General features: G+C 69.1%; 212 protein-coding genes, 6 tRNA genes, 2 pseudogenes and 1 riboswitch (2 of these 221 cut by a window edge). Of the genes and pseudogenes, 91 read left to right on the top strand and 129 right to left on the bottom strand.

The genetic code is table 11. From position 1 onward, the window contains the following. The 9 genes and pseudogenes from QTI45_RS24095 to QTI45_RS24055 all read right to left on the bottom strand — a co-directional run. Positions 1–276: the 5' end (the start) of a hypothetical protein gene (locus QTI45_RS24095; protein WP_286656099.1), read on the bottom strand. 858 nt of this gene lie to the left of the window's left edge; only the first 276 of its 1,134 coding nucleotides appear in the window; the start codon lies at positions 274–276; its stop codon lies off the left edge, out of view. A 355-nt stretch (positions 277–631) separates the two neighbouring features. Further along, positions 632–4,372: an AsmA family protein gene (locus QTI45_RS24090; RefSeq protein WP_286656098.1), complete on the bottom strand. Its 3,741-nt coding sequence runs from the start codon at positions 4,370–4,372 to the stop codon at positions 632–634. Between the two features lie 99 nt (positions 4,373–4,471). Next, on the bottom strand, positions 4,472–5,794 hold the full coding sequence (locus QTI45_RS24085; protein ID WP_286656097.1) for a type II toxin-antitoxin system HipA family toxin: 1,323 nt from the start codon (positions 5,792–5,794) through the stop codon (positions 4,472–4,474). Further along, positions 5,791–6,072, bottom strand: coding sequence for a helix-turn-helix domain-containing protein (locus QTI45_RS24080; protein WP_286656096.1), 282 nt, complete (start codon positions 6,070–6,072; stop codon positions 5,791–5,793). The genes QTI45_RS24085 and QTI45_RS24080 overlap by 4 nt, the downstream gene beginning before the upstream one ends. 133 nt (positions 6,073–6,205) lie before the next feature. Beyond that, on the bottom strand, positions 6,206–7,444 hold the full coding sequence (locus tag QTI45_RS24075; protein WP_286656095.1) for a dienelactone hydrolase family protein: 1,239 nt from the start codon (positions 7,442–7,444) through the stop codon (positions 6,206–6,208). Positions 7,445–7,490: 46 nt separating this feature from the next. Beyond that, entirely contained in the window at positions 7,491–8,015 is a 525-nt protein-coding gene (locus QTI45_RS24070; protein WP_286370181.1) for a flavin reductase family protein, read from the bottom strand. Beyond that, positions 7,989–9,224: pseudogene (locus QTI45_RS35370) on the bottom strand (styrene monooxygenase/indole monooxygenase family protein); the annotation flags it as partial. The gene QTI45_RS24070 and the pseudogene QTI45_RS35370, both read right to left, overlap by 27 nt. Before the next feature lie 14 nt (positions 9,225–9,238). Next, on the bottom strand, positions 9,239–10,477 hold the full coding sequence (locus QTI45_RS24060) for a styrene monooxygenase/indole monooxygenase family protein (RefSeq protein ID WP_286656094.1): 1,239 nt from the start codon (positions 10,475–10,477) through the stop codon (positions 9,239–9,241). Between the two features lie 20 nt (positions 10,478–10,497). After that, positions 10,498–11,289: an SDR family oxidoreductase gene (locus QTI45_RS24055; protein ID WP_286656093.1), complete on the bottom strand. Its 792-nt coding sequence runs from the start codon at positions 11,287–11,289 to the stop codon at positions 10,498–10,500. Positions 11,290–11,467: 178 nt separating this feature from the next. On the opposite strand from QTI45_RS24055, the gene QTI45_RS24050 reads away from it, so the two are divergent. Both QTI45_RS24050 and QTI45_RS24045 read left to right on the top strand, forming a co-directional pair. Further along, a complete protein-coding gene (locus tag QTI45_RS24050; protein WP_286656092.1) occupies positions 11,468–12,520 on the top strand; it encodes an AraC family transcriptional regulator in 1,053 nt (350 codons plus the stop codon). Between the two features lie 220 nt (positions 12,521–12,740). Then, a complete protein-coding gene (locus tag QTI45_RS24045; protein ID WP_286656091.1) occupies positions 12,741–13,130 on the top strand; it encodes a hypothetical protein in 390 nt (129 codons plus the stop codon). A gap of 56 nt (positions 13,131–13,186) precedes the next feature. Here QTI45_RS24045 and QTI45_RS24040 read toward each other — a convergent pair. From QTI45_RS24040 to QTI45_RS24010, 7 genes are all read right to left on the bottom strand, one after another. Further along, positions 13,187–13,274: transfer RNA gene (locus QTI45_RS24040), tRNA-Ser, on the bottom strand. A gap of 39 nt (positions 13,275–13,313) precedes the next feature. Next, the gene (locus tag QTI45_RS24035; protein ID WP_286656090.1) at positions 13,314–14,030 is read right to left on the bottom strand and encodes a TetR/AcrR family transcriptional regulator; all 717 of its coding nucleotides are present in this window, start codon (positions 14,028–14,030) and stop codon (positions 13,314–13,316) included. Positions 14,031–14,044: 14 nt separating this feature from the next. Continuing rightward, the gene (hemW, locus tag QTI45_RS24030; RefSeq protein WP_286656158.1) at positions 14,045–15,304 is read right to left on the bottom strand and encodes a radical SAM family heme chaperone HemW; all 1,260 of its coding nucleotides are present in this window, start codon (positions 15,302–15,304) and stop codon (positions 14,045–14,047) included. A 5-nt stretch (positions 15,305–15,309) separates the two neighbouring features. Next, on the bottom strand, positions 15,310–15,915 hold the full coding sequence (gene rdgB, locus QTI45_RS24025; protein ID WP_286369916.1) for an RdgB/HAM1 family non-canonical purine NTP pyrophosphatase: 606 nt from the start codon (positions 15,913–15,915) through the stop codon (positions 15,310–15,312). A gap of 20 nt (positions 15,916–15,935) precedes the next feature. Beyond that, on the bottom strand, positions 15,936–16,664 hold the full coding sequence (gene rph / locus QTI45_RS24020; protein ID WP_286369917.1) for a ribonuclease PH: 729 nt from the start codon (positions 16,662–16,664) through the stop codon (positions 15,936–15,938). Positions 16,665–16,694: 30 nt separating this feature from the next. After that, positions 16,695–17,600, bottom strand: coding sequence for a PP2C family protein-serine/threonine phosphatase (locus QTI45_RS24015; RefSeq protein WP_286369918.1), 906 nt, complete (start codon positions 17,598–17,600; stop codon positions 16,695–16,697). Beyond that, on the bottom strand, positions 17,597–18,604 hold the full coding sequence (locus QTI45_RS24010) for a serine/threonine protein kinase (protein WP_286369919.1): 1,008 nt from the start codon (positions 18,602–18,604) through the stop codon (positions 17,597–17,599). Before QTI45_RS24010 ends, QTI45_RS24015 begins: the two co-directional genes overlap by 4 nt. Before the next feature lie 90 nt (positions 18,605–18,694). Between QTI45_RS24010 and QTI45_RS24005 the strand changes: the two genes are divergently transcribed. The 4 genes from QTI45_RS24005 to QTI45_RS23990 all read left to right on the top strand — a co-directional run bounded on the left by QTI45_RS24005 (position 18,695) and on the right by QTI45_RS23990 (position 21,909). Beyond that, positions 18,695–19,612: a YicC/YloC family endoribonuclease gene (locus QTI45_RS24005; protein ID WP_286369920.1), complete on the top strand. Its 918-nt coding sequence runs from the start codon at positions 18,695–18,697 to the stop codon at positions 19,610–19,612. A gap of 44 nt (positions 19,613–19,656) precedes the next feature. Then, entirely contained in the window at positions 19,657–20,538 is an 882-nt protein-coding gene (locus QTI45_RS24000; RefSeq protein ID WP_286656089.1) for an RNA polymerase sigma-70 factor, read from the top strand. A gap of 127 nt (positions 20,539–20,665) precedes the next feature. Continuing rightward, positions 20,666–21,145 (top strand): carboxymuconolactone decarboxylase family protein, encoded by a 480-nt coding sequence (locus tag QTI45_RS23995; protein WP_286656088.1) that lies wholly within the window; start codon positions 20,666–20,668, stop codon positions 21,143–21,145. 5 nt (positions 21,146–21,150) lie between these two features. Further along, on the top strand, positions 21,151–21,909 hold the full coding sequence (locus QTI45_RS23990) for an SDR family oxidoreductase (protein ID WP_286656087.1): 759 nt from the start codon (positions 21,151–21,153) through the stop codon (positions 21,907–21,909). Between the two features lie 6 nt (positions 21,910–21,915). Here QTI45_RS23990 and recD read toward each other — a convergent pair whose 3' ends face one another. The 5 genes from recD to QTI45_RS23965 are packed head-to-tail and all read right to left on the bottom strand — an operon-like array spanning position 21,916 to position 35,106. Then, entirely contained in the window at positions 21,916–24,036 is a 2,121-nt protein-coding gene (gene recD / locus QTI45_RS23985) for an exodeoxyribonuclease V subunit alpha (RefSeq protein WP_286656086.1), read from the bottom strand. Next, on the bottom strand, positions 24,033–27,764 hold the full coding sequence (recB, locus tag QTI45_RS23980; RefSeq protein WP_286656085.1) for an exodeoxyribonuclease V subunit beta: 3,732 nt from the start codon (positions 27,762–27,764) through the stop codon (positions 24,033–24,035). The genes recD and recB overlap by 4 nt, the downstream gene beginning before the upstream one ends. Beyond that, complete coding sequence (gene recC, locus QTI45_RS23975) at positions 27,761–31,282, bottom strand: exodeoxyribonuclease V subunit gamma (RefSeq protein WP_286656084.1); 3,522 nt, start codon at positions 31,280–31,282, stop codon at positions 27,761–27,763. Before recC ends, recB begins: the two co-directional genes overlap by 4 nt. A gap of 15 nt (positions 31,283–31,297) precedes the next feature. After that, a complete protein-coding gene (locus tag QTI45_RS23970; RefSeq protein WP_286656083.1) occupies positions 31,298–33,958 on the bottom strand; it encodes an AAA family ATPase in 2,661 nt (886 codons plus the stop codon). After that, positions 33,955–35,106, bottom strand: coding sequence for a metallophosphoesterase family protein (locus tag QTI45_RS23965; protein WP_286656082.1), 1,152 nt, complete (start codon positions 35,104–35,106; stop codon positions 33,955–33,957). Before QTI45_RS23965 ends, QTI45_RS23970 begins: the two co-directional genes overlap by 4 nt. A gap of 95 nt (positions 35,107–35,201) precedes the next feature. Between QTI45_RS23965 and QTI45_RS23960 the strand changes: the two genes are divergently transcribed. The 4 genes from QTI45_RS23960 (at position 35,202) to QTI45_RS23945 (ending at position 39,410) form a co-directional block, all read left to right on the top strand. Beyond that, positions 35,202–36,140 (top strand): WYL domain-containing protein, encoded by a 939-nt coding sequence (locus QTI45_RS23960; protein ID WP_286656081.1) that lies wholly within the window; start codon positions 35,202–35,204, stop codon positions 36,138–36,140. A gap of 65 nt (positions 36,141–36,205) precedes the next feature. Continuing rightward, a complete protein-coding gene (gene gmk / locus QTI45_RS23955) occupies positions 36,206–36,826 on the top strand; it encodes a guanylate kinase (RefSeq protein WP_286369933.1) in 621 nt (206 codons plus the stop codon). Positions 36,827–36,858: 32 nt separating this feature from the next. Then, complete coding sequence (gene rpoZ / locus QTI45_RS23950) at positions 36,859–37,062, top strand: DNA-directed RNA polymerase subunit omega (protein ID WP_019656435.1); 204 nt, start codon at positions 36,859–36,861, stop codon at positions 37,060–37,062. A gap of 95 nt (positions 37,063–37,157) precedes the next feature. Next, complete coding sequence (locus tag QTI45_RS23945) at positions 37,158–39,410, top strand: RelA/SpoT family protein (protein WP_286369934.1); 2,253 nt, start codon at positions 37,158–37,160, stop codon at positions 39,408–39,410. A gap of 6 nt (positions 39,411–39,416) precedes the next feature. Here the strand turns inward: QTI45_RS23945 and greB are convergent, their stop codons facing one another. Both greB and QTI45_RS23935 read right to left on the bottom strand, forming a co-directional pair. Then, positions 39,417–39,980: a transcription elongation factor GreB gene (greB, locus tag QTI45_RS23940; protein WP_286369935.1), complete on the bottom strand. Its 564-nt coding sequence runs from the start codon at positions 39,978–39,980 to the stop codon at positions 39,417–39,419. A gap of 94 nt (positions 39,981–40,074) precedes the next feature. Then, complete coding sequence (locus tag QTI45_RS23935) at positions 40,075–40,293, bottom strand: hypothetical protein (RefSeq protein WP_286369936.1); 219 nt, start codon at positions 40,291–40,293, stop codon at positions 40,075–40,077. Between the two features lie 194 nt (positions 40,294–40,487). Here QTI45_RS23935 and QTI45_RS23930 point away from each other — a divergent pair, with 194 nt between their 5' ends. After that, positions 40,488–40,952, top strand: a complete 465-nt coding sequence (locus QTI45_RS23930) for a DUF6790 family protein (RefSeq protein WP_286656080.1) — start codon at positions 40,488–40,490, stop codon at positions 40,950–40,952. A 3-nt stretch (positions 40,953–40,955) separates the two neighbouring features. Here the strand turns inward: QTI45_RS23930 and QTI45_RS23925 are convergent, their stop codons facing one another. The 9 genes and pseudogenes from QTI45_RS23925 to hrcA form a co-directional block, all read right to left on the bottom strand. After that, positions 40,956–41,396, bottom strand: a complete 441-nt coding sequence (locus QTI45_RS23925) for a GNAT family acetyltransferase (RefSeq protein ID WP_444813305.1) — start codon at positions 41,394–41,396, stop codon at positions 40,956–40,958. 21 nt (positions 41,397–41,417) lie between these two features. Beyond that, positions 41,418–41,804 (bottom strand): annotated as a pseudogene (locus tag QTI45_RS23920) (VOC family protein); the annotation flags it as partial. Between the two features lie 58 nt (positions 41,805–41,862). After that, complete coding sequence (locus QTI45_RS23915) at positions 41,863–42,219, bottom strand: hypothetical protein (protein ID WP_286369938.1); 357 nt, start codon at positions 42,217–42,219, stop codon at positions 41,863–41,865. Positions 42,220–42,328: 109 nt separating this feature from the next. Continuing rightward, on the bottom strand, positions 42,329–42,529 hold the full coding sequence (locus QTI45_RS23910; RefSeq protein WP_286369939.1) for a hypothetical protein: 201 nt from the start codon (positions 42,527–42,529) through the stop codon (positions 42,329–42,331). 98 nt (positions 42,530–42,627) lie between these two features. Continuing rightward, entirely contained in the window at positions 42,628–42,948 is a 321-nt protein-coding gene (locus QTI45_RS23905) for a hypothetical protein (protein ID WP_286656079.1), read from the bottom strand. A 165-nt stretch (positions 42,949–43,113) separates the two neighbouring features. Next, entirely contained in the window at positions 43,114–43,827 is a 714-nt protein-coding gene (locus QTI45_RS23900) for a hypothetical protein (RefSeq protein ID WP_286656078.1), read from the bottom strand. Positions 43,828–44,148: 321 nt separating this feature from the next. After that, positions 44,149–44,225: transfer RNA gene (locus QTI45_RS23895), tRNA-Arg, on the bottom strand. 171 nt (positions 44,226–44,396) lie between these two features. After that, positions 44,397–44,473, bottom strand: a tRNA-Ile gene (locus QTI45_RS23890). A 35-nt stretch (positions 44,474–44,508) separates the two neighbouring features. Further along, positions 44,509–45,516, bottom strand: coding sequence for a heat-inducible transcriptional repressor HrcA (hrcA, locus tag QTI45_RS23885; protein WP_286369942.1), 1,008 nt, complete (start codon positions 45,514–45,516; stop codon positions 44,509–44,511). Positions 45,517–45,544: 28 nt separating this feature from the next. On the opposite strand from hrcA, the gene QTI45_RS23880 reads away from it, so the two are divergent. Genes QTI45_RS23880 through rapZ form a run of 3 tightly spaced genes read left to right on the top strand, consistent with a single transcriptional unit; the run spans position 45,545 to position 48,997 of the window. After that, entirely contained in the window at positions 45,545–46,441 is an 897-nt protein-coding gene (locus tag QTI45_RS23880; protein ID WP_286369943.1) for an NAD kinase, read from the top strand. A gap of 1 nt (position 46,442) precedes the next feature. Next, complete coding sequence (gene recN / locus QTI45_RS23875) at positions 46,443–48,125, top strand: DNA repair protein RecN (protein ID WP_286656077.1); 1,683 nt, start codon at positions 46,443–46,445, stop codon at positions 48,123–48,125. Continuing rightward, positions 48,122–48,997, top strand: coding sequence for an RNase adapter RapZ (rapZ, locus tag QTI45_RS23870; RefSeq protein WP_286656076.1), 876 nt, complete (start codon positions 48,122–48,124; stop codon positions 48,995–48,997). Before recN ends, rapZ begins: the two co-directional genes overlap by 4 nt. On the opposite strand, the gene mutY is transcribed toward rapZ, so the two are convergent. The 3 genes from mutY to mutM form a co-directional block, all read right to left on the bottom strand. Further along, positions 48,994–50,055: an A/G-specific adenine glycosylase gene (gene mutY / locus QTI45_RS23865; protein WP_286656075.1), complete on the bottom strand. Its 1,062-nt coding sequence runs from the start codon at positions 50,053–50,055 to the stop codon at positions 48,994–48,996. The genes rapZ and mutY overlap by 4 nt on opposite strands. Then, positions 50,045–52,003 carry a dynamin family protein gene (locus QTI45_RS23860; RefSeq protein WP_286369947.1) on the bottom strand — a complete coding sequence of 653 codons (1,959 nt, stop codon included), beginning with the start codon at positions 52,001–52,003 and terminating at the stop codon, positions 50,045–50,047. Before QTI45_RS23860 ends, mutY begins: the two co-directional genes overlap by 11 nt. 73 nt (positions 52,004–52,076) lie before the next feature. Then, positions 52,077–52,892 carry a bifunctional DNA-formamidopyrimidine glycosylase/DNA-(apurinic or apyrimidinic site) lyase gene (mutM, locus tag QTI45_RS23855; protein ID WP_286656074.1) on the bottom strand — a complete coding sequence of 272 codons (816 nt, stop codon included), beginning with the start codon at positions 52,890–52,892 and terminating at the stop codon, positions 52,077–52,079. A gap of 81 nt (positions 52,893–52,973) precedes the next feature. Between mutM and QTI45_RS23850 the strand changes: the two genes are divergently transcribed. The 8 genes from QTI45_RS23850 to QTI45_RS23815 all read left to right on the top strand — a co-directional run bounded on the left by QTI45_RS23850 (position 52,974) and on the right by QTI45_RS23815 (position 59,265). Beyond that, positions 52,974–54,797, top strand: coding sequence for a tetratricopeptide repeat protein (locus QTI45_RS23850; protein WP_286656073.1), 1,824 nt, complete (start codon positions 52,974–52,976; stop codon positions 54,795–54,797). Next, positions 54,794–55,285 (top strand): lipoprotein insertase outer membrane protein LolB, encoded by a 492-nt coding sequence (locus QTI45_RS23845; protein ID WP_286656072.1) that lies wholly within the window; start codon positions 54,794–54,796, stop codon positions 55,283–55,285. The genes QTI45_RS23850 and QTI45_RS23845 overlap by 4 nt, the downstream gene beginning before the upstream one ends. Then, positions 55,282–56,148 (top strand): 4-(cytidine 5'-diphospho)-2-C-methyl-D-erythritol kinase, encoded by an 867-nt coding sequence (gene ispE, locus QTI45_RS23840; RefSeq protein ID WP_286369951.1) that lies wholly within the window; start codon positions 55,282–55,284, stop codon positions 56,146–56,148. Before QTI45_RS23845 ends, ispE begins: the two co-directional genes overlap by 4 nt. A 73-nt stretch (positions 56,149–56,221) precedes the next feature. Then, positions 56,222–56,298: transfer RNA gene (locus QTI45_RS23835), tRNA-Gln, on the top strand. Between the two features lie 62 nt (positions 56,299–56,360). Next, on the top strand, positions 56,361–57,335 hold the full coding sequence (locus tag QTI45_RS23830; RefSeq protein WP_286369952.1) for a ribose-phosphate pyrophosphokinase: 975 nt from the start codon (positions 56,361–56,363) through the stop codon (positions 57,333–57,335). An 85-nt stretch (positions 57,336–57,420) separates the two neighbouring features. Continuing rightward, positions 57,421–58,077, top strand: a complete 657-nt coding sequence (locus tag QTI45_RS23825) for a 50S ribosomal protein L25/general stress protein Ctc (protein WP_286369953.1) — start codon at positions 57,421–57,423, stop codon at positions 58,075–58,077. 80 nt (positions 58,078–58,157) lie between these two features. After that, positions 58,158–58,790 carry an aminoacyl-tRNA hydrolase gene (gene pth, locus QTI45_RS23820; RefSeq protein WP_286656071.1) on the top strand — a complete coding sequence of 211 codons (633 nt, stop codon included), beginning with the start codon at positions 58,158–58,160 and terminating at the stop codon, positions 58,788–58,790. 37 nt (positions 58,791–58,827) lie between these two features. Continuing rightward, a complete protein-coding gene (locus QTI45_RS23815) occupies positions 58,828–59,265 on the top strand; it encodes a hypothetical protein (protein WP_286656070.1) in 438 nt (145 codons plus the stop codon). Here the strand turns inward: QTI45_RS23815 and QTI45_RS23810 are convergent. After that, positions 59,262–59,555, bottom strand: coding sequence for a YfhL family 4Fe-4S dicluster ferredoxin (locus tag QTI45_RS23810; RefSeq protein ID WP_286369958.1), 294 nt, complete (start codon positions 59,553–59,555; stop codon positions 59,262–59,264). The genes QTI45_RS23815 and QTI45_RS23810 overlap by 4 nt on opposite strands. Before the next feature lie 63 nt (positions 59,556–59,618). Here QTI45_RS23810 and QTI45_RS23805 point away from each other — a divergent pair, with 63 nt between their 5' ends. The 7 genes from QTI45_RS23805 (at position 59,619) to QTI45_RS23775 (ending at position 67,691) form a co-directional block, all read left to right on the top strand. Then, positions 59,619–60,569, top strand: a complete 951-nt coding sequence (locus tag QTI45_RS23805) for an ABC transporter permease (RefSeq protein WP_286369959.1) — start codon at positions 59,619–59,621, stop codon at positions 60,567–60,569. A gap of 82 nt (positions 60,570–60,651) precedes the next feature. Then, positions 60,652–61,533: an ABC transporter permease gene (locus tag QTI45_RS23800; RefSeq protein WP_286369960.1), complete on the top strand. Its 882-nt coding sequence runs from the start codon at positions 60,652–60,654 to the stop codon at positions 61,531–61,533. Positions 61,534–61,540: 7 nt separating this feature from the next. After that, positions 61,541–62,527, top strand: coding sequence for an ABC transporter ATP-binding protein (locus QTI45_RS23795; RefSeq protein WP_286656069.1), 987 nt, complete (start codon positions 61,541–61,543; stop codon positions 62,525–62,527). Further along, the gene (locus QTI45_RS23790; protein ID WP_286369962.1) at positions 62,524–63,357 is read left to right on the top strand and encodes an ATP-binding cassette domain-containing protein; all 834 of its coding nucleotides are present in this window, start codon (positions 62,524–62,526) and stop codon (positions 63,355–63,357) included. Before QTI45_RS23795 ends, QTI45_RS23790 begins: the two co-directional genes overlap by 4 nt. 82 nt (positions 63,358–63,439) lie before the next feature. Next, positions 63,440–64,930 carry an ABC transporter substrate-binding protein gene (locus tag QTI45_RS23785; RefSeq protein WP_286369963.1) on the top strand — a complete coding sequence of 497 codons (1,491 nt, stop codon included), beginning with the start codon at positions 63,440–63,442 and terminating at the stop codon, positions 64,928–64,930. After that, positions 64,927–66,333 carry an amidase gene (locus QTI45_RS23780; protein WP_286369964.1) on the top strand — a complete coding sequence of 469 codons (1,407 nt, stop codon included), beginning with the start codon at positions 64,927–64,929 and terminating at the stop codon, positions 66,331–66,333. The genes QTI45_RS23785 and QTI45_RS23780 overlap by 4 nt, the downstream gene beginning before the upstream one ends. 23 nt (positions 66,334–66,356) lie before the next feature. Beyond that, the gene (locus QTI45_RS23775; RefSeq protein ID WP_286656068.1) at positions 66,357–67,691 is read left to right on the top strand and encodes a tetratricopeptide repeat protein; all 1,335 of its coding nucleotides are present in this window, start codon (positions 66,357–66,359) and stop codon (positions 67,689–67,691) included. Here the strand turns inward: QTI45_RS23775 and QTI45_RS23770 are convergent, their stop codons facing one another. The 8 genes from QTI45_RS23770 to QTI45_RS23735 form a co-directional block, all read right to left on the bottom strand. After that, on the bottom strand, positions 67,692–68,570 hold the full coding sequence (locus QTI45_RS23770) for a 2-hydroxy-3-oxopropionate reductase (protein WP_286656067.1): 879 nt from the start codon (positions 68,568–68,570) through the stop codon (positions 67,692–67,694). Positions 68,571–68,583: 13 nt separating this feature from the next. Next, the gene (locus QTI45_RS23765) at positions 68,584–69,372 is read right to left on the bottom strand and encodes an HpcH/HpaI aldolase family protein (RefSeq protein WP_286656066.1); all 789 of its coding nucleotides are present in this window, start codon (positions 69,370–69,372) and stop codon (positions 68,584–68,586) included. Positions 69,373–69,446: 74 nt separating this feature from the next. Further along, complete coding sequence (gene gudD, locus QTI45_RS23760) at positions 69,447–70,781, bottom strand: glucarate dehydratase (RefSeq protein ID WP_286656065.1); 1,335 nt, start codon at positions 70,779–70,781, stop codon at positions 69,447–69,449. A 10-nt stretch (positions 70,782–70,791) separates the two neighbouring features. Next, the gene (locus tag QTI45_RS23755) at positions 70,792–71,751 is read right to left on the bottom strand and encodes a Bug family tripartite tricarboxylate transporter substrate binding protein (RefSeq protein WP_286656064.1); all 960 of its coding nucleotides are present in this window, start codon (positions 71,749–71,751) and stop codon (positions 70,792–70,794) included. Positions 71,752–71,852: 101 nt separating this feature from the next. Then, a complete protein-coding gene (locus QTI45_RS23750; RefSeq protein WP_286656063.1) occupies positions 71,853–72,884 on the bottom strand; it encodes a LacI family DNA-binding transcriptional regulator in 1,032 nt (343 codons plus the stop codon). A gap of 39 nt (positions 72,885–72,923) precedes the next feature. Next, positions 72,924–73,730: a phytanoyl-CoA dioxygenase family protein gene (locus QTI45_RS23745; protein WP_286656062.1), complete on the bottom strand. Its 807-nt coding sequence runs from the start codon at positions 73,728–73,730 to the stop codon at positions 72,924–72,926. Positions 73,731–73,765: 35 nt separating this feature from the next. Further along, positions 73,766–75,148, bottom strand: a complete 1,383-nt coding sequence (locus tag QTI45_RS23740) for an amidase family protein (protein WP_286656061.1) — start codon at positions 75,146–75,148, stop codon at positions 73,766–73,768. Positions 75,149–75,382: 234 nt separating this feature from the next. Further along, positions 75,383–76,057: a histidine phosphatase family protein gene (locus QTI45_RS23735; RefSeq protein ID WP_286369973.1), complete on the bottom strand. Its 675-nt coding sequence runs from the start codon at positions 76,055–76,057 to the stop codon at positions 75,383–75,385. 70 nt (positions 76,058–76,127) lie between these two features. On the opposite strand from QTI45_RS23735, the gene QTI45_RS23730 reads away from it, so the two are divergent. After that, positions 76,128–76,838 (top strand): alpha/beta fold hydrolase, encoded by a 711-nt coding sequence (locus tag QTI45_RS23730; protein ID WP_286656060.1) that lies wholly within the window; start codon positions 76,128–76,130, stop codon positions 76,836–76,838. A gap of 7 nt (positions 76,839–76,845) precedes the next feature. Here the strand turns inward: QTI45_RS23730 and pcp are convergent, their stop codons facing one another. From pcp to QTI45_RS23690, 8 genes are all read right to left on the bottom strand, one after another. Continuing rightward, positions 76,846–77,493: a pyroglutamyl-peptidase I gene (pcp, locus tag QTI45_RS23725; RefSeq protein ID WP_286656059.1), complete on the bottom strand. Its 648-nt coding sequence runs from the start codon at positions 77,491–77,493 to the stop codon at positions 76,846–76,848. Next, entirely contained in the window at positions 77,490–78,227 is a 738-nt protein-coding gene (gene pxpA / locus QTI45_RS23720; RefSeq protein WP_286656058.1) for a 5-oxoprolinase subunit PxpA, read from the bottom strand. Before pxpA ends, pcp begins: the two co-directional genes overlap by 4 nt. Beyond that, the gene (locus QTI45_RS23715) at positions 78,217–79,257 is read right to left on the bottom strand and encodes a 5-oxoprolinase subunit C family protein (protein WP_286656057.1); all 1,041 of its coding nucleotides are present in this window, start codon (positions 79,255–79,257) and stop codon (positions 78,217–78,219) included. Before QTI45_RS23715 ends, pxpA begins: the two co-directional genes overlap by 11 nt. Continuing rightward, complete coding sequence (gene pxpB, locus QTI45_RS23710; protein ID WP_444813141.1) at positions 79,257–79,916, bottom strand: 5-oxoprolinase subunit PxpB; 660 nt, start codon at positions 79,914–79,916, stop codon at positions 79,257–79,259. The genes QTI45_RS23715 and pxpB overlap by 1 nt, the downstream gene beginning before the upstream one ends. Then, positions 79,913–80,416, bottom strand: a complete 504-nt coding sequence (gene coaD / locus QTI45_RS23705; RefSeq protein WP_286369978.1) for a pantetheine-phosphate adenylyltransferase — start codon at positions 80,414–80,416, stop codon at positions 79,913–79,915. Before coaD ends, pxpB begins: the two co-directional genes overlap by 4 nt. A 45-nt stretch (positions 80,417–80,461) precedes the next feature. Then, positions 80,462–81,082, bottom strand: a complete 621-nt coding sequence (locus tag QTI45_RS23700) for an RsmD family RNA methyltransferase (protein ID WP_286370185.1) — start codon at positions 81,080–81,082, stop codon at positions 80,462–80,464. A gap of 97 nt (positions 81,083–81,179) precedes the next feature. Further along, a complete protein-coding gene (locus tag QTI45_RS23695) occupies positions 81,180–82,523 on the bottom strand; it encodes a M16 family metallopeptidase (RefSeq protein WP_286656056.1) in 1,344 nt (447 codons plus the stop codon). Between the two features lie 17 nt (positions 82,524–82,540). Continuing rightward, positions 82,541–84,004, bottom strand: a complete 1,464-nt coding sequence (locus tag QTI45_RS23690; RefSeq protein WP_286656055.1) for a M16 family metallopeptidase — start codon at positions 84,002–84,004, stop codon at positions 82,541–82,543. Between the two features lie 29 nt (positions 84,005–84,033). On the opposite strand from QTI45_RS23690, the gene ftsY reads away from it, so the two are divergent. Further along, positions 84,034–85,305: a signal recognition particle-docking protein FtsY gene (gene ftsY / locus QTI45_RS23685; RefSeq protein WP_286656054.1), complete on the top strand. Its 1,272-nt coding sequence runs from the start codon at positions 84,034–84,036 to the stop codon at positions 85,303–85,305. 185 nt (positions 85,306–85,490) lie between these two features. After that, positions 85,491–86,432: an RNA polymerase sigma factor RpoH gene (rpoH, locus tag QTI45_RS23680; protein WP_286656053.1), complete on the top strand. Its 942-nt coding sequence runs from the start codon at positions 85,491–85,493 to the stop codon at positions 86,430–86,432. 50 nt (positions 86,433–86,482) lie between these two features. On the opposite strand, the gene QTI45_RS23675 is transcribed toward rpoH, so the two are convergent. From QTI45_RS23675 to QTI45_RS23650, 6 genes are read right to left on the bottom strand one after another with little or no spacing between them, the layout of a single operon-like run. Beyond that, positions 86,483–87,316 (bottom strand): DNA alkylation repair protein, encoded by an 834-nt coding sequence (locus QTI45_RS23675; RefSeq protein WP_286656052.1) that lies wholly within the window; start codon positions 87,314–87,316, stop codon positions 86,483–86,485. Positions 87,317–87,321: 5 nt separating this feature from the next. Next, positions 87,322–87,927, bottom strand: a complete 606-nt coding sequence (locus tag QTI45_RS23670) for an SCO family protein (RefSeq protein ID WP_286656051.1) — start codon at positions 87,925–87,927, stop codon at positions 87,322–87,324. Between the two features lie 8 nt (positions 87,928–87,935). Further along, positions 87,936–88,841 carry a heme o synthase gene (gene cyoE / locus QTI45_RS23665; protein ID WP_286369985.1) on the bottom strand — a complete coding sequence of 302 codons (906 nt, stop codon included), beginning with the start codon at positions 88,839–88,841 and terminating at the stop codon, positions 87,936–87,938. Next, a complete protein-coding gene (locus QTI45_RS23660) occupies positions 88,838–90,019 on the bottom strand; it encodes a COX15/CtaA family protein (RefSeq protein WP_286656050.1) in 1,182 nt (393 codons plus the stop codon). Before QTI45_RS23660 ends, cyoE begins: the two co-directional genes overlap by 4 nt. 7 nt (positions 90,020–90,026) lie before the next feature. Then, complete coding sequence (locus tag QTI45_RS23655; RefSeq protein ID WP_286656049.1) at positions 90,027–90,752, bottom strand: SCO family protein; 726 nt, start codon at positions 90,750–90,752, stop codon at positions 90,027–90,029. Beyond that, entirely contained in the window at positions 90,694–91,572 is an 879-nt protein-coding gene (locus QTI45_RS23650; protein ID WP_286656048.1) for an SURF1 family protein, read from the bottom strand. The genes QTI45_RS23655 and QTI45_RS23650 overlap by 59 nt, the downstream gene beginning before the upstream one ends. Positions 91,573–91,608: 36 nt before the next feature. Here QTI45_RS23650 and QTI45_RS23645 point away from each other — a divergent pair, with 36 nt between their 5' ends. Next, complete coding sequence (locus tag QTI45_RS23645; protein WP_286369989.1) at positions 91,609–91,830, top strand: twin transmembrane helix small protein; 222 nt, start codon at positions 91,609–91,611, stop codon at positions 91,828–91,830. A gap of 71 nt (positions 91,831–91,901) precedes the next feature. Here the strand turns inward: QTI45_RS23645 and QTI45_RS23640 are convergent, their stop codons facing one another. The 8 genes from QTI45_RS23640 to QTI45_RS23605 all read right to left on the bottom strand — a co-directional run bounded on the left by QTI45_RS23640 (position 91,902) and on the right by QTI45_RS23605 (position 98,256). Next, on the bottom strand, positions 91,902–92,783 hold the full coding sequence (locus QTI45_RS23640) for a cytochrome c oxidase subunit 3 (protein WP_286369990.1): 882 nt from the start codon (positions 92,781–92,783) through the stop codon (positions 91,902–91,904). A 51-nt stretch (positions 92,784–92,834) separates the two neighbouring features. Then, complete coding sequence (locus QTI45_RS23635) at positions 92,835–93,044, bottom strand: DUF2970 domain-containing protein (protein ID WP_286369991.1); 210 nt, start codon at positions 93,042–93,044, stop codon at positions 92,835–92,837. Continuing rightward, positions 93,041–93,673 carry a cytochrome c oxidase assembly protein gene (locus QTI45_RS23630; protein ID WP_286656047.1) on the bottom strand — a complete coding sequence of 211 codons (633 nt, stop codon included), beginning with the start codon at positions 93,671–93,673 and terminating at the stop codon, positions 93,041–93,043. Before QTI45_RS23630 ends, QTI45_RS23635 begins: the two co-directional genes overlap by 4 nt. 18 nt (positions 93,674–93,691) lie before the next feature. Next, positions 93,692–93,802, bottom strand: coding sequence for a cytochrome oxidase small assembly protein (locus QTI45_RS23625; RefSeq protein WP_214682983.1), 111 nt, complete (start codon positions 93,800–93,802; stop codon positions 93,692–93,694). A gap of 14 nt (positions 93,803–93,816) precedes the next feature. After that, the gene (gene ctaD, locus QTI45_RS23620) at positions 93,817–95,454 is read right to left on the bottom strand and encodes a cytochrome c oxidase subunit I (RefSeq protein WP_286369993.1); all 1,638 of its coding nucleotides are present in this window, start codon (positions 95,452–95,454) and stop codon (positions 93,817–93,819) included. A gap of 39 nt (positions 95,455–95,493) precedes the next feature. After that, positions 95,494–96,675, bottom strand: coding sequence for a cytochrome c oxidase subunit II (gene coxB / locus QTI45_RS23615; protein WP_286656046.1), 1,182 nt, complete (start codon positions 96,673–96,675; stop codon positions 95,494–95,496). Between the two features lie 66 nt (positions 96,676–96,741). Further along, the gene (locus tag QTI45_RS23610; protein WP_286370186.1) at positions 96,742–97,218 is read right to left on the bottom strand and encodes a DUF2244 domain-containing protein; all 477 of its coding nucleotides are present in this window, start codon (positions 97,216–97,218) and stop codon (positions 96,742–96,744) included. Positions 97,219–97,341: 123 nt separating this feature from the next. Continuing rightward, the gene (locus QTI45_RS23605; RefSeq protein ID WP_286656045.1) at positions 97,342–98,256 is read right to left on the bottom strand and encodes a methyltransferase domain-containing protein; all 915 of its coding nucleotides are present in this window, start codon (positions 98,254–98,256) and stop codon (positions 97,342–97,344) included. A 22-nt stretch (positions 98,257–98,278) separates the two neighbouring features. Between QTI45_RS23605 and QTI45_RS23600 the strand changes: the two genes are divergently transcribed. Both QTI45_RS23600 and QTI45_RS23595 read left to right on the top strand, forming a co-directional pair. Next, positions 98,279–98,995, top strand: a complete 717-nt coding sequence (locus tag QTI45_RS23600) for a ComF family protein (protein ID WP_286656044.1) — start codon at positions 98,279–98,281, stop codon at positions 98,993–98,995. Between the two features lie 46 nt (positions 98,996–99,041). Then, on the top strand, positions 99,042–99,503 hold the full coding sequence (locus tag QTI45_RS23595; RefSeq protein ID WP_286656043.1) for a tRNA (cytidine(34)-2'-O)-methyltransferase: 462 nt from the start codon (positions 99,042–99,044) through the stop codon (positions 99,501–99,503). A gap of 123 nt (positions 99,504–99,626) precedes the next feature. Here QTI45_RS23595 and QTI45_RS23590 read toward each other — a convergent pair whose 3' ends face one another. Both QTI45_RS23590 and QTI45_RS23585 read right to left on the bottom strand, forming a co-directional pair. Further along, positions 99,627–100,085 (bottom strand): MaoC family dehydratase, encoded by a 459-nt coding sequence (locus QTI45_RS23590; RefSeq protein WP_286369998.1) that lies wholly within the window; start codon positions 100,083–100,085, stop codon positions 99,627–99,629. A 73-nt stretch (positions 100,086–100,158) separates the two neighbouring features. Next, complete coding sequence (locus tag QTI45_RS23585) at positions 100,159–100,779, bottom strand: ParA family protein (RefSeq protein ID WP_286370187.1); 621 nt, start codon at positions 100,777–100,779, stop codon at positions 100,159–100,161. Between the two features lie 68 nt (positions 100,780–100,847). On the opposite strand from QTI45_RS23585, the gene kefF reads away from it, so the two are divergent. Next, complete coding sequence (gene kefF / locus QTI45_RS23580) at positions 100,848–101,489, top strand: glutathione-regulated potassium-efflux system oxidoreductase KefF (RefSeq protein WP_286656042.1); 642 nt, start codon at positions 100,848–100,850, stop codon at positions 101,487–101,489. 2 nt (positions 101,490–101,491) lie between these two features. Next, complete coding sequence (gene kefC / locus QTI45_RS23575) at positions 101,492–103,342, top strand: glutathione-regulated potassium-efflux system protein KefC (protein ID WP_286370000.1); 1,851 nt, start codon at positions 101,492–101,494, stop codon at positions 103,340–103,342. A gap of 16 nt (positions 103,343–103,358) precedes the next feature. On the opposite strand, the gene QTI45_RS23570 is transcribed toward kefC, so the two are convergent. Beyond that, on the bottom strand, positions 103,359–104,225 hold the full coding sequence (locus QTI45_RS23570) for an amidohydrolase family protein (RefSeq protein ID WP_286656041.1): 867 nt from the start codon (positions 104,223–104,225) through the stop codon (positions 103,359–103,361). Positions 104,226–104,341: 116 nt separating this feature from the next. Between QTI45_RS23570 and QTI45_RS23565 the strand changes: the two genes are divergently transcribed. The 7 genes from QTI45_RS23565 (at position 104,342) to QTI45_RS23535 (ending at position 112,898) form a co-directional block, all read left to right on the top strand. Further along, positions 104,342–105,115 carry a crotonase/enoyl-CoA hydratase family protein gene (locus tag QTI45_RS23565; RefSeq protein WP_286656040.1) on the top strand — a complete coding sequence of 258 codons (774 nt, stop codon included), beginning with the start codon at positions 104,342–104,344 and terminating at the stop codon, positions 105,113–105,115. A gap of 20 nt (positions 105,116–105,135) precedes the next feature. Beyond that, a complete protein-coding gene (locus QTI45_RS23560) occupies positions 105,136–107,046 on the top strand; it encodes a feruloyl-CoA synthase (protein WP_286656039.1) in 1,911 nt (636 codons plus the stop codon). A gap of 78 nt (positions 107,047–107,124) precedes the next feature. Further along, positions 107,125–107,889: an SDR family NAD(P)-dependent oxidoreductase gene (locus QTI45_RS23555; protein WP_286656038.1), complete on the top strand. Its 765-nt coding sequence runs from the start codon at positions 107,125–107,127 to the stop codon at positions 107,887–107,889. Between the two features lie 29 nt (positions 107,890–107,918). Then, positions 107,919–108,911, top strand: a complete 993-nt coding sequence (locus QTI45_RS23550; protein WP_286370005.1) for a Bug family tripartite tricarboxylate transporter substrate binding protein — start codon at positions 107,919–107,921, stop codon at positions 108,909–108,911. A 9-nt stretch (positions 108,912–108,920) separates the two neighbouring features. Then, positions 108,921–110,648: a tannase/feruloyl esterase family alpha/beta hydrolase gene (locus QTI45_RS23545; protein WP_286656037.1), complete on the top strand. Its 1,728-nt coding sequence runs from the start codon at positions 108,921–108,923 to the stop codon at positions 110,646–110,648. 11 nt (positions 110,649–110,659) lie between these two features. Then, positions 110,660–112,387: an acyl-CoA dehydrogenase family protein gene (locus tag QTI45_RS23540; protein WP_286656036.1), complete on the top strand. Its 1,728-nt coding sequence runs from the start codon at positions 110,660–110,662 to the stop codon at positions 112,385–112,387. A gap of 28 nt (positions 112,388–112,415) precedes the next feature. Next, on the top strand, positions 112,416–112,898 hold the full coding sequence (locus tag QTI45_RS23535) for a MarR family winged helix-turn-helix transcriptional regulator (protein ID WP_286370008.1): 483 nt from the start codon (positions 112,416–112,418) through the stop codon (positions 112,896–112,898). 39 nt (positions 112,899–112,937) lie between these two features. On the opposite strand, the gene QTI45_RS23530 is transcribed toward QTI45_RS23535, so the two are convergent. Together QTI45_RS23530 and QTI45_RS23525 are read right to left on the bottom strand one after the other, a co-directional pair. Beyond that, positions 112,938–113,156: a hypothetical protein gene (locus QTI45_RS23530; RefSeq protein WP_286656035.1), complete on the bottom strand. Its 219-nt coding sequence runs from the start codon at positions 113,154–113,156 to the stop codon at positions 112,938–112,940. 228 nt (positions 113,157–113,384) lie between these two features. Then, positions 113,385–114,143 carry a sulfite exporter TauE/SafE family protein gene (locus tag QTI45_RS23525; protein WP_286370010.1) on the bottom strand — a complete coding sequence of 253 codons (759 nt, stop codon included), beginning with the start codon at positions 114,141–114,143 and terminating at the stop codon, positions 113,385–113,387. Between the two features lie 62 nt (positions 114,144–114,205). On the opposite strand from QTI45_RS23525, the gene lhpI reads away from it, so the two are divergent. After that, complete coding sequence (gene lhpI, locus QTI45_RS23520) at positions 114,206–115,138, top strand: bifunctional Delta(1)-pyrroline-2-carboxylate/Delta(1)-piperideine-2-carboxylate reductase (protein WP_286656034.1); 933 nt, start codon at positions 114,206–114,208, stop codon at positions 115,136–115,138. On the opposite strand, the gene QTI45_RS23515 is transcribed toward lhpI, so the two are convergent. From QTI45_RS23515 to QTI45_RS23495, 5 genes are read right to left on the bottom strand one after another with little or no spacing between them, the layout of a single operon-like run. Then, a complete protein-coding gene (locus tag QTI45_RS23515; protein WP_286656033.1) occupies positions 115,135–116,133 on the bottom strand; it encodes a Bug family tripartite tricarboxylate transporter substrate binding protein in 999 nt (332 codons plus the stop codon). The genes lhpI and QTI45_RS23515 overlap by 4 nt on opposite strands. A 44-nt stretch (positions 116,134–116,177) precedes the next feature. Then, on the bottom strand, positions 116,178–116,906 hold the full coding sequence (locus QTI45_RS23510) for an SDR family NAD(P)-dependent oxidoreductase (protein WP_286656032.1): 729 nt from the start codon (positions 116,904–116,906) through the stop codon (positions 116,178–116,180). Between the two features lie 56 nt (positions 116,907–116,962). Further along, positions 116,963–118,168, bottom strand: a complete 1,206-nt coding sequence (gene pcaF, locus QTI45_RS23505; protein WP_286656031.1) for a 3-oxoadipyl-CoA thiolase — start codon at positions 118,166–118,168, stop codon at positions 116,963–116,965. Between the two features lie 21 nt (positions 118,169–118,189). Further along, a complete protein-coding gene (locus QTI45_RS23500) occupies positions 118,190–118,831 on the bottom strand; it encodes a 3-oxoacid CoA-transferase subunit B (protein ID WP_286656030.1) in 642 nt (213 codons plus the stop codon). Further along, entirely contained in the window at positions 118,828–119,532 is a 705-nt protein-coding gene (locus QTI45_RS23495; RefSeq protein ID WP_286656029.1) for a 3-oxoacid CoA-transferase subunit A, read from the bottom strand. Before QTI45_RS23495 ends, QTI45_RS23500 begins: the two co-directional genes overlap by 4 nt. A gap of 122 nt (positions 119,533–119,654) precedes the next feature. Between QTI45_RS23495 and QTI45_RS23490 the strand changes: the two genes are divergently transcribed. Beyond that, positions 119,655–120,437 carry an IclR family transcriptional regulator gene (locus QTI45_RS23490; RefSeq protein ID WP_286656028.1) on the top strand — a complete coding sequence of 261 codons (783 nt, stop codon included), beginning with the start codon at positions 119,655–119,657 and terminating at the stop codon, positions 120,435–120,437. Positions 120,438–120,477: 40 nt separating this feature from the next. On the opposite strand, the gene QTI45_RS23485 is transcribed toward QTI45_RS23490, so the two are convergent. Further along, entirely contained in the window at positions 120,478–121,362 is an 885-nt protein-coding gene (locus QTI45_RS23485; RefSeq protein ID WP_286656027.1) for a CsgG/HfaB family protein, read from the bottom strand. Between the two features lie 128 nt (positions 121,363–121,490). Further along, positions 121,491–122,840: a TAXI family TRAP transporter solute-binding subunit gene (locus QTI45_RS23480; RefSeq protein ID WP_286656026.1), complete on the bottom strand. Its 1,350-nt coding sequence runs from the start codon at positions 122,838–122,840 to the stop codon at positions 121,491–121,493. 169 nt (positions 122,841–123,009) lie between these two features. On the opposite strand from QTI45_RS23480, the gene QTI45_RS23475 reads away from it, so the two are divergent. Next, positions 123,010–124,248, top strand: a complete 1,239-nt coding sequence (locus QTI45_RS23475) for an ABC transporter substrate-binding protein (RefSeq protein ID WP_286656025.1) — start codon at positions 123,010–123,012, stop codon at positions 124,246–124,248. Between the two features lie 12 nt (positions 124,249–124,260). On the opposite strand, the gene QTI45_RS23470 is transcribed toward QTI45_RS23475, so the two are convergent. Further along, on the bottom strand, positions 124,261–125,028 hold the full coding sequence (locus QTI45_RS23470) for a class I SAM-dependent methyltransferase (RefSeq protein WP_286370021.1): 768 nt from the start codon (positions 125,026–125,028) through the stop codon (positions 124,261–124,263). A gap of 139 nt (positions 125,029–125,167) precedes the next feature. Here QTI45_RS23470 and QTI45_RS23465 point away from each other — a divergent pair, with 139 nt between their 5' ends. Continuing rightward, a complete protein-coding gene (locus QTI45_RS23465) occupies positions 125,168–125,602 on the top strand; it encodes a DUF1841 family protein (protein WP_286370022.1) in 435 nt (144 codons plus the stop codon). 75 nt (positions 125,603–125,677) lie between these two features. Here QTI45_RS23465 and QTI45_RS23460 read toward each other — a convergent pair whose 3' ends face one another. After that, on the bottom strand, positions 125,678–126,355 hold the full coding sequence (locus QTI45_RS23460; protein ID WP_286370023.1) for a c-type cytochrome: 678 nt from the start codon (positions 126,353–126,355) through the stop codon (positions 125,678–125,680). A 130-nt stretch (positions 126,356–126,485) separates the two neighbouring features. On the opposite strand from QTI45_RS23460, the gene QTI45_RS23455 reads away from it, so the two are divergent. The 8 genes from QTI45_RS23455 to QTI45_RS23420 all read left to right on the top strand — a co-directional run bounded on the left by QTI45_RS23455 (position 126,486) and on the right by QTI45_RS23420 (position 136,565). Continuing rightward, positions 126,486–127,328: an AAA family ATPase gene (locus tag QTI45_RS23455; protein ID WP_286370024.1), complete on the top strand. Its 843-nt coding sequence runs from the start codon at positions 126,486–126,488 to the stop codon at positions 127,326–127,328. Next, entirely contained in the window at positions 127,325–127,585 is a 261-nt protein-coding gene (locus tag QTI45_RS23450; RefSeq protein ID WP_286370025.1) for a hypothetical protein, read from the top strand. Before QTI45_RS23455 ends, QTI45_RS23450 begins: the two co-directional genes overlap by 4 nt. Positions 127,586–127,587: 2 nt before the next feature. After that, a complete protein-coding gene (locus QTI45_RS23445) occupies positions 127,588–128,199 on the top strand; it encodes a GNAT family N-acetyltransferase (RefSeq protein WP_286656024.1) in 612 nt (203 codons plus the stop codon). Between the two features lie 6 nt (positions 128,200–128,205). Then, positions 128,206–129,393: a vWA domain-containing protein gene (locus tag QTI45_RS23440; protein ID WP_286370027.1), complete on the top strand. Its 1,188-nt coding sequence runs from the start codon at positions 128,206–128,208 to the stop codon at positions 129,391–129,393. A 109-nt stretch (positions 129,394–129,502) separates the two neighbouring features. Then, the gene (locus tag QTI45_RS23435) at positions 129,503–130,420 is read left to right on the top strand and encodes a 2OG-Fe(II) oxygenase (RefSeq protein WP_286656023.1); all 918 of its coding nucleotides are present in this window, start codon (positions 129,503–129,505) and stop codon (positions 130,418–130,420) included. A gap of 57 nt (positions 130,421–130,477) precedes the next feature. After that, complete coding sequence (locus tag QTI45_RS23430) at positions 130,478–132,364, top strand: autotransporter assembly complex protein TamA (RefSeq protein WP_286370029.1); 1,887 nt, start codon at positions 130,478–130,480, stop codon at positions 132,362–132,364. Then, on the top strand, positions 132,365–136,435 hold the full coding sequence (locus QTI45_RS23425; RefSeq protein ID WP_286656022.1) for a translocation/assembly module TamB domain-containing protein: 4,071 nt from the start codon (positions 132,365–132,367) through the stop codon (positions 136,433–136,435). A gap of 55 nt (positions 136,436–136,490) precedes the next feature. After that, positions 136,491–136,565, top strand: a tRNA-Arg gene (locus tag QTI45_RS23420). Positions 136,566–136,594: 29 nt separating this feature from the next. Here QTI45_RS23420 and QTI45_RS23415 read toward each other — a convergent pair. Next, positions 136,595–136,948 (bottom strand): cell envelope biogenesis protein TolA, encoded by a 354-nt coding sequence (locus QTI45_RS23415; RefSeq protein WP_286656021.1) that lies wholly within the window; start codon positions 136,946–136,948, stop codon positions 136,595–136,597. Between the two features lie 72 nt (positions 136,949–137,020). On the opposite strand from QTI45_RS23415, the gene QTI45_RS23410 reads away from it, so the two are divergent. Then, the gene (locus QTI45_RS23410) at positions 137,021–138,088 is read left to right on the top strand and encodes an NUDIX domain-containing protein (protein ID WP_286656020.1); all 1,068 of its coding nucleotides are present in this window, start codon (positions 137,021–137,023) and stop codon (positions 138,086–138,088) included. Positions 138,089–138,338: 250 nt separating this feature from the next. Here QTI45_RS23410 and QTI45_RS23405 read toward each other — a convergent pair whose 3' ends face one another. From QTI45_RS23405 to QTI45_RS23380, 6 genes are read right to left on the bottom strand one after another with little or no spacing between them, the layout of a single operon-like run. Next, on the bottom strand, positions 138,339–139,085 hold the full coding sequence (locus QTI45_RS23405; RefSeq protein WP_286370188.1) for a lysophospholipid acyltransferase family protein: 747 nt from the start codon (positions 139,083–139,085) through the stop codon (positions 138,339–138,341). Continuing rightward, positions 139,082–140,356 carry a dihydroorotase gene (locus QTI45_RS23400; protein ID WP_286370033.1) on the bottom strand — a complete coding sequence of 425 codons (1,275 nt, stop codon included), beginning with the start codon at positions 140,354–140,356 and terminating at the stop codon, positions 139,082–139,084. The genes QTI45_RS23405 and QTI45_RS23400 overlap by 4 nt, the downstream gene beginning before the upstream one ends. After that, positions 140,353–141,315, bottom strand: a complete 963-nt coding sequence (locus QTI45_RS23395) for an aspartate carbamoyltransferase catalytic subunit (RefSeq protein ID WP_286370034.1) — start codon at positions 141,313–141,315, stop codon at positions 140,353–140,355. Before QTI45_RS23395 ends, QTI45_RS23400 begins: the two co-directional genes overlap by 4 nt. Next, the gene (gene pyrR, locus QTI45_RS23390; protein ID WP_286656019.1) at positions 141,315–141,812 is read right to left on the bottom strand and encodes a bifunctional pyr operon transcriptional regulator/uracil phosphoribosyltransferase PyrR; all 498 of its coding nucleotides are present in this window, start codon (positions 141,810–141,812) and stop codon (positions 141,315–141,317) included. The genes QTI45_RS23395 and pyrR overlap by 1 nt, the downstream gene beginning before the upstream one ends. Beyond that, on the bottom strand, positions 141,809–142,246 hold the full coding sequence (ruvX, locus tag QTI45_RS23385) for a Holliday junction resolvase RuvX (protein WP_286656018.1): 438 nt from the start codon (positions 142,244–142,246) through the stop codon (positions 141,809–141,811). Before ruvX ends, pyrR begins: the two co-directional genes overlap by 4 nt. Next, positions 142,243–142,842 (bottom strand): YqgE/AlgH family protein, encoded by a 600-nt coding sequence (locus QTI45_RS23380; RefSeq protein WP_286370037.1) that lies wholly within the window; start codon positions 142,840–142,842, stop codon positions 142,243–142,245. The genes ruvX and QTI45_RS23380 overlap by 4 nt, the downstream gene beginning before the upstream one ends. Between QTI45_RS23380 and QTI45_RS23375 the strand changes: the two genes are divergently transcribed. From QTI45_RS23375 to QTI45_RS23365, 3 genes are all read left to right on the top strand, one after another. Next, a complete protein-coding gene (locus tag QTI45_RS23375; protein ID WP_286656017.1) occupies positions 142,841–144,361 on the top strand; it encodes a cryptochrome/photolyase family protein in 1,521 nt (506 codons plus the stop codon). The two genes, QTI45_RS23380 and QTI45_RS23375, sit on opposite strands and share 2 nt — an antisense overlap. Before the next feature lie 86 nt (positions 144,362–144,447). Further along, a complete protein-coding gene (locus tag QTI45_RS23370) occupies positions 144,448–144,726 on the top strand; it encodes an AbrB/MazE/SpoVT family DNA-binding domain-containing protein (protein ID WP_286656016.1) in 279 nt (92 codons plus the stop codon). Then, positions 144,723–145,118, top strand: a complete 396-nt coding sequence (locus tag QTI45_RS23365; RefSeq protein ID WP_286656015.1) for a type II toxin-antitoxin system VapC family toxin — start codon at positions 144,723–144,725, stop codon at positions 145,116–145,118. Before QTI45_RS23370 ends, QTI45_RS23365 begins: the two co-directional genes overlap by 4 nt. Before the next feature lie 97 nt (positions 145,119–145,215). Here the strand turns inward: QTI45_RS23365 and QTI45_RS23360 are convergent, their stop codons facing one another. The 6 genes from QTI45_RS23360 to QTI45_RS23335 form a co-directional block, all read right to left on the bottom strand. Continuing rightward, on the bottom strand, positions 145,216–151,308 hold the full coding sequence (locus QTI45_RS23360) for a hybrid sensor histidine kinase/response regulator (RefSeq protein WP_286656014.1): 6,093 nt from the start codon (positions 151,306–151,308) through the stop codon (positions 145,216–145,218). Between the two features lie 16 nt (positions 151,309–151,324). Then, on the bottom strand, positions 151,325–153,646 hold the full coding sequence (locus QTI45_RS23355) for a methyl-accepting chemotaxis protein (protein WP_286370042.1): 2,322 nt from the start codon (positions 153,644–153,646) through the stop codon (positions 151,325–151,327). Positions 153,647–153,685: 39 nt separating this feature from the next. Then, positions 153,686–154,219 (bottom strand): chemotaxis protein CheW, encoded by a 534-nt coding sequence (locus tag QTI45_RS23350; RefSeq protein ID WP_286656013.1) that lies wholly within the window; start codon positions 154,217–154,219, stop codon positions 153,686–153,688. Positions 154,220–154,238: 19 nt separating this feature from the next. Then, positions 154,239–154,604 (bottom strand): response regulator transcription factor, encoded by a 366-nt coding sequence (locus tag QTI45_RS23345; protein ID WP_028249487.1) that lies wholly within the window; start codon positions 154,602–154,604, stop codon positions 154,239–154,241. Further along, positions 154,604–154,999 carry a response regulator gene (locus tag QTI45_RS23340; RefSeq protein WP_286370044.1) on the bottom strand — a complete coding sequence of 132 codons (396 nt, stop codon included), beginning with the start codon at positions 154,997–154,999 and terminating at the stop codon, positions 154,604–154,606. The genes QTI45_RS23345 and QTI45_RS23340 overlap by 1 nt, the downstream gene beginning before the upstream one ends. A gap of 78 nt (positions 155,000–155,077) precedes the next feature. Next, a complete protein-coding gene (locus tag QTI45_RS23335) occupies positions 155,078–155,248 on the bottom strand; it encodes a rubredoxin (protein WP_007838397.1) in 171 nt (56 codons plus the stop codon). A gap of 111 nt (positions 155,249–155,359) precedes the next feature. Between QTI45_RS23335 and thiD the strand changes: the two genes are divergently transcribed. From thiD to QTI45_RS23320, 3 genes are read left to right on the top strand one after another with little or no spacing between them, the layout of a single operon-like run. Beyond that, entirely contained in the window at positions 155,360–156,325 is a 966-nt protein-coding gene (gene thiD, locus QTI45_RS23330; protein WP_286370045.1) for a bifunctional hydroxymethylpyrimidine kinase/phosphomethylpyrimidine kinase, read from the top strand. Then, the gene (gene hemL / locus QTI45_RS23325) at positions 156,325–157,614 is read left to right on the top strand and encodes a glutamate-1-semialdehyde 2,1-aminomutase (RefSeq protein ID WP_286370046.1); all 1,290 of its coding nucleotides are present in this window, start codon (positions 156,325–156,327) and stop codon (positions 157,612–157,614) included. Before thiD ends, hemL begins: the two co-directional genes overlap by 1 nt. A 5-nt stretch (positions 157,615–157,619) precedes the next feature. Continuing rightward, positions 157,620–158,099, top strand: coding sequence for a hypothetical protein (locus tag QTI45_RS23320; RefSeq protein WP_286370047.1), 480 nt, complete (start codon positions 157,620–157,622; stop codon positions 158,097–158,099). Here the strand turns inward: QTI45_RS23320 and purH are convergent. Genes purH through dusB form a run of 3 tightly spaced genes read right to left on the bottom strand, consistent with a single transcriptional unit; the run spans position 158,093 to position 161,021 of the window. Continuing rightward, entirely contained in the window at positions 158,093–159,664 is a 1,572-nt protein-coding gene (gene purH, locus QTI45_RS23315) for a bifunctional phosphoribosylaminoimidazolecarboxamide formyltransferase/IMP cyclohydrolase (protein ID WP_286370048.1), read from the bottom strand. The genes QTI45_RS23320 and purH overlap by 7 nt on opposite strands. Before the next feature lie 9 nt (positions 159,665–159,673). Further along, complete coding sequence (locus QTI45_RS23310) at positions 159,674–159,910, bottom strand: Fis family transcriptional regulator (RefSeq protein ID WP_028249493.1); 237 nt, start codon at positions 159,908–159,910, stop codon at positions 159,674–159,676. Positions 159,911–159,962: 52 nt separating this feature from the next. Then, complete coding sequence (dusB, locus tag QTI45_RS23305) at positions 159,963–161,021, bottom strand: tRNA dihydrouridine synthase DusB (protein WP_286370049.1); 1,059 nt, start codon at positions 161,019–161,021, stop codon at positions 159,963–159,965. A 168-nt stretch (positions 161,022–161,189) separates the two neighbouring features. Here dusB and QTI45_RS23300 point away from each other — a divergent pair, with 168 nt between their 5' ends. Beyond that, the gene (locus tag QTI45_RS23300) at positions 161,190–161,663 is read left to right on the top strand and encodes a YqaA family protein (RefSeq protein WP_286370050.1); all 474 of its coding nucleotides are present in this window, start codon (positions 161,190–161,192) and stop codon (positions 161,661–161,663) included. A 7-nt stretch (positions 161,664–161,670) separates the two neighbouring features. Here QTI45_RS23300 and QTI45_RS23295 read toward each other — a convergent pair whose 3' ends face one another. The 3 genes from QTI45_RS23295 to QTI45_RS23285 all read right to left on the bottom strand — a co-directional run bounded on the left by QTI45_RS23295 (position 161,671) and on the right by QTI45_RS23285 (position 164,481). Beyond that, complete coding sequence (locus QTI45_RS23295; RefSeq protein ID WP_286370051.1) at positions 161,671–162,345, bottom strand: glutathione S-transferase; 675 nt, start codon at positions 162,343–162,345, stop codon at positions 161,671–161,673. An 8-nt stretch (positions 162,346–162,353) separates the two neighbouring features. Then, the gene (ychF, locus tag QTI45_RS23290) at positions 162,354–163,445 is read right to left on the bottom strand and encodes a redox-regulated ATPase YchF (protein WP_286370052.1); all 1,092 of its coding nucleotides are present in this window, start codon (positions 163,443–163,445) and stop codon (positions 162,354–162,356) included. Positions 163,446–163,599: 154 nt separating this feature from the next. Then, complete coding sequence (locus tag QTI45_RS23285; RefSeq protein ID WP_286370053.1) at positions 163,600–164,481, bottom strand: MOSC domain-containing protein; 882 nt, start codon at positions 164,479–164,481, stop codon at positions 163,600–163,602. 316 nt (positions 164,482–164,797) lie between these two features. On the opposite strand from QTI45_RS23285, the gene QTI45_RS23280 reads away from it, so the two are divergent. The 4 genes from QTI45_RS23280 to QTI45_RS23265 are packed head-to-tail and all read left to right on the top strand — an operon-like array spanning position 164,798 to position 169,264. Beyond that, positions 164,798–165,913 carry an FAD-dependent monooxygenase gene (locus tag QTI45_RS23280; protein ID WP_286370054.1) on the top strand — a complete coding sequence of 372 codons (1,116 nt, stop codon included), beginning with the start codon at positions 164,798–164,800 and terminating at the stop codon, positions 165,911–165,913. 17 nt (positions 165,914–165,930) lie between these two features. After that, positions 165,931–166,653: a DsbC family protein gene (locus QTI45_RS23275; protein WP_286370055.1), complete on the top strand. Its 723-nt coding sequence runs from the start codon at positions 165,931–165,933 to the stop codon at positions 166,651–166,653. Further along, on the top strand, positions 166,653–168,446 hold the full coding sequence (locus QTI45_RS23270; protein WP_286370056.1) for a M61 family metallopeptidase: 1,794 nt from the start codon (positions 166,653–166,655) through the stop codon (positions 168,444–168,446). The genes QTI45_RS23275 and QTI45_RS23270 overlap by 1 nt, the downstream gene beginning before the upstream one ends. Positions 168,447–168,484: 38 nt before the next feature. Next, complete coding sequence (locus tag QTI45_RS23265) at positions 168,485–169,264, top strand: enoyl-CoA hydratase (protein ID WP_286370057.1); 780 nt, start codon at positions 168,485–168,487, stop codon at positions 169,262–169,264. A gap of 3 nt (positions 169,265–169,267) precedes the next feature. Here the strand turns inward: QTI45_RS23265 and QTI45_RS23260 are convergent, their stop codons facing one another. Both QTI45_RS23260 and QTI45_RS23255 read right to left on the bottom strand, forming a co-directional pair. Further along, a complete protein-coding gene (locus QTI45_RS23260; protein WP_286656012.1) occupies positions 169,268–170,194 on the bottom strand; it encodes a hypothetical protein in 927 nt (308 codons plus the stop codon). Beyond that, positions 170,194–170,862 carry a sigma-70 family RNA polymerase sigma factor gene (locus QTI45_RS23255; RefSeq protein WP_286370059.1) on the bottom strand — a complete coding sequence of 223 codons (669 nt, stop codon included), beginning with the start codon at positions 170,860–170,862 and terminating at the stop codon, positions 170,194–170,196. The genes QTI45_RS23260 and QTI45_RS23255 overlap by 1 nt, the downstream gene beginning before the upstream one ends. Positions 170,863–170,921: 59 nt before the next feature. Here QTI45_RS23255 and QTI45_RS23250 point away from each other — a divergent pair. From QTI45_RS23250 to QTI45_RS23230, 5 genes are all read left to right on the top strand, one after another. Next, positions 170,922–170,998: transfer RNA gene (locus tag QTI45_RS23250), tRNA-Met, on the top strand. A 317-nt stretch (positions 170,999–171,315) separates the two neighbouring features. After that, complete coding sequence (locus tag QTI45_RS23245) at positions 171,316–173,127, top strand: adenylate/guanylate cyclase domain-containing protein (protein ID WP_286656011.1); 1,812 nt, start codon at positions 171,316–171,318, stop codon at positions 173,125–173,127. Positions 173,128–173,299: 172 nt separating this feature from the next. Continuing rightward, the gene (locus QTI45_RS23240) at positions 173,300–174,028 is read left to right on the top strand and encodes a phosphatase PAP2 family protein (RefSeq protein WP_286656010.1); all 729 of its coding nucleotides are present in this window, start codon (positions 173,300–173,302) and stop codon (positions 174,026–174,028) included. A 53-nt stretch (positions 174,029–174,081) separates the two neighbouring features. Then, positions 174,082–175,449 (top strand): S8 family peptidase, encoded by a 1,368-nt coding sequence (locus QTI45_RS23235; RefSeq protein WP_286656009.1) that lies wholly within the window; start codon positions 174,082–174,084, stop codon positions 175,447–175,449. A 25-nt stretch (positions 175,450–175,474) separates the two neighbouring features. After that, on the top strand, positions 175,475–176,452 hold the full coding sequence (locus QTI45_RS23230; protein ID WP_286370079.1) for a Bug family tripartite tricarboxylate transporter substrate binding protein: 978 nt from the start codon (positions 175,475–175,477) through the stop codon (positions 176,450–176,452). Between the two features lie 19 nt (positions 176,453–176,471). On the opposite strand, the gene QTI45_RS23225 is transcribed toward QTI45_RS23230, so the two are convergent. Then, positions 176,472–177,638, bottom strand: coding sequence for a glycosyltransferase (locus QTI45_RS23225; RefSeq protein ID WP_286370080.1), 1,167 nt, complete (start codon positions 177,636–177,638; stop codon positions 176,472–176,474). Continuing rightward, on the bottom strand, positions 177,635–178,501 hold the full coding sequence (locus QTI45_RS23220; protein ID WP_286370081.1) for a UDP-2,3-diacylglucosamine diphosphatase: 867 nt from the start codon (positions 178,499–178,501) through the stop codon (positions 177,635–177,637). The genes QTI45_RS23225 and QTI45_RS23220 overlap by 4 nt, the downstream gene beginning before the upstream one ends. Before the next feature lie 112 nt (positions 178,502–178,613). On the opposite strand from QTI45_RS23220, the gene QTI45_RS23215 reads away from it, so the two are divergent. Beyond that, positions 178,614–180,350, top strand: coding sequence for a lysoplasmalogenase family protein (locus QTI45_RS23215; RefSeq protein WP_286370082.1), 1,737 nt, complete (start codon positions 178,614–178,616; stop codon positions 180,348–180,350). Continuing rightward, entirely contained in the window at positions 180,350–180,943 is a 594-nt protein-coding gene (locus QTI45_RS23210) for a DNA-3-methyladenine glycosylase (RefSeq protein WP_286370083.1), read from the top strand. The genes QTI45_RS23215 and QTI45_RS23210 overlap by 1 nt, the downstream gene beginning before the upstream one ends. Before the next feature lie 27 nt (positions 180,944–180,970). Here the strand turns inward: QTI45_RS23210 and ruvB are convergent, their stop codons facing one another. Next, positions 180,971–182,026 carry a Holliday junction branch migration DNA helicase RuvB gene (ruvB, locus tag QTI45_RS23205; protein ID WP_286370084.1) on the bottom strand — a complete coding sequence of 352 codons (1,056 nt, stop codon included), beginning with the start codon at positions 182,024–182,026 and terminating at the stop codon, positions 180,971–180,973. Between the two features lie 115 nt (positions 182,027–182,141). On the opposite strand from ruvB, the gene QTI45_RS23200 reads away from it, so the two are divergent. The 6 genes from QTI45_RS23200 to QTI45_RS23175 are packed head-to-tail and all read left to right on the top strand — an operon-like array spanning position 182,142 to position 187,940. Then, complete coding sequence (locus QTI45_RS23200) at positions 182,142–182,759, top strand: CDP-alcohol phosphatidyltransferase family protein (protein ID WP_286370085.1); 618 nt, start codon at positions 182,142–182,144, stop codon at positions 182,757–182,759. Positions 182,760–182,772: 13 nt separating this feature from the next. Next, on the top strand, positions 182,773–184,533 hold the full coding sequence (locus tag QTI45_RS23195) for a bifunctional alpha/beta hydrolase/class I SAM-dependent methyltransferase (protein ID WP_286370086.1): 1,761 nt from the start codon (positions 182,773–182,775) through the stop codon (positions 184,531–184,533). Beyond that, on the top strand, positions 184,530–185,864 hold the full coding sequence (locus QTI45_RS23190; RefSeq protein WP_286656008.1) for a phosphatase PAP2/dual specificity phosphatase family protein: 1,335 nt from the start codon (positions 184,530–184,532) through the stop codon (positions 185,862–185,864). Before QTI45_RS23195 ends, QTI45_RS23190 begins: the two co-directional genes overlap by 4 nt. Further along, positions 185,857–186,285, top strand: a complete 429-nt coding sequence (locus QTI45_RS23185; protein ID WP_286370088.1) for a hypothetical protein — start codon at positions 185,857–185,859, stop codon at positions 186,283–186,285. The genes QTI45_RS23190 and QTI45_RS23185 overlap by 8 nt, the downstream gene beginning before the upstream one ends. An 18-nt stretch (positions 186,286–186,303) precedes the next feature. Then, positions 186,304–186,990, top strand: a complete 687-nt coding sequence (locus QTI45_RS23180) for a lysophospholipid acyltransferase family protein (protein ID WP_286370089.1) — start codon at positions 186,304–186,306, stop codon at positions 186,988–186,990. Continuing rightward, positions 186,987–187,940, top strand: a complete 954-nt coding sequence (locus QTI45_RS23175) for a phosphatidate cytidylyltransferase (protein ID WP_286370090.1) — start codon at positions 186,987–186,989, stop codon at positions 187,938–187,940. Before QTI45_RS23180 ends, QTI45_RS23175 begins: the two co-directional genes overlap by 4 nt. Positions 187,941–187,970: 30 nt before the next feature. Here the strand turns inward: QTI45_RS23175 and ruvA are convergent, their stop codons facing one another. After that, positions 187,971–188,543: a Holliday junction branch migration protein RuvA gene (gene ruvA, locus QTI45_RS23170; protein WP_286370091.1), complete on the bottom strand. Its 573-nt coding sequence runs from the start codon at positions 188,541–188,543 to the stop codon at positions 187,971–187,973. A 34-nt stretch (positions 188,544–188,577) separates the two neighbouring features. Between ruvA and QTI45_RS23165 the strand changes: the two genes are divergently transcribed. Both QTI45_RS23165 and ybeY read left to right on the top strand, forming a co-directional pair. Then, on the top strand, positions 188,578–189,519 hold the full coding sequence (locus QTI45_RS23165; protein WP_286370092.1) for a PhoH family protein: 942 nt from the start codon (positions 188,578–188,580) through the stop codon (positions 189,517–189,519). Position 189,520: 1 nt separating this feature from the next. Continuing rightward, positions 189,521–189,973: an rRNA maturation RNase YbeY gene (ybeY, locus tag QTI45_RS23160; RefSeq protein WP_286370093.1), complete on the top strand. Its 453-nt coding sequence runs from the start codon at positions 189,521–189,523 to the stop codon at positions 189,971–189,973. A gap of 79 nt (positions 189,974–190,052) precedes the next feature. Here ybeY and dtd read toward each other — a convergent pair whose 3' ends face one another. Both dtd and QTI45_RS23150 read right to left on the bottom strand, forming a co-directional pair. Beyond that, complete coding sequence (gene dtd / locus QTI45_RS23155) at positions 190,053–190,493, bottom strand: D-aminoacyl-tRNA deacylase (protein WP_286370094.1); 441 nt, start codon at positions 190,491–190,493, stop codon at positions 190,053–190,055. Beyond that, the gene (locus tag QTI45_RS23150) at positions 190,490–191,395 is read right to left on the bottom strand and encodes a cation diffusion facilitator family transporter (protein WP_286370095.1); all 906 of its coding nucleotides are present in this window, start codon (positions 191,393–191,395) and stop codon (positions 190,490–190,492) included. Before QTI45_RS23150 ends, dtd begins: the two co-directional genes overlap by 4 nt. Before the next feature lie 151 nt (positions 191,396–191,546). Here QTI45_RS23150 and QTI45_RS23145 point away from each other — a divergent pair, with 151 nt between their 5' ends. Both QTI45_RS23145 and QTI45_RS23140 read left to right on the top strand, forming a co-directional pair. Continuing rightward, the gene (locus tag QTI45_RS23145; RefSeq protein WP_286370096.1) at positions 191,547–192,050 is read left to right on the top strand and encodes a FecR family protein; all 504 of its coding nucleotides are present in this window, start codon (positions 191,547–191,549) and stop codon (positions 192,048–192,050) included. After that, on the top strand, positions 192,047–192,655 hold the full coding sequence (locus tag QTI45_RS23140; RefSeq protein WP_286370097.1) for an OmpA family protein: 609 nt from the start codon (positions 192,047–192,049) through the stop codon (positions 192,653–192,655). Before QTI45_RS23145 ends, QTI45_RS23140 begins: the two co-directional genes overlap by 4 nt. 12 nt (positions 192,656–192,667) lie before the next feature. On the opposite strand, the gene tyrS is transcribed toward QTI45_RS23140, so the two are convergent. Then, positions 192,668–193,900, bottom strand: coding sequence for a tyrosine--tRNA ligase (tyrS, locus tag QTI45_RS23135; RefSeq protein WP_286370098.1), 1,233 nt, complete (start codon positions 193,898–193,900; stop codon positions 192,668–192,670). Between the two features lie 157 nt (positions 193,901–194,057). Here tyrS and QTI45_RS23130 point away from each other — a divergent pair, with 157 nt between their 5' ends. Continuing rightward, complete coding sequence (locus QTI45_RS23130; RefSeq protein ID WP_286370099.1) at positions 194,058–195,410, top strand: M23 family metallopeptidase; 1,353 nt, start codon at positions 194,058–194,060, stop codon at positions 195,408–195,410. A 39-nt stretch (positions 195,411–195,449) separates the two neighbouring features. Next, a complete protein-coding gene (locus tag QTI45_RS23125) occupies positions 195,450–196,559 on the top strand; it encodes an anhydro-N-acetylmuramic acid kinase (protein ID WP_286370100.1) in 1,110 nt (369 codons plus the stop codon). On the opposite strand, the gene mdtD is transcribed toward QTI45_RS23125, so the two are convergent. The 6 genes from mdtD to QTI45_RS23095 all read right to left on the bottom strand — a co-directional run bounded on the left by mdtD (position 196,560) and on the right by QTI45_RS23095 (position 201,424). Next, positions 196,560–197,978, bottom strand: a complete 1,419-nt coding sequence (gene mdtD / locus QTI45_RS23120) for a multidrug transporter subunit MdtD (RefSeq protein WP_286370101.1) — start codon at positions 197,976–197,978, stop codon at positions 196,560–196,562. It abuts the gene before it with no gap. A gap of 88 nt (positions 197,979–198,066) precedes the next feature. After that, complete coding sequence (erpA, locus tag QTI45_RS23115; protein WP_286370102.1) at positions 198,067–198,438, bottom strand: iron-sulfur cluster insertion protein ErpA; 372 nt, start codon at positions 198,436–198,438, stop codon at positions 198,067–198,069. A 116-nt stretch (positions 198,439–198,554) separates the two neighbouring features. After that, positions 198,555–198,947 (bottom strand): 30S ribosomal protein S9, encoded by a 393-nt coding sequence (rpsI, locus tag QTI45_RS23110; RefSeq protein WP_183027376.1) that lies wholly within the window; start codon positions 198,945–198,947, stop codon positions 198,555–198,557. A 12-nt stretch (positions 198,948–198,959) separates the two neighbouring features. Next, entirely contained in the window at positions 198,960–199,391 is a 432-nt protein-coding gene (gene rplM, locus QTI45_RS23105) for a 50S ribosomal protein L13 (RefSeq protein ID WP_286370103.1), read from the bottom strand. A gap of 180 nt (positions 199,392–199,571) precedes the next feature. Continuing rightward, positions 199,572–200,828 carry a S1 family peptidase gene (locus QTI45_RS23100; RefSeq protein ID WP_286370104.1) on the bottom strand — a complete coding sequence of 419 codons (1,257 nt, stop codon included), beginning with the start codon at positions 200,826–200,828 and terminating at the stop codon, positions 199,572–199,574. A gap of 8 nt (positions 200,829–200,836) precedes the next feature. After that, on the bottom strand, positions 200,837–201,424 hold the full coding sequence (locus QTI45_RS23095) for a hypothetical protein (RefSeq protein WP_286370105.1): 588 nt from the start codon (positions 201,422–201,424) through the stop codon (positions 200,837–200,839). A 178-nt stretch (positions 201,425–201,602) separates the two neighbouring features. Between QTI45_RS23095 and QTI45_RS23090 the strand changes: the two genes are divergently transcribed. Then, entirely contained in the window at positions 201,603–202,553 is a 951-nt protein-coding gene (locus QTI45_RS23090; protein ID WP_286370106.1) for a 23S rRNA (adenine(2030)-N(6))-methyltransferase RlmJ, read from the top strand. 4 nt (positions 202,554–202,557) lie between these two features. Here the strand turns inward: QTI45_RS23090 and QTI45_RS23085 are convergent, their stop codons facing one another. From QTI45_RS23085 to ahcY, 4 genes are all read right to left on the bottom strand, one after another. Next, positions 202,558–203,223 carry a septal ring lytic transglycosylase RlpA family protein gene (locus QTI45_RS23085; protein WP_286370107.1) on the bottom strand — a complete coding sequence of 222 codons (666 nt, stop codon included), beginning with the start codon at positions 203,221–203,223 and terminating at the stop codon, positions 202,558–202,560. Continuing rightward, positions 203,220–204,053, bottom strand: a complete 834-nt coding sequence (gene metF / locus QTI45_RS23080; protein WP_286370108.1) for a methylenetetrahydrofolate reductase [NAD(P)H] — start codon at positions 204,051–204,053, stop codon at positions 203,220–203,222. The genes QTI45_RS23085 and metF overlap by 4 nt, the downstream gene beginning before the upstream one ends. Then, positions 204,031–204,843 (bottom strand): TlyA family RNA methyltransferase, encoded by an 813-nt coding sequence (locus tag QTI45_RS23075; RefSeq protein ID WP_286370109.1) that lies wholly within the window; start codon positions 204,841–204,843, stop codon positions 204,031–204,033. Before QTI45_RS23075 ends, metF begins: the two co-directional genes overlap by 23 nt. 96 nt (positions 204,844–204,939) lie before the next feature. Next, positions 204,940–206,379 (bottom strand): adenosylhomocysteinase, encoded by a 1,440-nt coding sequence (gene ahcY, locus QTI45_RS23070; protein WP_286370110.1) that lies wholly within the window; start codon positions 206,377–206,379, stop codon positions 204,940–204,942. Between the two features lie 62 nt (positions 206,380–206,441). Further along, a riboswitch (S-adenosyl-L-homocysteine riboswitch) is annotated at positions 206,442–206,511 on the bottom strand. Positions 206,512–206,601: 90 nt separating this feature from the next. Here ahcY and QTI45_RS23065 point away from each other — a divergent pair. The 3 genes from QTI45_RS23065 (at position 206,602) to QTI45_RS23055 (ending at position 209,732) form a co-directional block, all read left to right on the top strand. Further along, the gene (locus QTI45_RS23065; RefSeq protein ID WP_286370111.1) at positions 206,602–207,222 is read left to right on the top strand and encodes a hypothetical protein; all 621 of its coding nucleotides are present in this window, start codon (positions 206,602–206,604) and stop codon (positions 207,220–207,222) included. 96 nt (positions 207,223–207,318) lie between these two features. Then, on the top strand, positions 207,319–208,947 hold the full coding sequence (locus QTI45_RS23060; RefSeq protein WP_286370112.1) for a peptide chain release factor 3: 1,629 nt from the start codon (positions 207,319–207,321) through the stop codon (positions 208,945–208,947). Next, positions 208,944–209,732, top strand: a complete 789-nt coding sequence (locus QTI45_RS23055; RefSeq protein WP_286370113.1) for an HAD-IIB family hydrolase — start codon at positions 208,944–208,946, stop codon at positions 209,730–209,732. The genes QTI45_RS23060 and QTI45_RS23055 overlap by 4 nt, the downstream gene beginning before the upstream one ends. Here QTI45_RS23055 and QTI45_RS23050 read toward each other — a convergent pair. From QTI45_RS23050 to QTI45_RS23000, 11 genes are all read right to left on the bottom strand, one after another. Next, positions 209,719–210,543, bottom strand: coding sequence for a DUF4399 domain-containing protein (locus tag QTI45_RS23050; protein ID WP_286370114.1), 825 nt, complete (start codon positions 210,541–210,543; stop codon positions 209,719–209,721). The genes QTI45_RS23055 and QTI45_RS23050 overlap by 14 nt on opposite strands. A 162-nt stretch (positions 210,544–210,705) precedes the next feature. Continuing rightward, complete coding sequence (locus QTI45_RS23045) at positions 210,706–210,924, bottom strand: SlyX family protein (RefSeq protein WP_286370115.1); 219 nt, start codon at positions 210,922–210,924, stop codon at positions 210,706–210,708. 45 nt (positions 210,925–210,969) lie between these two features. After that, a complete protein-coding gene (locus tag QTI45_RS23040; protein WP_286656007.1) occupies positions 210,970–211,233 on the bottom strand; it encodes a DUF2325 domain-containing protein in 264 nt (87 codons plus the stop codon). Between the two features lie 148 nt (positions 211,234–211,381). Continuing rightward, on the bottom strand, positions 211,382–212,278 hold the full coding sequence (locus QTI45_RS23035; RefSeq protein WP_286656006.1) for a ZIP family metal transporter: 897 nt from the start codon (positions 212,276–212,278) through the stop codon (positions 211,382–211,384). Between the two features lie 21 nt (positions 212,279–212,299). Further along, on the bottom strand, positions 212,300–212,935 hold the full coding sequence (locus tag QTI45_RS23030) for a superoxide dismutase (RefSeq protein WP_286656005.1): 636 nt from the start codon (positions 212,933–212,935) through the stop codon (positions 212,300–212,302). A 28-nt stretch (positions 212,936–212,963) separates the two neighbouring features. Next, positions 212,964–213,449 carry a DUF2753 family protein gene (locus tag QTI45_RS23025; protein ID WP_286370119.1) on the bottom strand — a complete coding sequence of 162 codons (486 nt, stop codon included), beginning with the start codon at positions 213,447–213,449 and terminating at the stop codon, positions 212,964–212,966. Between the two features lie 127 nt (positions 213,450–213,576). Then, positions 213,577–214,536 carry a Bug family tripartite tricarboxylate transporter substrate binding protein gene (locus QTI45_RS23020; protein ID WP_286370120.1) on the bottom strand — a complete coding sequence of 320 codons (960 nt, stop codon included), beginning with the start codon at positions 214,534–214,536 and terminating at the stop codon, positions 213,577–213,579. Between the two features lie 107 nt (positions 214,537–214,643). Beyond that, a complete protein-coding gene (locus tag QTI45_RS23015; protein ID WP_286370121.1) occupies positions 214,644–215,690 on the bottom strand; it encodes a histone deacetylase family protein in 1,047 nt (348 codons plus the stop codon). Positions 215,691–215,878: 188 nt separating this feature from the next. Then, positions 215,879–221,683, bottom strand: a complete 5,805-nt coding sequence (gene uvrA / locus QTI45_RS23010; RefSeq protein ID WP_286370122.1) for an excinuclease ABC subunit UvrA — start codon at positions 221,681–221,683, stop codon at positions 215,879–215,881. 138 nt (positions 221,684–221,821) lie between these two features. Further along, positions 221,822–221,980: a hypothetical protein gene (locus QTI45_RS23005; RefSeq protein WP_286370123.1), complete on the bottom strand. Its 159-nt coding sequence runs from the start codon at positions 221,978–221,980 to the stop codon at positions 221,822–221,824. Between the two features lie 102 nt (positions 221,981–222,082). Further along, positions 222,083–223,079 carry the 3' portion of an MFS transporter gene (locus QTI45_RS23000; RefSeq protein ID WP_286370124.1) on the bottom strand. 695 nt of this gene lie beyond the right edge of the window, so only the last 997 of its 1,692 coding nucleotides appear in the window; its start codon lies beyond the right edge, outside the window; it ends in the stop codon at positions 222,083–222,085.

The following is a 223,079-nucleotide window of genomic DNA, read 5'->3' as shown; positions in this document are numbered from 1 at the left end:
ATCCGCCGAAAAGGAAACCGCCAGCAGTTGATCTGCCGTGCCCAAGGTCGGGCCCAGCGCCGTGAGCTCGCTGTAGATCTGGTCGCTCGGAAACTGTGCAGACGCGCCGCCTACCGCCACCTGCAACTCCAGTGCGCCGTCGAGCTGGTCGTCGCCGCCGTCCCCGATCGAGAAGTCCGGGTCAAGATCCCAGACGTTGGCCTGGGCCGGCGCCACGCCGCGGCCATTGGCGACAGCGAGAGTCTGCTGAAAAATGGTACCGGCAGGCAGTGCCACCGGCGTTGCCAGTTCAGGGCCGCTCGAAGGTGGCGGTGCCGCAGGGGGTGGCGGGGCCGCGGGCGCTGGTGGGGCCTCGGGGGCTGGCGGAGCCACAGTGGCTGGCGGGGCGGCCGGCGCGGCCGCGGGGGACGGCGCGATGGGGGCAAAGGCAGCTCCGCTGCTCCCGCCACCGCCGCATCCGGCCAGCACGGCCGTACCCACCACCGTGAAAGAAAACTTTCTGCGATCCATCATTCTGTCGTTACGCGATCCGCGCCCTTGCTGCACCGAAATGGCGGACGAGCATAGCGGTGGCGTAACAAATTGACACTCACCGAAAACCGTGAGTGAGGTCGGCGCGCTCTCGCGCTCCCTACCTTGCGGCGGATCGTGCGGGCAGCAGTGAAGGCAAGCTGACCGATGGCACCGACCGCATCAGCACGTCGAGCGGATCGTTCGACAACTGGGCGCCCTCGGCGATGCGGGTGCAGGGGTTGGCGGTCGACTGGAGCTTGCGCCACAGGTCGCCCGCCAGCAGCGACATCCCCCCGGTGGCCCAGGCCGCGGTCCCTACGAGCAGCGCGCCGCTGGGGTCCAGCTCGACGGTCGGGTTGCTGATCGTCCCGGTGATTTTCGCGACGCCGCTGGTCAGGCCCATCAAGCTGAGCTGGAAGAGCTCGCGTCGCACCGCCCGGTACCCGAACAGGATCTCGCCCGTTCGCAGGTTCACCGCGCCACTGCCCAGGATGTCCAGGTGCTTCAGGCGCAGCGCGACGCCGTCGCTCGAGGTGGCCACGCCGTCGGCGATGGCAAAGCGCGCGGCCGCACATACGAGTTCGTTGTGCTGCGTCGCCCTGCGGCCGGGCAACAGCGCCAGGAGCAGGTTGCCGGCGACCCGCTCGAAGCCATAGCTCGATTCCATGGGCAATGTCCCCGCGCCCGCGGTCAGCAGGAACTCGCCGCGCCCCGCGGTGAGCATGTTGCGCACCGTGGTGCCGGCACCGGCGAGCTGCGTGTTGATCGACAGCAGCGGTGGCGTGCCGGCCCCGCTCGGCGACTCCACCCGTGACGTGTACAAGGCCTCGGGATTGACGTTCTTGAGCGACAGGCGCAACGCCGCAGCCGGCACTTGCTGGCGCAGATCGAGCCGCAGTTCACCGTGCATCTCGCCTTCGGCCGCGGTGGTCGTCACCTGGACCAGTCCGTTCGTAAGCTTGCCATCGACTTGCAGGCTGGCCAGGTCGTATCGATGCAAGAGGAGGCGCTCGGCGCGCAGCTGCAGTTGCGCGTCGCGCGACAGCAGGAACGGCAAGCGGATGGGCCGGTCCAGCACCGGCGTCTGGTTGGGCGTGGGCTCTGCCCACTGCGTGGTATCGATCAGCCTGGACCTGAGATCCGCCGACAGGTTCGGCCGGTCGCGCCAACGGATTCGCAGCCGCCCCGCCGCATCCGACTTGCCGGCCTGCGCGCTGAGATCGTCGACGGCCAGCTCCCCGTCTCCCAGCGTGACCCGACCCGAGGCGCTGACCGGGAGCGCAGGCAGGCCCGAAGCGCCGAAGCTGGTCGCGGTCTGCGCCAGGTTGTCGATCTCGATCCGGGCGGCGAGCTGCGTGCCCGTGGGCGCCGCCAGGTTGCCCACCTTGCCATCCAGGGTGGCACGCGCGCCGGGCAGTGTCGCCTGCAAGGCCAGCGGCACGTCACGCAGGCCGACCAGCCGTTGCAGTGGCCCGCTGGTCGCGAGCACGTCGAGTGTGTTGCCGTCCAGGGCGGTGCGCAGGGTCGCTTCGATCTTCGGCCACGCGGTCTCGGGGCGCAGCAGTTCCGCCAGCGGCCCGGCGACCATCTTCAGATCCATCGGCGCGCCGAGCGCCTGGCCCACCGCGCTCGCGCGCACCGGGCCGCCGGGCTCGACCTCGATGCTGGCCTGCTGCACCTGGACCGGCGAGCGGTCGCGCCCCACCGCCAGCGAGAAGGGAGCGGTGCGCGCGGAGAGCTTCGCCTGCCTCATGAGTTCGCGCACGCTCGTGCCTTGCGAGCCGAACACGACTTGCAGTCCCTGGATCGCGCCGCGCACCGTGTCGGGCCGATTCGGCGCGCGCAGCAGCGCTGCCAGGTCGATGCGGTCGGCCTTCGCGTTGGCATCGACTCGCCATACCCGCCCACTCGCATCGACCGTGACCTGGCCCTGCACCGGCGCGTTGGCGACCGTGACGGATGTCAGGTCGATGGCGAGCTTGCCGCTGCGCAGTTGCGCGAGCGCAGCCAGCTTGGCGATCGGCACCGGTGCGCCTGCAATGCGGGCCACCTCGACATCCAGCCTGGCATCGAAGGCACGCAGCGGCGCCAGCGGCAGGGCTTCGTCGAGTGCATTGCGCTGCCCTGGTCTGGCGACGCTGCCGCCGAGCCTGGCGAAGTCGAGCACCGCAATGCTCGCCTTGCCATCGATCTGCGGCCGCTCATCGCGCCAGCGAAGCGTGCCCTCTCCGGTGACGTCCGTGCCGGACAGCGTGGCGGCAAGCCCTTGCAGATGAAGCACTTCGTCGCGCCAGCGCAGCCGGCCGCTCAGGTTCCTGGCCGGGACCGGCAGGCCGGTGATGCCTGCAATCCGCAGAGAGAGATCCGCTTCGACCTGACGATGCCACGCCGGCGCACCTGCAGCGGCGGCTTCTCGCGGTCGGGACTCGCGGGCGCTCGATTCGAGCGCCTTGAGATCGGGCTGGTTCAAGTCCAGCTGGCCGAGGTTCAGTGCCCCGCTGAGCAGCGCGCGCGGCGCGGCCGCGTAGGCGAGATCTCCCGACACCGCCGTGCCGAGCACCCGGCCACGGATGTTCTTGGCCGCATAGCCTTCCCTGGAATGCGTCACGCGTGCCGCAAGGTCCACCGGCAAGGGGTGGCTGGTCTGCAGGCCCGCCAGCAGCCGCATCGGCGCCAGCGCGTCGCCGCGGGCGGTCAGCGCCAAGTCGAAATCCGAGGCTTCGGCTGCGGGCGTGATGCTTCCATCGGCGCTCAGCGTGAAGCCCTCAAGTTCGGCGCGCAGCGTGAGAGGCGCGCTGCCATCGGTCTTTTGCAGTTCGGGCCATGGCGCGCTGCTGGCTTCGAGCGAGAACGCGGCTTCACCGAGCTTGCCCGCCAGTGTCAGCCGCGTGTCCTCGCTCGCGCCGAACACGGCTTTGCCCGACCCGATCTCCAGGCGCGACGGCTGCATCGGCAGGCCATCGAGCGACAGGCCCAGGTCTTCGACCTGCAGGCTGCCTCGTGCGTAGCGGGCGTGCGCCGACAGGCGATAGGGGCCCCATGCCGGCAACGTCCGACCCAGGACGCCGGACCACGCGGCCAGCTGCTCGCCCGTGGCTTCGATGCCGAGTTCAACGCCCTCGAGCGACGCGATCGATGCCAGTCGAACGTCCAGCGCGAGCGACGCGCCCTTCGGTCGCAGGCCGATGGACAGGCGCCAGGGTGCGCCGTCGATTGCGGCCTGCAGCGAGGCGTCGGCCTCCACCGTGAGCTGCATCGGCGTTTGCCGATAGTCGGCAAGCGCTTGGACCCGGAACGGCGCGGCGTCGCTGATCGTGGCCTCGGCGGAATCGAGATGGACTTGCTCGCCCGCGCCGCTGCCCGGCCGCCAGCCGATGCGGACGTCGGACAGCGACACGGTGCCGAAGTCGGGCAACACCGCGCGCCGGCTGCCCTGGCGGGGCGTGCCGAACGGCCAATTGCCCTCGCCCTCCGCGTTGCGCTCGAGCAGCAGGTCGACGCCGTCCAGGCGCATGGCGCGCATTTCGACCCGGCCGTTCCACAGGGCGACGAGATCGACGCGCGCCTCGCCGCTCGCGGCAGTCACGAAGTCCGGTCGCGAGGCCCAGGCAGGGTTGGCGATGCGCAGGTCGCGCACGGACAAGGTCGGCCGCAGGGCGACGTTGAACGACACGCTGCCTATCGACACCTGCCGATCGAAAACGGATGAAAGCTCCCGCTCCAGGGCCCGCTGGTAGACCCCGGCATCGAGTGTCTTCAGGAAGACCACCAGCCCCAGGGCCGCGACAAGCAGCAGCCCGAGCGCCCACAGCAGCAACTTGGTGCTGCGTCGACGCCATGGCGACGCCGGCGTGGTCATGGTGGGGCTGTGGGCGGCGGGCAAGCGGGTCGCGGCTTGGATGAAGTGCCGCCATCGTAGCGAAGGGCGCGCGGATATCGCGTCGCGACCCGTCCGTCGTCAGCGCCTTCCCAGCAAGGGCGACCTGCCGATCTTCTCCCGCGATGTCGGCACCGCCGGCCGCACATCCGTCCAACCCGCCTGCTCGATGGCAGCGTCGAGCGACGGCAGGCTCCAGCTCTTTTGCAGCCGCAGGCTGTTCATCCCGGCATTCCACGCCTGCAGCATCCGCGCGCCGGTCTCGCGAAACCCGGGGTAGCGGCCGGCCGCTTCGACCACCTGCGGCGTCACCTGGACGATCGCCTCGCAGATGCGCTCCACGCGCTCCCGGGTCTGCGCGGGCATCACGCCGCAGCGCGTCTGCAGAAAGCGCTCCAACGCCTTTCCCGGCATCCAGCTGCTGCGCCCATCGACGGGCATGCCGGGCGGGTTCTTCGCATAGTCTTCGTAGACCGAGATGGTCAGCATGTCGTAGACGGGGGCCAGGGCGATGTGCTCGCGCGAGCTGTAGAGCAGCGCGATGTTCTTGGTGTGGCAGTCGGCGTTGCGCAGCGCGTAGGTCAGCAGCAGCAGGTCGGCCAGCTGCGACAGCGCCGCGTTCTGCTGCGCGGCAACCGGCACCACGTCCTTGATGCGGCCGACCACGCGCTCCCAGGTCGACTGGTATTTTTCTTCGGGCCGCAGCGACAGCAGGCTGCAGATGTCTTCCATGCCCTTGCGCGTGACGCCGTCGTCCTCGACGTCGAAGCGATGCACCACCAGGGCCTGGCCGTCATCGGAGACCTCGGTCTTCGCGGTGGGTATGCCGGCCTGGCGCGACACCTCCATGCAGAGGTGCTCGTTGAGCGCGACGCCGGGGAGCCGCGAGGTCGTGCCCTTGACGATGTGCCGGTCGGTCGCCAGCGTTGCCTTGCCGCGTTCCGCGAGGGTGTTGGGCGAGAGGAACTTGGGGACGACGCCAGACACGCCCGACACGGCGTAGCGGCGGACCAGGTCGACGAAAGCCGCCTCGGAGTTGTCGCCCCGCAGGATGCCCGCCAGCTCGAAGGGCACGGGCGGCTGCGTCGGGTCTGCGCCGGGCATCGCGACCTTGACACGCCCGATGGCGTTGCGCCCCACCACCGACAGCAGGTTGAGCGGCGATGCACCGACCTGCGGCCCCAGCTGCTCCTGAAGGATCGACAGCAGGAAACCTTCCGGCAGGTTCATGCGGAAGACGGGGTGCAGGTCGGGGTAGGCGTAGGACTCGGTGCGCACGGGCATCAGCAGCGAGACGAACTGCTCGGGCTCGACGTCCGGGTGATAGGCCATCACGTGGCGGAAGCCATCAGCGGACTCCAGGGTCGCGACCGGCTTGTCGTGGACGAAGACGTGCAGCTTCATCGGTGCGCGTCGATGTCGCCGGCGAACTCGCGCTGCCGCTCGGCCAGCGCGTCGTCGAGCGTGAAGCTGCGATTCACCGGCACGTAGCTCATTTCGTGGCCCAGAACCTCCAACAGGCGCAGCAGCTTGCGCGAGCCGAACTCGGCAACGCCGCCCGTCTCGAAGCGCGCGAGCGTGGACTGGCCCATGCCGCAGGCGGCAGCCAGTTCCTTCTGGGTCAGGCCGCGCTCCTTGCGCAAGCGCGCGAGCGCCCGGCCAAGGTCAGGCAAGCTGTTCATATGCTTTATTTGCTATAAAATTGCCCACTTCTTTGGGCGACTCGCTACGCTGATATCAGGGTGAATCAACGATGTTGCGAGCTGATCTTATGGCAAATACGGCATAATCTCAAATAATCAAGGCGGGTGGCGTTCAGGAACCCATCAAGGTATTCGACGGCAACGTCTCGTCGAGCAGCTTCCGCGCTGTCTCCACCCCCGCCACCGGCAAGCCCGCCGCACCCAGCAACCCCACCTGCACCAGCACGCTCGCCTGGTCCCAGTAGATGTGCTCGTGATAGAGCTTGTCGCCGCGGAACTTGACCACCGCCAGCAGCGGGATCTCGACCCGCCGGCCCGTCGGCGCCACGCCCGGCAGCATCCACGGGATCTCGGTCGTGTGCGTGAAGCTGAACAGCATCTCGTCGACCACCTGCGACGCGCCCACGGTACGCGAGATCGGCACCAGCGAGGTATCGGGCGGGTTGCTGTTGACGAAGTGATTCGTGTAGAAATGGTGCAGCGCCTTATAGCCCACGCCGCCGGTCATGGTCGGGATGTGGTTGACGTAGGGCTCGGCCACCATGGTGCTCATCGTGTCGTCGACATTGCGGGTCGCGAACTCGTACTCGCAGTGCTTGTCCCACAGCGCCGCCAGGTCGTAGCGCGGGCCGATGGCGCTCTTCAGCGCCGCGATGCTGCGTTCGTGCGCCATCAGCGCCGAGGCCCGGTGGTAGTGCTCGCCGCCCACCCGCGCAAACGCATGGTCGACCCCGGGGTACACATGCACCTCGACGTTCGGCCGGCCGCGCAGCGCACCCACGATGCGCTCGCGGGCCTCGGGCGGGCAGAAGCCGTCGAGCTCGGCCACGTGCAGGGCGAGCCGGCAGCGGATGCGGTCGGCCTCGTCGAGCGCCGCGTCGATGCCCACGCCGTAGTAGCCCACCGCCACGTCCGCATCGGTGCGGCAGGCCGCCAGGTAGGCCAGCTTGCCGCCCAGGCAGAAGCCGAGCACGCCGACCTTTGCGCCCTGCACTTCGGGCCGCCCGCGCAGCGCGGTGATCGCGGCCTGCATGTCTTCCATGCCGCGGGCCTCGTCGAAGCCCTTGTAGAGGGCAAAGGCACGCTGCCAGTCGTCCGGCGAATAGCCGAGCTCGACATCGGGCTGCTGGCGCCAGAACAAGTCGGGCACCAGCACCACATAGCCTTCTTCGGCGTAGTAGTCGGCCACCTCGCGCATCGTCTGGTTCACGCCGAAGATCTCCTGCGCCAGCACCAGGCCGGGTCCGCTGCCCGAACTCGGCACGGCCAGGTAGCCGTTGAAGCTTCCGCTGCCGTCGCTGGCCTGGATGCGGATGTGGCGCGGGGAGTGGGTGGCTGCTGTGTCCTGCATGTGATGTGCTCCGTTCAAGGGTGGGGTGGGTGTGCGGGCCGCGCGCTCATTGCACGCATTCCGGATGTCGTGTCGTCACCTGGTAGTAGCCCGAGTGAAAGACCAGCGGCTCGCCGTCGAAGCGGTCGTAGCGCTCGACCTCGCCGATGAAGATGAGGTGGTCGCCGCCGTCATATTGCCTCACGTTGCGGCAGATGAAGCGGGCGATGACGCCATTCAGCAGCGGCACGCCGGCCGTGCCGTCGCAGCAGTCGACGCCGCCGAACTTGTCCGGCTGGGGCGTCGAGAACTGGCGCGACAGGTGATGCTGGTGCGCCGCCAGCACGTTGATCGCGAAATGACTGGCGCCGGTGAAGTCGGCCACGCTCGGCGCCTGCCGCGCCAGGCTCCAGAGCACCAGCGGCGGGTCGAGCGAGACCGACGAGAACGAGTTGGCGGTCATGCCGACGCGGCGGCCGTCGATGCCGCGGGTCGTGATGACGGTCACGCCGGTGGTGAACTGGCCGAGCGCCTTGCGGAAGTCGCGCCGGTCGAAACGGTCGGCCGCCGCCTCGCGCGCCCTCGCCTCCAGGAAGCGGTCGGCCTCGACGGCATCGAACCACCAGGGCGCGAAGACGCGCGGGTCGTCGAAACCGTTCACGAGGGTGCTCGCGACAGCGGGCATGTGGGTGGCGCTCTGCAGCAGCTTCTGCACATGCGGCTTCGGCGGCGCGAGCAGGCTGTTGGTCCAGTCGGTGGCCCAGCGGGCATAGCCTTCCCAGTAGCGGTCGAAGGTCTGCTGCATCCACGCGGCGTCGAAGGCCGCATCGCCGTGTTCGAGGATCCGCTTCAGGTAGATGTCGGCGGCCTTGGCCGCGTTGTTGGAGCCCTGGCCGGTGATCGGGTCGTTGAGCACCACCGCGTCGGCCAGGCCCAGCACCTTGCGCCCCGACGGCAGCGTCGCCACGGGCTTGCGCACCGTCGGTGCGAAGCGGCCCACGAGGATGCCGTTGTCGTCCGTCAACGTGATGTCGCCGCAGCGCTCGGCTTCCCAGGGCAGGAAGGTGTCGAGGATCCACTTGCTGCGCGCCAGGTGCTCCTGCGGGGTCTTCACGTCGGCCCAGCAATCCATCGGGCCGCCGGGCACGCCTTCGAACACCATGATCTCGCACGGCCCCGTGGTGGTCAACGCCGGGAAGACGAAGTACTCGCCCACGCCGGGGATCAGGTTGAAGCACACCCGCGAATACGGCTGGGCGGGCTTCATGCCCTTCACGTAGGTGTGCGCCAGTGCGCGCTGCGGCTGGTCGAAGGGCGAGCGCTCGGCGTCGCGCTCGAACAGTTGCGAGATCTCGCCCTTGCCGCTCGCGACGACCACGAGCTCGTGCGTGGCGGCGCAGGCTTCGAGCTCGGCCAGCCCCACGTCCTGCAACAGCAGCCGGCCGCCGCGCTGCTCGAACTCGGCCATCCAGGCGGGGATCTTGAGCCGCTGGTCGACCGACTGCGCAGGGCCGTCGAGCCGCGCGCTCCATTCGATGGCCTTGCTGCCCTCGGGGCTGCGCACCACCATGCCGATGCCCTCCACGATGGGGCATTCATCGGCCCACCCGTCGAGCGCCAGTTCGCGCTCGGTCTGCAGCGCGGTCTCGAACATGCACTGGCTCGACATCACCGGGCCATCGAAGATCTCCTGCCCCGTGCGGTTCGAGTAGACCGTCACCTCGTGCCCCGCGCGCTGCAGGCCGAGCGCGAGCTGCATGCCGGACTGTCCGGCGCCGACGATGGCCACGCGTCGCTTCATGCCCGGGCTCCGGCTCAAGCGACGGCGGCGCAGGTTGCGATGTAGCGCTCCGCCTCGGCCGGGTCCGCGAACCACGGGAAGAAGGTGCGCGGGTCGTCGAAGCCGTTGACGAAGGCGCTGGCCAGCGGCGGTATCGCACCGGCGCTGCCGAGCAGGTTGAGCACGTGGGGCGGCGGCGGTGCGAGCAGCATGTTGGTCCACTGCGAGACCCACTGTGCGTAGCCGAACCAGTAGCGGTCGAAGGTCTGCTGCATCCACGCCGCATCGGCCGCGCCCTCGCCGCGCGCGAGGATGCTCTTGAGGTAGGTGTCGGCGCACTTGGCCGCGTTGTTGGAGCCCTGGCCCGTGATCGGGTCGTTGAGCACCACCACGTCGGCCAGGCCCAGCACCTTGCGGCCCGATGGCAAGGTCGCCACCGGCTTGCGCACGGTCGGCGCGAAGCGGCCGGCGAGGATGCCGTTGTCGTCGGTCAGCTCGATGTCGCGGCAGCGCTCGGCCTCCCAGGGCGTGAAGGTGTCGAGGATCCACTTGCTGCGCGCCAAGTGCTCCTGCGGCGTCTTCACGTCGGCCCAGCAATCCATCGGGCCGCCCGGCACGCCTTCGAACACCATGATCTCGCAGGGGCCCGTGGTGGTCAGCGCCGGGAACACGAAGTACTCGCCCACGCCGGGGATCAGGTTGAAGCACACGGCCGAGAAGGGCTGGCGCGGCTTCATGCCCTTCACGTAGGTCAGCGCCAGTGCGCGCTGCGGCTTGTCGTAGGTGGACTTGTGGGCGTCGCGCTCGAAGAGCTTCGAGATCTCGCCCTTGCCGCTGGCGACCAGCGTGAGGTCGTGGCTGCGGGTGCAGGCTTCCAGGTCGTCGATGCCGGCGTCCTTCAGGATGAGTTCGCCGCCCTTCTTCTGGAACTCGCTCATCCAGGCCGGGATCTTGACGCGCTGGTCGACCGACTGCGCGCTCGCGTTCAGCCGCGCGGCCCAGTCGATGGCCTTGGCGCCCTTCTGCTCGGGATGGGGCACCGCGAGGCTGATGCCGTCGACCGTGGGGCAATCGCTCGCCCAGTGGTCCAGGCCCAGGTCGCGCTCGATCTGCAGCGAGGCGCCGAACATGCACTGGCTCGACATGACCTTGCCATGCTGGATGTCCTCACCTGTCCGGTTGCTGTACATCGTGACCTCGTAGCCTGCAGCGAGCAGGCCCAGTCCCAGTTGCAGGCCCGACTGGCCTGCGCCGACGATGGCGATTCGTTTCATTGCGTGTCTCCTTGATCGGGTCAATCCATCAGCTTGGGAATGGCGGGCACGGCCTGCTCGGGGCCCATGGCGGAGTAGCCGCCGTCCACCGCGTAGTCGGAGCCGGTCACGAAGCTGGCGTGGTCCGAGCACAGGAACAGCACCACCTGCGCGACTTCGTTCGGGTCGCCGACGCGCCCGAGCAGATGGAAGGGCGCGGCCACGCGATCGGTCTTGGCGCGGTCGCCGCCGCTGAGCTTGTCCATCACGGCCGACCAGGTCCAGCCCGGCGACACGCTGTTGACGCGGATGCGGTCAGGCGCCAGGTCCATCGCCATGTTGCGGGTGAGCTGCGCCATCGCCGCCTTGCTCACCGGGTAGAGCCAGCGCCCGGTCTGCGCCACGCGCGACGAGATGCTGGTGAAATTGACCACCGCCCCGCCGCCCGCCGCGACCATGTGCGGATGCACCGCCTGCAGCATCGCGACCGCGCTCGCCACGTTGACGTTGAACGAGGTCAGCCAGTCGGCGCGCGGCGACTTGAAGCCGTCGTCCACATAGGAACAGGCCAGGTTGACCAGGAAGTGCACGCCGCCGTGCCGTGCCGCCGCCTCCGCCACGCAGGCCTGCACCTGGGCGTCGTCGGTGATGTCGGTGCGCACGAAGCGTGCGCCGGCGCCGAGCGAATCGGCCAGCGGCTGGCCGTTGTCGGCATCGATGTCGGCGATGACGACCTTGACGCCGGCCGCGTGCAGTGCACGCACCACGCCGGCGCCTATCAGTGTGGAGCCACCGGTGACGATGGCGCTCTTGCCCGCGAGTCCCTTGAACATGACGCTTGCTCTCCTGGGTTGATCGGCAGGCCGGGATGGCCTGTGGAGCGAACGTTATTTGCAGGGAGGCCGGTGGCGAGTCCCGCAAACGCAGGCGCTGTCCGTGGCGCGCAGCTTTCATCCAAGGGGTGGTCCGAATTGTGGGCGGGGACGGTTTTTGCTACGGTGCCCTGGCCCCATGGAAACCGCCACCCCTTCACGGCTGCCGCTGCAGCGCTACCGACTCTTCGAGAGCCACGACATGGACGAGGCGCGCGAGAGCGTGGCCCGCGTGTTCTGCCCGCACAAGCTGGTCATGCTGCGGCCGCGCACCGAACTCGACGCCTGCCATCACAGTGCGCGGCTGCATCGGGACGTGAGCCTCAATTACGTGCAGTACGGGCCGGGGGTGCAGATCGACCCGGGCTACCTGCAGGATTTCTTCCTGCTGCAGATTCCGTTGCGCGGCGGGGCCGAGATCCGCTGCGGCGCGCAGCAGGTGGACGCGACCCCCAGCCTGGCGTCGCTGCCTTCGCCGACCGAGCCGCTGTCGATGCGCTGGTCGGACGACAGCCCGCACCTGATCGTGCGGCTGGCCCGGTCCGCCCTGCTCTCGCGGCTCGAATCCTTGCTGCAGGCGCCGGTGAAGCAGCAGCTGGTGTTCGACCTGGGCGTGCCGCTGGACAACCCCGCGCTGGCGCCGCTGGTGCACTTCATCGACTACCTGCGGCTCACGCTCGATGCGGGCAACGCGCTGCAGTCGGGCGGGCGCCTGGGCGAGCATGCCGAGGAATACCTGATGTCGAGCCTGCTGATGTCGGCGGGCCACAACCATTCGCGCGCGCTGGCCGGCGAGGCGCAGCGCAGCCTGCTGCCGCGCGTGGTGCGCAAGGCGCAGGAATACATGGCGGCGCATGCGGAGCAGCCGCTGTCGCTGGCGGACATCTGCCGCGAAGTCGGCTGCAGCGCGCGGGCCTTGCAAGTGGCCTTCCGGCAGCATGCGGGGCAGGGGCCGATGGAGTTCCTGCGCGAACTCAGGCTCGACCGGGTGCGGGCGGAACTGCAGGCAGCGGCTGGCGCCTCCGATGGCGGTGTGCGCGAGGTTGCGCAGAAGTACGGGTTTCTGCACCTGGGGCACTTTGCGGCGCAGTACCGGGCGCGGTTTGGGGAGAGGCCGTCGGAGACGCGCTCCACAGTGGGCATGGGTGCGTCCCGGCCTGGTTCAGGCGGCGGGCCAAGGCGGCAGCTGTAGTCAGCGCTGTCCCAGCAGGGTCCGGCGGAGAGTGTGACCACCAGTCAGATGCCAGCAGAAAGCCTCACACGGACTCATCGGCGGTCGCGCCGGCAACGTACACGACGAGGAACTCGGGGACCTTGGGCTACAGCTCTTCAAATGCCGCGTCGCTTGGCGTGACTGGACGGTGTCAACTCGACAGTGTAGGGTTCATCCTATCGAAATCGAGGAGCCCGTCGTGCCAACCACTCAGCAAGTGAGCATCACTCCGCCGAACGACGTGGCGGACGTTGCGAGGGGCAAGATGCAACGCTTTCTTTGTTCAATCTTCGGCATGATTGCCATCTGGACACTGGCCGCCTGCCAGCATCCGACGCCAGGTCCGTCGATCGGTGTCGGCAATCCCTATCCAGTCAGCAGCTACGTTTGCGATGGGACGCGCCTGGCTGTGCGCTTGATGGGAGACAGCGCCTCGGTCTCCGTTGACGGAGCGGCCGCCATCGATCTTCCTGCGATCGGAAAGTCGGGGACCACGTTCTCCAACGGACGCCAAACGATGCTCATCGAGCAGGGTCGCACGTCGTGGGCCGTGGGGCGCGCCACGCCGGTTGCGTGCACTGGCGGCTAGCGGCGGATGGGGCGAAATATCGAACTGCCCGAGCGTCGATGAGAGACATCGATCGCTGGCGGAGAGTGTGAGATTCGAACTCACGGACGGTTGCCCGTCGGCAGTTTTCAAGACTGCTGGTTTAAACCACTCACCCAACTCTCCTGGACTGCCTTCGTCGCGCGGGAAGGCAGGGTCGGGATTTTAGTCTGAGCCCTGGGGCACTTTCGCGGCAGCAGCCGAGTCCGGCGCCCAGCCCCGCAGCACCAGGTCCACGATGCCTTCGGCCCACACGCGCCGCTCCTCCGGGCCCGCCAGGGGCTTCGAGATGAAGAAGCGCACCCCGCCGAAGGCCAGGATCGACAGCTGCACCGCCGACAGTTCGGGCTGCGGCACGTGCAGCTTGCCGGCGCGGTGCGCCTCGGCCAGGTAGTCGACCACGGGCGCCAGCACGTAGCTGTTCTCGGCATAGAGCGACTTGGCCAGCTCCGGAAAGCGCACCGCCTCGGCGATCACCAGGCGCATGAGGGCCAGGGTCTTGGGCTCGGTGCCGCTCAGGTACATGCGCTCGACCAGTTCGATCAGGGTCTGGCGCTCGTCGCTGCCGCGGTGCACCAGCGTGTTCTGCATGGTCTCGCGGGCGTTGCTGACGGCCCGGTGCGCCACCTCGCGGAACAGCGCCTCCTTGTTGTCGAACTGGCGGTAGATGGTGATCTTGGCCACGCCGGCCTCGCGGGCGATGGCCTCGATGCTGGTGGCCGAGTAGCCCTTGTCCAGGAAGGACTCCAGGGCCGCTGCAAGAAAGGATTCGCGCAGCGCAGCCGCCTGCTCGGGGCTGGGCCGGCCGCGGGCCCGGCGCTTGATGGCTGCGGCGGCGCTCGATTCCAGCGCTTCGGTGTCGATGTCGTTGTTCTGTTCCATAGCTTTGTCCCCTTTCAGTCCGGCAGGAAGATGGACTGCAGGTCGCTCAAAAAGTCGAATCCACGCGTCGTCGGCCAGACGCGTGCGAGGTCTCTTTGTATCAAACCCTTGCGCTCCGCCTCTTCAAGACCGCGCTGGATGGAAGTAATGGCCAGCCCGGTGCGTTCACCGAACTCCGCCAGCGTAAACCCATCCTTCAGCCGCAGGGCATTGAGCATGTATTCGAAGGGCAAGGCCCCGATGCCGACCTCGTCGCTCTGGGCGACTGCATGGCCGGCGATCGCGTTGTCCATGTACAGGCGCGGCTCCCGGTACCGCACCTGGCGCACCACCCGGTGCGCGAATGTCAGTTTGCTGTGGGCACCGGCGCCGATCCCGAGGTAATCGCCGAACTGCCAATAGTTCAGATTGTGAGCACAGGCATGGCCCGCGCGCGCGTAGGCCGATATCTCGTATCGACGGAGTCCGCTGGCGGCCGTTCGCTCGGTGATGCGGTCGAGCATGTCGTAAGCCAGGTCGTCCTCGGGGATCACGGGCGGGAACTTGGCGAAGTAGGTGTTCGGCTCGATGGTCAGGTGATACACCGACAGGTGCGGCGGCTGCAGCGCCAGCGCCTGGTCGAGGTCGGCATCGAGGCCCTCCAGCGTCTGGCCCGGCAGCGCATACATCAGGTCGAGGTTGAAGGTATCGAAGGCCGCCGCGGCCTCTTCCACCGCGGCGATGGCTTGGGCGCGGTCGTGCACGCGGCCGAGCGCCTTCAGATGCTCGTCGTCGAAGCTCTGCACCCCCACCGACAGCCGCGTGACGCCGGCCGCCCGAAAGGCGCGGAAGCGGTCGCGCTCGAAGGTGCCGGGGTTGGCCTCCAGGCTGATCTCGCAATCTGGCGCCAGCTTGAGGCGGGCGCGCAGGTCGCCGATCAGGCGGTCGATGGCGGCCGGCGAGAACAGGCTCGGCGTTCCGCCGCCGATGAAGATGGTGTGCACCGTGCGGCCCCACACCAGCGGCAGCGCGGCGTCGAGGTCGGCCACCAGGGCGTCGATGTAGCGTTGCTCGGGCAGGGCCTCATCGGCAGCGTTGCCGCCTTTTGCACGCCATTCGTGCGAATTGAAGTCGCAATACGGGCACTTGCGCAGGCACCACGGCAGATGCACGTAGAGCGACAGCGGCGGCAGTGCCGCCAGCTGCAGCGGGCCGGGGCGCATCAGGTGCAGCACGTCGTTGGCGCCGGCCGCGCCCTCGGCCGCCTCTTCGGCGCCGGTGGCGATCGGGATCATCACGCTCACGACAAGGGCCAGCGGTCGCGCATCAGGGACAGCATCGCGCGGGCGGCCTGGCCGCGATGGCTGTTGGCGTTCTTGACGTCGGTCGGCAGCTGGGCAAAGGTCTTGCCGAACTGCGGCAGGAACATCACGGGGTCGAAGCCGAAGCCGTTGTCGCCGATGGGCGCGCGCGTGATCTCCCCCGGCGCGCGGCCGACCGCGATCAGCGGCTCGGGGTCGTCGGCGCTGCGCAGCGCCACCAGGGTGCTGACCAGCGCGGCGCGGCGGTTGTGCACGCCGTCCATCTGCTCGAGCAGCGCGCGCACGTTGTTGGCGTCGCCCTTCTCGTAGCCGAACTGGGTGGCGTAGTAGGCGGTGTCGACGCCCGGCAGGCCGCCGAAGGCCTCGACGCAGAGGCCCGCATCGTCGGCGATGGCCGGCAGGCCGGTGGCGGCCGCCGCGTGGCGGGCCTTGGCGAGCGCGTTCTCGACGAAGGTGCGGAAGGGCTCGTCGGCCTCGCCGACGCCGAGCTCGGACTGCCGCACCAGCTCGACGCCGAGCGGCGCGAAGAGCGCCTGCAGTTCGGCCAGCTTGCCGGCGTTGTTGGATGCGAGAACCAGTTTCATCGCCAGGGGGCGCGGCTGGCTCAAGCGGCCAGGGCCTGCGTCTGCAGCGCGGTCAGTTCGACGATGCCCTTCTCGGCCAGGGCCAGCAGCTGGTTCATCTCGTCGCGCGAGAAGGCTGCGCCTTCGGCCGTGCCCTGCACTTCGACGAAGTGGCCGGCGCCGGTCATGACGACGTTCATGTCGGTGTCGCAGGCCGAGTCCTCGGTGTATTCGAGGTCGAGCAGCGGCGTGCCCTGCACGATGCCGACCGAGATGGCCGCCACGTGGCCGAGGATCGGCGTCGCCTGGATCTTGCCGGCCGCCAGCAGCTTGTTGACCGCGTCCTGCGCCGCCACGAAGGCGCCGGTGATGGCCGCGGTGCGGGTGCCGCCGTCGGCCTGCAGCACGTCGCAGTCGAGGTGGATGGTGCGTTCGCCGAGCGCCGCCAGGTTGAACACGGCGCGCATCGAGCGGCCGATGAGGCGCTGGATCTCCTGCGTGCGGCCGCTCTGCTTGCCGCGGGCGGCTTCGCGGTCGCTGCGGGTGTGGGTGGCCCGGGGCAGCATGCCGTATTCGGCCGTGACCCAGCCCTCGCCGCTGCCGCGCTTGTGCGGCGGCACCTTCTCTTCGACCGAGGCGGTGCACAGCACGCGGGTCTGGCCGAACTCGATCAGCACCGAGCCCTCGGCGTGGATGGTGTAGCCGCGGGTGATGCGCACGGGGCGCAGCTGGTCGGCCGCACGGCCGCCGCTTCGAACGAAAACTGTCATGGTGAACGGAAAGGGAAAGATTGAAACGGTTCAGCCCTTGCGGGCTGCGGAGCGCTTGATCGCCTCGTTGATCTCGGCGATCGAGCGCTCGATGGCGTCGTCGTCGAGGTCGTCGAGCTCGCTGTCGGACGGCATGCCGGCCTGGATGGTGGAGGCGAACACGCCGTCGCTGATGCTGTCGGTGGAGACGCCGCGCTTTTCGCCCGGCGCGTCGGGGGTCTCCCATTCGAGGGCGATGAGCGTGACGTTGTCGCTGTGGCTGCCGCCGTTGCGCAGCGCCATCTCGGCCAGGTCGGGCGCCGAGTCGGACACCGGCTTGCCGGACGACAGGATGTGCACGATGACGCCGTCGTCGAGCACGCCCCAGACGCCGTCGGAGCACAGCATGATGCGGTCGCCGCGCTGCAGCTGCAGCGGCGCCGAGACGTCGAACAGCGGCGTGGTCGGCGAGCCCAGGCAGGTCAGCAGCAGGTTGCGGTTGACCGGCTCGGGGCCGGCATTGGCGCGCGGGCGCTCGGCATGCGAATGGTCGCGGGTGCGGGTCAGCAGCTCGCCGTCGCGGATCACGTACAGGCGCGAATCGCCGCAGTGGATCCAGGTGGCGGTGTTGCCCTGGATGACCGCCGCCACCACCGTGGTGCGGGGCGTGTCGAGCATGCCCTTGTTGCCGGCGTAACGCATGATCTGCTGGTGCGCGGCCATCACCGCCGAGGTCAGGAAGGCCTTGACGTCCTTGACGATCGGCCGGGCCTCGTGCTGGTAGAGCGCGGCGATGGATTGCAGCGCCAGCTGGGCCGCGACCTCGCCTTCGGGGTGCCCGCCCATGCCGTCGGCCAGCACGAAGAGGCCGGACTCCCGCGTGTAGCAGTAGCCCATGCGGTCTTCGTTCTTGAGGCGGCCACCTTTGCGGCTGACCTGGAATACCGAGAATTTCATGCGGGGCGTGTGGTGGGCGCTGCTGCTTTGGGCAGGCCCTTCTTTTCGAATGAACGCATGTTGTCGATGGAAAGTCTTACTTTCTCGCCGACAGTGAGCTTGGTGTAACGACGCTCGCCTTCGCGGCTGAGCTCTTTCTGCAGGGCGAACACCGACTGCGGGCGCGACAGCGGATCGAGCGACATGCACCACTCGACCACCTCGATCAGGTTGTCGGAGTAGATGCCGCGCAGCCGCGACAGCGACAGGCCCAGGCGGTCTTTCTCGATGCGCTGGGGCGCGTCGTTGGGCGGGTAGCCCTGCATGCAGGCGTAGATGCAGGCGCCGATGGCATAGATGTCGGTCCAGGGGCCCATCGACGAATCGCGCCGGTACATCTCGGGGGCCGCGAAGCCGGGGGTGTACATCGGGCGGATGAAGTTGCCCTCCTTGGACAGCACTTCGCGGGCGGCACCGAAGTCGATCATCACGGCGCGGTCGTCGTCGGTGACGAAGATGTTGGCGGGCTTGATGTCCAGGTGCAGCATCTTGTGCTGGTGGACGATGCGCAGGCCGCGCAGGATTTCGTCGAAGAGCGACCGGATGGTCGACTCCCTGAATACTTTCTGCTTCTTGAGGTCGCGGGCCGTGACGATGAAATCCTGCAGGGTGGCACCCTCCAGGTAGTTCATGACCATGTAGACGGTCTCGTTCTCGCGGAAGAAGTTGAGCACGCTGACCACCGAGGCGTGCGAGATCTGGGCCAGCGAGCGGCCTTCCTCGAAGAAGCTCTTGAGGCCGAGCCGGTAGAGCGAGAGCTTCTCGGGCGGCACCTGGGGATTGAGCTCGCCGGTGCCGCGGGTGGCCAGCGACGAGGGCAGGTATTCCTTGATGGCGACCTGCTGGCCGCTGTTGTCGACAGCCAGGTAGACGACGCCGAAGCCGCCGGCGGAAAGCCGTCGCACGACGCGGTAGCCCCCGATCATCGTGTCGGGAAGCAGGGGCGAAGGTTTGACCTTTGACATAATCCGGGAGTTTCGCCCGAAGGCGATGGTGCGGCAAGCGAACGCGGTGCCGGGCCTCGGTGAAACGCAAACAAACCACAGCGAGGCGCGATGCCAGTTTACAGCATGACCGGCTATGCCAGCGGCCAGAACGGCCCCACAGGCAGCCACTCCGACGCCGAAGCCAGGCCCCAGCCCGCGGGCCGCCTCGGGGTCGAGATCCGCTCGGTCAACAGCCGATTCCTCGACCTCACCTTCAAGCTGCCCGAAGAACTGCGCCAGCACGAGCCGGCGCTGCGCGAGCTGCTCACCGGGCAGTTGAAACGCGGCAAGGTCGAGCTGCGGGTGGCGATCGAGAACACCGCCACCGCCGGCGTCGCCGACCCGTCGCCCAAGCTCCTGCAGCGGCTCAACGGGGTGCAGGACACCATCAAGTCCTGGCTGCCGAGTGCCCGCGACCTCAGCGTGGCCGACGTGTTGCGGCTGGCGGCCGGCGATTCGGCGCCCCGGGGCGACTGGGGCCCGGACCTGACCGAGCTGACCGAAAAGACCGTGAAAGCCCTGATGGCGGCCCGCGAGCGCGAAGGCGCGCGACTGGCGAAGATGCTGCTGGACCACCTGGGCCAGCTGCGCAAGCTGGCGGCGCAGGCCCTGCCGCTGGTGCCCAAGCTGGTCGAGCAGCAGCGCACCCGGTTCCTGGAGCGCTGGCAGGAGGCCATGGGCCTGGGCGGCGGCGCCACGGCGCCCGAGGCGGCCCAGGACCGGGCGCTGTCGGAAGCGACCGCTTTCGCGATTCGCATCGATGTCGCCGAAGAGCTGACCCGGCTCGACTCGCACCTGGACGAGATCGAGCGGCTGGTGAAGAAGGGCGGCGAGATCGGCAAGCGTCTCGATTTCCTAATCCAGGAGCTTCACCGAGAGGCGAACACGCTGGGCTCCAAGTCGGCCACGCTCGAGATGACCCGGATCGGGGTCGACATGAAGGTGCTGGTGGAGCAGATGCGCGAACAGGTGCAGAACATCGAGTGAGGGCGGGCGTCACAAACGCCCGGCGTCCAACGTCTGAGGTGCACATGACCGACCCCACCACCACCTTCAACCGCCTCCGCCCCCGCCTGCAGGGCATCGCCTACCGCATGCTCGGCTCCGTGGCCGAGGCCGAGGACGTGGTGCAGGACGCCTGGCTGCGCTGGCACGAAGCGGCCCAGGAGACCATCGACAACGCCGAGGCCTGGCTGGTGACCATCACCACGCGGATCGCGATCGACCGGCTGCGTGCCGCCAAGGTGCAGCGCGAGCACTACGTCGGCTACTGGCTGCCCGAGCCGGTGCTGACCGATGGGCCTTCGACGCCCGAGCAGACCAAGGAGCTGTCGGACGACGTCTCGGTCGCCTTCCTGTTCATGCTCGAACGGCTGGCGCCCGAGGCGCGCGCCGCCTTCCTGCTGCGCGAGGTGTTCGATGCCGACTACGACGAAGTGGCCAAGGCCATCGGCAAGAGCGAGGCCGCCTGCCGCCAGATCGTGCACCGCGCCAAGACGCAGCTGCGCGAGGAGCGGCCGCGCTTCACGGTCTCGCGCGACGCCCACCACCAGCTGATGCGCGGCTTCGCCGAGGCGCTGTCGCGCGGCGACTTCGCGGCCATGAACGGCATGCTGGCCGAGAACGCCGAGCTGATCGGCGACGGCGGCGGCATCGTGCCGAGCTTCGGCAAGCCGCTGCTGGGCGGCCAGCGCATCGCGCAGCTCTTCTATGCCACCCACCTGCGCTTCGGCAGCGGCGTGCGGGTGGAGCTCGCGATGATCAACGGCGAGTGGGCGCTGCTGCGCTTCATCGACGGGGTGCTCGAATCCGCAGGCTCCTACGAGACCGATGGCGAGCGCATCACGCGCATCCACGTGCAGCGCAACCCCGAGAAGCTGGCGCGGCTGGCGGCGGCTTTTCAGGGCCATTGAGGCAGGGTCTGTCACAAACCGGAGAGCCGGCGCGTCTTGTGGGTATGGATGCAAAGAATCACCCGTCCATGCAGCGAGATTTCGCAAACGGTTCCTCAGCCGATCTGGGGCTCTCTAGGAAGTGACCATGACCCAACGCATCAACGCCATGCAGCAATCGCCCGCGCTGTACAAGAAGTTCGTCGAATTCAGCATGCTGCAGAAGGACTGCGCCATCGAGCAGACGATCCAGGACCTGGTGCACATCCGCGCCTCCCAGATCAACGGCTGCGGCTTCTGCCTCGACATGCACGTGAAGGAAGCCAAGCTGCACGGCGAGCGCGAACTGCGCCTCCATCACCTGCCGATCTGGCGCGAATCGTCGCTGTTCAGCCCGCGCGAGCGCGCCGCGCTGGCCTGGACCGAGGTCCTGACCCGCCTGCCCGAGCACGGCGTGCCCGACGAGATCTATGACCGCGTGCGCACCCAGCTGTCGGAGAAGGAACTGTCGGACCTGAGCTTCGTCGTGATGACGATCAACGCCTGGAACCGCCTCAGCGTCGGCTTCAGGAATGTGCCCGGCTCGGCCGACAAGGCCTACGGCCTCGACAAGGCGGGACTGGAGTGAACACCATGAAGATCGTCGTCATCGGTGGCTCCGGCCTGATCGGAAGCAAGCTCGTCGCCAATCTTCGCCAGCGCGGCCATGAAGTGCTCGCGGCCTCGCCGGCCTCGGGTGTCAACACAATCACGGGCGAAGGCCTGGCCGAAGCGCTCGCCGGCGCGCAGGTGGTGGTCGACGTCGCGAACTCGCCTTCGTTCGAAGACAAGGCGGTGCTGGAATTCTTCCAGACCGCAGGCCGCAACCTGCTGGCCGCGGAGGCCGCGGCGGGCGTGAAGCACCATGTCGCGCTGTCGGTGGTGGGCACCGATCGGCTGGCAGAAAGCGGCTACTTCCGCGGCAAGATCGCGCAGGAGAAGCTGATCCGCGAGGGCTCGATCCCCTACACGATCGTCCACTCGACGCAGTTCTTCGAATTCCTCGGCGGCATCGCGCAGTCGGGCGCCGACGGCCAGACCGTGAAGCTGTCGCCGGCCTTCGTGCAGCCGATCGCCTCCGACGACGTGGCGGCGGCAATGGCCGAGTACACGCTGGGCGCACCGCTCAACGGCGTGGTCGAGATCGCCGGGCCGGAGCGCGTGCGGATGCCCGAACTGCTGCAGCGCTACCTGGCCGCGACCAAAGACCCGCGCCAGGTCGTGGCCGATCCGCAGGCGCGCTACTTCGGCGCCCGGCTCGAAGACGACACGCTGGTGCCGAGCGGCAAGAACCCGTGGCTGGGATCGATCGGCTTCGAAGCCTGGTTCGCCAAGTCCGCCGCTTCGAAGTAGCCCGGCTCAGGGGGCGCGCAGGCCCAGCCCCCCGACCCGCTCGACCCGCTTGCGCACCGCGCCCTGCATCACCTCGGGTGCCGCCACCAGCGTGAACCAGTGGCGGGCCCGCGTGATGCCGGTGTAGACCAACTCGCGCGTCAGCACCGGGCTGGCCCGCTCGGGCAGCAGCAGCGCGGCATGCGCGAACTCGGAGCCCTGCGACTTGTGGACCGTCATCGCGAACACGGTCTCGACCGCGCGCAGCCGGCTCGGCAGCACCCAGCGGATGCCGCCCTGGCCGTCGCCGGCCGCGAAGGCCACGCGCAGGGTCCAGCGCGGGCGCTGCTCGCCGGGCACCCAGGCCGGCATCGCCAAGGTGACGCCGACGTCGCCGTTCATCAGGCCCAGGCCATAGTCGTTGCGGGTGACCAGCACCGGGCGGCCCGGGTACCAGCCGCCATGCTCGGCTTCGAGCAGGCCCTCGGCGCGCAGCAGGCCGGCGATGCGCTGGTTCAGCCCCGCGACGCCCTGCGGGCCGCTGCGCAAGGCACACAGCAGCTGGAACTGGCCATAGGCCGCGAGCACCCCGAGCGCCCAGGCGTCGAAGTCGGCCTGCGGGGCATCGATGCCGGGCTTGCCCTGGCTCATCCGCGTCAGGTAGTGGCGGTAGCCGGCCGGCGGCGGCACGGCCTTGCCGCCCTCGACGCGCCCCGCCCCCTGGCCCGCGAAGCCCTCGGGCGCGCCATCGACCACCAGCCGGCGCAGCGCCGCGTCGTCGAGGCTGCGCTGCTGCGACAGGTCGGCATAGCCGCGATCGAAGACGCGCCGCACCGCACCGGCGTCGCCCGCATTGACCGCCTCGGCCAGCTTCCCGATGCCGCTGGCGGCGCTGAAGCGATGGCTGATGCGCAGCTTGACCACCGCCTGGTCGAGCGGGCTGCCCGCGGCATCGCACAGCTCGGGCTCGAGGATCTCGCCGGTGACGGCCTCCAGCCAGGTCGCGGTCCCGGCGCTGTAGTGGCCCGCGTCGGCGCGCTGGCAGAGATCGCCCAGCACGGCGCCGGCCTCCACCGAAGCGAGCTGGTCCTTGTCGCCGAGCAGGATCAGCGGCGCATGCGGCGGCAGCGCAGCGAAGACGGCGGCCATCATCTCGAGATCGAGCATCGAGGCTTCGTCGATCACCAGCAGATCGAGCGCCAGCGGGTTGCGCGCATCGTGGCGGAAGTGCCGCGTGTCGGGGCGGCTGCCGAGCAGCCGGTGCACGGTCGTGACCTCGGTCGGAATCGCCGCCCGCACCGCCGCCGGATCGGCCAGCCCTTCGAGCGGCAGGCGCGCGACCGCGCCGGCGATCGACTCGTTGAGCCGCGCCGCCGCCTTGCCGGTGGGCGCGGCCAGCCGGATGCGCAGGCGTCGACCCTCCCCGCCGGCCAGCGCCAGCTGCTGCAGCACCGCCAGCAGGCGCACCACGGTGGTCGTCTTGCCGGTGCCGGGGCCGCCGGTGACGATGCCGAAGTGCTGCCGTGCGGCCAGCGCGCAGGCGATCTTCTGCCAGTCGGTGGCGGCGCCGTCGCGGTGCGGGAACAGCGCGTCGAGCGCGGCCGCCAGCGTGGCCTGCGACTCGGGCGCCGCCGCCGCGGTCGGCAGCGCCACGCGCTCGGCGATGGCGGCCCGCACCGATTGCTCGTACTGCCAGTAGCGGCGCAGGTACAGGCGATGGCCGATGCGCACCAGCGGGGTTGCGCCGGGACCGCTGCCGACCAGCGCGGCATGCGTCAGCGCCTTGGTCCAGCGCGCCAGCGTCACGCCGGCCAGCAAGGCCGAAGGCGCGGTGATCGGCGCGGCATCCTCGGCGGCGCGCGCTGCGCCTTCGGGCGGCATCGACAGCGCCAGGCCCGCATCGGCCAGCGCCGCCTGCAGGTCGAGGCAGGCATGGCCGCGGCCCAGCTGGTGGCTGGCGAGCGCGGCGCCGAGGATCAGCAGCGGATCGGCATCGGGCGACTTCTGCGCCAGGAAGGCCGCGAAGCTGCGATCGAGCGCCCGCAGCCAGCCTTCGGCGACCCAGCGGTCGAGGTCGGCGAGCAGCGGCGCATGGCGCGCGGGCAGCGGGCCGAGGAAGACACCGGCGGACATCGGGGACGTCTTCATGCGGTCTGCTCCATCGCAGGCAGCGCCGCGCCGCCGAACAGCGCGTCGAGCGCATCGATCAGGACCTTGGGCGGCCGCTCGCAGTGCAGCCCCTGGCCCGGCGCCGCATGGCCGCGCAGGAACAGGTAGACCGCGCCGCCGACATGGCGCTCGTAGTCGTAGTCGGGGAGCCGCGAACGCAGCAGCCGGTGCAGCGCGAACACATAGAGCACGTACTGCAATTCGTAGCGGTGCTGCAGCACGGCATCGCGCAGCGCGGCGGGCGTGTAGTCGGCGTCGCGCGGACCGAGCCAGTTGGACTTGTAGTCGGCCACGAAGTAGTGGCCCTCATGCTCGAACACGAGGTCGATGTAGCCCTTGAGCATGCCGTTGAGCTGCTGCGGCAGCAGCGGCGCACGCGGCGCGCCGCCGAGCGTGTGGCGGCAGACCAGGGCGTCGAGCGCGCGCAGGTCGACCTGCTGCACGCCGAACCAGAACTCCATCTCGATCTGGACCCGGCCCAGCGATGCCGGGGCGACGGCGCCGGACTGCAGCGCGCCGAGGTCCAGCGGCGCTGCCAGCCAGCCCAGCAGCCACTCGCGCAGCGGCTCGGTCCAGGTGCTCCAGCCGCTCAGGTTGCAGCGCCGGGCGATCAGGTCGGCCAGGTCGGCCTGTGCGGCCGCGTCGGCGCGCAGGCGCGCGAAACCCTGGCGGCCGACCCATTCGAGCAGGCCGTGCAGGAAGCTGCCGGGGCCGGCGCCGCGCGGGAAGTCGTGCAGGCTGCCGGCGCTGGCTGCGGGCGCATCGGCGTCGCCTTCGGGCCCTGCGGCGTCGGAGCGGCTGTCGGCGTAGATGTCCTCGGCGGCGCTGGCCGGCGTCGGCGGCAGGGCGAGGCGCGTTGCCGGCTCGCCGAGCGCCAGCGCGGCCTCGTCGTCGAGCGTGTCGGCGGCCCGGCTCAGCGCCGAATAGCTGGCGATCCACCAGCGCTCGCGCGGGCCCGGGGGCAGCGCGGGCTCGGGCGCCAGCTGCGGGGCGGCGGCGACCGGCCGATAGCAGGCATCGCCGGCCTCGGGCGCGGTCTCGACCGCGATCGCCGCACTGGTCTTGGCGAGTTCGAGCAAGGCCTCGGTCAGCGCCGGGGCCGACAGCGGCGCGCCCCCGCCCAGCAGATAGCCGAGCGCGCTGCGCTCCACGCCGGCGAGCGGCGCGACGCCGATCCAGGTCGCATGGCGGGCCCGTGTCAGCGCCACGTAGAGCTTGCGCAGGTCCTCGCCGAGGCGCTCGCGGTCGACGCGGGCCAGCGCCTCGTCGTCGGCCTGCAGCGCGACCACCAGGCGCCCCTCCTGGTCGTGCCACTTGAGCGGCAGGTCGGTGGCCTTGGCGGCGCGGAAGGCGGTGGCGAAGGGCAGGAAGACCAGCGGGTATTCGAGCCCCTTCGACTTGTGCACGGTGACCACCTTGACCAGGTCGGCATCGCTTTCGAGGCGCAGCTTGCGCGCCTCGTTCTCGCTGCCGCTGTCGTCGCGCTGCTCGGCCAGCCAGCGGATCAGCGCGTGCTCGCCGTCGAGCTGCGCGCTGGCCTGCTGCAGCAGCTCGGCCAGGTGCAGCAGGTCGGTCAGCGTGCGCTCGTCGCCCGCGGCCAGCAGGCGTTGCGGCACGCCGAAATCGCTGAGCAGGTGGCGCAGCATCGGCAGCACGCCCTGGCGCCGCCAGGTCTGCTGGTAGCGGCGGAACTGCAGCACGCGCGCTTCCCATTGCAGCTCGTCGTGGTTGAGGCGGTCGAGCTCGCTCCAGGCGAGCGCCAGCGCGGCGCTGCCGAGCGCGGCGCGCAGCGGACGGTCGTCGTCGGGCTCGGCGCAGGCCGCCAGCCAGCGCTGCAGCTCGGCCGCCACCGGGCTCTGGAAGACCGAATCCTTGTCCGACAGGTAGACGCTGCGCACGCCGCGCCGGGCCAGTGCCTGGCGCACCGCAGTCGCCTCGCGCCCGCTGTTGACCAGCACCGCGACATCGCCGGGCTGCACGCCGCGCAAGGCCGCGCCTTGCTTGGCGAAGCCGGTGAGGCCGGCCAGGCCATCGGCGAGCAGGCGCACGATCTCGGCGGCGCAGGCGGTGGCCAGCAGGCGCTGGGCCTCGCCGTTGCCGGGGGGCGGGTCGCCGGCCAGCGTCCAGCACGTGAGCGCGGGCGCCGGTTCGCCGGCCACGGTCCAGCGCTCGCTGCGGCCCCGGGCCTGCACCGCGAGGAAGGGCAGCGGGTTCTCGCCGCGCTCGCGGAACAGGAAGGCACCCTGCCCTTCTTCACGCGCCTCGGCCTGCAGGAAGACGCGGTTGACCGCCTCGACCATCGCCGGCGTCGAGCGGAAGTTGGTGCCCAGAGTGGCGAGCCGGCCCTCGGTGTCGCGGCGCGCCGCCAGGTAGGTGTGGATGTCGGCGCCGCGGAAGGCGTAGATCGCCTGCTTGGGGTCGCCGATCAGCACCACCGCGGTGTCCTGCGCATTGGCGGCGATGCCGTAGACGGCGTCGAAGATGCGGTACTGCAGCGGATCCGTGTCCTGGAATTCGTCGATCAGCGCGACCGGGAACTGGCGCCGGATCAGGGCCGCGAGGCGCTCGCCGTTGGGGCCCTGCAGCGCGGCGTCGAGCCGGGTCAGCAGTTCGTCGAAGCCCATCTGGGCACGGCGCGCCTGTTCGTCGGCGAAGCGCGCGGCGGTCCAGGCGGCGGCGTGGCGCAGCAGGTCCTGGCGGCCGTCGGGCAGGGCCCTGACCGCCTCCTGCAGGTCGGCCAGCGCGAGCAGGCCAGGATGGCGCAGCAGCGCAGTGTCGCCGCTCCAGTCGCTCCCCAATCCGGCCGGCGTGAGGCGCTCCCAGGCGGTCTTGGTCAACTCGGGCAGCAGCGCATCGCCCTCGGCCCAGTCGCGCAGCTTCTGCATCCATTCCTTGCGCTTGGGCAGCTTGCACTGCTTGGCCGCGACCGCCGCCTCGAGCCCGGCCTGGAGCCCGGCGGCCCAGCCCTGCTCGCCGGCCCACGGCGCCTTGAGCACGGACAACGCGCGACCGGTGTGGTCGCGCGCGTGCTGCAGTGCCGCGGCGGGCGGCCGGCCTTCGCCGAGCACCTCGCTCAGGCCGACCAGATTCTCGACCGCCTTCAGCAAGGCATCGGGCGTGGCCCACCAGCCATGCACCTGCGTCGCATCGGCGGCAGACAGCGGCGTGAAGAAGCTGCGCCAGTAGTCGCGCACGACCTCGGCCTGCAGTTCGCGCTGGTCGGTTTCGAGCGTCTGCGTGAACAGGGCGCCGCTGTCGAAGGCATGCTCGCGCAGCATGCGGTTGCACCAGCCGTGGATGGTGGACACCGCGGCCTCGTCCATCCATTCGGCCGCGAGGCGCAAGGTGCGCGCGCAGGCCAGCCATTGCGCCGGCGGATAGCCGGCGCGCAGGTCGTGCAGCAGGTCCTCGCCCGGGGGCCTGGGCGGCACGGTCGCCGGGTCCGCAAGGAAGGCCTCGGCCGCCTCGGCCAGCCGGGCGCGGATGCGGTCGCGCAGCTCCTTGGTGGCGGCGTCGGTGAAGGTGACGACCAGGATCTCGGGCGGCGCCAGCGGGCGCGTGAAGGCGGCCTCGCCGCCGTGCCCGAGCACCAGGCGCAGGTACAGGGCGGCGATCGTGAAGGTCTTGCCGGTGCCGGCACTGGCTTCGATCAGCCGGCTGCCGCGCAACGGAAAGCTCAACGGCTCCAGCAGCGAGGGCAATGTCATGCGGTCTCCTTGGCCGACGCCCGGGCGACCGCGTCGCTCATCGGCTTCAGCAGCGCGACCGCCCAGCGGGCGAACTCGCCATCGGCCCAGAGCGCGTCGAAATCGGGGTAGGCGCGAGCCAGGTAGGCGTTGCCGTCGCATTCGCCGAACTTGCCGTACTGCGGGTCGCTGTCCTCGTAGGTGGCGCGCGCGGCTTCGCGCGGCGTGCCCGCGCTCGGATCGGCCGCGGAACCGCCCTTGCCCAGCCAGGCGAGCGCACTGCGCAACGCCATCGGCAGCGGACGGTCCAGGCCTTGCTGCCACGCCTCGAGCAGCTGCGACCAGCAGGCCCGGGCCTGCTGCGGGTCCAGCGGCTCGAGCGTGACGACGCCGGCCTTGCTGACGATGCGGCTGGTGATCGATCCGCCCTCCAGATGCGCCGCCACGTGCGCGACCCAGAACGGCACCAGCTTGTCGAGGCGGTAGCGCTTGTCCTTGACCAGGCTGCCGCTGTCGAGCAGCAGGCGGCAGCGCTCGCCCTGCGCGTTGGCCCGCAGGCCGCCGAGCCAATCCGACAGGCGCAGCGGCTCCGCAAGGCCTTCGGGCAGATGGTCGAGCGCCGCGTCGGGCAGCGCCTCGGGCCATTCGGCCAGGGCCTTCGCGTACTCGGCGAACATCTTCTCCATCGGCTCGGCCAGGCGCTGCTGCGCGAGGTCGGCGAAGTGGCCGGCCGGCAACTCGCCGCGCCGCGCCATGCGTGCGAGTTGCGCGGCCATCGCCTCCTCGCGCGAGTCGCCGGACTCCAGGGCGGCGCGCTGGGCCTGGATCAGCTCGTTCTGCAACTGCCAGTTTTCCAGCGCGTCGAGGGCGAAGGGCTCCTCGTCTTCGCCGACCGGATCGTCGGCCTCGAAGTGGATGCCCAGGCGCTGCCGGAAGAAGCTGCGCACCGGGTCCTTGAGGAAGTCGGCCAGCAGGCGCAGCGTGAGCGGACCGTCGAAGGCCCAGGGCGCCAGCGGCGGTGCATCCCGCGCATCGGCCGACGGCTGCGCCAGCAGCCCGGCCCGCCATTCGCGCGCATGGCTGAACAGGCGCGCATCGCCGCCGAGCGTGAAGTAGGCCGGGTGGAAGGGCTGCAGCCGGTGCTCGACAGTCAGCGCGTGCAGCAGGTGCTCGCCCGTTTCCTTCGGCGTCGGCGATGCGTCGCCCGCCAGGCGCCAGCCCGCCGCGAGATGGTCGCGCAGCTGCGCCACCAGCACCGAGGGGGGCCGCTCCGAATGGTCGAGGATGCTGCGGCCGACCCAGCTGATGTGCAGCCGCTCGCGCGCCGACAGCAGCGCCTCGAGGAACAGGTAGCGGTCGTCCTCGCGCCGGGAGCGGTCGCCGGGCCGCCAGTCGTGGCCCATCAGGTCGAAGTCCATCGGCACGCGGCTGCGCGGGTAGTCGCCGTCGTTCATGCCCAGCAGCGCCACCACGCGGAACGGGATCGCGCGCATCGGCATCAAGGTCGCGAAAGTCACGGCGCCGGCGAAGAAGGGCTGGTTGAGCGTCGGCTGGTCGATCTGCGCCAGCCAGTGCTCGCGCACCACCGACAGCGGGATCTCCTCGGCCATCGCGGCGTTGGCGCAGGCGTCGAGCCACTGCTGCAGCGAGATCTCGAGCCGCCTCAGCGTGAAGCCGTCGCTGTCCTCGTCGGCGACGAAGAAGTCGGCCAGCAGCGCGCGCAGCCGCTCGCCCCAGGTCGCGGGCCTGGCCGGCGTGGCCAGCGTGCGCCAGTGCGATTCGAGCGTGGCCAGCAGCTGCACCAGCGGCCCGAGCAGCGCGGCGTCGAGCCCGCCCACCTCGTCGAGCGGCTCGACCTCCCCCCAGGCCTCGCCGCTGCCCACGGCATAGCCCAGCAGCATGCGTTGAAGGCCGAAGTCCCAGCTGTTCTGCGCCAGCGCCTCGGGCAGGTCGAGCATGCGGCGCTGCTCGGCGTGCAGGCCCCAGCGGATATTGGCCGCCGAGATCCAGCGATGCAGCAGCGGCAGCTGGTTCTCGTCGATGCCGAAGCGCTCGCGCAGCGCCGGCACCTCGAGCCAGTCGAGCAGGTCGCTGACCGCGATGCGCGACTGCGGCAGGACCAGCAGCTTCTCGAGCGCGCCGAGCAGCGGATCGTGGTGGCGCTGGCCCTGGTCGGCCAGCGTGTAGGGCACATGGCGCGGATCGTCGGCGGCGAGCAGGCCGAACACGGCCTGGATGTGCGGCGCGTAGGTGGCGACGTCGGGCACCATCACGATCACGTCGCGCGGACGCAGCGTGGCATCGGCCGCGAAGGCCGACAGCAGCTGGTCGTGCAGCACCTCGACCTCGCGCTGCGGGCCGTGCGTGATGTGAAAGCGGATCGAGTGGTCGGCCCGTGCATCGAGCGCCGGCCAGGTCTTGCGGGTCTCGGCCAGCGGGCGCAGGTCGCGGATGTCGTCCTGCAGCTGGCGCAGCAGCGTGTCCTGCGGGTTGGCGTCGAAGCAGTCGATGCGCTGGCCGATGGCATCGAAATGCTGCGCGTAGGCCTCCTGCGCGTCATGGACATCGAGCAGGCGGATGAAGTCGCGGCCCTGCTTGCCCCAGGCGGCCAGCAGCGGCTGCGCGTGCAGGTGCAGGCTCTCCTCGGCGATCGCGCCTTCGCCGCCCGGACGCCGGCGCTGCCGCAGGCGCTCGGCGCGCAGCAGGTCCTTGTCGGCCACGATGTGCGACCAGTCGTGCTCGCAGGGGTTGTGCACGCACATCAGGACCTGCATCCAGCGCCCTAGCGCGCCCAGCACTTCGAGCGACTGCTGCGGCAGCGAGGAGATGCCGAACACCACCAGCCGCCGCGGCAGGCCGGCCGGCCGCTCGCCCTGCCAGCCCGCGGCCGCGGCCATAAAGCGCTGGTGCACGGCGGCCCGGCTCTGGGCGGCACCCGCGGCGCCGACATCGCCCTGCAGCGCGCGCCACAGGCGCGGCTGCCAGCGCAGCTCGTCGGGCACCGGCTGGGCGCCGGTCCGGCTGGCGACGATCAGGTCCTGGCCCTCGGCCCAGCCGGCCAGCCAGTCGGCGCGATAGACCTGGTACTGGTCGAACAGGTCGGCCAGGCGCTCGGCCAGTTGGTGGCGCTTGCGCAGGTCGGCGTCGTCGGCCAGGAAGCGGCGCAGCGGCGCGAACACCTCCTCGCCGAGCAGGGCGGGCAGCAGGCGCATCAGCCGCCACACCAGCAGCGGCTTGTCGAAGGGCGATGCCGCGGGCACGGCCTCGGCGCCCAGCACTGCGCGGTAGGCCTGCCAGATGAAGGCGGCCGGCAGTTCGGTCTGCAGCGCGGCGGCGATGCCGATGCCGCCCTGCGCCGCATCGCGCGCCAGCGACAGCTTGAGCCACTGCGCCACGCCGTTGCTCTGCACCAGCACCCATTCGTCCTCCAGCGGCGCCAGGGGATGGCGCGCCATCCAGGCCAGCATCAGGTCGCGCAGCGCTTCCGGATGGTTGCCGTGGACGGCCATGAAGCCGGGCAGGAGAACGGGGTCGGTCATCGACAGCGCTCCGCTTCAGGCCAGCGGCCGCACGGCCACGCCCATGTCCTGCCAATTCTGCGGATGGCAGGTGAACAGCAGCACCTGATGCCGCAGGGCGGCATCGAAAAGCACCCGCTTCATCTGCGCCAGGCGCGGCGCATCGCTGTGCACCAGCGCATCGTCGAGGATCAGCAGCGTCGGCCGGCCCGCCTGCTGCAGCAGGTCGGCGTAGGCGAAGCGGCTGATCAGGCCGAGCTGCTCGCGGGCGCCGAAGCTCAGCTCCTGCACCTGGCCCGATTCGGTGGCGCCGCCCTCCTGCGTGCGCGTCAGGGTGCCCGGCGAGAGGCCGGCGTCGATCTGCACCGTGGCGCCGGGCAGCAACAGCGGCAGGTAGTGCTGCAGGCGCTCCTGCAGCGGCGCCTGCAGCCGGGCCAGCGTGGCCTGGCGCTTGGCGTCGAGCTTGCCGCACAGGAGGTCGAGCGCCTCGGCACGGCGCTGCAGTTCGCCATGGCGGCGCCGGGCCTGGGCCAGCCGGCCGGCGACGCCGTCGCGCTGTTCCTCCAGCCCTTGGGCGCCGGCCTGCTGCAGCGTGTTCTCGAGCAGCAGGATGTCCTCGCGGCGCTGCTGGTGGCTGCGCGTCATCTGCTCGATGCTGCGCTGCAGGCGATCGATGTCCTGGGCCACGATGTCGGGCCGGGCCTCGCGCACCTGCGCACTGGCCTCGTCGATCCGCGCTGCCAGCGCGGCGTGCTCGGCGCCGGTGCTCAGCAATTGCTGCTGTGCCTCGGCCTGGCGCTGCATGCGCGCCGGGTCGGCCAGCGCAGCCTGGGCCGCACGCTGTTCCTGCTGCGCCGTGCCATGAAGGCTCTGCGCGGCGGCTTGCCGGCGCTGTGCCTGGACCAGGGACGCGGCCGTGCGCTCTTCGGTGGCCGCCGCCGCATCCTGTTCGGCCTCGGCCTGGTCCTGGGGCAGCACGGGTTCGGCCGGCGCGACCGGCAGTCGAGCCAGCGCCTCTTGTGCGGTGCGGATGCGCGACTGCGCCTCGGCCTGGGCGCCGCGCAGCGGCTCCAGCCCCTTCGGCGCGACGATCGCGAGTGCCTGCTCGGCCAGCCGCATCTGCGCCTGGCGGTCGTCGACCGCGGCGAGCCGGGCCTGGGCCTCTGCAAGGCCGGCCAGGCCGAGCGCCTGCAGCGCGGCCTGAAGCGCCTGTTGCGCCTGCCCATGGCTGCGGGCGAGCTGCGCCAGGTCTTCGCCGCCCGGCGTGATGATCAGTTCGCCGCCGCCCGGCAGCTGGAGCGTGGTCGGCGCGTCGAGCAGCCGCTCGCCGGAGGCCTGCAGGCCGAGGCTCTCGCCGTGGCTGCGAAGGCCCAGGGTCTGGCCTTCGGGCAGGTTGAACTGCAGCCGCGTGGCGACGGCCTGGCGTCGCAGCGCGGCATCGCGTTCGGCGCGCTCGAGTTCGAGCAGCTTCTGGACCTGCGCCTTGCCGATGGTGGGCGCCGCGGCGGCCCCGTCGCGCAGCGCGGCCAGCCGCTGCAGAGCCTCTTGCGCGCGCTGCAGTGCATCCGCGCTGCGAGCCGCTTCGGCCTCGGCCTGCAGCAGCTGCTGCCGCAGGCTGTCGCGCTGGCCTTCCTGGCGGGCGATGCGCGAAGCCTCGCGGGCGCCGTGGGCACGCGCGCGGGCCGCCTCGGCATGCTGGCGCGCCGTGCCCACGGCGGCATCGGCAGCCTGCAGTTGCTCCTCTGCCTGGGCCAGGGCCTGCCCGCGGGCGGCGGCGTCGGCCTGCTGCCGCGCCAGGCCTTCGAGCTCCTTGGCGAGCAGGCCGCGCGTGCCTTCGAGCTGAAGCAGCCGGGCCCGGTCGCCCTGCAGCTGCGCCTGGCTCGCCTGCAGCGCCTGCTGACGCTGGCGCGCGGCAGCCAGGTCCTGGCGCAACGCTTCCCAGGGCTGGACCGTGTCGTCGATCCGGTGCTGCTGGCGCAGCGCAGCCAGCTGGTCGACCTGCTGGCGGTAGGTGGCGATCTGGCCGTCGAGCGCATCGGCCTGCGATTGCAGGGTGGCGATCGCCTCGGCCGCCTCGAGGTAGGCGGCGCGCGGCTTGCCGGTGCTGGTCAGCAGCTCGTTGCGCTGGTCGCGGAAGCGGTCGAGCAGCTCGTCGCCGCCGGTGGCCGCCAGCGCACCCGCCGCGGCACCGACCTGGCCCTGCAGCGCATCGTGCAGGTGGTCGCGCGCGGGGTCCACGTCCAGCTCCTGGCCGCGTCCCTGCTCGACCCACAGCAGGCCCGGAATGCCCCAGTGCTCGGGCTTGCTGGCCCCCTTGCTCGCGAAGGCGAAGCCGAAGCTCTGGGCCAGGTGGTCTTCGGCGTCGGTGCCGTCCAGCGTGCGCACGCCGATGCGCAGCGTGCAGCGCTTCTTGCCGAGGAAGCTCTTGACCAGCTGGTGCGGCTGGCCGTCGAGCACGAAGTCCAGCTCGATCTGCGGCGTTGCGCTGCTGCCCTCGCCCCAGGGCCGCAGATCGTCGACCACGGTGGACCGATGGCGCTCGAAGAAGGCGGCGCGGATGGCGCGCACCAGCGTGCTCTTGCCGGCCTCGTTGGGGCCGGCGAGGATGTTGAGCCCGGGCTCGAAGCCGCGCAGTTCCAGCGGCTTGCGAAAGCGCCGAAGCTGGTCGACGCGCAGGCGGGTGATGTGCAGCGTCATGCGGGCGCTGCCTCCAGCGGAACGATCGCCACGGCCGGCGCGCGCTGGACCAGCGCGGTGGCCAGCAGGGCGAGCGCGTCCTGCGCCACCCTGGACTGCGGATCGCTGCCGGCCTGGGCCTCGCGCAGCTCGGCGATCACCTCGCCCAGGTAGCCGTCGGCCTGCAGGCCGGCGATGTCCTCGTCGGTCGGCACCATCTGCAGCGCCGACAGGTCGGCCTGCAGATGGCGCGACCGCGCCTCGGCGCTGCCGACCGCGGCCTGCAGCCGCTGCCGGCCTGCCAGGTCGATGCGGCCCTGGACGCGCAGGTCGACCACGTCCTGGGCGCCGAGCCCGGCAAGCTCCTCCAGCAGTGCGTCGAGGTCGCTCGCGACATGCAGGTGGGTCGCCAGCAGATGCCAATGGAACTGGCCGACCGCCAGCGGCGTGACCTGCGGCTCGCCCCCCGGCGCGGCGATCTCCACCAGCAGCGCCTGGCCGGCATCGTTGGCCTTGAAGCGGTCGGGTTCGGGCGTGCCGGCGTACCAGGTGCGGGCGTCGATGCGCTTGCAGCCATGCCAGTCGCCCAGCGCCAGGTAGTCCAGGCGAGCGCTGGCGGCGCGCTCGGGCGCCAGCGGATTGGCCGAGTCGATGCCCTCGGCCAGGATGCCCTGCACGCTGCCGTGCCCGAGCCCGATGCGCAGCAGGCCGGGCGGCGTCTCGGCCGTGTCGAACCACGCCGTCAGGTCGTTGTAGGTGTGGCGCTGCGTCAGCGGGGCCGGCAGCACCGCGAAGCCCTGCGCCTCGAACAGCCGAAGCTCGGGCGTCAGCAGCAGGTGGGCATTCGCCGGCACGGCGGCAAGCCGCTCGGCCCGGGTCCAGACGCTTTCGGCCAGGGCCGCGTCGTGGTTGCCGGGAATCATCAACCAGGGGCCGGCATAGCCCGCCAGCGCATTGAACAGGCGGCGCACGGTGCGGTCCGACACGGTCTGGGCGTCGAACACGTCGCCCGCGACCAGCACCGCGTCGACCCGGTGCTCGGTCGCCAGCGCGGCCAGGCGCTCGACCGCGGCGATGCGCGCCTCGGCCAGGATCGGCGCGTGCTCGGGGTCGAAGGTGGCGAACTGGCGCCCGATCTGCCAGTCGGCGGTGTGCAGGAAGCGTGTCATGGTGCGTTGTACCTTTCCGCCATTACATCATCATTTTGATGATAATAAATTCTCTTTTTGATCTTTTATAGTGACGATCAGGTTACCATCGCCCCATGCCGCCGATTCCCCGCGCCCAGCTCGAACGCCTGTCGTACATCGACTTCCGGCTGTACTTCCTGGGTCAGCTGCGGCGTTCCGACCTGGTCGCCAGGTTCGGCACCGGTCCGGCCGGCGCCACGCGGGACATCGCGCAGTACCGCGAAGCGGCGCCCGGCAACCTCGAGTTCGACGGCACCCGCAAGCTCTATCTGCCCAGCGCCTCGTTCAAGCCGCTGTTCGAGCATGCGCCGCAGCGCGTGCTGAGCGCCCTGTCGCAGGGTTTCGGACAGGGTGCGGCCGAAGCGCTGTCGCCGCTGTTGCGCTGCGAGATCCCGAGCGCGCTCAGCGTGCCGCGCATGAGCGTGCTGGCCCCCGTCACCCGCGCCATCCATTGCGGCAAGGCGCTGCGGCTGGTCTACCACTCGCTGTCCGGGCAACCGGGCGAACGCGAGCTGGTGCCTTTCGCGCTGGTCGACTCGGGCGTTCGATGGCATGTCCGGGCCTTCGACCGCAAGTCGGCCGAGTTCCGCGATTTCGTGCTGACCCGGATCGAGTCCCCGGTGGTGATCGAGCACGGCGAGGTCGGCCGCCACGAGACGGCCGAGCACGATGTCCAGTGGAGCCGCATCGTCGAGCTCGAACTGGTGCCCCACCCCTCGCACCCTCGCCCCGACGTGATCCGCCTCGACTACGACATGCCCGATGGCGTGCTGCGCATCAAGGTGAGGGCCGCCAACGCCGGCTACATGCTGCGCCGCTGGAACGTCGACTGCTCGCCCGGGCTGCGCCTGCGCGGCCCCGAGTACGCGCTCGGCCTGGCCGACCCGCTGGTGCTCTACGGCGCAGCCAATGCGCTGCTGGCGCCGGGCTACCGTCCCCCGGTCGCCGCAGCCTCGGCTGATAAACTACAGGGTTCCCGCCAACGCGACGACACCCCAGAATCCAGCCGCTGAACAGAGCCGCCGAGGCCGCCGAGGCGTCCTCAGGCCTGGGCCGCCGGGCATCGAACAAAGCATCCATGGACTATCCCGGCAACATCTTCGTGGTCGCTGCGCCCAGCGGCGCCGGCAAATCGAGCCTCGTCAAGGCCCTGATGGAGCTCGACTCCGCGGTCCAGCCCTCGGTCTCGCACACCACCCGCCCGCCGCGCGGCCAGGAGAAGCACGGCCGCGAGTACTTCTTCGCCTCCCACCCCGAGTTCGACGCCATGGTCGAGGCCGACGCCTTCGTCGAATGGGCGCACGTGCACGGCCAGCGCTACGGCACCTCCAAGAAGGCCATCGAAGAACGCATCGCCCAGGGCGCCGACGTGATCCTCGAGATCGACTTCCAGGGCGCGCTGCAGATCCGCAAGACCTTCGCCAACGCGGTGATGATCTTCATCCTGCCGCCGAGCTGGGAAGAGCTGCGCTCGCGGCTCGAACGCCGTGGCGAGGACAGCGCCTCGATCATCGAATTGCGCCTCCAGAATGCCGCCGAAGAGATGGCGCGTGCATCGGAATTCGACTTCGTTATAATCAACGAGGTATTTGAGCGCGCACTTTTCGACCTGAAAGCGATCGTCCACGCTCAGCGGCTGCGCTACTCCGCACAGCGCCGCGCTCGCGCCGACACCTTCGCCGCGCTGAACATCCCCTGAAACGACCCCAAAGTCCGCACCGAAAGATCCTCATGGCCCGCATCACCGTCGAAGATTGCCTCGTTCACATCCCGAACCGCTTCCAGCTCGTGCTGGCCGCCACCTACCGCGCGCGCATGCTGAGCCAGGGCCACGCCCCGAAGATCGAAAGCAAGAACAAGCCGGCCGTGACCGCGCTGCGCGAGATCGCCGAAGGCAAGATCGGCCTCGAGATGCTCAAGAAGGTCCCCGGCTGATAAGTTGATGCTCACATGCAACAAGGAAGCACCGTACGCGGTGCTTTTTTTGTGGCTGAATGCGACGACTCGGCGGCCACGCTAAAGTGGTACCCATGAGCGCGGTCGTCAAGCCCCTGACCGGGGCATCCCCTGCCCTGCGGCCGAGTCCCGCAGCGCTGAATGCTGCCGCCGCCAGTTTCGCCGCCCTGACCGACCGCCTCGACTACCTGGGCGCCGAGGACATCGACCTGGTCCGCCGCGCCTACCGCTTCGCCGACGAGGCCCACCTGGGGCAGCTGCGCAACAGCGGCGAGCCCTACATCACGCATCCGATCGCGGTGGCGGCCCAGTGCGCCGAATGGAAGCTCGACGCCCAGGCGCTGATGGCGGCCCTGCTGCACGACGCGATCGAGGACTGCGGCGTCACCAAGTCCGAGCTGATCGAGCGCTTCGGCGCCCCGGTGGCCGAGCTGGTCGACGGTCTCACCAAGCTGGACAAGCTGCGCTTCAACACCCGCGAGGAGAACCAGGCCGAGTCCTTCCGCAAGATGCTGCTCGCCATGGCGCGCGACGTCCGGGTGATCCTGGTCAAGCTGGCCGACCGCACCCACAACATGCGCACGCTGGACGACGCGCCGCGCGAGAAATGGGCCCGCATCTCGCGCGAGACGCTCGAGATCTACGCCCCGATCGCCCACCGGCTGGGCCTGAACCAGACCTACCGCGAACTGCAGGACCTGTCGTTCCGCCACCTGCGGCCGTGGCGCTACGCGGTGCTGTCCAAGGCGGTGGCCAAGGCCCGCGGGCGCCGCCGCGACCTGATCCAGAAGGTGCAGCAGGAGGTCGAGACCTCGTTCGCCGCCGCCGGCATGAACGTGCGCATCGCCGGGCGCGAGAAGACCCTCTATTCCATCTACCGAAAGATGGACGAGAAGCACCTGAGCTTCGCCCAGGTGACCGACATCTACGGCTTCCGGCTGATCGTGCCGACCGTGATCGCCTGCTACACCGGCCTGGGCATCCTGCACCAGATGTACAAGCCGCTGCCGGGCAAGTTCAAGGACCACATCGCGATCGCCAAGCTCAACGGCTACCAGTCGCTGCACACCACGCTGGTCGGCCCCTCGGGCGTCAACGTCGAGTTCCAGCTGCGCACCGAGGCGATGCACGTGGTGGCCGAATCGGGCGTGGCGGCGCATTGGCTCTACAAGGCGCAGGAGCCGGCCGCGGCGACCAGCGAACGGCTCGGCGCCAAGTGGCTGCAGTCGCTGCTCGACATCCAGGACGAGACCCGCGACGCTGCCGAGTTCTGGGACCACGTCAAGGTCGACCTGTTCCCCGACGCGGTCTACGTCTTCACGCCCAAGAGCCAGATCATGGCGCTGCCGCGCGGCGCCACCGTGGTCGACTTCGCCTACGCGATCCACAGCAACATCGGCGACCACACCTCGGCCGCCCGCATCAACGGCGACCAGGTGCCGCTGCGCACCGAGCTCAAGAACGGCGACGTGGTCGAGATCATCACGGCGCCGGTATCGACGCCCAATCCGGCCTGGCTCGGCTTCGTGCGCACCGGCCGCGCCCGCTCCAAGATCCGCCACTACCTCAAGACGCTCGCGCATGCCGAATCCGAAGGCCTGGGCGAGAAGCTGCTGGCGCAGGCGCTGCGCGCCGAGGGCCTGGGCAAGCTGCCCGACGACGACGCCGACCACCAGCAATTGTGGGAGAAGCTGCTGCGCTTCACCGGCAACCGCACCCGCGCCGAACTGCTGACCGACATCGGCCTGGGCAAGCGCATCGCCAGCATCGTCGCCAAGCGCCTGATGGCGCTGCTGTCCGAGCGCGGCGAGAAGCCCGACGCGCTGATGCTGAGCCGCGAACGCTTCACGGCGCACGAGGGGGTGTCGCAAGGCGCGGTCACGCTCGACGGCAGCGAGAACTCCTCGGTGCGCTTCGCCCTCTGTTGCCGGCCGATCCCGGGCGACGGCATCGTCGGCTACCTCGGCCACGGCGAAGGGCTGGTGGTCCACACCGAGGAATGCGGCGTCGGCCAGCGGCTGCGCTACAAGGACAGCGAGCGCTTCTTCGCGGTCGAATGGGCCGACGAGCCTGTGCGCACCTTCGAGACCGGCGTGGTCATCACGGTGCGCAACGACAAGGGCGTGCTGGCGCGGGTGGCGGCGACGCTGGCCGATGCCGAGGCCGACATCACGCACGTCGAGATGGCCGACGAGACGCCACAGGATTCGACCGACCTGCGCTTCGTGATCGCGGTCCGCGACCGCGCGCATCTCGATGCCGTGCTGCGGGCGGCGCGGCGCACCTCGTCGGTGCTGGCAGCGGCGCGGACGGTTCCGGCGCCCTGAGCCGCTTCAGGCCGGTGCCGGGTAGCGCACCTGCAGCACCTCGACTTCGTGCATGCCCCCGGGCGTCGCCAGCTTCACCACATCGCCCTCGCGCGACTTCAGCAGCGCGCGCGCGATCGGCGAGATCCAGCTGACCTGCGCCTGGGCGCTGTTCGCCTCGTCGATGCCGAGGATCGTGACTTCGCGCTCTTCGCCCTCCTCGTCGGCGTAGCGCACGGTGGCGCCGAAGAAGACCTGGTCGCTGCCGTGATGCACCGACGGGTCGGTGACCTCGGCCACCTCGAGCCGCTTGGTCAGGAAACGGATCCGGCGATCGATCTCACGCAGCCGCTTCTTGCCGTAGAGGTAGTCGCCGTTCTCGGAGCGATCGCCGTTCTTGGCCGCCCAATGCACCGCCTCGACCACCTTCGGTCGTTCGTTGTCCATCAGGTCGAGCAGTTCGGCGCGCAGCCGGGCGTAGCCGGACGGCGTCATGTAGTTCTTGCCGCCCGCGGGCAGCGGCGGCAGGCCGGCGCCTTCGCCGCCGTCATCGTCGTCGCTGTCGCTTTCCTTCGTGAATGCCTTGCTCATGCTCCGAAGGTTGTATCACGGGCGCCAGCCCTCAAGGCCAGGGTGCGAAGCCCTGGCCCCGGATGCCAATGGATACAAAAGATACTGCTGCCGTTCAGCCGGCCTGCATCTGCGGAGCGGGACTCGCGTGATCGGAGGCATCGAAACTCTGCTGCTGCACTTGCGCCTCCGCGATGGCGGCGCGCTTGCCGGCGGCGCCGCGCACGATGCCACGCACGAGATGCCTGGGAATGTGGTGCGTTTTCTGCAGCAGGGCCAACGCCTCGCTGCGCGCGGGCTCGGATGCCGGCAGGAACATTTGCAATGAGCTCATCGTGGTCGCCCCAATGAACGCCAGGATTCGAAGAGGCCCCTGGCTTGGCCGAGGGCGGATTATGGGCGGCCGGCGGGCGCCCGTCACAGGTCGCCCCCGCCGCCGGTAGTGTTGATGGCCCACCCCGGTTACACCTGCGGCGGGATGCCGCCGCGGCACAATCCTGCGATCGCAGCAAGCCAACGGACCGATCCATGTACTTCGTCATCGTCGCCGGTCTGATGCTGGTCTTTCCGCTGCTGTCGATCGCGATCGAACTGGGCGCTGGGCATGCCTCGCTCGGCATGCCGCTGATCGGCAAGTGGTACGTGTTCTGGGCCGTCGGGCTGCGCCTGCTGCTGGCCGGCGTCCGCCAGATCCTGCAGCCGCGCTACACGGCCGAGACCATCCTCGGCATCCGGGGCGACGACGTCTTGCTGCTGGTGCGCGAACTGGGCTTCGGCAACCTCGCCATCGGCGTCGTCGGCACGCTGAGCCTGCTGTTGCCGGGCTGGCTGACGCCGGCGGCGCTGGTCGGCGGCATCTTCTACGGGCTGGCCGGAATCAACCACGCCCTGCAGCCGCATCGCAACGCGAAGGAGAACGTGGCGATGGTTTCCGACCTGTTTGCCGCCGCGGTGCTGCTGGCCTTCTGCGGCTGGGCGGCGCTGCACCCCTGAGGCTCAGGCGCCGCCGCCGGGGATGTTGGCGGCGATCCGCTTTCCCATGCTGACGCGCGGCTCGACCCCATAGCCCAGCGCTTCGTAGAACGCCGCCACCGATTCGTTGCCAGGGGCGATCTGCAGGTTGATCTTCATGCAGCCCCGATCGGTCAGGGCGCGCTCCGCGTGCCTCACCAAGGCCGTGCCGACACCCCGGGACCGGTGCCCCGGGTCGACGGCCACCGAGTACAGCCAGCCCCGATGCCCGTCGTAGCCCGCGAGCACCGTGCCGATCACCGAAGCCTGCGCCAGCGCGACGAAGAAGAGGCCGTCGGCGACCGCCAGCTTCTTGTCGATGCCGAGGGCCGGGTCGTTGTGCGCCGTGCCGTAGCTGAACGTGCGGCCCCAGAGACGGACCACCTGCTCGCGGTGCACCGGGTCCGCGTACGTGGCGATCCGGATCCCGGCGCCCGCCTCGGCCTCCGGCGCATGGCAGGCGACGCCGAACTTGTTGCCGTCGGGGTCTCGAAAGTAGGCCCCGTAGTAGTCCGGGTGATAGTGCGTCCGCAGGCCGGGTGCGCCTTCGCAAGTCCCGCCATGGGCGAGCGCGATGTCGTGCACCGCGCGCACCATCGCGCGGTCGGCCGCGGCGAAGGCCATCATCTGGCCGTTGCCGGGTGCGTGCGGCAGGCCGTCGTGCGGCTTGCAGATCACGAAGAAGGGCCGCGACCGGCCTGCGCTGTGCCAGCCGGCCCAGGGTCTCTCGGGTTCGCAAAAGCGGCGCTCGAGCCCCAGGCCCTGCATCAGCGGTTGATAGAAACGCAGTGCGCGCTCGAAGTCGCTCACGCTCACGAAGACATGCGAAAACATCTGGGCTCCCCAGGGGCCTGTCCCCCTGATGAGCCGAAGATAGCCTAACGCCCGAAGCTCAGTTCTTCGCCGGCACCGGCACCTCGGTGGTGCGGATCTTGCCGCCACCCTGCACACTGCCGCGGATGGTGGTGTTGCCGGTGCCCAGCACGCGCTGCTCGCAGGCGGCGCGGGCACTTTCGGGCTGCCGCTGGCAGCGTGCGAGCGCGTTCTTGTCGTAGCCGCCGGGGCTGTTCAAGAGACCCTGGCGTTTTGCTTCCTGCGCCGCAGCCGCTTCGCGGTAGCAGGCGGTGCGGTCGACGCGCGGGTCTTCGCAGTTGGGCATGTTGCTGCCCTGGGCCTGCGCCACCGCTGCGCCGAGCATTGCAACGCCGGCGAGCAGCACGCTCGATGTCGAACGGAGGATTGATTTCATGACGCTTCTCCTTGATCAAAAGTCGACCCGGAAAAGTCTGCCGCGATCCGCGCGGCTTGCCAAGCCGATCGAACAGCGCCCGAAGCGCGCCCCACCGCCCCCGGTTCGGCTACCAGAAACGCCACCAGGGCCGCGCAGGCTTGGCTTCCGGCTCCAGCGGACCATGGCCGGATGGCGTCGAGCCCAGCCGGCGGCTCAACTCGGCCTCCATGCGTCGCGCCTGCTCCAATGCGTCGGGGTCGCCCAGCTCGGCCCGCTTTCTCAGCACGTAGGCCGCAGCGGCGAGTTCTTCGTCGCCCATCGTCTCCATGCGGAAGATTCTGGCGGCAGGCGCCGTGGCGGCCAATAAGCCATCCGGCCGGTCGCGGGGCCGGCCGGTGCACCCTTCGGCCAGGGCCTGCGCGCGTCCTAGTTCCTATCGCCCGATCTGGAGGACGCGGTCACGCTGTAGGCCAGGAAGATCCAGGCCAGAAGGCTGACCACCGTGCCGCCCCAGCCGAACCCGGTCTTGCAGTCGACAGCGAAGAACTGCGCCACCAGGGGAAAGCTGTCGACGATGATCATCCCGGTGTAGGCGGGAAGATGGAAGATGTACACGGCCCAGGCGACGAAATCACCGGCGTTGACGACGCCATCGGCGTTCGCATCGAGCGTGTTCTTGACCGCATCGCCAGCCCTGGTTCCGATCCACCAGCGGCGGCAGTGCTCGCTGTCATTGACGATGCGCATGCAGGTGTTCTCCTCGGTATCGCTGTCGCCGCGGGCGCAGGCGTGCGAGGGAGTGTCGTCGGAGGTCGGCTGGAAGGCAAAACGAAAAAAGTCCTTCCTGGCGTGCCGATGATCAGCGGTGCTGCGGAACTGGCCGATCTGTTCTGCAGGATCGTGCCACCGCTCCTACTTCTGCCCGACCTGGATCTTGTCCGCGGTGGCGCCCAACACAGGCCCCGTGTCGCGGCAGTTGCCGAACTCGCAGCGCACGACCATCGTCTTGCCGAGGTCCGCGCAGGGAATGCGGTAGATCTCGAAGCCCGGGCCCTTCGACACCAGATCGGCCATCGGCGCGACTTGGCAGCTGCGGGTCTTTGCCAGGCGCTCGGCGTTGTAGGTGTCCACGCCCGTCGAGCGGCGCGTGTGCACCGTCGGATTGAACTTGACCCAGGTCACCTTCACGCTGGGGTCCTGGTTCTCATAGCCCGCCTGCGCCATGCAGTCTGCCATCATGGATTCCTGGCGCTTGTACCAGCGCTGGCGCTCGGGCGCGTCGACCCAGTAGGCGAACGCACCGACGCCGACGGCCACCGGCACAGCAGCCCAGAACGTCCAGATGCCGGTAAAAGGTGCGGCGACGCCAAATGCGTAGCCGGTGCCGGCGGAGACAAGGAAGGTCGCCTCGTCGTGCTCGCCATAGCGGATGTACGGCAGGTCGCCCGCGCGCTTCTGGCACTTGGCGACCGTTGCGTCATAGTCAGGGGCCGCCGTCGGCGTCGGCTTGACGTCCGGGACGTAGGTGGAGCCATAGCCGGAACCTGGGCCGGTCGAGGGACGGCCCGAACCAGCACATCCACCCAAGAGCACGGCCACGCAGGCCAGACTGATCGCAAGCTTCACACCTTCTCCTCTTTTTGGTCCTCGCCGATTTCAACACAAGTTGTAACCTGGAAAAACAACAAAATTGAGGATGCCGTGGAATAAGCACGCCCCTCCTGTGGCACAGCTGAGGGACGATCACGGCGCGCTACAGCGTCGCCCAGATCGTGGAGTTGCACGGGGCGCTGGAGAAGATCAAGGCCGACGACGGCCGGTGGAACAAGAGCCTGGCAACCTTACGGCTCGAGCAGGCGGAGGGACGGCGGAAGAACACGAGTCCCCCGAAAGTCCCCCAAAAGAAAATGGCCTGGAAGAAATGAATCTTCCAGGCCATTCAGAGAGTGGTGCGGCTGGCAGGAATTGAACCCACGACCCCTTGGTTCGTAGCCAAGTACTCTATCCAACTGAGCTACAGCCGCACAGCTTGCGATTATAGCATGCATTTCAGCTGCCTTTCCAGCCGGTGGCCGGAATGAAGCTCAAGGACATGCGGACGATTCGTCCCGGGCTGTCACCGGGGAAGAATCCGAGTCTGCGGAGACTCTTCTCGATCGCACACGGAGTCTAACCCATGGTCGACGAGTGGTCGGTGGTAGGCCGTCCTGGGCTTGAACCAGGGACCAACGGATTATGAGTCCGCTGCTCTGACCAACTGAGCTAACGGCCCACGCGCCAGGGATTCTAGTGGTCCCGGCGCCCGTCCTACTTGCGGTGGCTCAGCGCGTTGGTGACCAGCTTCGAGGTGATGTCGACGATCTGGATCATTCGCTCGTAGGGCATCCGGGTCGGACCGATGACGCCGAGCGTGCCGACCACCTGGCCGTCGACTTCGTAGTTCGCGCTGACGATCGACAGGTCGTCGAAGGGCACCACCTGGCTTTCGCCGCCGATGAAGATGCGCACGCCCTCGGCCTGGCTCGAGACATCGAGCAGGCGCATCAGCTGCGTCTTGTGCTCGAACAGCTCGAAGGCGCGCCGCAGATGCCCCATGTCGCTGGAAAAGTCGGTCACCGCGAGCAGGTTGCGCTCGCCCGCGATGACGACCTCCTCCTGGGCCTCGATCATGACCTCGGAGCTGACCTGCACGGCCGCCTGCATCAGGGCCGCGATCTCGCCGCGCAACTGCTCGACCTCGGACTGCAGCCGGTCGCGCACCTGCTCGATCGAGAGGCCCGCGAAATGGGCGTTGATGTAGTTCGAGGCCTCGACCAGCTGCGACTGCGTGTAGTCGACCTCGGGGAAGATCACGCGGTTCTGCACGTCGCCGTCGGGCGCGACGATGATCACCAGCAGCCGGCGGTCGGACAGGCGCAAGAACTCGATCTGCCGGAACACCGAGGCGCGCCGCGGCGCCATCACCACGCCGACGAACTGCGAGAGGTTCGACAGCAGGTTGGCGGCGTTCGCGATCACCTTCTGCGGCTGGTCGGCCGCCAGGCTCGGTGCCGAGGCGAACTGCTCGCGCTCGGCGGTCAGCATGGTGTCGACGAAGAGGCGATAGCCCCTGGCGGTAGGGATGCGACCCGCAGAAGTGTGGGGGCTTGCGATGAGGCCGAGCACCTCGAGGTCGGACATCACGTTGCGGATGGTCGCCGGCGACAGATCCAGGCCCGGCGCGCGCGAAAGGGTGCGCGACCCCACGGGCTGCCCGTCGGCGATGTAGCGCTCGACAAGAGTCTTCAGCAGCAACTTGGCACGGTCGTCCAGCATCGAATGATTTTAATGTTGTAATTTGTGAATGAGCTCCCGCTTTCGGCATGTCGCACTGATCGGTAAATACCAGGCCTCCGGCGCCCGGGCGCAATGCGGCGCGCAGGACGACGTGATGGAGGGCATCGGCGCCTTCCTCGAATCGCAGGGCTGCAAGGTGTTCGTCGAGAAGTCGCAGGCCCACCCGGTCGAGACCGGCCCCTATCCCGCGCTGACGGTCGAGGAAATCGGCCAGCAGTGCGACCTGGGCCTGGTGGTCGGCGGCGACGGCACCATGCTGGGCATCGGCCGCCAGCTGGCGCCGCACGACGTGCCGCTGATCGGCATCAACCGCGGCCGCCTCGGCTTCATCACCGACATCTCGCTCGACAACTACCAGGCGACGCTGATCCCGATGCTGGCCGGCGAGTACGAGGAAGACCTGCGCACCCTGATGCAGGCCAAGGTGATCCGCGACGGCCAGTCGGTGTTCGACACCCTGGCCATGAACGACGTGGTGGTCAACCGCGGCGCCACCTCGGGCATGGTCGAGCTGCGGGTCACGGTCGGCCGCCATTTCGTCGCCAACCAGCGCGCCGACGGCATGATCATCTCGACGCCCACGGGCTCGACTGCCTATGCGCTCTCGGCCGGCGGGCCGCTGCTGCATCCGGCAGTGCGCGGCTGGGTGCTGGTGCCGATCGCGCCGCACACGCTGTCGAACCGCCCGCTGCTGTTGCCCGATGCCGACGAAGTCACGATGGAACTGGTCGGCGGGCGCGACGCCAGCGCGAATTTCGACATGCAATCGCTGGCCTCGCTGGTCATCGGCGACCAGGTGATGGTGCGCCGCTCGGATTACCGGGTGCGCTTCCTGCATCCGCGGGGCTGGAGCTATTTCGACACCTTGCGCAAGAAACTGCATTGGAACGAAGGGGGATCTTGAGATGGCGTTGAGGCGCATTGCGCTGCGGGATTTCGTGATCGTGCGGGCCCTCGAGCTCGACTTCTCTTCCGGGTTCACGGTTTTGACCGGCGAGACCGGCGCCGGCAAATCGATACTGATCGACGCGCTGCAGCTCGCGCTCGGCAACCGTGCCGATGCGGGCGCGGTGCGCGAAGGCGCCGAGCGGCTGGACGTCAGCGCCGAATTCGACGCCGACCCCGCGCTGGCCGGCTGGCTGGACGATGGCGGGTTCGAAGGCGGCGATGCCTTGCTGCTGCGCCGCACGGTCGATCTCCAGGGACGCAGCCGCGGCTGGATCAACGGCAGCCCGGCCACCGCCACCCAGTTGCGCGAACTCGGCGACCGCCTGCTGGACATCCACGGGCAGCACGCCTGGCAGAGCCTGACCCGGCCCGAAGCCGTGCGCGGCCTGCTCGACGCCTACGCGGGCGTCGACACCGGCGCGCTCGAGGGCGCCTGGCAGGTCTGGCGGCAGGCGACAGGCGCACTCGATACCGCCCGCTCGGCCCAGGATTCGCTGCAGCGCGAACGCGAGCGGCTCCAGTGGCAGGTGGCAGAAGTCGCCAAGCTGGCGCCGGGCGAGGACGAATGGGAGGAGCTTTCGGCCGCCCACAGCCGCATCTCCAACGCCCAGGCGCTGATCGATGCCGCCGAGGGCGCCAGCAACGCGCTCGAGGACGACGACGGCGGCGCCCTGGTCGCACTGGGCCGCGCCCTCACGCTGCTGCAGAACTGCGAGCACATCGAGCCCGAATTCAAGGCGCTGGGCGAGGTGCTCGCATCGAGCGTGGCCCAGGCCTCCGATGCCGCGCATTCGCTGCACAGCTACCTGCGCCAGGCCGACACCGACCCGGAGCGCCTCGCCGAGCTCGACGAGCGCATGGGCAGCTGGATGTCGCTGGCGCGCCGCTACCGGCGTCCGCCGGCCGAGCTGCCGGCCTTGCTCGCCGGCTGGCAGGCCGAGTTGAAGGCGCTGGACGCCCAGAGCGACCTCGACGCCCTCGAGCGCGCCGAGCAGTCGGCGCAGCAGGCCTACCTGAAAGAAGCCAAGGCCCTGGCCAAGGCCCGCAAGCAGGCCGCGCCCAAGCTCTCGCAGGCGGTGACGCAGGCCATGCAGGAACTCGGCATGAAGGGCGGCCGCTTCGAGGTCGCGCTGCAACCGCTCGCCCAGCCCGGCCGCGCCGGCCTCGAGGAGATCTCCTTCCTGGTCAGCGGCCATGCCGGCAGCACGCCGCGCTCGATCGGCAAGGTGGCCTCGGGCGGCGAGCTCTCGCGCATCGCGCTGGCGATCGCGGTCACGACCAGCGAGCTCGGCGCCGCCCAGACGCTGATCTTCGACGAGGTCGATGCCGGCGTCGGCGGCGCTGTCGCCGAGACCGTCGGCCGGCTCATGAAGCAGCTCGGCCGCGACCGCCAGGTGCTGGCCGTGACCCACCTGCCGCAGGTGGCGGCTTGCGCGGATCACCATCTGGTCGTGGCCAAGCGGCAGACCGCGGCCAAGGGCCAGGCTGCCGCCCGCACCGAAAGCAGCGTCGCGGCGCTCGACGACGAAGGCCGCGCCCAGGAGGTCGCCCGGATGCTGGGCGGCGAGCGCGTCTCCCGGACCTCGCTGGCGCATGCCCGCGAGATGCTGGGGCAGAAGACCCAGGCGGCAGCGACATGAGCCTCGAACTCGTACTCATCACCGGCATGTCCGGCTCCGGAAAATCCGTCGCCCTGCACGCGCTCGAGGACGCCGGCTACTACTGCGTCGACAACCTGCCGCCCGAGCTGCTCGCGCCCTTCATCGTGCTGCAGCAGCAGCAGAAGGTCGACAAGGTGGGGATCGCGATGGACGTGCGCAGCGGCGTCTCGCTGCCGCTGGTGCCGCAGCAGCTCGAAGGCCTGCGCCAGCAGGGCGTCTCGCTGCGCTCGCTCTTCCTCGACGCCACCACCGATGCGCTGGTGCGCCGCTATTCGGAAACCCGGCGCCGCCATCCGCTGTCGCGCCAGGAAGGCCGCACCGACGCGCCGGAGCAGCAGCGCGTGCTGGTGCAGGCGATCGAGCTGGAGCGCGAGCTGCTGGCCGACCTGCGCGACGGTGCCGACGTCATCGACACCAGCATCATCCGCCCGGCGCAGCTCCAGAGTTACGTCAAGGCGCTGATCTCGGCCCCCGAGAGCGCGCTTACGCTGGTGTTCGAGTCCTTCGCCTTCAAGCGCGGCGTGCCGCTCGATGCCGACTTCGTCTTCGATGTCCGCATGCTGCCCAATCCGCACTACGTGCCGAACCTGCGCGCCCTGACCGGGCGCGATGCGCCGGTGGTCGAATGGCTGCGCGAACACGAGGACGTGGCCCGCATGTACGGCGACATCGAGCAGTTCCTGCAGCGCTGGCTCGACGCCTTGGTGCGCGACCATCGCAGCTATGTCACGGTGGCCATCGGCTGCACCGGCGGCCAGCACCGATCGGTGTTCCTGGTCGAGCAGCTGGCGCGCGGATTCGGCGCCCGATGGGCCGCCCTCAAGCGGCACCGCGAGCTCGACGGCGCCTAATCCCCGCGGCTCAGCAGCAGCTTGCGCACCGGCGCAGGAAGGCCGAGCGCGGTCCAGTCGGACACCGCGAACCAGCCGCCCGCCTCGGCCAGCGGCTCGATGCCGCGCTCGATCGCCACCGGATGCAGATGCAGATCCTTGTGCGTGAGCACGTGCAGAAAGCCGGCTTCATCGCGCGCATCGGCGCGGTCCCCGGCGGGGAGCGTCTGCATCAAGGCTTCCCGGCTCTCGAAGACCGGCAGGCAGTAGAGCCCGGCCCAGATGCCGCGCGACGGCCGCTTCTCCAGCCACACGCGCCCTTGCGGATCGCGCGCCAGCAGCATCCACAGCGACTGCGAAGTGCGCCGCAGCTTGCGGGTCTTGACCGGGTAGTTTTCCGGCGCGCCCTGCCTGCGGCCCGCGCACAGGTCGCTCACCGGGCAGATCATGCAACTGGGCTTGCGCGGCAGGCAAACGGTGGCGCCCAGGTCCATCAGGCCCTGCGTGTAGCCGGCGATGGCGAGCCGGTCCTCCGCCGGCGGCAGCAGTCCGGTCGCCTCGTTCCACAGCAGCCGCTCCTGCGCGGCGGACGACAGATCGCCATCGAATGCCAGCAGCCGGGTCAGCACCCGCTTGACATTGCCGTCCAGGATCGCGACCCGCTCGCCGAAGCAGAAGGCCGCGATCGCGGCCGCGGTCGAGCGGCCGATGCCCGGCAATGTCTGCAGGTCGGCCGCCGTTCGCGGAAATTCACCGCCGAAGCGCGCCACCACCTCCTGCGCGCAACGATGCATGTTGCGCGCGCGGCTGTAGTAGCCGAGGCCGCTCCAGAGTCCGAGCACCTCGTCCTCGGTGCCCGCAGCCAGGTCGGCCACCGACGGGAACCGCGCCAGGAAGCGCGCGAAGTAGTCGAGCACGGTGCTGACCTGGGTCTGCTGCAGCATCACTTCGGACAGCCAGACGCGATAGGGATCACGCGTGTTCTGCCACGGCAGCTCGCTGCGGCCATGCGTGCGCTGCCAGGCCACGATGCGCTCGGCGAAGCCCGCTGCGCGCCCCTGCGAACTCTCAGGCGACAAGTTCGGTCCGTGCCTGCGGCGCGTTCGGCGCTTCGTTGCTGGCCAGCAAGGCGGTGAGTTCGGCCAGCCGCCGGTGCAGTTCGCCCAGGTTGGCCTCCTGGGCCGACAGCTCGGCCAGGCGCTCGTCGAGGCTGCCGGCGGCGCCCTGGATGCGCTCCACGGCCTCGATGCGCTTGGTGAAGTTGCGGCGCCGCTCCTTGAGCTGCGCATCGAGCTGGGCGCCTGCGCCCTTGCTCCAGCGCTCGACCTCGGTCATGGCGGCCTCGTTGACCACCCGCAGCCGGCTGGCCAGCGCGCGCACCAGCTTGTCGCAGAAATCGGGCTGGGCCAGCTTGAGCATGTTGCCCACGCCCAGGTAGTGGACATGGCTGCGTTCGATCTGGTCGAGCTGCTGCTCGAAGTCCGACAGGTCGGGCTCCGGCGGGGCCTGCAGCGTGAAGCCGTGCTCGGCGTTGAGCTGCCTGAAGGTGGCGTGCAGCATCGACTGGATCTCGGCGCTGGTCGCCTGCACCTCGCGCAGGTTGTTGCGCAGCGACTCGAAGGTCTCGGCGTAGAGCTTGCGCACGCTGAACTTGATGCCGCGCCGCTTGAGCGCCGCCGCCAGGCGGCCCATGTCGGCCTTGAGCGCGGTGCTGCCGAGCACCGCGTAGACCTCGCGCAGCAACTTGCCCTGCACCGAGCGCAGCGCCAGGATGCGGGCATTGCTGCCTTCGAACTCGGTCTGTTCCTGCTCGATGCGCGTGCGCATGTGGCGGATCACCGAACCGTTCTTGCCGCGCAGGCCCTGCAGTTCGAGCGCCTGCTCGGACAGGTCGCGCTGGCGCACGTTGAGGATGCGCGCGGCCTCGGTCCGCAGGGCGACGATGCCGGCCTCGACCGCCAGCCGGAGCATGGTCTCGCGCTTGCCGAGCAGGCCCTCGCCGAGCACCGCCTCGAGCGCCGGCAGCCGGCTGGCCTGGAGCAACGGCACGTCGCGGCGGATCTTGGCCTGCAGCCCCTTCTGCGCCGAGACCGGCAGCACCTGCGCCAGCGGGACGCCGAGCAGGTCGGCCGCGCCCTTGCGCTGGCGCTGGATCTGGGCGTCGATCTGAGCCGGCGTGCTCAGGATGTCCCACATGGTGTCGATCTTGTTGAGCACCACGATCCGGGTTTCGCTGAGATCGCCCTCGGTCACGAGATGCTCGCGCCAGATCGAAAGATCGGAGCGGGTCACGCCGGTGTCGGCGCCGAGGATGAAAACCACCGCATGGGCCTGCGGAATCAGGCTCACCGTGAGTTCGGGCTCGGCACCGATCGCGTTGAGTCCGGGCGTGTCGAGGATGACCAGCCCCTGCTCCAGCAGCGGATGCGGCATGTTCAGCACCGCGTGGCGCCAGCGCGGAATCTCGACCCGGCCGTCGGAATCGGGCACCGGGTTGTCGTCCGGGACATCGTCGCTCCAGAAGCCGAGGGCACGGGCTTCCTCGAGCGGTACCCAGCGCACCTCGGCCACCTTGCTCATCGACTGCGACAACTGCTCGGCGTTCTCGACGTCGATCGCGATCTCGGTCCAGCGCCCAGGCTCGTCGCGCCAATGGGCCAGCGAATGGGCTTCGAGCCGGGTCTCGATCGGGAGCAGCCGCAGACTGGGCGCGAGCGCCGGGTCGTAGCCCAGTTCCGTTGGGCACATCGTGGTGCGGCCCGCGCTCGCTGGCATGATCCGGCGACCGTAGGCGGCGAAGAAGATGGCGTTGATCAGCTCGGACTTGCCGCGCGAGAACTCGGCCACGAAAGCCACCATGACCTTGCTGGTGCGCAGTTGCGACTCGAGATCGCGCAGCCGCTCGGCCACGCTTTGATTCAGTAATTCGTTCTCATTCAGCCAGCGGGACAACCACTTGAGGCGGTGCGCAAAATTGCGCCGCCAAGCGCCGTGCTTGTCGAATTGCTGATTGAAGGAATCGGTCAAAGCAGGATTTGTAAGGGCGACTTACAAAATATAGCATCGGGGCGTCTATCAGAGCATCAATCACTCTCGGGATTCAATGCTTTTGGCACACTGGACAGAAATACGTGGCCCGCTGCCCCTGGCGGATCACCCGTACCGGTGTCGCGCAGACCCTACACGGCTCGCCCTTGCGGCCGTAAACCGTGGCTTCGAGCTGGAAATAGCCGCTCTGGCCATCCACGTTCGAGAAGTCCCGCAAGGTGCTGCCGCCGCGTTCGACCGCCCGTGCCAGGATGTCCCGCACTGCCGCATGCAGGCGCAGCGCACGCGGCCGGCTGATGCGCGCGGCCGACAGCGTCGGGCGGATGCCGGCGAGGAAGAGTGCCTCGGAGGCATAGATGTTGCCCACGCCCACCACCACGTCGCCTGCCAGCAGCACCTGCTTGATCGGTGCGCGGCGACGGCGCAGGCCGGCATGGAAGGCCTCGAAGTCGAAGGCGTCGCCCAGCGGCTCCATGCCCAGCCCGCCGAGCAGCTTGCGCGCCAGCGGCGAAGCCTCGTCCTCGACGTGGACCACGGCGCCGAAGCGGCGCGGATCGTTGAGCCGCAGCGTGCCGTGGCTGGTCACCAGGTCGAAATGATCGTGCGCGCCCGGGGTCGGCAGCAGGGCGTCGAAGCGCAGGCTGCCCGACATGCCCAGGTGCATCAGCAGCAGGCCGGCATCGAGGTCGACCAGCAGGTACTTGCCGCGCCGGCGAACACCGAGCACGGTGCGCCCCACCAGTTCGCCGGGCTCCACGGCCAGTGCCCAGCGCAGCGGCTTGCCGACCCGCACCGCCTCGATCCGGGCGCCCGCGATGCGGTCCGCGAATCCGCGACGGGTGACTTCGACTTCGGGCAGTTCAGGCATGGGAGCAGGCAGACATGAAAAAACGTCGGCGTTGAAACCCCACGCGACATGACGCAAAAACCTTGGATTATTATGGCTTCGATGAACCTTGCGCTTCGCCGATCCCGCCTCGCGGCGGCCGCTTTCCTGGCCCTGATCGCGCTTGCAGCGCAAGGCCAGACCGAAGCTCCCGCACCTGCCTCGCCCACCAGCCCCGCACCGATCATCAATCCGTCACCGCCCCCCGGCGCACCGGCGGTTTCTGAGACCTCCAAGGCGAGCGCGCAGGCCCAGCCGTCGGCCATGACCGCCGAGCTCTTCTACGAGGTGCTGCTGGGCGAACTCAACGCCCGCTCCGATCCGGGCGCCGCCTATGGGCTGGTGCTCGACGCCGCCCGCCGTGCGCGCGACGGCAAGCTGTTCCAGCGGGCGGTCGAGATCGCACTGCAGTCGCGCTCCGGCGATTCCGCCCTGGCGGCCGCCCGGGCCTGGAAGGACACCCTGCCTGATTCGCGCGAGGCGCGCCGCTTCGAGCTCCAGATCCTGATCGCGCTCAACCGCATCGCCGAGACGGTGGAGCCGCTGCGCGCCGAATTGGCCGCCACGCCCCAGGTCGAGCGGCCCTTCCTGATGGCCGTGATCGCGCGCAACTACGCGAGGGCGACCGACAAGAAGCTCGCCGCCTCGGTGGTCGAGCAGGCGCTGGCCGACGAACTGGCGAGCCCCGCCACCGGCGGCGCCGCCTGGGCCACGGTGGGCCGCCTGCGGCTGGCCGCCGGCGACACCTCGGGCGCGCTCGAAGCCGCCATCAAGGGCCAGCAGCTCGATCCTTCCTCCGAAGGCCCGGCGCTGCTCGCGCTCGACATCATGGACCCCGCCCAGCCCCTGGCCGAGCCGATCGTCAAGCGCTACCTCGCGGGGCCCAAGGCCCAGCCCGAAATGCGCGTCGGCTACGCCCGGGCCCTGGTCGAGGGACGGCGCTACGCCGAGGCCTCGGCCGAGCTCACGACGCTCACCGCGGCCCGCCCCGAACTGCCCGAGCCCTGGCTGCTGCTGGGCAGCCTGCAGACCCAGGCGCGGCAGGACAAGGCGGCCGAGGCCTCGATCAATCGCTTCATCTCGCTCGCCCCCACGCTGCGCGACCCTGAAGGCCGCGAGCGCGGCCTGACCCAGGCCTACCTGCTGATGGCGCAGCTGGCCGAACGGCGCAAGGACTTCGCCGGCGCCGAGACCTGGCTGGGCCGCATCGACAGCACCGACGACCTGGTCGGCGCCCAGGCGCGCCGCGCCGCGCTGCTGGCCCGCCAGGGCAAACTGGCGCAAGCACGCGAGCTGGTGCGCAGCCTGCCCGAGCGCACCGCGGACGAGAAGAAGCAGAAATTCCTCACCGAGGTGCAGCTGCTGCGCGATGCCAAGCAGTACCAGTCCGCCTTCGACATGCTGGCCCAGGCCAGCGCCGCGGCGCCGACCGACACCGACCTGATCTACGACCAGGCCATGGTGGCCGAGAAGCTCAACCGCCTCGACGAAATGGAGCGGCTGCTGCGCCGCGTGATCGAGCTCAAGCCGGACAACCAGAACGCCTACAACGCGCTCGGCTATTCGCTGGCCGATCGCAAGGTGCGGCTCGAGGAAGCCCGCTCGCTGATCCAGAAGGCGGTGCAGCTGGCGCCCGAGGATCCGTTCATCGCCGACAGCCTGGGCTGGGTCGAATACCGGCTGGGCAACACGGCCGAAGCCCTGCGCATCCTCGAGGACGCCTACAAGCGCCGCCCCGACCCCGAGATCGGCGCCCACCTGGGCGAAGTGCTCTGGGCCGCCGGCCAGCGCGATCGCGCAGTGACCATCTGGAAGGAAGCGTCGCTCGCGGATGCGGACAACGAGACGCTGCAGGAAACGCTCAAGCGCCTGCACGTGAAGCTTTGAACCGCCGTGGGGCGCTGCTGGCCGGTGCGGCCGGCTTGGCGCTGCTGGCCGGCTGCGCAAGTCCGGTGGGCCCTGCCGGCGCGGCCCGCGCCGAGGCCTGGAGCGGACGCCTCTCGCTGCGCATCGACGGCGAGCCGAACCAGAGCTTCTCGGCGCTGTTCGAGCTGCGCGGCGCGCCGCAGGCCGGCGAGCTGGTGCTCACGAGCCCGATCGGCAGCACCCTGGCCCAGCTTCACTGGGCGCCTGGGGAAGCCCTGCTGCGAAACGGCAGCGAGACCCGCCGCTACGACTCGGTCGACGCCCTGATCGAGGCTGCGACCGGCGCAGCGATCCCCGTGGGCGCCCTGTTCGCCTGGCTCGCCGGACGCGAAGAGCCCGTGCCCGGCTGGCGGCCCGACCTGTCGCAGGTGGCGGCCGGCCGACTGCAGGCCACGCGCGAGTCGCCGACGCCCCGGGCCGACCTGCGCATCGTGTTCGAACGCGCATGAAGGCCCTCTACGACCTTCCGGCGCCGGCCAAGCTCAACCTGTTCCTGCACATCACGGGCCGGCGGGCCGACGGCTACCACCTGCTGCAGTCGGTGTTCATGCTGATCGACTGGTGCGACACGCTGCACATCGAGAAACGCAGCGACGGCCTGATCACGCGCGAGGACCTCACGACACCGCTGCCGGCCGACGACCTGGTGGTGCGCGCCGCCAAGGCGCTGCAGGCCGCCGCAGGCACGCAGTGGGGGGCCCACATCGGCGTCGCCAAGCAGGTGCCGGCACAAGCCGGAATGGGCGGCGGATCTTCCGACGCGGCCAGCTGCCTGCTGGCGCTGAACCGGCTGTGGGGCCTGAAGCTGCCGCTCGCGGCCCTCGAGAAGATCGGCCTCGGGCTCGGTGCCGACGTGCCCTTCTTCCTGCGCGGGCACAATGCCTGGGTCGAGGGAATCGGCGAGATCATCACGCCGATCGAGCTGCCGCAAGGCTGCTTCGCGGTGGTGAAACCACCCGAGGGACTCGATACCCGACAAATTTTTGCGGCAGAGGATCTGCAACGCTCAACTCCTGCTGCTATAATCTCGGGCTTTGCTGCACATAGCGAATCGCATCAAGGACGGATCGGAAAAGGATTCGACTTTGGTCGCAACGATCTGCAGCCGGTTGCCCAGCGGCTTTGTCCCGCGGTCACCGAAGCCATCGAATGGCTCGGTCGCCAAGGACTCCAAGCCCGGATGACCGGTTCGGGAAGTTCGGTATTTGCAGCGATGCCGCGCGAAGCGCAACTCGCCGAGGCCCCCACGGGCTGGCAGGTTCGCAAGTGCAGCAATCTGGCCGTTCACCCCCTCGTGGGATGGGCGGACTGAGAAGATAATCAGGTCGCTCACGCGATCTGATGCGACATATATCGGTTGGCGACTTTTGGTCGTCGACCCGTGTAGGGGAGTCGCCAAGCTGGTTAAGGCACTGGATTTTGATTCCAGCATGCAAAGGTTCGAATCCTTTCTCCCCTGCCAAATTCATCAAGAGAATTTTGGCGGCTCCTCAAAGAGCCATTTCGCATTGCCGGGACGCACTCATGCAGGCTCAACACCCTGACTTCATGGTTTTCACCGGCAACGCCAATCCGGGCCTTGCCGCCGAGATCTCGCACCATCTGGGCACTTCGCTCGGCGCCGCGCGAGTCGGTCGCTTCTCCGACGGTGAAGTCACGGTCGAGATCAATCAGAACGTCCGTGCCCGCGATGTGTTCGTGGTGCAGTCGACCTGCGCGCCGACCAACGAAAACCTGATGGAACTGCTCATCATGGTCGACGCGCTCAAGCGCGCATCGGCCGAGCGCATCAGTGCCGTGATCCCCTACTTCGGCTATGCGCGCCAGGACCGCCGTCCGCGCTCGAGCCGGGTGCCGATCTCGGCCAAGGTGGTGGCCAACCTGCTCGAGACCGTGGGCGTGGCCCGCGTGCTCACCATGGACCTGCATGCCGACCAGATCCAGGGCTTCTTCGACATCCCGGTCGACAACATCTATGCGTCGCCTGTGCTGCTGGGCGACCTGCGCCAGAAGAACTACGAAGACCTGATCGTGGTCTCGCCCGACGTCGGCGGCGTGGTGCGCGCCCGGGCGCTGGCCAAGCAGCTCAATTGCGACCTCGCGATCATCGACAAGCGCCGTCCGCGCGCCAACGTCAGCGAAGTCATGCACGTGATCGGCGAGATCGACGGCCGCAACTGCGTGATCATGGACGACATGATCGACACCGCCGGCACGCTGGTGAAGGCCGCCGAGGTGCTGAAGGAGCGCGGCGCCAAGAAGGTCTATGCGTATTGCACGCACCCGATCTTCTCGGGTCCCGCGATCGAACGCATCGCACAGGGCAGTGCGCTCGACGAAGTGGTCGTGACCAACACGATCCCGTTGAGCGATGTCGCCACCGGCTGCACCAAGATCCGCCAACTGTCCGTGGCACCGCTGATCGCCGAAACGATCCAGCGCATCGCCAAGGGCGAGTCGGTGATGAGTTTGTTCTCGGACCAGGAAAACCTGTTCTGAGCATTGAGCCGGGCTTCCCGCAGCGGAAGCCCATTTTGAAAACCGGAGCCGCACTGGTCGCGGTCGGCTTCCACAGGAGTTATCCATGAAATTCGTCGCTTTTGAGCGCGCCAAGCAGGGCACGGGTGCGAGCCGCCGTCTCCGCATCACGGGCAAGACGCCCGGTATCGTCTACGGTGGCGAAGGCCAGCCGCAACTGATCGAGATCGATCACAACGCGCTGTGGCACGCCCTCAAGAAGGAAGCCTTCCACTCGTCGATCCTCGAGATGGAACTCGCCGGCGCCAGCACCAAGGTGCTGCTGCGCGACGTGCAATACCACCCGTTCCGCCAGCTCGTGCAGCATGTCGACTTCCAGCGCGTCGATGCCCGCACCCGCATGACGGTCAAGGTGCCGCTGCACTTCAAGGGTGAGGAAGAGTCGACCGCCGTCAAGCTCGACCACAACCTCGTGAACCACGTGATGAACGAACTCGAAGTCAGCTGCCTGCCGGCCGACCTGCCCGAGTTCATCGAGGTCGACCTGTCGGGCCTGACCAAGAACGCCACCGTGCACGTCAACGACATCAAGCTGCCCAAGGGCGTCAAGTTCGTGAGCCACGGCAAGGTCAACCCGGTCGTGGTCTCGGCCGTGCCGCCGCTGGTCGCCGAAGAGCCTGCAGCCGGCGCCGAAGGCGCAGCGGCCGAAGGTGCTGCCGCACCGGCCAAGGCCGACGCCAAGGCACCCGCGAAGAAGAAGTAATCCGCTCTTCGCGCCAGCCGACAAGAAGCCCCGCTCTGCGGGGCTTTTTCATTGCCGGGCGCAAGTCACAATCCCCTCCCATGATCAAGCTGTTTGTAGGCCTCGGCAATCCGGGCCCGGAATACGAGGCCACGCGGCACAACGCCGGCTTCTGGTGGATCGACGCGCTGGCCCGCGACCTGAAGCTGACGCTCACGCCCGAGCGCAGCTACCACGGGCTGGTGGCGCGCACGCAGATCGGCGGCAAGCCGCTCTGGCTGCTCGAACCCCAGACCTTCATGAACCTCTCGGGCAAGTCGACCGCCGCACTGGCTCGCTTCTTCAAGATCGAGCCGGGCGAGATCCTGGTGGCACACGACGAGCTCGACGTCGTGCCGGGCCAGGCCAAGCTCAAGTTCGGCGGCAGCCACGCCGGCCACAACGGCTTGCGCGACATCCATGCGCAGCTGGGCACCGGCGACTACTGGCGGCTGCGGCTCGGCATCGGCCACCCGGGCGTGAAGTCCGAGGTCGTGAGCTGGGTGCTCAAGAAGCCGCTGAAGGAACAACGCGAGGCGATCGAAGACGCGATCGTGCGCACGCTGCACGCTTTCCCGGCCCTGGTGGCCGGCGAAATGGACAAGGCGACCCTGCTCATCCACACGAGCAAGCCGCCGCGCCCCAAACCACCGCGGCGCGAGCCCGGCGACGGGGGTGCACCCGCCGCGGGCTAGCGGAAGCGAGAGTAGAAGGAAAAGGGAGACAAGAAAAATGAGACTGTCACAGGCACGAATAGCGACCCACGGCAGCCTGCTGCTGGCGGGCGCCTGCCTTCATTGGGCCGCGGCGGCACAGGCCTCGGGCGGCATCTGGCGCTGCGGCAACAGCTACACCGACCAGCCCTGCGACGCCGGCCAGGCGCTCGATCTCGACGATGCCCGCAGCGCGGTCCAAAAGCGCGCTGCCGACCAGGCGACCCGGGAGGCGCGCGCCGAGGCGCAGCGCATGGAGCGCGACCGGCTGCGCCTCGAAGCCACGCAGGGGCCCGGGCAGGCCGCCCTGATCGACAACGCGCCCCGGGCACGGGAGGCCGCGACCGCCCCGGAGCGCTCGATGAAGAAGGGCCAGGCGAGGAAGGATCCGCAATACCTGAGTCCGCAGGACCCGTCGGCACCGCGCAAGAAGAAGCGCCGCCAGCTGGCGAACTAGGGTGCCGGCGCAGGGCCGGGCGGCGCCTCGGCCCTGGCGGCCTTGACCGCCGCGAGACGCTCGAACTTCTGCCACAGCGTCTCGCGCGTCTCGACGTGCGCGGGGTTCGTCGGGATGCACGCGACCGGGCACACCTGCACGCACTGCGGTTCGTCGAAGTGGCCCACGCATTCGGTGCACTTGTGCGGGTCGATCTCGTAGATCTCCACGCCCATGTAGATCGCGTCGTTGGGGCACTCCGGCTCGCAGACGTCGCAGTTGATGCATTCGTCGGTGATCATCAAGGCCATGGACCGGATTATCGATGCTCTCGGGCACGGAGGTTGCGTGTCGGGTTATGCTGCGCCCGCCCTATGAGTCTGTTCCTGTTCAAGCGTTTCCTGACCCTGATCGCGACCTTGATCGGCGCATCCGTCATCGTTTTCCTGGTGCTCGAGATCCTGCCCGGCAATGCCGCGCAGATGCTCATGGGCCCGGACGCCGCGCCCGAGGCAGTGGCCGCGCTGGCCACCAAGCTCGGGCTCGACCAGCCGGCCTGGACCCGCTACTGGCACTGGATCGGCGGCCTCCTGACCGGCGAGCTCGGCGACAGCTATGCCTACAGCTCGCCGGTGCTCGAGCTGATCCTCGAACGGCTCGCGCTGACCGTGCCGCTGGCGCTGCTGGCGATGGCCTTCACGACCGTACTGGCGCTCGCCGTCGGCGTGACCGCCGCGGCGCGCCACAACAAGCTCGGCGACGTCGGCCTCATGGGCCTCACGCAGGTCGGCATCGCGATCCCCAACTTCTGGTTCGCGATCCTGCTGATCCTGGTCTTCTCGGTGCAGCTGCAGTGGTTCTCCGCCGGCGGCTTCGAGGGCTGGGGCGAAGGCATCCTGCCGGGGCTCAAGGCGCTGCTGCTGCCGGCGCTGTCGCTGGCCGTGGTCCAGGCCGCGATCCTCGCGCGCATCACGCGCTCGGCGGTGCTGGAGGTGATGCGCGAGGACTTCGTGCGCACCGCACGCGCCAAGGGCGTGTCGCAGCGCGCGGTGCTGTGGAGCCACGTGCTGCGCAACGCGATGATTCCGGTGGTCACGGTGATGGGCATGCAGTTCTCGGAACTGCTGGCCGGCACCATCGTGGTCGAGAACGTCTTCTACCTGCCGGGCCTCGGCCGGCTGATCTTCCAGGCCATCAGCAACCGCGACCTGATCGTGGTGCGCAACTGCGTGATGCTGCTGGCCGCGATGGTGGTCATCGTGAACTTCGTGGTCGACGTGCTGTATGCCGTGATCGACCCGCGCATCAAGGCTTCCGACATATGAGCGCAGTGCCGGGCCGCCCCAAGCAAGCTCGCGCCCCCTCGGGGGGCAGCGAGGACACGAAGTGCCGAGCGTGGGGGCACGCATGAGCGCAGTACCCGCTGCGGTGCCGAGCGCCGCCGCCTTCAAGGTGCCCGGTTTCTGGCGCCGCGCGCTGCAGCACCGCAGCTTCACGATCGGCGCCGTGCTGAGCCTGCTGCTGATCCTCGCGGCCGCGGTGTCGCTGGTCTGGACGCCCTGGTCGCCCTACGAGATGGACCTGGCGAGCAAGCTGCAGAAGCCGAGCTGGAGCCATTGGCTCGGCACCGACACCTTCGGCCGCGACGTTGCCTCGCTGTTGCTGGTGGGCGCGCGCGCCTCGATCCTGGTCGGCGTGATCGCGGTCGGCATCGGCCTCACGGTCGGCACCGCGCTCGGGCTGCTGGCCGCGGCGAAGCGCGGCTGGGTCGAGGAAGCGATCATGCGGCTGACCGACTTCACGATGGCCTTCCCGGCGATCCTGTCGGCGATCATGATGACCGCGGTCTTCGGCGCCGGCATAGTCAACGCGATCATCGCGATCGGCATCTACAACATCCCGACCTTCGCGCGCATCACGCGGGCCTCGGCCAACGCGATCTGGTCGCGCGAGTACGTGGCGGCGGCGCGCGCCTGCGGCAAGGGCGCCTTCGCGATCACGATGCAGCACGTGCTGCCGAACATCTCGGCGGTGCTGATCGTGCAGATCACGATCCGCTTCGCCGTCGCGATCCTGGCGGAGGCGGCTCTTTCCTACCTCGGTCTGGGCACGCAGCCGCCGCAGCCCTCGTGGGGCCGCATGCTCAGCGAAGCCCAGACCATGATGTTCCAGGCGCCCCTGCTGGCGGTGTTCCCCGGCATGGCGATCGCGCTGGCGGTGCTGGGCCTGAACCTGCTCGGCGACGGCCTGCGCGACCTGCTCGATCCGCGCCTTGCACGCGCCCGCTGAATCCCCCATGTCCCTTCTCGAAGTCAACGATCTCCATGTCCAGCTGCAGACGCAGCGCGGCCCGGCCGAGGCGGTGCGCGGCATCGGCTTCACGCTGGAGCGCGGCGAAACGCTGGGCATCGTCGGCGAGTCCGGCTGCGGCAAATCGATCACGGTGCAATCGCTGATGGGCCTGCTGCCATCGAGCGCCAAGGTGAGCGGCAGCATCCGCTTCGACGGCAACGAGCTGGTCGGGCTGCCAGAGCGCGAGATGTGCAAGTTGCGCGGCGACCGCATCGGCATGATCTTCCAGGAGCCGATGACCGCGCTGAACCCGGTCCACACGATCGCGCGCCAGGTCGGCGAGCCGCTGCGCCTGCACCGCGGACTCTCGGCCGCCGAGGCGCGCAAGGAGGCGCTGGCGCTGCTCGAGCGGGTCGGCATTCCGGACGCCGCGTCGCGCCTGGACGCCTATCCGCACCAGTTCTCCGGCGGCCAGCGGCAGCGCATCGGCATCGCGATGGCGCTGGCCTGCGGGCCCGACCTGCTGATCGCCGACGAACCGACCACCGCGCTCGACGTCACGATCCAGAAGCAGATCCTCGAACTGATCCGCAGCCTGGTGGCCGAGCGCGGCATGGCGCTGATCCTGATCTCGCACGACCTCGGCGTGATTGCCGAGAGCGTCTCGAAGATGCTCGTGATGTACGGCGGCAGCGTGGTCGAGAGCGGCCCGACCGCGGCGGTCTTCGCCGAGCGGGCCCACCCGTACACGCAGGGACTGTTCGCGGCCCGGCCGGCATTGGGGGCGCCACGCGGCCTCAAGCTCGCGACCATCCGCGGCAGCGTGCCCGAACTGGTGGACCTCCCCGCGGGCTGCCCCTTCGCGGGACGCTGCCGCTACACGGTCGACGCCTGCCAGGCCACGCCGCCGCCACCGGTGCTGCTGCCGCACGACCACCGCGTGCGCTGCATCCGGCTCGACGAGATCACGGCCGAAGGGGTCATCGCATGACGCAGCGCTTCGACCCCGATCCGCAGTCGGCCGCGCTGCTCGAAGTGACGGACCTCGTGCGCCACTACACGCTGCCGCGCGAGCGCCTGTTCGGCCCGCCGCCGATGGTCAGGGCGCTCAATGGCGTGAGCTTCAGCGTCCGGCCGGGCCAGAGCCTGGGCATCGTCGGCGAATCGGGCTCGGGCAAGTCGACCATCGCGCGGCTGGTGATGGCGCTCGACCGGCCGACCTCGGGCAGCGTGAAGCTGCTCGGGCGCGAGCTCCACGCATTGCCGAAGGACGAACTTCGGGCCGCGCGGCGCGATGTGCAGATGGTGTTCCAGGATCCCTATGGCTCGCTCGACCCGCGCCAGACCGTGGCGCGCATCGTCGCCGAGCCGCTCGAGGCGCTGGCCGAGACCTCGCGCGCCGAGCAGCGCGAACGGGCCGGCGAATCGCTGGCCGCCGTCGGCCTGCGCGCCACCGACCTAAACAAGTATCCGCACGAATTCTCGGGCGGCCAGCGCCAGCGCATCGCGATCGCCCGCGCCCTCATCACGCGGCCGAAGCTGATCGTCGCCGACGAGCCGGTGAGCGCGCTCGACGTCTCGGTGCAGGCGCAGGTGCTGAACCTGATGCAGGACCTGCAGCAGCAGTTCGGCATCAGCTACCTGCTGATCAGCCACGACCTCGCGGTGGTGAACCACCTCTGCGACGAAGTCTGCGTGCTGCACCGCGGCATCGTGGTCGAGCGCGGGGCGCCACAACAGCTTTTCGCGCATGCGCAGCACCCGTACACCCAGGCGCTGCTGGCGGCCGTCCCGCGGCCCGAACCGCTGGCTTCCGCATGAGCAAATGCTTGCCGTGCGGGCGCCCGTTGGCGATGATGTAACGTTGTATTTCCCTACCTGCTTTTCCCTGGAGCCCTGAACCATGCTGAATCGCCGCACCCTCCTGACCACCGCCGCACTTGCCACCGTGCCGCTCGCGCTGCCGCAGGCCGCGCTGGCGCAGGGCCGAAAGGACTCGATGGTGATCGGCATGACGCTCGAGCCGCCGGGCCTGGACCCGACCGCCGGCGCCGCCGCCGCGATCGCCGAGATCGTCCAGTACAACATCCTCGAGACGCTGACCAAGATCAATGCCGACGGCAGCGTGTCGCCGCTCCTGGCCGAGAGCTGGGAGGTCTCGCCCGACCTGCGCACCTACACCTTCAAGCTGCGCCGCGGCGTCAAGTTCCAGAACGGCGAGCCCTTCAACGCACAGGCGGTCAAGTTCTCCTTCGACCGCGCCGGCGGCGAGAAGAGCACCAACAAGGACAAGCGCACCTTCGCCAACCTCAGCACCCAGGTGATCGACGACTACACGGTGGTCGTCATCAACAAGGAGATCGACCCCGACCTGCCCTTCGTGCTGGGCCAGGCGACCGCCGTCATCGTCGAGCCCAAGAGCGCCGACACCAACGCGACCAAGCCGGTCGGCACCGGCCCCTACAAGCTCGACGCCTGGAACAAGGGCAGCTCGCTGGTGCTGAGCAAGTGGGACGGCTTCCGGAACCCGGGCGCCGCGAAGCTCAACAAGGTCACCTTCCGCTTCATCTCCGACCCGGCCGCGCAGGCCGCCTCGCTGCTGGCCGGCGACGTCGACGCTTTCCCGCGCATCGCCACGCGCGTGGTGCCGCAGTTCCGGAACAACCCCCAGTACCAGGTGATCCTGGGCGGTTCGCGCGCCAAGACCATCCTGTCGATGAACAACAAGCGCAAGCCGCTCGACGACGTGCGCGTGCGGCGAGCGATCTCGATGGCGATCGACCGCAAGGCCGTGATCGAGGGCGCGGCCGACGGTTTCGGCGTGCCGATCGGCAGCCACTACGTGCCGGGTGCCGCGGGTTATGTGGACACCACCGCGGTCAACCCCTTCAACATCGAGAAGGCCAAGCAGCTGCTGGCCGAAGCCGGCGTGAAGACGCCGCTCGAGCTCACGATGACGCTGCCGCCGCCGCCGTACGCGCGCCAGGGCGGCGAGGTCATCGTCGCGCAGCTGGCCAAGATCGGCATCAACGTGAAGATCCAGAACGTCGAGTGGGCCCAGTGGCTGAGCGGCACCTACGGCAACAAGGACTACGACCTCAGCATCGTGTCGCACGTCGAGCCCTTCGACCTCGGCAACTATGCCAAGTCGGACTACTACTGGGGCTACCAGTCGAAGGAGTTCAACGCGCTGTTCGACAAGATCAAGGCGACCGGCAATGCGGCCGAGCGCAACAAGCTGCTCGGCGAAGCGCAGCGCCTGCTGGCCAACGATGCGGCCAACGGCTTCCTGTTCCAGCCGCAGTTCCCGGTGATCGCCAAGAAGGGCGTCAAGGGCCTGTGGAAGGAGATGCCGATCTTCGTCAACGACCTCTCGGCCCTGTCCTGGTCGTGAGCGGCGGACTGCACGAACTGTCGGCGCGGGAACTGATCGCCGGCTACCGCACGAAGCGGCTGTCGCCGGTCGAGGTGACGCGCTCGGTCCTCGCCCATGTCGAGCGCTGGGAGCCGCGGCTCCAGGCGACCTGGCTGCTGCGCCCGGAAGCCGCGCTCGACCAGGCCCGGGCGGCCGAGGCACGCTGGGACCGGGGCGAGCCGCTGGGCCCGCTCGACGGCGTGCCCACCACGATCAAGGAGAACATCGCGACACGGGGCGACCCGATGCCGGCCGGCACCGCGGCGACCGAACTGCGGCCGGCCGCCGCCGATGCGCCGCCCGCGGCGCGGCTCAAGGAAGCCGGCGCGGTGATCCTGGCCAAGACCACGATGCCCGACTACGGCATGCTGTCCTCGGGGCTGTCGAGCTTCCATGCGCTGGCGCGCAATCCGTGGGACCTCTCGCGCACGCCGGGCGGATCGAGCGCCGGGGCCGGCGCCGCGGCGGCCGCGGGCTACGGCCCGCTGCACATCGGCACCGACATCGGCGGCTCGCTGCGGTTGCCGGCCGCCTGGTGCGGCATCTTCACGCTCAAGCCCAGCCTGGGCCGGATTCCGATCGACCCGCCCTACATGGGCCGGGCCGCCGGCCCGATGACGCGCAGCGTGGGCGATGCGGCGCTGATGATGGCGCCGCTGTCGCTCGGCGATGCGCGCGACAGCATGAGCCTGCCGCCGCAGGACATCGACTGGTCCGGCTTCGATGTGGGCGCCGACCACCTGCGCGGACTGCGCATCGGCCTGCTGCTCGACGCCGGCTGCGGCCTCGCGGTCGAGCCCGAGATCCGCGCCGCGGTCGAGCATGCGGCCCGCCTCTTCGAGCGCGCGGGCGCGATCGTCGAGCCGATGCAGCCCTTCATGACGCAGACGATGCTCGACGGCATGGACCACCTGTGGCGCATGCGCTCGCTGGTCGACATGAACGCGCTGCGCCCCGAGCAGCGCGACCGGGTCCTGCCCTACATCCGCCAGTGGGCCGAGAGCGCCGAGGGCTTTGGCGGCGAGCATGTGTTTCGCGCCTTCAGCCAGTTCCACGCGACGCGCGTGGCGACCGTGGCGGCCTGCGCCGGCTACGACTACGTGATCTCGCCGACCGCGCCGAACCTGCCGGCTCCGGCCGAGGCGCCCTCGCCCACCAACGACCCGCTGCGGCCGCTGGAGCACATCGGCTTCACGGTGCCCTTCAACATGTCGGAGCAGCCGGCAGCCTCGATCAACTGCGGCTACAGCGCCGGCGGACTGCCCATCGGCCTGCAGATCGCGGGGCGGCGCTTCGACGACCTGGGGGTGCTGCGCGTGTCGCGCGCCTTCGAGCTGATCCGCGATCCGCAGCGGCCCTGGCCCGAACCGCCGCAAGGCTGATCGGCGTTGCACGGAACGCTGCCATGAGCTTCACCGACAGCCTGGGCAATCCGGTCACGGTCGGCGACGCGACAAGCCTGCCGGCGATCGACGCCTTCGTCGAAGGCTTCATCTCCTGCGAGGCCCGCGCGGTCGATGCGCTGGCGGCCGCCGGCGATGCGAGCCCGATGGTGCAGGCCTACTGCGCCACCTTGCACCTGTTCGCCGAATCCGGCGATGCGCGTGCCAACGCGCGTCCTTTCCTCGAACGTGCCCGGGAGGGCGCGGCGCGCGCCACGCCGCGCGAGCAGCGCTACATCGAGGCCATCGCCGCCTGGTCCGCCGGCGACATCGCGCGCGCGATCGCGCTGCACCAGGAGCAGGCCAGGGAGCACCCGCGCGACCTGGCCTCGCTCAAGCTCGGCCAGTACCACTGCTTCAACACCGGCGACTGCCCGGGCATGCTGCGCCTCGCGTTGGCAGCGCTGCCCGCGGCCGCGGACGTGCCCTATCTGCACGGCATGGCGGCGTTCGGCTACGAGCAGTGCCACCTGCTGCGCGAGGCCGAGGCCAGTGCGCGCCGCGCGATCACGCTGCGGCGCAAGGAGCCGTGGGCGCACCACGCGCTCGGCCATGTGATGCTGACCGAGGGCCGCCTCAGCGAAGGGCTGGCCGTGATGCGCGCGCTCAGCGACACCTGGGTCGGCCTCAACTCCTTCATGGTCACGCACAACTGGTGGCATGTCGCGCTGTTCCTGATCGACCTCGGCCGTGCCGACGAGGCGCTGGCCATCTACGACCGCGAGGTCTGGGGCGTGGTCAAGGACTACTCGCAGGACCAGATCGGCGCCGTGTCGCTGCTGGCGCGCTTCGAGCTCGCGGGCATTCCGGTCGGCGATCGCTGGCAGGACGTGGCGGACCACCTGGCCCGGCGGCTGGCCGACCACGTGCTGCCCTTCCTGGACCTGCAATACCTCTACGGCCTGGCGCGTGCCGGCCGGGACGAGGCCGACCTGCTGCTGCGCAACATCGAGGCTTTCGCGCCCGCTGCGCCGCCTTCGACCCGCGCTGCCTGGCAGCGGGTCTGCGTGCCGGCTGCGCACGGCCTTCTGGCCCACGCCCGTGGCGACTTCGCGGCGGCGATCGATGGCCTGGGCCAGGCGCTGCCGCAGTTGGCCCGGATCGGCGGCAGCCACGCGCAGCGCGACCTGTTCGAGCAGGTGTACCTCGATGCACTGCTGCGCCTCGGCACCGCAGCCTCGCTGGCCGAGGCACAAGGCATCCTGCAGCAGCAGCTCAACGGCCAGCCGGAGTCGCTGCGCCTGCGAAGGCAGGCCGCCGCGGTCTACGCGCGGCTGGGCCTGCCCGCGTTCAACTGATCAACCCGCCGCCACTTCGTGCGCGGCCATCTGCTCGAGGGCCTTGACCAGCGCCGAATGATCGAGCTGGTCCCAGCCATGGGCGGCACAGGACTGCATCAGTTGCGCCGCCGAAGCGGTCTGCGGCAGCGACACGTCCATTTCCTTGGCGCCCGCGAGCGCCAGGCTCAGGTCCTTCTGGTGCAGCGCGATGCGGAAGCCCGGATTGAAGGTGCGCTTGATCATGCGCTCGCCGTGCACCTCGAGGATGCGGCTGGCCGCGAAACCGCCCATCAGCGCCTGCCGCACCTTGGCCGGATCGGCGCCGGCCTTGCTCGCGAACAGCAGCGCCTCGCCGACCGCCGCGATGTTGAGCGCGACGATGATCTGGTTCGCCACCTTGGTGGTCTGGCCGTCGCCGTTGCCGCCGACCAGCGTGATGTTCTTGCCCATGGCCTCGAGCAGCGGCCTAGCGCGCTCGAACACCGCGGCGTCGCCGCCGACCATGATCGTCAGGCTGGCGGCCTTGGCACCGACCTCGCCGCCCGACACCGGCGCATCGAGATAGTCGCAGCCGAGCTCGTTGATCTTCTTGGCGAAGCGCTTGGTCTCCATCGGCGCGATCGAGCTCATGTCGATCACGGTCTTGCCCTCGCTGAGGCCCGAGGCCACGCCGTCCTCGCCGAACAGCACCTGCTCCACATCGGGCGTGTCGGGCAGCATCAGGATCACGACCTCGGCCGCGCGCGCGACCTCGGCGTTGGTCTTGCAGACCGTGGCACCCTTGAGCGCATCGGGCACCTTGCTGCGCGTGCGCACGATCATCTCGTGGCCGGCCTGCATCAGGTTCTGCGCCATCGGCGCGCCCATGATGCCGAGGCCGATGAATCCGATCTTCATGTTCTGTTCCCTTTCAGTAGGTGGAGGAGCCGGGTGCGGCCGGGGCGGCGCGCATCTTGGATAGCAACTGCTGCGAGCCGGCCGCGATCATGCGCGCGTCCGAACTCACCGTGACGAACTGGAAGCCCTTGGCGATGCGTGCCAGCGCGCCTTCGGCCGTGCCGTTGTGGATGCCGGCCACCAGGCCGTGCGCCTTGGCGCGCTCGAGGATGTGGTCGATGGCCTGCGCCGCAGCCGGATCGACGTCGTCGAACATCGGCCGGCAGCCGAGCGCCAGCGAGAGATCCGACGGCCCGATGTAGACCGCATCCAGCCCCTCGACCGACATGATCGCGTCGAGGTTCTCGAGCGCCTGGGCGGTCTCGATCATCGCGAAGGTGACGATGGTGTCGTTGGCGTGCTGGGCATAGTCGGCGCCGCCGTACAGCGAGGCCCGGATCGGCCCGAAGCTGCGCGTGCCGCGCGGCGCGTAGTGGGTGTAGGCGACCAGCCTGGCGGCCTCGTCGGGCGTGCTGATCATCGGGCAGATGACGCCGTAGGCGCCGGCGTCGAGCGCCTTCATGAGCGCGCTCGGGTCCAGCCAGGGCACGCGCACCACCGGCACCGTGTCGGTGGTCGAGATCGCCTGCAGCATCGGGATCATCGACTGGTAGTCGACCACGCCGTGCTGCAGGTCGATGGTCAGCGAATCCCAGCCCTGGTGGGCCATGGTCTCGGCCGAGAAGCCGTTGGGGATTGCGAGCCAGCCGTTGACTGCGGCGCCTCCCGATTTCCACAGGGTGCGCAGGCGGTTTTCTCTCATGGGTGGCTCCTTTTTAGTCAGTCGAGGACAGAGCAAAAACTGCCGCGCAGTTTATTGGTCTGTCCCGCAAGGTCTCACGATCGATCGAACGCCGGCCGCTTCGGGTCGAATTTCCAGCCGGGAATCAGGCTCTGCATCGCAGCCGCATCATCGCGCGATCCCAGGCCGTGCTGCTTGTACAACTGGTGGGCCTTCTCGACCTCGGCCATGTCGAGCTCGACGCCCAGGCCCGGCTTGGTCGGCACCTGCACGTGGCCGCCGACGATCTGCAGCGGGTCCTTGGTGAGGCGCTGGCCGTCCTGCCAGATCCAGTGGGTGTCGATCGCGGTCACGCGGCCGGGCGCAGCGGCGCCGACGTGGGTGAACATCGCCAGCGACACGTCGAAATGGTTGTTCGAGTGCGAGCCCCAGGTCAGGCCCCAGTCGCGGCAGCTCTGGGCCACGCGCACCGAGCCGGCCATCGTCCAGAAATGCGGGTCGGCCAGCGGGATGTCGACCGACTGCAGGGCCAGCGCGTGGCTCATCTGGCGCCAGTCGGTGGCGATCATGTTGGTGGCGGTCGGCAGGCCGGTGGCGCGGCGGAACTCGGCCATCACCTCGCGGCCCGAGAAGCCCTCCTCGGCGCCGCAGGGATCTTCGGCATAGGCGACGACGCCGCGCATCCGCTGGCCCAGGCGGATCGCGTCCTTGAGCAGCCAGCCGCCGTTCGGATCGAGCGTCACGCGCGCTTCGGGGAAGCGCTCGTGCAGCGCGACGATGGCATCGACTTCCTCGTCGCCGCGCAGCACGCCGCCCTTGAGCTTGAAGTCGTTGAAGCCGTACTTGTCGCGCGCCGCTTCGGCCAGCCGCACGATGGCCTCGGGCGTCATCGCCTTCTCGTGGCGCAGGCGGAACCAGTCGTTGTCGGCCTCCGGCTCGCGGACGTAGGGCAGATCGCTCTTGTCGCGGTCGCCGACATAGAAGAGGTAGCCCAGCATCTCGACCGCATCGCGCTGCTGGCCTTCGCCGAGCAGCGCCGCGACCGGCACGCCCAGGTGCTGGCCCAGCAGGTCGAGCAGCGCCGACTCGATCGCGGTCACGGCATGGATCGTGGTGCGCAGGTCGAAGGTCTGCAGGCCGCGCCCGCCGCTGTCGCGGTCGGCGAACTGCTTGTGCACCTGCTGCATCACGCGCTGGCAGTTGCCGATCGACTGGCCGACCACCAGGTCGCGGGCGTCCTCGAGGGTCTGGCGGATCTTCTCGCCGCCGGGCACCTCGCCGACACCGGTACGGCCGGCGTTGTCGGTGAGGATCAGGATGTTGCGGGTGAAGAAGGGACCGTGCGCGCCGCTGAGGTTGAGCAGCATGCTGTCGCGGCCGGCGACCGGGATGACGCGCAGTTCGGTGACGATCGGGGTGGATTGGGACATGGTCGGGTTCTCAGTCGATGGTGATCTTGCCCGTCTCGATCACTTTCTTCCAGCGGGCGAACTCCTGCTGCTGGAACTTGGCGAACTGCTCGGGCGTGTTGGCGACCACCTCGAGGCCGATGGTGGTGAACTGTTGCTTGACGGCGGGGTCGTTCAGTGCGGCGGCCATCGCATCATGCGCCTTGCTGCGCACTGCCGGCGGCAGCCCCTTGGGCGCGACGATCGCCTGCCACGAGTAGACCTCGAGGTTCTTGATGCCGGCCTCGGCCGCGGTCGGGACATCGGGCAGCACCGGCGAGCGCTTGTCGCCCGTCACAGCCAGCGCCCTGAGCTTGCCGGCGTTGATGTTCTGCACCACCGCGTTGACGTTCTGGAACGAGGCATCGACCTGGCCGCCGAGCAGGTCGGTGATGGCCGGCGCGCCGCCCTTGTAGGGCACGTGCAGGCCGCTGGTGCCGGTCTGCTGCCAGAAGAGTTCGGCCGTGAGGTGGTCGCTCGAGCCGTTGCCCGAGGAAGCGAAGGTCATCTTGCCGGGATTGGCCTTGAGGTTCGCGATGACGTCGGCCACGGACTTGTGCGGCGACTTGGCCGGCACCACGAGCACGTTGGGCGCCTGCACCGCCACCGTGATCAGGTCGAAGTCCTTCAGCGCGTCGTACTGCATGCCCTTGATCAGGTGCGGCGCGATCACCAGCGGCCCGAGCGAGGTCACGAGAAAGGTGGCGCCGTCGGGTGCCGCGCGCTTGACGAAGGTGGCGCCGATCGTGCCGGTGGCGCCGGCCTTGTTGTCGACCAGGAAGGTCTGGCCCAGCTTTTCGCCGAGCTTGGGAGCGATGGCCCGGCCCACCATGTCGGTCGAGCCGCCGGGCGGGAACGGGACCACCAGCGTCACGGGCTTCTGCGGCCAGTCCTGGGCATGGGCGCCGAGGGCGGCCAATCCGAGGGCGAGGGTGCCGAGCAATCTCTTCATGTCTGTCTCCTTGGGTTTGTATGGTAGCGCTACCTCAGATAGGCCAATGATAGCGCTACCGTGTTCCGGCGCAAGCATCCGACACTAGGGGTTTGTACGGATCAGGCGCTCTCGCGCTCGATGATCGAGAAGCCGATGTCCACCACCCGCGGGCCGACCTGCCTGCCCTCTGCACGCTCGACGATGAACTCCGCGGCCTGGCGTCCGATCGCCGTGCCGTCGATGCGCACCGTGGTCAACGCAGGGTGCAGATCGGCGGCGAACTCGAGGTCCCCGAAACCGACCACCGCGAGCCGCCCCGGCACCGCCACGCCGCGGGCTTGCGCCTCGGTCATGACGCCCAGGGCCAGCAGGTCCGAGCTGCAGAACACGGCATCGATGTCGGCAGCGTCGCGCAGCAGTTCGGCCAGTGCCGCCCGACCGCTCTTGAGGGTGGTGGGCGCCGGCACCCGCACCACCGCCACTTCGGGCAGTCCGGCCGCCCGCGCGGCCTCCTGGAAGGCCTGCAGCCGCCGGAAGGCACGCTCGTCGTCGCCCGCGATCACCGCCAGCCTGCGGCGGCCGCGGGCATGGAGGAATTCCACCACCGCCCGGCCCACAGCCGGGTGCGAGAAGCCCACCAGCATGTCGAGCGGCGTCGGCGTCAGGTCCCAGGTCTCGACCACCGGGATGCCCGCGGCCAGCAACCGCTTGCGCCCTTCCGGCGAATGCATGATGCCGGTCAGCACGATGCCGTCGGGACGGCGGCCGATGATGGCCTCGAGCAGCGCGTCTTCGCGCGAATCGACATAACCGCTCTGGCCCAGCATCAGCTGGTAGCCGCGCTCGGCCAGCGCCTGGGTCAGCGACTGCACGGTCTGCAGGAACACCGGGCCGGCGATGGTCGGCACCACCGCGGCCACCAGCCGGCTGCGCGTCGATGCCAGGCCGCCGGCCAGCACGTTGCGCACGTAGCCGGTGCGCTCGACCGCGGCCTGCACCTTCTGCAGCACCTCGACCGAGACCTGGCGCGGCGAACTCAGGGCGCGCGAGGCGGTGATCGGCGCCACGCCCGCGAGCTTGGCGACATCGTGCAGCGTGACCGCGCCGCTGCCGCGGCGGGCGCGTCGTACCGGGGGCTCCTCATTGCTCATCCGCGGGATTCTAGGCGCACGGTAGCGCTACCTGGCGACTCAACGTGGCCGATGGCCGAGCTCGAAATCGTTGCGTCCGCTGCGGTCCACGCCGCGCAGCAGCCACAGCGGCCGGCGCGCGAAATCGACCGCGACGCCGGTCTTGCCATCGGCGGGCCGCAGGTCGCGCTCGAACACCGAGGTCGAGGGCATGTAGCGCAGCGCGACGCCGGTGCGGCGTTTGGCGGAAGTGTTGGCCTGGGCCCCATGGACCATGTAGACGTCGTGCAGCGACATCTGGCCGGGCTCGAGTTCGAGGTCCACCGCGGCGGATTCGTCGAAGCTGCCCGCGGCCATGCGCTGGTTCAGGGTCAGGTCGCTGCGGTCTTCGTGCAGGTGCTCGTGCAGGCGCTGGCCGACATGGGAGCGCGGGATCACGCGCAGGCAGCCGTTCTCGGCGGTCGACTCCTCCAGCGCCACCCAGACCGTGCAGTTCGCCAGCGGCCGGATCGGCCAGTAGTGCCCGTCCTGGTGCCAGGGGGTCTCGTAGCCCTCGGCGGCCGGCTTGCAGAAGACATGGCAGCCCCAGAGGATCACGTCCTCGCCGATCACGCCCGACACCAGTTCGACGATCTCCGGATCCATCGCCAAGTCGAGGAACTGCCGGCTGCCGCGCACGCCCTCCCCGTTGTCGCCCTCGACGTGCGCCGACACCAGCTTCTCCGGGCGCACGCCGGGGTTGTTGCGGAGCAGTTCGTCGAGCGCCTCGCGCATCGTCGCGACGCGCGCCTCGGGCAGCCTGAACTGCGGGATCACCCAGCCTTCGGCCTGGTAGTGCGCGATCTCTTGCGGGGACAGTTGCGCCATGTGTGCACCTCTTGGAGGCGCCCATTATGGGGACTTCAGGACCGGTAGCCCGGCGGCACCACGAAGCCGCCGAAGGCGCGCTCCGCCGCTTCGGCGAAGGCGATCGGCGTGCGGTCCTCGAGGTAGGGACCGATGACCTGCATGCCGACCGGCAGCCCGTCGTCGCTGAGCCCGATCGGCATCACGGTGGCGGGCAGGCCGGTCAAGGTGGCGATGCCGGACCAGGGCGCCTGGTCCTGGTAGGCGATCTCGAGGTCGTCGATGCGCAGGCGTCGCGCCGCCATCTCGCCATGGTCGTGCGCGAAGGCCGGCGTCGGCGCGACCGGGCACAGCAGCAGGTCCCATTGCTGGAAGAACGCGCGCCACTGGTGCGCCACGCGGGCCCGCACGCGGTCGGCATGGATCCAGTCGCGGTGGCTGATGCCGGGTTCTGCGCCCGGCATGTCGGCGCCGAGCTGCGCCCACAGCAGTTGCCCCCACAAGGACGCCAAGCGCGACAGGTCCGGGAGCAGCGGACTGCTGCGGCCGACACGGCAGCCGGCGCCCTCGAGGCCGTCGCCGAACCGCCGCAAGGCCGATCGGACCGCCCGCGAGGTCGGCACCAGCGGATGGGCGTCGAGCAGCAGCACCCGGAAGTCGGCGAGCGCGGCATGGCGCGCAGGCGGCAGCGCCAGGCGGTACGCGATCGCCTCCGCATCGTCGGGCCCGGCGACGACGTCGAGCGCCAGCGCCAGGTCGGCGGCGTTGCGCGCCATCGGCCCGACCACCGCGAGATCGAACACCGGGTCGGCCGACAGCGAAGGCGTGCCGGGCGGCGCGCTGCCGCGCATCGGCACCAGGCCCCGCGTGGGCTTGTGCGCGAAGACGCCGCAGAAATGGGCCGGAACGCGCAGCGAACCGACCAGGTCGGAGCCGAATTCGAGCGAGACATAGCCCGCCGCCAGCGCCGCCGCGCTGCCGCCCGACGAGCCGCCCGGCGTGCGCCCCGGGTCCCACGGGTTGTTCGTCGTGCCGTAGACCGGATTGCTCGACTGCCAGTCGGCCAGTTGCATCGCGACATTGCTCTTGCCGATGACGATGGCACCGGCCGCCTTCAGCCGGCGGACCAGCACCGCGTCCTCGGCCGCAGCGGGCTGGCCGGTGCCCGGAATGCCCCAGGTGGTCGCCAGGCCCTCGACGTTGAAGGCCTCCTTCACCGTGACCGGCACGCCGAGCAGCGGACGGCGGTCGCCTTGGGCGAGTGCCGCATCGGCCGCCCGGGCCGCGACGCGGGCGCGCTCGAAGTCGCGCACCACCACGGCATTGAGTTCGGGGTCGAAGCGCTCGATGCGCGCGATCGAGCGCTCCAGCAGTTCGGCGGCCGACAGGGTTCCGGCCTGCAGCGCGGCGACGAGTTCGCGGGTGCTTGCGTAGTCCATGGCGTCGTCTCGGTGGGTTTCACACGCCGCGATGATGGACCGGGCGCCGGGCGCGGGCTTGATGCGGCTTGCTGCGCGCTTGACGAATCTTGCGGGATCTCTGATCAATCCCTTCTAGTCAGTTGAGGACAGAGCAAAAACTGCTGCGCAGTTTCTTGGTCTGTCCCGCAAGGTTCTGGTCAGTTGAGGACAGAGCAAAACTGCTGCGCAGTTCTTGGTCTGTCCCGCAAAGCATCACGCTTTCAAATGCCGGCTCTGGTCATAGGTCGGCTGTGCCGGCAGGTCCGCCAGATGCCGGATGTCGGCCCAGTCGACGATCTCGATCTGCTCGGGCTGCGCCGCGTCGGCGATGCGGATGCGGTTGAAGCCGGCATTGGGGATGTCGCTCTGGCGCGGCCCGTTGAGCCCGAGGCCGCGGGCCGTGCGCCAGACCATGTCGAGCACGCCGCCATGCGTGACCACCAGCAGCTTCTGGCCGGCGTGCGCCGTGGCGATGCGGCCCAGCGCCTCGATGATCCGTGCATGGAACTGGCGCGGCGACTCGCCCTCGGGCATCGCGTGGTCCTCGCGGAACTGCAGCCAGTCCTCCCAGGCGCGCGGATGCAGCGTCTGGATCTCGTCGGCGCGCATGCCTTCGACGACGCCGAAGTGCTGCTCGCGCAGCGCCGCCATGGTGAGGATCTCGAGTTCGAGCTGGCGCGCTGCGGGCGCAGCGGTCTGCTGCGCCCGCATCAGGTCGCTGCTGATGAGCTGCTGCACCGGCTCGCCGGCCAGCCGCAGCCCGAGCCGGCGCGCCTGCTCGTGGCCCATGTCGTTGAGTGGCACGTCGATGTGGCCCTGGAAACGCAGCTCGCGGTTCCAATCGGTTTCGCCGTGGCGGATCAGGATGAGTTCGGTGATGGTGGGCATAGGCTGGCGTCTATTCTCCCCGCAGCGGGTGTCCGGCGTGCGACCGGCGCGCTTCGCCGAGAATCCGGGCATGCCAAGTCTCGTATTTCTGCCCGGTCTCGCCTGCGACGAACGCCTTTTCGAAGCCCAGCGGCCGGCGCTGCCTTCCGCCCTTCATGTGCAGGTGAGCGATGCCCACGCCCGGCACGACCGCATCGAAGCCATGGCCGCGGCCGTGCTGGCCGAGAACGCGGGGCCGCTGATCCTCTGCGGTGCATCGATGGGCGGCATGGTCGCGATGGAGGCCGCGCGCCAGGACCCGGCACGCATCGCGGGCCTGGCGCTGCTCGGCACCAACGCGCGCGCCGAGACGCCCGAGATGTTCGAACTGCGGGGTTCCGCGATCGAGCTGTTCGAGAACGGTGAGGCCCGCGACGTCATCGAGTTCAATGCCGGCATCGCCTTCCATCCTTCGCGCGTGGGCGATACGGCGCTGCTGCAGCGCTACGTCGACCTGGTGCTCGACGCCGGCGTGCAGCAGCTGGTGCGGCAGAACCGGGCGCTGATGGTGCGGCCCGACGCCCGCCCTCACCTGCCCGCGCTGCGCTGTCCGGTGCTCGTGATGTGCGGCGACAACGACCGCCTGACACCGCCCGAATGCTCGCGCGAGATCGCCGCCCTCATTCCGCAGGCCGAGCTGGTCTGGGTCGCGCAGTGCGGCCACATGCTCACGATGGAAAGGCCCGAGGTCGTCAACGCGACCCTCGGCGCCTGGCTCGAGCGCTGGGTCGAGGCGGCCTAGAAGACGCTCAGTGCAGCTGGCCGCCGGTCTCGCGCACGTCCTCGCGGACCGCGAGCGCGGTGGCGATCGCGATGCGCAAGCCGGCCACCACGGTGTCGAGCGCCATGCTCGGCAGCCCCGGCCGCCGCGCGACCTGCTCGGGCAGGTAGGGAATGTGGATGAAGCCGCCGCGCATGGCCGCCACCGGCCGGGTCGCGATCCGGTGCATCAGGCCGAAGAACAGGTGATTGCAGACGAAGGTGCCGGCCGTGTTCGACACCGCGGCCGGTATGCCCGCGGCCCGCAGGTCGCGCACCATGGCCTTGATCGGCAAGGTCGCGAAATAGGCCGCCGGCGCGCCGGCCACCACCGGCAGATCGATCGGCTGGCAGCCGGCGTTGTCGCAGATGCGGCCGTCGTCGACATTGATCGCCACCCGTTCCGGCGTGAGTTCGGCGCGGCCGCCGGCCTGGCCGACCGCCAGCACCAGCTGCGGCTGCAGTTCGTCGATCGCGGCATCGAGCTCGCGCAAGGCGGTGCCGAAGACGCATGAGATGCGGCGCGCATGCACCACGGCGCTCTGCAGGCGCCAGCCATCGAGCGCGCGAACCGCCTCCCACGACGGATTGACGGCCTCGGCGTCGAAAGGCTCGAAGCCGGTCAGCAGGATGTTCACGTCGCCGCCACGGCGATGCCTTCGGCCGCCAGCCGCTCGCGAATGCGGCGCGCGAAGGCCAGCGCATGCGGGCCGTCCCCGTGCAGGCAGACGGTCTGCGCGTTCACCGCGACCAGGCTGCCGTCGATCGCGCGCACCCGGTGGTCGCGCACCAGCGACAAGGTCTGCGCCAGCGAGGCCTCTTCGTCATCGATCAGGGCGCCGGGCTGGCTGCGCGGCACCAGGCTGCCGTCGGGCATGTAGCCGCGGTCGGCGAAGACCTCCTCGACGGCGGTCAGTCCGGCGCGCTCGGCGGCACCGATCATGCCGCTGCCGGCCAGGCCGAAATAGCGCAGCGAGGGGTCGAAGCGGCGCACCGCCTCGCAGATCGCCGCGGCCAGTGCCGGCTCCTTGACCGCCTGCTTGTAGAGCGCGCCGTGCGGCTTGACGTGCGCCAGCCGGCCGCCTTCGGCCTTGACGATCGCCGCCAGCGCGCCGATCTGGTAAAGCACGCCGGAGACGATCTCGTCAGGCGGCAGGTTCATGGTGCTGCGGCCGAAATTCTCCCGGTCCGGGAAGCTCGGGTGGGCGCCGATCGCAACGCCGTTGGCGATCGCCCAGCGCACGCACTGCTGCATCGTGCGAGCGTCGCCGGCATGCCAGCCGCAGGCGATGTTGGCCGAGCTCACCAGGCCCAGCAGGGCCTCGTCGTTGTCGCATCCTTCGCCGAGGTCGGCATTGAGGTCAATCTGCATCGGGTACTCCTTGGGCCTGATTCTGCGCCGCTGCGACCCAGCCCGCAGAGGCCAGTCCCTGCGCCACCTGCGCCAGGTAGCGCCGGCGCTCGTCCCAGGCAGCCAGGGCATCGGCCGAATCCACCTGCTGCAGGCGCAGGCGGCCATTGAGCGGGGCCTGGGCCAGCTTCCAGAGATCGGCGCGGATCACCACGCCGATGCGCGGGTAGCCGCCGGTGGTCTGGGCATCGCCCATGAGGATGATCGGCTGGCCCGAAGGCGGCACCTGGATCGTGCCCGGGATCACGCCCGAGGACAGCATGTCGACCGCGCGCCGGCGCTTGAGCTCGACGCCTTCGAGCCGGCTTCCCATGCGGTTGCTCTGCGGCGTGATGCGCCAGGAACCACCCCACAGCGCCTCGCGCGAGGCGATCGTGAATTGCCCGAACTCGGGGCCCGGCATCACGCGCAGCACGGTCGTGCGATCCCGCTCGGGGCCCGCGCCGGGCCCGCGGACGCCGAACGGGCGCCGCGCCAGCTGCTGCGCATCGAGCCCTGCGGTCCCCAGCAAGAGGTGGTCGCCCTTCTTCAGGGCCCGCCCCTGGTGGCCGCCGAAGCCGGCCTTGAGGTCGGTGCTGCGCGAGCCGAGGATCACCGGCACGTCGACGCCGCCCGCCACCGCCAGCCAGGTGCGCAGCCCCGCCTTGAGCGGCGATCGATTGGCGCCGGCGAGCCTGAACACCTGTCCCGCGCCCACCGGCATGCTCCAGTACGGCCAGATCGGCGCGCCGTCGAGCGTGGCGCCGAAATCGTCGCCGGCGATCGCGATCCGCGTCGCCGCCTCGAAGCGGATCTCGCAGCCGCCCATCGTGAGTTCGAGGCCGGCGGCGCCGTCGGGGTTGCCGACCAGGCGATTCGCCAGAGTCAACGCCAGGGTGTCGAGGGCGCCGCCCGGACAGATGCCGAGCTGGCGATGGCCATGGCGGCCGAGGTCCTGGACCGAGGCCAGCATGCCCGGCCGCAGGATCGTGAGCCCGGCGCTGGCCGCCATCAGGCCTCCATGCTTTCGACCACAAAGCGCACCCGGTCGCCCGGGCGCAGCCGGGTCGGCTCGGCCGCGTCCGGATCGAACATGTCGAGCGAGGTGCGGCCGATCAGCTGCCAGCCGCCCGGCGACACCAGCGGATAGATGCCGGTCTGCTCGCCGCCGATGCCGACCGAGCGTGCCGGCACCGCGACTCGCGGCTCCTTGCGCCGCGGCGTCGCGAGCTCGGGCGCCAGGCCGCCCATGAAGGCGAAGCCCGGGAGGAAGCCGAGCAGGTAGACCACGTAGTCGCCCGCGCTGTGGCGCTTCACGACCTCGGCTGGAGAAAGACCGGTATGCCGGGCGACCTCGGCCAGATCGGGGCCGGACTCGCCGCCGTAGGCCACGGGGATCTCGATCCGCCGGCCCTCGATGCCGGCCGCCGACAGCTGCGGCCAGGCCGACAGCACCTGCATCTCGAGCTCGACCATGTCGATCTGGGACGGATCGAACAGCAGGCTCAGGTTGTTCATGCCCGGCAGCGCCTCGTGCACGCCGCGCCACCGCAGCGCTTCGGCGGCCAGCGCCCAGATCCGCTGCTGCTGCGCCAGCGTCGCCGGTGCCGGCAGTTCGCACACCAGGGCGGCTTCGCCCAGCGAGTGCAGCCTGAGCAAGCCTTCGGTCATTCGCGGCCGAGGCTGCGAACCTTGGCCATGAGGCTTTCCTGGACGTTGGGCGAGACGAACTTGTCGACTTCGCCGCCCAGCATCGCGATCTCGCGCACGAAGGTGCTCGATATGAACTGGTACTTGTCGCTGGGTGTCAGGAAGACGGTCTCGACCTCGGGCATCAGCGAGCGGTTCATGCCGGCCAGTTGGAACTCGTAGTCGAAGTCGGTGACGGCGCGCAGGCCGCGCACCATCGCCTTGCCGCCGCGCGCCACCACGAAGTCGCGCAACAGGCCCGAGAAGCTCTCGACCGTGACCTGGTCGCTGTAGGGCTTCACCGCTTCGCGCGCCATGTCCATGCGCTCCTGCAGCGTGAACAGCGCCTTCTTGTGGTGTCCCGCCGCCACGGCGACGATGACCCGCGAGAACAGCTGGGTCGCTCGGCGCACCACGTCCTCGTGGCCGAGCGTCATGGGGTCGAAGGTGCCGGGATACACCGCGATCACGTTGCTGGACATGTATTGCTTCCTCCTGATTCGGACCTGGTGGCTCGGTTCGGCGGATTATGCAGCGGGGTTCGCCGCGGGCCGCAGAAGATGGGCGTGCACTGCACCCGCCTTCAGGTAGCGGTAGGCCGCGAGGCCGAGGGCGGCGAGCTCCTCGTCGCTCCAGCGCCGCGCCGCCTCGAGGTAGACCACGCCTTCGGGACGCAGGGCCCGCAGCGAAGCGCGCAAGGCTGGTTCGTAAAGCGCCGGGTTCTCGAACGGCGGATCGAGGAACACCGCATGCAGGCTGCCGGCCGGCACGCGCTCGAGGGCCGTGACGCCATTGCCGCGCTCGACGCGCACCGCGTCGGCGCCGAGCTTGGTCTTCAGCGTCTGCAGTTGGGCGACCAGGGCCGGGTCCTGCTCGCAGAGCAACACCGAGCCGGCGCCGCGCGAGGCCGCTTCGAGGCCGATCGCACCGGTGCCGGCGAAGGCATCGACGCACTGCCAGCCCGGCAGGTCGCCGCCGCCGGCGCCGGCCAGGCTGGCGAGCCAGTTGAAGAGGGTTTCGCGCACCCGGTCGGGCGTGGGCCGGAGCCCGGGCTTGTCGGCGACCGCGAGGCGGGTTCGCTTCCACTGGCCGCCGATGATGCGGACGAAATGCGGTGCCTTGGCGAGCTTGTTCGGCTTGGCCGGCAGCGAGGGCGCGGGTGTTCTGGACTTCGTTTTCACACCCGGAGCTTAACGGCAGCCGACCGCCCCGGCAGCGAGTACACGAAGTGCGAGCGTGGGGGCCTCAAGGCCTTCCGCCCACCACCACGGTCACCATCTTCTCGGGCTGCAGCTTGCGCGCGAAGGCGGCCTTGACATCGGCCACTGTGATCGCGTTCACGCGCGCGGTCCAGGTCTCGAGGTAGTCCAGCGGCAGGTCGTTCCAGGCGATGTTCGCGACGTTGCCCAGCAGCTTGCGGTTGCTGTCCAGCAGCAGCGGAAAGCCGCCGACCAGGTTGTCCTTGGCGGCTTTCAGTTCGGCCGCTGTCGGGCCGTCGGCGACGAACTTCGCCAGCACGTCGTTCGACACCTTCACTGCTTCGGCAGCCTGGTCGGGACGGGTCTGGAAGCCGATGCGGAAGGCACCCGCATGCAGCCCCGGAGAAAAGCCGCTGTAGACGCTGTAGGCCAGGCCGCGCTTCTCGCGCACTTCCTCGGTCAGGCGCGAGACGAAGCCGCCGCCGCCGAGCACGTAGTTGCCGAGAGTGAGCGCGAAATGGTCGGGGTCGGCGCGGCGGTAGCCGGGCTGGCCGATCAGCACGTGGGCCTGCGCCGAGTCGAAGGGGAGGTGCTCGTTCTTCGCCGCCGCCAGCGGCTGCACCTCGGGCACCGGCGGCAGCTCGGCGCAGGCACCGCCGGCCGGCAGCCTCGACAACAGCGTGGTGGCGATGCCTTCCGCCTGGGCCCGCGTGACCGCGCCGACGATGCTGACCTTGGCACGACAGGGCAGGATCATGCGCTCGTAGTGCGCGCGCATCGCCGCCACGTCGATCTGCGCCAGGGTCGCCTCGGTGGTTTCGAGGCCGTAGGGGTGGGCGCCGTAGACGGCCTGCGAGAAGCTGCGCTCGACGCGGGTCGCTGGCTTGGTGTTGGCTTCCCGGATCGAGGCATTGATGCGTTCGCGTTCGCGCTTCCACACCTCATCCGGAAAGGCCGGCTCTCCGATCTCTCGCGCCGCCAGCCGCACCGCCTTGTCGAGCAGCGCTGGGTCGGAGAGCGTGCGCAGGGTGAAGCTGGTGCGGTCCGAGCCGGCACTGGCATCGAAGTTCGCGCCGAGGTCGGCCCAGGCCTCGCCGAGCGCATTCTGGTCGAGCGCGGGTTCGCCTCCCTGGGCGCGGATGCCCTTCTCGACCATGCCAGCGGCCACCGAGGCCAGGCCGGCCTGGGCCGGCGGATCGCGCCGCCCGCCGGCATCGAAGTCGATCTGGACATCGACGATCGGCAGGGCCTGGGTGGCGGCCAGGTAGACCTTGGCGCCGTTCGGCAGGCTCCAGTGCTGGATCGGAATGGCGGCCTGGGCGGCCACGCCGAGCGAAAGCGCGGCGCCGGCCAAGGCAGCGCGCAGGGTGAGTAGTCGTGAATCGAACATCGGGTCAAAGCCTTGTTTCAACGCAGATCGCCCGCGGGCGCCGCGAAGCCGCGCGGGCGGCGGTTGGTTTCCGGCGGCAGCGGCCGCAGCGTCGCCGCCGTCATCTGGTCGTCGCCGAAGTACTTGGCGGCCACCGCCTGCACCTGCTCGGCCGTCACCGCCTGCAGCTTGGCGATGATCCGCGGGCTGGCGTCCAGCGGCAGGCCCTGCACCCAGTTGCTGCCGAGTTCGCGCGCCTGCGCCATCACCGAGTCGAGCTTGTAGGTCTCGCTGGCCACCCACTGCGTCTTGACGCGGGCCAGCTCGGCCGCGCCGACGCCATCGCGCGCCACCTTGGCGACCTCGGCCCGCAGCGCGGCCTCCACCGCTTCGGGCGTCTTGCCCGCCGCCGGCACGCCGTCGAGCACGAAGATCTGCGGCCCGCGGCCGACGAAGCCCGAATAGGCGCCGGCCGAATCGGCCACGCGGTCGGGCCCCTGCGTCAGCGCGCGATCGAGCCTCGCGCCCGGATAGCCGTCGAGCAGGGCCGACAGCACCACCAGCGCGTAGGAGTCGGCATCGGCGCTGTTGTCGAACTTGTCACCGGTCGCGATCTGGGGCGCGCGGAAGGCCAGCGAGACATAGGCCTGCTCGGCCGGCGCCTTGAATTCGACGCGGCGCACCCCGCGCTGCGCCGGCTCGGTGCGCGGCTTGCGTGCGGGCACCGCGCGCGCCGGGATCGAGCCGTAGTACTTCTCGGCCAGGGCCCGCACCTTCTCGACATCGACGTCGCCGGCCACCACGATCGCAGCGTTCGAGGGCACGTACCAGGCCTGGAAGAAGGCGCGGGCATCGGCCGGCGTCATCGACTCCAGGTCGCTCATCCAGCCCACCACCGGGCGGTGGTACGGCGACGCGGTGAAGATCGCGGCGTTCTGCTGCTCGCCGAGCAGCGAACGCGGCTGGTCGTCGGTGCGCATGCGGCGCTCTTCCTTGACGACCTCGATCTCGCGCTTGAACTCGTCGTCGGGCCACTGGTTGTTGGCGAAGCGGTCGGACTCCAGCTTCATGACCTGCTCCAGCTGCCCGACCGGGATCTGCTGGTAATAACCGGTGTAGTCGCGGGTCGTGAAGGCGTTTTCGCGCCCTCCGAGCGCGGCCACGCGGCGCGAGAATTCGCCCGGCTTGAGGTTCTTGCTGCCCTTGAACATCATGTGCTCCAGCACGTGGGCGACGCCAGAGGTGCCATCGACCTCGTCCATCGAACCGACCCGGACCCAGAGCATCTGGACCGCCGTCGGAGCCCGCCGGTCGGGCTTGACGATCAGGGTCATGCCGTTGGCGAGCGTGAATTGCTGGGCCGGAACCGCTGCGGTGGCGGCGGCCGGGGGAGCGGAGGCGGACGGGGCGTTCTGGGCCAGGGCGGGCAGGCTCGACAGCGCGATCAGCACCGAAGCCAGCACCGCACCCGACGCAGCGCGGCGTGGCAAGGGGTGTTTCATAGAATGGCTCGGATTGTAAAAAGCGCCCAATGTTCAGTTTCTTCAAGAAAAAACCTGCGGCCGAGAGCCCGGCGCCTGCCCCCGAGCCCGCGGCTGCGCCAGCCCAAGCACCGGCTGCCGCGCCGAAATCGGTCTTTTCGCCCTCGCGCTGGTTCGGCGACAAGTCCGCGCCAGCCGAGCCGGCGTCGGTGCCGGAGCCGGCACCCGTGGCTGCGCCGGAGCTGGCGCCAGCCTTGGCACCCGCACCGGTCGCACCGGTCGCACCGGTCACACCGGTCACACCGGTCGCAGCGCCGCCCGTGTCCGCGCCCGTCCTGGCGCCGGCCCCGGCCCCTGCACCCGTACCGGCACCCGCGCCCCCGACGCCCGTGCCGCCGCCCCCCGTGGCGGCTCCGGCACCCGAGCGCAGCGGCTGGCTCGGCAAGCTCAAGAGCGGCCTGCGCAAGACCGGCAACTCGATCACCGCCGCCTTCGTCAACGCCCAGATCGACGACGCCCTCTACGAGGAACTCGAAGAGGCGCTGCTGATGGCCGACACCGGCGTCAAGGCCACCGAGCATCTGCTCGAAGACCTGCGCCGGCGCGTCAAGAGCCAGATGGCGACCGATTCGTCGCAGGTCAAGCTGCTGCTGGCCGACGCCATCACCGACCTGCTCCGGCCGCTGGAAAAATCGCTGGTGATCGGCGAGCACACGCCGACCGTGATCATGGTCGCCGGCGTCAACGGCGCCGGCAAGACGACCTCGATCGGCAAGCTCACCAAGCACCTGGCCAACGAAGGAGCGTCGGTGCTGCTGGCCGCAGCCGACACCTTCCGCGCCGCGGCGCGCGAGCAATTGCTGGTCTGGGCCGACCGCAACACGGTCGAGATCGTGAGCCAGGAGGGCGGCGATCCGGCCGCCGTGAGCTTCGACGCGGTCAACGCCGGCAAGGCGCGCGGCAAGGACGTGGTGCTGGTCGACACCGCCGGCCGCCTGCCGACCCAGATCCACCTGATGGACGAGCTCAAGAAGATCAAGCGGGTGGTCAACCGCGCCGATCCGACGGCACCGCACGAGGTGCTGCTGGTGATCGACGGCAACACCGGCCAGAACGCGCTGGCGCAGGTCAGGTCCTTCGACGAGGCGCTGGGCCTGACCGGACTGGTCGTGACCAAGCTCGACGGCACGGCCAAGGGCGGCGTGCTGTGCGCGATCGCTCGCGAGCGGCCGATTCCGGTCTACTTCATCGGCGTCGGCGAAAAGCTCGAAGACCTGGAGACCTTCAACGCCAGGGAGTTCGCGCAGGCACTGCTCGGGTAGGTTCTTGTACTGCCGATTTCCGCCGCCATCTTCGTCGTGGGCCGTTCGAGCGCCTGGACATGCGCTGATAGGGCTCCCGGACTACAAGTCCGGCTATCGACCCCATAGAAAATAAGGGGGAACCCTTAGCTTAGCACTCCCTCTAACCGAGTGCTAATATGGCTATGAAAGAAGGAGTTTCCCCAATGACAACACTGTCTGGAGCCTCTGCCAACCAGCTTGCCGTCGCCAATCCGTGGTCGATGGTGCCCCCGCTGGGTAACTTGGACGCCTACATCTCGGCAGCCAACCGCCTGCCGCTGCTCACGCTCGAGGAAGAGCAGGGTTTCGCGCGCAAACTGCGCGACAACAACGACCTCGAAGCCGCCGGTGCGCTCATCTTGTCGCATCTGCGCCTTGTTGTATCCATTTCGCGTCAATATCTGGGTTATGGCCTGCCCCACGGCGACCTGATCCAGGAAGGCAACGTCGGCCTCATGAAGGCCGTGAAGCGCTTCGACCCCGATCAGGGCGTGCGGCTGGTGAGCTACGCCATGCACTGGATCAAGGCCGAGATCCACGAGTACATCCTGAAGAACTGGCGCATGGTCAAGGTCGCGACGACCAAGGCCCAGCGCAAGCTGTTCTTCAACCTGCGCTCCATGAAGCAGGGTTTCAAGGCCGACTCGGCCGCGGCCGACGGAGGCACGCATCGCGACACGCTGAGCCCCGACGAGGTCTCGCAGATGGCCACCCGGCTCAACGTGAAGCCCGAGGAAGTGCTCGAGATGGAAACCCGGCTCTCGGGCGGCGACGTGCTGCTCGATCCGAGCCCGTCCGACGACGGCGACGAAGGCTTCGGCCCGATCGCCTACCTGGCCGACGCGTCGCAGGAGCCGACCGCGCAGATCGAATCGCGGCAGCGCGACCGGCTGTCGACCGACGGCATCTCGACCGCGCTCGAAGCGCTGGACGACCGCAGCCGCCGCATCGTCGAGGAGCGCTGGCTCAAGGTCAACGACGACGGCTCGGGCGGCATGACGCTGCACGACCTGGCCGCGGTCTACGGTGTCAGCGCCGAGCGCATCCGCCAGATCGAGGTGGCCGCAATGAAGAAGATGAAGAAGGCCTTGGCCGAGTACGCCTGAGCCCCCTTGCTTCGATGACCAGCCCGGCCCTCGCGCCGGGCTTTTTCTTTTCAGCCGGCTTCCGGCATCCGCTTCGCCAGTGTTCTGGAGGCCCGCCGTGCGATGTAGCGGGTTTCGGCCGCATCGCTCTCGGCCAGCCAGCGCGTGCAGGTGGCTTCGACCCAGTCGGGCTGCGTCCGGCTGGCGTCGTTGAGCCAGTTGGCGACCGAGTTCTGGACATAGCGGCTGCTGTCGGCCTTGAGCGGCTCGAGCAGCGGCAGCGCCAGCCAGGGCTCGGCCTTGAGGCGGTCGATCTGGGCGCACCAGACGCCGCGAGGACGCGTCAGTTCGCTCGCGAAGCGGCGGATGTTCGGATCCGGATCGGCGGCCCACGGCCGCAGCAGTTCGAGCGCCTGCTCGAGCGAGCGGATGGTGGCGTCGCGCACGCCCATCCAGGCCATTTCGCGCACGCCGAAGTGCGGGTCGGCGGCAAAGCGGCGGGCGGCGTCGAGCTGCCCGGGCAGCGCCAGTCCCGACATCGGGATCCATTGCGTCGCCCAGCAGCGCGCCACGTCGCTCGGATGGGTGGCGAGCCGGTGCGCCACCGCGTCGCGCTCGGGATGCACAGCCGTCAGGTCATAGAGCGCCCGCGCGACGTGGCCATGGCGCTGCATCGGCTTGAAGGCCGACAGCATCGCGAAGGTATCGGCCAACCGTTCGCTGGCCGGGTCGAGTCCGATCTGCGCCGCCACGCTGCGCCCCAGGCGGGGCAGTTCGAGCGCCATGAACTCGTTGAGGTTGACGGTCTCGAGCAGGCCGTCGTTGAGCGCGTCCAGCACTTCCGGCGGGATCAGCGCGATGCGAAAGGCGCCCTTGCGCTGCCTCAGGTGATCGACCGAAGCCACGGCGCTCAGGACTTGAGCAGCGCCTTGAGATCCGCCACCATCGGCGCCACCCCGGCGCCGTAGCGCGCGTACAGCCGCAGCCGGCCCTGCGGGTCGTAGACGAAGCTGGCCGCCGAGTGGTCCATCGAATAGCTGGTCGGCGTCTTGCCCTCGACCTTCTTGAAGTAGACCTTGAAGTCCTTGGCCAACGCCGCGAGCTGGTCCGCCGTCGGGATCAAGGCGACGAAGGAGGGGTCGAAGGCGCCCATGTAGGCCTTCATGACCTCCGGCGTGTCCCGGGCCGGATCGACCGTGACGAACACCACCTGCAGCTTGTCGCCGTCAGCGCCCAGCTGCTGCTTGACCTGCGCCATCTCGGTCATGGTGGTCGGGCAGACGTCGGGGCACTGGGCGAAGCCGAAGAACAGCACCACCGCCTTGCCCTTGAAGTCGGCCAGCGTGCGCAGCTTGCCATCGGCATCGGTCAGCGAAAAATCGCGGGCGTAGTCGGCACCCGTGATGTCGACCGCATGAAAGCTGGGCTTGGCTTCGGTGCAGCCCGCGAGCGGGAGGCCGACCATTGCCGCCACGCCGGCCAGGGCCAGGGTTCCGAGCAGTTGCCGCTTGTTCATGATTTCCTTCATTGGAGGTAGTGGTCGACCAGCAGCGCCGCGAACAGCACGCTCAGGTGGATCAGCGAGAAACGGAAGGTCTTGCGCGCCAGCGCGTCGGAGTAGTTGCGCCACAGCGCGAAGGCGTAGCCCGTGAAGCCGATGCTGACGCCGATCGCGACCGCCAGGTAGAGCCAGCCGCTCATGCCGTAGATGAAGGGCATCAGGCAGGCAGCGAAGAGGATGAAGGTGTAGAGCAGCACCTGCAGCCGCGTGAACTCGTTGCCGTGCGTCACCGGCAGCATCGGCAGGCCGGCCTTGCGGTAGTCCTCGACCCGGTACAGGGCCAGGGCCCAGAAGTGCGGCGGGGTCCACAGGAAGATGATCAGGAACAGGATCAGCGCCTCGGGACCGACATCGCCGGTCATCGCCGACCAGCCCAGCACCGGCGGCATCGCGCCCGAAGCGCCGCCGATCACGATGTTCTGCGGCGTCAGCGGCTTCAGGATCACGGTGTAGATCACCGCGTAGCCGACGAAGGTAGCGAAGGTGAGCCACATGGTCAGCGGATTCACCGTGAACCACAGCAGCGCCGAGCCGGCCACGCACAGCACCGCCGAGAAGATCAGCGCCTGCCTGTCGCTGAGCTGGCCGCGCGCGGTCGGCCGCCACGCGGTGCGCTTCATCTTGGCGTCGATGCCCTTCTCGACCAGGCAGTTGAAGGCGGCGGCGGCGCCGGCCACCAGCCAGATGCCGAGGCAGGCGAGCGCGCCCCGCTGCAGGTCGGCCAGCGTCGGCACGCCAGGCACCGCGAGCACCATGCCGATCAGGGCGCAGAAGACGATTAGCTGCACCACCCGCGGCTTGGTCAGGGCATAGAACTGGCGCAGCACGCTGGCGGTGGTGGGAGCGGGAACTGAAACGGGGGCGCTCATCCGGCCACCTCCATGTTGGGTACGCGTTGGCCGGCGGCGCTGCGCGCGCCTTCGCGACGGCTTTCGCAGAGGGTCCAGGTCAGCACCACGGCCAGGGCCGCGGCGCCGCCGGTGTGAAGCAGTGCCGCCGCCAGCGGCCAGCCGAGCAGCACGTTGCCGAGGCCGCTGGCGAGTTGCAGCAGCGCCAGGCCGGCCAGCCAGCGCGCCTGCGGGCGCAGCGGCGCGAGGCGGTGCAACCGCCAGGCCAGCAGGCCGATGGCGGCGAAGACCAGATAGGCCATCAGGCGGTGCGCATAGTGGATGGCGGTGAGGGCGGCGAAATCGATCGGGGCGCCGGCGGCGGTCTCGCCCAGATGGCGCCAGATCTCGAAACCCTGGGCGAAGTCCATCGGCGGCCACCAGCTGTCCTGGCAGGTCGGGAACTGGGTGCAGGCCAGCACCGCGTAGTTGGTGCTGACCCAGCCGCCCAGCGCGATCTGCAGCGCCAGCAGCGCCGTGGTGGCGACCAGCAGGGTGCGCAGCGCGGCCGGCAGGACGGTCGGCAGGCGCTGCATCGCCGCCTGCTGGTAGCGCACGGCCTGGATGCACAGCAGCGCCAGCAGGACGATGGCGCCCATCAGGTGCAGCGTGACGATGGCCGGGAACAGCTTCCAGGTCACGGTCATCGCGCCGAAGGCGCCTTGCAGGCAGACCCAGGCCAGCGTCGCCGCGGGCCACCAGGCGCTCAGCGCCCGCTCGCCGCGATGGTCGGCCCGGCGCTGGCGGCGGCGCGCGACCCAGGTCGCGACCGCCAGCACCAGGATCAGGAAGCCGACGCCGGTGGCGAGGTAGCGGTGGACCATCTCGACCCAGGCCTTGCTGTGCGTCACCGGTCCGGTGGGTTGCGCGGCCTGCGCCATCGCGATGTCGTGGCGGGCGCCGACCGGGCTGGCGTTGCCGTAGCAGCCGGGCCAGTCGGGGCAGCCCAGGCCCGAATCGCTCAGCCGGGTGAAGGCACCGAACAGGGTCAGGTCGAAGGTCAGGAACAGGGTGAGCACGGTCAGCGCATGCAGCCGGCGCGCGGTGGCGGCGCCGGCATTGCGGCGCCAGACCCAGACCAGCGGGCCGAGGGCCAGCAGCACGCCGACCGCCAGCAGCCAGGCGATCGGCGTGAGGTCGTAGAGCGAGCCCGTGTCCATGGCGAGATCAGCGGCCGGCCTCGTCCCAGGACGAGGAAGCGCGCAGCAGTCGCTCGAGGTCGCGCTTGCCGCGGCTGGCGCCGGCGGCGTCCATGAGGGCCGGGAAACGCATCATGAGATTGCCCAGCGGATCGACCACGAAGAGGTGCTCCGCCGGCGCATGGCCAGTGGCAGCGGGCAGCCACCGGGCGATCTCGGCGGCCGGGACGCGCAGCACGGTCGCCCCCCGCAGGCCATTGGCCAGGCGGTCGGGCAGCGGCTGGTCGTCGCTGACCAGCCAGACGCGGTCGAGCCGGTCCTTTTCGCGCCCCAGGCTCTCGCGCAGCTGGCGCTGCAGGTAGAGCTGCTGCTCGCACAGGGTGTCGCAAGCCGCGTCGGCCACGGACACCAGCAGCCACTGGCCCTTGAGCGACGGCAGGCGCAGCGTCTTGCCGTCCGGCAGCGAGGCCTCGACGTTGGGCAGCGGGCGCTGGGGATCGATCAGTTGGCCGTAGACGCTGCGGCCCTCGGGGCGCACCACGTAGTAGGTGAAGTACGAGGCGATCACGGGCGCGGCGCAGCACAGCAACACGAAGACCATCTTCCAGCGGCCCTGGACCGTGCGCCGGCCCTCGGCGCCCGCCATCGCCTGGCGCGGGGACGGCATCGAGTGCACGGTCAGGCCGAGCGGCTCGTCAGCCGCGACGGGCAAGGCGTGCGCGGCGGAAGGGGGCGATGAGTTGGAACCAGACATAGAGGAGTACCACGAGAGCCGACAGGCCGAACCACTGGAATGCATAGCCGTAGTGCTTTTCGACACCCAGCGCGGGAGCCGGCCACTCGCGCTGCAGGCCCTCGGAAGCCGGCCCGGTCTGCTGCAGGGAGACGTCGATCCGCAAGGGCAGACCGGTTTCGGCGCGGAAGGCTTCGAGACCGAGATTCTGCCGGATGCGCGAAGACCCCACGGCATCTGGCGTGGCGGCGGCGGTCGGTGCTGCGCCGGTCGGTGCGGCGGCGGTCGCAGCGGGAGTGGCCGACGCGGCGGCGGCCGACGCAGCCGGAGCCGCGGGTTCGGCCTTGCCCAGTTCGAGCAGATGGGCCGGCGGCGGGGCGATCCGCGCCGTGACCTCCACGAGCCCGCTCGGGGTCTCGATGGCCTCGAGCTTGGTGCGATCCGTGAAGTTGCGCTGGATCCAGCCGCGCTGGATCAGCACGGTCTGCTCGGTGCCTTCGAGGGCGAAGGGCGTCAGCACGTAGAAGCCGGGCACGCCATGCATCTGCCGGTTGTCCAGGTAGACCGTGTGCGGCGCCAGCCACAGACCGTGCAGCCGGACCGGCCGGTGCATGGCGGTGGCGGCATCCCCGAGCGCCAGGAAGGCCTCCTGGTCGAGTGGCGGCAGGCTCTTGCGGGCGTCGATTTCGGCCTGCAGCGCTTCTTTCTGCGCCGCGCGCGACAACTGCCAGCGACCCAGTGAGACCGTGGCCGCGAGCGTGAGCAGGGCGACCGCCGTGACGAGCCAGAAGCGGCCGGCGCGGCGGTGGGGACGGGTCGCCTCGGAGGGGTCGGCGCTCAAGGCAGGAGGTGGCTCTGGCGGCCGATAATGGGGGTCATGAAATACCTTGTCGCCCTCGCCTTCCTGGGCATCCTGGCGAGTCTCGCTGTGGCGCTGTTCTTCATGCTGAAGGATGGGCGCGACGGCCGCGCCAAGAGCGGCGGCATGGTTCGCGCGCTCACGGTTCGGATCGGGCTTTCGGTGATTTTGTTCCTCTGCGTCCTCGTGGCGTGGAAGCTCGGCTACATCCAGCCGGGAGGGCTCCCGGTCGGCAAGTAGATGGTGCTCGTTCCACGAGAACCATGAAAAAAGCGCCTTGCGGCGCTTTTTTGTTGTGCCGTCGCCGATCTTCAAAGCCAATAGACCAGGAAGTACAGGCCGAGCCACACGACGTCGACGAAGTGCCAGTACCAGGCCGCGCCCTCGAAGCCGAAATGACGCTCGGGCGTGAAATGGCCCCGGCGCAGACGCAGCGTGATGAAGAACAGCATCAGCATGCCGATGAACACGTGCAGGCCGTGGAAGCCGGTCAGCATGAAGAAGGTCGAGCCGTAGGCGCCCGAGCTCAGCTTGAGGTTCAGCTCGGTGTACAGGTGGTGGTATTCGTAGCCCTGGACGCACAGGAAGATGAAGCCGAGCAGCACGGTCAGCCACATGAAGCGCACGCTCTGCTGGCGATGGCCGGCGCGCAGCGCGTGGTGGGCGATCGTCAGCGTGACGCCCGAGCTCAGCAGCAGCGCGGTGTTGATGGTCGGCAGCCAGAACGGGCCGACGGTCTGGAAGGGCTCGACGATGCCGGCCGGCGAACCGGTCGCGCCGATGGCCGCGGTCGGCCAGACGGCCTTGAAGTCGGGCCACAGCAGCGCGTTGTCGAGGCTGCCGAGCGAGGGCAGCGCATGGGTGCGGGCCCACCACAGCGCGGTGAAGAAGGCGCCGAAGAACATCACTTCGGAGAAGATGAACCAGCTCATGCTCCAGCGGAACGAGAGGTCGACCTTGTGGCCGTAGAGCCCGCCTTCGCTTTCGCGGATCGAGGCGCTGAACCAGACGTAGAGCGTCCCGAGCCAGACGATCATGCCGGCCAGCAGCGACCAGGCGCCCCACTGGTGGCCATTGATCCACTGGGCCGCACCCAGGATCACGAAGAGCAGGCCGATCGCGGCCATGACCGGGTAGGCCGATGGCCCGGGCACGAAGTAGTAAGGCGTGCTGCCGTGGGTGGTTGAGCTCATATCAGGTCCTGGCTTTCTTCTCTGGCTTGATTTTCTGTGGGATTCACTTCTTCAGGCGGCGGCCACCCAGCGCACCAGCAGGATCAGCGCGGCGACGAACAGCGCCACCGCCACGAAGGCGACCGCGATGATGTGCAGCGGATTCAGTTTCGCGAGGTCGTCCCGGTAGCCGCTGTTCCTGCGGACACCGAAGAACGACCAGCAGACGGCCCTCACCGTCTGCCGCAGCGAGCCCTTGCGAGCGAGTGGCGACGTGCTCACGAGCGCGGCTCCGTCGCCGGCACGGCGAGCGCATCGTTGGTCGCCACCGGCGCCGCCGGCGTCTTGCCGCCAACCTCGAAGAAGGTGTACGACAGCGTGATCGTCTTCACGTCCTTGGATATCTTGGGGTCGATGACGAAGGCGACCGGCCACTGCTTCTTCTCGCCGGCGTCGAGCGTGTACTGGTTGAAGCAGAAGCACTCGAGCTTGTTGAAGTAGGGCGCCGCCTGCTGCGGCGCGTAGCTCGGGATCGCCTGCGCCGCCATGCGGCGGTTCTGGACGTTCTGGAACTCGTACATCACGGTGTTGAGCTGCCCCGGATGGACTTCCATCGAACGCTGCGCGGGCTTGAAGTCCCAGAGCCCGCGCACGTTGGCGTCGAACTCGACCGTGATGGTGCGGCTGGTATCGACCTGCGTGTTGTCGGGCACGCGGACCTTGTCGCCGCCGCTGGCGCCGCCCGGCACCTGCAGTTCCGACAGGGCCAGGATGTTGATGCCGGTCATCTCGCAGATGGCGCGGTACATCGGCACCAGCGCATAGCCGAAGGCGAACATGCCCGCCGCCACGACGGCCAGCTTGCCGACCATGCGGACGTTCTCGCGGCGGATGCGTTGACCGATGCCCATGTGATGCAGTCGTCGGGCCTAGCGGCCGAACCAGACCATGCGGACGATGAAGCCGATGAAGAACAGCACCGCGATCGAGGCCAGCGTGAGCCCCATGCGGCGGTTGTTTCTCTTTTGCTCGGGAGTCATCGCTTGGCCGCGCTTCAGCCGATCACCTTGGTCGCGGTGGGGTCCAGCCGCGGCGGGGTCTCGAAGGTGTGGAAAGGCGCCGGCGAGGGGACTTCCCACTCGAGGCCTTCAGCGGCTTCCCAGGGCTTCTGGGGGGCCTTCTCGCCCTTGCCGAGCATGGTGGGCAGCACGATGAAGAGGAAGAAATACACCTGTGCCAGGCCGAAGGCGAAGGCGCCGACCGAGGCGATCGCGTTGAAGTCGGCGAACTGCATCGGGTAGTCGGCATAGCGGCGCGGCATGCCGGCCAGGCCCAGGAAGTGCATCGGGAAGAAGGTGATGTTGAACGAGATGAGCGACCACCAGAAGTGGACCTTGCCGCGGGTCTCGTTGTACATCACGCCGGTCCACTTCGGCACCCAGTAGTAGAAGCCGGCGAACATGGCATAGAGCGAGCCGGCCACCAGCACGTAGTGGAAGTGGGCCACCACGTAGTAGGTGTCCTGCAGCTGCGTGTCGATCGGCGCGACCGCCAGGATCAGGCCGGTGAAGCCGCCCATCGTGAACACGAAGATGAAGCCGACCGCGAACAGCATCGGCGTCTCGAAGGTCATCGAGCCCTGCCACATGGTGGCGATCCAGTTGAAGATCTTCACGGCCGTGGGCACCGCGATCAGCATGGTCGCGTACATGAAGAACAGCTGGCCGGTGAGCGGCATGCCGGTCGTGAACATGTGGTGCGCCCAGACGATGAACGACAGGATCGCGATCGACGAGGTGGCGTACACCATCGAGGCGTAGCCGAAGAGCTTCTTGCGCGAGAAGGCCGGCACGATCTGGCTGACGATGCCGAAGGCCGGCAAGATCATGATGTAGACCTCGGGGTGGCCGAAGAACCAGAAGATGTGCTGGTACATCACCGGGTCGCCGCCGCCGGCGGGGTTGAAGAAGCTGGTGCCGAAGTGGCGGTCGGTCAGCGTCATCGTGATGGCGCCGGCGAGCACCGGCATCACGGCGATCAGCAGGTAGGCGGTGATCAGCCAGGTCCAGCAGAACATCGGCATCTTCATCAAGGTCATGCCGGGGGCGCGCATGTTGAGGATGGTGACGATGATGTTGATCGAGCCCATGATCGACGAGGCGCCCATGATGTGCATCGCGAAGATGCCGGCGTCCATCGAGGGGCCCATCTGCAAGGTGAGCGGCGCGTAGAGCGTCCAGCCCGCGGCGGGCGCGCCGCCGGGCATGAAGAACGAGCCCACCAGCATCAGCGCGGCCGGGATCAGCAGCCAGAAGCTGAAGTTGTTCATGCGCGCGAAGGCCATGTCGGATGCGCCGATCTGCAGCGGGATCATCCAGTTCGCGAAGCCGACGAAGGCCGGCATGATGGCGCCGAACACCATGATCAGGCCGTGCATGGTGGTGAACTGGTTGAACAGTTCGGGGTTGACCACCTGCAGGCCGGGCTGGAACAGCTCGGCGCGGATCAGCAGCGCAAGCACGCCGCCGACCATCAGCATCGTGAACGAGAACAGCAGGTACAGCGTGCCGATGTCCTTGTGGTTGGTCGCGAACACCCAGCGGCGCCAGCCGGCCGGCGCGCCATGGTGATCGTCGTGGGCATGGTCGTCATGACCGGGTGCATGGCCGTGGGGGTCGAGGACTGCGCTCATCTTGGTATTCCTTGCAAACTCGTTCGTCGTGGGCGCGGCTTACTGCTTGGCGCGCTCGGCCTGCACTTCGGCCGGCTGCACGAGCTGACCCGTCTTGTTCGACCAGGCGTTCTTGGTGAAGCTCACGACCGCGGCGATGTCGGTGTCGCTGAGTTGCTTCCAGGACGGCATGGCGCCGTTGTTCTGCCCGTGGAGCACCACGTGGAGTTCTTTCTGGCGGTCGGCGTCGAGCACGGTCGGCGAACCGTCGAGCGCCTTGATCGGACCGGCGCCGCGGCCGTTGGCCTGGTGGCAGGCCGCGCAGTTGGCAGCGTAGACCTTCTCGCCGCGGGCCAGCAGGTCGGGCAGGGTCCAGACCTTGGTCGGGTCATCCTGCTTAGCGGCGGCTTCCTTGCGCTTGGCATCGACCCAGGCGGTGTAGTCGGCGGCAGCCAGCACCTTCACATGGATCGGCATGTAGGCGTGCTCCTTGCCGCAGAGCTCCTGGCACTGGCCGTAGTAGTCGCCGACCTTCTCGGCCCGGAACCAGGTGTCGCGCACGAAGCCGGGGATCGCGTCCTGCTTGACGCCGAGCTGCGGCACCGCGAAGGCGTGGATCACGTCGTTGGCGGTGGTGATGATGCGGACCTTGGCGTTGACCGGCACCACCAGCGGGTTGTCGACCTTCAGCAGGTAGTCGTCGGGCATCTCGCCGCGGGCGCCGGCATTGGACATGGCGCGCTGCGAGCTGTCGAGCGTCGAGATGAACGACAGCCCCTCGCCTTCGCCCTTGAGGTAGTCGTAGCCCCACTTCCACTGGTAGCCGGTGGTCTTGATCGTTAGGTCGGAATTGGTGGTGTCCTTCTGGGCCACCAGCACCCGGGTCGCCGGCAGCGCCATCAGGATCACGATGAGGAAGGGCACGATGGTCCAGATCACCTCGACCACCACCGATTCATGGAAGTTCGCCGGCTTCGCGCCGACCGACTTGCGGTGCTTCCAGATCGAATAGAACATGACCGCGAACACCGCCACGAAGATGACCGTGCAGAGCACCATCATCACCGTGTGAAGAAAATGCTGCTCCTGGGAGATCTTGGTGACACCGAACGGCAGATTCAATTGACGCACCGACGGGCCGCCGGGCAGGTCGTTGACTGCGTGCGCCGCGCCGCTGAACGCCGCGCCGGCCGCCAGCAGCAGATTCGCCGGCCAGATCTTGTTCCGCCAATTGCTCTTCATCGTGTTCACTTCTTCGTTTCCTGTTAACCCCACCGGTCCCCACGGTGCGACATCGCGCTCGCCCCCTCAGGCGCCGCGCAATGCCATGCGAATCTCGCGCGCCAGCGCCGCACGCAACTCCGGGCGCACATAGCGCCCCACCCTGACCGAACGACCCTGACCCGAGACCTCGATCAGCGAGCGATCGCTGTCCTGGGGCTCGACCCGCACCTGGTGCGGCAAGAATTCCGTGCGCTCGTAATGCCCACCGTTCTCGAGCTCGACCACCAACCTGCCGCCCTGCAAGGCGATCTTCTCGCCATCGGTCGCGTGCCGCGCGTAGAGCACGAACGCGAAGCCGACCGCGGCGAGTTCGAGCCACGCAAACGGCAGCACGAGCCGCGCGCCGTTGAGCCAGAAGACCGTCCCGATGCCGAGCGACACCACGCACAGCGACGCGTACAGCCAGCCGAGCTGGCTCGGCGTGACCGAGCAGTTGCGCTTCAGGAACCAGTGGATGTTCTGGCCGGAAACAGTGGCAAAACGAAACACGGAATTCGACACGGGCGAGTTCAGCAAATCGGTGCGTCGACACGCTGTCAAACTTCGGTCGGACAGGCCTCGATCACGGGACAATACCCGGGAGTTCACGCAGCGCCGGATTGTAGCGGGTCGGCCAGGGCGGACTCAGTTGCCTACACGACCTCGCTGCAGCATGGAACGCATTTCCCGCAAGGAAACCGCACTTTCCGATGCCAGCGCCACGCGCGGGGCGGGCTTGAAGGCATGCCCGTAGATGATCTCGAAGGTCAGGGCGATGCGCCCGCCGCCCTCCTCGGCCGGTGCGAGTTCGGGCAAGGCGGCGGCCAGTGCCTGCCGCCAGGCCTTGCCGCGCAGGGCCGGGAAGCGGCCCGGATGGAGGTTGCGCCCGAGCAGCCGCAGTTCGGCCAGGGCGGCGTCGGCGCTGGCCCAGGTCAGCACGATGCGCTCCATGTCCATCACCGGTTCGGCGAAGCCGGCACCGACCAGCATGTCGCCCCAGTCGTGCATGTCGGTGAATTCGTGGCTGGCGGGCGGCCAGCCGAGGCGCCGGTGCAGGCCGCGCAGCTCCTGCAGCGTATCGGGCCCGAAGCAGGAGAACATCAGGAAACCGTCGGTCGCGACCAGCCGGTGCCAGCGCGCGATCAGCGCCTGCGGGTCGGCCGCCATGTGCAGCGCCATGTTGGCCCACAGCAGGTCGACGCCGTCCTCGGGCGGCGGATCGAAGCTGGGGCGGGCCCCCTGCCAGCGGCGGGCGGTCCACCAGGGCGCCGCCAGGGAACGGGCGGTGACCGCAGCCAACGCCGGCTCCGGCTCGATCACGAAGGGGGCGGCGTCGCGGTACCGGCGCGCCACCAGCGCGTGCGCCTCGAGCCCGCCGCGCACGGGCGACCAGTCGGCCCAATGGCGCGGCCGGGCCTTGATCCACTGCAGCCGGTCTTCCATGCGGCGGCCGATTTCCTCGTGCAGCCAGGGGGATTCGGAAGCCGGCGCGAGCCGGCTCCAGCGCGCGGCCGCCGTGGCATCGATGGTCGGCGGGCGCTGTGCGGGGTCGGTGGGCATGGGCCGCTGAGTATATTGAGGGATGCTCAAGCGCTGGGCCGTACGGCCTTTCCCGTCGCTGCTCGCCCGCCTGCCCAGCCAGTGCGCGGTCTGCCGCGCCTGGCCCTCGGAACCGGTGTGCGACGCCTGCGTCGCGCGCTTCGCGCCGCCGGTCCCGCGATGCACGACCTGTGCGCTGCCCCTGGCGCCCGGTTCGACGCAGTGCGGCGACTGCCTGCGGAACCCGCCGCCGCTGGATGCCTGCCTGGCGGCCTGCGCCTATGTCTGGCCGTGGCCGCAGTGCATCGCGGAGTTCAAGTTTCGCGGCGACCCCGGTCGCGCCGCGCCGCTGGCCACGCTGCTGCGCAGCGCTCCCTGGGTCGAGCCGGCGCTCGAGGCGGCGGACTTCGTGCTGCCGATGCCGCTGGCGCCGGCGCGCCTGCGCGAGCGCGGCTTCAACCAGGCGCACGAACTGGCGCGGCGACTGGACCCGGCCAGATGCGACCCCGGACTGCTGCTGCGCAGCCGCGAAACGGCGCCGCAAAGCGGACTGGATCGCGGGGAGCGTCTGCGCGGCCTGCGCGGCGCCTTCGCCCTGGACCCGCTGCGCGCCGAGCAGTTGCGGGGCCGGCGCCTGGTGCTGGTCGACGACGTCATGACCACCGGGGCCTCGCTCCATGCCGCCGGGCAGGTGCTGCGCGCAGGGGGCGCGGCGCACATCACGGCGATCGTGCTGGCCCGGACCGACCGGCCAGGATGAGGCGCACCCCCGACGGCGCCTGCTGCGCGCGACCGACAATCGCCACATGTTCCATATCGTTCTGGTCGAACCCGAGATTCCGCCGAATACCGGCAACGTGATCCGGCTGGCCGCCAACACCGGCTGCACCCTGCACCTGGTCGAGCCGCTTGGCTTTTCGATGGATGACCGCCTGCTGCGCCGCGCCGGACTCGACTACCACGAGTACGCGACCTTGCTGCGCCATTCCGATTGGCAGGCGCTGCTCGATAGCCAGAGGCCGCCGGCCGACCGGATGTTCGCGCTCACGACGCGCGGCACGCGACCGGTGCACGACGTCGCCTTCCGCCCCGGCGACTGGCTGGTGTTCGGATCGGAGACCCGCGGCTTGGCGCCCGAGCTGCGCGAGAGCTTCGCCCCGCCGCAGCGGCTGCGGCTGCCGATGCGCGGGGGCCAGCGCAGCCTCAACCTGTCGAACGCGGTCGCGGTGACCGTGTTCGAGGCCTGGCGGCAGAACGGCTTCGGCTGACAAGGCCGGCGAAGCCCGGCCTTCGTTGGTGAAACACCGCGGAACCGGCTCCGCCGGGCCGCTGGTGTTGCCCCCGGTAGGGGGTGGGCGGGCTACACGCAGTGAGCCCAACCTGGGGGCGAGCTACCTGTACCGCCGGACGACAGACTCGGCGACGCAGGCCGGCTTCGGCGAACCTTCCAGTTCGATGGTCGTTTCCCAGGTCATCTGCAGCCCGTCGTTGGCAATCGGCTCCGAGCTCAGCAGCTTCATGCGGCCGCGCACCCGGCCTCCGACCGGCACCGGCGACATGAAACGCACGCGATTCAGGCCGTAGTTCACGCCCATGCGCGACTCGACCACCTCGAAGGCCACTTCATAGAGCCGCGGCAGCAGCGACAGCGTCAGGAAGCCATGCGCGATCGGTCCGCCGAAAGGGCCGGACTTGGCGCGCTCGACATCGACGTGGATCCACTGGTGATCGCCGGTCGCCTCGGCGAACTGGTTGACCTGCTCTTGGGTGATGGTGATCCAGTCGCTGACCGCGACTTCCTGGCCGACGCACGCGGCGAGATCCTGAAGGGTCTGGAAGGTCTTTTTCATCGCCTCACTGTAGCTGTGCCCCGGCACCCCTCCTGTCCACGCCGGGACATCGCGGCTCGGGGTAAACACGGACTCAGGCGTCCAGCCAATCGGTGATCGGCTGCCACTGCTCCAGATCGCGCTGCACCCGCCCCGGCGCGATGTCGAACAGGGTGAGGCCGCGGGCGGCCAGCTGCACATAGTTCTGCGTGTCGCGCAGTTCCCCCAGCACCGGCACATCCAGCCCGGAGACGAACTCGCGCAGCCGGTCCGCGGCCAGCGTGCGGGCGTCGACGCGCATCCCGACCAGGGCGATCCTGGTCTTTCCGGCATGTCGGTTGGCGAGCAGCTTGTCGAGGAAATCGCGCGTCGCGTAGATGTCGAAGATGCTGGGCTGCAAGGGCACCAGCACCTTGTCGGCCAGCGCCAGCGCGTCCTTGAAGCGCGAGCCGTGCAGCCCGGCCGGCGTGTCGATGACCGCGTGCGTCGTGCCGCGCGGCGGGCGCACCACGCTGCCGTCCTCGGACGCCTCCCAGCTGAGGATCTTCCGCGCCTGCGGCGGCCTCAAGCCGAGCCAGAGCCGCGAGGACTGCTGGCGATCGATGTCGCCCAGCATCACGGGGTGCCCGCGGCTGGCGAGATAGCCCGCGATGTTCGTGGCGAGCGTGGATTTTCCGACTCCGCCCTTGGGATTGGCGACCAGGACCACCGGCATGTGAGGCTCCGACAGGCTGAACAAGGGCGTCATGGTAGCCGCCCGCGGAGTGCGCTAATGTTCGCGCCATGTCGACCACACCCAACAACAAAAGTTCGGCGCACATCTACGTGGTGGCCGCCCATCCGCACTGGCGCGAATCCCGCGTGAACCTCCGGCTGCTGAAAGCCGCTCAGGCCAGCCCCGGGGTCGACGTCAACGACCTCTACGACACCTACCCCGACTACGCGATCGACGTCAAGACCGAACAGGCCCGCCTGGCCCGCGCCGACCTGCTGGTGCTGCTGCATCCGATCCAGTGGTATTCGATGCCGGCGCTGCAGAAGCTCTGGCTCGACGAGGTGCTCGACTACGGCTGGGCCTACGGCACCGGCGGGCGGGCGCTGGAGGGCAAGGACTGCTGGCTGGTCGCCACCACCGGCGGGCCCGAAGGCAGCTACCACCCGCAGAGCTACAACCGCTACTTCTTCGACGCCTTCCTGCCGCCCTACGAGCAGACCGCGACGCTCTGCGGCATGCGCTTCCTGCCGCCGCTGCTGTTCCACGGCGCCCGCAGCGCCCCGGCGGCCGAGCTGGAGGCGCATGTCGAGGTCTTCAAGCAGCGGCTGCAGAGCTACCCGGACTGGCCGGAGCTCGAGGAACTGGACGCCTGCATCAGCTGCCCGGTGCCCGAGACCGACCGGCCGGCCGCCAGCCACGAGGAAGCCTGAGCATGGAACACGCACCAGGCTGGCTGGTCAACACGCTGATCTATCTGGGTGCCGCGGTGCTCGTGGTGCCGCTGTCCAAGGCGCTCGGGCTGGGCGCGATCATCGGCTACCTGGTGGCCGGCATCGCGATCGGGCCCTGGGGCCTGGGCCTGGTCACGAACGTCGAGGACATCCTGCACTTCGCCGAGTTCGGCGTCGTGCTGATGCTGTTCCTGGTCGGCCTCGAACTCGAGCCCAAGCGCCTGTGGAACCTGCGCCGGCCGATCTTCGGCTGGGGCTCGGCCCAGGTGCTGGGCTGCGCCGCGGTGCTGTTCCTGGTCGGCTGGGCCGCGGGCGCCGACTGGCGCGTGTCGCTGGTGGCGGCGCTCGGGCTGGCGCTGTCGTCGACAGCGATCGCGCTGCAGGTGTTCGCCGAGCGCAACCTGCTGCTGACGCCGAGCGGCCAGTCGGGCTTCTCGATCCTGCTGTTCCAGGACGTGGCGGCGATCCCGATCCTGGCGCTGCTGCCGCTGCTGGCGGTCGGCTCCGGCGCCGCGCCGGCCATGACCGGATGGGACCGCACGCTCGAAGGCCTGAAGATCGTCGCCGTGATCGCCGCCATCGTGGTCGGCGGCCGGCTCGCCCTGCGGCCGCTGCTCCGATGGATCGCGCGCAGCAACACGCCCGAGATCTTCACCGCCACCTCGCTGCTGCTGGTGGTCGCGATCGCTGCGCTGATGCAGTTCATCGGCCTGTCGATGGCGCTCGGCGCCTTCCTGGCCGGCGTGCTGCTGGCGGAAAGCGAATACCGGCGCGAACTCGAGACCGACATCGAGCCCTTCAAGGGCCTGCTGCTCGGCCTGTTCTTCATCGCGGTCGGCATGAGCATCGATTTCGGCGTGCTGCTCGAGCATCCCGCGCTGATGGCGCTGGTGGTGGTCGCCTTCCTGGCCGTCAAGTTCGTCGTCATCTACGCCCTGGCCAAGGCCATGCAGGTGCCCTACCAGCAGCGGCCGGTGTTCACGCTGCTGCTGGCGCAGGGCGGGGAGTTCGCCTTCGTGGTGTTCCAGGCCGCCGGGCCCAACGTGCTGCCGCCCGGCGTGGCGTCCTTCCTGATCGCCGCGGTGGCGCTGTCGATGCTGGTCTCGCCGCTGTTGCTGGTGGTGATCGACAAGTGGGTGCTGCCGCGCTACAGCGCGCACCAGCCGACCACGCTCGAGGAGATCTCCGAGCAGCAGGACGCCAAGGTGGTGATCTGCGGCTTCGGCCGCTACGGCCAGATCATCGGACGGATGCTGACCGCGCAGGGCGTGAGGATCACGGTGCTGGACCACGACCCCGACACCATCGAGGCGCTGCGCGAGTTCGGCATCCCGGTCTTCTACGGCGATGCGACGCGCCTCGACCTGCTGCGCACCGCGGGCGCCGGCACGGCCAAGGTGCTGGTGGTGGCGGTCGACGACATGGAGCAGTCGCTGCAGATCGTCGACCTGGCGCAAAAGCACTTCCCGCAGGCGAAGCTGGTGGTGCGGGCGCGCAATGTCAACCACCTCTACCAGCTGCTCGACCGCAAGGTGGAGTTCGTCGAGCGCGAGGTCTTCGAGTCGTCGCTGCGCAGCGCCCGCTCGGTGCTCGAGGCGATCGGCTGGCCGGCGCACGAGGCGCGCCAGGACGCGATGCGCTTCCGGCGCCGCAACATCGAGCTGATGCACGAGACCTACCCGCACTACAAGGGCGATCGCGCCAAGCTGATCGCGGTGGCGAAGAAGGGCCGCCAGCAGTTCCAGGAGCAGATGGCGCGCGAGCGCGAGGAGCGGCGCCAGCGGAGCAGCGCTGCCTGGGACGAACAGGCCGGAGAAGAACGGCTGCCCTGATTCCGGTGCCGGCCTGCTACTGGTCCAGCTTCAGCAGCCGCACCGCATTGCCCTTGAGGATGCCCGGCATCACCTCGGGCTTGAAGCCGGCGTCCTCGAAGTCCTTGAGCCAGCGGTCGGGCGTGATCAGCGGGTAGTCGCTGGCGAACAGCACGCGGTCCTTGAGCAGCGTGTTGGCGTATTGCACCAGCTGCTTCGGGAAGTACTTCGGGCTCCAGCCCGAGAGGTCGATCCAGACGTTCGGCTTGTGGGTCGCGACGCTCAACGCCTCGTCCTGCCAGGGGAAGCTCGGGTGCGCCATCACGATCTGCATGTCGGGGAAGTCGATCGCGACGTCGTCCAGGTGCATCGGGTTGCTGTACTCCAGCCTGAGGCCGCCACCGCAGCGCATGCCCGAACCGATGCCGCTGTGGCCGGTGTGGAAGACGGCCGGCAGCGCGTATTCGGCGATCACCTCGTAGATCGGCCAGGCCATCTTGTCGTAGGGGTGGTAGCCCTGCACCGTCGGATGGAACTTGAAGCCCTTGACGCCGTATTCCTCGATCAGCCGGCGGGCCTCGCGCGCGCCCATCTTGCCCTTGTGCGGGTCGATGCTGGCGAAGGCGATCATGATGTCGGAGTTCTTCTGCGCGGCCTCGGCGATCTCCTCGTTCGGGATCCGGCGCCGGCCCATGTTCGACTCTGCATCGACCATGAACATGACCAGCCCGATCTTGCGCTCGCGGTAGTAGTCGATGCTCTCCTGGATGGTCGGGCGGCGGCTCGACCTGAAGTACTTGTCGGCGGCGCGGTCGTACTCCTCGCCGTAGTTGTCGAAGGGGTTCCAGCAACTCACCTCGGCATGCGTGTGAGTGTCGATCGCGATCAGGTTCTGGTGGTCCATGGGGGTTGTCTCCGAGCGGTTTGAAGCCTAGGGTAAATCCTTACGCCACACAGCATCATGCGGCTTGAATTGATTATTTTTCATAACCATAATCGATCGTACTCCGGAATGCAATCATGACCTCCAACGACCTCCACCTCGACATCCAGGACGACATCGCCATCATCCGCCTCACGCGCGGCGCCAAGCGCAACGCGCTGTCCGACGGCCTGATCCTGGCATTGCGCGACGCCTTCGAGAAGCTGCCCTCCACGGTGCGTGCCGCGGTGATCGACGGCGAGGGTCCGCACTTCTGCGCCGGCCTCGACCTGGCCGAGCTGAAAGAGCGCGACGCCGGCCAGGGCCTGCAGCATTCGCGCATGTGGCATGCGGCGCTCGACCTCGTGCAATTCGGCCCGGTGCCGGTGATCGCGGCGCTGCACGGCGCGGTGGTCGGCGGCGGCCTGGAGCTCGCGAGCGCCTGCCACATCCGCGTGGCCGACAGCACCACCTTCTACGCGCTGCCCGAAGGCTCGCGCGGCATCTTCGTCGGCGGCGGCGGTTCGGTGCGGATCCCCAAGCTGATCGGCGCCGCCCGCATGACCGACATGATGATGACCGGCCGGGTCTACAACGCCGAGGACGGCGAGCGCGCCGGCTTCGCCCAGTACCGGGTGGCCGAGGGCAGCGCCTTCGACAAGGCGCTGGAACTCGCCAAGCGCGTGGCGACCAACGCGCCGCTGACCAACTACGCGCTGATGCACGCGCTGCCGCGCATCGCCGAGCAGCCGGCCGACCACGGCTTCTTCACCGAAGCGCTGATGGCCGGCATCGCGCAGGCCGCGCCCGACGCCAAGGAGCGCGTGCGCGCCTTCCTGGACGGCAAGGCGGCCAAGGTCCAGAAGAGCTGAGACAAAACCGAGGATTCCCCATGCAAGCCCCCCGTCCGACGACCCAGACGCCACGCTATCGGCCCGTGACCTTCGGCGTGCGCCGCGTCAACGTGCGCGAGGGCGCGGCGGGCGTGCGCTACCTCGAGGCCGCCGAGCCGCTCGGCCCCTACGCCGAACGCATCACCGACCGCTTCATGCACTGGGCCGAGACCGAGCCCGACCGCAGCTTCATGGCGCGCCGCGAACAACTGCCCGACGGCAGCACCGGCGAGTGGCAGCACCTGAGCTACGCCCGGGCGCTGCAGGACGCCCGCCGCATCGGCCAGGCGCTGCTGAACCGCGGCCTGGACGCCGAGCGGCCGGTCATGATCCTGAGCGAGAACAGCCTGGAGCATGCCCAGCTGGCGCTAGGCTGCATCTATGCCGGCGTTCCGTACTGCCCGGCCTCGCCCGCCTACTCGACCGTCAGCCAGGACTACGAGAAGCTGCGCCACATCGTCGACACGCTGACCCCGGGGCTGGTGTTCGCGAGCGACGCCGCGCGCTTCGGCCGCGCCATCGCGGCGGCGGTTCCGGCCAATGTCGAGGTGGTGCTGCAGCGCGGCCACGGCGGTGCCGGCGACCCGGGCACGGCCGCGCCCGAGCTGGCCGGCCGCGCCCTCACCGCCTTCGAGAGCCTTCTCGCCACGCCCGCCACGCACGCGGTCGACGCCGCCATGGCGGCCACCGGGCCGGACACGATCACCAAGTTCCTGTTCACATCGGGCTCGACCAAGATGCCCAAGGCGGTGGTCAACACCCAGCGCATGTGGTGCGCGAACCAGGTGCAGATCGCGCAGTCGATGCCGGCCCTCGCGGAGGAGCCGCCGGTGCTGGTCGACTGGCTGCCGTGGAACCACACCTTCGGCAGCAACCACAACGTCGGCATCACGATCTACCACGGCGGCACGCTCTACATCGACGACGGCAAGCCGACGCCGGCGGGCATGGCGGAGACGCTTCGCAACCTGCGCGAGATCGCGCCGACCGTCTACTTCAACGTGCCGACCGGCTTCGAGGCCATCGCGCAAGCGATGCAGACCGATGCGCAGCTGCGCCGGACGCTGCTCTCGCGGGTGCGCATGTTCTTCTACTCCGGCGCCGCGCTGGCGCAGCCGATCTGGGACCTGCTGCACCAGATCCAGGAGGCCGAGATCGGCGAGCGCATCGTGATGGCGACCGGCCTCGGCATGACCGAGTCGGGCCCCTCGGCGATGTTCATCAACAGCCCGGACGTGCGCGCCGGCGACGTCGGCGTGCCGACGCCCGGCATGACGCTCAAGCTGATCGATGTCGACGGCAAGGTCGAGGTGCGCTACCGCGGCCCCAACGTCACGCCGGGCTACTGGCGCTCGCCGGATGCCACGCGCGAGGCCTTCGACGAAGAGGGCTTCCTGTGCACCGGCGATGCCGTGCGCTGGATCGACGACGCCGACATCCACCGCGGCCTGCGCTTCGATGGCCGCATCGCCGAGGACTTCAAGCTCGCCACCGGCACCTTCGTGAGCGTCGGCCCGCTGCGCGCGAAGATCAACACCGCCGGCGCCCCCTACGTGCACGACGCGGTGCTGACCGGCATCAACCTGAAGGAAGTCGGCGCGCTGATCTTCCCGACCCCGGCCATCCGGACGCTGGCCGGCCTGGCGCCCGACGCGACCTTGCAGCAGGTGGTCGAGAGCGCGCCGGTGCAGGCCTGGCTGCAGCAGCTGCTCGACGGGCTCGGCGCCGCCAGCACCGGCAGCGCCAACCGCATCGCGCGCGCCCACATCGTTTCCGAGCCGCCCTCGATCGACAAGGGCGAAGTGACCGACAAGGGCTCGATCAACCAGCGTGCCGTGCTCAAGCATCGTGCGGCGCTGGCCGAGGCGCTGCACGACGGCACGTTGGCGTTCACGCTCAAGCCCAACTGATACCTTGCGGGACAGACCAAGAAACTGCGCAGCAGTTTTTGCTCTGTCCTCAACTGACTAAACAAAAGGAGACAAGCCATGAACATCCAGGGACAAGCCGCACTCGTGACCGGCGGCGCATCCGGCCTCGGCGAAGCCACGGCGCGCGAGCTCGCGCGGCTCGGCGCCAAGGTCGCGGTGCTCGACGTCAATGCCGGCCTGGCGGAGAAGGTCGCCGCCGACATCGGCGGCATCGCCTGCGTCTGCGACATCACCGACACCGACAGCGTCAACGCCGCGCTCGATAAGGCCGAGGCCGCGCACGGTGCGGCCCGCATCCTCATGAACGTGGCCGGCATCGGCAGCGCCAAGCGGATCGTCGGCAAGGACGGCAGCGCCGCGCCGCTCGAGGATTTCGTGCGGGTGGTCAACATCAACCTGATTGGCGCCTACAACGTCAGCCGCCTCTATGCGGCACGCTGCGCCAAGCTGGACCCGAACGAAGGCGGCGAGCGCGGCGTGATGCTGTTCACCGCCTCGGTCGCGGCCTTCGACGGCCAGGTCGGCCAGCAGGCCTACAGCGCCTCGAAGGGCGGGCTGGTGGGCATGACGCTGCCGATGGCGCGCGACCTCGCGCAGCACGGCATCCGCGTCTGCACGATCGCACCGGGCCTGTTCGCGACGCCGCTGCTCAAGACCCTGCCGGAGCCGATCCAGCAATCGCTGGCCGCCTCGATCCCGTTCCCGCCGCGCCTGGGCGACCCGGCGGAGTTTGCCGCGCTGGCCTGCCACATCGTCACCAACGGCCACCTCAACGGCGAGGTGATCCGGCTCGACGGCGCCCTGCGCATGGCGCCGCGCTGACCCAGAACATCACCCAAGGAGACAACGACATGATCCAACGACGCCTCTTCGTCCAGGCCCTTGGCGGCAGCGCCGCGCTCGGCATGCTGCATCCGCTGGCCGCCCTCGCGGCCGAAGCGATCAACCAGGTCAAGATCTTCTACGGCTTCCCGGCCGGCAGCGCCGGCGACAGCGTGGCCCGCCGCGTCGGCGACAAGCTCGGCGGCAGCGCCTTCACCAAGAACGCCGCGGTGGTCGACAACCGGCCCGGCGCCGGCGGCCGCATCGCGCTCGAGGCCCTCAAGACTTCGCCGGCCGACGGCTCGGTGCTGGCGGTCTGCCAGGCATCGGCCCTGTCGACCTATCCGCACATCTACAGCAAGCTCAACTACGCGATCGCCGATTTCGCACCGGTCTCGATTGGTGCGGTCATGACCCACGGCCTGGCGGTCGGCCCGATGGTGCCGGCGAGCGTGAAGACGCTGAAGGACTACATCGCCTGGGCCAAGGCCAATCCGAAGGAAGCCAGCTACGGCTCGCCGGGCGCCGGCTCCACGCCTCACTTCCTCGGCGCGTTGCTGGGTCTCAACAGCGGCACCGATCTCAAGCACATCCCCTACCGCGGCTCGCTGCCGGCGGTCAACGACGTGGTCGGCGGGCAGATCGCCTCGAGCATGACGCCAGCCGGCGACTACCTGCCCTTCGCCAAGGCCGGCAAGCTGCGCGTGCTCGCGACCTCGGGCAACACGCGGGCGCCCTATCTGCCGGACGTGCCGACTTTCGCCGAGCAGGGCTTCCCCGAGATCGTGGCCGAAGAGTGGTTCGGCTTCATCGCACCCGCGAAGACCCCGCCGGAGGTGATCAAGGCCGCCAACGCTGCGATCACCGCCGCACTGAAGGATCCGGCGATCGTCGACGGCCTTTTCTCGGTCGGCCTGGTGGCGCAGGGCTCGACGCCCGAAGAGATGAGGAAATCGATCCAGAGCGAGTACGAGCGCTGGGGTCCGCTGGTCAAGAAGATCGGGTTCACGGCAGAGTCCTGAGGAGCCCGCATGCGCAACAAAGTCCGGACCGCGGCGATCCGCGGCTCGCTCGGCCTGTCGCTGGCGATCGGCCTCGCGGCCTGCACGTCGACGGGTCCGGGCTCGGCACCGCCGCGGCTGGCCGCAGCCCGTCCCGGCCCGCTGCTGTCGTGCGCCGACCTGGCGGCCAAGGCGGCGGTCGCAGGCACGGCATACACCCGCGTCGAGTCGGTGGCGGCCGGCCCGCTCGCCCTGGGCAACGTGAGCATGCCGGCGCCGGCCCACTGCCTGGTGCAGGGCCGCATGAACGAGCGCGTCGGTCCGGTCGACGGCAAGAGCTACGCGATCGGTTTCGAGATGCGCCTTCCGGTCGAATGGAACGGCCGCTTCTTCTACCAGGCCAACGGCGGCCTGGACGGCGCCGTGGTTCCCGCTCTGGGCGGCATCGGCGGCGGCGCGCCGGCCAGCAGCGCCCTGCAGATGGGCTTCGCCGTCATCAGCTCCGATGCCGGCCACGCCGGCTCGCTCGGGCCGCTGTTCGGCGTCGATCCGCAGGCGCGGCTGGACTACGGCTACAACGCGGTGGCGCAACTCACGCCGATGGCCAAGAACCTGATCGCCAAGGCCTACGGCCGTGGCCCCGACCGCTCGTACATCGGCGGCTGCTCGAACGGCGGCCGCCACGCGATGGTCGCCGCGGCGCGCTCGCCCGGCCAGTACGACGGCATCCTCGCCGGCAACCCCGGCTACAACCTGCCGCGCGCCGCCGTGGCGCAGCTCTACGGCGCGCAGCAGTACGCCCGGGTGGCGAACGCCACCACCAGCGCCGGCCAGCCCGACCTGCAGAGCGCTTTCACGCCGGCCGAACTGAAGCTGGTGTCCGATCGCGTGCTGGCGCGCTGCGACGCGCTCGACGGCCTCGCGGACGGCATCGTCTCCGACGTGAAGGCCTGCCAGGCACGCTTCGACCTGCAGCGCGACCTGCCGGCCTGCAGCGGCGCACGCGACGGCCAATGCCTGACGGCGGCCCAGAAGACCGCGCTGGCCAACGTCTTCGCCGGCGCGCGCAACAGCGCCGGCAAGCCGCTCTACAGCAGCTTCCCGTTCGACGCCGGCATCGGCGGCGCCAACTGGCGCGAGTGGAAGTTCGCCAGCTCGCAGACCCGCGACACCGGCGCCGTCGGCTTCATCTTCACCTCGCCGCCCCTGGCCGGCCGGCCCGCAGGCCTGGCCTTCGCGCTTGGCTTCGACATGGACCGGGACGCGCCGCTGATCGACGCCACGGATGGCATCTACCGCGAATCGGCGATGGCCTTCATGGCGCCGCCCGATGCGGCGAACCTTGCGACGCTGCGCGACCGCGGTGCCAAGATGATCGTCTACCACGGCACCAGCGATCCGGTGTTCTCTGCCGACGACACCGCCGCGTGGTACGAACGGCTGCAAGGCGCGAACGGCGGCGACGCCGCGCGCTTCGCGCGCTACTTCCCGGTGCCCGGCATGAACCATTGCTCGGGCGGCCCGGCCACCGACCAGTTCGACATGCTCAGCGCGCTGGTCGGCTGGGTCGAGCAGGGCCAGGCGCCCGACAGCGTGGCCGCCAATGCGCGCGGTCCGGGCGCAGCGAGCGTCAATGCCGAAGTCCCGGCCAGCTGGTCGGCTCGGCGCACGCGACCGCTGTGCCCTTATCCGAAGGTCGCGGTCTACACCGGCGGCGACACCGAAAGCGCAGCCAGCTTTGCCTGCCGCGCAACCTGAGACTTCCTGCGATGAACTACCAGCCCCGTCCCGACGATGTTCGCTTCGTGTTGAACACGGTGCTCGGCGCCACGCCACGCCTGCGCGCCCTGGCGCCTTTCGCGGAGGTCGACGAGACGCTGCAGGCCCAGGTGCTCGACGAGGCCGGCAAGTTCGTCGCCGAAGTCATCGCGCCGTCGAACCGCGATGGCGACGAGATCGGCTGCCGCTTCGTCGACGGCGAGGTCATCACGCCGCCGGGCTTCCGCGAGGCCTACCGGGCCTTCGTCGATGGCGGATGGCCCGCTCTCTCGGCCGCGCCCGAAGACGGCGGCCAGGGCCTGCCCGCCGTGCTGGACGCCGTGCTCTTCGAATGGCTCAGCGCTGCCAACCACGGGCTCACGATGGCGCCGGGCCTGCTGCACGGCGCCTACGAGTGCCTCAGGCACCACGGCAGCGAAGAGCTCAAGCAGCGCTACCTGTCGAAGATCGCCACCGGCGAATGGCTGGCCACCATGTGCCTGACCGAAGCCCATGCCGGCAGCGACCTGGGGCAGGTGCGCACCCGCGCCGTGGCGCAGGCCGACGGCAGCTTCCGCGTCGCGGGCGGCAAGATCTTCATCTCGGGCGGCGAGCACGACCTCAGCGACAACATCGTGCACCTGGTGCTGTGCCGGATGCCCGACGCACCGGCCGGGCCCAAGGGCCTGTCGCTGGTGCTGGTGCCGAAGCGCCTGCCCGACGGCTCGCGCAACGCGGTGCACTGCGAGCGCATCGAGGAAAAGATGGGCCTGCATGGCAGCTCGACCTGCGTGATGCGCTTCGACGACGCCACCGGCTGGCTGATCGGCGAGCCGAACCGCGGGCTGGCGGCGATGTTCGTGATGATGAACGCGGCCCGGCTGCACGTGGCGCTGCAGGGCATCGGCTTGCTCGATGCCGCCTGGCAGAAGGCCGACGCCTATGCGCACGAACGCCGCCAGATGCGCGCGCCCGGCCCGGCACCGGCCAGCCGCGGCAGCGAGACCTCCGACCTGGTGGCCGAGCATCCGGCGATCCGCCGCATCCTCGACACCCAACGCGCCTGGATCGACGGCACCCGCCTGATCGCCTATCGCACCGCGGTGCAGCTCGACGTGGCGCGCCACGACAGCGATGCGAAGTCGCGCGAGCGCGCGCAGCGCTGGTGCGCGCTGGTCACGCCGGTGCTCAAGTCGGCCTGCACGCAGCAGGCCTTCCATGGCGCCAGCGAATGCCTGCAGGTCTTCGGCGGCCATGGCTACGTGCGCGAATGGGGCATCGAGCAGGTGGTGCGCGACTCCCGCGTCACGATGATCTACGAGGGCACCAACGAGATCCAGGCGATCGACCTGCTGGTGCGCAAGGTGCTGGCCGATGGCGGCGCCGGCATGTCGGCGCTGCTGATCGAACTGCGCGACGAACTCGACGCTGCGCGCGAGATCGATGCCGACGTGCAGCGACGACTGGCGCAGTTGCGCTACCTCACGACCACGCTCGCGATGGCCTCGGCGGCCGACCCCGCACTGCCCTACGAAGTGGCCGACGACTACCTGCGGGTGGTGATGATCTCGCTGCTGGCCTGGGCCTGGGCCCGGATCGGGCGCGCGGCGCCGCAGGAGGCCCGCTGGAACGCACCCGAGGCCGCCTTCCGCCGCTGGGTGCTGCCCGAGTTCGAGCTTCGGCTGGGCATCGTCAAGCGCGCCTGCGAAGCGGTGAGCACCCGGCAATCAGTAGCCTGAGCGGCGCCGGCCGGGTTACCCTCGGGCCATGGTCACCCCACGCAAGAAAATCCCCTCGCCAGCGGGCGCAGCGGCAGCGCGCAGCGATCACCTCGACACCCGCGTGCTCGAAACCTTCGTCGGCTACAACGCGCGCCGCGCCTGGCTGGTCGTGACCCAGGTGTTCGCCGAGCGGATGGCGGTCTACGGCCTCAAGCAGGTCGACTTCTCGGTGCTGTCGCTGCTCGCCCACAACCCGGGCGCGACCTCGCGCCAGCTCTGCTCGACCCTCGACATCCTGCCGCCGAACCTGGTGAGCCTGATCGCGGCGATGGACAGCCGCGGCCTGATCGAGCGGCGCCCGCACCCGCACGACGGCCGCGCCATCGGCCTGCACCTGACGCCGGCCGGCGAGCAGCTGGTGCGCGAAGCCGAGCAGACCGTGATCGAACTCGAGGCCGATGCCAGCGCCCGCCTCACGCCGCGCGAACGCGAGACGCTGATCAGGCTGCTGCAGAAGGTCTATCACTGATCTTTGCGCCGTCCCCAACCGACTGGCCGGCGCGGCAGATCACCAGAACTTCCACCAGGGCGAAGAAGCGCGCGACGCCGCGGGCGTCAGGATCTGCAGGCCCGAATCGCGGATGCGGCGGCGCTGCTCGGCTTCGAGCGCCCGCGCCATGCGGTGCGCGAGCTGATCGCCCTGCATCGCGCGCATGCGCCACTCGGTCGCCAGGCTCTGGAGCTCCTGGTCCTGCAGGGCGGCGGGCGTCGTCGAGAATTCGGACATGCCGAAATTCTGCCCATCGCGAAGGGGCGCGGCAATCGTAGAGGTTTGCATTACATCGGCCTGAGCCGAGCCACATTTCAGTGCTCCACCACGCGATCGCGTAACCCGCGATGCATGAAACCGGCGCACCCAAATGCCAGGGATACCGCGGAACCGGCTTTGCCGGGCCGCTGGTATCGCCCCCTTTGAGGGGGGAGGCGCCGCAGGCGCTTCGGGGGGTGTTTCATCTCAAGCGAGAAAGCCGTCCCAGCAGAGCTTGAGGCCGGTCAGCAGCATGCCCAGGTAGACCAGGCGGTAGAACCAGACCGGATCGATGCGCCGCGCGATGCGAATGCCCACCCACACGCCCAGCGGCGCGATCGGCAGCAGCACCAGCGAGGTCGCCATGTTGCGCCAGTCGAGCAGGCCCAGCCAGGCGTAGGGCACCCACTTGCTCAGGTTCACGACGAAGAAGAAGTAGGCCATGGTGGCGGTGAAGACCACCGGCGTCAGCCGCAGCGGGATCACGTAGGCGTTGACCGGCGGCCCGCCGGCGTGCGCGATGAAGCTCGTGAAGCCGCTGATGGTGGTGAGCAGCGCACCGCCGACCTTCGACGGCGGCGAAGCGTCCGCCCGCGGCGGGAACAGCAGGCGCTGGGCCAGGAACAGCAGCGTGAAGACGCCGACGATGCCGGCGACCGTGTGCGCCGGCAGCAGCTTGAACAACACGGCGCCGATCACCGTGCCCAGCAGTCCGCACGGGATCAGGAACAGCAGCAGCCGGCGGTCGAAATCGCGGCGGAAGGCGGCGATGCCGAGCAGGTCCATCAGCAGCAGCACCGGCATCAGGATGGCAGCTGCCTGCGGCACGCTGACCGCGAGCGCCATGAACGGAACCGCGAGGGAGCCGAAGCCGGCGCCGAAGCCGCTCTTGCTGACGCCGAGCAAGAGCACGGCGGGAACGGCGACCGCATAGAAATGCAGGTCGGTGATGATCGGGAGATTCAAGACGAGAGGGAATTGCGGGTGCCTGGGCGCTACATTGTCCACGCAACATCCCAACACGCCCCATGAAGATCCTCGACGCCCACCGGACCCGCAGCCACCTCGACTTCAAAAGCCTCGTGCCGGCCCTGCGCGCGGCCTTCGCGAGCGCAGCCACAGTGCCAGCGCGCCATGTGCATGCGGTCTCCGCCGGCGACGACCGCGGCACCGTGCTGATCATGCCGGCCTGGAGCGAAGCCGGCTTCCTCGGCATCAAGACCATCAACATCTTTCCGGGCAACAGCGCGCTCGGCCTGCCCGGGCTGCATGCGACCTACGTGCTCTACGACGCACACACCGGCGTGCCGCTGGCGCAGCTCGACGGCAACGAGATCACCGCGCACCGGACCGCCGCCGCTTCGGCGCTGGGCGCGTCCTTCCTGGCCCGCGAGGACGCCGCGCGGCTGCTGGTGCTGGGCACCGGCCGGGTGGCGCGCCTGCTGCCCGCGGCACATGCCAGCGTGCGTTCGATCCGCGAGGTCCGGGTATGGAATCACCGGCCGGAAGGGGCACGGGCGCTGGCCGCCGAATGGCGGCAGGAAGGCTGGGATGCCCAGGCGGTCGACGACCTCGGGGCGGCGGTGTCGGCCGCCGACATCGTCTGCTGCGCGACGCTCGCCACGGCGCCGCTGGTGCGCGGCGACTGGCTGGCGCCGGGCTCCCATCTCGACCTCATCGGCAGTTTCACGCCAGCCATGAAAGAGGCCGACGCCGCCTGCTTCGCCGGCGCCCGCGTGTATGTCGACACCGAAGAGGCGCCGACCAAGGCCGGCGACCTGCTCGACGCCATCGCCGCCGGCGCGCTGTCGCCGGAGACGATCCAGGGAACGCTGGCGCAGCTCTGCAGGGGCGAGCGCCGGGGCCGCCGTTCGGCCGGCGAGCGCACGGTCTTCAAGGCGGTCGGCAGCGCGCTCGAGGATCTCGCGGCCGCGACCCTGGTCTGGCAACGCGAGCGCTAGTCGAGGCTGGCGCCCGACTCCTTCACGACCTTGCCCCACTTCAGCGTCTCGCTCTGGATGAAGGCCGCGAACTGCTCCGGCTTCTCGCCGAAGGGCTCCGCGCCTTGCTCGGCCAGCTTCTTCTTCACTTCCGGGTCGGCCAGGGCCTTGAGGATGGATGCATTGAGCTTGGCGACCACCGGCGCCGGCGTGCCGGCGGGCGCCAGCAGGCCGAACCACGAGGTCGCCTCGTAGCCCGGCACGCCGGCTTCGGCGATGGTCGGCACGTCGGGCAGAGCCGGCGAGCGCTTGGCCGTGGTCACGGCGAGGGCGCGCAGCTTGCCGCCCTTCACGTGCGGAATGGCCGAAGGCATGTTGTCGAACATGACCGAGATCTGGCCGCCGAGCAGGTCGGACACCGCGGGTGCGCTGCCGCGGTACGGCACGTGCTGCATGTCGACGCCGGCCATCTGCTTGAAGAGCTCGCCCGACAGGTGGATGGAGCTGCCGTTGCCGGACGAACCGAAGTTGATCTTGCCCGGATTGGCTTTCGCGTAGGCGATCATTTCCTTCACGTTCTTGAAGGGCTGCGACGGGTTGGCCACCAGCAGGTTCGGCACCATGGCCACGCGCGTGAGCGGCGCGAAGTCCTTGATCGGGTCGAACGGCATCTTCTTGTAGAGGCTCTGGTTGATGGCGTGCGTGCCCACCGTGCCCATGAACAGCGTGTAGCCATCGGCCGGCGAGCGTGCTGCGGCCTGGCCGCCGATGTTGCCGCCCGCGCCGGCGCGGTTGTCCACCACGACCGGCTGGCCGAGATGGCGGCTCATGTACAGGCCGACCACGCGGGCCAGGATGTCGGTGGTGCCGCCGGCCGAGAAGGGCACGATGATGGTGATGGGCTTGGCGGGAAAGTCGGCCTGGGCCAGGGCGGCGATGGGCGCCAGCGACAGGGCGGCGGCAGCCAGGGCGAAGGTGCGGCGCTTCAGCGCGGCAGCGGCAGGGGAACGTGACATGGAAGGCTTTGTGAAGAGTTGAATCGATGGAAGCGGCGTCCGGCTCAGACCGGTGCGACGCCAAGGGTGGTGCCGCCGCAGACGTAGAGCACCTGGCCGGTGACGAATCCGTTGTCGGGCGACAGGAAGAACATCGTGGCCCGCGCCACATCGTCCGCGGTGCCGAGCCGCTTCACGACGATGCTGTCGATGATGCGGCGGGTCTGCGGTGCGCCTTCAGGGTTGCTCTGGCGAAACAGTTCCGTTGCGATGGGGCCCGGCGCCACCGCATTGACCGTGATGCCGTCGCCGCCGAGTTCCATGGCGAGCGTGCGTGTGAGGCCGATCATGCCGGCCTTGGTGGCCGAGTAGACGATGCGCTCGGGCTTGCCCAGCGCGGCACGCGACGAGACGTTCACGATCCGGCCCCGGCCCGATGCGCGCAGCGCGGGCAGCGCCGCCTGCACCAGGATCATGCTGGCCTTGAAGTGCAGGCCGACGACGTAGTCGAGGTCGGCCATGGTGGCCGTGTCGATCGTGCCGGGGCGCGTGGCGCCGGCGTTGTTGACCAGCGCCGTCACGGCATAGGCCGAGGTGATCTCGTGCGCCACCGCTTGGGTCTGCGCTTCCTGCGTGAGGTCGGCCTGGAAGGACACGAGACGCTCGTGGCTCCAGTCGGGCTTCTTGTAATCGAGATTGACGACCGTGCGTCCTTGTGCGAGCAGCGCTTCGCAGGTGGCCCGGCCAATGCCGGAGCTGCCGCCCGTGACCAGGGCGGCTTCTTGTTGACTCATCTTGCTTCCAGAACTTCAATGCGGGCCGCGCGATGGCGGCCCCGGGGTGAACGCGCTCAGACGCGTTCGAGAATCAGCGCGATGCCCTGGCCGACGCCGATGCACATCGTGCACAGCGCATAGCGGCCGCCGCCCTTGTGCAGCTGGTTGATCGCGGTGGTGGCCAGGCGGGCGCCGCTGGCGCCCAGCGGATGGCCCAGCGCAATGGCGCCGCCGTTGATGTTGACGCGCGCGTCGTCGTCCTTGAGGCCGAGCAGGCGCAGCACCGCGAGGCCCTGCGCGGCGAAGGCTTCGTTGAGTTCGATGACGTCGATCTGCTCGAGCTTGAGGCCGGTGAGCTGCAGCACCTTCTGCGTCGCCGGCGCCGGGCCGATGCCCATCACGCGCGGCGCCACGCCGGCGGTCGCCATGCCGACCACGCGGGCGCGCGGCGTCAGGCCGTGCTTGGCGGCGCTGGCCTCGTCGGCCAGCAGCAGCGCCACCGCGCCGTCGTTGACGCCGCTGGCATTGCCGGCGGTCACGGTGCCATCGGGGCGCACCACGCCCTTGAGCTTGGCCAGCGCCTCGAGGCTGGTCTCGCGCGGATGCTCGTCCTTGTTGACGATGAGCGGGTCGCCCTTCTTCTGGGCCACGCTCACCGGCACGATCTCGCTGTCGAAGAAGCCCGACTTCTGGGCCGCGACGGCGCGCTGCTGCGAGGCCAGCGCCATGCGGTCCTGGGCCTCGCGCTCGATCTTGTAGTCGGTGGCCACGTTCTCGGCGGTCTCGGGCATCGAGTCGACGCCGTACTGCGCCTTCATGAGCTTGTTGACGAAGCGCCAGCCGATGGTGGTGTCGTAGACCGCGTTGTTGCGGCTGAAGGCGCTTTCGGCCTTGGGCATCACGAAGGGCGCGCGGCTCATGCTCTCGACGCCGCCGGCGATCATCAGGCCCGCTTCGCCGGCCTTGATGGCGCGCGCCGCGGTGCCCACGGCATCGAGGCCCGAGCCGCACAGGCGGTTGATGGTGCCACCGCCGACCTCGATCGGCAGGCCGGCCAGCAGCGCCGCCATGCGCGCGACGTTGCGGTTGTCCTCGCCGGCCTGGTTGGCACAGCCGTAGAGCACGTCGCCGACCGCCTGCCAGTCGACGTTCTTGTTGCGTTCCATCAGGGCCTTGAGCGGCACTGCGCCGAGGTCGTCGGTGCGTACGCTCGAGAGGGCGCCCCCGTAACGGCCGAAGGGGGTGCGGATGGCGTCGCAGATGAAGGCTTGTTGACTCATGGTGATGTCTCCCCAGTGGGTTCAGAGGGCGATCGGCAGGCCGACCAGTTCTTCGAGTTCCGCGTGGCCGAGGCCGTCGACCTTGTCGATCAGCTTCAGGCCCGCGGGCGTGCATTCGAGCGTAGCAAGATCGGAATAGACCCTCTTCACGCAGCCGAGCCCGGTCAGCGGATAGCTGCACTGCGCGACGATCTTGCTCTCGCCTTTCTTGGTGAGCAGGTCCATCATGACCCAGGTCTGGCGGGCGCCGATGGCCAGGTCCATGGCGCCGCCGACGGCCGGGATCGCGCCCTCCTCGCCGGTGCTCCAGTTGGCCAGGTCGCCCGTGGCCGAGACCTGGAAGGCGCCGAGCACGCAGATGTCGAGATGGCCGCCGCGCATCATCGCGAAGCTGTCGGCATGGTGGAAGTAGGCGCCGCCCGCGAGCAGCGTGACCGGCTGCTTGCCGGCGTTGATCAGGTCGTAGTCCTCGTTGCCGGCGGCCGGTGCCGGGCCCATGCCGAGGATGCCGTTCTCGCTGTGCAGGATGATCTCGCGGCCGGCCGGCAGGTGGTTGGCGACCAGGGTCGGCTGGCCGATGCCGAGGTTGACGACGGCGCCGTCGAAGATGTCCTGGGCCACGCGGGCGGCCAGCTGGTCCTTGGTGCGTCGGGCGTAGGTCATGCTGCGTTCTTCCTGAAACCGCCGGCCTCGGTGGCGACGCGCTCGATCTTGACGATCTTGTTGACGAAGATGCCCGGCGTCACGATGGTCTCGGGGTCCATCGCGCCGAGTTCGACGATCTCGTGCACCGTCGCGATGGTGCGCTCGGCCGCCATCGCCATCACCGGGCCGAAATTGCGCGCCGCCTTGCGGTAGATCAGGTTGCCCCAGCGGTCGCCCTGCTCGGCCTTGATCAGCGCGACATCGCCGCGGATCGGGTACTCGAGCACGTAGTGCTTGCCGTCGATCTCGCGTGTTTCGCGGTCGCCGGCCAGCTGCGTGCCGAAGCCGGTCGGGCAGAAGAAGGCGCCGATGCCCGCGCCGGCAGCCCGGATGCGTTCGGCCAGGTTGCCCTGCGGCACCAGCTCGAGCTCGATCGCGCCGGAGCGGTAGAGGCCGTCGAAGACCTGGCTGTCGGCCTGGCGCGGAAAGCTGCAGATGATCTTGCGCACCCGGCCGGCCTTCAGCAGCGCGGCCAGGCCAGTGTCGCCATTGCCCGCGTTGTTGTTGACCACCGTGAGGTCGGTGGCGCCCTGCTCGATCAGGCCATCGATCAGTTCGATGGGAATGCCTGCGGTGCCGAAGCCGCCGATCAGCACCGTGGCGCCGTCGCGGATGCCGGCCATGGCATCGGCGACCGAGCGCGCGATCTTGTCGATCATGAAATCTGTCTCCGGGATGGGAAAGGAGCCGAACACTGCGATCGAATGGATTCGATCACCGTCAAATTGTTCGTATGTCGAACATCTGTTCGTATAATGAATTCTAGAGAAATCCATCCCTCATGGCAACCCAGCAGCAAACCCTCCCGCCGGAGCCCGGCGACAGCTACGTGCAGTCCTTCGCGCGCGGGCTGCAGGTGATCCGGTCCTTCAGCGCCAGCGCGCCGCGCCAGACGCTCAGCGAAGTGGCGGCCGCCAGCGGCCTCACGCGGGCCGGCGCGCGCCGCATCCTGCTCACGCTGCAGACCCTCGGCTACGTGGCCAGCGACGGCAAGCTCTTCGCGCTGACGCCGCGCATCCTCGACCTCGGCTTCGCCTACCTGTCGTCGATGCCGATCTGGAACCGCGCCGAGCCGGTGATGGAGGGGCTGGTGCAGCAGGTGCAGGAGTCATGTTCCGCGGCGGTGCTGGACGCCACCGACATCGTCTACGTGATGCGGGTGCCGACCCACAAGATCATGCGCATCAGCCTGGGTGTGGGCTCGCGGCTGCCGGCCTACTGCACTTCGATGGGCCGGCTTCTGCTGGCCGACCTCGACGAGCAGGAGCTGCGCGCGAGACTCGAAGCCTCGACGCTCGAAGCCTTCACCAAGCACACGGTGACCGACATCGACGCCCTGCTTGCCAAGGTGGCGCAGGCGCGCCGACAGCGCTGGTGCCTGGTCAACCAGGAACTCGAAGAAGGACTGGTGTCGATCGCCGCGCCGATCGTCGATCGCGCGGGCCGCACCGTGGCTGCGCTCAACATCAGCGGCCAGGCCAACCGGACCAGCGCCAAGGTGATGCAAGACAGCATGCTGCCGGCCCTCCTGGCTGCGGCGCGGGAGATTTCGCGCCTGTTGTGAAGCCCGCCCCGGACGCTTCGCCCGGGCGGGCGGACAAAGGCTAGTTCCGGCGGCGCTTGGCGCCCGGTGCCGAGGTCTGCGAAGGCGCAGCCGCGCCATCGACGCCCAGGCGGCCCCCACCGCCCAGACCCTGGCCCTGCACCGACTGGGCCCTGTAGTCGCGCAGCGAGATCACCATCTGGTTGAAGGCGTCCATGAAGGCGGCGGCGATGACCTTGCCTTCGGCGGTGTTGGTGTAGCCGCCCAGCCTGCCGGCAGCGCTCGAACCGCCCAGCGCGCCGAAGCCGCCGAAGTCGGTCTTGGAGGCGCTGCCTTCGGCGGCGGCGATCTGCACGCCCGAGCGGTTGTCGACCAGCGTCAGCAGCGTGGAAGCTTCCTTGGACTTCAGGTTGGCGCCCAAGGCGCCGACCACGCTGCCCGCCCGGCCGCCGATCAAGCCGCCCAGCGCGGCGCCGGCGCCGCCGGCGTCGTCGTTCTTGAAGATGACCTCGGGCGAGAGGCCGTAGTCGGAGGCCACCATCTGGCCCTTGCCGAAGTTGCTGCCGGCGCGCATGTCGCCGCCTTCCATCAGCGCCCGTTCCCGGCCCATGGCCGCCATGCCGGCGCCGCCGCGCTCGACCACCACGAAACAGTTCGACTGCTGCACCAGCAGCCGCAGCAAGGTGGCGGTGGGCGGCAGCTTGTATTCGTTGCGCAGCACGGTGTACCAGCCGGCCGACTGGTTCTCCACCAGCGAGACCGTGCCGAGCGGGGAGTCGCAGCGCTCGAGTTGGCTGTTCGCGCCGCTGCTGGTGCCGCCTGCGGCGCTGCCGGTGGCCATGGTCTTGGCGGACTGGCTGCCCAGCTGCATGTCGGTGGTCTGGCAGCCGGCCAGGGTCAGGAGGGCCGCCACGGCGGCAGCGAGAGGGAGTCGGGAAATGATCATGGAGCGGGGGAAGACGAGGACAGGGAGCGGCGCGTGAAGGTCGCGCGTCGAAGGCCCTCGGCAGTCTAGGCAGCCGCCCCGGGCGCGTCTTCGGGAAGCTTCTCGAATCGAGCCCCGACAAATCCGGATCAAACCCGGGTTTGCGCCTCCCCCTGCCGCAGCAACTGCGCCCGCACATAGTCGACGTGCTGCCGCAGCGTGTAGACCCGGTCGGCGTAGTCGAGCGGGAACTTGGTCCGGACCACTTCTTCCTCGATCCGGTCGAGCTGCGTGAGGGCTCGGCGACGCTCCTCGTCGTCGAGCCTGCGCGAAGCCAGGTCCTGCTCGAGAAACTTCAGTTCGCCGTAGCGCCGGTACAGGCCGCTCTGGCGCCGCCAGGCGATGACATTGGGCAGCACCCGGACCAGCGGCACCAGGATGGCCGCCAGTGGCACCAGCAGCAGCAGCAGGCGCTGCACATAGGTCGCGGCCCAGAAGGGCATGTAGTTCTGCAGGAAAGGGCGGCCGGCCTTGAAGTAGCGTTCGGCCGCGCCCGCCAGCGGGAAGTCGGTGCCGGCCGGGCTCGGGAAATCACCCGGGCGGTCGATGATGCTGGGCTGCCGGTGCACCTGCCGCGCCGCCTCGAGCAGCAGGTAGGCCAGCGCCGGATGCAGTTCCTCGCGCACCACGAGGTTGGCGGTGGTGGCGAGCAGCTGGACGTCCTGCGGCGGCAGGTCGCGCTTCGGATCGACCGAGCCTCGCTTGAGACTCACGGGCTGGAAGAACGGAAGGCGCCGCGACAGGCCCTGCACGTGGTCGAGCGACGCCAGCTGCACGGCATCGTCGGCGAGCAGCGCCTGCACTGCCGGAGCCTGGGGGGCGGAGACGAAGATCGCCGCGTCGACCTGGCCGCTGGTGAGCAGCTTCGCCGCCGCCATGCCGCCCTCGCGGACGAAGGTGGTGGCTTGCGGACCGCCGTCCGTCACGCCGTAGATCGCCAGCAGTTCGCTGGCGACCTTGAGGTTGCCGCTGCCGGGCACCCCGACCGCGATGCGCTTGCCGGCCAGCGGCCCCAGGCCCTTCGACAGGTCGAGGGCGGAGCTGAAGATCCAGACTGGCTCGAAGGCGACCGTCGCGAGCCCTCGCAGCGGTGTCGATTCCGGTGCCGCGTCCGGGTCCTGCGCGAGCACGCCGGTGCCGCCCTGCACGAAGCCCACCGACACCGAGCCATCGTTGAGCCGCTGCAGGTTCTCGACGCCGCCGCTCGACGGGCGCAGGTCGAGCCGGATGCCGTTGGCGCGCAGCAGCTCCTGGTAGCGCTCGCCGAACCGGTGGTAGGCGCCGTCGGGCACGCCGGTGCTCATCGTCAGCGACCGCGGCGGCGTGGGACTGAGGTCGCGCACGACCATCCAGACCAGCGCCGTGAGGACCGCGATCCCGACGACCCAGTACGCGAGGCGGCGACCGGTGGGCAGTGCGGGCAGTGAGGGGGACTTCATGCGGGGAGCCGGGCTGCTGAGGAAGTGCGATTCTGCCGCCGAAGCCGTGCAAAACCGCACGGAATCGCGCCCGGCAGGGCCGCGGACCCCGGACAAACACGGAGCTTCGGCGGGCACCCCGCCGTCACGATGCGCCCGGCCGAATCCAACAAGAACCAAGGACAGAGACATGAAAAGAAGCAGCCTCACCCTCGCCGTCGCCCTCGCCTTCACCCTGGCCTGCACGGCATTCGCCCCGAGCGCCGGCGCACAGGCCGCAGCGGGCGCCGCGGGCGCCATCCGCATCGGCGTGATCGGGCCGCTGAGCGGCCCCTCCTCCGACTTCGGCCTGCCGATGCTCAACGGCGTCAAGCTCGCGATCGACGAGATCAACTCCTTCGGCGGCTACCTCGGCCGTCCGCTGGAGCTGGTGATCAAGGACGACCAGGCCAACCCGGAGGTCGGGCTGAAGCTGTCGCAGGAGCTGGTGCGCGAGAAGGTGATCGCGACCATCGGCTTCTGCAACACCGGCGTGGCGATGAAATCGATCGACGTCTTCCAGAGCAGCCGGACGCCGCTGATCGTGCCGTGCACCACCGGCACGCCGGTGACCACCCGGTTCCCGCCAGCCGAGAGCTACATCTTCCGCAACGCGCCGCGCGACGCCATCCAGGCACCGTTCATGGTCGACGAGATCGTGGCCCGCGGCTGGACCCGCGTGGCCGTCTTCGCCGACACCACCGGCTATGGCGAAGCCGGGCTGCAGGACGTGAAGAAGGCGCTGGCCAGTAAGAAGCTGGAGCCGGTCCATGTCGGCCGCTTCGACCTCGGCGTGACCGACGTGACCGAGCAGTTGAAGGAGGCGCGCAAGGCCGGTGCCGACGTGATCTTCATCTACACCATCGCGCCGCAGAACGCGGTGGTCGCGAAGGGCCGCCAGGCCCTCGGCTGGAAGGTGCCGCAGGTCGGCGCCTGGGCCCTGTCGTTCCCGCTCTTCATCGATGGCGCCAAGGAGGCCGCGGAAGGCTCGCTGATGGCGTTGAGCTTCGTCGCCGAGCCGACCAACGAGCGGCGCGCGACCTTCCTGGCGCGCTACGCGCGCAAGTTCGAGACGCAGCGCATCCCGGTGCCGATGGCCGCGGCCCAGGCCTACGACGCCACCTACCTGCTGGCCCATGCGGTGCTCAGCCTGCCCGGCGACCGTCTCGACGGCCCCGGCATCAAGGCCGCGCTGGAGCAGCCCAAGCGGCCCTACTACGGCGTCGTCACCACCTACGACAAGCCTTTCAGCAGCGAGGACAAGGAAGCGCTGACGCCGAACATGCTGGTGGTCGGCACGGTGAAGAACGGGCAGGTCACCTTCGCCCATGCCGAGGACGCGACGCGCAACCGCATCGTGCAGCGCAAGCAGGCCGCCGGCGGGCTGTAGGCGACGGCGCGCTCAGCGCGGCTTGACCGCGCTGTACTCGGAGAAGATGCCGAGCTCGACCTGCCGCCGCACATCCTCGAAGCCGGCGGCGCGCAGCGCGGCCAGCACCGATTCGGGCGCGATGCAGGCTTCGATGGTGTCCCAGTAGTAGCGCCACAGTTCGGCCGTGTCGTGGCCGCGCGCCACCACCTTGGCGATCAGCGGCACGACGCCGCGCATGTAGCCCTTGAGCACGGCCGTGCCGACGCGGCCCGAGGGCTTGGTGATCTCGAGCACCAGCAGCCGTCCACCCGGCCGCAGCACGCGGAAGAACTCGGCGAAGGCGGCGTTCACGTCGGCGATGTGGCGCAGCGCATAGCCCATGCTGATGAAGTCGCTGCTGGCATCGGGACGCGGCAGCGCCTCGGCCCGGCCGCGCACCAGCTCGACGCCCGGCAGCGCCACCTGGCCCATCATCCCGGGGCTGGGGTCCACGCCCACCAGTTGCCCCCCGGCACCGATCAGCTTCAGCGCCTCGCGCGCGACCAGCCCGGTGCCGATGCCGACATCGAGCACCTGCGCGCCGGCGGCGAGTCCGCCGCGCTGCAGCGCCGAGCGCCGGTACCACGGCCCCGAGCCGAGGGCGAGCACGCGCTCGATGCGGTCGTAGTCGGGCGCCGTGTCGTCGAAGATGCGGCGCAGGAACTGCTCGTGCTCGACCTCGTCACCGTAGTAGGCCGGCAGCGGCGTGTGCGGCGCGAGCGCCTCGGCGGAGGAGATGGGTTGGATTCGTTCGGTCATGCTTGGTGCGGCGGCGTCTCTCGTTGGGACGCATTGTCATTCAGGATCCGGCCGGTGCTGCAGAAAATGCGGCCGCCCCGACGCCGGGCGGCGAGCCGCAGCCTCGCGCCGCGGCGTGCGCCGGTGCTAATCTCGGTGGATGTTCAATCCCTCCCAAGAGGAAGTGCGTCGTTTCTTCTGCGACGTCTTCGCCAAGAGCCGCCGCGGCGAGCCGATGGAAGCGCTCGAGATCATCGCCAGCCGCTGGATCGACGAGCACCCCGAATACCACGCCGACCTGGCCGATGCCGACGCCGCGGTGAGCCGCGTCTACGACGGCAAGGACGGCCGCGAGAATCCCTTCCTGCACCTGTCGATGCACCTGTCGATCAGCGAGCAGTGCTCGATCGACCAGCCGCGCGGCATCCGCCAGGCGGTCGAGCTGCTGGCGGCGCGCCGCGATTCGCTGCTCGACGCCCACCACGAAGCCATGGAATGCCTGGGCCAGATGATGTGGGAGAGCCAGCGCGCCGGCCGCCCGCCCGACGGCGAAGCCTATGTGGCCTGCGTCCAGCGCCGGGCCACCAGGGACTGATGCCGCAACGGCACAAGGCGCACCGCAAAGCAAAAAGCCCGCTCGGTGCGGGCTTTTTCATGGGGCCGAAGGCCTTCAGTCGGCGTGATGGAAGCGCGACTCGGGCACCGTCTTCAGCTCGCCGGGGAGCGAGCTGATGTAGGCCGCGAGTTCCTTCAACTCGGCGTTGCTGTACTTCTTGGCCTGGCCGCTCATGACGCCGTTGGAGCGTCCGAGCACATGGGTCTGGCCCTTGTACGACTTCAGTGCGACGTACAGGTAGTCGGCGTACTGGCCCGCGAGCTTCGGCACGGTGCCGTCGTTCGGGGTGTTGAAGTTGGCGCCGTGGCACTTGGTGCAGGCGTTGTCCTTGTCGCGCGAGATGAGGGCGTGCACCGTGTCGCTCGGGGCCTTGACCGTAGCCGGCAGCGCGGCGCCGTCCTTCAGGCCGAGCTGGCTGTAGTAGGCGCCGAGGTCGGCGATGTCCTGCTCGCTGAGCGAGTCGGCGATGGCGCGCATGGTCGGGTGCTTGCGCTCCCCGCCCTTGTACTGGGTGAGCGCGGACACGATGTAGCTGGCGCTCTGGCCCGCGATCATCGGCACCTTGTGGATCTCCGGGAAGCTGGCCTGGTAGCCGATGATGCCGTGGCAGCCGACGCACATCGCGGTCTTCTTGGCGCCGGCTTCAGCGTTTCCCGTGATCTTCTGGGCTTGGGCCGAGACCGTCACGCAGGCGACAGCGAGGGCAAACATCGTGGTCAACAACTTGTTCATTTTGCGCGCACAATCTCGTGGAGAAACTTGTTTCAAATCAACATTTGATTATATGGGGGCTCTTCGCAGCCCCTGCGGACGAAGAATCGATGTTGTGTCCTTTCAACCACCCTCCGCTCCAATCCAATCCATGAAATTCAAGGGATCAGACAATTACGTCGCCACTCAGGATCTGATGCTCGCGGTCAATGCCGCCATCACGCTCAAGCGTCCGCTGCTGGTCAAGGGCGAGCCCGGCACCGGCAAGACCATGCTGGCCGAGGAAGTGGCCCAGGCACTCGAACTCCCGCTGCTGCAGTGGCACATCAAGTCGACCACCAAGGCACAGCAGGGCCTGTACGAATACGACGCCGTGAGCCGGCTGCGCGATTCGCAGCTCGGCGACGAGCGCGTCAAGGACATCCACAACTACATCGTCAAGGGCGTGCTGTGGCAGGCCTTCACGGCCGAGCAGCCGGTGGCGCTCCTGATCGACGAGATCGACAAGGCCGACATCGAATTCCCGAACGACCTGCTGCGCGAAATCGACCGCATGGAGTTCTATTGCTACGAGACGCGCGAGCTGGTCCGTGCCAAGCACCGGCCGGTGGTGTTCATCACTTCCAATAACGAGAAGGAACTCCCCGACGCCTTCCTGCGCCGCTGCTTCTTCCACTACATCAAGTTCCCCGATGCCGAGACCATGAAGAGCATCGTCGCGGTGCACTTCCCGGGCCTCAAGCAGGAGCTGCTCACGGCCGCGATGAAGACCTTCTACGACGTGCGCAACCTGCCCGGCCTCAAGAAGAAGCCGTCGACCTCCGAGCTGCTCGACTGGCTCAAGCTGCTGGTGGCCGAGGACATCCCGCTGGAGGCGCTGCAGAGCAAGGACGACAAGGTCGCGGTGCCGCCGCTGGTCGGCGCGCTGCTCAAGAACGAGCAGGACGTGACCCTGTTCGAGAAGCTCGTCTTCATGCAGCGGAACAATCGATGAGCGCAGCGCCCGGAGGACCCGGCAAGCACCCGACAAGGCAGTTGATGCTGCTCGGCGTGGCGCAGGCGGTGCTGTTCGTCGCCGGCGCGCTGCTGGGCCGCTGGGTCGGGCTGCTGCTCGGGCTGGACGCCTTCGGCCCCGGCGGCTACACCAACAACGCGATCTTCGGCATCCTGCTGATCGGCCTCGGCGGCGGCGGGGGCGCCCAGCTCGCGCGGGCCTGGTACATCCGAAAATACGGCAATCCCAGGAGTTGAGGATGGCATTCGTCGAGCCTGTCACGCTCAAGTCGCGCGGCATCACGCTGGTGCCGCTGTCGCTGCACCATGAAGACGGCCTGCGCGCCGCCGCCGCCGACGGCGAGCTCTGGAACATCCGCGTCACCTCGGTGCCCGAACCGCATGAAACGCGCACCTACATCGAGAACGCGCTCAAGATGCGCGAGGACGGCAACCGCTTCGCCTTCGCGGTCACCGACGAGGCCAGCGGCACGGTGCTCGGCACCACCAGCTTCCACGACATCCTGCCGGCCGTGAAGCGCGTGGAGATCGGCTACACCTGGTACGCCAGGCGCTGCCAGCGCACGCACGTCAACACCACCTGCAAGCTGCTGATGCTCACGCATGCCTTCGATGCCCTGGGCTGCCACGTGGTGGGCTGGCGCACCGACAACTTCAACCACGCCTCGCAGCGCGCGATCGAGCGGCTCGGCGCGCGCAAGGACGGCGTGATCCGCGGCCATGCGCTGCGCCGCGACGGCACCATCCGCGACACCGTGATGTACAGCCTGCGCGCGGGCGAGTGGCCCGAGGTGCGGGCCCAGCTGGGCTACCTGCTGGACAAGCCCCGCACCCCTTCCACCCAGGAGTGATTCGCCATGCTGATCGACTTCTTCTATACGCTGCGCTCGGCCAAGCTGCCGGTCTCGGTCAAGGAATACCTGACCCTGCTGGAGGCGCTGCAGGCCGACGTGGTCGGCCCCAACTCCGACGGCGCCTACGGCCTGGACGACTTCTACTACCTGTCGCGCACCGCGCTGGTCAAGGACGAGAAGCACTACGACAAGTTCGACCGCGCCTTCGCCGCCTACTTCAAGGGCGTCGAGATGCTGGCCGACTTCACCAAGGAAGTGCCGCTCGACTGGCTGCGCAAGACGCTCGAGCGCGAGTTCACGGCCGAGGAAAAGGCCAAGATCGAGAAGATGGGCTGGGACGAGCTCATGGAGACGCTCAAGAAGCGCTTCGAAGAGCAGAAGGAGCGCCACGAGGGCGGCAACAAGTGGATCGGCACCGGCGGCACCTCGCCCTTTGGCCACGGCGGCTACAACCCGCAGGGCGTGCGCATCGGCGGCGCCGGCAAGAACAAGAGCGCGGTCAAGGTCTGGGACCAGCGCGCCTACAAGGACTACGACGACAGCCAGGAACTGGGCACCCGCAACATCAAGATCGCGCTGCGCCGGCTGCGCAAGTTCGCTCGCGAGGGCCACGAGGAAGAGCTGGACCTCGACGACACGATCCACTCGACCGCCGCCAATGCCGGCTACCTCGACATCAAGATGCGGCCCGAGCGCCACAACAACGTCAAGGTGCTGCTGCTGATGGATGTCGGCGGCACGATGGACGAGCACATCCAGCGCGTCGAGGAGCTGTTCTCGGCCGTCAAGACCGAGTTCAAGCACCTCGAGTTCTATTACTTCCACAACTGCGTCTACGACTTCATGTGGAAGAACAACCGGCGCCGTTTCTCCGAGAAGTTCGCGACCTGGGACATCATTCGCAAGTACAACAAGGACTACAAGCTGATCTTCGTCGGCGATGCGACGATGAGCCCGTACGAGATCCTGCAGCCGGGCGGCAGCGTCGAATACAACAACGAGGAAGCCGGCGCCGAATGGATGCAGCGCCTCACGCACGCCTTCCCCAAGTTCGCCTGGATCAACCCCGAACCGCAAGGCGTCTGGCAGTACCGCCAGAGCATCGCGGTGATGCAGCAGCTGGTGTCGCACCGCATGTATCCCCTGACCTTGCGCGGGCTCGAAGACGCGATGCGGATGCTGTCGAAATAGCGATTCGCCGCGGCAGGCGCGCGACCCTGCCAAAAACATGCAGCATGTGAATCTTTAAGTTACAGTTAACACTTAATGATTCAAAACGTCCTCGAGGCAAGAGTGGCTCATGTCTGCCCAGTTGTCGCACACGATCGAACTGCCGGTTCTTGAGCAGCCGCTGCCGCTGCAGAAGCCGTTTCCCCTTGCCGGCCTGGAGCCGCAGGGCGATTTCCTGTGCATCCGGGGGGTCCGGCTGCCCCTGGCCGAACTGGTCAACCCGGCATTTCTCGAGGCGGAGCGGCGCGCGGACTTGCGCCGTCAACTGGAGGCCGCCAAGCCCTTCGAGCACCTGGTGGTCGACGGCCTGTTCCATCCTTCGCTGCTGGAACTGGTGGCCGAAGAGTTCGACATGCAGACGGAAACGAGCTGGGCCGACGTCACCAGCCGCTACGAGCGGCTTCGGCGCTCGGCCTTCAACGTCCGGCTGGGCCCGGCCACGCAGCTCTACTTCGACCTCGTCAATTCCGGCTGGTTCGGCGAATGGCTGTCCTCGGTCAGCGGCGCGCAATACCTGCTGCCGGATCCCAGGCTCTTCGGCGGCGGCCTGCACGAGAGCCGCACCGGCGCGACCTTCGCCGTGCACCGCGACTTCAACCGCCATCCCCACCTCGGCTTGAAGAACGAGATGGTGTTCATCACCTACCTCAACAAGGGATGGGATCCCGAATGGGGCTCCGCGCTGGAGCTCTGGGACAAGAAGCGTTGCGTCTCGACCGTGCAGCCCGAGTTCGGCCGCACCATCCTGATGCCGCATGGCCCGAACAGCTTCCACGGACACACGAAGCCGCTGCAGGCCGCCGACGGACGACCCCGGCGGTCGGTGGCCGCGTACTTCTACAGCAGCGAGCCGGCCGGCCGGCAGCATGGCGTGGAGGCGGGCAGCGTCTTCATGCAGAAGCACCATGCCGACCGGGTCAAGGCGGTGGCGCGGATGCTCACACCGCCGCTGGTCTGGGGCCTGGCCCGGCGGATGATCCGGCGCTGAGCGCGGCGCCGCGCCGAAGCGCCCGGAGGGGCGTGACCATGCTGTCAAAATGCCCGCATGCTTTGGGTGGTCCGATCTCATGCGCCGGCGTGGTTGCCGGCGTTTTTGTTTGCAGCCGTTCTCTTTTTGTCAGGTTGCAGCCTGTTGCCCAAGACGGATGCAGCAGAATCAGACGCGACCCCCAGCGCCGTAGCGAGCGAGGGTCGGGCGGCCGGTGCCGCCTTCACGGTCGACGTGCGGGCCCCCGACTCGGTCCGCGAGCACCTCGAACGCCATCTGGAAATCCAGCGCTTCCGCGAGCTCGACGATCTCGGCGCGGTCGAGATCTCGCGGCTGATGGTCGCCGCCGAAGCCAACGCCCGCGAGTTGCTCAACATCCTCGGCTACTTCACGCCGACCCTCACGCTCGAGCTGGTGGACACGCCCGGCGGCAAGGCGCCGCGCGAAGTGAGGATCACGGTCGATCCGGGCCCGATCACCCACGTGAGCAATGTCCAGGTCGACTTCAGCGGGCCGATCGCCGAAGACCCCGCCTCGGAATCGCAGCGCGACGGGATCCGGACCGGCTGGACCCTGCGCGCCGGCCAGCCATTCAGCCAGCAGGCCTGGGACAACGCCAAGACGACCGCCCTGCGCAGCCTCACGGCCCGGCGCTATCCGACCGGCAGCATCCTCACCAGCCTGGCCGAGATCGATGCCGACCGCAGCGAAGCGAAGCTCAGCGCGACCTACGGCTCCGGCCCCGCGTATCGCTTCGGGCCGCTGGTGGTGAACGGCAGCCAGCGCTACCCCGCCGACAACGTGCGCCGGCTGGCGCGCGTGCCCACCGGCTCCGACTACGACCAGCAGCAGTTGCTCGACGCTCAGCAGCGGCTGGCGAGCAGCGGCTACTTCGACTCGGTCTTCCTGACCCTGGACACCAGCGGCGCCGATCCGCTCGCCGCCCCCGTGATCGCCCAGGTGCGCGAGGCACCGCTGCAGCGGGTGGTGCTGGGCGTCGGCTTCACCACCGACAGCGGCGCGCGCCTGTCGATCGACCACTCCCACAACGACATGCCGCTGCTCGGCTGGCGCGCGGTGTCGAAGCTCACCCTCGACCGCGACACGCAATCGCTGGGCACCGACTGGAGCGCGATCCCCGACGACAGCGGATGGCGCACCTTCACCTCGGCCCTGCTCAAGAGCGAGGTCTCGGGCAGCTACACGGTCGACAGCGGTCGACTGCGCGGCGGCCGCAACAAGGCCGACGGCCACATCGATCGCAGCTACTTCCTGCAGTACGACTACGCGCGGAACGTCGGCTTCAATCCCCCTCCGTCGGCTTCCGCGCTGACCCTCAACTGGGGCTGGATCGGGCGCTACTTCGACAATGCGGCGGCCCCGACGCGGGGCCAGGGCTTGGGACTCGAACTGGCCGCCGGCTACACGCTGACCGGGGAGCAACTGCCCTTCACGCGCACCGTGGTGCGCTGGGTGGGCTTCGTCCCGGCCGGCACCGTGAGCAACGCCGACCGCACGCAGAGCCGCAACGCCCGCATCCAGCTGCGCGCCGAGGCCGGCGCGGTCAGCGCCGCCGACCGGGCCCAGATCCCCTCGACCCTGAACTTCCTCACCGGCGGCGACACCACGGTGCGCGGCTACGGCTACCGCACGATCGGAGCGGTCAAGCCCGACGGCCAGGTGATCGCCGGCCGCTACCTCGGCGTCGCCAGCGTCGAATGGCAGCGCCCCTTCGTCTATGACGGCCAGCTGACCGCCTGGGAGAGCGCGGTCTTCGTCGACGTCGGCGCCGTGGCCGACCGGCCCGGCGACATGGAGCCGAAGGTCGGGGTGGGCTTCGGCGGGCGCTGGGCCAGCCCGATCGGCCCGGTGCAGATCGACCTGGCCTACGGAGTCCAGGTCCACAAGTTCCGCCTTCACGTTCGACTCGGCTTCACCTTCTAGATGACCCCCGAAGACCACACCGAAACCCATCCCGCGGCAGCGCCGCCGCGCTCGCGCGGGCGGCGCGCCTTGCGCACGCTGGCATGGGGCGTCACGGGCCTGCTGGCGCTGGTGCTGCTGCTCGGCGCCGGCGCCTGGTGGTGGCTGGGCTCGGACCAGTCGCTGGCCTTCGCGCTGGCGCGCACCGCACGCTACCTGCCGGCCGGCCAGACGCTGGAAAGCCGCGACGTGACCGGCTCGCTGCGCGCCGGCGGGCGCATCGGCTGGCTGCGCTGGGAGAGCGAGAGCCTCGCGGTCGAGGTCCGGGACGCCCGCATCGGCTGGCAGCTCGCGCCGCTGCTGCGGCGCCGGGTCCAGCTCGGCGAGGTCCATGCGGCGCAAGTGCTGATCGAGCCCCGGCCGACCGCCGAGAGCAAGCCGGTCGAAGCGCTCGAGCAGATCGTGCTGCCGATCGACGTCGAGCTGCCCTTCCAGATCGACGACCTGCGCTGGGCCGGTCCGCCGGCCCTGCAGGCGACGAAGCTGGAAGGCAGCTACCGCTACAGCGACGCGCACCACCAGCTGGAGATCGAGGGCGTCGATATCGCCGATGGCCACTACGGCGCCCGGCTTCGCCTGCAGGGGCCGGCGCCGATGGCGATCGACGCCACGCTGAACGGCCGGGTGCGTGCGCTGCTGGCGCAGGATCGCAGCCTCGACGTGCGGGCCGAGGCCAGCGTCAAGGGCACGCTGGCCGGCACGGATGCGCGCCTCGCGGTGGCGGCCGAGCTCAACCCGGTCGACGCCAGCGCCGAGCAGCCGATGCGGGCACAGCTGCAGGCCAACCTGGCGCCCTGGCAGCCGCAGCCGGTGATCGACGCCAAGGCCGAGCTGTCCAACATCGACCTGGCCACCCTGTGGCCCGCCGCCCCCGCCACGCTGCTGAGCGGCGAGATCCAGGCCGGCCCCGATCCGACGGCGACCGCCGGCGAGCAGCTCTGGCAGGCCGGCGCCCAGGTCCGCAATGCGCTGCCGGGCCCGTGGGACGAGGCGAAGCTGCCGGTCGAGCAGCTCGACGTCCAGGCCCGCTTCGACGGCAGCAGCTGGACCTTCCCGGAAGCGAGCCTGCGCGCCGGCGGCGGCCGCATCGATGCGAAGGGCAGCTGGAGCCCGGCACCGGCGCCCTGGAAGCTCGACGCCAACGTGCGCGGGGTCAAGCCGGGTGCGCTCCATACGCAGCTCGACGGCGCCCCGGTGAACGGCCGGATCCTGGCCGAACAGGCCGGCGAGGCCCTGCAGTTCGATGTCGCGCTGCAGGCCCAGGGCGGTGCCGGAGCAAGCGGCGAGTTGCAGGGCCTGCGGCTGGAGCGCGCGCTCGCCAAGGGCCAGTGGCAGGATCAGGTGCTGGACCTGCGCAGCCTGCGCATCGAGGCGCACCGCGCCAGCCTGGACGGCCGGCTGCAGCTGCGGCTCGATGACCAGGCCGCCAGCGGCCGGCTGAACCTCGTCGTGCCGGGCGCCACCGCGCTCGTCGACGGCCGCATCGCACCGGCCACGGGCGGCGGCGACACCCAGGTCCGCATCGAGGATGCGGCGGCGCTGCAGCGCTGGGTCGAGGAGCTGCCCGGGCTCGAGGCCGCCTTCGCCGGCATGCAGATGCAGGGCAGCGCGCGTCTCGACGCCGGCTGGAGGGGCGGCTGGGAGGCGGTCCGGCGGCGGCTCCAGAACGCCAACGAACCGGCCCCGCGCGGCAGCGCCGAGCCCACGCTGCAGGCCACGTTGACGGTGCCCAGGCTGGACCTGAAGCTGCCGTCCTCCGAGGCCGGCAAATCCAGCGATGTCCAGTTGAACGGCGTCCGCGCCGAGCTGTCCGGCAGCCTCGCGCGAGCCACACTCGCCCTCAAGGGCGAGGCCGTCACCGACAGCCGCAAGATCGGGCTCGACAGCCGGGCCAGCGGCGGCATCGAGCGACCGAACCAGTGGAACGCGACCCTCGCCAACTTGCGGGTCCAGGTGCTCGACAGCGCGCGGCCGGACGCCGCGCCGTGGGTGCTGGAACTGCGCAGCCCGGTCAGCGCCCAGGTGCGCACGGCCGCAGGCGCCAATCCTCGACTCGACGTCGAAGCCTCGGCCGCGGCGGCCACGCTCAAGGGTCCGGCGCCGGGCACGGTGAAGATCGACTGGCAGCCGCTGCGCTTCAGCCGCACCGGCAGCGAGGCGCGGCGCGCCTTCCGCCTGCAGTCCAAGGGCCGGCTGCAGGACCTGCCGATGGCCTGGGCGGAACTGCTGGGCAATGGCGACGCGCTGGCGCAGGTGGGCTTCAGCGGCGACCTGCTGTTCAACGGCGACTGGGACATCGACGCCGGCGACACGCTGCGCGCCAAGGCCCGCCTGGTGCGCGAGAGCGGCGACCTGCGGGTGCAGGCCGGCGAGGCCGCGCTGGTGACGCGCATCAAGAGCCACGGCACCGGCACGGCCAGCGAGCGCACCATGGATGCCGCCGGCCCCGGCGCCAGCACGCCGGCGGGACTGCGCCGCGCCGAACTCACGCTCGACGCCGAGGGCGATACCGTGCGCGCCAACCTGGCCTGGGACAGCGAGCGCGCCGGCGAGATCCGGGTGGAGGCCAGCACGCGGATGCAGCAGCGCCAGGGCGGCTGGCAGTGGGCCGAGGACGCACCGCTGGCCGGCCGCGTCACGGCGCGGATGCCGAACCTGGGCGTCTGGTCCATGCTGGCGCCGCCGGGCTGGCGGATGGCCGGCACGCTGGAAGCCGACGCCACGCTGGCCGGCAGCCGCAACGATCCGCGCTGGAACGGCACGCTGGGCGCCAACCAGCTGGCCGTTCGGGCGCTGGTCGAGGGGCTGGACCTGCGCGACGGGCAGTTGCGTGCCACGCTGGCCGGCAACCGGGTCGAGGTCACCGAATTCACGCTCAAGGGCGGCGCCGGCGCGCAGACGCGCATCCCGGGCCAGAGCGGCAACCTAAGCACCGCGGCCAGCGAGGCCGCGCGCGACGGCGGCACGCTGTCGGCGAAGGGCGAGCTGGCCTGGGGCGCCGCACCGGCCGACGGCGCCGGCAGCGGCATCCGGATGTCGCTCCAGGCCCAGCTGCGCTCGCTGCGCGTGCTGGTACGCGCCGATCGGCAGGTCACGCTGTCGGGTGACCTGCAGGCCCGACTTGCCGGCGGACAGCTCACGGTGCGGGGCGACATCAAGACCGACCGGGCGGTCATCATCCTGCCCGACCAGACCGCGCCCAGCCTGGGCAGCGACGTCGTCATCCGCTCGGCGGCGCGCGACCGCGAGGCGGCCGAGGAGGCAAAGCGGCTGGAGGCGGCCGACAAGAACGAGATGGCCCGGGCGCAGACCGCCAAGCCGCCGGACATCGCAGTGTCTTTCGACCTCGGCAGCGACTTCGCGGTCCAGGGGCGCGGCATCACGACCCGGCTGGCCGGCAAGCTCGACATCCGGAGCACCTCGCTGAGCGCACCGCCGCGCATCACGGGCGAGATCCGGACCGTGGCCGGCCAGTACCGCGCCTATGGGCAGGCGCTCAACATCGAGACCGGCGTGGCGCGCTTCAACGGCCCCTTCGACAATCCGCAGCTCGACATCCTGGCGATCCGGCCGAACATCTCGCAGCGCGCCGGCGTCGCCATCACCGGCACGGCGCAGTCGCCGCGCGTGCGGCTCTATTCGGAGCCGCAGCTGTCGGACCAGGAAACGCTTTCCTGGCTGGTGCTGGGACGGGCCTCGGCCACCAGCGGCGGCGAGTCGGTGCTGATCCAGCAGGCCGCGCTGGCGCTGCTCGGGGGGCTCGGCGGCAACACGGGAGGCGGGCTGGCGAGCCGCTTCGGACTCGACGAGATCGGTTTCAAGGGCCCGGGCAGCGGCGGCGACGTGCGCGAGTCCACGGTCACCGTCGGCAAGCGCGTGGCGCGGGATTTCTACATCACCTACGAGCGCAGCCTGGGCGGCACGCTCGGCACCTTCTTCATCTTCTACGACCTCACGCGGCGGCTGACGCTGCGAGCGCAGGCGGGCCAGCAGAGCGCGGTCGACCTGATCTACACGGTCCAGTTCGATTAGGTGTTGCTCGCCCCCAGGCAGGGGCGAGCGAACTGGTAAAGTCGCTCCCGCTCTCGTCCTCGTAGTTCAATGGATAGAACGGGGTCCTCCTAAGACTCAGATACAGGTTCGATTCCTGTCGAGGGCACCATCCCTGCCCGCCGACGTCGCAGGAAGCGATTACTGCGGGGTGCCGCCTTGCGGGTTCACCTTGCGGTTCGGACGCTTGGCATTGCGGGTCGCTTCGCGCGCCTGGCCTGCGGCAGCGGCCTTGCCGGTACCGATCGCACCGCCTTCAGGCGTGTTCAGCGTGTCGCCGCCCACGGCCTTGACCTTGCCTTGCGGACGGGCGTCCACCCTCGCTTCGGCACGTTCCTGCGGTTTGCTGTTCATGATCGGCGAGCTTTCCGACGAAGCGCCCTTGGGGGCCTGCGCATAGGCGCCTGCGGCAAAGAAGCCGGCAATCATGATGGCGAGAATTTTGCTCATGGGGTTCCTCAGTGGATGGTTCGGAAAAAGATCCAGCGGCAGCATAAAACGAGGATTGGTCGGCGCATATAAGCATTTGGTGCAATCGCCACATGTATCATCAAATTCATATTGTCAGTGCACACTCACAACGTCTCCCACGCCGCCGTCGTCATCGGCCGCTTCCAGCCTTTTCACGATGGGCACCGGTCGCTCCTGCAACGGGCGCTCGCTGCCGCGCCGCGCGTGGTGGTGGTGATCGGGTCGGCCTTCCAGGCGCGTTCGCCCAAGCATCCCTTCACCTGGCAGGAACGCGCCGAGATGGTGCGACTGTCCTTTCCGGAGGCAGAGCGCCGGCGGCTGCATTGCGTGCCGGTGCGCGACTTCTTCGACGACGCCCGCTGGGTCGCTGCCGTGCGGCACGCCGTGGCTGGCGCCTGGGCCGGAGCCGGACCGGCGGCACCCCCTGAGACGGTGACGCTGGTCGGCCATGCGCGCGACGCCACCCGCGACTACCTCGAAGCCTTCCCGGACTGGACGCTGAAGCGCGCGGACAACGTCCCGGTCCGCCGCGCCAGCCTGATGCGCGACGCCTTGTTCGCGGCGCCCGAGACCGCCTTCGGCGAGCTGGCCGGCGAGATCCCGCCGGGCACGATCGAAGTCCTGCGCGCCTGGCGCAACGGGCCGGCCTTCGAAGCCCTGGCCGAAGAGGCCGGACTGCTGCGCGAGTACGAGGCGTCCTGGGCGTCGGCGCCCTATCCGCCGGTCCTCGTGACGGTCGACTGCGTCGTGAAGTGCGGCAACCACGTGCTGCTGATCCGCCGTGGCCAGGCACCCGGCAAGGGACTGTTCGCGGTCCCGGGCGGCTTCCTGGAGCAGCGCGAGACCACGCAGCAGGCCGCCCTGCGCGAACTCGAGGAAGAAACCCATCTCGACCTGCCGCCGGCCACGCTGCGGGCCTGCCTGAAGGCCACCGACGTCTTCGACCGCCCCGACCGCAGCGCGCGCGGACGCACCATCACGCACGGCTTCTTTTTCGACCTGGGGGAGCGCGAATTGCCCGCGCTGCGGGCCGACGACGATGCCGCGGCCGCCGAATGGACGCCTGTGGAGGCCTTGCAGGCGCGGGAAGACCGGTTCCTGGACGACCACTTCCAGATGCTCGACCACTACCTGGGCCTGCTGCCGGCGCCGAGCGCCCTGTAGGCAGCCGCCCACGTCTTCCTATTGCTTTTTCCGGCAGGCAGCCCACGCCGGCCCGCCTATTGTCGAATCACACACACAAAGCGGAGAACCCCATGAAAAGCATCATCCTTTGGCTCTGCGGCGTGCCGCTCATCGTGATCATCGGCCTGAAGGTCTTCGGGGTTCTCTGAACGACGATTCCTCCTCCCGGCGTCACCAGGCGCCGTTGCACAGCGCCCTTCGGGGCGCTGTTTTTTTGGAGCCTTGACGGCTACTTGAGCTCTCGCCGCAGGGCCTGGATGTCGGCGTGCAGGCTTTTTGCCCAGGCCCGGCGGTCCCGCCCCAGGGACGGCTGCGCCTCGCCGAAACGCACGATGGCCAGCAGCGGCGGCGCCTTCAGCGTGCTCCACAGCGAAGTCAGCAGGCTGTCGTCGCCGACATAGCGCGGCGCGAAGCTGGTCTCGCCGCTGGCTGCGTCGGCGAAGCGCAGCGCGGTCGGCTGCACCGGCGCGCCGGAGGAGATCGCCGCCTGCAGCAGATTGGCATGGAAGGGCAGCAGGCCATGGCCGTCGCCGGTCGTGCCTTCGGGAAAGACGGCGATCACGTCGCCCGCGCGCAGGGCCTCGGTCATGTGGTGCACCACGCGCACGGCGTCGCGCCGGCGCTCGCGTTCGATGTAGAGCGTGCCGGCCCCGGTCGACAGGGTGCCGATCACGGGCCAGTGGCCGACCCCCGCCTTGGACACGAAGCGCACGTGGCGCGCCGCGTGGATGGCGAGGATGTCCAGCCACGACAGGTGGTTGCACACCACCAGCATCGGCCCGTGCGCGGGCGGCCTGCCGAGCACCGTGAGCCGGATGCCCATCAGGTTCAGCATGCGCTCGGCCCATTGCTGGACGCGCGACTCGCGCTCCGCCTGCGACATGCGCGGGAAGCGCATGCGGATGGTCCACCAGCCCGAGAGCATGTGCGCGATCGCGCGCAGCAGCTTCCAGCCGGCGGACAGCGACTGCATCAGCCGTGCACCACTCGGCCGCCGACCAGCGTGAAGCGGGCCCGGCCGCGCATGGCGTAGTCGCCGAAAGGCGTGTGCTTGCCCTGGCTCTTGAGGGTCTCGGGCCTCACCTGCCATTCGTGCGCCGGGTCGACCACGCAGAGGTCGGCGGCGCCGCCGGCGGCCAACTGGCCGACACCCGCCGCGCCCAGCAGCCGGGCCGGCGCCGCGGTCACGACCTCGATCGCCCGCCGCAGGCCGGCGCCGCTCTCTTCGCCCCACTGCAGCGCCAGCGGCAGCAGCAGCTCGAGCCCGGTGGCGCCGGGCTCGCTCTCGGCGAAGGGCAGGGTCTTGGCGTCCGCCTCGACCGGCGTGTGGTCGGACACCAGCGCATCGATGGTGCCATCGGCCAGCCCGGCCGACAGCGCGTCGCGGTCGCGCTGCTGGCGCAACGGCGGGTTGAGCCGCGCCCGGCTGTCGAAGAAGCCGATGTCGGTGTCGGCCAGATGCAGAGAATTGATGCTCACGTCGCAGCTGATCGGCAGGCCCTCGGCCTTGGCTGCCCGTACCTGCGCCACCCCGGCCGCGCTCGACAGCCGGCACAGGTGGACCCGTGCGCCGGTGCTTCGCATCAGTTCGACGATGGTGAAGATGGCGATCGTCTCGGCCGCCACCGACACGCCCGCGAGCCCGAGCCGGGTCGCCAGGGGCCCGCTGGCGGCGACGCCGCGGCCCAGGTCGCGCTCCTGCGGTCGCAGCCACACCGTGTAGCCGAAGGTGCTCGCATACTGCAGCGCGCGCTGCAGCACCTGCGTGTTGCCGAGCGGCACCTCGGCCTGGCCGAAGCCGATGCAGCCGGCCTCGGTCAGCTCGGCCATCTCGGTCAGCACCTCGCCGGCCAGTCCGCGCGTCAGCGCACCGAGCGGGAACAGGCGCGCGCGCTGCATCTTCTCGGCCCGGAACTTGAGCATCTCGACCAGGCCGGGCTCGTCGAGCACCGGGTCGGTGTCGGGCGGGCAGACCAGGCTGGTGACGCCGCCGGCCGCGGCCGCGCCCATCTCGCTCTCGAGCATGCCCTCGTGCTCGTAGCCCGGCTCGCGCAAGCGCGCCGCCAGGTCGACCAAGCCGGGCACCACGAGGCAGCCCTGCGCATCGAGCGTGCGCTCGGCCCGGAACTCGGGCGAGACGCCGCCGATGCTCTGCACGACGCCGCCGGCGATCGCGATGTCGGCCTGGCGGTCGAGGCCCGAGGCCGGGTCCAGGACCCGGCCGTTGATGATCAGGATGTTGCTCATGCTTCGTTACCCGCGACGATGCTCATCACCGCCATGCGCACGGCGATGCCGAAAGTGACCTGCGGCAGGATCACGCTCTGCCGGCCGTCGACCACCGCCGAGTCGATCTCAACGCCGCGGTTGATCGGACCCGGATGCATCACGATCGCATCGGGCTTGGCGAGCTGCAGCTTCTCGGGCGTGAGGCCGAAGGTCTTGAAGAACTCCTGCGACGACGGCAGCAGCGCGCCGCTCATGCGCTCGTTCTGCAGCCGCAGCATGATGATCACGTCGCAATCCTTGATGCCCTCTTCGAGCGTGTGGCAGACGCGCACGCCCATCTGCGCCATGTCGCTCGGCACCAGCGTCTTGGGGCCGACCACGCGCACCTCGGCGCAGCCCAGCGTGGTGAGGCCGTGGATGTCGGAGCGCGCCACGCGCGAATGCAGCACGTCGCCGACGATCGCCACCGTGAGGTTCGAAAAGTCCTTCTTGTAGTGCCGGATCGTGTACATGTCGAGCAGGCCCTGCGTCGGGTGCGCATGCCGGCCGTCGCCCGCGTTCACCACGTGCACGTGCGGCGCGACGTGCTGCGCGATCAGGTAGGGCGCGCCCGACTCGCTGTGGCGCACCACGAACAGGTCGGCCGCCATCGCGCTCAGGTTGGCGATGGTGTCGAGCAGCGACTCGCCCTTGGTCGCCGAGGAGCGTGCGATGTCGAGGTTGATGACGTCGGCCGACAGCCGCTTGGCCGCGATCTCGAAGGTGGTGCGGGTGCGGGTCGAGTTCTCGAAGAACAGGTTGAACACGCTCTTGCCGCGCAGGAGCGGCACCTTCTTGACCTCGCGGTCGCTGACGCTCGTGAAATTGGCCGCAGTGTCGAGGATGTGGGTGACGATGTCCTTCGGCAGGCCCTCGATCGACAGCAGGTGGATCAGCTCGCCGTTCTTGTTGAGTTGGGGGTTGCGCTTGTAGAGCATCAGGTGTTTTCCTCCACTTTGAAGCTGAAGGCGCCGCTGTCGCTGCGGGCCAGGGCCAGCAGCTGGGTGGCGGGCAGTTCGAGCTTCTGGGCCGCGAAGTCGGCGGCCACCGGCAGCTCCCGGCCGCCGCGGTCGATCAGCACGGCCAGCCGCACGCAGGCCGGGCGGCCGAAATCGAACAGCTCGTTGAGCACCGCGCGGATCGTGCGGCCGGTGTAGAGCACGTCGTCGAGCAGCAGCACGTCGGCGCCGTTGACGTCGAAGGGCAGCGTGGTCTGCGCGCTGGCGGCAAGGCCGCGGCGGGCGAAGTCGTCGCGGTGCATCGCCGACGAGATGATGCCGGGCGCGCCGGGCAGGCCCAGGTCTTTCTGCAGCCGCTCGACCAGCCAGGCGCCGCCCGAGGTGATGCCGACCAGCCGGGTGTCGGGTCGCATGAGGGGTTTCACGCCGCGCAGCAGCTCGAGATAGAGCGCTTCGGCGTCGGGGATTGCGTTCACGGGAGACTCCTCAGGAACTGTTCAAGGATGATGCAGGCCGAGGCGGCATCGGCGTCGCGGGCGCCGCCGGCCAGCGCCTCGGTGGTGCTGTAGCGTTCGTCGACCTCGTACACCGGCAGCCGGAAGCGGCCGTGCAGCTGGCGGCCGAAGCGCTGGGCGGCACGGGTGTTCTCGTGCGGCGCGCCGTCGGGATGGCAGGGCACGCCGATCACCAGCGCGTCGGGCTGCCATTCGCGGATGCGGGCCGCGACCTGTTCGAAGCGGGCATCGCCCTCGGCCTTGATGGTGGGCTGCGGCGTCGCCGTCTTGAGCAGCCGGTTGCCGCTGGCCACGCCGGTGCGCTTCTGGCCGTAGTCGAAAGCCAGGAAGCTCTGGAAATGGGCTGGAACGGACGGGGAAGGCATGTTGCGGTCGGGCATCGCCTGAACGCTCATGCGTGCCCCGCATCCGGCGACAGGGTCCAGGCCTCGAGGCCGAGCAGCGAGAGCGCCTTGTCGTAGCGCTGCTCGACCGGGGTGTCGAAGATCACCGCCGGGTCGGCGCCCACGGTGAGCCAGCTGTTCTCGGCCAGTTCGGATTCGAGCTGGCCCTCGCCCCAGGCCGCGTAGCCGAGCGACACCAGCACCTTGCGCGGGCCGGCGCCGGTGGCCAGCGCCTCGAGCACGTCTTTCGAGGTGGTCATCTCGAGGCCGCCCGGGATCGTCATGGTCGACGCGTAGACGGATTCGTTGGGCTTGTCGCCCTCCGCGAACACCGGCTCGTGCAGCACGAAGCCCCGCTCGGTCTGCACCGGGCCGCCCTGGAACACCGGGGCGTTGCCGATTTCGGGACGCGACAGGTGCAGCTCGATCTTCTCGAACAGCACACCCAGGTTGATGTCGCTGGGCTTGTTGATCACCAGCCCGAGCGCGCCGCGCTCGCTGTGCTCGCAGAGATAGACCACGCTGCGGCTGAAGGCCTTGTCTTCGAGACCCGGCATCGCGATCAGGAAATGATGCGTGAGGTTCATCCGTGCAGAATCAAGGGCCATGCCGCCGATTTTACTGGCCGTCGACAAGATCTATCCCAAGGGCCTGATGTGGTTTCGCCGCGACCTGCGCGTGGACGACAACGCAGCGCTCTACCAGGCCCTGCGCGCCTGCCGGCAGGTGGTCTGCGTGTTCGTGTTCGACCGCGCGATCCTCGAGTCTTTGCCGCGCGCCGACCGGCGGGTGGAATTCATTCGGGAGTCGCTGGTCGAGCTGCAGGCGGAGCTCGAGGCCCTGGGCGGCGGGCTGATCGTGCGCCATGCGCTGGCCGAGGAGGAGATCGCGCAGCTGGCACGCACGCTCGAGGTGCAGGCGGTGTTCGCCAACCGCGACGACGAGCCGGCGGCACTCGACCGGGACGCCAAGGTGCTGGGCGCGCTGGCCAACGCCGGCGTCGCCTTCCACACCGCCAAGGACCAGGCGATCTTCGAACGCGACGAGTTGCTGACGCAGGCCGGCCAGCCCTACACCGTCTTCACGCCGTACAAGCGGGCCTGGCTGGCCAAGGTCGATGCCTTCTATCTCAAGGCCTATCCGGTGCGCAGCCACGCCGAGGCCCTGGCGCCGCCGCCGGCCGCGCTGCGCGCCCCGGTGCCGACACTGGCCGAACTGGGCTTCGAGCCGACCAACCTCTCGGAGCTGGACATCCCTACCGGCAGCCAGGGCGCTGCCGCGCTGCTGGGCGACTTCCTGCAGCGCATCGACCGCTACGACCAGGCGCGCGACTTCCCCGCGGTGCGCGGCCCGAGCTACCTCGGCGTGCACCTGCGCTTCGGCACCGTGTCGATCCGGCAGCTCGCGGGGCTGGCCCATCCGCTCTCGCTGCAGGGCAGCGCCGGCGCCGCGACCTGGCTCAGCGAGCTGATCTGGCGCGACTTCTATTTCCAGATCCTGGCCCACCATCCGCAGGTGGCCGAAGCGGGCGAATCGCGCAGCTTCCGGCCCGAGTACGACCGGATCCAGTGGCACCACGGCAAGCACGCCGACCAATGGTTCGAGGCCTGGTGCCGGGGCCGGACCGGCTACCCGCTGGTCGACGCGGCGATGGCGCAGATCAACCAGACCGGCTACATGCACAACCGCCTGCGCATGGTGGTGGCGAGCTTTCTCTGCAAGGACCTGGGGCTCGACTGGCGCCGCGGCGAGCGCTACTTCGCCGAGCACCTGAATGATTTCGAGCTGGCGTCCAACAACGGCGGCTGGCAATGGGCCAGCTCGAGCGGCTGCGACGCCCAGCCCTACTTCCGGATCTTCAATCCGGTGACGCAGAGCGAGCGCTTCGACCCCGAGGGCAAGTTCATCCGCCGCTACCTGCCGCAACTGGCGAAGCTGTCGAACGCCGCGATCCACGCGCCATGGGCCGCCAAGCCGCTCGAACTGGTGGCGGCGGGCGTCGAACTCGGCGACAACTACCCTAAGCCCCTGGTCGACCACGCCGAGGCGCGCGAGCGCACGCTGCAGCGCTATGCGGTGGTGCGGCAGGGGGAGCGCGCGACGGGCACTGGACGTCTCCGGCCATAGGACAGGTCCCGGGCGATCGACAAGTAGCGCGTCGAATTCCTTACTTTCATACAATGTAAGGAATTCCAGCGAAAGGATCTCCAGCGATGTTTGCCACCCTCACCAGCAAAGGCCAGATCACGTTGCCCAAGGAGATCCGGGTTCGGCTTGGGCTCGATGCCGGGTCCATGCTCGATTTCCAGCTCCTCGAGGACAACACGATCACGGTACGGGCAGTCAGGCCCGACGCCCGACGGGTTCGCGGCCTCCTCAAGTCCCCCCACGCCATCCCGCCGACGGTCGAGCAGATGGACGAGGGGATCGCGGCGCACCTGCGGGACAAGCACGCGGCCGCCTCGCGCAGACGCAAGTCCCCAGGCCGATGATCGGGATCGACACGAACATCCTGCTGCGCCTGTGGCTCGACGACGATCCGGCCCAGAGCAAGCGCATCGATGCGCTGCTGGCCGAGCATGGCACGACGCCCGGGTCACTGCTGGTGACGGATGTGGTCCTGGCGGAAGCGGTATGGACCTTGCGCTCGGTGTTCGATCAAGACGAGGCGGCTCAGCTCATCGCCGTGCGCAGCCTGCTGGAGGAGACCGCGTTCGCGTTCGAGGATCGTGAAGCGATCGCCCACGCGGCCGCGCTGTTCGAGCAGGGTGCGTGCGGCTTCTCGGACTGCCTGATCGTCGCCAGGCATGCGCAGCGCGGTTGCGAATTCACGGCCACCTTCGACCGCGGCATGCGCAAGCTGCCCGGCGTGCGGGTGTTGTGACGGGCCCAGGCCGGCGCCGGGCCGCCCCAAGGCGGCCTGCGGCCCCCTCGGGGGGCAGCGACCACACGAAGTGAGGGAGCGTGGGGGCTCTATTCCTTCAGGCCGCCAGCACCGCCGGCAGCTCGACGCCCGTGTAGCTGCGCACCAGCCGCAGCAGTTCGTCTTCCGAGTAAGGCTTGCCCAGATAGTGGTTGACGCCCAGCGCCCGCGCATGGTCGTGGTGCTTCTCGGCGATGCGCGAGGTGATCATGATGATCGGCAGGTCGGCCAGCGACTGGTCGGCGCGGATGTTGCGCGCCAGGTCGAAGCCGTCCATGCGCGGCATCTCGATGTCGGACAGCACCACCGCCGGCCGCTCCTGCTGCAGCCGTTCGAGCGCCTGCAGGCCGTCGGCCGCCAGCGCCACGCGGTAGCCTTCGCGCTGCAGCAGGCGCTGCGTGACACGGCGCACCGTGATCGAGTCGTCGACCACCAGCACCAGCGGCACCTGCGGCACCACCGGCGGCAGCGCGGCCACCGGCTCGGCGCCGCGCACCGCCGGCTGGCGGCGGGCCGCGGCCTGGAACTCGCGCGCCTTCTCGCCATGCACCGCGGCCAGCGCCACCGGGTTGTAGATCAGCGCCACCGCGCCCGAGGCCAGCACCGAGATGGCGGCCATGCCCGGCAGCCGCGAGAGCTGCGGACCGAGGTTCTTGACCACCACTTCCTGGTTGCCCAGGACTTCGTCCACGTGCAGGGCGACGCGCTGCGCCGCGCTGCGCACGATGACGATGGTGTTGGCCTTGGCCGCCGCGCGCTCGCTGCGCGCCGACGACTGCAGCAGCGCCCCGGCCCAGTAGAACGGCACTTGCTCGCCGCCGAAGGCGTAGCGCTGAGCGCCATAGGCGGATTCGAGGTCCGAGGCGCTGGCGCGCAGCACCAGTTCGACCAGGTTGGAAGGCACGCCGATCGAGGTGCCGCCGGCGCGCAGCATGACCACGTGCGTCACCGCGGTGGTCAGCGGCAGCACCAGCTTGAACGTCGTGCCCTGGCCGGGCTGGCTGTGGGTCTCGATGCGGCCGCCGAGCGCGGCCACTTCGGCCCGCACCACGTCCATGCCGATGCCCCGGCCGGCCAGTTCGGACACCTGCTCGGCAGTCGAGAAGCCCGGCTGGAAGATCAGCTCGGCCGCTTCGGCCGCACTGAGCTGCTGGCCGTCGGCCACCAGTCCCAGGGCGCGGGCACGGGCCACGATCCGCTCGTGGTTCAGGCCGGCGCCGTCGTCGCGGAAGCTCACCGAGACGTCGTTGCCTTCGTGGTGCAGCTCGATCACGATCAGGCCGCTGGCCTCCTTGCCGGCCTGCTCGCGCGCCGCCGCATCCTCGATGCCGTGGGCGACGCAGTTGCGCAGCAGGTGCTCGAAGGCCGGCGTCATCCGGTCCAGCACGCCGCGGTCCATCTCGATCGAGCCGCCGGTGATGTCCAGGCGCACCTGCTTGCCGGTGTCCTTGGACGCCTGGCGCACCACCCGGTAGAGCCGGTCGGAAATGCCCTCGAACTCCACCATGCGCGTGCGCAGCAGGCCGCGCTGCAGTTCGCGCGTCTGGCGGGCCTGGGCGCTGAGATCGTCTTCGGTCGCCTGCACCGTCTTTTGCAGCGTGCGCTGCACGGTCGCCACGTCGTTGACCGACTCGGCCATCATGCGGGTCAGTTCCTGGACCCGCGTGAAGCGGTCGAATTCGAGCGGGTCGAAGCCCTGCTGCGAATCCTTGGCCTGGGCCAGCCGCGACTGCATCTGGCTCTCGGCCTGGACCTCGATGTCGCGCAGCTGCTGGCGCAGGCGGTCGAGATTGCCGGTCAGGTCGCTGAGCGAGCTGCGCAGCTGGCCGATCTCGGCTTCGAGCCGCGAGCGCGTGATGATGACTTCGCCAGCCTGCGCCACCAGGCGGTCGAGCAGGTGGGTACGGATGCGCACCGCCTGGCTCGAGACCGAGCGCAGCGGCGTCAGGGCCGACGGTGACGGCATCGCCACCAGGCCGCGCGCGGCGACTGGTTCGGCCGGGGTCGCGATGTCTTCCTTCGTCGCGGCAGGCACGACCTCGGCGGCCGGCGCTTCTTCTGCCTCGGGCAAGACCGGCGCGGCGACCGCGCGCTGCACCAGTTCGGTCTGGATCGCGTTGTCGGCGGCACGCAGCCCGTCGAAGGTGGCCTGCAGCGCATCGAAGCGCGTCAGCAGATGCTCGATCGATGTCCGGTCGGCCCCCGTGGCTCCGAGCGACTCAATCTCGGATTCCATGCGGTGGGCGCGCTCGCCCAGGCGCATCGCGCCGGCCAGCCGGGCACTGCCCTTGAGCGTGTGCAGGGTGCGCAGCATCGAGGCCCGCGGCGCCGAATCCTCGGGATGCTCGGCCCATTCGCGCAATGCGGTGCCGAGTTCAGGCAGCAGTTCGGCCGCCTCCTCCTCGAAGATCGGGAACAGGTCGACGTCGACCGCATCGCTGACATCGATGGCGTCGTCGGTGTCGTCGAGCGCCACGTCGGCCATGGCGTCGCGCACCAGGTGCGGATAGGCCGGGCGGGTCTCCACCGCTTCGGCCGGCAGCACCGAGGCCGCGACTTCGCGCAGGGCCCGCAGCGTGCCTTCGACCGGGTCCTTGAGAACGCCGGCCGCGAACTGGTGCAGCAGGCGGCGCAGTTCCTCGGCGGCGCCGACCAGCACCGCGCCCTGCTGGGGCGTTCCGCGGCCCTGCATCTGCAGGTGCTGCAGTGCGGCCTCGAGCAGGCGCGCCATGCCCGACAGGCTGTGGAAGCCGACCGTCGCCGAACTGCCGGCCAGCGAATGCGCCAGCCCGATGGTCGAGTCGGACACCCGCTGGTGCGATTCGAGCGCCCATTCGCCGACTTCGGTGGCCAGCTGCCGCGACCACTCGTCGGCTTCGTTGAGATAGACGTTGTAGAGCGCGATGCCGATGCGCAGCGGCCCGATGACCTTGACCTGCTCCTCGGCGCTCGGCAGGGCCGGGCGTTCGGGCTCGAACTCGATCGGCGGCACGGCCGCCGGCGCTTCGGCCTGCGTCGCGACGGGCTCGGGCTCCGGCTCGGGTTGTGGCTCCGGCTCCGGCTCCGGCTCTGGTTCAGGCTCGACGATGGCCTCGGGCTCGGATTCCGGCGCAATCTCCGCCTCGGCCGGCTCCGCGACCGGCGCCAGCGCCAGCGGTTCGACCACGGCTTCGGCTTCGGTCGCGGCAGGGGCTTCCTGCGGCGCTTCGACCGGGTTTTCGGGCTCGAGGGTCAGCGAGAAGGAGAGCGGCGACGGCTCGGCCTCCGGTGCCGGCTCGGGCACGAGCTCCGGTCGCGCTGCGCGCAAGGCAGGTTCGATCGAGGTGTGGACGGTCTCGAGGAAATCGATCTCCTCGAGCGCGCCCAGGTCCGCAGGCGCTTCCGGCGCCGGGCTGCCGTCGAATTCGAGAAAGTCGGTCGAGGCGAAGTCGTCCGGCGTGCGGGGCTCATCGATCGGTTCCTGGGACGGCTGGTCCAGGCCCGACCAGACAGTCGGTTCTTCGACGGTCGGTGCTTCGACGGGGGGCGCTTCGGCGCTCGGCGACGCTGCAGCGACAGGGGCTTCGAGCGGCGGCAGATCGAGTCCGATCGGGCCGAGTTCGAGGTCGGGCAGCGGCGGCAGCAGCTCGGGCGCAGCGACGGGCGGCGACGCCTCGGCCTGCGCCTCGGCGGCGATGTGGCGGGCTGCCGCGACCAGCGCGTCGGCGTCGGCGACGCGCGGCGCAGGCAGCAGCGGCTCGCCGGTGCGCAACGCCTCGGCCAGGCTGCGGAACGGCGCCGATTGCCAGCCGTGCGGCTGGTTGGCGGCGATCGCCTCGACCCATTTCGCGAAATCCATCAGCGCCGTGCGCGTGCCGGTGACCAGTTCCGGCGTCGCCGGCCGCTGGTCGGCCAGCCAGGTGTTGAGCACCTGCTCGAAGGACCAGGCGGCTTCGCCGAAATCCATCAGCCCGACCATGCGGGAGCTGCCCTTGAGCGTGTGGAAGGCGCGGCGCAGCACGGTCAGCTCGCCGTCGTCGTCCGGACGCGACGACAGCACCGACACCGCGGCCAGGCCGTTGTGCAGCACTTCGCGCGCTTCGTCCAGGAAGATGTTCTGGAGGTCGTCTTCTTCGAGCTCGGTGACTTCGGTGTCGGCCAGCAGCCCCTCGAGCGGAGCCGGCCCGGTGATCTTCGCGGTCCAGCTGGCGGTCGCGCGGCTGAATTCCTCGATCGGCGACGGCGCCGGCTTGTTGCGGCTGCTGCTGCCCGGTGCGGCGAGAGCGGCCAGCTTGGCGGCGATCTGCGCGTCCACCTCTTCGACGCTCAGCACCGTGTCGGTGGCGGCGACCGGGCCGGAGGCCGAGGCGAAGGACACCGGCGCCGCCGCTTCGGCGGCTGCGGCTTCGCCGGCCTGCCGTCCCATGAGGGGCTTGAGCTCGCCGAGCTCGGCATCGAACACGAACAGCCGCTTGGCCAGCGCCGGCTGGTAGCTCAGCATGTCGATCAGGAAGCCCAGCGCGCCGAGATTGTTGCCGAGCGAATCGAAGGCGCGGATCTCGTCGGCGGGCGACTCTTCGGCCAGCAGCTGGTCGACGTTCTCGCGCATGCGCTGCACGGTCTGGGCAGCCTGGTCGAGGCCGAGCACCGAGAACACGCCGCGCATCTGCAGCAGCTGGCTCGGCACGGTGCGCAGCAGGCCCTTGTCGGTCGGCCGGCGGAAGAACTGGTCGAGCGACTTCTCGAGCTCGCTCAGGTGGCTGCGCAGCTCGCCGACCACGGTGCCCATGGTCTGGCGGTCGCTGACACGGCGGTAGAGCTCCTCCATCCAGGGCTCGAGCGGCTCCGAGCGGCCGCCGTCGCGGGCCCGTTCGATGCGGCCCGCGAGCTGCACGGTGCGGGCGGTGAGCTGGCGGTCGTGGGGATCGAGGTCCTCGAAGGCGGCCTCGAGGTACAGCACCGAGGTCGCGACTTCCATCGCCAGCTCGGTCGCCGGCGGCTGGCCGGACCGCAGCGAGGCCTCGACCGCGTTGTTGAGCGCCTGCACCATCGGTGCGCTCGGCGGATGCAGCTTCTGCAGCGATTCGCCGAGCTGCGCGAAGGTGTCCGCCACCTGCCGGGTGCGGCTCACGTCGCCGCCCGAGAGCGCCGACCACATTTCCTTGGCCGACTCGATGCGCTTGCGCGCCTGCGCCAGCACCACCGGGTCGAAACGGCCGAACTGCTCGATCGTGTAGTCGACGGTCTGCTCGTTGGCGACGCCCCAGGCGATGCGCACGGCGCGCAAGGTCGCGGCCTCGTCGCGCGGGCCGGGCGCGGCCTGGGCGCAGAAGAACAGCAGGTCCTGGCCCAGCCGGTCGGAGACGGTGTTGTCGCCGCGTGCCAGCGTGGCGTACTGCAGCAGCACGCGCGAAGCGGCGCGCTTCACGTGGGTATCGGTCGGGATCAGCGCCAGCGCCAGGGCCTCGAAGAAGCCGGCGGCCAGCGTCCAGAAGCTCGCGACCCGCGGCACCGAGGCGCCGCGTCCGAGCCCCAGGCACAGGGCCTGCAGCCTGCGGGCCGCATGATCGTCGCCGCTCTTGACGACCTTGAGCACTTCGCGGTCGAGCTTGGAGCGCACCGCCGGGTCATAGACCAGCGCGGTCTGGGTCGGCGCCGGCTTGATCTCGACCCAGCGCCAGGTCATGGTCCAGAGGTCGGCCGGATGGACCCGCTCGTTGCCCACCAGTTCGAGCACTTCGCGGTACTGCGGGAACAGCGCCACCGACGACACCACCTTGCCGGCGACCATCGCGTTGAGGAAGTCGGCCACCGCGAAACCGGCGCGATCGATCTTCTGGACCGCGGCATCGTTGCAGCGCAGCGGTTCGGTGGCGAAGCTCTGGACCGCGAACTCCATCGCGCCGAGCACCATGGCCGGCGCCGTATGGCCCACCATCTGCAGCGCACCGACCGCCTGGTGCAGCTGCAGGCGTGCCTGGCGCAGCGGCGCGGTATCGAGTTCGGAGCCCGGCAGCGCCGTGGCCGCCTCGCGGGCGAAGCGGCGCAGCGTCTTGCCTACCCCGTCGAGCGTCTTCTGGATTTCTCCCAATACCCAGGCCAGCGGCCCAAGATCCTCGGTGGCCGGCGCGTTGCCGGCTGTGTGGGCGGTGGCGGGGCTTTGGATCGACACGTTGGGCGCTCGGCGTTCAGGCAATCTTGAAACGAGACACGGACTGACGCAACTCTTCGGCCATGTGCGAGAGCTCGCGCACCTGCTGCGCGGTGGTCCGCGTGCCCTCGCCGGTCTGCTCGGTCACGGCGAAGATGTGCTGGATGTTGGCCGCCACCACGTTGGCCGAATCGGCTTCGCGGGAGGCCGACTGCGAGATCTGCTCGATCAGCTCGGCGAGGCGGCGCGACACGCGGTCGATCTCGGACAGCGCGGTGCCGGCGTTGTCGGACAGCTTGGCCCCTTCGACCACACCCTGCGTGGAGCGCTCCATGGCGCCCACCGCGTCCTGGGTGTCGGTCTGGATCGCCTTCACCAGCGCCGCGATCTGGCGCGTGGCATCGGCCGAGCGTTCGGCCAGCCGCTGCACTTCTTCCGCCACCACCGAGAAGCCGCGACCGGCTTCACCGGCCGATGCGGCCTGGATGGCGGCGTTGAGCGCCAGCACGTTGGTCTGTTCGGTAATGTCCGAGATCAGCTCGGTGATTTCGCCGATCTCCTGCGAGGATTCGCCCAGGCGCTTGATGCGCTTGGAGGTTTCCTGGATCTGGTCGCGGATCGAGTTCATGCCGCCGATCGCGTTCTGCACCGCGTGCAGGCCCGACGAGGCGGCCTGCAGCGACTGCCGCGCCACCGTGGCCGATTCCTGCGCCTGCGAGGACACGCCGTTGATTCGCTCGGCCATGGTCAGCACCGACTGGCCGGTCTCGCGGATCTCGCGCAGCTGTTCGGTCGATGCCGCCAGCAGCTCGGTCGAGGTGCTTTCCACCTGCGAGGTGGTCTGCGCCACGCGGGTCGCCGTGTTCTGCACGTTGCCCACCAGCAGGCGAAGTTCTTCCACCGTGTAGTTCACCGAGTCGGCGATCGCGCCCGTGATGTCCTCGGTCACGGTGGCTTCCTGCGTCAGGTCGCCTTCGGCCACCGTCTGCAGTTCGTTCATCAGGCGAAGAATGGCGGCCTGGTTGGCGGCGTTGACGCGGCTGGCGTCCTCGCTCACGCGCTCGGCTTCGACCCGGTCGCGTTCCGCTGCGGCGGCCCGTTCACGGCCTTCACGCACCTGCACGAAGCCGATCGCGCCGGCCAGTGCCAGGGCGGCCAGCGACAGCACGAACAGCATCACGACCGTGCCGGCGCCGAGGCCGGTGCGGGCCGAGAGCTTGTCCTGCAGGTCGCCGAGCGAGGTGCGCAGCGGTTCGCTGTCAGCCAGGATGGCGGCCTGCGCTTCGCGCGCCGCGACCAGGCCCTGCAGGTTGCCCAGGATGGCGCCGGCCTGCGTGCGGGTGGTTTCGTAGGTCTTCAGGATCGCTTCGAGCTGCTGGCGGGTCTGCGCGTCGCGGGTGCCCGGCAGGCGCTGCTGCGGGCTGCCGTCGAGCAGGCCGCGGGTGATTTCCTGGAAGCTGTTCAGGTCCTTGCCGAGCAGGAACACGGCGTCGGGGCTCACGCCTTCGACCGTCAGGAACTCATTCGCCGACTTGCCGATGCGCTGGGTCAGCATCACCAGCTGGCCGGCGGCCGAGATCTCGGGAATGGTCGCGTTCTGCTGCATCTTGAGCGACGCCACGGTCTCGGCCATCTCGAGCAGGTCCGAGGACTGGCGGTTGATGTCGCGCAGTGCGGTGCCGACCTGCGTCAGGATCTTCTGCTGCGCCAGCACGGCCTTGGCGCTCTTGTCGGCGCGCTCGACCAGGGGGGTGATCTTGCCCAGCTCGGTGTCGTACTGGCTGCCGACGCGTTCGAGCTTGAGCGAATCGTCGCCGTTCGACAGGCCCTGCACGCGGCGGGTCAGGTCGTCGGCGCTGTCGCGCACTTCGGCGAAGGCGGCGACATTGCCGACCAGCGCCTGCGAAACCGATTTGGCGAGCCGCTGCGACTGCATCAGCGACTGGCCGGTGGCCGCCACCTGCTGGGCCAGCCGTTCGGCGCGCAAGATCGCGGAGCCGGCGACCAGCAGCAGCAGCAGCACCACGCCGGCCAGGGCCAGCGCGAGGATCCGCTGCTGGCGTGCCGGACTGGCGCGCTGCGACCGCCGCGTACGCGCGGCCGGCGGCGGCACCGCGCCGGCATCGCCCGCGGGCGGCTCGGCCTCGGTGCTCTGCGCCGCGGCAAGCTCGGCGTCCGCCAGGGCCGGCATCTCGGGCTCGGGCACGGCGTCGCGCCGCAGGTGCTCGACCCTGTCGCCACCGGTCTGCACGGTTTCGATGCTGTCCAGCGACAGGGTGGCGGCGCTGTCGCTGCCCACGCCCACGCTGTTGCCGCCCTGGGGCAGGAATTTCTTGAACTTGTCGGCGATCGAGCTCACGGTCGGTCCTTCAGGTTGTAAACGGTGCTCGGCTGGCCTTCAGGCGCCGATGCTCAGGAACTGGGGTTGCTGCGAAAGCGCTTGCAGGTTGATTTCCTGCCAGCGGCCTCCGGCGGCGTCTGTGTACGAATGTCCGAGCCAGGGCGGGGACGCATCCTGCGGCGCCTCGGAGGCGACGAAGGCATCGACGCCGCGCAGACCGACCAGGCGATCGATCAGCAGGGCGCAATTGACTTCCAGCATCTCGTTGAGCGCGACCAGGCGCGATTGGGCGCGCGTCGAGTCGTTCAGCACCGGTGCCGCGGCCTCGCCGGCGGCGAAGCTCGACAGCTGCACGACGCCGTAGAGGCCGCCGCGCAGGTTGGCCACGCCGAGGAACCAGGGCTCGGTGTAGGGCACGGACTGCGGCGCCACCCAGGGGAAGATCTCGCCGGCATGGCCGAGCGGAAAGAGGTACTTCGATTCACCCGCCTCCACGGCAAGCCACGAAGCGGAGACGTCCGAAGTGCGCGCCGCCTGCAGGCGGCCGGCGAGCCGGGACTGGAAGGCACGGAGAGCGTCGCGGTTGGCCATGGCGCAATGAGTCGGTGGATCAGGCCAGGGCGCTGATCTTCGCCATCAGTTCGGCAGCATTCACCGGCTTGACGATGTAGTCGCGGGCGCCCTGCCGCATGCCCCAGACGCGATCGGTTTCCTGGTTCTTGCTGGTGCACAGGATGATCGGCACCGCGGCGTACTGCGGGTTGCGGGCGATGGCGCGCGTGAGCTGGAAGCCGTTCTGGCCCGGCATCACGACATCCATCAGGATCAGGTCGGGCTGCTCTTCCTCGAGACGGCGCATCGCGTCGTCCGCGTTCTCGGCCGTCTTGACCGAGAAGCCGTTTTTCTGGAGCAGGTCGGTGAGGAACACCAGTTCCGTCTTCGAATCGTCGACCACGAGCACTTTGCGAATCGCCATTACTGGGCTTCCTGAACGAGACCGAACTGCTGCACGGCATGCAGCAGCTGGTCCTTGGTGAAAGGTTTGGTGAGGTAGTCCTGCGAGCCGACCATGCGGCCGCGCGCCTTGTCGAAGACGCCGTCCTTGGAGGACAGCATGACGACCGGGACATTGGAGAAGGTTGCGTTGCGCTTGATGATGGCGCAGGTCTGATAGCCGTCGAGGCGAGGCATCAGGATGTCGCAGAAAATCAGGTGGGGCTTGTGGTCATTGACCTTCGACAGGGCGTCGAAGCCGTCTTCGGCGAGCAGCACTTCATGGCCGCCCTGCTTCAGGAAGATCTCGGCGCTGCGCCGAATGGTGTTGCTGTCGTCGATGACGAGCACCTTGTAGCCGGATCCATTCGCGCTCATTTCGCACCGCTCCTTGTGACACCTTGTCGACCGCTGCGCCCCCAAAGGAGCGCAGGAAGCGCGGCCCTATGCCATGCTTCAGATCTCAACCATCTCGAAATCTTCCTTGCGTGCCCCGCATTCCGGACAGGTCCAGTTCATCGGAACATCCGCCCATGCCGTGCCGGCCGCAATACCATCCTCTGGCACGCCGACCGCCTCGTCATAGATCCACCCACAAATCAGGCACATCCAGGTTTTCGTATTCATCGCAGCTTAAGGTCCCTGTTCGTCAAATGCAACGATCGTATCCAAACGTATCAACAAATCCCGTGACAAGCGTCTCAGATATGCCACCATCTGTTGAGCCCTGATTCGAGTATGAAAACTTATCTACTACCACCAGAGCACGACCGCAAAGTGAGCGATCTTACCGACCCCCCGGACGATGCCGAAGAAGCCGACGGCGATTTGAACCCACCCTGCGTGCTGGTCTTCAATGCCAGCGACCCGAGCGGCGCCGGCGGCCTGGGCGGCGACGCGCTGGCGATGGCCTCGGTCGGTGCCCACATGCTGGCCGTGGTCACCGGCGCCTACGCGCGCGACACGGCCGAGATCTTCGACCACTTCGCCTTCGACGAAGAGGCCGTGGCCGAGCAGGCGCGCTCGATCCTCGAGGACGTCGAGGTGCAGCTGATCAAGGTCGGCTTCGTCGGCTCGCCCGAGAACCTGAGCACCGTGGCCGAGACCGCGACCGACTACCCCGAGGTGCCGGTCGTGGCCTACATGCCGAACCTCTCCTGGTGGGAGGACGCCCAGATCGAGGCCTACCTCGACGCCTTCCGCGAACTGGTGCTGCCGCAGACCACGGTGCTGGTCGGCAATCACAGCACCTTGTGGCGCTGGCTGCTGCCCGACTGGAACGGCGACAAGCCGCCCACCGCGCGCGACATCGCGATGGCCGCAGGCGAATTCGGCGTGCCCTACACGCTGGTCACCGGGCTGATGCTGCCCGACCAGTTCATCGACAACGTGCTGGCCTCGCCGCAGGCGGTGCTCGCGAGCGAGAAGTACGAGCGGCTCGACGCCGTGTTCGCCGGCGCCGGCGACACCCTGTCGGCCACGCTCGCGGCGCTGCTGGCGAGCGGCACCGACCTGGTGGCCGCCACCAGCGAGGCGCTGAGCTACATGGACCGCTGCCTCGACGCGGGCTTCCGGCCCGGCATGGGACACGTGCTGCCCGACCGCCTGTTCTGGGCCCAGCCCGAGGACGACGAGGACGAGGACAATGACGACCTCGCGTCCCCCACGGACTTCGCCCTCCCCCCGCACGACACCCGACACTGATGCCTGCCACCACCGACCAGAACGAGATCCTCTTCGAGCGCGCCCGCGCCGTCATCCCCGGAGGCGTCAATTCGCCGGTCCGGGCCTTCAAGGCAGTGGGCGGCACGCCGCGCTTCGTGAAGCGCGCGCAGGGCGCGTACTTCTGGGATGCCGACGACAAGCGCTACATCGACTACATCGGCTCCTGGGGCCCGATGATCCTCGGCCATGGCCATCCGGCGGTGGTCGAGGCGGTGCAGCGCGCCGTCACCGAGGGCTTCTCGTTCGGCGCCCCGACCGAGCGCGAGATCGAACTCGCCGAGGCCATCCTCGCGCTGGTGCCGTCGATGGAGATGGTGCGCCTCGTGAGCTCGGGCACCGAGGCCGCGATGAGCGCGCTGCGCCTGGCCCGCGGTGCCACCGGCCGCAAATACATCATCAAGTTCGAAGGCTGCTACCACGGCCACGCCGACGCCCTGCTGGTCAAGGCGGGTTCGGGCCTCGCGACCTTCGGCAACCCGACCTCGGCCGGCGTGCCGCCCGAGGTGGTGCAGCACACGCTGGTGCTCGAGTACAACAACCTGGCGCAACTCGAGGAGGCCTTCACGCTGCACGGCCACGAGATCGCCTGCCTGATGATCGAGGCGATCGCCGGCAACATGAATTTCGTCCGCGCCAGCGCGGCCTTCGCCAAGCGCTGCCGCGAACTGTGCACGCAGTACGGTGCGCTGCTGGTGTTCGACGAGGTGATGACCGGCTTCCGCGTCGGCCTGCGCGGCGCGCAAGGCGTGCTCGGCGTCACGCCCGATCTCACGGTGCTCGGCAAGGTCATCGGCGGCGGCATGCCGCTGGCGGCCTTCGGCGGCCCGCGCGCGATCATGGAGCAGCTGGCGCCGATGGGCCCGGTGTACCAGGCCGGCACGCTGTCGGGCAATCCGGTGGCGACCGCCTGCGGGCTGGCCACGCTCAAGGAAATCGCTCGCCCCGGCTTCTACGAGGCGCTGTCGTCGAAGACGCGCTCGCTGGTCGACGGCCTGACGGCCGCCGCGGCCGCCGAGGGCGTTCCGTTCAGCGCCGACAGCGAGGGCGGCATGTTCGGCTTCTTCCTGCTCGACGCGCTGCCGCAGAACTACACGGCCGTCATGAAGAGCGACGGCGCGAAGTTCAACGCGCTGTTCCATGGCCTGCTGGAGCGTGGCGTCTACATCGCGCCGGCGCTCTACGAGGCCGGCTTCGTGAGCGCCGCGCACGGCGACGACGACATCGCCGCCAGCATCGAGGCGGCGCGCCAGATCTTCAAGACGCTGTAGCTGCCGTGAAGCTGCCTTCGCTCCTGGCAGGCGCGAGCCTGCTGCTGCCCGGCCTGGCGCTTGCGCAGGTCGATATCAGCCAGGTCTGGGTCAATCCGGGCTTCTATTCGCTGCATTTCGATCGCAACAAGGGGCTGGAAGACTTCAATCCCGGCATCGGCATCGAATGGCCGATCGACAAGACCTTCTCGGTCACCGGCGGCCGCTTCCGCAACAGCGACCGCGAGTACTCGAACTACATCGGCCTGTACGTGATGCCCTTCGAGTTCCACGGCGTCAAGCTGGGCGCCGTGGTCGGCGGCTTCGACGGCTACCAGATGACCAACAACGGCGGCTGGTTCCCGGCGCTGATCCCGACCGCGGCGATCGAGGGCAAGCACTGGGGATTGAACATCGCGATCATCCCCAGCATCAAGAACAAGCTCTACGGCGCGATCAGCTTCCAGCTCAAGTACCGTTTTTCAGACGGCAGCGCCGGTCAATGACGGAAGTGGCGCACGCCTGAGAGCACCATGACGACGCCGCGCTCGTCGGCGGCGTCGATCACTTCCTGGTCGCGCATCGAGCCGCCCGGCTGGATGACCGAGGTGGCGCCGGCATCGACCACCACGTCGAGCCCGTCGCGGAACGGGAAGAAGGCGTCGCTCGCGACCGCGGTGCCGGCCAGCGACAGCTTCGCGTGCTGGGCCTTGATGCTGGCGATGCGCGCCGAATCGAGACGGCTCATCTGGCCGGCGCCGACGCCCATGGTCATGCCATCGGCACAGAACACGATCGCGTTGCTCTTGACGAACTTGGCGACCTTCCAGGCGAACAGCAGGTCCTGCAGCTGCTGCGGCGTCGGCTGCTTCTTGCTCACCACCTTGAGCTCGCCGATGGCCAGCTCACGGTTGTCGGCGGTCTGCATCAGCAGGCCCGAGCCGATGCGCTTGACGTCGACCGCGTTGCGGCCGTTGTCCCAGTCGGTCTTGCCGCCCGGCGGCAGCGCGATCTCGAGGATGCGCACGTTGACCTTGCTCTTGAACACCTCGAGCGCCTCGGCCGAATAGCCCGGCGCCATCAGCACTTCGACGAACTGCTTGCTGACCGCTTCGGCGGCGGCCCGGTCCAGCGGCCGGTTGAAGGCGATGATGCCGCCGAAGGCCGAGGTCGGGTCGGTCTTGAAGGCCTTGCTGTAGGACTCCAGCGGGTCCTTGCCGACCGCGACGCCGCAGGGGTTGGCATGCTTCACGATCACGCAGGCCGGCGTGTCGAAGCTCTTCACGCATTCCCACGCCGCGTCGGCATCGGCGATGTTGTTGTAGCTGAGTTCTTTGCCCTGCAGCTGCTTGGCCGTGACCAGCGATCCGGGCGCCGGATACAGGTCGCGGTAGAAGGCGGCCTGCTGGTGCGGGTTCTCGCCATAGCGCAGATCCTGCAGCTTGACGAAGCGGCCGTTGCTCTGGGCCGGGAACAGCGCATGCGCGCCGTCGTCCTGGATGCCCGAGAGATAGTCGCTGATCGCGCCGTCGTACTGGCTGATGCGGTTGAACGCGGCCACCGAGAAGGCGAACTTGGTCTTGTCGCTGAGCTTGCCATCGGCCTTGAGCTCGGCCAGCGCCGAGGCGTACTGCGACGCGTCGGTCAGCACGCCGACGTCTTTCCAGTTCTTGGCCGCGCTGCGCACCATCGCCGGGCCGCCGATGTCGATGTTCTCGATCGCGTCCTCGAGCGTGCAGCCGGGCTTGGCCACGGTGGCTTCGAACGGGTAGAGATTGACCACCAGCAGGTCGATGGTGTCGATGCCGTGCTCCTTCAGCGCCGCCATGTGGGCCGGCAGGTCGCGCCGCGCCAGCAGGCCGCCGTGCACCTTCGGGTGCAGCGTCTTGACGCGGCCGTCCAGCATTTCCGGAAAGCCCGTGTGGTCGGCCACTTCAGTGACCGGCAGGCCGGCGTCGGCCAGCAGCTTGGCGGTGCCGCCGGTGGACAGCAGCCGGATGCCGAGCGCGTGCAGCGCCTGGGCGAATTCGAGGATGCCGGTCTTGTCGGATACGGAGATCAGTGCGTTCATCAGGAGTTACTACTTCAACAGTTTGTGTTCGACCAGCTTCTTGCGCAGCGTGTTTCGGTTGAGGCCGAGCCATTGCGCGGCCTTGGATTGGTTGCCCTCGGCGCGCGTCATCACGACGTCGAGCAGGGGTTTCTCGACCACCCGCACCAGCATCTCGTACATGCCGTCGGGTTCGGTGCCGCGGAGATCGCGGAAATAGCTGTCCAGGCTGCTGCGCACGCAGTCTTCGATGTGTTTCTTGCTCATGGCCTTCTTGTTTTCTCCTCTTGCTCTGCCTTCTCTCGTGTTCTTTCCGGCCTCAGGCGAGCGCGTCGGCCGACTGCTCGTCCGGGGCTTCGAGCGCATCCGCCGACGCCGGCGGGATGCGGTCCATGCGGCCCGCGAGCGTGTCGAAGAAGCCGGCCACCGCGCGCAGCTGCGCGTCGCAATCCTCGATCAGGTTCATCTCGCCGCGAAACGCCTCGCCGCCCGGCAGCGCCTTCACGTACCAGCCGATGTGCTTGCGTGCCGTGCGCACGCCGCTGTAGTCGCCGTACAGCGCGTAGTGCTGCTGCAGGTGTTCGAGCATCAGGCGCCGGACCTCGGCCACCAGCGGCGGCGCCAGGTGCGTGCCGGTGGCGAGGAAATGCGCGATCTCGCGAAATATCCAGGGCCGGCCCTGCGCCGCGCGGCCGACCATGACGGCGTCGGCGCCGGTCGCGGCCAGCACGTCGCGTGCTTTTTCGGGCGAGCTGATGTCGCCATTGGCGACCACCGGGATCCGCACGGCGGCCTTGACCGCCGAGATGGTGTCGTATTCGGCCCGGCCCTTGTAGCCCTGTTCGCGCGTGCGGCCATGCACCGTGAGCATCTGCACGCCGGCGGCCTCGAAGCGGCGCGCCAGCGTCACCGCGTTGCGCTGGTCTTCGCTCCAGCCGGTGCGCATCTTGAGCGTGACCGGCACGCCATGCGGCTCGGCGGCGCGCACCACGGCCTCGGCGATCTCGAGCGCCAGCGGCTCGTCGCGCATCAAGGCGGAGCCGGCCCACTTGTTGCAGACCTTCTTGGCGGGACATCCCATGTTGATGTCGATGATCTGCGCGCCACGCTCGATGTTGTATTGCGCCGCCTCGGACATCATGGCCGCGTCGGTGCCGGCGATCTGCACCGAAATGGGGCCGGGCTCGCCCTCGTGGTTGGCGCGCCTGGAGGTCTTCAGCGTGCCCCACAGTTCCTTGCGCGAGGTCACCATTTCGCTGACCGCATAGCCGGCGCCGAGTTCGCGGCACAGCATGCGGAAAGGCCGGTCCGTGACGCCCGCCATCGGGGCGACGAACAGGCTGTTTTCCAGCGCGATGTGGCCGATCTTCAGGGTCATGGAGGAAATGGGCGCGCGCCGGGCTGCTGAAAAATGAGGCACGATTGTAGCGGCGCGGAGCTCCGGCGGCTGAAACGATTTGCACCCGCCGGGCAGCGGCGATGTCGGCATCCGAGGGTTCTCGCCTACGTCCGGTCCGCCCCGCAGCTTTCTATACTCCGCGCACACATGCAAGCCTGGCTCGACTCCCTCCTTGCGCTCCTGGCGCTTCCGCAGTACGGGCTCAGCACGGTGTTCATCGCCGCCTTCGTGTCGGCGACGCTGCTGCCGGTCGGCTCGGAACCGGTGCTGTTCGGACTGCTCAAGCTCAACCCCGACATGTTCTGGCCGGCGGTCGGCGTGGCCACGCTCGGCAACACCCTGGGCGGCATCGTCGACTGGTGGATGGGCTACGGCGCCCACAAGGTGGCCGACAAGTACTCGCACTCGAAGCACCATCTGCGCGTGCTCGGCTGGCTCGAGCGCCTCGGCCCCAAGGCCTGCCTGCTGGCCTGGCTGCCGATCGTCGGCGACCCGCTCTGCGCGGTCGCCGGCTGGCTCAAGCTGTCGTTCTGGCCCTGCGTGTTCTACATGGCCGTGGGCAAGTTCGCGCGCTACGTCACGATGACGGTGGCGCTGCTCTACATCTGGCCGAACAACTGAGGCGGCGTCAGCTCAAGAGGCCGTAGGGGCCGCCGCGCTCCAGCGCCCGCTGGTAAGCCGGGCGCGCATGGATACGCTCGAGCCAGGCCATCAGCTTCGGCCGCGAGGCGTCGAGCCCGCCGCGGGCGCGCGCGGCCTCGACCGGAAAGCTCATCTGGATGTCGGCGCCGCTGAAGGCGTCGCCGGCGAACCATTCGGTCTTGCCGAGTTCGGCTTCCATGAAGTCGAGATGCGTCTTCAGGCTCGGCAGGATGAAGGCCGCGCGGGCCTTGTCGGCGATGCCCTTGGCGATCGGCTTGGCGAAGAACGGCATCTTCGCCTTCTCGACCCGGTCGAACATCAGCTTGAGCAGCAGCGGCGGCATGGCCGAGCCTTCGGCATAGTGCAGCCAGTAGCGGTAGCGATGGGCCTCGGGCGTGCCGGCCGCCGGCGACAGCCGGCCGTCGCCGTAGCGCTCGACCAGGGTCTCGATGATCGCGCCCGACTCGGCCAGCGCCGGGCCGTCGTCGGCCGTGACCACCGGCGACTTGCCCAGCGGATGCACCTTCTTGAGCTCGGGCGGCGCGAGCATGGTCTTGGGGTCGCGCTGGTAACGCACCACCTCGTACGGAAGCTCGAGTTCCTCGAGCAGCCAGAGCACGCGCTGCGAGCGCGAATTGTTGAGGTGGTGGACCGTGATCATGCAGGCGCTCAGGAGCTGAACAGGAAGTTCATGACGTCGCCATCCTTGACGACGTAGTCCTTGCCTTCGGCGCGCATCTTGCCCGCGTCCTTGGCGCCCTGCTCGCCCTTGTAGGCGATGAAGTCGTTGAAGGCGATGGTCTGGGCGCGGATGTAGCCCTTCTCGAAATCGGTGTGGATCACGCCGGCCGCCTGCGGGCCGGTGTCGCCGATGTGGATGGTCCAGGCGCGCACTTCCTTGACGCCGGCCGTGAAGTAGGTCTGCAGGCCCAGCAGCGTGTAGGCGGCGCGGATCAGGCGGTTCAGGCCCGGCTCCTCCTGGCCGATCTCGGCCAGGAACATCTTGCGGTCCTCGTCGTCCATGTCGGCGAGTTCGGCCTCGATCTTGGCGCAGATGGCCACCACCGGCGCGTTCTGCGCCGCCGCGTATTCGCGCAGCCGGTCGAGGAAGGGGTTGTTCTCGAAGCCGTCCTCGGACACGTTGCCGACGAACATCGCGGGCTTGGCGGTGATCAGCGAGAACTGCTTGACCAGCGGCTTGTCTTCCTTGCTGAACTCGATCGAGCGCACCGGCTTGTTCTCGTTCAGCGCCGCCTGGCACTTCTCGAGCAGCGCCACCAGCTTGATGGCTTCCTTGTCGCCCGAGCGGGCGGTCTTGGTGTGGCGGTGCAGCGCCTTCTCGACCGTCGACAGGTCGGCCAGGCAGAGCTCGGTCTGGATCACCTCGATGTCGGAGATCGGGTCGACCTTGCCGGCCACGTGGATCACGTTGTCGTCCTCGAAGCAGCGCACCACGTTGACGATGGCGTCGGTCTCGCGGATGTGGGCCAGGAACTGGTTGCCCAGGCCTTCGCCCTGGCTGGCACCGGCGACCAGGCCCGCGATGTCGACGAACTCGACGATCGCCGGCACCACGCGCTCGGGCTGGACGATCTCGGCCAGTTGCGCCAGCCGCGGATCGGGCACCTCGACCACGCCCACGTTGGGCTCGATGGTGCAAAAGGGATAGTTCTCGGCCGCGATGCCTGCCTTGGTCAAGGCATTGAAGAGGGTGGACTTGCCGACGTTGGGCAGGCCGACGATGCCGCACTGGAGGCTCATGGCGGGGTGCTTTCAGAATTCTGGGGGTAACCGGGTATTTTAGGCGCCCGGCACGAGGCCGGCATCAGGCCGGCGCCGGGCCGCCCCAAGCCGGCCTGCGGCCCCCTCGGGGGGCAGCGAGTACACGCAGTGACGAGCGTGGGGGCCACATGTGCTATTCGAAGCGCAGGTTGCCGCCGACCGGCTGGCCGACCCGGAGCGCGTGCTCCAGGCCCTGCAGCACGATCGCATTCATGCCGAAAGTGATGGCGCCGTCGACCCGCGGGTCGGAGCGGTAGGTGCGCAGCATGTCGCCCACTTCGGGGCTGCTGGCGGCGGTCTGAGGGTCGATGTCCGGGATCGGGCAGCGCGCGCAGGGCTTGACCGGCCGCAGCAGGACCTCGCCCTCGGCGGTCGCGACGTGCAGGGTGTCGACCCGATCCTCGTCGTGCCCCTCGATGCCCGCCAGCACGATGTTGGGCCGGAAGCGCTCGATGCCGACCGCCTCGTGGCCGGCCGCGACCAGCTTGGCGTTCAATTCCGCCAGTGAGCCCTCGCTCGCCACCAGCAGCGGAAAGCCGTCGGCGAACTGGTTCGGCGCCTCGACGCCCTGGGTCCATTTGAGGCTCGACAGGCGTTGCTGCTCCGGGTCGAAGCGCACCATGCGCAGTTTCTGCGGCCGGCCCGGTTCGGACAGGAAGTCGCTGAACCACTGCGCCGCGATGTCGCCCATGTCATAGGCCGCGACCTCGTCCTTCCAGACCTTCACGCGGGCCGGTTCCTCGACCCGGTCGAAGGCGATGTGCAGCGCCAGCATGCCCGGCGCGCGCAGCACCATCTCGCTGTGCTTGAGCTGCGGCCGGATCAGCGCCATGCGCGGCAGCTCGCGCTGGCTGACGAATTCGCACTGGGCATCCACCACCATCCAGGCGCGGTCGAACTCGAGCCCGGTCTCGATCAGCAGCGCCTCGTCGAGTTCGACGCCGGCGCAGGATTTGACTGGATAGACGAACAGGCGGGCGATGGTGGCTTGGAGGTCGAAATCGGCAGCGTTCACGGGTTGGGTCCTTCTCGGAAGGACCAGATTGTGCGGGAGCCAGGCCGGCGCCGGTCCGCCAGCGCGGCGAAGTCCGCGCTTCGCGCAGACGGGCGGCCTGCGCGCGCCCCTGGGGAGCGTCGGGGCCAGCTCAGGCCGGCGCCGGGCCGCCCCAAGGCGGCCTGCGGCCCCCTCGGGGGGGCAGCGACCCACACGCAGTGGGGGAGCGTGGGGGCCAGGCCGGCGCCGGGCCGCCCCAAGGCGGCCTGCGGCCCCCTCGGGGGGCAGCGACCCACACGCAGTGGGGGAGCGTGGGGGCCACATCTACAATCCATCGATGGCTCTTCCCCCCGAAGTCTGCATTCGCGGCGCCGGCATCGTCGGCCGGACGCTGGCCCTGCTGCTGGCCCGCGAACGCGTGCGCGTGGCGCTGGTCGTGCCCGCGGCGACGCCGCCCGGACAGGACGTCCGCGCCTATGCGCTCAACACCGCCTCGAAGGCCCTGCTCGAATCGCTGCGCGCCTGGCCCGACGCGGCGCACGCCACGCCGGTGCGCGAGATGCTCGTGCACGGCGACGAAGGCGGGCGGGTCCAGTTTTCCGCCGTGCGCCAGAAGGTCGACGCGCTGGCCTGGATCGTCGACGTGCCCGCGCTCGAGCAGCAGCTCGCCGACGCCGTGCGCTTCCAGCCCCGCATCGAGGTGGTGGCCGAACCCGTGCCGGCACCGCTGACCGTGGTCTGCGAGGGCCGCATCAGCGCCACCCGCGAGGCGCTCGGCGTGGGCTACGAGGTCACGCGCTATCCCCAGCACGCGATCGCGGCCCGGCTCGAAGCCGAACAGCCGCATGACGGCACTGCGCGCCAGTGGTTCAATGACAAGGGCGAGGTGCTGGCGCTGTTGCCGCTGGGCGGCACCGAGCGCTCGCTGGCGCTGGTCTGGTCGGTCGACCAGTTCCGGGCGCCGGCCCTGCTGGCGCAGTCGGCCGACGATTTCTGCAGCGCGCTGCAGGAGGCCAGCCACGCGGCGCTCGGCGCCCTCAAGCTCAGCAGCGAGCGCTCCGCCTGGCCGCTGCAGCGCGCCATCGCCGACCGCTGGACCGGCAGCTTCGCCGACGGCGCAAGCTGGGCGCTGGCCGGCGATGCCGCCCACTCCGTCCATCCGCTGGCCGGCCAGGGCCTGAACCTGGGCCTGGCCGATGCCGCAGCGCTGGCGGAAGTCATCCGGACCCGCGACTACTGGCGCAGCGTCGGCGACGCCCGCCTGCTGCGCCGCTACGAGCGCGCACGCCGCGCCAGCGTGCTGTCGATGAGCCTCGCCACCGACGGCCTGCAGCAACTCTTCGCCCACAGCGCCGACCCCCTGCCGGCGCTGCGCAACTGGGGCATGCGCGGTTTCGACCGCACACGGCTCGTCAAGAACTGGATCGCGCGCCAGGCCATGGGCCTGCAGTGAACTCCCGGAACACCACCATGAAGCACTCCGTTCGCCCCCTTTTCGCCGCCTTGGCCGCCCTGATGCTCGGCTCGAGCCTGTCGGCCACGGCCGGCGAAGCCGAGATCCGCAAGAACCTCGCAGCCCGCATCCCGCAGTTCGCCAAGATCGACGAAGTCACGAAGGCGCCGATCCCCGGCCTGTACGAGGTGCGGGTCAACGGCTTCGAGATCTTCTACACCGACGAGCAGGGCAACTACCTGCTGCAAGGCAACCTGATCGACGTCAAGGAGCGCCGCAACCTCACCGAGGAGCGGATCGAGAAGCTCAGCCAGGTGGCCTTCGACAAACTTCCCACCAAGGACGCGATCAAGATCGTGCGCGGCAACGGCAAGCGCCGGCTGGCGGTCTTCGCCGATCCCAACTGCGGCTACTGCAAGCAGTTCGAGCGTGATCTGACCAAGGTCGACAACGTCACGATCCAGCTCTTCCTGTACCCGGTGCTCGGGCCCGACTCGGTGGTCAAGTCGCGCAACATCTGGTGCGCCAAGGACAAGGCCAAGTCGTGGGACGACTGGATGCAGCGCGGCGTGGCGCCGGCTGCCGCCGAGTGCGACACCGCCGCGCTCACGCGCAACCGCGAGTTCGGCCAGAAGTACAACATCACCGGCACGCCGACGCTGATCTTCAGCGACGGCTCGCGCACACCGGGCGCGATCCCCGCAGCACAGGTCGAGAAACAACTCGCCGCCCTCAATTGATGGCCACGCCGGCCGTCCACTGCCGCGTCGAGTGCGCGGACCGCAAGGCGCACCTGTTCGCCATCACGCTGACCATCGCCGAGCCGGCCGCGCTGCAGCGCGTGGCGCTCGCCGCCTGGATCCCCGGCAGCTACCTGCTGCGCGAGTTCTCGAAGAACCTGCAGCAGCTGCGCGCCCAGCAGGGTCGCCGCAAGCTGGCGGTGCGCCAGCTCGACAAGGCCAGCTGGGAGATCGACTGCACGCCGGCCAAGCCGCTGGTGCTGCGCTACGAGATCTGCGCCTACGACAACTCGGTGCGCACCGCCTGGCTGGACGCCGACCGCGGCTTTTTCAACGGCACCAGCGTATGCCTGCAGGTCGAGGGCCAGGTCGACGCTGCGCACCTGCTCGAAGTGGTGGCGCCGCCGGCGGCGGCGGGTGACGCCCGCTGGTCCTGTGCCACCGCGCTGAAGCCGGCACGCATCGACCGCCACGGCTTCGGCAGCTACCTGGCCGCCCACTACGACGAGCTGGCCGACAGCCCGGTCGAGATGGGGCCGTTCTGGAGCGCCGAGTTCGAGGCCTGCGGCGTGCCGCACCGCTTCGTGGTCGCCGGCGCGACGGCTTCCTTCGACGGCGAGCGGCTGATCGCCGACACCCGCGCCATCTGCGAGGCACAGATGCGCTTCTGGCACGGCGACAAGGTCGGCAAGCGCGGCGGTCCGAAGCCGCCGCACGACCGCTACGTGTTCATGCTCAACGCGGTCGACGACGGCTACGGCGGGCTCGAGCATCGCCATTCGACGGTGCTGATCTGCACCCGGCGCGACCTGCCGCAGCTCGGCGCCCGCAAGCAGCCCGAGGGCTACACCACGCTGCTGGGGCTGGTCAGCCACGAGTACTTCCATACCTGGAACGTGAAGCGGCTGCGGCCGGTCGAGTTCGCGCGCTACGACTACGCACGCGAGAACTACACCGGGCTGCTGTGGTTCTTCGAGGGCTTCACGAGCTACTACGACGACCTGCTGCTGCGCCGCGCCGGCCGCATCGACGACGCCACCTACCTGCGCCTGGTCAACAAGACCATCAACCAGGTGCAGCAGACGCCCGGCCGGCAGGTGCAGTCGGTGGCCCAGGCCAGCTTCGACGCCTGGATCAAGTACTACCGCCAGGACGAGCAGACGCCCAACGCCACGGTGAGCTACTACACCAAGGGCGCGCTGGTCGCGATGTGCTTCGACCTCACGCTGCGCTCCGAGGGCAAGGGCACGCTCGACGACGTGATGCGGCTGCTCTGGCAGCAGACCGGCGGCGGGCCGATCGCCGAGGCCGACATCGCCGCTGCGCTCGAGGTGATCGGCGGCCGATCGTTCGCTGCGGAGATCGCGAGCTGGGTCCATTCGACCGACGAGTTGCCGCTGTCGGACCTGCTGCGCGCCCACGGCGTGGCGGCGCTCGACGATCCGGCGCAGCGGGCCCAGGAACTCGGCCTGCGGGTCGCCGAGACCGGCGGCAGCGTGCAGGTCAAGGTGGTGCTGCGCGGCGGTGCCGCCGAGCAGGCCGGCTTCTCGGCCAACGACGAGTGGATCGGCATCGAGCTGCCCGCGGTCAAGGGGCGCGCGGCGCAGGGCTGGCGGCTCACGCGGCTCGACGACCTGGCGCTCTACCTCGGCCCGCTGCGCAAGGCGACGGCCCTGGTCGCCCGCGACCGCCGCCTGCTGCGCCTGCCGCTCGCGCTGCCCGCCGCCGTCACGACCTGGCGCCTGTTCGCACAGGATCCCGCGAAGATGGCCGCCTGGCTGCATCCGCAGTAGCCGCCACGCCCCGGATTGTTCGTTTCAAGGAGACACCCATGAGCTACGAGAACATCGAAGTGCGCATCGAGGCCGAGAAGGTCGGCATCGTCACGCTGAACCGGCCCAAGGCGCTCAACGCGCTGAACGACGCCCTCATGACGGAACTGGGCCAGGCGCTCAAGGACTTCGACGCCGACCCGGCCATCGGCTGCATCATCCTGACCGGCAGCGAGCGCGCCTTCGCGGCCGGCGCCGACATCGCGGCGATGGCCAAGTACAGTTTCCAGGACGTCTACAAGGGCGAGTACATCACGCGAAACTGGGAGACCATCCGCCAGATCCGCAAGCCGGTGATCGCCGCGGTGAGCGGTTTCGCGCTCGGCGGCGGCTGCGAGCTGGCGATGATGTGCGACTTCATCATCGCGGCCGACAACGCCAAGTTCGGCCAGCCCGAGATCAAGATCGGCGTCATTCCCGGGGCCGGCGGCACCCAGCGGCTGCCGCGCGCGGTCGGCAAGTCGAAGGCCATGGACATGGCGCTGACCGCCCGCATGATGGATGCCACGGAGGCCGAGCGCGCCGGCCTGGTGAGCCGCATCGTGCCCTACGAGAAGCTGGCCGAGGAGGCGCTCGGCGCCGCCCTGACGATCGCGAGCTTCTCGCAGATCGCGGTGATGGCGGCCAAGGAATCGGTCAACCGGGCCTTCGAGAGCGGCCTGTCGGACGGCGTGATGTTCGAGCGCCGGCTGTTCCACGCGCTGTTCGCGACCGCCGACCAGAAGGAAGGCATGGACGCCTTCCTGACCAAGCGCACGCCCGACTTCAGGCACCAGTAAGCGCTAGGGTTCGCGCGGCGGCTCCAGCGGCGCGGCCGCCTGCGGGGCCTGCAGCGCCGCCTGCAGCGCCTGGCGCAATGCCGCCAGCGCCGGCGCCGAGGGCACGCCCGTGGCCGGCAGCGTCCGGCCTTCGCGCCAGCGCACCTGCGAGCCGGCGATCTCGAACAGCGCCAGCTGCTGGTTGCCGCGTTCCAGCGTGATCCGCCATTCGGGCGCGCCGCCGAGCGGCCGGGGCCCGACCGCCGACATGGCGGCCGAGCCGAGCAGGGCATTCAGCTCGCGCGCCTCGGCCCGCGTCAGGCTGCGGCTTTCGCCGCCGCGGCGGTAGATCGTGATCCGGTTCCAGCTCGACAGCGCCTCGAAGGTGGGCGGCTCGGTCTCGTCGGTGCGTACCGTCGGCGCCGCCTTCGGGGCTGCGGCGGCCGGGGGCGGCGAAGGGACGACTGCCACTGGCGGAGGCAGCGGCGCAGGGGGCCGGATGGCTGGCGGCGGCGGCTCGGGCAGGGATGGGGGCGCGGGTGGGGGCGCAGGCGGGGCCGAAGCAGATTCCGGCGGCTCGGAGAGTGCCGGTGCCGGTGCCGGTGCCGGTGCCGGCGCCGGTGACGCAGAGGGTGCCGGCGCCGCCGGAGAGATCCGGGCCTCGAGCCGCGGAGCAGGCGCCGGGGCGCGCAGCCAGAGCCCCGCTGCCAGCACGACCGCGAGCAGCATCGCCAGGGCCGCCTTCCAGGTCCAGGGCCAGCGCTTGCGCGCCGCGCGCTCCAATTCGGCCGAGTCGGTGTCCGGGTCGGTCGCGCCGATGGCGTCGTGCGCCCTGCGCTGGATGGACTTGCGCAGCCGCCAGTCGGGCACCGCGCCCAGGTCCGGCGCATGCGCCAGCGCGCGCCGCAGATGGTCGTCGCGAAGGTCGTCGAGCATGTCGTTGGCGGCCATCATTCGCGCCGCCCCAGCACCGACAGGTAGCGCTCCATGCAGCCACGCAGCTTCCTAAGGCCGAATCGCAGGCGGGTGCGGACGGTGTCGGCGTCGAGGTCGAGGGCCGCCGCCATCGCCGCCACCGTGAAGCCATCCTCGTGGTGCAGCAGGAAGGCCCCGCGCTGGTCGTCCGGGAGTTCGTCGAGGCAGGCGATCAGGCGCCGGCCGGCGGCCTGCCAGAACGCCAGTTCCTGCGCCGACGGATTCGCGGCATCGTCGGCGGCCGGGTCGCCATCGCGCAGCAGGCCGCGGGCGAACAGCCGTGCCGCCTCGAGGCCGTCGCCATCCTCGTCGTGCGCGTAGAAGGCGACCTGCCTCCCGCTGGTGTGCAGCCGGTCCATGGCCAGGCCGTAGGCGATCGTGAAAGCCCAGGCGCGCCAGTTCGCGCGCTGCGGCGAATAGCTGTCGCGGGCCGAGACGACGCGCCCCCAGGTCGCCTGGAACACATCGTCCGCCTCGGCCGCCAGCCGCATGCCCAGCAGGCGGCGGATGAAGCGGTACAAGGCGCTCTCATGCCGCGCGTAGAGCGCGTCGAAGGCGTGGGCGTCACCGCCGGCGTAGGCCGCCATCAGCTGCTCGTCCGGCAGGGCATCGAGGTCACCAGGGATCGCGGCGGGCGAAGGCATCGGCAGATTTTCGGGAGGGCGGCTGAAGTCGGCGCCAAAAAGGATATAATCCTGGGCTCGGCTCTTTAGCTCAGTCGGTTAGAGCGATGGAATCATAATCCACAGGTCCGCGGTTCGAGTCCGTGAAGAGCCACCAGAATCCAAGAAAGCCCTGCGAGTCAACGACTTGCGGGGCTTTTCTTTTGCCGGGGTGTCACCGCCCGATCTGGCCGCCGATCCAACCCGCACACAGAGACCAGGATGACGGCGGCGACCACTTCTCGTGCGGCGATCGGTTTTCGCCAAAGGCATCTTCGAAGCAAGCCGTTCAGAGTCGGAGAGGGCGTCGGCGTTTCGTCGTCCTATACTGCCTGCGCAGACCGAAAGAAGGGTTTGCCACTGTTGCTTTGGCATCGACGGACGTACATTCCTAGGGCACTACAGGAGGTGCGGCCGAGTAACCCGACACTGCAAATGAACTCCGAAAAGGGCGTCCATCTGTCTGGCCTCTCTCCTGGAATTCTTTCCCGGCGGCTGCTCACGATACTGGCTGCCGATGTCGTAGGGTATGCCCGCCTTACCGAAGCAGCTGAAACGGAGACCCACATACGGCTCCGGGATGTTCGAACCAACATAGTCAACCCGAGCGTTGTCGCGTTCAGAGGTCAGATTGTGAGGAACACTGGAGACGGCTTTCTTGCGACCTTCGACAGCGCGCTCGACGGCCTCAATTGCGCGATCCATCTTCAGAGCGAGATCAGCGCAGACGAGCACGCCCAGGCACCGGATCGGAAGATCGAGCTTCGCATGGGATTGAACGTAGGGGACTTCATCGTTGAGCCCGACGACATCTACGGCGCCGGCGTCAACATTGCAGCGCGGCTGGAACAACTGGCATCCCCTGGCGGAATTCTGATCTCTGCTGCCATCCGCGAGCATGTTGGCTCTGCCATCTCCATTCCTCTCGACGATCTTGGCGATCTTCGCTTGAAGAACATCGTGCGTCCGGTACGCGCATACGCGCTGAGGGTTGCGAGCGCGACCCCCGGGTTGATGGGCGCTACACGAAGTCGGACCGCTGGACGCGCAAAGATACCGTCGATCGTCGTTCTGCCCTTCAAGAACCTGGGAGCAGATCCAAGCGAGACCTATTTCGGAAGCGGGATCGTCGAGGACATCATCTTTACTCTGGCGAGCATCAAAGGCCTGCTCGTCATTGCCCGCACCTCGGCCTTGACGTACGGGATCGGCTCACCGGACGTGCAGACGATCGGCGAAAAAATGGGGGTCAGATACGTCCTCAGCGGCAACGTGCGGCGAACGGGCGGTCGATTGCGAATCGGTGCGGAGTTGGCTGACCTCGAAACCAATTCGGTCATCTGGGCCGACCGCTACGACGGCGAGATGGCGCAACTCTTCGAGCTGCAGGACCGGCTGGCCAGCAGAATTGTCTGGAGCATCGCCCCTCGCGTGCGGGAAGCCGAGTTGGCGAGGGCTCGACGCAAGCGCCCTCGCAGCATGAATGCCTACGATCTGGTGATGCAAGCGATCGACTTGATCTACCGAATGAAGTTCGCGGAGTTCTCCAGGGCACGAGGACTACTCGCGAAGGCCATCGAACTGGACGACAGCTATCCGGCCGCTTACACCTACGCGGCCCTTTGGCACATTCACAATGTGAACCAGGGTTGGACGCACGACCAGGAAGCCGATTCCAGGGAAGCGGCGCGCCTTGCATCGGCGGCAGTGGAACGGGATCCAACGGACGGGTTTTCACTGGCGGTCCACGGACACACCAAGTCGGTACTGTTCAGGGACTTTGACGCGGCCATCGCGATCTTCGATCGCGCCCTCGACGCCGCGCCGAGCAACGCAATGGTCTGGGCGCTGAGCAGCGGCACTTACTCGTACAAGGGAGATGGGGCGGCAGCGGTCGCGCGCGCGGAGAGAGGCCTTCGGTTGTCGCCCGTGGATACACAGGCGTTCTACTATCTTGCGTTCCTCTGCGCGGCCCACTACGTGAACGGAACTTTTGAGCAGTCCGTCATCTGGGGGCGCAAAGGAATGGAGCTCAATCCGAATCTCTGTTCGACGCTGCGTTGGCTCATCGGCAGTCTCGTTGCCTTGGGACAGATCGAGGAAGCACGGCATGTGGCCAATGTGCTCCAACAAGTTCAGCCACGCTTCACCTTGCAGGAATATGCTCGTTGGTGTCCGCTCACAAGTTCATTGCGTTCGGAGTTCCTTGAACGACTGAAGCTTGCAGGACTGCCCTCGGGAGAATAAGCTCGGGCCTGAGGCGGAAAGTACGCAGATGCATTCTTGTTGACAGACAACCTGAATGGAGCGAACTATGGGCGCAGGATGGGCAGGAGGCTTGGGAGCCGGTTGGTTCGATCCAACCGGTGCAGGATGGTCCGATTCGAGCGGCGGCGGGGGACGACGATCGAGTTTCGCGATGCGAGCCGATCGTCCTCTTGCAGATTTTCAAATACAGCAGTTGAACGTCAATGCCACGTTTGCCATCAACGACAAGCGCTGGGATCCGGACCTGTTGTCGCTCTCGATACTGCCAGAGTTCCTCGCGGTCGGCCCTGCCGGGGCAGAAGACTGGAAAGCGGTCGCTGGCGCCCTCCCGAACCCCGACGCGAACAACTCCCCGGCGGTGATGACCGAGATCGACCGATTGCGGGTTCTTGCAGTGACTGAACGTCCAGAGGCGCTTGGCGAAATCCTGGAACAAGATCAGAACTTCCAGCTTGAATTGCTTCACCTGTTGATGATCAACGGGGCGTCCCATCCGCAAACCTACCTTCTGATGAAACTGGCCGCGAGGGTAGGCGAATTGATGATGGTTCACTTGAAGCGCCAATTCAATCGGGCGCGGCCATCGCAGATCTGTCCGACCCTCTACCCGCCGGTCGGAGTGCCGGGGCATTCCGCATACCCTGCTGGACACGCGCTCATCGCCCGATTGACCGCGCTATGCCTGAAGGAGGTGGTGCCGCAGGAAGTGCACGACTCTCTGGACGAGCTTGTCCGGAGAATCTCGGTCAACCGCCTGATCGCCGGATTGCACTTCGCCACCGACAACGCGGCGGGAGTGCAAGCGGCGAACCTCATCTTTCCGATCTTGCGGCAGTGCCCGCTCTATCAGAACACGCGTGCGGCGGCATTGAACGAATAGTGCGCCCTCAGGTGCAGTGCGGCGAGTCATCTTGACCAATGCGGGAGCAGCCGATGAAAAATGGGCGACTACGTGTCCTTGCGGTCCTGGACTCCAACGAGAGCTTGCAAAGCGCCGCCTTGAGACTTCTGGAAGGCAGCATCTCTCCTACTGTCGAGTTCCAAGAGCATTGCCAACGGCTCATGCCTGAAGGCTTCACGCTGGATTTTCCTCCGGTCGTCGTTCCGATCGGAACCGGTGAGATCTTCGATGAAGCAGAAATCGAGAGAATCGACCTTAGACTCTTGATGCATCCCGAGACATCCAAGAAGTTTCTTGTTGCGGGCTCAATCGAGGTCGACGACGACGGCGAGATTCCGGAAGAATTTTTCGCTGATCCGCCAGTGCAGCCCCACCTCACCTGCGGGACCAGTCGATCGATTGGCAACAATGTCGATGTCCAGACAAGGCTCGACACGACGACGCTTCGCCTCAACGGGCTGGACGGAAGCGGGGTTGCGATAGCAATCGTCGACACCGGCATATATGCGCCACATCTTGAGAAAGCCCTGGGGTTCGCGTTCAGGAAGGATGGCGCCAACTCGTGGACCCCAAGCACTGTGGCCACGCCAGCGTTTTGGCACCGCCTTGGTCACGGCACGATGTCGGCTTACGACGCGGTCCTGGTTGCTCCCCAAGCCACGTTGCTTGATTACGCTGCTCTGCTTGGACGCGTCGATCACTCTGCTCAAGTCACGCTTGCGCCGATGATCGTCGCTTATTCGAAGCTCCTCTATTCTTGGAAGACGAGCGCGAATCCCAGCATTCGCGCGCCGGCGCTGGTCATTTCCAACAGTTGGGGCATCTACCATCCGTCGCTGGATTTTCCGGCCAATCACCCGGGACGATTCATTGACAATCCGAATCACCCGTTCCGTGGGCTGGTATGGATTCTTGCCCGCATCGCGCGCGCGGACGTCGTGTTCGCGGCCGGGAACTGCGGCGTCAACTGCCCTGCGCCCCCCTGTTTGCGCCGGACAGCAGGCGCGATCAACGGCGCCGCAGCTTACCCTGAGGTACTTACCGTCGGCGGTTGCGATACAAACTACGGACTCGTCGGCTACTCATCCAGGGGACCGGCCATTGCAGGAATGCCCAATCCACAGAAGCCGGATTTGGTTGCATACACACATTTTCTAGGGTCAACGGCAGCTGGGCGAAATCGACCCGACACAGGAACCTCGGCATCCTGTCCTGTCGCAGCTGGATCCATAGCGGCGATCCGGACGAGGCTACCGCCTTTGAATGCTTCCCCCGCAGTTCTCAACAATGCACTGCGGCAGTCTGCGCATCCGTTTCCTCCGGGTGGTTGGAACCCCAACTACGGACATGGCGTCATTCGACCAGTAGCGGCGGCACGCCTGCTCGGCCTCATTCCGTAGCAGGCAAATCTTCATCGGAGGCATAGTGGCCAAGCTCATTCGCCGCCGCACCTGCCTTCTTGCTGCGATCGTCTTCCTGTTGGCTCCGCCCTGCGCACTGGCGCAAGGCTACCCGACAAAGCCGATACGGATTGTGGTGCCGTTCGTGGCGGGTGGATCAATGGATCGGCTGGCGCGCATCCTGCAGACCCACATGCTCGAAAGTTGGGGGCAGCCGGTAGTCGTGGACAATCGACCTGGCGGCGGAACGGTGATCGGTACGGAGCTGGTTTCCAATGCTTCTCCAGACGGATATACGCTTCTGATGATCGCCAATAGCGCGGCGATCAATTCGACGCTCCGACCGAAGCTTCCATACGATCTTCTCAAGGATTTTTCACCCATCAGCCAACTAGCGCGGACCCCTCATCTGCTGGTAGTCCCGGCATCTCTCAAGGTCAACCGGTTGGACGAGTTGATTGCATTGGCTCGAGCCCGTCCCGGCAAGCTCAATTACGCGTCCATCGGTCCTGGCTCGATTCAACACTTGTCCGGCGAGATGTTCAAGGCACTCGCGGCCATAGATGTCGTTCACGTACCCTACGCGGGCACGGCTCCCGCTGTCATCGCGATGCTCTCAGGAGAGGTCAGCATGATGTTTGCCAATGTGGCGGATGTGCAGCAGCACGTCCAGACCGGGAGGATCAAGGCCCTCGCCATCGCCTCGAGCCGTCGACAAAGCAGCATGGAAGACATACCTACGTTCATCGAATCAGGTTTTTCCGGGTTCGAATCAAGTACCTGGTATGGAATGGTTGCTCCAAATGGCACTCCGACGGAGATCGTCTCGAAGGTCAATTCGGAGGTCCTTCGCATCATGCAGCTTCCCGATGTGCGCGAGACGCTGGCGACCGAGGGGATGCAGTCGCTGGGAACCATGCCCGACACATTCCGCTCCTTCCTCATTGAGGAAGTCGACAAATACGGCCGTATAGTGAAAGCGGCGAACTTGAAGGTCGACTGAAAAACAGCGCAGCTGGCGATCAGCCTCCTATGAGGGCAATTGGCGCCAGTTCCGCCTGCGCCATGATCCCCTGCAGGATCTCCGGCAGCTCGAACATCGCCCGGTTGCGCACCCTTTGCGTCGCCGACCGGTAGCGCTCCAGTTCCCCGGTCAGCGCATCGACCGCCTGCGCCACGCCGGCAAAGCTGCCGCACACCAGCCCGACGCCCTGCTCGCGCACCCACTGGGCGTTGTAGCGCTCCTGCGGCAGCGTCCAGCGGTTGCGCACCACGATCACCGGCAGCTGCATCTGCACCGCCTCGCTCAGGCTGCCCGGGCCGGGCTTGCCGATGAAGAAGTCGGCCAGCTGCATGTAGCGCGCGATGTCGGGCGTGAACTCCAGCACCAGCCGCGGCGCGGCCGCCGGCAGCGCACGCAGGGCCCGGGCCAGCGCCGCGTTGTGGCCGCAGGCAAGGATCAGCGGCGTCTCGGGCAGGCGCTTCGCGATCCCGAGCATCGCCTTGGAGCCCTGGCCGCCGAACAGCACGATGCCGGTCGGCCGCTGCGCATCGAGCCCCAGCCGCCGGCGCTCGACGGCGCGGTCGATCGGCGGCGCCTCATGGAACGCCGAGCGCATCAGCATGCCCGAGCTGGCGTGGATCCGATCGCCCGCATAGCCGGCCGAGCGGGCCTGCTGCACCGCCTTCGGCGAGCCGCACACCAGGTGCTGGTCCAGGCCCTCCTCGATCCAGAAATGGGGCGGGTGGTCGGCCAGGTCGGTCAGCACGGTCACGTAGGGAACGCCCGGCAGGGTCGAGGCCAGCGACTCGCACAGCGCGCGGTTGAAGTTCGGGATCAGCGACACCACCATGTCGGGCTCGGTCGCCAGCCAATGCTGCTGCAGCGACCGCACCAGCGCCGAGTGGCTCCATCGGATCATGCCCTGTAGCAGCTTCAGTTCCTGCGCCAGGCCCAGCGTCCAGCCGCGCGCGAGCCGCTTGTTGTAGACGTCCTCGGGGTCCATGCCGGTCAGCCTGCGGAAGCTGTCCTTCGGGTCGAGCACCTCGCGCAGGTTGACCCGCCGAACGGTCCACGGCAGGCCGGCGCGCAGGATCGCCGCTTCCAGCGCCAGCGCCGAAGCACGGTGGCCGCCGCCGGCGTTGAAGTAGACGAGGTCGACGGTCCGCGTGCCGGAGGTCCCGCTCATGCGTGCACCGGCGCACGCCGCGCGGCCGCCGTCGTTGCGCCGGACCGGGCCGGCAGCTGACCGGCCCAATGGAGGATCTCGAGCCTGCCGTCGGCATGCTCGGCCAGCGCCGTGAGGCTCTCGACCCAGTCGCCGTCGTTGGCGTAGAGGATGCCGTCGATGTCCCTCAGCTCGGCGTGATGGATGTGGCCGCAGACCACGCCCTGCACGCCGCGCCGGCGGGCCTCGCGGGCCACCGCGCTCTCGAAGTCGCCGACATAGCTGACCGCGCGCTTGACCTTGAGCTTGAGGTACTTGGACAGCGACCAGTACGGCAGCCCCATGCGCGCGCGCAGCGAGTTCAGATGCCGGTTCAGCTTGAGCGTGAACTCGTAGAGCGAGTCGCCCACATGCGCCAGCCACTTGGCGCACTGGATCACGCCGTCGAACAGGTCGCCGTGCATGACCCACAGCTTGCGGCCGTCGGCGGTCTCGTGGATCCACTCCTCGGCGACGTCGATGCCGCCGAAGTTGTGCTGCAGGTACTTGCGCGCGAACTCGTCGTGATTGCCGGGGATGAAGATCACGCGCGTGCCCTTGCGCGCCTTGCGCAGCAGCTTCTGGATCACGTCGTTGTGCGCCTGCGGCCAGTACCAGTGGCGGCGCAGTTGCCAGCCGTCGATGATGTCGCCGACCAGGAACAGCGTCTCGCACTCGGTGTGCTTCAGGAAGTCCAGCAGCGCCCGCGCCTGGCAGCCCGGCGTGCCGAGGTGCAGGTCGGAGATCCAGAGCGTGCGGTAGATCTGTGGCGGCCGGCTGACTTCGTCATCCGCCGGACCGCTGGTGTCGCGCCATGCGCGAAGGAAGGCGTCGTCGCGTTGCATGGAAGGGCACGATCGCAGTGCCGCGTGACGCGCCTGCGGCGCCGCGGTGACAGCCTGGTGACAGGGGAAGCCTGGGGGTGTTGCAGCCTCGTTGCAGCCGAAAATCCCGGCCATGCGACCTGGCCAGATCATCGTCCTCGCGACCCCCGTCTTCTTCCTGCTCATCGGCATCGAGTTCTGGGTCGGCCGTCGGCGCGCGCAGCGCGGCAGCGGCCAGGACACCTACCGCCTGCCCGACACGCTCAACAGCATCGGCCTCGGCATGCTGAGCCAGATCAGCGCCGCCCTCACCGGGCTGCTGCGCATCGGCATCTACGCCGCGGTCTGGTCGGCCTTCGCGCTGTTCCCCGACACCGACTTCTGGACCCGCTGGTACGGCTGGCTGCTGGCGCTGGTCTTCTACGACTTCTGCTACTACTGGCTGCACCGCTTCGGTCACCAGAGCGCGCTGCTGTGGGCAGCGCACGTGGTGCACCACCAGAGCCAGCACTACAACCTGTCGACCGCGTTGCGCCAGACCTCCAGCGGCGTGCTCTTCGGCTGGATCTTCTACCTGCCGATGGCGATCGCGGGCGTACCGCCGCTGGTCTTCGGCGTGGTCGCGCTGGTCGACCTGCTCTATCAGTTCTGGGTCCACACCGAGCAGGTCGGCAAGCTCGGCTGGTTCGACCGCTGGTTCTGCTCGCCCTCGAACCATCGGGTCCACCATGCGGTCAACGACCGCTACATCGACCGCAACTACGGCGGCGTGCTGATCGTCTGGGACCGCCTGTTCGGCACCTTCAAGGAAGAAGACGAGCGCTGCGTCTACGGCACCCGCAGACCGCTGCAGAGCTGGGACCCGGTGTGGGCCAATGCCGAGGTCTACGCGTCACTGGTGCGCGACAGCTGGCGCACCCGGCGCTGGAGCGACAAGCTGCGGCTCTGGTTCAAGCCGCCGGGCTGGCAGCCGGCCGACCTGGCGGCCAGCGATCCGAAACCGGCCTTCGACATCCGCCAGGTGCGGCGCTACGAACCGCCGGCCCCGGGCCGCGTGCAGGCCTTCGCGGCGCTGCAGTTCGCCCTGCTGCTGGGCGGCGCCACCGCCTTCCTGTGGTTCTCGGACACGCTCGCCCTCGGTACCTCGCTGGTCTGGCTCAGCGCGCTGACCGCCGGGCTCTGGGCCACCGGCGCGGTGCTGCAGGGCCGGATGCCGGTGATCGGCGTGCTCTTCGTCGATGCCGCGGCGCTGGCGACCGCGAGCGGAGCGCTCGGCATTCCGGAGCTGCACCTGGTCACCAAGCCGCTGGCGCTCGGGGTCCTGATCGTCTTCGCATCGATGCGTGCGCGCGACGACGCCATGCCGCGCCGCTTCGCCCTGCTGCTGCTGGCCGGCCTCGCGGCATCGCTGGCCGGCGACGTGCTGCTGATGTGGCCGAAGCTCTTCGTCCCCGGCCTGATCGCCTTCCTGCTCGCGCACCTGGCCTACATCACGCTGTTCGCCGACGGCGCGGGCCTGTTCCCGCGCCGCGGTGCGCTGGCCGCCACGTTGGCGGTCGGCGTCCTGATGTACGGCTTCCTGTGGTGGGGCGGGCTGCCCGCCGGCCTGCGGATACCGGTCGGGATCTACGTGGTGGTGATCGCTTGCATGGCGGCCCAGGCGCTCGGGCGCGCGGCCGTGCTGGGCGATGCCGGCGCCCGGCAGGTCGCGCTCGGCGCCTGCCTTTTCATGGTCAGCGACGCGCTGCTGGCGACCAACCGCTTCGTGCAGCCGCTGCCGGTGGCATCGCTTTGGGTGCTGGCCAGCTACTACGCGGCGCAGTGGCTGATCGCGTCGCGGGTGCGGCCGGCGGCTACGATCTCGCGCTGATGCCCCGCTCCCGCCCCGCCGCCTCCCGACCCTTGATCGACTTCGAAGCGCCCTCGCACGAGGTCGCACCGCGGCTCATCGGCGTCACGCTGCTGGTCGACGGCGTCGGCGGCCGGATCGTCGAGACCGAGGCCTACGACCGCGAGGAGCCGGCCTCGCACACCTTCGGCGGCCAGACGCCGCGCAACGCCGTGATGTTCGGCCCGGCGGGGCACGCCTACGTGTACCGCTCCTACGGCATCCACTGGTGCCTGAATTTCGTCTGCCGCGAAGCCGGGCACGGCGCCGGCGTGCTGATTCGCGCCATCGAACCGACGCACGGACTCGATCGCATGCGCCGGCGGCGCGGACTCGACGACCCGCGCCTGCTGTGCGCCGGCCCCGGCCGCGTCGGCCAGGCGCTGGCCATCGATGCCGGCTTCAATGGCATGGCGCTCGATGCGCCGCCCTTCGAGCTGGTCGCGGCGGCCGAGGGGCATCCGCCGCTGGTGGTCGACGTCGGCCCGCGCATCGGGATCTCGAAGGCGGTCGAGCTGCCCTGGCGCTTCGGCGAGAAGGGTTCGCGCTACCTGAGCAAGCCGTTCCGGCGCTGAGCCGGTCGCCGTGGCGCCGGCAGGCATTCAGCTCCCGAACATGTCCCCATCCCGCTGCGGCGGCGCCACGCCGAGGTGGCGGTACGCCGCCAGCGTGGCAATGCGCCCCCGCGGCGTGCGCTGCAGGTAGCCCTGCTGGATCAGGTAGGGCTCGATCACGTCCTCGATCGTGCCCGACTCCTCGCCGATGCTGGCGGCGATGTTGTCGAGCCCGACCGGCCCGCCGTCGAAACGATGGATCACGGCCTCGAGCAGCTTGCGGTCCATCAGGTCGAAGCCCTGCGGGTCGACGTCGAGCATCGCCAGCGCCTTGTGCGCCACGTCGATGGTGATGCGGCCGTCGCTCTTGACCTGCGCGTAGTCGCGCACCCGGCGCAGCAGCCGGTTGGCGATGCGCGGCGTGCCGCGCGAGCGGCGCGCGATCTCCAGGCCGCCCTCGTCGTCCGTCGGCACGCCCAGCAGGCCGGCGCTGCGCCGCACGATGCGCGCGAGCTCTTCCGCCGTATAGAACTCCAGCCGCGCCACGATGCCGAAGCGGTCGCGCAGCGGATTGGTCAGCATGCCGGCGCGCGTGGTGGCGCCGACCAGGGTGAAGGGCTGCAGGTCGAGCTTGATGCTGCGCGCGGCCGGGCCCTCGCCGATCATGATGTCGATCTGGTAGTCCTCCAGCGCCGGGTAGAGGATCTCCTCGACCACCGGCGACAGGCGATGGATCTCGTCGATGAAGAGCACGTCGTTGCGCTCGAGGTTGGTCAGCAGCGCCGCCAGGTCCTTCGGCTTCTCGAGCACCGGGCCCGAGGTCTGGCGCAGGTTGACGCCGAGCTCGGCCGCGATGATGTGCGACAGCGTGGTCTTGCCGAGGCCGGGCGGGCCGAATAGCAGCACGTGGTCGAGCGCCTCGGCGCGATGGCGCGCCGCGCCGATGAAGATCTCGAGCTGCTCGCGCACCTTGGCCTGGCCGACGTATTCGTCGAGCAGCTTGGGCCGCAGCGCGCGCTCGATCGCCTCCTCGTTCGGCGAGGCGGGTGCGGCCGACACCACGCGTTGCGGGGCCGGGGCGAAGTCGTCGGTCTGGATGGTCATGGGGGCGATAGGCTGAAGGAACAGTTTAGTCGGCCGAACGGCCGCTCCAGGCCCCGCCAGGGTGCGCCGAAAGGGACTGCTCGTGCAGAATGCGCCCCCAGGAGGGTCCCCCTGCGTGTCGATCTATGAGTTGAAACCACGGTTTCAGGCCTTGCTGCGGCCGCTGGTCGGGCGCCTGCACGCCGCCGGCGTGACCGCCAACCAGGTCACGATCGCCGCCTGCGTCCTGTCGGTCGCGCTCGGGCTCTGGCTCTTCTTCGCCTCGCCCCCGGCCTCGGCCCTGGCGCTGGTTCCGCTCTGGATGCTGCTGCGCATGGCATTCAACGCCATCGACGGCATGCTGGCCCGCGAGCATGGCCAGCAAAGCGCGCTCGGCGCCTTTCTCAACGAGCTGACCGACGTGATCTCCGACGCGGCGCTCTATCTTCCGTTCGCCCTGGTCGCACCCTTCAGCCCGTTCTGGGTCGGCACCGTGATCGTGCTGGCCGGGCTCAGCGAGTTCGCCGGCGCGCTCGGGCCGACCGTCGGCGCCACGCGGCGCTATGACGGCCCGCTGGGCAAGAGCGACCGGGCCTTCGTCTTCGGCGCGCTCGGCCTCTACGTCGCGCTCGGCCTGCCGCTGCCCGGCTGGGCCTCCTGGCTCATGCCGCTGCTCGCCGCCGGCGTGGCATGGACCATCGGCAACCGCATCCGACGCGCCCTGGCCGAAGCCGGCGCGCTCCCCAGCGCCTGATCCAGGAATCCGAATGACCGACCCGCGCGTGCCCCGAGAAGAACAATTCAGCACCCACGACGGCATCTCGCTGTTCTACCGCCACTGGCCCGCCACCGGCGCCAGGCGGCGCGGTGCCATCGTGCTGTTCCACCGGGGCCACGAGCACGGCGCCCGGATGGCGCACCTGGTCGACGAACTGGGCCTGCCGGACTTCGACTTCTTCGCCTGGGACGCGCGCGGCCACGGCAGGTCGCCCGGCCAGCGCGGCTACAGCCCGAGCTTCGCGAGCTCGGTGCGCGACGTGCAGACCTTCGTCGAGCACATCGGCAGCGCCCACGGCGTGGCGGCAGCGGACATCCACGTCATCGCGCAGAGCGTGGGCGCCGTGCTGGTCGCGACCTGGGCACACGACTACGCGCCCCGGGTGCGAGGGCTCACGCTGGCGTCGCCGGCCTTCAAGGTCAAGCTCTACGTGCCCTTCGCGCGCGCAGGCCTGGGCCTGATGCACAAGCTGCGCGGCCTGTTCTTCGTCAACAGCTACGTGAAGGCGAAGTTCCTCACGCACGACCCGGAACGCATCGCCAGCTACGAGAGCGATCCGCTGATCTCGCGGCCGATCGCCGTGAACATCCTGCTGGGCCTCTACGAGGCGGCCGACCGCGTGGTGGCGGACGCCAACGCGATCACGCTGCCGGTGCAGCTGCTGATCTCCGGCGCCGACTGGGTGGTGCATCACCAGCCGCAGCACACCTTCTTCGAGCGCCTCGGAAGTGCGGTGAAGACGAAGATGGAACTGCCCGGCTTCTTCCACGACACGCTGGGCGAAAAGGACCGCGCGCCCGCCGTGCGCGCGATCCGCGACTTCGTCCTGCAGCTGTTCGACGCCCCGCCGGCGCCGGTGGATCTGCGCTCGGCCCACCTCCGCGGCGACACGGCGGACGAGTCGCGGGCGCTGGCCCGTCCCCTGTCCCCGCTGTCGCCGCGCGGCGCCTACTGGGCCTTCACGCGCGCCTCCCTGCGCTTCGGCGGGATGCTGTCGCGGGGCGTGAAGCTGGGACACGACACCGGATTCGATTCCGGCAGCACGCTCGACTACGTCTATCGCAACCAGGCCGCGGGCGCGGGGCCGCTCGGCCGGTCGATCGATCGCACCTATCTCGATTCGATCGGCTGGCGCGGCATCCGGCAGCGCAAGCTCCACGTCGAGGAACTGCTGCGCGCCGCGATGGAGCTGCTGGCGCGCAAGCAGAGCGAGGTGCGCGTGATGGACATCGCCGCCGGCCACGGCCGCTATGTGCTCGACGCCGTGTCGGCCAGCCCGGTCAAGGCCGATGCAATCCTGCTGCGCGACTACAGCGACATCAACGTGCGCGACGGCCGCGCCCTGATCGCCGCGAAGGGGCTGGACGGCGTCGCGCAGTTCGTTCAGGCCGATGCCTTCGACCGCGACGGTCTCGCCGGCGTGCGGCCGCGGCCCACGCTGGCCGTGGTGTCGGGTCTCTACGAGCTGTTTCCCGACAATGATCTGGTGGCCCGTTCGCTGGCCGGCGTCGGCGACGCAGTCGAAGAGGGCGGCTACCTGGTCTACACCGGGCAGCCCTGGCACCCTCAGCTCGAGATGATCGCCCGTGCGCTCACCAGCCATCGGCAGGGCGAGGCCTGGGTGATGCGGCGCCGCACACAGGCCGAGATGGACCAGCTGGTCGCCCAGGCGGGCTTTCGCAAGATCGCCCAGCGGATCGACGAGTGGGGCATCTTCACGGTGTCGCTGGCCGAGCGCGCAGCCCCATGAAGCCGGGCACCAGGCCACGGCCCTGGCGCCGCGCCGCCGCGTGGCTGGCGCTGCTCGGCCCGCTCTTCTACATCAGCTACGGCTTCGCCAACTGGTGGGCCTCGACCCGCGCACAGGTGCCGGCGCTGGTGTTCGACTGGGAGCGCGCCACGCCCTTCTGGCCCTGGACGATCTTTCCGTACTGGACCATCAACGCCTTCTACGCGCTCTCGCTCTTCCTCGCGAAGGACCGCCACACGCTGGACCGGCATGCGGCGCGGCTGCTCACCGCGCAGGCCGTCGCAGTCGCCTGCTTCGTGCTCTGGCCCCTGCATTTCAGCTTCGGGCAGCCGGCCGTGGAAGGCGCGCCGGCGCTGCTGTTCAACGCCCTGCGCGGTTTCGACCAGCCCTTCAACCAGGCGCCCTCGCTGCATATCGCGCTGGCCGTGATCCTGTGGGACTGGTACCGCCGCCTGATCCACGCCCGCTGGGCCCGCGCCGTGCTGCACCTGTGGACCTTCGCGATCTGCGCCTCGGTGCTGACGACCTGGCAGCACCACTTCATCGACATCCCGACCGGCGCGCTGCTGGGCCTGCTCTGCGTCTGGCTGTGGCCGCTCGAACGGGTCGTCGCGCTGCCGCGCGCGTGGCGGCTGGCGCGCGATCCGCAACGCTGGAAGCTCGCGGGGCTCTACGCCGCGGGCGCCGTGCTGTGCCTGGCCATCGCGCTGCTGATGCAGGGCAACGCGCTGTGGCTGGGCTGGGCCGCGTTGTCGCTGGTGCTGGTGGCGCTCAACTACGCGGGCCTGGGTCCGCGCGGCTTCTGCATGGACCGGCACGGCCGCATGCACTGGTCGGCCCGCTGGCTGTTCGCGCCCTACCGGCTCGGTGCCGCCCTGAACGCCTGGTTCTGGACCCGCGGGCTGCCGGCATCGACCGAAGTGGCCCCCGGCTTGCGCCTGGGCCGCCGGCCGACCCTCGCCGAATGGCGCGCGGCCGGCGAGCCGCGCCTGGTCAGCCTCTGCGCCGAGCTCCAGCTGCCGAAAGTGCCGCATGCGCGCTGCGTGCCGATGCTGGACCTGGCACTGCCCTCCGCGCCGCGCCTGCGCAGGGCCGTCGCCGTGATCGAGGGGCAACGCCGCGCCGGCCAGGCGGTGTGGGTCTGCTGCGCTCTCGGCTTCTCGCGCAGCGCCGCCTCGGCGATCGGCTGGCTGGGGCTGCACGGCGCCGAGGGCAGCATCGCCGGGGCGCTCGACGCGGTGCGCCGGGCCCGGCCCCAGATCGTGCTGCGCTCCGGCTGGATGGCCCTGCTCGAGCAACTGCCCGCCGCCGGAGCTGTCCGCCATGAATGACAGCGACCGCGCGCTCTGCGTCGCCACCGCGGGCCTGCTGCGCGCGAGCGGCGCCATCGCCGGGTGGGGACTCGCGCTCTCGCTGATCGCCGGGCTGGTGCTGGCCTTGACCGGGCGCTCGCTGCCCACCGCGTCCTGGGCCGCCTTTGCCGCCGTGGGCCTGATCGGCCTGCCCGAGCGCTACCTCTCGCTGCGCGTGTACCTCGACGCCAGGCTGTTCGAGGCGCTGGCGCGGGGCACGATCGCCAACCTGACCGCCCTCGACGGCGCGCTCGAGACGCTGGGCCTGCGGCGCGCGGCGGAGGCCGTCCGCCCGCTCGCCGAGCGCGTGCTCGGAACCCGGCAACTGGTGCAGCGCCACGGCCTCCTGGTGGCCGCCCAGACCGTCGTCTTCATCCTGGCGCTGGTCCTGCAGGACTAGCACCCCGAGGAGTTCCCAATGCGCACTTCCCCACCCCGGTGGCCGCGCCAGCTTGGCGCCATCGCATCGGCCTGGCTGATCGTGGTCTTCGCCAGGCTCCTGACCGGCGTCCGCGCCATCTGGGCCGGCAGCACGCCGATGGCCGAGCAGACCCTCTACTTCGCGAACCACACGAGCCACGGCGACTTCGTGCTGCTGTGGGCCACGCTGCCCCCGGACCTGCGGGCCCTCACGCGGCCGGTGGCGGGACAGGACTACTGGGAGGCCTCGGCTCTGCGCCGCTTCATCGGCCAGGACGTCTTCAACGCCCTCATGATCCGCAGGGACGGCGGCAGCGCGGGCGCAAGCACCGCCAACCCGGTCGAGCAGATGACCGAGGCGCTGCGTTCGGGCGACTCGCTGATCATGTTTCCCGAAGGCACCCGCAACATCGGCGACGAGACCCTGCTGCCGCTCAAGAGCGGCCTCTACCACCTGGCCCGCGCCTTCCCGCAGGTTCGGCTGGTGCCGGTGTGGATCGAGAACCTCAAGCGGGTGCTGCCCAAGGGCACGCTGGTGCCCATCCCGCTGGCCTGCTCGGTGCGCTACGGCGCGCCGCTTCGCCTGGCGGACGGCGAAGACAAGGCCACCTTCATCGCCCGGGCGCGCGCCGCCATGCTCGAGCTGCGGCCCGAATACGACAAAGCGGAAGACCCGGCACCATGAGCTTCTCGGCCTCTTCCCAGACCACATTGATGCTGTTCGGCGGCGTCGCCGCCGTGCTGCTGCTGGCGTCGGCCATCGGGGCGCTGCTCAAGTGGCAGGTCGCGCACGGCGAGCCGCACGCGGTGATCGACAACCTGAATTCGCGCGTCAACGCCTGGTGGGTGATGGTCGCCGTGATCGGACTCGCCTTCGCCTTCGGCAAGGGCGGCGTGATCGTGCTGTTCGGCCTGATCTCGTTCTATGCGCTGCGCGAGTTCATGAGCCTGGCCTACACGCGGCGCGGCGACCACCATGCGATCGCGGTCGCCTTCTTCATCGTGCTGCCGGTGCAGTACTTCCTGATCTGGATCGACTGGTACGGGCTCTACGCGATCTTCATCCCGGTCTACGCCTTTCTGGTGCTGCCGATCCTCGCGGCCGTCGGCGGCGACACCAAGCGCTTCCTGGAGCGCACGTCGAAGGTGCAATGGGGCCTGATGGTCTGCGTGTTCTGCATCAGCCACGTGCCAGCGCTGCTCACGCTGCAGATTCCCGGCTTCGAGGGACGCAACCTGCTGCTGATCGCCTTCCTCGTGATCGTGGTCCAGGGCAGCGACGTGCTGCAGTACGTCTGGGGCAAGCTGTTCGGCAGGCGCAAGGTGGCGCCCGAGCTTTCGCCGTCCAAGACCTGGGAGGGCCTGGTCGGGGGCGTGCTCAGCGCCACGGCACTGGGCGCCGCGCTCTACTGGGCCACGCCCTTCACGCCCTGGCAGGCCGCCCTGATGGCGCTCACCGTGTGCGTCATGGGCTTCTTCGGCGGCCTCGTGATGTCCGCCATCAAGCGCGACCGCGGCGTGAAAGACTGGGGCACCATGATCGAAGGCCACGGCGGCATGCTCGACCGGCTCGACTCCGTGGTCTTCGCCGCGCCGGTGTACTTTCACGCGCTGCGCTACTGGTGGGTGCCCTGAAGGCGGCCGCAGCGCGGCGGCAGGCCCCGCCTACTTCGCCAGCGCCCGCAGCGCCAGCTTGATCCCCTCGCCCACCGCCACGTCCTTCGGCAGCGCCTTGAGCGAGGCCGCGGCCTCCTTGTCGCTGTAGCCCAGCGCGACCAGCGCCTGCAGGATGTCGGCCTGCGCGTCGGTCGCCGCGTGCGCGGGCAACGCGATGTCGGCGCCGAGCTTGCCCTTGAGCTCGAGCAGCAGCCGCTCGGCGGTCTTCTTGCCGATGCCCGGGATCTTCACCAGCCGGCCGGCCTCCTGCAAGGTGATCGCCTGCGCCAGTTCGCCCACGCTCAGGCCGCTCAGCACGCCCAGCGCCATGCGGGGCCCGATGCCCGAGATCTTGATCAGCATGCGGAATGCCGCGCGCTCCTGCGCGGTGGCGAAGCCGTAGAGCACCTGCGCGTCCTCGCGCACCACGAAGTGCGTCAGCAGGGAAACCCGCTCGCCGGCGGGCGGCAGGTTGTAGAAGGTGCTCATCGGCACATCGACCTCGTAACCGACCCCGTTGCAGTCCACCACCACCTGCGGCGGATTGCGTTCGGCCAGGATGCCGGTGAGTTTGCCTATCATGGGTGCCCTTCTCGCTTTTGAAAATGAAATCCGCGTGATTCTGCGACACACCTTCGCCCCGCCCAACAACACGCGCCTGGGCCACCTGTGCGGCCCGCTCGACGCGAACCTGCGGCGCATCGAGGAAGCGCTCAACGTCAAGATCGCGCACCGCCACGAGCAATTCAAGATCGACGGCCCCAAGGTCAACGCCCAGCGCGCCATGGAGGTGCTGCAGGCACTCTACGAGATCGCCCAGCGCGTGATCGACCCGGCCGTGGTGCAGCTCACGCTGGCCAGCGACAGTTCGATGGACGAGGAAGGCGCCCCGGCCCTGGCTACGCGGCGCCCCGACCTGCGGGCCCGCACGCCGACCCAGGCGCTCTATCTCGAGAACATCGCCAACCACGACATCACGCTGGGCATCGGCCCCGCGGGCACCGGCAAGACCTACCTCGCGGTGGCCTGCGCGGTCGATGCGCTCGAGCGCAGCGCGGTGCAGCGCATCGTGCTGACCCGGCCCGCGGTCGAGGCCGGCGAGCGGCTCGGCTTCCTGCCCGGCGACCTGACCCAGAAGGTCGACCCCTACCTGCGGCCGCTCTACGACGCCCTCTACGACCTGATGGGATTCGATCGCGTGCAGAAGGCCTTCGAACGCAACGCGCTCGAGATCGCGCCGCTGGCCTTCATGCGCGGGCGCACCCTCAACAACGCCTTCGTGATCCTCGACGAGGCGCAGAACACGACGGTCGAGCAGATGAAGATGTTCCTGACCCGCATCGGCTTCGGCGCCAAGGCGGTGGTGACCGGCGACGTCAGCCAGATCGACCTGCCCAAGACCCAGCCCAGCGGGCTGATCGACGCCGAGCGCGTGCTCAAGCGCGTCAACGGCATCGCCATCACGCGCTTCACGAGCGCGGACGTGGTGCGCCATCCGCTGGTGGCGCGCATCGTCGACGCCTACGACAACGCGCGCAAGCGCACCGTGAGCCGCTGACATGGCGCTGCCCGACCTCTCGCTCTCCCTGCAGTTCGCCCGCTTCAAGGGCGTCGAGCGCCATCGTGCCGCATTGCCGCGCCACAGCGTCGCGCGCTGGATCCGGCACGCGCTCGATGCCGACGGCGAGATCACGGTGCGCATCGTCGATGCCGAAGAAGGCCAGCAGCTCAACCGCGAGTTCCGCCACAAGGACTACGCGACCAACGTGCTGACCTTCGACTATGCGCAGTCGCCGGTCGTGATGGCCGACCTGGTTCTGTGCGCACCGGTCGTCGCCCGAGAGGCGAAGGAGCAGCGCAAGACGCTGGCCGCGCACTATGCCCACCTGCTGGTGCACGGCACGCTGCATGCGCAGGGCTGGGACCACGAGACCGGCGACGAAGACGCCGAGGCGATGGAAGCGCGCGAGATCGAGATCCTCGCCGGTCTGGGGATGAGAAACCCTTACTGAGACCTTGCGGGACAGACCAACAAATTGCGCAGCAATTTTTGCTCTGTCCCCAACCGATCAGATCTTCGCCCCCAACCGATCAGACCATCCGCAGCGGAATCGTCACCGGCCCATCATTGACCAGGTGCACCTGCATGTCCGCGCCGAACTCGCCGGTCGCCACCACCGGATGCGCTTCGCGCGCCCGGGCGACGAAGTACTCGTAGAGCCGCCGCCCTTCGTCCGGAGGCGCGGCCTGCGTGAAGCTCGGCCGGTTGCCGCCGCTCACGTCGGCGGCCAGCGTGAACTGGCTGACGACGAGCAGTCCGCCGCCCACATCCTGCACGCTGCGGTTCATCTTGCCGGCCTCGTCCCCGAAGATGCGCAGCTTGAGGATCTTCGCCAGCAAGCGGTCGGCCAGCGCATCTGCATCGTCGCGCTCGGCGCACAGCAGCACCAGCAGTCCCGCTTCGATCGCGCCCACGGTGAGCCCGCCGATGTCGACCCGCGCGCTGCTCACGCGCTGCAGCAGCGCCTTCATTCGGCCTCGCCCTTCGGGGTCGCACGCGCTTCCATGCCCAGCGGCAGCAGCTGGATCGTCACCCGCAGGCCGGGCAAGGCGTCCATCAGCGCCTGCTCCAGGCCATCGCGCAGGCCCGCGGCACGCTGCAGCGTCCAGCCGCCCGGCACGTGCATGTGGAGGTCGGCGAAGCGCCGCTGGCCGGCACGGCGCGTGACGATGTCGTCGAAGCGCAGCTGCGCGCCTTCGGGCACCTCGGCCGCGAAGCGCTGCAGCGTCGTGTTCAAGCGGGCCAGCGACTCGGGCTCGATCGCCTCGTCCATCAGCCCCTGCGAGGAGCGCCAGACCAGCTTCACGCCCTCGCGCGCGATGTTCAAGGCCACGCCGATCGCCAGCAGCGGGTCGAGCCAGAGCCAGCCGGTCAGGCCGACCGCGACGATCCCGATCACCACCCCGGCCGAGGTCCAGACATCGGTGATCAGGTGGCGCGCATCGGATTCGAGCGCGATCGAGCGGTGCGTGCGCGCGGCCCGGAGCATCACGAAGGCCAGCGCCCCGTTGAAGGCCGAGCTGAGGACCGACAGCCCGAGCCCCCAGCCGAGCTGCTCCAGCGGCTGCGGCGACAGCAGCCGCAGCACCGCGACCCAGATGATCGCGATCGCCGCGCCGATGATCAGGATCCCCTCGAAGCCCGACGAGAAGTACTCCGCCTTGTGATGGCCGTACGGGTGGTCGTCGTCCGCCGGGCGGGCGGCGACCGTGACCATCGCCAGCGCGAAGGTGGCGCTCGCCAGGTTCACGAAGGACTCCATGGCGTCCGAGATCAAGCCCATGGAATTGGTGACGTAGCCGGCCGCGCCCTTCAGCACGATCGTGACCACGGCGACCCCGATCGACGCTCGCAGCAGCTGCACGGGGGTCAAGGAGGCGAATTTCAATGGATGAAAAGTAACGACAAGGAAAAATGCGGACAAAGGCGCAGAGGCGGCGCGCGCAGCACCGGCGGATTATCGGGGCCCATTCGCCCTCGCGTACCATCGGCCCGAAACACCCGGTATCGCCGCGGAGGTGCCATTGAACACTAAGACAACCCAGATCCTGTACGCCCTCGTGCTCGCCTTCGTGGGTGCGGCAGCCCAGACGAATGCAGGCCACGCGCTCGCCGCCGAAACCCCGAAGCCCGCCGGCGCCGAAGAACGCGCCGGCATCGTCAAGTCCGTGCGCGGCGACGTCCAGTTGCTGAGCGGTGGTGCCCAGGCACGCCCCGCGGCGGCCGGCGACGCCGTGGCGCCCATCGACCGCCTCCAGACCGGCGCCGACTCGGGCGCCAGCGTGGTGCTGCGCGACGGCACGACCCTGGTCGTGGGCCCGTCCACGCGCATGGACCTCAAGCAGTTCCATTTCGATTCGACCACCCAGGACGGCGGCATGCTGGTCTCGCTCTTGCGCGGGACGCTGCGGATGGTGACCGGCCTGATCGGCAAGACCCATCCCGACGCCGTGCGCGTCGAGACCCAGAGCGCCGTCATCGGCATCCGCGGCACCGATTTCATCGTCGAAGTGGATCCCCAGCCGTGACAGTTCGAACGATTTGCCTTCTTGCCGTCCTGCTGAGTTCCGCACTTCTTGCTGCCTGCTCCACACCGGGCACCCGCGTCGTGCTGCTGCCGCAGGCCGACGGCAAGCCCTCCGCCGTGCAGGTGAGCACCGAGGACGGCGTCGAGACCTTGTCGCAGCCCTTCGAGCGGGCGACCACGAAAATCGGCGCCAAGGGTGCGCCGGTGGTCGACAAGGCCGACCCGGATCGCGTCAAGCGCGACAACAAGCTGCTCTTCGAGCTGATGCCGCCGCCGACGCAGTTCTACACCGTCTACTTCGAGGTCGGCGGCACCGTGCTCACGGCCGCCTCCCAGGTCTCGATGAACGAGGCCCTGGCGGCCGCCCGGGCGCGCAGCGGCGGCGAGATCGTGGTCACCGGCCACACCGACACGGTCGGCGCCACGGCGCGCAACGACGAGCTCTCGCTCGCGCGGGCGCTGCAGGTGCGCCAGCTCTTCCTGGCGCGCGATTTCCCGCCGAACCGGATCGAGGCGGTGGGCCGCGGCGAGCGCGAACCGGCGGTGCCGACGGCCGACGAGGTCGCCGAGCCCCGCAACCGCCGAGTCACCATCCAGGTGCGATAGCGCTCCGGGCGCTCAGGCCAGGGTGACCTTGGCGAACTTGCGCTTGCCGACCTGCACGACATAGGTGCCGGCCGGCAGCTTCAACGCCTTGTCGCTGATCACGGTCGAATCGACGCGGACGCCGCCGCCGTCGATCAGCCGGTTGCCTTCGGAGGTCGAGGGCGCCAGCCCGGCCTGCTTGAGCAACTGGGCGATGCCCAGCGGGGCGCCCGCCAGCGAGACTTCGGGAATCTCGTCCGGAACCCCGCCCTTGCTGCGGTTGATGAAGTCCTGCTCGGCGGCTTCGGCCGCCGCGGCGCTGTGGAAGCGGGCCGTGATTTCCTTGGCCAGGGCGACCTTGGCATCCTTCGGATTGCGCCCGGCCTCGACCTCGGCCTTGAGCGTGGCGATCTCGGCCAGCGACTTGAAGCTCAGCAGCGTGTACCAGCGCCACATCAGGGTGTCGGAGATCGACAGCACCTTGGCGAACATGGTGTTCGGCTCCTCGCTGATGCCGATGTAGTTGTTCTTGCTCTTCGACATCTTCTCGACGCCGTCGAGCCCTTCCAGCAGGGGCATAGTGAGTATGCACTGCGGCTCCTGGCCGTATTCCTGCTGGAGATGGCGCCCGACCAGCAGGTTGAACTTCTGGTCGGTTCCCCCGAGCTCGAGGTCCGACTTGAGCGCCACGGAGTCGTAGCCCTGCATCAGCGGGTACAGGAACTCGTGCACCGAGATCGATTGCCCGGCCTTGAAGCGCTTGTTGAAGTCGTCGCGCTCCATCATCCGCGCCACGGTGTACTTGGCCGCCAGCTGGATCATTCCGCGGGCCCCCAGCGGATCGCTCCACTCGGAGTTGTAACGGATCTCGGTCTTCGAGGGGTCGAGTACGAGGCTGGCCTGTTTGTAGTAGGTTTGCGCGTTGGCCTCGATCTGCTCCCGGGTCAGCGGCGGCCGGGTGCTGTTGCGCCCCGACGGGTCGCCGATGGTGGTCGTGAAGTCGCCGATCAGGAAGATCACCGTGTGACCCAGGTCCTGCAGCTGGCGCATCTTGTTGAGCACCACCGTATGCCCGATGTGGATGTCCGGCGCAGTCGGGTCCAGGCCCAGCTTGATGCGCAGCGGGGCGCCGGTCGCTTCGGAACGCTGGAGCTTGCGCACCCACTCGTCCTGGGGGAGCAACTCGTCAGTCCCACGGAGTGAAATTTCGAGGGCCTGTCCTACACCTTCGGACAGACTTGTGGATGTAACAAAACCGGGGTTCATTGGGCTCTTTGGCTGTTTTTTCTATGGCCGAAGCTATACTCAGCCCGACTTTTCCAAGCGCCGGATTGTAAGCGGCGCTGTGAACGCACCGTCCTGCCGCCCGTCCGACACGGCCTTCGCAGTACGGATTCGCTGAACCTGAGCTGGATTTCGAAGTTTGATCAACGGCATTCTGGCCGCCGAGGAGCTGATTGCTTCGCGCGTGGCTCACACATTCAGGACGTATCCGAAGCAGATCACGGCTGCGATCGCTGCGTTGCTGCTGTCCGCTGGCGGCGGTGCCTTCGCCGTCGCCTCCCTCGGCCCCGATGCGGCCGAGCTCCCCGTCAAGCAGGTCTTCGAGGCCGTCGCCCCGTCCACTTCCTTCACCGAGCAGCTCGAGGCGCTGGACGCCCACACCTTCACCCTGTTCCGGACCGAAATCACGCGCTCGAGCGACACCGCCGAGGCGCTGCTGCAGCGCCTGGGCTTGTCCGACCCGGCCGCGGCCGCCTTCGTGCGCGGCAATGCCGAAGCCCGGACCGCGCTGCTGAGCCGCCCCGGCCGCACCGTGACCGCCGAAGCGACGCCCGAAAACGCGCTGATGAAGCTCAGCGCCCGGTGGATGCCCGACGGCGATGGCGGCTTCAAGCGGCTGGTGGTCGAAAAGACCCCCACCGGCTTCCGTGCCCGCACCGAGACCGATGCACTGACGCCCGGTTCACGGCTCGCCAGCGGCATCGTGCGCACCTCGCTGTTCGCCGCCACCGACGACGCCCGCATCCCGGACCCGGTCGCCAGCCAGCTGGCCGACATCTTCTCGGGCGACGTCGATTTCCGCGCGCTGCGCAAGGGCGATCGCTTCGCGGTGGTCTACGAGACCCTCGATGCCGACGGCCAGACGCTGCGCACCGGCCGCGTGCTGTCGGCCGAATTCGAGAGCAACGGCAAGCTCTACCAGGCGCTGTGGTTCCAGGAGCCCGGCCAGAAGGGCGGCTACTACCGCCCCAACGGCGACAGCCTGCGCCGTGCCTACCTGAGCTCGCCGGTCGAGTTCTCGCGCGTGACCAGCGGCTTCGCGATGCGCATGCACCCGATCCTGAACAGCTGGCGCCAGCACCACGGCATCGACTTCGCGGCGCCCACCGGCACCCCGGTGCGCGCGGTCGGCGACGGCACGGTCGAGTTCGCCGGCACCCAGAACGGCTACGGCAACATCGTGGTCGTGAAGCACCGCAACAACCAGGAAACCGCCTACGCGCACCTGAGCCGGGTCGACGTCAAGGTCGGCCAGAGCGTCAGCCAGAGCCAGACCCTCGGCGCCGTCGGCTCGACCGGCTGGGCCACCGGCCCGCACCTGCACTTCGAGTTCCGGGTCAATGGCGAATACCGCGACCCGGCCACGATCGCGCAGCAGGAAGGCGGCGTACCGATCACCGCGTCCTCGCGACCCGCCTTCGAGCGGCTGGCGATCGCCACGCGCACCGAGCTGTCGGCCGCGTTCTCGGTCGTCCAGGCCAGCGCCGACTGACGCGCCGGCCGCAAGGCCTCGCCCTCGCCTCCCCGCACCATGGCTGAACTCTTCATCGGCCTGATGTCGGGCACCTCGCTGGACGGGGTCGACGGCGTGCTGGCGGATTTCTCGAACGGCGGCATTGCCGTACAAGGCTACGCGGCGGCGCCCTTCCCCATGGGACTGCGCGCCGAGCTGATGGCGCTCAACACCGCGGGCAGCAACGAACTGCATCGGGCCGCATTGGCCGCCAACGGACTGGCGCGGGTGTACGCGCGGGTGGTGCGGCAGTTGCTGGACGATGCCGATGTGGCGGCCGACGCCATCGCCGCCATCGGCGCCCACGGCCAGACCGTCCGCCACCGCCCCGGCGAGTTCGACGAAGTCGGCTACACCCTGCAGATCAACAACCCCTCGCTGATCGCCGAGCTGACCGGCATCCGGGTCGTGGCCGACTTCCGCAGCCGCGACCTGGCGGCAGGCGGCCAGGGCGCGCCGCTGGTGCCGGCCTTCCACCGCGCCCTGTTCGCCCGCGACGACCAGGCGGTGGCGGTACTGAACATCGGCGGCATCTCCAACCTGAGCCTGCTGCCGGCCGGCAGCGGCACCGTTCTGGGCTTCGATTGCGGGCCGGGCAACGCGCTGCTCGACCACTGGAGCCAGACGCACATCGGCCAGCCCTTCGACGCCGGCGGCCAGTGGGCGGCCAGCGGCCGGGTGCTGCCCGAACTGCTCGAGCGACTGCTCGGCGAAGCGTATTTCGCCAAGGCGCCGCCGAAGAGCACCGGCCGCGACCTCTTCCATCCCAACTGGCTGGCCTCGCACCTGGGCACTTCGGCCGCGAGTCCGGTCGACGTCCAGGCGACCCTGACCGAGCTGACCGCCAGCACCTGCGCCTCGCACTTGCTGCGCTACGGCGCCGACAGCAGGACCTTGGTGGTCTGCGGCGGCGGCGCCCTCAACCAGCACCTGCTGACACGGCTGCGGGCCCTGCTGCCGGCGGTCGAGGTGGTCTCCTCGGCCGAGCGCGGCCTGCCGCCGCAGGAGGTCGAGGCCGCGGCCTTCGCCTGGCTGGCACGGGCCACGCTGCGCGGCGAAGCGGGCAATCTCGCCAGCGTCACGGGCGCCCGCGGGCCGCGCGTGCTCGGCGCCATCTACCCCGCCTGATCAGCCCTGGCCCGATACCTCGGGCTGGGCCGGCTGCACTGCCCGCGCCTCGGGCGGCAGATGCCAGAAGATCAGCGCCGAAGCCAATGTGACCAGCCCCATGCTCGCGAAGGTCGCCTCGAAGGCATGCAAGGTCGCCCGCGGCGTGGCGCTGCCGAAGACCTCGGTGTAGCCGCCCAGCACCGCGCTGGCGGCGGCCACGCCCATGCTCATCGCGAGCATCTGCACCATCGACAGCAGCGTGTTCCCGCTGCTCGCCATGCTGCCGTCGAGATCTTTCAGCGTGATCGTGTTCATGGCGGTGAACTGGAGCGAGTTCACGGCGCCGAACACCAGCAGCTGGAGGATCTGCAGCGCCATCGGCTGTTCCGGCGTCGCCAGTCCGAAGCTGGCCATCGTCAGCCCCACCAGCGCCGTGTTGACCACCAGCACCCGGCGATAGCCGTGGCGCACGATCAGCGGGGTCGCGAAGCGCTTCATCGCCATCCCGGCCAATGCGATCGGCAGCATCATGAGCCCGGCCCTCAGCGGCGAGTAGTTCATCGATACCTGCAGCAGCAGCGGGATCAGGAAGGGCATGCAGCCGCTGCCCAGGCGCGAGAACAGGTTGCCGAGCAAACCGATGCTCAAGGTCGGGATGCCGAACAGCGCGGGCTCGAACAGCGGATGGGGCTTGCGCACGGCATGCAGCCAGTAGGCCGTGATGGCGGCAAAGCCGAAGACCAGCAGCACCAGCACGCCGACGCCGCGCAGCCCGAGCCCGGACACACCATCGATGGCCAGCGAGATCGCGACCATGCCGAAGGCGAGGAGCGCATAGCCGACGCCGTCGAACGGCCGCAGTCCGGCCGCACGCAGGTCGGGCATGAAACGCAAGGTCGCCAGGCAGCCGGCCAGGCCGACCGGGACGTTGATCAGGAAGATCCAGTGCCAGGAAGCGTATTCGACCAGCCAGCCGCCCAGGGTCGGCCCCAGCAGCGGACCGATCAGGCCGGGGATGGCGACGAAGCTCATCGCGGCCAGGAACTGGGCCCGCGGCACGGTGCGAAGCAGCGCCAGCCGCCCGACCGGCAGCAGCAGCGCACCGCCCATGCCCTGCACCACCCGCGCCGCCACCAGCTGCCCGATGCCGCGCGACAGCGCGCACAACACCGAGCCGATCACGAACAGCACGATCGCGGCGAAGAACACCCGGCGGGTGCCGAAGCGGTCGGCGATCCAGCCCGAGGCCGGGATCAGCATCGCCATGGTGAGCGCATAGGCCACCACCACCGACTGCATCCGCAGCGGGCTGGCGCCCAGGCTGCTCGCCATCGCCGGCAGCGCCGTGTTGATGATGGTGCCGTCGAGCGTCTGCATGAAGAAGCCGACGGCCACCAGCCAGAGCAGGCTCTTGCGGGGCGATTCGGAGCTGCTCATGCGGAGGTGGGGCGAACAGCAAAAAGCCGCCCGGAGGCGGCTTCGTGAGGATGGGCGTGGTCGGTGCGGACCGGCACGCGCCAGGGCATCAGGCCGAGAAGCTCGAGCCGCAGCCGCAGGTGCTGGTGGCGTTCGGGTTCTTGATCACGAACTGGGCGCCCTGCAGGTCTTCCTTGTAGTCGATCTCGGCGCCGACCAGGTACTGGTAGCTCATGGCGTCGATCAGCAGCGAGACACCATTCTTGGTCATCGTGGTGTCGTCTTCGTTGGTGATCTCGTCGAAGGTGAAACCGTACTGGAAGCCCGAGCAGCCGCCACCCTGCACGAACACGCGCAGCTTGAGGTCGGGATTGCCTTCTTCGGCGATCAGGTCGGCGACCTTGGCGGCCGCGCTGTCGGTGAAGACGATCGGCTCGGGCATCATGGCCGGGGTCTGGATGGTTTCTGCAACGGCGCTCATTGTGAGGGGACTCCTGTGGGGCCGAACTTTGCGGCCGATCAACCAATGCTACTTCAACCAACAAAAAACCGCCCGAAGGCGGTTTCTTGACATTGCGAGCGGTAAGCCCAAACGCCTTAGCGCTTGGAGAACTGCTTGCGGCGGCGTGCGGAATGCAGACCGACCTTCTTGCGCTCGACTTCACGCGCATCGCGCGTCACGAAGCCAGCCTGGCTCAGCACCGGCTTGAGCGTCGCGTCATAGTCGATCAGCGCGCGGGTGATGCCGTGGCGCGCCGCGCCGGCCTGACCCGATTCACCGCCGCCGGCGACGTTGATCATGATGTCGAAGGTTTCGACGTTGTTCGTCAGGAACAGCGGCTGCTTCGCGATCATGATGGAGGTTTCCCGGCCGAAATAAGCCTGGATGTCCTTGCCATTGACCGTGATCTTGCCGGTGCCCTTCTTGATGAACACACGGGCGACGCTCGATTTGCGACGGCCGGTGCCATTGTTCCATTCACCAATCATTCTCAAGGCTCCTTACAGTTCCAGCACTTTGGGCTGTTGGGCGGTATGCGGGTGCTCTGCGCCACCGTACACCTTGAGTTTCTTGATCATCGCGTAGCCGAGCGGGCCCTTGGGCAGCATGCCCTTGACGGCCTTTTCCAGGGCGCGGCCCGGGTGCTTGGCTTGCATGTCGCGGAAGTTCGTCGCCGTGATACCGCCCGGGTAGCCCGAGTGACGGTAGTACACCTTGTCGATCGGCTTGGCGCCGGTCACGCGGAGTTGCGATGCGTTGATGATGACGATGAAGTCACCGGTGTCGACGTGAGGCGTGTAAATGGCCTTGTGTTTGCCGCGCAAACGGAGAGCAACTTCGCTGGCTACTCGTCCGAGGACCTTGTCGGTCGCGTCAATCACAAACCACTCGTGCGTCACGTCAGCGGGCTTGGCGCTGAACGTTTTGGTCATGAGTTTTCTCTTTTGAAGAGGGTTTGGCGGGCCCTTTTCCACGGTCGGCGTTCCTCTTGCGGGAATCTCTTAGGTGGTGGTTGTCCTCCGCCGCGGGGCCACAAAAGCGCTGCGAAGCCCTCCATTATATGAAGAATCGAGCCTGGAGGGCAAATCCGGCCTGTGGGCCCAGGCTCTGGCCTAGCGGAGCACCCGCACCAGCTCCAGTGATTCGTTCGAGCTGCTCGCGTTGCCGCGCCGGTGCTCGGCCTCGAATCGCACCACCCTGCCCAGGTCGCGCGCATACCAGGTGGAGGCCCTGAAGGGCGTGCCGACCGCGGAGGCGCCGGTGCCATAGGAGGCATAGATCCAGCCCGAATAGTCGATCTGGACCACGTTCAGGTCCAAGCCGTCGACGCGCATCGTCCGTTCGGCCACCACCGTGGCATCGAGTTCATGGCGCCATTTGTCGCCCGTGGCGGTCACGTAGTCCAGATGCCAGCGCATGCCAGGCTTGAGATCCTTGCGCCCCCAGCCGCCGGGAGGCGACGAGACGTCGTAGCTGCCGCCGACCGGCGAGGCGACCGAGACCACCCGGCCGTCGGTCTTCTCGACCCGCCCGCCCATGTTGAAGATCACCTCGTCGCCCGTGACGCGATCCACGCGATAGATCACCGTCGACCGGTTGCCGGTCAGGCGATCGATGCGCTGGAATTCGAGTCCGTCGCCGGGCCGCAGCGGGGCCGTGAGGGCGTTCGCCACCGCCGCCGGCGTGGAGCCGGGCGCGGCGGTTCGGGCGTCGCCCCGCGGCCGCTGGGCCAGCGCGGCCTGGGCGCGGGCCGCAATCTCGGGCACGAAATCGGCGGGCACGGCGAAAGCAGGCGCGCCGGGGTCGCGGCCGGCGGCGCTCGTGATGCCCAGCAGGCGGCCTTCGGCGTCGAACAGGCCGCCGCCGCTAGCTCCCGCGGCAAGCACCGCGGCCAGCTGCAGTTGCCGGTCGTCGCCGTCCTCGCCACGCAAGCCGGTGAGCATGGTCTCACCCAGCGTGTTCTCGACCCCGCGCGGACTGCCGACCAAGTAGGCCTTCTGGCCCACCCGGGCCGTCCCTGGCGACGCCAGCGGCACCGGCGCGACATGGAAATTGGCGACCCGGATCTGGCACAGGTCGCGCTCGACGTCCGGGTGTTCCAGCGTCGCGCCGTAGGTCACGTTGTCCTGCCGGATCACGAAGCTGGCGGCCTTCGCCAGCACGTGGCAGGCGGTCACCAGGCGGCCCGGTGCGACCACCACGGCACTGCCGGTGCGCAGCAGCCGCTCCTGCGCATCGAGGGCGCGGACTGTCCACACAGCGGGCGACACCCGGGCAAAAAGCAGGTCGGGCTCGAGCGCGAAGGCGCCCGACGCGACGAAGGCGCCGGCCAGGAAGGCCGCCGTACGGACTATGCACGCGAGGGTCATGGCGCCGCTCACTTCCGGGCCGGCAGCAAGGCGCCGAGATCGTCGAGCGAGACCCGCGAGGCCGGCTTCGGCGCCGCCGCTGGTGCCGGATCGGCCGACGTCGCGATCGCCGCGATCACAGGAGCCGGTGGGGGTGCCGCGGAGGCCGGAACCGCGGCTTCGACCACCGCGACCTTCGCCGGCGCAGAAGCGCCGGCAACAGGCGCAGGCGCCGCCATCCGCGTGACGCCCTGCGCCACGCCGGCGACGGGCAGGTCGCCCTGCTGCACGCTGCGGTCGTAGCTGCGCTCTTCGCCGAACACGAGCTGCATCCAGCTCGGATAGTTGTAGCCGGCACCGCTGCCGACGTCGATGGCGGCGCCGATCACGCCGCCGACCACAATGTTGCCGACCATCCCGGCGTTGACGCGCGACACCGCCTGGCCGCTCGCCGGCGGCAGCCCGGCCTGGGTGCATTCGACCCGGAGATTGGCGCCGGAACGCCGCACCAGCACGCTCTGGCCGGACTGCGTGAGTGCATCGCCCTTGTCGTTGGACAGTCGGCATTCGGCGCCCTCGATGGCCTTGCCGTCCGGCGTGAGGGTTTCGATCTTCACGGATTGGGTCGTGCCGTGCGTGACCGACGCGCAGCCGGTCAAAATAGACAGCATGCCCGCGCACGCGCACAGGCCCCAGAATCGCCATCCAGCTCCTCGCATCCTCGATCCTTTGTAATTTAATGTTACGGCGCGTGAGTCTAGCGTTCCCCCGTTCATCTTCCAGGCACTATTTCTCATGTTCAGCTACCGCCACGCGTTCCATGCCGGCAACCACGCCGACGTGCTCAAGCACACGGTTCTGATTGCCACGCTCGACCACCTGCTCGAGAAGGAAGCCGCCCTCACGGTGGTCGACACGCACGCCGGCGCCGGCCTGTACCGGCTCGACGGCGACTACGCCGGCACCAGCGGGGAGGCGGCCGAGGGCATCCTGCGCCTGCTGGCCCCCCCGAAGGCAGCGCCTGCGGCCGCGCCGGGGGCGGGCAAGCCGCCCAAGACTGCCGCCAAGGCACCGGACGCGCCGCTGGCCGACGCCCTGGCCCGCTACCTCGAGGTGGTGGGCGACTTCAATCCCAAGGGCGGGGCCAGGATCTACCCCGGTTCGCCCTTCATCGTGCACCACCTGCTGCGCGAGCACGACAAGCTCAAGCTGTTCGAACTGCACCCGACCGATGCCCGCACGCTCGACGCCAACATCGCCCAGCTCGAAGCAGGCCGCCAGATCGCGGTACTGCGCGACGACGGTTTCGGCAGTGCCACCAAGTTCCTGCCGCCGCCCTCGCGCCGCGCGCTGGTGCTGTGCGACCCGAGCTACGAGATCAAGAGCGACTACGCGCGGGTCCTGGACTTCGTGGCCGAGGCGCTCAAGCGCTTCGCCACCGGCACCTATGCGGTCTGGTATCCGATCATCCCGCGGCCGGAGGCGCACGACCTGCCGCGCCGGCTCAAGACCATGGCGACCAAGGCCGGCAAGTCGTGGCTGCACGCCACGCTGACTGTCAAGTCGAGCAAGATCACGACCGACGCAACCGGCGCCACGCACCGACCGGGCCTGCCCGCGAGCGGCATGTTCCTGATCAACCCGCCCTTCACGCTGAAGCCGCTGCTGGCGGCGGCACTGCCGCAGATGGTCGAGCGCCTGGCACAGGACCGCAACGCCACCTTCTCCCTGGACGCCGGAGGCTAGCCCTTCAGCGCCGCTTGCGCGCGGGAACCGTCCGGGTCGCCTTGCGGGGCGCCGGCTCGGGTGCGGCTTGAGCCGGCGTTTCGGCCGCGCCGACCTCGCTGTCGCCGCAGCGGTCGCTGTCCTTGTCGACCACCGACAGCGCGACCTGCTTGATGCCCATCCCGAGCATGCCGATCGACTCCGCGGCGGCCCGGCTCAGGTCGATGACGCGGCCCGAGGCGTAGGGGCCTCGGTCGTTGATGCGCACCAGCACCTCGCGGCCGTTGACCAGGCTGCGCACGCAGACGCGGGTATTGAACGGCAGCGTCTTGTGGGCCGCCGTCAGGGCCGTCATGTCGAAGCGCTCGCCGTTGGCGGTCTTGCGCTGGTGGAACTGGATGCCGTACCAGGAGGCGCCGCCGCGCTCGAAGATCTCGCGCTTGCCGTCGTCGCCCGGAATGCCGTCGTCCGGCCCCAGCTCTCCGCTGCCCGACACCGCCAGGTCGTAGCGCACCGAGGGCACCGCGGAGCGCGGCGGCGCACCTGGCGGCAGGGCCGGCTGCTTGGCCAGCGGGCGCAAGCGCCCCTGCGGCACATCGCCACCGGCTTCGCCCTGCGAGGGCGGCTGCACCGCGCAGCCCACGAGCAGCCCGGCCGCGAGCAACGCCGCCAGGCCACCACGCAATGTCATGCAGCCCAACCCAGCCGCTGCAGCACGCCGAGCGTGGCCACCGACTGGTTCATCGTGTAGAAGTGAAGCGCCGGCGCGCCGCTGGCGCACAGCCGCTCGCACAGGGCCGCGACGACATCGAGGCCGAAGGCCTTGATCGAGGCCGTGTCGTCGCCGTAGCCCTGCAGCCGCAGCCGGATCCAGCGCGGGATCTCGGCGCCGCAGGCATCCGAGAAGCGCATCAGTTGCGTCGAACTGGTGATCGGCATGATGCCCGGCACGATCGGCGTGTCGATCCCCAGCGAGCGGGCGTCATCGACGAAGCGCCAGTAGGCCTCGGGGCTGAAGAAATATTGCGTGATGGCGGAGTCGGCGCCGGCGCGCACCTTGGCCGCGAAGGCCTGCAGGTCGGCTTCGGGCGAACGGGCCTGCGGATGCACCTCGGGATAGCAGGCGACCTCGATGTGGAAGTCGCGGCCGGTCTCCTCGCGGATGAAGGCCACGAGGTCGCTCGCATAGTGGAACTCGCCGCCAAGGCCGTAGCCGCTCGGCAGGTCGCCGCGCAGGGCGACCAGGCGCTTCACGCCCATTGCCTTGAGCTCGGCCAGCTGCGCGCGCACTGTCGCCTTGGTGGCGCCGATGCAGGAGAAATGGCAGGCCGCGGCCACGCCTTCGGAGAGGATCTCGCGCACCGCGCCGAAAGTGCCCTCGTGCGTCGAGCCGCCGGCGCCGTAGGTCACGGAGCAGAACTCGGGCGACTGCACGTAGAGCTGCTGGCGCACCGCGCGCAGCTTGACCGCGCCCTCGGGCGTCTTGGTCGGAAAGAACTCAAAGCTCAGCGGAAGGCGCACGGCCGGCTCCTGGTTCGCCGTCCGCATGAACAGCATGGATGAAGAATTCACGGTTGCCGTCGCCGCCCTCGATCGGGCTGTCGAGCCAGCGCACGACGCGCAGTCCGAGCGCCGCGCAGCTGTCGCGCAGGCGCTGCTCGACCAGCGCGTAGAGCGCCGGGTCGCGCACGATGCCGCCCTTGCCGACCTGGCCCGGCTGCAGCTCGAACTGCGGCTTGACCAGCATCAGCAGGTCGCCATCGGCCGCCAGCAGCGGCACAAGCGCGGGCAGCACCAGCGTCTGCGAGATGAAGGACAGGTCGCCGACGATCAGGCCGAAGCCCTCGTCGACCGGCGCCTCGTCGTCGTCGGATCCGGCGGCCCAGGCCTCGGCCGTCAGGGTGCGCGCATTGACGCCCTCGACCGCGGTCACGCGCGCATCCTCGCGGATGCGGGCATGCAGCTGGCCATGGCCGACGTCGACGCCGACCACATGCGCAGCGCCGCGCTGCAGCAGGCAGTCGGTGAAGCCACCGGTCGACTGGCCGACGTCCAGGCAGCGCCGGCCGCCCGGGTCGATGCCGGTGGCGGTCAGCGCGCCCTCCAGCTTGAGGCCGCCGCGCGACACGTAGCGGGCCTCGGCGGCATCGAGCAGTTCGAGCTCGGCCGCTTCGGGGATTTCGTCGCGGTTCTTGCCCACGACGCGCCAGTCGGCGCCATCACGCCAGCGCAAGCCGCCGGCGATCAGGCGTACCGCCTGCGAACGCGAAGCGGCGAGGCCGCGTTCGACGAGCAACTGATCGGCACGCAAGGCGTGGCGCTCAGGCCGGCGCTGGGCCGCCCCGAGGCGGCCTGCGACCCCCTCGGGGGGCAGCGACACACAAAGTGAGGAGCGTGGGGGCCATAGTCAATAACGGTAGGTGTCGGGCTTGTACGGGCCGTTCTTGTCGACGCCGATGTAGGCGGCCTGGGCATCCGTCAGCTCGGTCAGCATCGCGCCGACCTTCTTCAGGTGCAGGCGGGCGACCTTCTCGTCCAGGTGCTTGGGCAGCACGTAGACCTTGCCGGCCTGGTAGGCGTCGGGCTTGGTGAAGAGCTCGATCTGGGCGATGGTCTGGTTGGCGAACGAGGACGACATCACGAAGCTCGGGTGGCCCGTGCCGCAGCCCAGGTTCACGAGGCGGCCCTTGGCCAGCAGGATGATCTTCTTGCCGTCCGGGAAGGTGATGTGGTCGACCTGCGGCTTGATCTCTTCCCACTCGTACTTCTCGATCGACGCGACGTCGATCTCGTTGTCGAAGTGGCCGATGTTGCAAACGATCGCCTGGTCCTTCATCTTCGCCATCGTGTCGTGCGTGATGACGTCCTTGTTGCCGGTGGTCGTCACGAAGATGTCGGCCTTGTCGGCCGCGTATTCCATGGTCACGACCTTGTAGCCTTCCATCGCGGCCTGCAGGGCGTTGATCGGGTCGATCTCGGTCACCCACACCTGGGCGCTCAGCGCGCGCAGGGCCTGGGCCGAGCCCTTGCCGACGTCGCCGTAGCCGGCCACGCAGGCGACCTTGCCGGCGATCATCACGTCGGTGGCGCGCTTGATGCCGTCGACCAGCGATTCGCGGCAGCCATAGAGGTTGTCGAACTTGCTCTTGGTGACCGAGTCGTTGACGTTGATGGCGCGGAACAGCAGCGTGCCCTTGGCCGACATCTCGTTCAGGCGGTGCACGCCGGTGGTGGTCTCTTCGGTCACGCCGATGATCTCGGCCGACTTGCGGGTGTACCAGGTGGCGTCGACAGCCAGCTTGGCCTTGATCGCGGCGTAGAGGATGCGCTCTTCCTCGCTGGTCGGATCGGCAAGCACCCCCAGGTCCTTCTCGGCGCGCTGGCCCAGGTGCATCAGCAGCGTGGCGTCGCCGCCGTCGTCGAGGATCATGTTCGGGCCTTCGGCCTTCGAGCCCTTGGGGCCGAAGTCGAAGATGGCGTGGGTGTAGTCCCAATAGTCCTTGAGCGACTCGCCCTTGATCGCGAACACCGGCGTGCCGGCGGCGGCGATGGCAGCAGCGGCGTGGTCCTGGGTCGAGAAGATGTTGCACGAAGCCCAGCGCACGGTGGCGCCGAGGGCCTGCAGCGTCTCGATCAGCACGGCGGTCTGGATCGTCATGTGCAGCGAGCCGGTGATGCGCGCGCCCTTGAGCGGCTGGCTCTTGGAGAATTCCTCGCGGATCGCCATCAGGCCGGGCATCTCGGTTTCGGCGATGCGGATTTCCTTGCGGCCCCAGGCGGCGAGGGACAGGTCGGCGATCGCCTGGTCGGCGGTCGAAACGGGGGTCGGTTTGAGAACAGCGCTCATGTTGGCTCCAAAGCAGGTTTGACAGTGGCCACTGCGTTCGGGATGGGACTCACCGCGAGAACAGCGGGTGAGCGTGGTTGCGATGATGGTCCGAGCCTCACGCCTGACGGCGCTGCAACGCTCCTCGGAACGGGGTATTTTAGCGCGTCGCGCGACCGGGCTGCCAGCAGGGTCCGGCGGATCGGCCTAGACTGCCTGCGCCCCCCACGACCACCACCGCCCATGTCCAAGACCAGACTCCTCGCCGCGCTCGTTGCGCTTTCCGTGCTTCCGGCCGTCGCCCTGGCGCAGCAGACCGTGCGCGTGCGCGGGGTCATCGAGCGCGCCGACGCCCAGACGCTGACCGTCAAGGACCGCAGCGGCGAGGTCGTGACGCTGGTGCGGCCGGTCGACATGAATGTCTCCGAGGTGGTGCCGCTGACGATGGCCGACATCAAGCCCGACAGCTACGTCGGCGCCGGCGCGATGCCGCAGCCCGACGGCACCCAGCGGGCGATCGAGATCGTGGTGTTTCCGGAGGCCTCGCGCGGCACCGGCGAAGGCTTCCGGCCCTGGGACATGCTGCCCGAGAGCACGATGACCAATGCCACGGTCGCCACCCTGGCGGCGGCGCCGGCCTCGGTGCCGGGCGGCCAGAAGCTGGTGCTGCGCTACCCTGGCGGCGAGCAGACCGTGATCGTGCCGCCCGGCACCCCGGTCGTCACCTTCAAGCCGGGCAACCATGACCAGGCCGCCCTGGTGGTGCCGGGCGCCAAGGTGGTCGTCACGGCGCAGGTGAAAGACGGCAAACCCACGGCCTTGCGCCTGCTGGTAGGCCGCAACGGCTTCGCGCCGCCGATGTGAATCGCACAGACCGGCCGGCACGCTGGCGGCCCTCCCGGTAAAATCGCGGGCTTTGCCTTCAGCAGACCGCGCCCGTGAGCGCGCACCGCGTTCACCATGACATTCGCCTCCGAAACCAAGCGCCGCCGCACCTTCGCGATCATTTCCCACCCCGACGCCGGCAAGACCACGCTGACCGAGAAGCTGCTGCTGTTCTCGGGCGCGATCCAGATCGCCGGCTCGGTCAAGGCGCGCAAGGCCTCGCGCCACGCCACCTCCGACTGGATGGAGATCGAGAAGCAGCGCGGCATCTCGGTGGCCTCGTCGGTGATGCAGATGGTCTATCGCGACCACGTCATCAACCTGCTCGACACGCCGGGCCACAAGGACTTCTCGGAAGACACCTACCGGGTGCTGACCGCGGTCGACTCGGCGCTGATGGTGATCGACGCCGCCAACGGCGTCGAGGCACAGACCCGCCGGCTGATCGAGGTCTGCCGCCAGCGCGACACGCCGATCATCACCTTCGTCAACAAGATGGACCGCGAAGTGCGCGAGCCGCTCGAACTGCTCGACGAGATCGAGCGCGAGCTCGGCATGCCCTGCGTGCCGATGACTTGGCCGGTGGGCCAGGGCAAGAGCTTCGGCGGCATCATCAACCTGCGCACCCAGGCCATGACCGTGTTCGAGTCGGGCCAGGAAAAGCTGCCGCAGGACTTCGAAACGATTCCGCTGACCGACCGCGAAGCACTCCAGAAGCGCTTCGGGCGCGAGTTCGACCATGCGATGGAAAGCATGGAGCTGGCCACCGGCGCCTCGCCGAGCTGGGACAGCGAAGCCTTCCTGACCGGCAAGCAGACGCCGGTGTTCTTCGGCTCGGGCGTCAACAACTTCGGCGTCATGGAAGTGCTCGATGCGCTGGTCGACCTCGCGCCGCCGCCGCAGTCGCGCACCAGCACCACGCTGGTCAACCGCCAGCCCGTGGTGAAAGAGATCCAGCCAGAGGACAAGGACTTCGCCGGCGTGGTCTTCAAGGTGCAGGCCAACATGGACGCCAACCACCGCGACCGCATCGCCTTCGTGCGCATGGCCTCCGGACGCTACACGCCGGGCATGAAGCTGCGCGTGCAGCGCACCGCCAAGGAACTGCGCCCGACCAGCGTCGTGACCTTCATGAGCCAGCGGCGCGAAGCGGTCGAGGAAGCCTATGCCGGCGACATCGTCGGCTTCACGACGCACGGCGGCGTGCAGCTCGGCGACACCATCACCGATGGCGCCTCGCTGCAGTTCACCGGCCTGCCCTTCTTCGCGCCCGAGCTCTTCATGACCGTCATCCTGAAGAACCCGCTGCGCACCAAGCAGCTGCAGCAGGGCCTGGCGCAACTCGGCGAAGAGGGCGCGATCCAGGTGTTCCGGCCCGAGGTCGGCGGCCCGATGCTGCTCGGCGCGGTCGGGCAGCTGCAATTCGAAGTGGTGCAGCACCGCCTGAAGACCGAATACGACGCCGACATCCGGCTCGAGGGCTGCCAGTACACCGGCGCGCGCTGGATCACGGCCGACACGCCGGCCGAATTGCGCGCCTTCGTCGATGCCTATCCGCAGCGCATGGCGCTCGACGCCGCCAACACGCTGGCCTACCTGTGCACCTCGCCCTACGACGTGCGGCTGGCGCAGGAGCGCTTCCCGAAGATCCATTTCCATCCGCTGCGCGAGCACGCCGGGCTGGCGCTGCAGACCGCCTCGTGACTCCCCTGACCGAATGGCCCCTGGCGGCGCGGCGCGCACTGGTCGGCGTCTTCACCGACATCGACGACACGCTGACCACCGAGGGCGCGATCAGCGCCGACGCGCTGGCGGCTCTGGCCGCACTCAAGGCGGGTGGGCTGCACCGGGTGGCGATCACAGGCCGCCCCGTGGGCTGGAGCGAGCCCTTCGCGAGCGTCTGGCCGGTGGACGCCATCGTGGCCGAGAACGGCGCCGTGGCGCTGCTGCCCGCGCCTGCAGGCGGCCTCGAGAAGCGCTACCAGCAGGACGCGCCCACGCGTGCGCGCAACTTCGCGCGCATGCAGGCCGTCCTGGATCGCATCGAGCGCGAGATTCCGGGTGCGCGGCGGGCCACCGACTCGGCCGGCCGCGAATGCGACATCGCGATCGACCACAGCGAGTTCACGCAGCTCGACGACGCGCAGATCGCCGCGGTGGTCGCGCTGATGCGCGACGAGGGCATGCATGCCACCGTCAGCAGCATCCACGTCAACGGCTGGTACGGCGAGCACAACAAGCTCGAAGGCGCGCGCTGGATCGTGCGCGAGCTGTGGGGCCGCCGGCTCGACGACGAGATGCCGCGCTGGGCCTATGTCGGCGACTCGACCAACGATGCGCTGATGTTCGAGCATTTCGAGCACAGCATCGGCGTCGCCAACGTGCGCCGCTTCGAGGCCGCGCTGTCACACCTGCCGCGCTACGTCACGCAGCAGGAGCGCGGCGCCGGCTTCGCCGAGGCCGCCGCCGCGGTCCTCAGGGCACGTTGAAGGCCACCGGCCGGGCGCGGGCCACCACGCTGCCGGCCGCGGTGTTGCTGATCAGCTCGAGCCGCGCGTTGTAGCTGCCCTTGGGCGGGTTCAGCCACAGCTCGGTCTGGCCGCCATCGAGCTCGATCACCTCGGCCTTCTGGCCCGGGCGCTCCAGCACCAGGCGGAAGTGGCCAGTCTCCGGCACCTTGGGCGCGGCGTTCGAGATGTTCAGGCCGCTGGCGTGGAACTGCATGCGCAGCGGCAGCTGCACCGAGCTGCGATCGGCCGGGCTCAGCAGTTCGATGCGGGGTTCGCCGAGCAGGCTGGCAGGGGTCACGCCCTTGTTCTGCTTGCCGACCGTGAACTTGAGCGGCTTGCTGTAGACGAAATACGGAATGTGCCCCTGGTCGGCCAGCACCAGCCGCATCGTGTAGGTGCCCGGCGGCAGGTCGACCACGGTCTCCATCTGGCCCTTGCCGAAGTGGATGTACTGCTCGGTGAAGGGCAGCGGCTTGGTGAAGTCGAGCGGCAGCGGCTGGTTGATCAGCAGGTGGTGGTGGCCTGCCGTGCCCGCGGTCTTCCCGGCCGGCACGATGCCGCGCATCGACAGGCCGAAACGGGCGACGAAGGGCGCCTCGAGCGTGGCGCCGTCCTTCAGGTTGGTGAAGTAGGCCTCGGGCGACCAGTTGGGCGGCGGCACCACCCAGGGATGGACCACCAGGGCGGCACCCTCGGCCGCCGCGGCGTCCGCAGCGGCGGGTGGTGCGACAGCGGGTGCCGCGGGCGCCTGCGCCGCGGCGCTGCCGGCCCACAGGAGCAGCGCGACCATCGCCGCCGCTCTGCCGGCCCGCCCTTCCTGACGCTCTGCTTGCCGCATACCTACTCCTTTAGTATTTACTCGTCGGATTGTGTATCAACACGTACCAAACCGTGACCTCAGCTCCGCCCGCAAAGCGTGAAATAGGTCTTCGGACCGGCCCCCGGGCCGCCTTCAGTAGTGGGGCGGCAGCTCGTCGCGCAGGTTGCGCGCGCCTCCGGCGGCGGGATCGGCGCTTTGCTGCCGCAGCTGGGCGACCTGGCGAACCAGGCCGTCGATCTGCTCCTGTTGCCGGTAGATCGTCAGGTTCAGCTGGTCCAGCAGGTCTTCGGTGAAGCTCGCCTTGATCTCGAGCTCGGTCAGCCGGCGTTGCGCGTCTTGCATGTTGTCCATGGGGCTATTGGACAGGAAGTCGGCGCGGCCGCCGTCCGCGGCTTGCTAAGGCGACTGCACCAGGAGCCTGAAGACGTCGGGTGCCGACGGCTGGCCGATCATCACGCAGGGCTTGCCGGTGCGCCTGCAGTGGTCCTCGACCAGCCAGTAGGCGCCATGGCTCATGCAGCCGGTCTGGCAGATCACCAGTTCGGCCTCGCGCAGATCGGCCTCCAGGCCCTCGGCATCGGGCGCCTCGCCTCCCCACTCCTCGCGCGACCACGCGAGCATGGTGGTGCGCACGATCACCGCGGCACGCAGCCGCAGCACCTGGGCCCGCAGGCTCTCGATCTCCGAAGCCTAGCGGCGCAGCGCCCGGCTGCAGTGATCCTGGGCCTTGGCGTAGCTGGCGATCAAGGCCGTGTGTTCGCGCCGCAGATCGCCGTCGCAGCATGGGGAAGGCGTGGTCACCATCGACTCAGCCCAGCGCCGTGTCGAGCAGCATCATGATCACGAAGCCCAGCATCAGGCCGCCGGTGGCGAAGGCCTCGTGCCCCTTGCGATGCGACTCCGGAATGATCTCGTGGCTGATGACGAACAGCATCGCGCCGGCGGCGAAGCCCAGGCCCCAGGGCAGCAGGCTGGTCGACCAGCCGACCACGGCCGCGCCCAGCCCGGCGCCGATCGGCTCGACCAGTCCGGAGGCCATGCCGAGGGCGACCGCGAACGCCCGACGGTAGCCGGCGGCGAGCAGCGCGACCGCGACCACCAGGCCCTCGGGCACATCCTGGATCGCGATGCCCGCAGTCAGGGCGCCGGCCCGCAGCGGGTCGCTTGCGGCGTAGCCGACACCGATCGCCAGCCCTTCCGGCAGGTTGTGGAGCGCGATGGCGAAGACGAAGAGCCAGGTGCGGCGCAGCTTGCGCGACTTCTGCCCCTCGACGCCCTTGATGAAGTGCTCGTGCGGCACCAGCCGCTCCATCGCTAGCAGCGCGGCCGCGCCGAGCAGGATCGCGGCGGCCATCACGCCGCCCGCCTGCCAGGCCCCGGCACCGGCGGCGCGCGAGGCGGCGATGCCCGGAATGATCAGCGAGAACGAGCAGGCCGCGAGCATGACGCCGGCGCCGAAGCCGAACAGCGTGTCCTGCGTGCGGTCCGACAGTCGCTGCGAGAACATCACCGGCAAGGTGCCTAGCGCGGTGGCGAGCGCGGCCACGAGGCCACCCGCCACGGCCGCCGCCACCGTGGGATTCGCCGCCAGATAGTCCGCGCCCTGCAGCAGCACGGCGACCGCGCCGGCCGCCACGATGCACAGGCCGACCAGTCGCCGGCCACGCCATGCGGCGGGCCGGGTCAAGCTTCTCTTGGCTTCCATGGGTGGTTCCGGCTCCGGGATTCAGCGAGCGATGGCCTCGCGAGCCTCGTCGTAGCGGCGCGCGACCTCTGCCCAATGAATGACGTTGTAGAACGCCGCGATGTATTCGGACCGGCGGTTCTGGTACTTCAGGTAGTAGGCGTGCTCCCACACGTCGAGGCCGAGCACGGGCGTGTTGCCCGACATGATCCCGGCCATCAGCGGACTGTCCTGGTTGCCGCTGTTCTCGACCACCAGTGCGCCCTTGGCATCGACGCAGAGCCAGCCCCAGCCGCTGCCGAAGCGGCTCAACGCGGCCTTGGTGAAGGCCTCCTTGAAGGCCGCGAAGCCGCCGAGGTCGCGATCGATCGCGCCTGCCAGTTCGCCCGCCGGCGCACCGCCGCCGCTCGGCGACATCACCTCCCAGAACAGGCTGTGGTTGGCGTGGCCGCCGCCGTTGTTGCGCACCGGCAGGCGCAGCGCCTCGGGCAGGGTCTGGATGCGCGCGACCAGCAGTTCGACGGGCAGCTCGGCGAACTCGGTGTTCTGGAGCGCCGCGTTGAGGTTGTTGACGTAGGTCTGGTGGTGCTTCGAGTGATGGATCTCCATCGTCGCACTGTCGATGTGCGGTTCGAGCGCGTCGTGCGAATAGGGCAAGGCAGGCAGGGTGTAGGGCATCGGGCGTCCTGGGGGCTTGGTAGTGGAATCAGTGAACGGTCCAGTGGCCGCCGGTCAGCGCGAGCACGCCGGCGCCCAGCGTGCGGGTGACGAGCGGGTGGGCGCCATGCCGGGCGACGTGCTCCAGCAGGGCTGCGTGGGTGTGGCGACTGTGCTGCAGCGCAGCCTGCTGCCGGGCAGCGTCGCCGCTCGCGGCCAGCCGCATCAGATGCCCGTGCGCCTCGCAGCGCCGGCGCAGCGCGGCCTCGATGTCGCCGCGGTCGGCATGAATGTCGGCCAGGTTGAGATGGGAGACGACCAGCGCCGCCATGCAGTCGCCGATGCGCTCGGCGCACGGGTGCTCGAGCAGTTCGAGCGCGATGCCGAGCGCGTGCCGGCAGTGCACGCGCGCAGCCAACGGCTGGCCCTTCTCCCGCGACACGATGGCCTGGCGCATCCTGCGCTGCCATTGCACGAGGCTCAGGTCGGTCGAGGTCCGCGCCGGCGCGGCGAGGTCGATGGCAGATCGGTTCATGGCAAAAAGCTCCTGTGAGAGCCCTTTGCGTGGACGGATTGCCTTCGTACTCGGGTGATTAAATGATAACCATTCTCATCTGTTGCGTCCAGCCATCAGACGTGGGCCCGCCGCGCGGGCCTCGCACTCACTGCGGCTTGGCCAGCCCGAGCTTCTCGATCAGCGCCTTCTCGCGCGTGAAGGTGGTCTGCGCGAACTTGGTGTAGTCGGCGGAGCTCATGTAGATCGGCAGCATGTCGTAGCGGCCCAGGGCGGCCACGTAGCTCGGCTCTTCCATCGCCTGCTTGAAGGCATCGTGGAGCCTCTTGACGACCTCGGGCGGCGTGCCCTTGGGCGCACCGATGCCGAAGGGCGAGTTCTGCACGATGTCCATGCCGAGTTCCTTGAGCGTCGGCGCGTCGGGGAACTTGGCCAGCCGCTTTTCGCCCCAGGTGTTGAGCACCCGCAGCTTGCCCGATTCGACCAGCGGCGCGAAGCCGGTCGAATCGGCGATCGCCATCAGGTGGTTGCCGAGCACCGCCTGCGACAGGTCGGCGCTGCCCTTGTAGGGCACGTGCTGCAGCTGGATGCCGAGTTGCTGGGCCATCAGTTCGGTGGTCAGGTGCGGGCTCGTGAGGTTGCCGGTCGAGCCGTAGGTGAGCTTGCCCGGATTGGCCTTGGCATAGGCGACGAAATCGTTCCAGGTCTTGAACGGGCTGTCGGCCGGCACCGCGATGCCGAAGGCATAGCCGGTGACGTTGATCACGTAGCTGATGTCCTTGACCGGGTCCCAGTTGATCTTGGTCGTATAGGGCAGGCGGAACACGCCGAGCGGGATCTGGCCGATGGTGTAGCCGTCGGGCGGCGCGGTCTGCAATGCCTGTGCCGGCAGCGTGCCGCCGGCTCCGGGCTTGTTGTCGACCACGATCGGCTGGCCGAGGATCTTCGAGGCATTGTCGGCCAGTTGGCGCATCGTGATGTCGGTCGGGCCGCCCGCGGGGAAGGCGATGATCAGCTTGATCGGGCGAGTCGGAAACGACTGCGCGTGGACGGCCGTGACGGCGGCGCCGAGCAGCGCGGCGCACAGGAAGGAACGACGAAACAACATGGGATGCACTCCGGGACAGATTCAATGGCCGCATTGGGCCGCAGGGACTTTCGCGGGGCAACCGGGTATCTCCCCGGTCGCTGTCGCCGCCGCGCCAGCGCCGGCGTTCAGCCAGACTTCTGCATGAAGCCGTCGAGCACGTTGACTGCGTTGGCGCCGACCTCGGCCACCGCGTAGCCGCCTTCGAAGACGAACACGGTCGGCAGTCCGGCGCGCGCCAGGTCCTCGCCGATGCGCAGGTAGTCGGGCGTGGCAAGCGTGAAGCCGGCGATCGGATCGCCGGCGAAGGTGTCGAGCCCGAGCGAGACCACCAGCGCGCCGGGCTTGAAGTCCGCGATGCCGCGCAGCGCGGTCGCCAGCGCTTCGCGCCAGGGCCCGAAGCCGCTGCCGCGCGCGAGCGGCAGGTTGTGGTTGAAGCCCAGCCCTGCGCCGGCGCCGCGTTCGTCGGCATAGCCCAGGTAGTACGGATACTCGGTGTGCGGATCGCCGTGCACGCTCGTGAACTGGACGTCGGCGCGCTCGTAGAAGATCGCTTGCGTGCCGTTGCCGTGGTGGTAGTCGATGTCGAGCACCGCGACGCGCTCGACGCCGGCATCGCGCAGGCCCTGCGCCGCGATCGCCGCGTTGTTGAGGAAGCAGTAGCCGCCGAAGAAGTCGGCGCCCGCGTGATGGCCCGGCGGGCGCGTGAGCGCGAAGGCGGCACGATCGCCCTGCAGCACGCGCGCCGCGGCGGTGAGTGCGCAGCAGGCGCCCGCGCGGGCCGCGGTCCAAGTGCCCGCGGTCAGCGGCGTGCCGGCGTCGTACGAGAACAGGCCCATGCGCGCGGGGAAGCTCGCAGGCAGCACGTCGGAGCGGAAGGTGCGGATCGGCCAATAGGAAGGCAGCGCGTCGCGCGTGGCGTTGGCCGGGTCGAGAGCGACCCATTCATCCCAGGCCGTCGACAGGAAATCGAGGTAGCGCTGCGCATGCACGCGCGCGATCGCTGCGTCGTCGAATGCAGAGGGTTCTTCGATGGGGCCCAGCCTGCGCTGCCGCAATTCGTGCAGGACATAGTCGGCACGGGCAGGGACTTCGAAGCACGGCACGAGTTCGCCACGGAACATCTCGAGCTTGCCGTGATGAAGAGCGTGGCGGTTGTTGTAGATCGTGAGCATGGCGGTAGGGTAACGCTGAAGGGTGCGTTGGGCGTGACTGCTGTGGGACGGCGATGGCAGGCGGTATGCCCTGGAACGCGGACAGGTTGGGGTTGCATCGGCGTTGGAGACGTCGGGACTGTTCGCACACCCCTGCGCCCGTACCGCGTGCCGGGCGCCCCTCCAACGCGAACGAACGAACCCGACGATCAAGCTTCCCTGCGGACCTTCACAGAGGACCCCGCAGACTCATGCACCGGCAGCGTCACCACCTCATGCCGCTCCCGCGAACGCGCCAGCACCGGCGCCAGCGCCACGCCCGTATGGGTGCCCAGCTTCACCACCTCTTCGGGCGGTGCGGCTGCGACCACGCGCCCGCCGCCGTTGCCGCCTTCCGGACCGAGGTCGATCAGCCAGTCGGCTTCCGCGATGACATCGAGGTCGTGCTCGATCACGACCACGCTGTGGCCACCATTGACCAGCCGATGCAGCACGTGGATCAGCTTCTCGACGTCGGCCATGTGCAGGCCCACCGTCGGTTCGTCGAGCACGTAGAGCGTGTGCGGCGCCTTGTTGCCGCGCCGCGTGACGTCGTCGCGCACCTTGCTGAGTTCGGTCACCAGCTTGATGCGCTGCGCCTCGCCGCCCGACAGCGTCGGCGACGGCTGGCCCAGCGTGAGATAACCGAGGCCGACATCCTTCAGCAGTTGCAGCGGATGGCTGATGTTGGGCATCGAGGCGAAGAACTCGACCGCCTCGTCGACCTCCATCTGCAGCACGTCACCGATGCTCTTGCCGCGCCAGCTGACGGCCAGCGTCTCGGGGTTGAAGCGCGCGCCGTGGCAGACCTCGCAGGCCACCTTGACGTCGGGCAGGAAGCTCATCTCGATGGTGCGCACGCCGGCGCCGTCGCAGCCCGGGCAGCGGCCTTCGCCGGTGTTGAAGCTGAAGCGCGCCGGGCCGTAGCCGCGCGCCTTGGCTTCCAGCGTGTCGGCGAAGAGCTTGCGGATCGTGTCCCAGAAACCGATGTAGGTCGCAGGGCAACTGCGCGGCGTCTTGCCGATCGGCGTCTGGTCGACCTCCAGCACGCGGTCGATGGTCTCGTAGCCCTCGACCGCGCTGCAGCCCACCCACTTCGGATGCTTGCCCGCGGCATCGGCGTCGCGGCCGGCCTTGGTCATGCGCTGCACCACCACCGCATACACGTTGGCCAGCAGCACGTCGCGCGCCAGGGTCGACTTGCCGGATCCGCTGACGCCCGTGACCGCGACCAGCCGATGCAGCGGCAGCGAGACCGCGACATCCTTCAAGTTGTGCAGGTCGGCGCCGCGAACGCTGAGCCAGTCGGGCGCGCCGGGTTCCGGCGAAGGCACGTTGCGCCTTGGCTGCAGCGGATGCCTGATCGCGTCGCGCAGGTAGCGGCCGGTCTGCGAATCACCGGCACCCTGGATGTCGGCGACGCTGCCTTCGGCGACCAGCCGGCCGCCGCGCTTGCCCGCGCTCGGTCCGATGTCGATGATGTGGTCGGCGCGGCGGATCGTGTCCTCGTCGTGCTCCACCACCACCAGCGTGTTGCCCTTGTCGCCGAGCTTGTGCAGCGCGTCGAGCAGGATCTGGTTGTCGCGCGCATGCAGGCCGATGGTCGGTTCGTCGAGCACGTAGCAGACGCCCTGCAGGTTGCTGCCGAGCTGCGCCGCGAGCCGGATCCGCTGCGCCTCGCCGCCGCTCAGGGTCGGCGCGCCGCGGTCGAGCGTGAGATAGCCCAGCCCTACTTCCTCGAGGAACTCGAGCCGGCTCTTGATCTCGGGCACCAGGTCGCGCGCGATCTCGGCCTGGCGGCCGCTCAGCACCACGTTCTCGAACCAGAGGCGGATGTCGGTCACGCTCATGCGCGCGAGCTCGGTGATGCCGATGCCGCCGCCCTCGCCGAACAGCACGGCGCGAGCGGTCGCATTGAGCCGCGTGCCTTCGCAGGTCGGGCAGGCGACATCGCCCACGTCTTCCGCTTCCGGTTCGGCAAAGGTCTGCTCGCGCCCCTTCTGGTCGTCGGCCATCACCGAATCGTCGTAGACCTTGCGCTGCTCCTTGGTGAGCTTCACGCCGGTGCCGACGCAATCAGGGCACCAGCCGTGCTTGCTGTTGTAGGAGAACAGGCGCGGATCGAGCTCGGCATAGCTGGTGCTGCAGACCGGGCAGGCGCGCAGGGTCGAGAACACATGGGCCCGCCCGATGCCGGCGGCCGGCGCACCGGCCATCATCGCGGCGCGCAGGCCGGTCAGGTCGCTCAGCACATGGACGACGCCCTTGCCGTGTTCGAGCGCCTTCGTGAGGGCCTGGCGCAGCTCGGTCTCCTGCGCGGGCAGCACGTCGAGGCTGGCCACCGGCAGCTCGATGTTGTGCTCCTTGAAACGGTCGATGCGAGGGAAGCCCGTGGTCGGCAGGAACTCGCCGTCGACCCGCAGGTGCGTGAAGCCGCGCGGCCGGGCCCAGTCGGCCAGCTCGGTGTAGACGCCCTTGCGGTTGCTCACCAGCGGCGCCAGCAGGCCGATGTGCTGGCCCTTGAAGTTCTTCAGGAGCTGGGCCGCGATGCTGTCGGGCGTCTGCGGCTGCACCGCGGCACCGTCGTGGATGCAGTGCTGGATGCCGAGCTTGACATACAGCAGGCGCAGGAAGTGCCAGACCTCGGTGGTGGTGCCGACCGTGCTCTTGCGGCCGCCGCGCGACAGCCGCTGCTCGATCGCGACGGTGGGCGGAATGCCGTAGACCGCGTCGACCTCGGGCCGCCCCGCCGGCTGCACGATGCTGCGCGCATAGGCATTGAGCGATTCGAGATAGCGCCGCTGCCCTTCGTTGAACAGGATGTCGAAGGCCAGCGTCGACTTGCCGGAGCCGCTGACGCCGGTGACCACGCTGAACTTGCCGCGCGGGATGTCGACCGAGAGGTTCTTGAGGTTGTGCTCGCGCGCATTGACGATCTGGATCGCGTCGCGCCCCTGCGCCGGTTGCACCCGCGCCGCATACGAGCGCGCCGCGCGTTCCGCGACCTTGTAGGCGCCCGGGCCGACCGCCAGTTCGTAGTCGGCCAGCGCCGCGCCGGTCAGCGATGCGGCGTTCTCGCGCACCTGCTCGGGCGTGCCGACCGCGACCACCTGGCCGCCGCCCTCGCCGCCTTCGGGCCCGAGGTCGATGATCCAGTCGCTGGCGCGGATGACGTCGAGGTTGTGCTCGATCACGACCAGCGAATGACCGGCGTCGAGCAGCTTGCGCAATGCGCGCATCAGGCGCGCGATGTCGTCGAAATGCAGGCCGGTGGTCGGCTCGTCGAACAGGAACAGCGTGCCCTTGCGCGCCAGCGGCTGCTTGCTGGCGCTGCCGCTCTTGGCGGCCTCGGCCAGGAAGCCCGCGAGCTTGAGGCGCTGCGCCTCGCCGCCCGAGAGCGTCGGCACCGGCTGGCCCAGCTTCACGTAGTCGAGGCCGACGTCGACGATCGGCTGCAGCACGCGCAGCACGTCGCGGTCGTTGCCGAATGCCGCGGCGGCTTCGGCCACCGTGAGGTCGAGCACGTCGGCGACGTTCAGGTTGCGGCCGGCGCGCTCGATCGTCACCTCGAGGATCTCGGGCCGGTAGCGCTTGCCGTCGCAATCGGGGCAGCGCAAATACACGTCCGACAGGAACTGCATCTCGACATGCTCGAAGCCCGAGCCGCCGCAGGTCGGGCAGCGCCCGTCGCCGCTGTTGAAGCTGAACTTCGACGCCGTGTAGCCGCGCTGCCGCGACAGCGCCGCGACAGCGAAGATCTCGCGGATGGCATCCCAGGCGCCGACATAGCTCGCGGGATTGGAGCGCGCGGTCTTGCCGATCGGCGACTGGTCGACGAAGACCACGTCGCTCAAATGATCGGCGCCGAGCAGGCGATCGTGCGCGCCCGCGCCCTCGGTCGCCTTGCCGAAGTGGCGCATCAGCGCCGGCGCCAGCACGTCCTGCACCAGCGTCGACTTGCCCGAGCCGCTGACGCCGGTTATGCAGACCAGGCGCGACAGCGGCAGCTCGACCGTGATGTCCTGCAGGTTGTGCTCGCGCACGCCCTCGAGGATCAGGCGCGGCGTGTTCTCGCTGACCATGCGGCGAAAACCCATGCCGATCTGCTTGCGCCCGCCCAGGTACTGGCCGGTCAGCGTCTCGGCGTCGCGCAATGCATCGGTGCTGCCGTCGAACACGATCTGCCCGCCGCGCACGCCCGGGCCCGGGCCCATGTCGATCACGCGGTCGGCCGCCAGCATCACGGCCGGATCGTGCTCGACCACCACCAGCGTGTTGCCGGCATCGCGCAGCCGCAGCATGGCTTCGGTGATGCGGTTCATGTCGCGCGGATGCAGGCCGATGCTGGGCTCGTCGAGCACGAACAGAGTATTGACCAGCGAGGTGCCGAGCGCGGTCGTGAGGTTGATGCGCTGCACCTCGCCGCCGCTCAGGGTGCGGCTCTGGCGGTCGAGCGTGAGGTAGCCGATGCCGACGTCGTGCAGGTAGCGCAGGCGCGTGGTGATCTCGTCGAACAGCAGCCTGAGCGCCTGCACGTCGCCTTCGCTCGCGCTGCTGCTGTTGCCATGGCTCTCGATGCCGTCGAAGAGGCGTCGCAGCCGCTCGATCGGCAGCAGCATCAGGTCGTGCAGGCAGAGGCCCGGCAGGGCCTCGAGCTGTTCGCGCGACCACTTCACGCCGACCGGCATGAAGCGCTTCGCCGGCGCCAGCACGGCGTCGGCGTCTTCCTTGCTGCCGATGCGCCACAGCAGGCTCTCGAGCTTGAGCCGCGCACCGGCGCAGACCGGGCATGGCGTGTAGCTGCGGTACTTGGACAAGAGCACGCGGATGTGCATCTTGTAGGCCTTGCTCTCGAGGTAGGCGAAGAAGCGGCGCACGCCATACCACTGCTGGTTCCACTTGCCCTTCCAGTTGGGCGAGCCCTCGATCACCCAGTTCTGCTGCTCGGCCGTGAGCTTGTTCCACGGCGTGTCGCGCGGGATGCCGGCCGCCTCGGCGTGGCGCATGAGGTCGTCCTGCGCCTCCTTCCAGGCCGGCGTCTGGATGGTCTTGATCGCACCGGCGCGCAAGGTGAGTTTTTCGTTCGGGATCACCAGACCGAGATCGACCCCGATCACGCGGCCGAAGCCGCGGCAGGTCTCGCAGGCGCCGACCGCCGAGTTGAACGAGAACATCGAGGGGATGGGATCGGCGTAGCGGATGTCGCTCTCGGGGCAATGCAGGCCGGTGGAGAACTTCCAGACATCGGGCTCGGCGCCCTCCTCCGCCGCCACCGCATACACCGTCAGGCGCCCGCTGCCGCGCTTCAGCGCCACCTCGATCGCCTCGACCACGCGCGCGCGCTCGGCGTTGGCCATGCGGAAGCGGTCGGCCACCACGTCGAGCACCTTGCGCGGGCCGGTCGGCGTCGCCACCTCGCGCTCGGCCTGCACCCGCGTGAAGCCACTGGCGGACAGCCACTGCGTGACCTCCTCGGTCGAGGTGCTGGCCGGCAACTCGACCGGAAAGGTCAGCACCACGCGCGGATCGCCGGCCGCGGCCGCGCGCGCCAGCAATTCGGCATAGATCGAATCGGGCGAGTCGTGCCGCACGGGCAACGCGGTCTCGCGATCGAACAACTGGGCCGCGCGCGCGAACAGCAGCTTCAGGTGGTCGTTGAGCTCAGTCATCGTGCCGACGGTCGAGCGCGACGAACGCACCGGATTGGTCTGGTCGATCGCGATCGCGGGCGGCACGCCCTCGACCTTGTCGACCGCCGGCTTGTCCATGCGGTCGAGGAACTGGCGCGCGTAGGCCGAGAAGGTCTCGACATAGCGCCGCTGGCCTTCGGCGTACAGGGTGTCGAACACCAGGCTCGACTTCCCCGAGCCGCTCGGCCCGGTGACCACCGTCATCTCGCCGGTGCGGATGTCGAGGTCGAGGTTCTGGAGGTTGTGCTGGCGTGCACCGCGAATCCGGATGGAGCCCTGTGTCATGAATGCCTTGGGGGGTGGGGCAGACATTCTAGGAACACCGGGAGGACCGGTCCGGCCGGGGCCGGATGGTCCACGGCGGCGCAGGGCTTTCAGCGGCGTGTCATGCGTTTACATGCAGAAACACGCGGCTCGGTGCGGCTACTTTGCAGGCGCAGAAGCCGGGGCCGCAGGCTCGGGCGCGTGCAGCGCGTCGCCGCCGTGCTTCTCGCCCGACATGTCGACATTGCCGCCTGCCTTGTTGAGCACGTACAGCACGATGGCCGCGAAGATGATGAAGCCGACGACGATTTTCCACATGATTGAGTCTCCCGGAGTGTTCAAGAAAAAGGCCTCGCGCCGGGTCGGCGAGAAGCCTCTTTGTTGAACCGAGGGCCGACCGGGCCCTCGTGCCTGCGACCGTCAGTCGTTGGCGTAGATGTCCACGTCCTTGGTCTCGCGGATGAAGATGGTGCCGATCACCAGCGTCATCGCGGCGATGACGATCGGATACCAGAGGCCGTTGTACATGTTGCCGGTGCTGGCCACGATCGCGAACGCGGTGGTCGGCAGCAGGCCGCCGAACCAGCCGTTGCCGATGTGGTACGGCAGGCTCATCGAGGTGTAGCGGATGCGGGTCGGGAACAGTTCGACCAGCATCGCAGCGATCGGGCCGTAGACCATGGTCACCAGCAGCACCAGGTAGAACAGCAGGGCCACCGTCATGCCCTTGTTGATCTTCGCCGGGTCGGCCTTGCTCGGATAGCCAGCGGCCTTCAGCTGTTCGGCGACGTTCTTCTTGAAGGCCGCGATCTCCTTGGCCGAGGCTTCGTCGAACTTGCTGTTGACCACGTTGCCGGTCGGCGCCGTGATGGTCGCGTTGCCGATCTTCACCACTGCGGGCGAGCCGGGCGGGCCGTCGGCGCGCTCATAGCTCACCGAGTTTTGCACCAGGTAGCGCTTGGCGATGTCGCAGGAGCTGCGGAAGTCGATCTCGCGGGCCACCGGGTTGCCCTGGAACGAGCACGAACGCGGATCGGCGGTCACGACGACGCCGGCCGTGGCCTGCGCGCGCGCCAGGTCGGGGTTGGCGTTCTCGGTCAGCATCTTGAAGACCGGGAAGTAGGTCACGACCGCCAGCAGGCAGCCGGCCATGATGATCGGCTTGCGGCCGATCTTGTCGGACAGCGTGCCGAAGACCACGAAGAACGGCGTGCCGAGCAGCAGCGCGGCGGCGATCATCAGGTTGGCGGTGGTCGCATCGACCTTGAGCTGCTGCGTCAGGAAGAATAGCGCGTAGAACTGGCCCGAATACCAGACCACGGCCTGGCCGGCGGTCAGGCCCACCAGCGCCAGGATCACGATCTTCAGGTTCTTCCACTGGCCGAAGGATTCGGCCAGCGGCGCCTTCGAGGTCTTG

The organism is Variovorax saccharolyticus, assembly GCF_030316765.1.
In the GTDB taxonomy this organism is placed as follows: domain Bacteria; phylum Pseudomonadota; class Gammaproteobacteria; order Burkholderiales; family Burkholderiaceae_C; genus Variovorax; species Variovorax saccharolyticus.
This window is presented reverse-complemented; position numbering and strand designations above follow the sequence as displayed.

What these genes read in the sequence shown, in the direction of transcription:
- QTI45_RS24090 (WP_286656098.1), bottom strand. Translation starts at nt 4,372, where the DNA reads ATGACCACGCCGGCGTCGCCATGGCGTCGACGCAGCACCAAGTTGCTG.
- QTI45_RS24085 (WP_286656097.1), bottom strand. Translation starts at nt 5,794, where the DNA reads ATGAAGCTGCACGTCTTCGTCCACGACAAGCCGGTCGCGACCCTGGAG.
- QTI45_RS24080 (WP_286656096.1), bottom strand. Translation starts at nt 6,072, where the DNA reads ATGAACAGCTTGCCTGACCTTGGCCGGGCGCTCGCGCGCTTGCGCAAG.
- QTI45_RS24075 (WP_286656095.1), bottom strand. Translation starts at nt 7,444, where the DNA reads ATGCAGGACACAGCAGCCACCCACTCCCCGCGCCACATCCGCATCCAG.
- QTI45_RS24060 (WP_286656094.1), bottom strand. Translation starts at nt 10,477, where the DNA reads ATGAAACGAATCGCCATCGTCGGCGCAGGCCAGTCGGGCCTGCAACTG.
- QTI45_RS24055 (WP_286656093.1), bottom strand. Translation starts at nt 11,289, where the DNA reads ATGTTCAAGGGACTCGCGGGCAAGAGCGCCATCGTCACCGGTGGCTCC.
- QTI45_RS24050 (WP_286656092.1), top strand. Translation starts at nt 11,468, where the DNA reads ATGGAAACCGCCACCCCTTCACGGCTGCCGCTGCAGCGCTACCGACTC.
- QTI45_RS24035 (WP_286656090.1), bottom strand. Translation starts at nt 14,030, where the DNA reads ATGGAACAGAACAACGACATCGACACCGAAGCGCTGGAATCGAGCGCC.
- hemW (WP_286656158.1), bottom strand. Translation starts at nt 15,304, where the DNA reads ATGATCCCGATCGCCACCGGCGCCGAAGAGGCGGCCGAGGGCGCGGCC.
- rdgB (WP_286369916.1), bottom strand. Translation starts at nt 15,915, where the DNA reads ATGAAACTGGTTCTCGCATCCAACAACGCCGGCAAGCTGGCCGAACTG.
- rph (WP_286369917.1), bottom strand. Translation starts at nt 16,664, where the DNA reads ATGACAGTTTTCGTTCGAAGCGGCGGCCGTGCGGCCGACCAGCTGCGC.
- QTI45_RS24015 (WP_286369918.1), bottom strand. Translation starts at nt 17,600, where the DNA reads ATGAAATTCTCGGTATTCCAGGTCAGCCGCAAAGGTGGCCGCCTCAAG.
- QTI45_RS24010 (WP_286369919.1), bottom strand. Translation starts at nt 18,604, where the DNA reads ATGTCAAAGGTCAAACCTTCGCCCCTGCTTCCCGACACGATGATCGGG.
- QTI45_RS24005 (WP_286369920.1), top strand. Translation starts at nt 18,695, where the DNA reads ATGCCAGTTTACAGCATGACCGGCTATGCCAGCGGCCAGAACGGCCCC.
- QTI45_RS24000 (WP_286656089.1), top strand. Translation starts at nt 19,657, where the DNA reads ATGACCGACCCCACCACCACCTTCAACCGCCTCCGCCCCCGCCTGCAG.
- QTI45_RS23995 (WP_286656088.1), top strand. Translation starts at nt 20,666, where the DNA reads ATGACCCAACGCATCAACGCCATGCAGCAATCGCCCGCGCTGTACAAG.
- QTI45_RS23990 (WP_286656087.1), top strand. Translation starts at nt 21,151, where the DNA reads ATGAAGATCGTCGTCATCGGTGGCTCCGGCCTGATCGGAAGCAAGCTC.
- recD (WP_286656086.1), bottom strand. Translation starts at nt 24,036, where the DNA reads ATGAAGACGTCCCCGATGTCCGCCGGTGTCTTCCTCGGCCCGCTGCCC.
- recB (WP_286656085.1), bottom strand. Translation starts at nt 27,764, where the DNA reads ATGACATTGCCCTCGCTGCTGGAGCCGTTGAGCTTTCCGTTGCGCGGC.
- recC (WP_286656084.1), bottom strand. Translation starts at nt 31,282, where the DNA reads ATGACCGACCCCGTTCTCCTGCCCGGCTTCATGGCCGTCCACGGCAAC.
- QTI45_RS23970 (WP_286656083.1), bottom strand. Translation starts at nt 33,958, where the DNA reads ATGACGCTGCACATCACCCGCCTGCGCGTCGACCAGCTTCGGCGCTTT.
- QTI45_RS23965 (WP_286656082.1), bottom strand. Translation starts at nt 35,106, where the DNA reads ATGACACGCTTCCTGCACACCGCCGACTGGCAGATCGGGCGCCAGTTC.
- QTI45_RS23960 (WP_286656081.1), top strand. Translation starts at nt 35,202, where the DNA reads ATGCCGCCGATTCCCCGCGCCCAGCTCGAACGCCTGTCGTACATCGAC.
- gmk (WP_286369933.1), top strand. Translation starts at nt 36,206, where the DNA reads ATGGACTATCCCGGCAACATCTTCGTGGTCGCTGCGCCCAGCGGCGCC.
- rpoZ (WP_019656435.1), top strand. Translation starts at nt 36,859, where the DNA reads ATGGCCCGCATCACCGTCGAAGATTGCCTCGTTCACATCCCGAACCGC.
- QTI45_RS23945 (WP_286369934.1), top strand. Translation starts at nt 37,158, where the DNA reads ATGAGCGCGGTCGTCAAGCCCCTGACCGGGGCATCCCCTGCCCTGCGG.
- greB (WP_286369935.1), bottom strand. Translation starts at nt 39,980, where the DNA reads ATGAGCAAGGCATTCACGAAGGAAAGCGACAGCGACGACGATGACGGC.
- QTI45_RS23935 (WP_286369936.1), bottom strand. Translation starts at nt 40,293, where the DNA reads ATGAGCTCATTGCAAATGTTCCTGCCGGCATCCGAGCCCGCGCGCAGC.
- QTI45_RS23930 (WP_286656080.1), top strand. Translation starts at nt 40,488, where the DNA reads ATGTACTTCGTCATCGTCGCCGGTCTGATGCTGGTCTTTCCGCTGCTG.
- QTI45_RS23915 (WP_286369938.1), bottom strand. Translation starts at nt 42,219, where the DNA reads ATGAAATCAATCCTCCGTTCGACATCGAGCGTGCTGCTCGCCGGCGTT.
- QTI45_RS23910 (WP_286369939.1), bottom strand. Translation starts at nt 42,529, where the DNA reads ATGGAGACGATGGGCGACGAAGAACTCGCCGCTGCGGCCTACGTGCTG.
- QTI45_RS23905 (WP_286656079.1), bottom strand. Translation starts at nt 42,948, where the DNA reads ATGCGCATCGTCAATGACAGCGAGCACTGCCGCCGCTGGTGGATCGGA.
- hrcA (WP_286369942.1), bottom strand. Translation starts at nt 45,516, where the DNA reads ATGCTGGACGACCGTGCCAAGTTGCTGCTGAAGACTCTTGTCGAGCGC.
- QTI45_RS23880 (WP_286369943.1), top strand. Translation starts at nt 45,545, where the DNA reads ATGAGCTCCCGCTTTCGGCATGTCGCACTGATCGGTAAATACCAGGCC.
- recN (WP_286656077.1), top strand. Translation starts at nt 46,443, where the DNA reads ATGGCGTTGAGGCGCATTGCGCTGCGGGATTTCGTGATCGTGCGGGCC.
- rapZ (WP_286656076.1), top strand. Translation starts at nt 48,122, where the DNA reads ATGAGCCTCGAACTCGTACTCATCACCGGCATGTCCGGCTCCGGAAAA.
- mutM (WP_286656074.1), bottom strand. Translation starts at nt 52,892, where the DNA reads ATGCCTGAACTGCCCGAAGTCGAAGTCACCCGTCGCGGATTCGCGGAC.
- QTI45_RS23850 (WP_286656073.1), top strand. Translation starts at nt 52,974, where the DNA reads ATGAACCTTGCGCTTCGCCGATCCCGCCTCGCGGCGGCCGCTTTCCTG.
- ispE (WP_286369951.1), top strand. Translation starts at nt 55,282, where the DNA reads ATGAAGGCCCTCTACGACCTTCCGGCGCCGGCCAAGCTCAACCTGTTC.
- QTI45_RS23830 (WP_286369952.1), top strand. Translation starts at nt 56,361, where the DNA reads ATGCAGGCTCAACACCCTGACTTCATGGTTTTCACCGGCAACGCCAAT.
- QTI45_RS23825 (WP_286369953.1), top strand. Translation starts at nt 57,421, where the DNA reads ATGAAATTCGTCGCTTTTGAGCGCGCCAAGCAGGGCACGGGTGCGAGC.
- pth (WP_286656071.1), top strand. Translation starts at nt 58,158, where the DNA reads ATGATCAAGCTGTTTGTAGGCCTCGGCAATCCGGGCCCGGAATACGAG.
- QTI45_RS23815 (WP_286656070.1), top strand. Translation starts at nt 58,828, where the DNA reads ATGAGACTGTCACAGGCACGAATAGCGACCCACGGCAGCCTGCTGCTG.
- QTI45_RS23810 (WP_286369958.1), bottom strand. Translation starts at nt 59,555, where the DNA reads ATGGCCTTGATGATCACCGACGAATGCATCAACTGCGACGTCTGCGAG.
- QTI45_RS23805 (WP_286369959.1), top strand. Translation starts at nt 59,619, where the DNA reads ATGAGTCTGTTCCTGTTCAAGCGTTTCCTGACCCTGATCGCGACCTTG.
- QTI45_RS23800 (WP_286369960.1), top strand. Translation starts at nt 60,652, where the DNA reads ATGAGCGCAGTACCCGCTGCGGTGCCGAGCGCCGCCGCCTTCAAGGTG.
- QTI45_RS23795 (WP_286656069.1), top strand. Translation starts at nt 61,541, where the DNA reads ATGTCCCTTCTCGAAGTCAACGATCTCCATGTCCAGCTGCAGACGCAG.
- QTI45_RS23790 (WP_286369962.1), top strand. Translation starts at nt 62,524, where the DNA reads ATGACGCAGCGCTTCGACCCCGATCCGCAGTCGGCCGCGCTGCTCGAA.
- QTI45_RS23785 (WP_286369963.1), top strand. Translation starts at nt 63,440, where the DNA reads ATGCTGAATCGCCGCACCCTCCTGACCACCGCCGCACTTGCCACCGTG.
- QTI45_RS23775 (WP_286656068.1), top strand. Translation starts at nt 66,357, where the DNA reads ATGAGCTTCACCGACAGCCTGGGCAATCCGGTCACGGTCGGCGACGCG.
- QTI45_RS23770 (WP_286656067.1), bottom strand. Translation starts at nt 68,570, where the DNA reads ATGAAGATCGGATTCATCGGCCTCGGCATCATGGGCGCGCCGATGGCG.
- QTI45_RS23765 (WP_286656066.1), bottom strand. Translation starts at nt 69,372, where the DNA reads ATGAGAGAAAACCGCCTGCGCACCCTGTGGAAATCGGGAGGCGCCGCA.
- gudD (WP_286656065.1), bottom strand. Translation starts at nt 70,781, where the DNA reads ATGTCCCAATCCACCCCGATCGTCACCGAACTGCGCGTCATCCCGGTC.
- QTI45_RS23755 (WP_286656064.1), bottom strand. Translation starts at nt 71,751, where the DNA reads ATGAAGAGATTGCTCGGCACCCTCGCCCTCGGATTGGCCGCCCTCGGC.
- QTI45_RS23750 (WP_286656063.1), bottom strand. Translation starts at nt 72,884, where the DNA reads ATGAGCAATGAGGAGCCCCCGGTACGACGCGCCCGCCGCGGCAGCGGC.
- QTI45_RS23745 (WP_286656062.1), bottom strand. Translation starts at nt 73,730, where the DNA reads ATGGCGCAACTGTCCCCGCAAGAGATCGCGCACTACCAGGCCGAAGGC.
- QTI45_RS23740 (WP_286656061.1), bottom strand. Translation starts at nt 75,148, where the DNA reads ATGGACTACGCAAGCACCCGCGAACTCGTCGCCGCGCTGCAGGCCGGA.
- QTI45_RS23735 (WP_286369973.1), bottom strand. Translation starts at nt 76,057, where the DNA reads ATGCCCACCATCACCGAACTCATCCTGATCCGCCACGGCGAAACCGAT.
- QTI45_RS23730 (WP_286656060.1), top strand. Translation starts at nt 76,128, where the DNA reads ATGCCAAGTCTCGTATTTCTGCCCGGTCTCGCCTGCGACGAACGCCTT.
- pxpA (WP_286656058.1), bottom strand. Translation starts at nt 78,227, where the DNA reads ATGCAGATTGACCTCAATGCCGACCTCGGCGAAGGATGCGACAACGAC.
- QTI45_RS23715 (WP_286656057.1), bottom strand. Translation starts at nt 79,257, where the DNA reads ATGGCGGCCAGCGCCGGGCTCACGATCCTGCGGCCGGGCATGCTGGCC.
- pxpB (WP_444813141.1), bottom strand. Translation starts at nt 79,916, where the DNA reads ATGACCGAAGGCTTGCTCAGGCTGCACTCGCTGGGCGAAGCCGCCCTG.
- coaD (WP_286369978.1), bottom strand. Translation starts at nt 80,416, where the DNA reads ATGTCCAGCAACGTGATCGCGGTGTATCCCGGCACCTTCGACCCCATG.
- QTI45_RS23695 (WP_286656056.1), bottom strand. Translation starts at nt 82,523, where the DNA reads ATGTTCGATTCACGACTACTCACCCTGCGCGCTGCCTTGGCCGGCGCC.
- QTI45_RS23690 (WP_286656055.1), bottom strand. Translation starts at nt 84,004, where the DNA reads ATGAAACACCCCTTGCCACGCCGCGCTGCGTCGGGTGCGGTGCTGGCT.
- ftsY (WP_286656054.1), top strand. Translation starts at nt 84,034, where the DNA reads ATGTTCAGTTTCTTCAAGAAAAAACCTGCGGCCGAGAGCCCGGCGCCT.
- rpoH (WP_286656053.1), top strand. Translation starts at nt 85,491, where the DNA reads ATGACAACACTGTCTGGAGCCTCTGCCAACCAGCTTGCCGTCGCCAAT.
- QTI45_RS23670 (WP_286656051.1), bottom strand. Translation starts at nt 87,927, where the DNA reads ATGAACAAGCGGCAACTGCTCGGAACCCTGGCCCTGGCCGGCGTGGCG.
- cyoE (WP_286369985.1), bottom strand. Translation starts at nt 88,841, where the DNA reads ATGAGCGCCCCCGTTTCAGTTCCCGCTCCCACCACCGCCAGCGTGCTG.
- QTI45_RS23660 (WP_286656050.1), bottom strand. Translation starts at nt 90,019, where the DNA reads ATGGACACGGGCTCGCTCTACGACCTCACGCCGATCGCCTGGCTGCTG.
- QTI45_RS23655 (WP_286656049.1), bottom strand. Translation starts at nt 90,752, where the DNA reads ATGTCTGGTTCCAACTCATCGCCCCCTTCCGCCGCGCACGCCTTGCCC.
- QTI45_RS23645 (WP_286369989.1), top strand. Translation starts at nt 91,609, where the DNA reads ATGAAATACCTTGTCGCCCTCGCCTTCCTGGGCATCCTGGCGAGTCTC.
- QTI45_RS23640 (WP_286369990.1), bottom strand. Translation starts at nt 92,783, where the DNA reads ATGAGCTCAACCACCCACGGCAGCACGCCTTACTACTTCGTGCCCGGG.
- QTI45_RS23630 (WP_286656047.1), bottom strand. Translation starts at nt 93,673, where the DNA reads ATGGGCATCGGTCAACGCATCCGCCGCGAGAACGTCCGCATGGTCGGC.
- QTI45_RS23625 (WP_214682983.1), bottom strand. Translation starts at nt 93,802, where the DNA reads ATGACTCCCGAGCAAAAGAGAAACAACCGCCGCATGGGGCTCACGCTG.
- ctaD (WP_286369993.1), bottom strand. Translation starts at nt 95,454, where the DNA reads ATGAGCGCAGTCCTCGACCCCCACGGCCATGCACCCGGTCATGACGAC.
- coxB (WP_286656046.1), bottom strand. Translation starts at nt 96,675, where the DNA reads ATGAAGAGCAATTGGCGGAACAAGATCTGGCCGGCGAATCTGCTGCTG.
- QTI45_RS23605 (WP_286656045.1), bottom strand. Translation starts at nt 98,256, where the DNA reads ATGCCCACCGACCCCGCACAGCGCCCGCCGACCATCGATGCCACGGCG.
- QTI45_RS23600 (WP_286656044.1), top strand. Translation starts at nt 98,279, where the DNA reads ATGCTCAAGCGCTGGGCCGTACGGCCTTTCCCGTCGCTGCTCGCCCGC.
- QTI45_RS23595 (WP_286656043.1), top strand. Translation starts at nt 99,042, where the DNA reads ATGTTCCATATCGTTCTGGTCGAACCCGAGATTCCGCCGAATACCGGC.
- QTI45_RS23590 (WP_286369998.1), bottom strand. Translation starts at nt 100,085, where the DNA reads ATGAAAAAGACCTTCCAGACCCTTCAGGATCTCGCCGCGTGCGTCGGC.
- QTI45_RS23585 (WP_286370187.1), bottom strand. Translation starts at nt 100,779, where the DNA reads ATGCCGGTGGTCCTGGTCGCCAATCCCAAGGGCGGAGTCGGAAAATCC.
- kefF (WP_286656042.1), top strand. Translation starts at nt 100,848, where the DNA reads ATGTCGACCACACCCAACAACAAAAGTTCGGCGCACATCTACGTGGTG.
- kefC (WP_286370000.1), top strand. Translation starts at nt 101,492, where the DNA reads ATGGAACACGCACCAGGCTGGCTGGTCAACACGCTGATCTATCTGGGT.
- QTI45_RS23570 (WP_286656041.1), bottom strand. Translation starts at nt 104,225, where the DNA reads ATGGACCACCAGAACCTGATCGCGATCGACACTCACACGCATGCCGAG.
- QTI45_RS23565 (WP_286656040.1), top strand. Translation starts at nt 104,342, where the DNA reads ATGACCTCCAACGACCTCCACCTCGACATCCAGGACGACATCGCCATC.
- QTI45_RS23560 (WP_286656039.1), top strand. Translation starts at nt 105,136, where the DNA reads ATGCAAGCCCCCCGTCCGACGACCCAGACGCCACGCTATCGGCCCGTG.
- QTI45_RS23555 (WP_286656038.1), top strand. Translation starts at nt 107,125, where the DNA reads ATGAACATCCAGGGACAAGCCGCACTCGTGACCGGCGGCGCATCCGGC.
- QTI45_RS23550 (WP_286370005.1), top strand. Translation starts at nt 107,919, where the DNA reads ATGATCCAACGACGCCTCTTCGTCCAGGCCCTTGGCGGCAGCGCCGCG.
- QTI45_RS23545 (WP_286656037.1), top strand. Translation starts at nt 108,921, where the DNA reads ATGCGCAACAAAGTCCGGACCGCGGCGATCCGCGGCTCGCTCGGCCTG.
- QTI45_RS23540 (WP_286656036.1), top strand. Translation starts at nt 110,660, where the DNA reads ATGAACTACCAGCCCCGTCCCGACGATGTTCGCTTCGTGTTGAACACG.
- QTI45_RS23535 (WP_286370008.1), top strand. Translation starts at nt 112,416, where the DNA reads ATGGTCACCCCACGCAAGAAAATCCCCTCGCCAGCGGGCGCAGCGGCA.
- QTI45_RS23530 (WP_286656035.1), bottom strand. Translation starts at nt 113,156, where the DNA reads ATGTCCGAATTCTCGACGACGCCCGCCGCCCTGCAGGACCAGGAGCTC.
- lhpI (WP_286656034.1), top strand. Translation starts at nt 114,206, where the DNA reads ATGAAGATCCTCGACGCCCACCGGACCCGCAGCCACCTCGACTTCAAA.
- QTI45_RS23515 (WP_286656033.1), bottom strand. Translation starts at nt 116,133, where the DNA reads ATGTCACGTTCCCCTGCCGCTGCCGCGCTGAAGCGCCGCACCTTCGCC.
- QTI45_RS23510 (WP_286656032.1), bottom strand. Translation starts at nt 116,906, where the DNA reads ATGAGTCAACAAGAAGCCGCCCTGGTCACGGGCGGCAGCTCCGGCATT.
- pcaF (WP_286656031.1), bottom strand. Translation starts at nt 118,168, where the DNA reads ATGAGTCAACAAGCCTTCATCTGCGACGCCATCCGCACCCCCTTCGGC.
- QTI45_RS23500 (WP_286656030.1), bottom strand. Translation starts at nt 118,831, where the DNA reads ATGACCTACGCCCGACGCACCAAGGACCAGCTGGCCGCCCGCGTGGCC.
- QTI45_RS23495 (WP_286656029.1), bottom strand. Translation starts at nt 119,532, where the DNA reads ATGATCGACAAGATCGCGCGCTCGGTCGCCGATGCCATGGCCGGCATC.
- QTI45_RS23490 (WP_286656028.1), top strand. Translation starts at nt 119,655, where the DNA reads ATGGCAACCCAGCAGCAAACCCTCCCGCCGGAGCCCGGCGACAGCTAC.
- QTI45_RS23485 (WP_286656027.1), bottom strand. Translation starts at nt 121,362, where the DNA reads ATGATCATTTCCCGACTCCCTCTCGCTGCCGCCGTGGCGGCCCTCCTG.
- QTI45_RS23480 (WP_286656026.1), bottom strand. Translation starts at nt 122,840, where the DNA reads ATGAAGTCCCCCTCACTGCCCGCACTGCCCACCGGTCGCCGCCTCGCG.
- QTI45_RS23475 (WP_286656025.1), top strand. Translation starts at nt 123,010, where the DNA reads ATGAAAAGAAGCAGCCTCACCCTCGCCGTCGCCCTCGCCTTCACCCTG.
- QTI45_RS23470 (WP_286370021.1), bottom strand. Translation starts at nt 125,028, where the DNA reads ATGACCGAACGAATCCAACCCATCTCCTCCGCCGAGGCGCTCGCGCCG.
- QTI45_RS23465 (WP_286370022.1), top strand. Translation starts at nt 125,168, where the DNA reads ATGTTCAATCCCTCCCAAGAGGAAGTGCGTCGTTTCTTCTGCGACGTC.
- QTI45_RS23460 (WP_286370023.1), bottom strand. Translation starts at nt 126,355, where the DNA reads ATGAACAAGTTGTTGACCACGATGTTTGCCCTCGCTGTCGCCTGCGTG.
- QTI45_RS23455 (WP_286370024.1), top strand. Translation starts at nt 126,486, where the DNA reads ATGAAATTCAAGGGATCAGACAATTACGTCGCCACTCAGGATCTGATG.
- QTI45_RS23450 (WP_286370025.1), top strand. Translation starts at nt 127,325, where the DNA reads ATGAGCGCAGCGCCCGGAGGACCCGGCAAGCACCCGACAAGGCAGTTG.
- QTI45_RS23445 (WP_286656024.1), top strand. Translation starts at nt 127,588, where the DNA reads ATGGCATTCGTCGAGCCTGTCACGCTCAAGTCGCGCGGCATCACGCTG.
- QTI45_RS23440 (WP_286370027.1), top strand. Translation starts at nt 128,206, where the DNA reads ATGCTGATCGACTTCTTCTATACGCTGCGCTCGGCCAAGCTGCCGGTC.
- QTI45_RS23435 (WP_286656023.1), top strand. Translation starts at nt 129,503, where the DNA reads ATGTCTGCCCAGTTGTCGCACACGATCGAACTGCCGGTTCTTGAGCAG.
- QTI45_RS23430 (WP_286370029.1), top strand. Translation starts at nt 130,478, where the DNA reads ATGCTTTGGGTGGTCCGATCTCATGCGCCGGCGTGGTTGCCGGCGTTT.
- QTI45_RS23425 (WP_286656022.1), top strand. Translation starts at nt 132,365, where the DNA reads ATGACCCCCGAAGACCACACCGAAACCCATCCCGCGGCAGCGCCGCCG.
- QTI45_RS23415 (WP_286656021.1), bottom strand. Translation starts at nt 136,948, where the DNA reads ATGCTGCCGCTGGATCTTTTTCCGAACCATCCACTGAGGAACCCCATG.
- QTI45_RS23400 (WP_286370033.1), bottom strand. Translation starts at nt 140,356, where the DNA reads ATGAGCAACATCCTGATCATCAACGGCCGGGTCCTGGACCCGGCCTCG.
- QTI45_RS23395 (WP_286370034.1), bottom strand. Translation starts at nt 141,315, where the DNA reads ATGCTCTACAAGCGCAACCCCCAACTCAACAAGAACGGCGAGCTGATC.
- ruvX (WP_286656018.1), bottom strand. Translation starts at nt 142,246, where the DNA reads ATGAGCGTTCAGGCGATGCCCGACCGCAACATGCCTTCCCCGTCCGTT.
- QTI45_RS23375 (WP_286656017.1), top strand. Translation starts at nt 142,841, where the DNA reads ATGCCGCCGATTTTACTGGCCGTCGACAAGATCTATCCCAAGGGCCTG.
- QTI45_RS23380 (WP_286370037.1), bottom strand. Translation starts at nt 142,842, where the DNA reads ATGGCCCTTGATTCTGCACGGATGAACCTCACGCATCATTTCCTGATC.
- QTI45_RS23370 (WP_286656016.1), top strand. Translation starts at nt 144,448, where the DNA reads ATGTTTGCCACCCTCACCAGCAAAGGCCAGATCACGTTGCCCAAGGAG.
- QTI45_RS23365 (WP_286656015.1), top strand. Translation starts at nt 144,723, where the DNA reads ATGATCGGGATCGACACGAACATCCTGCTGCGCCTGTGGCTCGACGAC.
- QTI45_RS23350 (WP_286656013.1), bottom strand. Translation starts at nt 154,219, where the DNA reads ATGGCCAACCGCGACGCTCTCCGTGCCTTCCAGTCCCGGCTCGCCGGC.
- QTI45_RS23345 (WP_028249487.1), bottom strand. Translation starts at nt 154,604, where the DNA reads ATGGCGATTCGCAAAGTGCTCGTGGTCGACGATTCGAAGACGGAACTG.
- QTI45_RS23340 (WP_286370044.1), bottom strand. Translation starts at nt 154,999, where the DNA reads ATGAGCGCGAATGGATCCGGCTACAAGGTGCTCGTCATCGACGACAGC.
- QTI45_RS23335 (WP_007838397.1), bottom strand. Translation starts at nt 155,248, where the DNA reads ATGAATACGAAAACCTGGATGTGCCTGATTTGTGGGTGGATCTATGAC.
- thiD (WP_286370045.1), top strand. Translation starts at nt 155,360, where the DNA reads ATGAAAACTTATCTACTACCACCAGAGCACGACCGCAAAGTGAGCGAT.
- hemL (WP_286370046.1), top strand. Translation starts at nt 156,325, where the DNA reads ATGCCTGCCACCACCGACCAGAACGAGATCCTCTTCGAGCGCGCCCGC.
- purH (WP_286370048.1), bottom strand. Translation starts at nt 159,664, where the DNA reads ATGAACGCACTGATCTCCGTATCCGACAAGACCGGCATCCTCGAATTC.
- QTI45_RS23310 (WP_028249493.1), bottom strand. Translation starts at nt 159,910, where the DNA reads ATGAGCAAGAAACACATCGAAGACTGCGTGCGCAGCAGCCTGGACAGC.
- dusB (WP_286370049.1), bottom strand. Translation starts at nt 161,021, where the DNA reads ATGACCCTGAAGATCGGCCACATCGCGCTGGAAAACAGCCTGTTCGTC.
- QTI45_RS23300 (WP_286370050.1), top strand. Translation starts at nt 161,190, where the DNA reads ATGCAAGCCTGGCTCGACTCCCTCCTTGCGCTCCTGGCGCTTCCGCAG.
- QTI45_RS23295 (WP_286370051.1), bottom strand. Translation starts at nt 162,345, where the DNA reads ATGATCACGGTCCACCACCTCAACAATTCGCGCTCGCAGCGCGTGCTC.
- ychF (WP_286370052.1), bottom strand. Translation starts at nt 163,445, where the DNA reads ATGAGCCTCCAGTGCGGCATCGTCGGCCTGCCCAACGTCGGCAAGTCC.
- QTI45_RS23280 (WP_286370054.1), top strand. Translation starts at nt 164,798, where the DNA reads ATGGCTCTTCCCCCCGAAGTCTGCATTCGCGGCGCCGGCATCGTCGGC.
- QTI45_RS23275 (WP_286370055.1), top strand. Translation starts at nt 165,931, where the DNA reads ATGAAGCACTCCGTTCGCCCCCTTTTCGCCGCCTTGGCCGCCCTGATG.
- QTI45_RS23270 (WP_286370056.1), top strand. Translation starts at nt 166,653, where the DNA reads ATGGCCACGCCGGCCGTCCACTGCCGCGTCGAGTGCGCGGACCGCAAG.
- QTI45_RS23265 (WP_286370057.1), top strand. Translation starts at nt 168,485, where the DNA reads ATGAGCTACGAGAACATCGAAGTGCGCATCGAGGCCGAGAAGGTCGGC.
- QTI45_RS23260 (WP_286656012.1), bottom strand. Translation starts at nt 170,194, where the DNA reads ATGGCCGCCAACGACATGCTCGACGACCTTCGCGACGACCATCTGCGG.
- QTI45_RS23255 (WP_286370059.1), bottom strand. Translation starts at nt 170,862, where the DNA reads ATGCCTTCGCCCGCCGCGATCCCTGGTGACCTCGATGCCCTGCCGGAC.
- QTI45_RS23245 (WP_286656011.1), top strand. Translation starts at nt 171,316, where the DNA reads ATGAACTCCGAAAAGGGCGTCCATCTGTCTGGCCTCTCTCCTGGAATT.
- QTI45_RS23240 (WP_286656010.1), top strand. Translation starts at nt 173,300, where the DNA reads ATGCGAGCCGATCGTCCTCTTGCAGATTTTCAAATACAGCAGTTGAAC.
- QTI45_RS23235 (WP_286656009.1), top strand. Translation starts at nt 174,082, where the DNA reads ATGAAAAATGGGCGACTACGTGTCCTTGCGGTCCTGGACTCCAACGAG.
- QTI45_RS23225 (WP_286370080.1), bottom strand. Translation starts at nt 177,638, where the DNA reads ATGAGCGGGACCTCCGGCACGCGGACCGTCGACCTCGTCTACTTCAAC.
- QTI45_RS23220 (WP_286370081.1), bottom strand. Translation starts at nt 178,501, where the DNA reads ATGCAACGCGACGACGCCTTCCTTCGCGCATGGCGCGACACCAGCGGT.
- QTI45_RS23215 (WP_286370082.1), top strand. Translation starts at nt 178,614, where the DNA reads ATGCGACCTGGCCAGATCATCGTCCTCGCGACCCCCGTCTTCTTCCTG.
- QTI45_RS23210 (WP_286370083.1), top strand. Translation starts at nt 180,350, where the DNA reads ATGCCCCGCTCCCGCCCCGCCGCCTCCCGACCCTTGATCGACTTCGAA.
- ruvB (WP_286370084.1), bottom strand. Translation starts at nt 182,026, where the DNA reads ATGACCATCCAGACCGACGACTTCGCCCCGGCCCCGCAACGCGTGGTG.
- QTI45_RS23195 (WP_286370086.1), top strand. Translation starts at nt 182,773, where the DNA reads ATGACCGACCCGCGCGTGCCCCGAGAAGAACAATTCAGCACCCACGAC.
- QTI45_RS23190 (WP_286656008.1), top strand. Translation starts at nt 184,530, where the DNA reads ATGAAGCCGGGCACCAGGCCACGGCCCTGGCGCCGCGCCGCCGCGTGG.
- QTI45_RS23185 (WP_286370088.1), top strand. Translation starts at nt 185,857, where the DNA reads ATGAATGACAGCGACCGCGCGCTCTGCGTCGCCACCGCGGGCCTGCTG.
- QTI45_RS23180 (WP_286370089.1), top strand. Translation starts at nt 186,304, where the DNA reads ATGCGCACTTCCCCACCCCGGTGGCCGCGCCAGCTTGGCGCCATCGCA.
- QTI45_RS23175 (WP_286370090.1), top strand. Translation starts at nt 186,987, where the DNA reads ATGAGCTTCTCGGCCTCTTCCCAGACCACATTGATGCTGTTCGGCGGC.
- ruvA (WP_286370091.1), bottom strand. Translation starts at nt 188,543, where the DNA reads ATGATAGGCAAACTCACCGGCATCCTGGCCGAACGCAATCCGCCGCAG.
- ybeY (WP_286370093.1), top strand. Translation starts at nt 189,521, where the DNA reads ATGGCGCTGCCCGACCTCTCGCTCTCCCTGCAGTTCGCCCGCTTCAAG.
- dtd (WP_286370094.1), bottom strand. Translation starts at nt 190,493, where the DNA reads ATGAAGGCGCTGCTGCAGCGCGTGAGCAGCGCGCGGGTCGACATCGGC.
- tyrS (WP_286370098.1), bottom strand. Translation starts at nt 193,900, where the DNA reads ATGAACCCCGGTTTTGTTACATCCACAAGTCTGTCCGAAGGTGTAGGA.
- QTI45_RS23125 (WP_286370100.1), top strand. Translation starts at nt 195,450, where the DNA reads ATGGCTGAACTCTTCATCGGCCTGATGTCGGGCACCTCGCTGGACGGG.
- mdtD (WP_286370101.1), bottom strand. Translation starts at nt 197,978, where the DNA reads ATGAGCAGCTCCGAATCGCCCCGCAAGAGCCTGCTCTGGCTGGTGGCC.
- erpA (WP_286370102.1), bottom strand. Translation starts at nt 198,438, where the DNA reads ATGAGCGCCGTTGCAGAAACCATCCAGACCCCGGCCATGATGCCCGAG.
- rpsI (WP_183027376.1), bottom strand. Translation starts at nt 198,947, where the DNA reads ATGATTGGTGAATGGAACAATGGCACCGGCCGTCGCAAATCGAGCGTC.
- rplM (WP_286370103.1), bottom strand. Translation starts at nt 199,391, where the DNA reads ATGACCAAAACGTTCAGCGCCAAGCCCGCTGACGTGACGCACGAGTGG.
- QTI45_RS23100 (WP_286370104.1), bottom strand. Translation starts at nt 200,828, where the DNA reads ATGACCCTCGCGTGCATAGTCCGTACGGCGGCCTTCCTGGCCGGCGCC.
- QTI45_RS23090 (WP_286370106.1), top strand. Translation starts at nt 201,603, where the DNA reads ATGTTCAGCTACCGCCACGCGTTCCATGCCGGCAACCACGCCGACGTG.
- QTI45_RS23085 (WP_286370107.1), bottom strand. Translation starts at nt 203,223, where the DNA reads ATGACATTGCGTGGTGGCCTGGCGGCGTTGCTCGCGGCCGGGCTGCTC.
- ahcY (WP_286370110.1), bottom strand. Translation starts at nt 206,379, where the DNA reads ATGAGCGCTGTTCTCAAACCGACCCCCGTTTCGACCGCCGACCAGGCG.
- QTI45_RS23065 (WP_286370111.1), top strand. Translation starts at nt 206,602, where the DNA reads ATGTCCAAGACCAGACTCCTCGCCGCGCTCGTTGCGCTTTCCGTGCTT.
- QTI45_RS23060 (WP_286370112.1), top strand. Translation starts at nt 207,319, where the DNA reads ATGACATTCGCCTCCGAAACCAAGCGCCGCCGCACCTTCGCGATCATT.
- QTI45_RS23050 (WP_286370114.1), bottom strand. Translation starts at nt 210,543, where the DNA reads ATGGTCGCGCTGCTCCTGTGGGCCGGCAGCGCCGCGGCGCAGGCGCCC.
- QTI45_RS23045 (WP_286370115.1), bottom strand. Translation starts at nt 210,924, where the DNA reads ATGGACAACATGCAAGACGCGCAACGCCGGCTGACCGAGCTCGAGATC.
- QTI45_RS23035 (WP_286656006.1), bottom strand. Translation starts at nt 212,278, where the DNA reads ATGGAAGCCAAGAGAAGCTTGACCCGGCCCGCCGCATGGCGTGGCCGG.
- QTI45_RS23030 (WP_286656005.1), bottom strand. Translation starts at nt 212,935, where the DNA reads ATGCCCTACACCCTGCCTGCCTTGCCCTATTCGCACGACGCGCTCGAA.
- QTI45_RS23025 (WP_286370119.1), bottom strand. Translation starts at nt 213,449, where the DNA reads ATGAACCGATCTGCCATCGACCTCGCCGCGCCGGCGCGGACCTCGACC.
- QTI45_RS23020 (WP_286370120.1), bottom strand. Translation starts at nt 214,536, where the DNA reads ATGTTGTTTCGTCGTTCCTTCCTGTGCGCCGCGCTGCTCGGCGCCGCC.
- QTI45_RS23015 (WP_286370121.1), bottom strand. Translation starts at nt 215,690, where the DNA reads ATGCTCACGATCTACAACAACCGCCACGCTCTTCATCACGGCAAGCTC.
- uvrA (WP_286370122.1), bottom strand. Translation starts at nt 221,683, where the DNA reads ATGACACAGGGCTCCATCCGGATTCGCGGTGCACGCCAGCACAACCTC.
- QTI45_RS23005 (WP_286370123.1), bottom strand. Translation starts at nt 221,980, where the DNA reads ATGTGGAAAATCGTCGTCGGCTTCATCATCTTCGCGGCCATCGTGCTG.